Annotated in this window: 217 protein-coding genes, 1 tRNA gene, 1 other RNA gene and 3 pseudogenes (2 of these 222 cut by a window edge); 141 read left to right on the top strand and 81 right to left on the bottom strand. The window is 67.6% G+C overall.

Annotated features, from left to right (window positions below; translation table 11 throughout):
* The 8 genes from ACR4XW_RS01925 to ACR4XW_RS01890 all read left to right on the top strand — a co-directional run.
* Positions 1–803, top strand: partial view of a zinc-binding dehydrogenase gene (locus ACR4XW_RS01925; RefSeq protein ID WP_434758819.1) — the 3' portion only. It extends 295 nt beyond the left edge of the window; 803 of the gene's 1,098 nt are visible here — the last part of the coding sequence; the start codon falls outside the window, past its left edge; it ends in the stop codon at positions 801–803.
* Entirely contained in the window at positions 800–1,525 is a 726-nt protein-coding gene (locus ACR4XW_RS01920) for a GntR family transcriptional regulator (protein WP_434758818.1), read from the top strand. Before ACR4XW_RS01925 ends, ACR4XW_RS01920 begins: the two co-directional genes overlap by 4 nt.
* A gap of 133 nt (positions 1,526–1,658) precedes the next feature.
* Entirely contained in the window at positions 1,659–2,114 is a 456-nt protein-coding gene (locus ACR4XW_RS01915) for a phosphonate C-P lyase system protein PhnG (RefSeq protein WP_434758817.1), read from the top strand.
* Positions 2,111–2,689: a phosphonate C-P lyase system protein PhnH gene (gene phnH, locus ACR4XW_RS01910; RefSeq protein ID WP_434758816.1), complete on the top strand. Its 579-nt coding sequence runs from the start codon at positions 2,111–2,113 to the stop codon at positions 2,687–2,689. Before ACR4XW_RS01915 ends, phnH (ACR4XW_RS01910) begins: the two co-directional genes overlap by 4 nt.
* Positions 2,686–3,816, top strand: a complete 1,131-nt coding sequence (locus tag ACR4XW_RS01905; protein ID WP_434758815.1) for a carbon-phosphorus lyase complex subunit PhnI — start codon at positions 2,686–2,688, stop codon at positions 3,814–3,816. The genes phnH (ACR4XW_RS01910) and ACR4XW_RS01905 overlap by 4 nt, the downstream gene beginning before the upstream one ends.
* On the top strand, positions 3,816–5,591 hold the full coding sequence (locus ACR4XW_RS01900) for an alpha-D-ribose 1-methylphosphonate 5-phosphate C-P-lyase PhnJ (protein WP_434758814.1): 1,776 nt from the start codon (positions 3,816–3,818) through the stop codon (positions 5,589–5,591). Before ACR4XW_RS01905 ends, ACR4XW_RS01900 begins: the two co-directional genes overlap by 1 nt.
* Before the next feature lie 2 nt (positions 5,592–5,593).
* Positions 5,594–6,343 (top strand): ATP-binding cassette domain-containing protein, encoded by a 750-nt coding sequence (locus ACR4XW_RS01895; RefSeq protein WP_434758813.1) that lies wholly within the window; start codon positions 5,594–5,596, stop codon positions 6,341–6,343.
* Positions 6,340–7,533, top strand: coding sequence for an alpha-D-ribose 1-methylphosphonate 5-triphosphate diphosphatase (locus tag ACR4XW_RS01890; RefSeq protein WP_434758812.1), 1,194 nt, complete (start codon positions 6,340–6,342; stop codon positions 7,531–7,533). The genes ACR4XW_RS01895 and ACR4XW_RS01890 overlap by 4 nt, the downstream gene beginning before the upstream one ends.
* 23 nt (positions 7,534–7,556) lie before the next feature.
* Here the strand turns inward: ACR4XW_RS01890 and corA are convergent, their stop codons facing one another.
* Genes corA through ACR4XW_RS01875 form a run of 3 tightly spaced genes read right to left on the bottom strand, consistent with a single transcriptional unit; the run spans position 7,557 to position 11,406 of the window.
* Positions 7,557–8,639: a magnesium/cobalt transporter CorA gene (gene corA, locus ACR4XW_RS01885; protein WP_434758811.1), complete on the bottom strand. Its 1,083-nt coding sequence runs from the start codon at positions 8,637–8,639 to the stop codon at positions 7,557–7,559.
* Complete coding sequence (locus ACR4XW_RS01880) at positions 8,636–10,120, bottom strand: aminopeptidase P family protein (RefSeq protein ID WP_434758810.1); 1,485 nt, start codon at positions 10,118–10,120, stop codon at positions 8,636–8,638. The genes corA and ACR4XW_RS01880 overlap by 4 nt, the downstream gene beginning before the upstream one ends.
* 59 nt (positions 10,121–10,179) lie before the next feature.
* A complete protein-coding gene (locus ACR4XW_RS01875) occupies positions 10,180–11,406 on the bottom strand; it encodes a multidrug effflux MFS transporter (RefSeq protein ID WP_434758809.1) in 1,227 nt (408 codons plus the stop codon).
* Between the two features lie 208 nt (positions 11,407–11,614).
* On the opposite strand from ACR4XW_RS01875, the gene ACR4XW_RS01870 reads away from it, so the two are divergent.
* The 3 genes from ACR4XW_RS01870 to ACR4XW_RS01860 are packed head-to-tail and all read left to right on the top strand — an operon-like array spanning position 11,615 to position 14,171.
* On the top strand, positions 11,615–12,310 hold the full coding sequence (locus ACR4XW_RS01870) for a zinc ribbon domain-containing protein (RefSeq protein ID WP_434758808.1): 696 nt from the start codon (positions 11,615–11,617) through the stop codon (positions 12,308–12,310).
* On the top strand, positions 12,310–12,669 hold the full coding sequence (locus ACR4XW_RS01865; protein WP_434758807.1) for a hypothetical protein: 360 nt from the start codon (positions 12,310–12,312) through the stop codon (positions 12,667–12,669). The genes ACR4XW_RS01870 and ACR4XW_RS01865 overlap by 1 nt, the downstream gene beginning before the upstream one ends.
* Before the next feature lie 23 nt (positions 12,670–12,692).
* Positions 12,693–14,171, top strand: coding sequence for an RNB domain-containing ribonuclease (locus ACR4XW_RS01860; protein ID WP_434758806.1), 1,479 nt, complete (start codon positions 12,693–12,695; stop codon positions 14,169–14,171).
* Between the two features lie 2 nt (positions 14,172–14,173).
* Here ACR4XW_RS01860 and rnpB read toward each other — a convergent pair.
* An RNA gene (gene rnpB, locus ACR4XW_RS01855) (RNase P RNA component class A) lies at positions 14,174–14,537 on the bottom strand.
* 101 nt (positions 14,538–14,638) lie between these two features.
* On the opposite strand from rnpB, the gene ACR4XW_RS01850 reads away from it, so the two are divergent.
* Positions 14,639–15,937 carry a hypothetical protein gene (locus tag ACR4XW_RS01850; RefSeq protein ID WP_434758805.1) on the top strand — a complete coding sequence of 433 codons (1,299 nt, stop codon included), beginning with the start codon at positions 14,639–14,641 and terminating at the stop codon, positions 15,935–15,937.
* A 19-nt stretch (positions 15,938–15,956) separates the two neighbouring features.
* On the opposite strand, the gene map is transcribed toward ACR4XW_RS01850, so the two are convergent.
* Together map and ACR4XW_RS01840 are read right to left on the bottom strand one after the other, a co-directional pair.
* Positions 15,957–16,778 carry a type I methionyl aminopeptidase gene (gene map, locus ACR4XW_RS01845; protein WP_434759391.1) on the bottom strand — a complete coding sequence of 274 codons (822 nt, stop codon included), beginning with the start codon at positions 16,776–16,778 and terminating at the stop codon, positions 15,957–15,959.
* 350 nt (positions 16,779–17,128) lie between these two features.
* Complete coding sequence (locus ACR4XW_RS01840) at positions 17,129–17,671, bottom strand: YceI family protein (RefSeq protein WP_434758804.1); 543 nt, start codon at positions 17,669–17,671, stop codon at positions 17,129–17,131.
* A 222-nt stretch (positions 17,672–17,893) separates the two neighbouring features.
* On the opposite strand from ACR4XW_RS01840, the gene ACR4XW_RS01835 reads away from it, so the two are divergent.
* Together ACR4XW_RS01835 and glnA (ACR4XW_RS01830) are read left to right on the top strand one after the other, a co-directional pair.
* Positions 17,894–18,118, top strand: a complete 225-nt coding sequence (locus tag ACR4XW_RS01835; RefSeq protein ID WP_434758803.1) for a hypothetical protein — start codon at positions 17,894–17,896, stop codon at positions 18,116–18,118.
* 69 nt (positions 18,119–18,187) lie between these two features.
* Complete coding sequence (gene glnA / locus ACR4XW_RS01830; RefSeq protein WP_434758802.1) at positions 18,188–19,525, top strand: type I glutamate--ammonia ligase; 1,338 nt, start codon at positions 18,188–18,190, stop codon at positions 19,523–19,525.
* 15 nt (positions 19,526–19,540) lie between these two features.
* Here the strand turns inward: glnA (ACR4XW_RS01830) and ACR4XW_RS01825 are convergent, their stop codons facing one another.
* A complete protein-coding gene (locus ACR4XW_RS01825; protein ID WP_434758801.1) occupies positions 19,541–20,353 on the bottom strand; it encodes a sterol carrier family protein in 813 nt (270 codons plus the stop codon).
* 85 nt (positions 20,354–20,438) lie between these two features.
* Here ACR4XW_RS01825 and ACR4XW_RS01820 point away from each other — a divergent pair, with 85 nt between their 5' ends.
* From ACR4XW_RS01820 to ACR4XW_RS01795, 6 genes are all read left to right on the top strand, one after another.
* A complete protein-coding gene (locus ACR4XW_RS01820; protein ID WP_434758800.1) occupies positions 20,439–23,414 on the top strand; it encodes a bifunctional [glutamine synthetase] adenylyltransferase/[glutamine synthetase]-adenylyl-L-tyrosine phosphorylase in 2,976 nt (991 codons plus the stop codon).
* Between the two features lie 148 nt (positions 23,415–23,562).
* Complete coding sequence (locus ACR4XW_RS01815; protein ID WP_434758799.1) at positions 23,563–24,435, top strand: DUF2510 domain-containing protein; 873 nt, start codon at positions 23,563–23,565, stop codon at positions 24,433–24,435.
* A 55-nt stretch (positions 24,436–24,490) separates the two neighbouring features.
* Entirely contained in the window at positions 24,491–25,663 is a 1,173-nt protein-coding gene (locus ACR4XW_RS01810; protein ID WP_434758798.1) for a protein kinase domain-containing protein, read from the top strand.
* Positions 25,660–25,812 (top strand): hypothetical protein, encoded by a 153-nt coding sequence (locus tag ACR4XW_RS01805; protein ID WP_434758797.1) that lies wholly within the window; start codon positions 25,660–25,662, stop codon positions 25,810–25,812. Before ACR4XW_RS01810 ends, ACR4XW_RS01805 begins: the two co-directional genes overlap by 4 nt.
* Before the next feature lie 4 nt (positions 25,813–25,816).
* Positions 25,817–26,950: a hypothetical protein gene (locus tag ACR4XW_RS01800; RefSeq protein WP_434758796.1), complete on the top strand. Its 1,134-nt coding sequence runs from the start codon at positions 25,817–25,819 to the stop codon at positions 26,948–26,950.
* Positions 26,947–28,368, top strand: coding sequence for a hypothetical protein (locus ACR4XW_RS01795; RefSeq protein ID WP_434758795.1), 1,422 nt, complete (start codon positions 26,947–26,949; stop codon positions 28,366–28,368). Before ACR4XW_RS01800 ends, ACR4XW_RS01795 begins: the two co-directional genes overlap by 4 nt.
* Positions 28,369–28,395: 27 nt before the next feature.
* Here ACR4XW_RS01795 and glnA (ACR4XW_RS01790) read toward each other — a convergent pair whose 3' ends face one another.
* Positions 28,396–29,820, bottom strand: a complete 1,425-nt coding sequence (gene glnA, locus ACR4XW_RS01790) for a type I glutamate--ammonia ligase (RefSeq protein WP_434758794.1) — start codon at positions 29,818–29,820, stop codon at positions 28,396–28,398.
* 112 nt (positions 29,821–29,932) lie between these two features.
* Here glnA (ACR4XW_RS01790) and ACR4XW_RS01785 point away from each other — a divergent pair, with 112 nt between their 5' ends.
* Positions 29,933–30,385 (top strand): RDD family protein, encoded by a 453-nt coding sequence (locus tag ACR4XW_RS01785; protein ID WP_434758793.1) that lies wholly within the window; start codon positions 29,933–29,935, stop codon positions 30,383–30,385.
* 4 nt (positions 30,386–30,389) lie between these two features.
* Here the strand turns inward: ACR4XW_RS01785 and ACR4XW_RS01780 are convergent, their stop codons facing one another.
* The gene (locus ACR4XW_RS01780) at positions 30,390–30,836 is read right to left on the bottom strand and encodes a CBS domain-containing protein (RefSeq protein WP_434758792.1); all 447 of its coding nucleotides are present in this window, start codon (positions 30,834–30,836) and stop codon (positions 30,390–30,392) included.
* 155 nt (positions 30,837–30,991) lie between these two features.
* Here ACR4XW_RS01780 and ACR4XW_RS01775 point away from each other — a divergent pair, with 155 nt between their 5' ends.
* Both ACR4XW_RS01775 and ACR4XW_RS01770 read left to right on the top strand, forming a co-directional pair.
* Positions 30,992–32,260: a DUF418 domain-containing protein gene (locus tag ACR4XW_RS01775; protein ID WP_434758791.1), complete on the top strand. Its 1,269-nt coding sequence runs from the start codon at positions 30,992–30,994 to the stop codon at positions 32,258–32,260.
* Between the two features lie 49 nt (positions 32,261–32,309).
* A complete protein-coding gene (locus tag ACR4XW_RS01770) occupies positions 32,310–33,032 on the top strand; it encodes a class I SAM-dependent methyltransferase (RefSeq protein ID WP_434758790.1) in 723 nt (240 codons plus the stop codon).
* A gap of 26 nt (positions 33,033–33,058) precedes the next feature.
* Here the strand turns inward: ACR4XW_RS01770 and ACR4XW_RS01765 are convergent, their stop codons facing one another.
* Genes ACR4XW_RS01765 through idi form a run of 7 tightly spaced genes read right to left on the bottom strand, consistent with a single transcriptional unit; the run spans position 33,059 to position 38,640 of the window.
* The gene (locus ACR4XW_RS01765) at positions 33,059–33,940 is read right to left on the bottom strand and encodes a prenyltransferase (protein ID WP_434758789.1); all 882 of its coding nucleotides are present in this window, start codon (positions 33,938–33,940) and stop codon (positions 33,059–33,061) included.
* Positions 33,937–34,245, bottom strand: a complete 309-nt coding sequence (locus tag ACR4XW_RS01760) for a lycopene cyclase domain-containing protein (RefSeq protein WP_434758788.1) — start codon at positions 34,243–34,245, stop codon at positions 33,937–33,939. The genes ACR4XW_RS01765 and ACR4XW_RS01760 overlap by 4 nt, the downstream gene beginning before the upstream one ends.
* Entirely contained in the window at positions 34,242–34,574 is a 333-nt protein-coding gene (locus ACR4XW_RS01755; protein WP_434758787.1) for a lycopene cyclase domain-containing protein, read from the bottom strand. The genes ACR4XW_RS01760 and ACR4XW_RS01755 overlap by 4 nt, the downstream gene beginning before the upstream one ends.
* 1 nt (position 34,575) lies before the next feature.
* On the bottom strand, positions 34,576–36,147 hold the full coding sequence (crtI, locus tag ACR4XW_RS01750; protein WP_434758786.1) for a phytoene desaturase family protein: 1,572 nt from the start codon (positions 36,145–36,147) through the stop codon (positions 34,576–34,578).
* Positions 36,144–37,004, bottom strand: coding sequence for a phytoene/squalene synthase family protein (locus tag ACR4XW_RS01745; RefSeq protein ID WP_434758785.1), 861 nt, complete (start codon positions 37,002–37,004; stop codon positions 36,144–36,146). Before ACR4XW_RS01745 ends, crtI begins: the two co-directional genes overlap by 4 nt.
* A complete protein-coding gene (locus tag ACR4XW_RS01740; protein ID WP_434758784.1) occupies positions 37,001–38,071 on the bottom strand; it encodes a polyprenyl synthetase family protein in 1,071 nt (356 codons plus the stop codon). The genes ACR4XW_RS01745 and ACR4XW_RS01740 overlap by 4 nt, the downstream gene beginning before the upstream one ends.
* Complete coding sequence (gene idi, locus ACR4XW_RS01735; protein WP_434758783.1) at positions 38,065–38,640, bottom strand: isopentenyl-diphosphate Delta-isomerase; 576 nt, start codon at positions 38,638–38,640, stop codon at positions 38,065–38,067. The genes ACR4XW_RS01740 and idi overlap by 7 nt, the downstream gene beginning before the upstream one ends.
* Before the next feature lie 53 nt (positions 38,641–38,693).
* On the opposite strand from idi, the gene ACR4XW_RS01730 reads away from it, so the two are divergent.
* Positions 38,694–39,188 (top strand): MarR family winged helix-turn-helix transcriptional regulator, encoded by a 495-nt coding sequence (locus tag ACR4XW_RS01730; RefSeq protein ID WP_434758782.1) that lies wholly within the window; start codon positions 38,694–38,696, stop codon positions 39,186–39,188.
* Between the two features lie 26 nt (positions 39,189–39,214).
* Here the strand turns inward: ACR4XW_RS01730 and ACR4XW_RS01725 are convergent, their stop codons facing one another.
* Positions 39,215–39,769 carry a helix-turn-helix domain-containing protein gene (locus ACR4XW_RS01725; RefSeq protein WP_434758781.1) on the bottom strand — a complete coding sequence of 185 codons (555 nt, stop codon included), beginning with the start codon at positions 39,767–39,769 and terminating at the stop codon, positions 39,215–39,217.
* Between the two features lie 67 nt (positions 39,770–39,836).
* On the opposite strand from ACR4XW_RS01725, the gene ACR4XW_RS01720 reads away from it, so the two are divergent.
* The gene (locus ACR4XW_RS01720; protein ID WP_434758780.1) at positions 39,837–40,772 is read left to right on the top strand and encodes an NAD(P)/FAD-dependent oxidoreductase; all 936 of its coding nucleotides are present in this window, start codon (positions 39,837–39,839) and stop codon (positions 40,770–40,772) included.
* 99 nt (positions 40,773–40,871) lie between these two features.
* Here the strand turns inward: ACR4XW_RS01720 and ACR4XW_RS01715 are convergent, their stop codons facing one another.
* The 7 genes from ACR4XW_RS01715 to lipB form a co-directional block, all read right to left on the bottom strand.
* Positions 40,872–42,659, bottom strand: a complete 1,788-nt coding sequence (locus ACR4XW_RS01715) for an ABC-F family ATP-binding cassette domain-containing protein (RefSeq protein WP_434758779.1) — start codon at positions 42,657–42,659, stop codon at positions 40,872–40,874.
* Positions 42,660–42,821: 162 nt separating this feature from the next.
* Positions 42,822–43,145: a hypothetical protein gene (locus ACR4XW_RS01710; protein ID WP_434758778.1), complete on the bottom strand. Its 324-nt coding sequence runs from the start codon at positions 43,143–43,145 to the stop codon at positions 42,822–42,824.
* Positions 43,146–43,245: 100 nt separating this feature from the next.
* A complete protein-coding gene (locus tag ACR4XW_RS01705; RefSeq protein WP_434758777.1) occupies positions 43,246–44,025 on the bottom strand; it encodes a DUF4191 domain-containing protein in 780 nt (259 codons plus the stop codon).
* 22 nt (positions 44,026–44,047) lie between these two features.
* The gene (gene lipA / locus ACR4XW_RS01700) at positions 44,048–44,971 is read right to left on the bottom strand and encodes a lipoyl synthase (RefSeq protein WP_434758776.1); all 924 of its coding nucleotides are present in this window, start codon (positions 44,969–44,971) and stop codon (positions 44,048–44,050) included.
* Between the two features lie 29 nt (positions 44,972–45,000).
* A complete protein-coding gene (locus ACR4XW_RS01695; protein WP_434758775.1) occupies positions 45,001–45,939 on the bottom strand; it encodes a hypothetical protein in 939 nt (312 codons plus the stop codon).
* Positions 45,939–46,889, bottom strand: a complete 951-nt coding sequence (locus tag ACR4XW_RS01690; RefSeq protein WP_434758774.1) for an ABC transporter ATP-binding protein — start codon at positions 46,887–46,889, stop codon at positions 45,939–45,941. Before ACR4XW_RS01690 ends, ACR4XW_RS01695 begins: the two co-directional genes overlap by 1 nt.
* A 71-nt stretch (positions 46,890–46,960) precedes the next feature.
* Entirely contained in the window at positions 46,961–47,674 is a 714-nt protein-coding gene (gene lipB / locus ACR4XW_RS01685) for a lipoyl(octanoyl) transferase LipB (RefSeq protein ID WP_434758773.1), read from the bottom strand.
* Between the two features lie 126 nt (positions 47,675–47,800).
* Here lipB and ACR4XW_RS01680 point away from each other — a divergent pair, with 126 nt between their 5' ends.
* Both ACR4XW_RS01680 and ACR4XW_RS01675 read left to right on the top strand, forming a co-directional pair.
* The gene (locus tag ACR4XW_RS01680; RefSeq protein WP_434758772.1) at positions 47,801–48,763 is read left to right on the top strand and encodes an RDD family protein; all 963 of its coding nucleotides are present in this window, start codon (positions 47,801–47,803) and stop codon (positions 48,761–48,763) included.
* 6 nt (positions 48,764–48,769) lie between these two features.
* Positions 48,770–49,279, top strand: a complete 510-nt coding sequence (locus ACR4XW_RS01675; protein WP_434758771.1) for a hypothetical protein — start codon at positions 48,770–48,772, stop codon at positions 49,277–49,279.
* An 87-nt stretch (positions 49,280–49,366) separates the two neighbouring features.
* On the opposite strand, the gene sucB is transcribed toward ACR4XW_RS01675, so the two are convergent.
* Both sucB and lpdA read right to left on the bottom strand, forming a co-directional pair.
* Positions 49,367–51,178: a 2-oxoglutarate dehydrogenase, E2 component, dihydrolipoamide succinyltransferase gene (gene sucB / locus ACR4XW_RS01670; RefSeq protein WP_434758770.1), complete on the bottom strand. Its 1,812-nt coding sequence runs from the start codon at positions 51,176–51,178 to the stop codon at positions 49,367–49,369.
* 110 nt (positions 51,179–51,288) lie between these two features.
* Entirely contained in the window at positions 51,289–52,674 is a 1,386-nt protein-coding gene (gene lpdA / locus ACR4XW_RS01665; protein WP_434758769.1) for a dihydrolipoyl dehydrogenase, read from the bottom strand.
* A gap of 25 nt (positions 52,675–52,699) precedes the next feature.
* Between lpdA and ACR4XW_RS01660 the strand changes: the two genes are divergently transcribed.
* Positions 52,700–53,041, top strand: a complete 342-nt coding sequence (locus tag ACR4XW_RS01660; protein WP_434758768.1) for a hypothetical protein — start codon at positions 52,700–52,702, stop codon at positions 53,039–53,041.
* Between the two features lie 65 nt (positions 53,042–53,106).
* Here ACR4XW_RS01660 and ACR4XW_RS01655 read toward each other — a convergent pair whose 3' ends face one another.
* On the bottom strand, positions 53,107–54,555 hold the full coding sequence (locus ACR4XW_RS01655) for a leucyl aminopeptidase (protein WP_434758767.1): 1,449 nt from the start codon (positions 54,553–54,555) through the stop codon (positions 53,107–53,109).
* Between the two features lie 120 nt (positions 54,556–54,675).
* Here ACR4XW_RS01655 and gcvT point away from each other — a divergent pair, with 120 nt between their 5' ends.
* The gene (gene gcvT, locus ACR4XW_RS01650) at positions 54,676–55,806 is read left to right on the top strand and encodes a glycine cleavage system aminomethyltransferase GcvT (protein ID WP_434758766.1); all 1,131 of its coding nucleotides are present in this window, start codon (positions 54,676–54,678) and stop codon (positions 55,804–55,806) included.
* 28 nt (positions 55,807–55,834) lie between these two features.
* Here gcvT and ACR4XW_RS01645 read toward each other — a convergent pair whose 3' ends face one another.
* Together ACR4XW_RS01645 and ACR4XW_RS01640 are read right to left on the bottom strand one after the other, a co-directional pair.
* Entirely contained in the window at positions 55,835–56,029 is a 195-nt protein-coding gene (locus ACR4XW_RS01645; RefSeq protein WP_434758765.1) for a hypothetical protein, read from the bottom strand.
* A 12-nt stretch (positions 56,030–56,041) separates the two neighbouring features.
* Entirely contained in the window at positions 56,042–56,602 is a 561-nt protein-coding gene (locus ACR4XW_RS01640) for a DUF3043 domain-containing protein (protein WP_434758764.1), read from the bottom strand.
* Positions 56,603–56,759: 157 nt separating this feature from the next.
* Between ACR4XW_RS01640 and ACR4XW_RS01635 the strand changes: the two are divergent.
* The 5 genes and pseudogenes from ACR4XW_RS01635 to ACR4XW_RS01615 form a co-directional block, all read left to right on the top strand.
* Positions 56,760–57,506 (top strand): annotated as a pseudogene (locus ACR4XW_RS01635) (PspA/IM30 family protein); the annotation flags it as partial.
* 227 nt (positions 57,507–57,733) lie between these two features.
* Positions 57,734–58,021, top strand: a complete 288-nt coding sequence (gene pspAA, locus ACR4XW_RS01630; RefSeq protein WP_434758763.1) for a PspA-associated protein PspAA — start codon at positions 57,734–57,736, stop codon at positions 58,019–58,021.
* Positions 58,022–58,032: 11 nt separating this feature from the next.
* Entirely contained in the window at positions 58,033–59,073 is a 1,041-nt protein-coding gene (locus ACR4XW_RS01625) for a glycerate kinase (RefSeq protein ID WP_434758762.1), read from the top strand.
* A gap of 78 nt (positions 59,074–59,151) precedes the next feature.
* On the top strand, positions 59,152–59,730 hold the full coding sequence (locus tag ACR4XW_RS01620) for an NUDIX hydrolase (RefSeq protein ID WP_434758761.1): 579 nt from the start codon (positions 59,152–59,154) through the stop codon (positions 59,728–59,730).
* Positions 59,731–59,836: 106 nt separating this feature from the next.
* Entirely contained in the window at positions 59,837–61,237 is a 1,401-nt protein-coding gene (locus ACR4XW_RS01615) for a GuaB1 family IMP dehydrogenase-related protein (protein WP_434759390.1), read from the top strand.
* 69 nt (positions 61,238–61,306) lie between these two features.
* Here the strand turns inward: ACR4XW_RS01615 and ACR4XW_RS01610 are convergent, their stop codons facing one another.
* From ACR4XW_RS01610 to ctaE, 9 genes are all read right to left on the bottom strand, one after another.
* Complete coding sequence (locus ACR4XW_RS01610; RefSeq protein WP_434758760.1) at positions 61,307–61,720, bottom strand: cytochrome c oxidase subunit 4; 414 nt, start codon at positions 61,718–61,720, stop codon at positions 61,307–61,309.
* Positions 61,717–63,438 carry an aa3-type cytochrome oxidase subunit I gene (ctaD, locus tag ACR4XW_RS01605; protein ID WP_434758759.1) on the bottom strand — a complete coding sequence of 574 codons (1,722 nt, stop codon included), beginning with the start codon at positions 63,436–63,438 and terminating at the stop codon, positions 61,717–61,719. The genes ACR4XW_RS01610 and ctaD overlap by 4 nt, the downstream gene beginning before the upstream one ends.
* A complete protein-coding gene (gene ctaC / locus ACR4XW_RS01600) occupies positions 63,438–64,295 on the bottom strand; it encodes an aa3-type cytochrome oxidase subunit II (RefSeq protein WP_434758758.1) in 858 nt (285 codons plus the stop codon). The genes ctaD and ctaC overlap by 1 nt, the downstream gene beginning before the upstream one ends.
* 202 nt (positions 64,296–64,497) lie before the next feature.
* The gene (locus tag ACR4XW_RS01595; RefSeq protein ID WP_434758757.1) at positions 64,498–64,842 is read right to left on the bottom strand and encodes a HesB/IscA family protein; all 345 of its coding nucleotides are present in this window, start codon (positions 64,840–64,842) and stop codon (positions 64,498–64,500) included.
* A gap of 87 nt (positions 64,843–64,929) precedes the next feature.
* Positions 64,930–65,907, bottom strand: a complete 978-nt coding sequence (locus ACR4XW_RS01590) for a glutathione S-transferase family protein (RefSeq protein ID WP_434759389.1) — start codon at positions 65,905–65,907, stop codon at positions 64,930–64,932.
* 150 nt (positions 65,908–66,057) lie between these two features.
* Positions 66,058–67,758 carry a cytochrome bc1 complex cytochrome b subunit gene (qcrB, locus tag ACR4XW_RS01585; RefSeq protein WP_434758756.1) on the bottom strand — a complete coding sequence of 567 codons (1,701 nt, stop codon included), beginning with the start codon at positions 67,756–67,758 and terminating at the stop codon, positions 66,058–66,060.
* Positions 67,758–68,840 (bottom strand): cytochrome bc1 complex Rieske iron-sulfur subunit, encoded by a 1,083-nt coding sequence (qcrA, locus tag ACR4XW_RS01580; RefSeq protein WP_434758755.1) that lies wholly within the window; start codon positions 68,838–68,840, stop codon positions 67,758–67,760. The genes qcrB and qcrA overlap by 1 nt, the downstream gene beginning before the upstream one ends.
* A complete protein-coding gene (gene qcrC, locus ACR4XW_RS01575) occupies positions 68,837–69,640 on the bottom strand; it encodes a cytochrome bc1 complex diheme cytochrome c subunit (protein ID WP_434758754.1) in 804 nt (267 codons plus the stop codon). Before qcrC ends, qcrA begins: the two co-directional genes overlap by 4 nt.
* 27 nt (positions 69,641–69,667) lie before the next feature.
* A complete protein-coding gene (gene ctaE / locus ACR4XW_RS01570) occupies positions 69,668–70,399 on the bottom strand; it encodes an aa3-type cytochrome oxidase subunit III (RefSeq protein ID WP_434758753.1) in 732 nt (243 codons plus the stop codon).
* A 341-nt stretch (positions 70,400–70,740) separates the two neighbouring features.
* Here ctaE and ACR4XW_RS01565 point away from each other — a divergent pair, with 341 nt between their 5' ends.
* Both ACR4XW_RS01565 and trpD read left to right on the top strand, forming a co-directional pair.
* A complete protein-coding gene (locus ACR4XW_RS01565) occupies positions 70,741–71,193 on the top strand; it encodes a hypothetical protein (RefSeq protein WP_434758752.1) in 453 nt (150 codons plus the stop codon).
* Complete coding sequence (gene trpD / locus ACR4XW_RS01560; RefSeq protein WP_434758751.1) at positions 71,190–72,233, top strand: anthranilate phosphoribosyltransferase; 1,044 nt, start codon at positions 71,190–71,192, stop codon at positions 72,231–72,233. Before ACR4XW_RS01565 ends, trpD begins: the two co-directional genes overlap by 4 nt.
* Position 72,234: 1 nt before the next feature.
* Here the strand turns inward: trpD and ACR4XW_RS01555 are convergent, their stop codons facing one another.
* The 3 genes from ACR4XW_RS01555 to ACR4XW_RS01545 all read right to left on the bottom strand — a co-directional run bounded on the left by ACR4XW_RS01555 (position 72,235) and on the right by ACR4XW_RS01545 (position 74,568).
* Entirely contained in the window at positions 72,235–72,894 is a 660-nt protein-coding gene (locus tag ACR4XW_RS01555; protein WP_434758750.1) for an A24 family peptidase, read from the bottom strand.
* 61 nt (positions 72,895–72,955) lie between these two features.
* A complete protein-coding gene (locus ACR4XW_RS01550) occupies positions 72,956–73,465 on the bottom strand; it encodes a hypothetical protein (protein WP_434758749.1) in 510 nt (169 codons plus the stop codon).
* 134 nt (positions 73,466–73,599) lie between these two features.
* Positions 73,600–74,568, bottom strand: a complete 969-nt coding sequence (locus ACR4XW_RS01545; protein WP_434758748.1) for a sunset domain-containing protein — start codon at positions 74,566–74,568, stop codon at positions 73,600–73,602.
* A 186-nt stretch (positions 74,569–74,754) separates the two neighbouring features.
* On the opposite strand from ACR4XW_RS01545, the gene ACR4XW_RS01540 reads away from it, so the two are divergent.
* Positions 74,755–75,273: a peptidylprolyl isomerase gene (locus ACR4XW_RS01540; protein ID WP_434758747.1), complete on the top strand. Its 519-nt coding sequence runs from the start codon at positions 74,755–74,757 to the stop codon at positions 75,271–75,273.
* A 2-nt stretch (positions 75,274–75,275) separates the two neighbouring features.
* Positions 75,276–76,124: a rhomboid family intramembrane serine protease gene (locus tag ACR4XW_RS01535; RefSeq protein WP_434758746.1), complete on the top strand. Its 849-nt coding sequence runs from the start codon at positions 75,276–75,278 to the stop codon at positions 76,122–76,124.
* A gap of 80 nt (positions 76,125–76,204) precedes the next feature.
* On the opposite strand, the gene ACR4XW_RS01530 is transcribed toward ACR4XW_RS01535, so the two are convergent.
* From ACR4XW_RS01530 to ACR4XW_RS01520, 3 genes are read right to left on the bottom strand one after another with little or no spacing between them, the layout of a single operon-like run.
* A complete protein-coding gene (locus ACR4XW_RS01530; protein ID WP_434758745.1) occupies positions 76,205–76,363 on the bottom strand; it encodes a hypothetical protein in 159 nt (52 codons plus the stop codon).
* A complete protein-coding gene (locus ACR4XW_RS01525) occupies positions 76,363–76,641 on the bottom strand; it encodes an Lrp/AsnC family transcriptional regulator (protein WP_434758744.1) in 279 nt (92 codons plus the stop codon). The genes ACR4XW_RS01530 and ACR4XW_RS01525 overlap by 1 nt, the downstream gene beginning before the upstream one ends.
* Positions 76,638–78,323, bottom strand: a complete 1,686-nt coding sequence (locus ACR4XW_RS01520) for a DEDD exonuclease domain-containing protein (RefSeq protein WP_434758743.1) — start codon at positions 78,321–78,323, stop codon at positions 76,638–76,640. Before ACR4XW_RS01520 ends, ACR4XW_RS01525 begins: the two co-directional genes overlap by 4 nt.
* A gap of 125 nt (positions 78,324–78,448) precedes the next feature.
* Between ACR4XW_RS01520 and ACR4XW_RS01515 the strand changes: the two genes are divergently transcribed.
* Complete coding sequence (locus ACR4XW_RS01515) at positions 78,449–79,309, top strand: hypothetical protein (RefSeq protein ID WP_434758742.1); 861 nt, start codon at positions 78,449–78,451, stop codon at positions 79,307–79,309.
* 34 nt (positions 79,310–79,343) lie between these two features.
* Here the strand turns inward: ACR4XW_RS01515 and ACR4XW_RS01510 are convergent, their stop codons facing one another.
* Genes ACR4XW_RS01510 through ACR4XW_RS01500 form a run of 3 tightly spaced genes read right to left on the bottom strand, consistent with a single transcriptional unit; the run spans position 79,344 to position 80,601 of the window.
* Positions 79,344–79,496, bottom strand: a complete 153-nt coding sequence (locus ACR4XW_RS01510) for a hypothetical protein (RefSeq protein WP_434758741.1) — start codon at positions 79,494–79,496, stop codon at positions 79,344–79,346.
* Complete coding sequence (locus ACR4XW_RS01505) at positions 79,490–79,810, bottom strand: hypothetical protein (RefSeq protein ID WP_434758740.1); 321 nt, start codon at positions 79,808–79,810, stop codon at positions 79,490–79,492. Before ACR4XW_RS01505 ends, ACR4XW_RS01510 begins: the two co-directional genes overlap by 7 nt.
* Positions 79,807–80,601 carry an alpha/beta hydrolase gene (locus ACR4XW_RS01500; protein WP_434758739.1) on the bottom strand — a complete coding sequence of 265 codons (795 nt, stop codon included), beginning with the start codon at positions 80,599–80,601 and terminating at the stop codon, positions 79,807–79,809. The genes ACR4XW_RS01505 and ACR4XW_RS01500 overlap by 4 nt, the downstream gene beginning before the upstream one ends.
* 115 nt (positions 80,602–80,716) lie before the next feature.
* Here ACR4XW_RS01500 and ACR4XW_RS01495 point away from each other — a divergent pair, with 115 nt between their 5' ends.
* From ACR4XW_RS01495 to ACR4XW_RS01480, 4 genes are all read left to right on the top strand, one after another.
* On the top strand, positions 80,717–81,478 hold the full coding sequence (locus ACR4XW_RS01495) for a lysophospholipid acyltransferase family protein (protein WP_434758738.1): 762 nt from the start codon (positions 80,717–80,719) through the stop codon (positions 81,476–81,478).
* A gap of 9 nt (positions 81,479–81,487) precedes the next feature.
* Entirely contained in the window at positions 81,488–82,612 is a 1,125-nt protein-coding gene (gene macS, locus ACR4XW_RS01490) for a MacS family sensor histidine kinase (RefSeq protein WP_434758737.1), read from the top strand.
* Between the two features lies 1 nt (position 82,613).
* On the top strand, positions 82,614–83,309 hold the full coding sequence (locus tag ACR4XW_RS01485; RefSeq protein WP_434758736.1) for a response regulator: 696 nt from the start codon (positions 82,614–82,616) through the stop codon (positions 83,307–83,309).
* 81 nt (positions 83,310–83,390) lie between these two features.
* A complete protein-coding gene (locus ACR4XW_RS01480; RefSeq protein ID WP_434758735.1) occupies positions 83,391–84,788 on the top strand; it encodes a class II 3-deoxy-7-phosphoheptulonate synthase in 1,398 nt (465 codons plus the stop codon).
* Positions 84,789–84,858: 70 nt separating this feature from the next.
* Here ACR4XW_RS01480 and ACR4XW_RS01475 read toward each other — a convergent pair whose 3' ends face one another.
* The 3 genes from ACR4XW_RS01475 to pknB form a co-directional block, all read right to left on the bottom strand.
* Positions 84,859–85,044, bottom strand: a complete 186-nt coding sequence (locus ACR4XW_RS01475; RefSeq protein WP_434758734.1) for a CsbD family protein — start codon at positions 85,042–85,044, stop codon at positions 84,859–84,861.
* 93 nt (positions 85,045–85,137) lie between these two features.
* On the bottom strand, positions 85,138–86,409 hold the full coding sequence (locus ACR4XW_RS01470; RefSeq protein ID WP_434758733.1) for a hypothetical protein: 1,272 nt from the start codon (positions 86,407–86,409) through the stop codon (positions 85,138–85,140).
* A gap of 56 nt (positions 86,410–86,465) precedes the next feature.
* Positions 86,466–88,475, bottom strand: a complete 2,010-nt coding sequence (gene pknB / locus ACR4XW_RS01465) for a Stk1 family PASTA domain-containing Ser/Thr kinase (RefSeq protein WP_434758732.1) — start codon at positions 88,473–88,475, stop codon at positions 86,466–86,468.
* Between the two features lie 152 nt (positions 88,476–88,627).
* On the opposite strand from pknB, the gene ACR4XW_RS01460 reads away from it, so the two are divergent.
* Positions 88,628–89,329 (top strand): thiamine phosphate synthase, encoded by a 702-nt coding sequence (locus ACR4XW_RS01460; RefSeq protein WP_434758731.1) that lies wholly within the window; start codon positions 88,628–88,630, stop codon positions 89,327–89,329.
* Positions 89,330–89,385: 56 nt separating this feature from the next.
* Here ACR4XW_RS01460 and ACR4XW_RS01455 read toward each other — a convergent pair whose 3' ends face one another.
* On the bottom strand, positions 89,386–90,351 hold the full coding sequence (locus ACR4XW_RS01455; protein WP_434758730.1) for a helix-turn-helix transcriptional regulator: 966 nt from the start codon (positions 90,349–90,351) through the stop codon (positions 89,386–89,388).
* 94 nt (positions 90,352–90,445) lie between these two features.
* Here ACR4XW_RS01455 and ACR4XW_RS01450 point away from each other — a divergent pair, with 94 nt between their 5' ends.
* The 9 genes from ACR4XW_RS01450 (at position 90,446) to ACR4XW_RS01410 (ending at position 98,521) form a co-directional block, all read left to right on the top strand.
* Entirely contained in the window at positions 90,446–90,811 is a 366-nt protein-coding gene (locus ACR4XW_RS01450) for a VOC family protein (RefSeq protein ID WP_434758729.1), read from the top strand.
* Positions 90,812–91,071: 260 nt separating this feature from the next.
* The gene (locus tag ACR4XW_RS01445) at positions 91,072–91,974 is read left to right on the top strand and encodes a YhfZ family protein (RefSeq protein WP_434758728.1); all 903 of its coding nucleotides are present in this window, start codon (positions 91,072–91,074) and stop codon (positions 91,972–91,974) included.
* 8 nt (positions 91,975–91,982) lie between these two features.
* Positions 91,983–92,363: a hypothetical protein gene (locus tag ACR4XW_RS01440; protein WP_434758727.1), complete on the top strand. Its 381-nt coding sequence runs from the start codon at positions 91,983–91,985 to the stop codon at positions 92,361–92,363.
* On the top strand, positions 92,360–92,716 hold the full coding sequence (locus tag ACR4XW_RS01435) for a DUF2620 family protein (protein WP_434758726.1): 357 nt from the start codon (positions 92,360–92,362) through the stop codon (positions 92,714–92,716). Before ACR4XW_RS01440 ends, ACR4XW_RS01435 begins: the two co-directional genes overlap by 4 nt.
* A 19-nt stretch (positions 92,717–92,735) precedes the next feature.
* Complete coding sequence (locus ACR4XW_RS01430; protein ID WP_434758725.1) at positions 92,736–94,139, top strand: YhfT family protein; 1,404 nt, start codon at positions 92,736–92,738, stop codon at positions 94,137–94,139.
* 5 nt (positions 94,140–94,144) lie between these two features.
* Positions 94,145–95,056 (top strand): phosphotriesterase family protein, encoded by a 912-nt coding sequence (locus tag ACR4XW_RS01425; protein WP_434758724.1) that lies wholly within the window; start codon positions 94,145–94,147, stop codon positions 95,054–95,056.
* Between the two features lie 4 nt (positions 95,057–95,060).
* On the top strand, positions 95,061–96,164 hold the full coding sequence (locus ACR4XW_RS01420; RefSeq protein ID WP_434758723.1) for an aminotransferase class V-fold PLP-dependent enzyme: 1,104 nt from the start codon (positions 95,061–95,063) through the stop codon (positions 96,162–96,164).
* Positions 96,154–97,302 carry an alanine racemase gene (locus ACR4XW_RS01415; protein ID WP_434758722.1) on the top strand — a complete coding sequence of 383 codons (1,149 nt, stop codon included), beginning with the start codon at positions 96,154–96,156 and terminating at the stop codon, positions 97,300–97,302. Before ACR4XW_RS01420 ends, ACR4XW_RS01415 begins: the two co-directional genes overlap by 11 nt.
* A gap of 4 nt (positions 97,303–97,306) precedes the next feature.
* On the top strand, positions 97,307–98,521 hold the full coding sequence (locus ACR4XW_RS01410) for a phosphopentomutase (RefSeq protein WP_434758721.1): 1,215 nt from the start codon (positions 97,307–97,309) through the stop codon (positions 98,519–98,521).
* A 28-nt stretch (positions 98,522–98,549) separates the two neighbouring features.
* On the opposite strand, the gene ACR4XW_RS01405 is transcribed toward ACR4XW_RS01410, so the two are convergent.
* Positions 98,550–99,659: a polyprenyl synthetase family protein gene (locus ACR4XW_RS01405; protein WP_434759388.1), complete on the bottom strand. Its 1,110-nt coding sequence runs from the start codon at positions 99,657–99,659 to the stop codon at positions 98,550–98,552.
* Positions 99,660–99,775: 116 nt separating this feature from the next.
* Between ACR4XW_RS01405 and metF the strand changes: the two genes are divergently transcribed.
* Entirely contained in the window at positions 99,776–100,660 is an 885-nt protein-coding gene (gene metF / locus ACR4XW_RS01400) for a methylenetetrahydrofolate reductase [NAD(P)H] (RefSeq protein WP_434758720.1), read from the top strand.
* A 60-nt stretch (positions 100,661–100,720) separates the two neighbouring features.
* Here the strand turns inward: metF and ACR4XW_RS01395 are convergent, their stop codons facing one another.
* Positions 100,721–102,949, bottom strand: a complete 2,229-nt coding sequence (locus tag ACR4XW_RS01395; RefSeq protein WP_434758719.1) for a HelD family protein — start codon at positions 102,947–102,949, stop codon at positions 100,721–100,723.
* A 395-nt stretch (positions 102,950–103,344) separates the two neighbouring features.
* Between ACR4XW_RS01395 and ACR4XW_RS01390 the strand changes: the two are divergent.
* The 5 genes and pseudogenes from ACR4XW_RS01390 to ACR4XW_RS01370 all read left to right on the top strand — a co-directional run.
* A pseudogene (locus tag ACR4XW_RS01390) lies at positions 103,345–105,156 on the top strand (choice-of-anchor M domain-containing protein); the annotation flags it as partial.
* Complete coding sequence (locus tag ACR4XW_RS01385; protein ID WP_434758718.1) at positions 105,153–106,748, top strand: anchored repeat ABC transporter, substrate-binding protein; 1,596 nt, start codon at positions 105,153–105,155, stop codon at positions 106,746–106,748. The pseudogene ACR4XW_RS01390 and the gene ACR4XW_RS01385, both read left to right, overlap by 4 nt.
* Positions 106,745–107,707 carry a choice-of-anchor M domain-containing protein gene (locus ACR4XW_RS01380; RefSeq protein ID WP_434758717.1) on the top strand — a complete coding sequence of 321 codons (963 nt, stop codon included), beginning with the start codon at positions 106,745–106,747 and terminating at the stop codon, positions 107,705–107,707. Before ACR4XW_RS01385 ends, ACR4XW_RS01380 begins: the two co-directional genes overlap by 4 nt.
* Positions 107,700–108,449 (top strand): anchored repeat-type ABC transporter ATP-binding subunit, encoded by a 750-nt coding sequence (locus ACR4XW_RS01375; RefSeq protein WP_434758716.1) that lies wholly within the window; start codon positions 107,700–107,702, stop codon positions 108,447–108,449. The genes ACR4XW_RS01380 and ACR4XW_RS01375 overlap by 8 nt, the downstream gene beginning before the upstream one ends.
* Positions 108,443–109,300, top strand: coding sequence for an anchored repeat-type ABC transporter permease subunit (locus tag ACR4XW_RS01370; protein WP_434758715.1), 858 nt, complete (start codon positions 108,443–108,445; stop codon positions 109,298–109,300). Before ACR4XW_RS01375 ends, ACR4XW_RS01370 begins: the two co-directional genes overlap by 7 nt.
* A gap of 64 nt (positions 109,301–109,364) precedes the next feature.
* On the opposite strand, the gene ACR4XW_RS01365 is transcribed toward ACR4XW_RS01370, so the two are convergent.
* Entirely contained in the window at positions 109,365–110,693 is a 1,329-nt protein-coding gene (locus ACR4XW_RS01365; protein ID WP_434758714.1) for an FAD-dependent oxidoreductase, read from the bottom strand.
* Entirely contained in the window at positions 110,686–111,303 is a 618-nt protein-coding gene (locus ACR4XW_RS01360) for a DUF4126 domain-containing protein (RefSeq protein ID WP_434758713.1), read from the bottom strand. The genes ACR4XW_RS01365 and ACR4XW_RS01360 overlap by 8 nt, the downstream gene beginning before the upstream one ends.
* A gap of 264 nt (positions 111,304–111,567) precedes the next feature.
* Here ACR4XW_RS01360 and ACR4XW_RS01355 point away from each other — a divergent pair, with 264 nt between their 5' ends.
* The 5 genes from ACR4XW_RS01355 to ACR4XW_RS01335 all read left to right on the top strand — a co-directional run bounded on the left by ACR4XW_RS01355 (position 111,568) and on the right by ACR4XW_RS01335 (position 118,024).
* Positions 111,568–111,927, top strand: coding sequence for a DUF6504 family protein (locus tag ACR4XW_RS01355; RefSeq protein WP_434758712.1), 360 nt, complete (start codon positions 111,568–111,570; stop codon positions 111,925–111,927).
* The gene (locus ACR4XW_RS01350) at positions 111,927–115,508 is read left to right on the top strand and encodes a DNA polymerase III subunit alpha (RefSeq protein ID WP_434758711.1); all 3,582 of its coding nucleotides are present in this window, start codon (positions 111,927–111,929) and stop codon (positions 115,506–115,508) included. The genes ACR4XW_RS01355 and ACR4XW_RS01350 overlap by 1 nt, the downstream gene beginning before the upstream one ends.
* Before the next feature lie 95 nt (positions 115,509–115,603).
* On the top strand, positions 115,604–116,323 hold the full coding sequence (locus ACR4XW_RS01345) for a class I SAM-dependent methyltransferase (RefSeq protein ID WP_434758710.1): 720 nt from the start codon (positions 115,604–115,606) through the stop codon (positions 116,321–116,323).
* A 15-nt stretch (positions 116,324–116,338) separates the two neighbouring features.
* Positions 116,339–117,490 carry a DNA polymerase IV gene (gene dinB, locus ACR4XW_RS01340; RefSeq protein WP_434758709.1) on the top strand — a complete coding sequence of 384 codons (1,152 nt, stop codon included), beginning with the start codon at positions 116,339–116,341 and terminating at the stop codon, positions 117,488–117,490.
* Between the two features lie 141 nt (positions 117,491–117,631).
* A complete protein-coding gene (locus ACR4XW_RS01335; RefSeq protein WP_434758708.1) occupies positions 117,632–118,024 on the top strand; it encodes an SCO2097 family morphological protein in 393 nt (130 codons plus the stop codon).
* A 7-nt stretch (positions 118,025–118,031) separates the two neighbouring features.
* On the opposite strand, the gene ACR4XW_RS01330 is transcribed toward ACR4XW_RS01335, so the two are convergent.
* From ACR4XW_RS01330 to ACR4XW_RS01315, 4 genes are read right to left on the bottom strand one after another with little or no spacing between them, the layout of a single operon-like run.
* Positions 118,032–118,934 carry a cation diffusion facilitator family transporter gene (locus tag ACR4XW_RS01330; RefSeq protein ID WP_434758707.1) on the bottom strand — a complete coding sequence of 301 codons (903 nt, stop codon included), beginning with the start codon at positions 118,932–118,934 and terminating at the stop codon, positions 118,032–118,034.
* On the bottom strand, positions 118,927–121,176 hold the full coding sequence (locus tag ACR4XW_RS01325) for a transglutaminaseTgpA domain-containing protein (RefSeq protein ID WP_434758706.1): 2,250 nt from the start codon (positions 121,174–121,176) through the stop codon (positions 118,927–118,929). Before ACR4XW_RS01325 ends, ACR4XW_RS01330 begins: the two co-directional genes overlap by 8 nt.
* On the bottom strand, positions 121,176–122,447 hold the full coding sequence (locus ACR4XW_RS01320) for a DUF58 domain-containing protein (RefSeq protein WP_434758705.1): 1,272 nt from the start codon (positions 122,445–122,447) through the stop codon (positions 121,176–121,178). The genes ACR4XW_RS01325 and ACR4XW_RS01320 overlap by 1 nt, the downstream gene beginning before the upstream one ends.
* 1 nt (position 122,448) lies before the next feature.
* On the bottom strand, positions 122,449–123,417 hold the full coding sequence (locus ACR4XW_RS01315; RefSeq protein WP_434758704.1) for an AAA family ATPase: 969 nt from the start codon (positions 123,415–123,417) through the stop codon (positions 122,449–122,451).
* Positions 123,418–123,656: 239 nt separating this feature from the next.
* Between ACR4XW_RS01315 and mraZ the strand changes: the two genes are divergently transcribed.
* The 23 genes and pseudogenes from mraZ (at position 123,657) to pyk (ending at position 147,153) form a co-directional block, all read left to right on the top strand.
* The gene (gene mraZ, locus ACR4XW_RS01310; RefSeq protein ID WP_434758703.1) at positions 123,657–124,085 is read left to right on the top strand and encodes a division/cell wall cluster transcriptional repressor MraZ; all 429 of its coding nucleotides are present in this window, start codon (positions 123,657–123,659) and stop codon (positions 124,083–124,085) included.
* A 182-nt stretch (positions 124,086–124,267) separates the two neighbouring features.
* Positions 124,268–125,236 (top strand): 16S rRNA (cytosine(1402)-N(4))-methyltransferase RsmH, encoded by a 969-nt coding sequence (rsmH, locus tag ACR4XW_RS01305; protein WP_434758702.1) that lies wholly within the window; start codon positions 124,268–124,270, stop codon positions 125,234–125,236.
* Positions 125,233–126,015 carry a cell division protein FtsL gene (ftsL, locus tag ACR4XW_RS01300; RefSeq protein ID WP_434758701.1) on the top strand — a complete coding sequence of 261 codons (783 nt, stop codon included), beginning with the start codon at positions 125,233–125,235 and terminating at the stop codon, positions 126,013–126,015. Before rsmH ends, ftsL begins: the two co-directional genes overlap by 4 nt.
* Positions 126,016–126,518: 503 nt before the next feature.
* Complete coding sequence (locus tag ACR4XW_RS01295; protein ID WP_434758700.1) at positions 126,519–128,288, top strand: peptidoglycan D,D-transpeptidase FtsI family protein; 1,770 nt, start codon at positions 126,519–126,521, stop codon at positions 128,286–128,288.
* Positions 128,289–128,361: 73 nt separating this feature from the next.
* Positions 128,362–129,891 (top strand): UDP-N-acetylmuramoyl-L-alanyl-D-glutamate--2,6-diaminopimelate ligase, encoded by a 1,530-nt coding sequence (locus ACR4XW_RS01290; RefSeq protein ID WP_491777153.1) that lies wholly within the window; start codon positions 128,362–128,364, stop codon positions 129,889–129,891.
* Positions 129,888–131,375 carry a UDP-N-acetylmuramoyl-tripeptide--D-alanyl-D-alanine ligase gene (locus ACR4XW_RS01285; RefSeq protein ID WP_434758699.1) on the top strand — a complete coding sequence of 496 codons (1,488 nt, stop codon included), beginning with the start codon at positions 129,888–129,890 and terminating at the stop codon, positions 131,373–131,375. The genes ACR4XW_RS01290 and ACR4XW_RS01285 overlap by 4 nt, the downstream gene beginning before the upstream one ends.
* Positions 131,372–132,439, top strand: coding sequence for a phospho-N-acetylmuramoyl-pentapeptide-transferase (gene mraY, locus ACR4XW_RS01280; protein WP_434758698.1), 1,068 nt, complete (start codon positions 131,372–131,374; stop codon positions 132,437–132,439). Before ACR4XW_RS01285 ends, mraY begins: the two co-directional genes overlap by 4 nt.
* Positions 132,421–133,905, top strand: a complete 1,485-nt coding sequence (gene murD / locus ACR4XW_RS01275) for a UDP-N-acetylmuramoyl-L-alanine--D-glutamate ligase (protein ID WP_434758697.1) — start codon at positions 132,421–132,423, stop codon at positions 133,903–133,905. The genes mraY and murD overlap by 19 nt, the downstream gene beginning before the upstream one ends.
* A gap of 19 nt (positions 133,906–133,924) precedes the next feature.
* Positions 133,925–135,139 (top strand): putative lipid II flippase FtsW, encoded by a 1,215-nt coding sequence (gene ftsW, locus ACR4XW_RS01270; RefSeq protein WP_434758696.1) that lies wholly within the window; start codon positions 133,925–133,927, stop codon positions 135,137–135,139.
* Between the two features lie 11 nt (positions 135,140–135,150).
* A complete protein-coding gene (locus ACR4XW_RS01265) occupies positions 135,151–136,260 on the top strand; it encodes a UDP-N-acetylglucosamine--N-acetylmuramyl-(pentapeptide) pyrophosphoryl-undecaprenol N-acetylglucosamine transferase (protein ID WP_434758695.1) in 1,110 nt (369 codons plus the stop codon).
* On the top strand, positions 136,257–137,723 hold the full coding sequence (gene murC / locus ACR4XW_RS01260; RefSeq protein WP_434758694.1) for a UDP-N-acetylmuramate--L-alanine ligase: 1,467 nt from the start codon (positions 136,257–136,259) through the stop codon (positions 137,721–137,723). Before ACR4XW_RS01265 ends, murC begins: the two co-directional genes overlap by 4 nt.
* The gene (locus ACR4XW_RS01255; protein WP_434758693.1) at positions 137,723–138,418 is read left to right on the top strand and encodes a cell division protein FtsQ/DivIB; all 696 of its coding nucleotides are present in this window, start codon (positions 137,723–137,725) and stop codon (positions 138,416–138,418) included. Before murC ends, ACR4XW_RS01255 begins: the two co-directional genes overlap by 1 nt.
* Positions 138,419–138,595: 177 nt before the next feature.
* A pseudogene (gene ftsZ / locus ACR4XW_RS01250) lies at positions 138,596–139,595 on the top strand (cell division protein FtsZ); the annotation flags it as partial.
* Positions 139,596–139,822: 227 nt separating this feature from the next.
* Positions 139,823–140,599 (top strand): purine nucleoside phosphorylase YfiH/LACC1 family protein, encoded by a 777-nt coding sequence (locus ACR4XW_RS01245; RefSeq protein ID WP_434758692.1) that lies wholly within the window; start codon positions 139,823–139,825, stop codon positions 140,597–140,599.
* Between the two features lie 26 nt (positions 140,600–140,625).
* The gene (locus ACR4XW_RS01240) at positions 140,626–141,201 is read left to right on the top strand and encodes a hypothetical protein (protein ID WP_434758691.1); all 576 of its coding nucleotides are present in this window, start codon (positions 140,626–140,628) and stop codon (positions 141,199–141,201) included.
* Entirely contained in the window at positions 141,198–141,761 is a 564-nt protein-coding gene (locus tag ACR4XW_RS01235) for a hypothetical protein (RefSeq protein ID WP_434758690.1), read from the top strand. Before ACR4XW_RS01240 ends, ACR4XW_RS01235 begins: the two co-directional genes overlap by 4 nt.
* A gap of 97 nt (positions 141,762–141,858) precedes the next feature.
* Positions 141,859–142,320 (top strand): cell division protein SepF, encoded by a 462-nt coding sequence (locus ACR4XW_RS01230; RefSeq protein ID WP_434758689.1) that lies wholly within the window; start codon positions 141,859–141,861, stop codon positions 142,318–142,320.
* Between the two features lie 9 nt (positions 142,321–142,329).
* On the top strand, positions 142,330–142,617 hold the full coding sequence (locus tag ACR4XW_RS01225; RefSeq protein WP_434758688.1) for a YggT family protein: 288 nt from the start codon (positions 142,330–142,332) through the stop codon (positions 142,615–142,617).
* A gap of 158 nt (positions 142,618–142,775) precedes the next feature.
* The gene (locus ACR4XW_RS01220; protein WP_434758687.1) at positions 142,776–143,564 is read left to right on the top strand and encodes a DivIVA domain-containing protein; all 789 of its coding nucleotides are present in this window, start codon (positions 142,776–142,778) and stop codon (positions 143,562–143,564) included.
* Between the two features lie 96 nt (positions 143,565–143,660).
* Positions 143,661–144,119 carry a TraR/DksA family transcriptional regulator gene (locus ACR4XW_RS01215; protein WP_434758686.1) on the top strand — a complete coding sequence of 153 codons (459 nt, stop codon included), beginning with the start codon at positions 143,661–143,663 and terminating at the stop codon, positions 144,117–144,119.
* The gene (gene lspA, locus ACR4XW_RS01210; protein ID WP_434758685.1) at positions 144,092–144,772 is read left to right on the top strand and encodes a signal peptidase II; all 681 of its coding nucleotides are present in this window, start codon (positions 144,092–144,094) and stop codon (positions 144,770–144,772) included. The genes ACR4XW_RS01215 and lspA overlap by 28 nt, the downstream gene beginning before the upstream one ends.
* Positions 144,769–145,692 carry an RluA family pseudouridine synthase gene (locus ACR4XW_RS01205; protein ID WP_434758684.1) on the top strand — a complete coding sequence of 308 codons (924 nt, stop codon included), beginning with the start codon at positions 144,769–144,771 and terminating at the stop codon, positions 145,690–145,692. Before lspA ends, ACR4XW_RS01205 begins: the two co-directional genes overlap by 4 nt.
* Before the next feature lie 45 nt (positions 145,693–145,737).
* On the top strand, positions 145,738–147,153 hold the full coding sequence (gene pyk / locus ACR4XW_RS01200; protein ID WP_434758683.1) for a pyruvate kinase: 1,416 nt from the start codon (positions 145,738–145,740) through the stop codon (positions 147,151–147,153).
* A 92-nt stretch (positions 147,154–147,245) separates the two neighbouring features.
* On the opposite strand, the gene ACR4XW_RS01195 is transcribed toward pyk, so the two are convergent.
* Positions 147,246–147,328, bottom strand: a tRNA-Leu gene (locus tag ACR4XW_RS01195).
* An 88-nt stretch (positions 147,329–147,416) separates the two neighbouring features.
* Between ACR4XW_RS01195 and ACR4XW_RS01190 the strand changes: the two genes are divergently transcribed.
* Together ACR4XW_RS01190 and polA are read left to right on the top strand one after the other, a co-directional pair.
* Entirely contained in the window at positions 147,417–148,034 is a 618-nt protein-coding gene (locus tag ACR4XW_RS01190; RefSeq protein ID WP_434758682.1) for an ANTAR domain-containing response regulator, read from the top strand.
* Between the two features lie 12 nt (positions 148,035–148,046).
* The gene (polA, locus tag ACR4XW_RS01185) at positions 148,047–150,761 is read left to right on the top strand and encodes a DNA polymerase I (RefSeq protein WP_434758681.1); all 2,715 of its coding nucleotides are present in this window, start codon (positions 148,047–148,049) and stop codon (positions 150,759–150,761) included.
* Positions 150,762–150,806: 45 nt separating this feature from the next.
* On the opposite strand, the gene ACR4XW_RS01180 is transcribed toward polA, so the two are convergent.
* Entirely contained in the window at positions 150,807–151,586 is a 780-nt protein-coding gene (locus tag ACR4XW_RS01180) for a class F sortase (RefSeq protein WP_434758680.1), read from the bottom strand.
* Positions 151,587–151,822: 236 nt separating this feature from the next.
* On the opposite strand from ACR4XW_RS01180, the gene rpsA reads away from it, so the two are divergent.
* The 5 genes from rpsA to uvrB all read left to right on the top strand — a co-directional run bounded on the left by rpsA (position 151,823) and on the right by uvrB (position 158,478).
* Positions 151,823–153,286 carry a 30S ribosomal protein S1 gene (rpsA, locus tag ACR4XW_RS01175; protein ID WP_434758679.1) on the top strand — a complete coding sequence of 488 codons (1,464 nt, stop codon included), beginning with the start codon at positions 151,823–151,825 and terminating at the stop codon, positions 153,284–153,286.
* A gap of 84 nt (positions 153,287–153,370) precedes the next feature.
* A complete protein-coding gene (coaE, locus tag ACR4XW_RS01170; protein WP_434758678.1) occupies positions 153,371–153,970 on the top strand; it encodes a dephospho-CoA kinase in 600 nt (199 codons plus the stop codon).
* 195 nt (positions 153,971–154,165) lie between these two features.
* A complete protein-coding gene (locus tag ACR4XW_RS01165; RefSeq protein WP_434758677.1) occupies positions 154,166–155,242 on the top strand; it encodes a PrsW family glutamic-type intramembrane protease in 1,077 nt (358 codons plus the stop codon).
* Between the two features lie 266 nt (positions 155,243–155,508).
* Positions 155,509–156,309 (top strand): flagellar basal body-associated FliL family protein, encoded by an 801-nt coding sequence (locus tag ACR4XW_RS01160; RefSeq protein WP_434758676.1) that lies wholly within the window; start codon positions 155,509–155,511, stop codon positions 156,307–156,309.
* A gap of 93 nt (positions 156,310–156,402) precedes the next feature.
* Positions 156,403–158,478 (top strand): excinuclease ABC subunit UvrB, encoded by a 2,076-nt coding sequence (gene uvrB, locus ACR4XW_RS01155; protein ID WP_434758675.1) that lies wholly within the window; start codon positions 156,403–156,405, stop codon positions 158,476–158,478.
* 24 nt (positions 158,479–158,502) lie between these two features.
* On the opposite strand, the gene ACR4XW_RS01150 is transcribed toward uvrB, so the two are convergent.
* Together ACR4XW_RS01150 and ACR4XW_RS01145 are read right to left on the bottom strand one after the other, a co-directional pair.
* Positions 158,503–159,144 (bottom strand): MBL fold metallo-hydrolase, encoded by a 642-nt coding sequence (locus tag ACR4XW_RS01150; protein ID WP_434758674.1) that lies wholly within the window; start codon positions 159,142–159,144, stop codon positions 158,503–158,505.
* Between the two features lie 18 nt (positions 159,145–159,162).
* On the bottom strand, positions 159,163–159,873 hold the full coding sequence (locus tag ACR4XW_RS01145) for a maleylpyruvate isomerase family mycothiol-dependent enzyme (RefSeq protein WP_434758673.1): 711 nt from the start codon (positions 159,871–159,873) through the stop codon (positions 159,163–159,165).
* Positions 159,874–159,908: 35 nt separating this feature from the next.
* On the opposite strand from ACR4XW_RS01145, the gene uvrA reads away from it, so the two are divergent.
* Entirely contained in the window at positions 159,909–162,875 is a 2,967-nt protein-coding gene (gene uvrA, locus ACR4XW_RS01140; protein WP_434758672.1) for an excinuclease ABC subunit UvrA, read from the top strand.
* 18 nt (positions 162,876–162,893) lie between these two features.
* Here the strand turns inward: uvrA and ACR4XW_RS01135 are convergent, their stop codons facing one another.
* Genes ACR4XW_RS01135 through ACR4XW_RS01125 form a run of 3 tightly spaced genes read right to left on the bottom strand, consistent with a single transcriptional unit; the run spans position 162,894 to position 165,439 of the window.
* Positions 162,894–164,012 (bottom strand): hypothetical protein, encoded by a 1,119-nt coding sequence (locus tag ACR4XW_RS01135; protein ID WP_434758671.1) that lies wholly within the window; start codon positions 164,010–164,012, stop codon positions 162,894–162,896.
* 30 nt (positions 164,013–164,042) lie between these two features.
* The gene (locus tag ACR4XW_RS01130; RefSeq protein ID WP_434758670.1) at positions 164,043–164,957 is read right to left on the bottom strand and encodes a diacylglycerol/lipid kinase family protein; all 915 of its coding nucleotides are present in this window, start codon (positions 164,955–164,957) and stop codon (positions 164,043–164,045) included.
* Positions 164,958–164,971: 14 nt separating this feature from the next.
* Positions 164,972–165,439 (bottom strand): QcrA and Rieske domain-containing protein, encoded by a 468-nt coding sequence (locus ACR4XW_RS01125; protein WP_434758669.1) that lies wholly within the window; start codon positions 165,437–165,439, stop codon positions 164,972–164,974.
* A gap of 197 nt (positions 165,440–165,636) precedes the next feature.
* Here ACR4XW_RS01125 and ACR4XW_RS01120 point away from each other — a divergent pair, with 197 nt between their 5' ends.
* From ACR4XW_RS01120 to ACR4XW_RS01010, 23 genes are all read left to right on the top strand, one after another.
* Positions 165,637–166,578 (top strand): ABC transporter ATP-binding protein, encoded by a 942-nt coding sequence (locus tag ACR4XW_RS01120; RefSeq protein WP_434758668.1) that lies wholly within the window; start codon positions 165,637–165,639, stop codon positions 166,576–166,578.
* Positions 166,575–167,354 carry an ABC transporter permease gene (locus ACR4XW_RS01115; RefSeq protein WP_434758667.1) on the top strand — a complete coding sequence of 260 codons (780 nt, stop codon included), beginning with the start codon at positions 166,575–166,577 and terminating at the stop codon, positions 167,352–167,354. Before ACR4XW_RS01120 ends, ACR4XW_RS01115 begins: the two co-directional genes overlap by 4 nt.
* 34 nt (positions 167,355–167,388) lie before the next feature.
* Positions 167,389–168,660 (top strand): sensor histidine kinase, encoded by a 1,272-nt coding sequence (locus tag ACR4XW_RS01110; RefSeq protein WP_434758666.1) that lies wholly within the window; start codon positions 167,389–167,391, stop codon positions 168,658–168,660.
* Positions 168,657–169,268, top strand: a complete 612-nt coding sequence (locus ACR4XW_RS01105; RefSeq protein ID WP_434758665.1) for a response regulator — start codon at positions 168,657–168,659, stop codon at positions 169,266–169,268. Before ACR4XW_RS01110 ends, ACR4XW_RS01105 begins: the two co-directional genes overlap by 4 nt.
* A gap of 271 nt (positions 169,269–169,539) precedes the next feature.
* Positions 169,540–172,071: a sodium-translocating pyrophosphatase gene (locus ACR4XW_RS01100; RefSeq protein WP_434759386.1), complete on the top strand. Its 2,532-nt coding sequence runs from the start codon at positions 169,540–169,542 to the stop codon at positions 172,069–172,071.
* Entirely contained in the window at positions 172,071–173,186 is a 1,116-nt protein-coding gene (locus ACR4XW_RS01095; RefSeq protein WP_434758664.1) for a glycosyltransferase family 1 protein, read from the top strand. The genes ACR4XW_RS01100 and ACR4XW_RS01095 overlap by 1 nt, the downstream gene beginning before the upstream one ends.
* 19 nt (positions 173,187–173,205) lie before the next feature.
* The gene (locus tag ACR4XW_RS01090; protein ID WP_434758663.1) at positions 173,206–173,481 is read left to right on the top strand and encodes a GNAT family N-acetyltransferase; all 276 of its coding nucleotides are present in this window, start codon (positions 173,206–173,208) and stop codon (positions 173,479–173,481) included.
* Positions 173,474–174,223 (top strand): SDR family oxidoreductase, encoded by a 750-nt coding sequence (locus tag ACR4XW_RS01085; protein WP_434758662.1) that lies wholly within the window; start codon positions 173,474–173,476, stop codon positions 174,221–174,223. The genes ACR4XW_RS01090 and ACR4XW_RS01085 overlap by 8 nt, the downstream gene beginning before the upstream one ends.
* A 27-nt stretch (positions 174,224–174,250) precedes the next feature.
* Positions 174,251–176,188: an excinuclease ABC subunit UvrC gene (gene uvrC, locus ACR4XW_RS01080; protein WP_434758661.1), complete on the top strand. Its 1,938-nt coding sequence runs from the start codon at positions 174,251–174,253 to the stop codon at positions 176,186–176,188.
* A 7-nt stretch (positions 176,189–176,195) separates the two neighbouring features.
* Positions 176,196–177,062, top strand: coding sequence for an RNase adapter RapZ (gene rapZ / locus ACR4XW_RS01075; RefSeq protein WP_434758660.1), 867 nt, complete (start codon positions 176,196–176,198; stop codon positions 177,060–177,062).
* The gene (locus tag ACR4XW_RS01070; RefSeq protein ID WP_434758659.1) at positions 177,059–178,021 is read left to right on the top strand and encodes a gluconeogenesis factor YvcK family protein; all 963 of its coding nucleotides are present in this window, start codon (positions 177,059–177,061) and stop codon (positions 178,019–178,021) included. Before rapZ ends, ACR4XW_RS01070 begins: the two co-directional genes overlap by 4 nt.
* A 52-nt stretch (positions 178,022–178,073) precedes the next feature.
* A complete protein-coding gene (gene whiA, locus ACR4XW_RS01065) occupies positions 178,074–179,057 on the top strand; it encodes a DNA-binding protein WhiA (protein WP_434758658.1) in 984 nt (327 codons plus the stop codon).
* A gap of 629 nt (positions 179,058–179,686) precedes the next feature.
* Positions 179,687–181,141 (top strand): SpaH/EbpB family LPXTG-anchored major pilin, encoded by a 1,455-nt coding sequence (locus ACR4XW_RS01060; protein WP_434758657.1) that lies wholly within the window; start codon positions 179,687–179,689, stop codon positions 181,139–181,141.
* A complete protein-coding gene (locus tag ACR4XW_RS01055) occupies positions 181,057–181,323 on the top strand; it encodes an LPXTG cell wall anchor domain-containing protein (protein WP_434758656.1) in 267 nt (88 codons plus the stop codon). The genes ACR4XW_RS01060 and ACR4XW_RS01055 overlap by 85 nt, the downstream gene beginning before the upstream one ends.
* Before the next feature lie 90 nt (positions 181,324–181,413).
* Positions 181,414–182,313, top strand: coding sequence for a class C sortase (locus ACR4XW_RS01050; RefSeq protein ID WP_434758655.1), 900 nt, complete (start codon positions 181,414–181,416; stop codon positions 182,311–182,313).
* A complete protein-coding gene (locus tag ACR4XW_RS01045; protein ID WP_434758654.1) occupies positions 182,310–183,878 on the top strand; it encodes a SpaH/EbpB family LPXTG-anchored major pilin in 1,569 nt (522 codons plus the stop codon). Before ACR4XW_RS01050 ends, ACR4XW_RS01045 begins: the two co-directional genes overlap by 4 nt.
* On the top strand, positions 183,875–184,822 hold the full coding sequence (locus tag ACR4XW_RS01040; protein ID WP_434758653.1) for a class C sortase: 948 nt from the start codon (positions 183,875–183,877) through the stop codon (positions 184,820–184,822). The genes ACR4XW_RS01045 and ACR4XW_RS01040 overlap by 4 nt, the downstream gene beginning before the upstream one ends.
* A 93-nt stretch (positions 184,823–184,915) precedes the next feature.
* Positions 184,916–189,094, top strand: coding sequence for a SpaA isopeptide-forming pilin-related protein (locus ACR4XW_RS01035; protein ID WP_434758652.1), 4,179 nt, complete (start codon positions 184,916–184,918; stop codon positions 189,092–189,094).
* A 328-nt stretch (positions 189,095–189,422) separates the two neighbouring features.
* Positions 189,423–190,427, top strand: coding sequence for a type I glyceraldehyde-3-phosphate dehydrogenase (gene gap, locus ACR4XW_RS01030; RefSeq protein ID WP_434758651.1), 1,005 nt, complete (start codon positions 189,423–189,425; stop codon positions 190,425–190,427).
* Positions 190,428–190,457: 30 nt separating this feature from the next.
* Positions 190,458–191,639: a phosphoglycerate kinase gene (locus ACR4XW_RS01025; RefSeq protein ID WP_434758650.1), complete on the top strand. Its 1,182-nt coding sequence runs from the start codon at positions 190,458–190,460 to the stop codon at positions 191,637–191,639.
* A 3-nt stretch (positions 191,640–191,642) separates the two neighbouring features.
* Positions 191,643–192,422, top strand: a complete 780-nt coding sequence (gene tpiA / locus ACR4XW_RS01020; protein WP_434758649.1) for a triose-phosphate isomerase — start codon at positions 191,643–191,645, stop codon at positions 192,420–192,422.
* Between the two features lie 128 nt (positions 192,423–192,550).
* Positions 192,551–192,796: a preprotein translocase subunit SecG gene (gene secG, locus ACR4XW_RS01015; RefSeq protein ID WP_434758648.1), complete on the top strand. Its 246-nt coding sequence runs from the start codon at positions 192,551–192,553 to the stop codon at positions 192,794–192,796.
* Positions 192,797–192,824: 28 nt separating this feature from the next.
* Positions 192,825–193,181, top strand: coding sequence for an RNA polymerase-binding protein RbpA (locus ACR4XW_RS01010; protein ID WP_434758647.1), 357 nt, complete (start codon positions 192,825–192,827; stop codon positions 193,179–193,181).
* An 83-nt stretch (positions 193,182–193,264) separates the two neighbouring features.
* Here ACR4XW_RS01010 and pgl read toward each other — a convergent pair whose 3' ends face one another.
* Genes pgl through tkt form a run of 5 tightly spaced genes read right to left on the bottom strand, consistent with a single transcriptional unit; the run spans position 193,265 to position 199,741 of the window.
* The gene (gene pgl / locus ACR4XW_RS01005) at positions 193,265–193,969 is read right to left on the bottom strand and encodes a 6-phosphogluconolactonase (RefSeq protein ID WP_434758646.1); all 705 of its coding nucleotides are present in this window, start codon (positions 193,967–193,969) and stop codon (positions 193,265–193,267) included.
* Positions 193,966–194,919: a glucose-6-phosphate dehydrogenase assembly protein OpcA gene (locus ACR4XW_RS01000; RefSeq protein ID WP_434758645.1), complete on the bottom strand. Its 954-nt coding sequence runs from the start codon at positions 194,917–194,919 to the stop codon at positions 193,966–193,968. Before ACR4XW_RS01000 ends, pgl begins: the two co-directional genes overlap by 4 nt.
* The gene (gene zwf, locus ACR4XW_RS00995) at positions 194,916–196,463 is read right to left on the bottom strand and encodes a glucose-6-phosphate dehydrogenase (protein ID WP_434758644.1); all 1,548 of its coding nucleotides are present in this window, start codon (positions 196,461–196,463) and stop codon (positions 194,916–194,918) included. The genes ACR4XW_RS01000 and zwf overlap by 4 nt, the downstream gene beginning before the upstream one ends.
* A 5-nt stretch (positions 196,464–196,468) precedes the next feature.
* On the bottom strand, positions 196,469–197,569 hold the full coding sequence (gene tal, locus ACR4XW_RS00990) for a transaldolase (protein WP_434758643.1): 1,101 nt from the start codon (positions 197,567–197,569) through the stop codon (positions 196,469–196,471).
* A 27-nt stretch (positions 197,570–197,596) separates the two neighbouring features.
* Positions 197,597–199,741: a transketolase gene (tkt, locus tag ACR4XW_RS00985; RefSeq protein ID WP_434758642.1), complete on the bottom strand. Its 2,145-nt coding sequence runs from the start codon at positions 199,739–199,741 to the stop codon at positions 197,597–197,599.
* 200 nt (positions 199,742–199,941) lie between these two features.
* Here tkt and ACR4XW_RS00980 point away from each other — a divergent pair, with 200 nt between their 5' ends.
* Positions 199,942–200,895: a heme o synthase gene (locus ACR4XW_RS00980; protein WP_434759385.1), complete on the top strand. Its 954-nt coding sequence runs from the start codon at positions 199,942–199,944 to the stop codon at positions 200,893–200,895.
* 39 nt (positions 200,896–200,934) lie between these two features.
* On the opposite strand, the gene ACR4XW_RS00975 is transcribed toward ACR4XW_RS00980, so the two are convergent.
* Genes ACR4XW_RS00975 through ACR4XW_RS00965 form a run of 3 tightly spaced genes read right to left on the bottom strand, consistent with a single transcriptional unit; the run spans position 200,935 to position 203,350 of the window.
* Positions 200,935–201,876, bottom strand: a complete 942-nt coding sequence (locus tag ACR4XW_RS00975; protein ID WP_434758641.1) for a COX15/CtaA family protein — start codon at positions 201,874–201,876, stop codon at positions 200,935–200,937.
* Positions 201,864–202,631 carry an ABC transporter permease gene (locus ACR4XW_RS00970; protein ID WP_434758640.1) on the bottom strand — a complete coding sequence of 256 codons (768 nt, stop codon included), beginning with the start codon at positions 202,629–202,631 and terminating at the stop codon, positions 201,864–201,866. The genes ACR4XW_RS00975 and ACR4XW_RS00970 overlap by 13 nt, the downstream gene beginning before the upstream one ends.
* A complete protein-coding gene (locus ACR4XW_RS00965; protein ID WP_434758639.1) occupies positions 202,628–203,350 on the bottom strand; it encodes an ABC transporter ATP-binding protein in 723 nt (240 codons plus the stop codon). Before ACR4XW_RS00965 ends, ACR4XW_RS00970 begins: the two co-directional genes overlap by 4 nt.
* Positions 203,351–203,420: 70 nt before the next feature.
* On the opposite strand from ACR4XW_RS00965, the gene ACR4XW_RS00960 reads away from it, so the two are divergent.
* The gene (locus tag ACR4XW_RS00960) at positions 203,421–203,798 is read left to right on the top strand and encodes an MGMT family protein (protein ID WP_434758638.1); all 378 of its coding nucleotides are present in this window, start codon (positions 203,421–203,423) and stop codon (positions 203,796–203,798) included.
* A 55-nt stretch (positions 203,799–203,853) separates the two neighbouring features.
* Positions 203,854–204,771, top strand: coding sequence for a DUF808 domain-containing protein (locus ACR4XW_RS00955; RefSeq protein ID WP_434758637.1), 918 nt, complete (start codon positions 203,854–203,856; stop codon positions 204,769–204,771).
* A 120-nt stretch (positions 204,772–204,891) separates the two neighbouring features.
* On the opposite strand, the gene ACR4XW_RS00950 is transcribed toward ACR4XW_RS00955, so the two are convergent.
* The 6 genes from ACR4XW_RS00950 to ACR4XW_RS00925 all read right to left on the bottom strand — a co-directional run bounded on the left by ACR4XW_RS00950 (position 204,892) and on the right by ACR4XW_RS00925 (position 211,250).
* Complete coding sequence (locus ACR4XW_RS00950) at positions 204,892–206,544, bottom strand: AMP-binding protein (RefSeq protein WP_434758636.1); 1,653 nt, start codon at positions 206,542–206,544, stop codon at positions 204,892–204,894.
* A gap of 107 nt (positions 206,545–206,651) precedes the next feature.
* Entirely contained in the window at positions 206,652–207,377 is a 726-nt protein-coding gene (locus ACR4XW_RS00945) for an ABC transporter ATP-binding protein (protein WP_434758635.1), read from the bottom strand.
* A complete protein-coding gene (locus ACR4XW_RS00940; protein WP_434758634.1) occupies positions 207,374–208,159 on the bottom strand; it encodes an ABC transporter ATP-binding protein in 786 nt (261 codons plus the stop codon). The genes ACR4XW_RS00945 and ACR4XW_RS00940 overlap by 4 nt, the downstream gene beginning before the upstream one ends.
* A complete protein-coding gene (locus ACR4XW_RS00935; RefSeq protein WP_434758633.1) occupies positions 208,156–209,154 on the bottom strand; it encodes a branched-chain amino acid ABC transporter permease in 999 nt (332 codons plus the stop codon). The genes ACR4XW_RS00940 and ACR4XW_RS00935 overlap by 4 nt, the downstream gene beginning before the upstream one ends.
* The gene (locus ACR4XW_RS00930; protein ID WP_434758632.1) at positions 209,151–210,026 is read right to left on the bottom strand and encodes a branched-chain amino acid ABC transporter permease; all 876 of its coding nucleotides are present in this window, start codon (positions 210,024–210,026) and stop codon (positions 209,151–209,153) included. Before ACR4XW_RS00930 ends, ACR4XW_RS00935 begins: the two co-directional genes overlap by 4 nt.
* 39 nt (positions 210,027–210,065) lie before the next feature.
* On the bottom strand, positions 210,066–211,250 hold the full coding sequence (locus tag ACR4XW_RS00925) for an ABC transporter substrate-binding protein (RefSeq protein ID WP_434758631.1): 1,185 nt from the start codon (positions 211,248–211,250) through the stop codon (positions 210,066–210,068).
* Between the two features lie 243 nt (positions 211,251–211,493).
* On the opposite strand from ACR4XW_RS00925, the gene ACR4XW_RS00920 reads away from it, so the two are divergent.
* From ACR4XW_RS00920 to ACR4XW_RS00890, 7 genes are read left to right on the top strand one after another with little or no spacing between them, the layout of a single operon-like run.
* Positions 211,494–212,150, top strand: a complete 657-nt coding sequence (locus tag ACR4XW_RS00920; protein WP_434758630.1) for a helix-turn-helix transcriptional regulator — start codon at positions 211,494–211,496, stop codon at positions 212,148–212,150.
* Between the two features lie 17 nt (positions 212,151–212,167).
* Positions 212,168–213,574 carry a Fe-S cluster assembly protein SufB gene (gene sufB / locus ACR4XW_RS00915; RefSeq protein WP_434759384.1) on the top strand — a complete coding sequence of 469 codons (1,407 nt, stop codon included), beginning with the start codon at positions 212,168–212,170 and terminating at the stop codon, positions 213,572–213,574.
* A 50-nt stretch (positions 213,575–213,624) separates the two neighbouring features.
* A complete protein-coding gene (gene sufD, locus ACR4XW_RS00910; RefSeq protein ID WP_434758629.1) occupies positions 213,625–214,812 on the top strand; it encodes a Fe-S cluster assembly protein SufD in 1,188 nt (395 codons plus the stop codon).
* A gap of 7 nt (positions 214,813–214,819) precedes the next feature.
* Complete coding sequence (gene sufC / locus ACR4XW_RS00905) at positions 214,820–215,581, top strand: Fe-S cluster assembly ATPase SufC (protein ID WP_434758628.1); 762 nt, start codon at positions 214,820–214,822, stop codon at positions 215,579–215,581.
* Positions 215,581–216,825, top strand: coding sequence for an aminotransferase class V-fold PLP-dependent enzyme (locus ACR4XW_RS00900; protein ID WP_434758627.1), 1,245 nt, complete (start codon positions 215,581–215,583; stop codon positions 216,823–216,825). Before sufC ends, ACR4XW_RS00900 begins: the two co-directional genes overlap by 1 nt.
* Entirely contained in the window at positions 216,825–217,277 is a 453-nt protein-coding gene (gene sufU, locus ACR4XW_RS00895) for a Fe-S cluster assembly sulfur transfer protein SufU (protein WP_434758626.1), read from the top strand. Before ACR4XW_RS00900 ends, sufU begins: the two co-directional genes overlap by 1 nt.
* Positions 217,274–217,678: a metal-sulfur cluster assembly factor gene (locus ACR4XW_RS00890; RefSeq protein WP_434758625.1), complete on the top strand. Its 405-nt coding sequence runs from the start codon at positions 217,274–217,276 to the stop codon at positions 217,676–217,678. The genes sufU and ACR4XW_RS00890 overlap by 4 nt, the downstream gene beginning before the upstream one ends.
* Before the next feature lie 169 nt (positions 217,679–217,847).
* Here the strand turns inward: ACR4XW_RS00890 and ACR4XW_RS00885 are convergent, their stop codons facing one another.
* Positions 217,848–218,480 (bottom strand): 2'-5' RNA ligase family protein, encoded by a 633-nt coding sequence (locus ACR4XW_RS00885; RefSeq protein ID WP_434758624.1) that lies wholly within the window; start codon positions 218,478–218,480, stop codon positions 217,848–217,850.
* Positions 218,481–218,705: 225 nt separating this feature from the next.
* On the opposite strand from ACR4XW_RS00885, the gene ACR4XW_RS00880 reads away from it, so the two are divergent.
* The 13 genes from ACR4XW_RS00880 to ACR4XW_RS00820 form a co-directional block, all read left to right on the top strand.
* On the top strand, positions 218,706–219,605 hold the full coding sequence (locus ACR4XW_RS00880) for a phosphate/phosphite/phosphonate ABC transporter substrate-binding protein (protein WP_434758623.1): 900 nt from the start codon (positions 218,706–218,708) through the stop codon (positions 219,603–219,605).
* A gap of 2 nt (positions 219,606–219,607) precedes the next feature.
* A complete protein-coding gene (gene phnC / locus ACR4XW_RS00875; protein WP_434759383.1) occupies positions 219,608–220,381 on the top strand; it encodes a phosphonate ABC transporter ATP-binding protein in 774 nt (257 codons plus the stop codon).
* Positions 220,378–221,229, top strand: a complete 852-nt coding sequence (gene phnE, locus ACR4XW_RS00870; protein ID WP_434758622.1) for a phosphonate ABC transporter, permease protein PhnE — start codon at positions 220,378–220,380, stop codon at positions 221,227–221,229. Before phnC ends, phnE begins: the two co-directional genes overlap by 4 nt.
* Positions 221,226–221,924: a GntR family transcriptional regulator gene (locus tag ACR4XW_RS00865; protein WP_434758621.1), complete on the top strand. Its 699-nt coding sequence runs from the start codon at positions 221,226–221,228 to the stop codon at positions 221,922–221,924. The genes phnE and ACR4XW_RS00865 overlap by 4 nt, the downstream gene beginning before the upstream one ends.
* Positions 221,924–222,331: a phosphonate C-P lyase system protein PhnG gene (locus ACR4XW_RS00860; RefSeq protein WP_434758620.1), complete on the top strand. Its 408-nt coding sequence runs from the start codon at positions 221,924–221,926 to the stop codon at positions 222,329–222,331. Before ACR4XW_RS00865 ends, ACR4XW_RS00860 begins: the two co-directional genes overlap by 1 nt.
* Positions 222,328–222,864: a phosphonate C-P lyase system protein PhnH gene (phnH, locus tag ACR4XW_RS00855; protein WP_434758619.1), complete on the top strand. Its 537-nt coding sequence runs from the start codon at positions 222,328–222,330 to the stop codon at positions 222,862–222,864. The genes ACR4XW_RS00860 and phnH (ACR4XW_RS00855) overlap by 4 nt, the downstream gene beginning before the upstream one ends.
* On the top strand, positions 222,864–223,916 hold the full coding sequence (locus ACR4XW_RS00850; protein WP_434758618.1) for a carbon-phosphorus lyase complex subunit PhnI: 1,053 nt from the start codon (positions 222,864–222,866) through the stop codon (positions 223,914–223,916). The genes phnH (ACR4XW_RS00855) and ACR4XW_RS00850 overlap by 1 nt, the downstream gene beginning before the upstream one ends.
* Positions 223,913–224,794 carry an alpha-D-ribose 1-methylphosphonate 5-phosphate C-P-lyase PhnJ gene (locus ACR4XW_RS00845; RefSeq protein ID WP_434758617.1) on the top strand — a complete coding sequence of 294 codons (882 nt, stop codon included), beginning with the start codon at positions 223,913–223,915 and terminating at the stop codon, positions 224,792–224,794. The genes ACR4XW_RS00850 and ACR4XW_RS00845 overlap by 4 nt, the downstream gene beginning before the upstream one ends.
* Complete coding sequence (locus ACR4XW_RS00840; protein ID WP_434758616.1) at positions 224,791–225,609, top strand: ATP-binding cassette domain-containing protein; 819 nt, start codon at positions 224,791–224,793, stop codon at positions 225,607–225,609. The genes ACR4XW_RS00845 and ACR4XW_RS00840 overlap by 4 nt, the downstream gene beginning before the upstream one ends.
* Complete coding sequence (locus ACR4XW_RS00835; protein WP_434758615.1) at positions 225,606–226,232, top strand: P-loop NTPase family protein; 627 nt, start codon at positions 225,606–225,608, stop codon at positions 226,230–226,232. Before ACR4XW_RS00840 ends, ACR4XW_RS00835 begins: the two co-directional genes overlap by 4 nt.
* Complete coding sequence (locus ACR4XW_RS00830; RefSeq protein ID WP_434758614.1) at positions 226,229–227,356, top strand: alpha-D-ribose 1-methylphosphonate 5-triphosphate diphosphatase; 1,128 nt, start codon at positions 226,229–226,231, stop codon at positions 227,354–227,356. Before ACR4XW_RS00835 ends, ACR4XW_RS00830 begins: the two co-directional genes overlap by 4 nt.
* A gap of 103 nt (positions 227,357–227,459) precedes the next feature.
* Complete coding sequence (locus ACR4XW_RS00825; RefSeq protein ID WP_434758613.1) at positions 227,460–228,302, top strand: SDR family NAD(P)-dependent oxidoreductase; 843 nt, start codon at positions 227,460–227,462, stop codon at positions 228,300–228,302.
* Positions 228,303–228,376: 74 nt separating this feature from the next.
* A protein-coding gene (locus ACR4XW_RS00820; protein WP_434758612.1) for an ABC-F family ATP-binding cassette domain-containing protein crosses the window boundary here: on the top strand, positions 228,377–229,458 show its 5' portion. 517 nt of this gene lie beyond the right edge of the window; 1,082 of the gene's 1,599 nt are visible here — the first part of the coding sequence; the start codon lies at positions 228,377–228,379; the stop codon falls past the right edge of the window.

The raw sequence follows: 229,458 nt of genomic DNA, 5'->3' as shown, positions 1-229,458 counted from the left end.
GGGTGATCTGGTCGGTGATCGCCTCCTGTGCCGGTGCCGAACGGTGCGACCGCTGCCAGGCCGGACTGAGTGCAAAATGCCGCAACCTGCGCAAGACCGGCCACGAGGCGCTGGAATCCGGTTGGCCGCTGTCGGGCGGTTATGCCAGTCATGTGGTGCTGCCGGCCGGGCTCGCGATCGCGGTGGTACCGCCCGAGATCGACGACCTCACGGCAGCCACCGCAGCCTGCGCCACGGCCACCGTGATGGCCTGCTGGCAGGCCGCCACCGACATCGCCCCGATCTCGGGGCAGCGGGTGCTGGTCATCGGCGCGGGCATGCTGGGCCTGTACGCCGCGGCCATCGCCGCGTCCGTGGGTGCCGAAGCGGTGGTGGTGGTCGATCCCGACCCGACCCGTCGCGAACTGGCCGGCGCGTTCGGTGCCACCGAGGTCACCGACACCGCCGAGGGGCAGATCGCCGACGTGGTCTTCGAACTGTCCGGCCACCCGTCCGCGGTCCGTGCCGGGCTCGCCGCCCTGGACATCGGCGGGGTACTGGTGCTGGCCGGATCGGTCGCCCCCCGCGGCACCGTCGACCTCGACCCCGAGAACATGGTGCGCCGACTGCTCACCGTGCGCGGGGTGCACAACTACGAACCCCGACACCTCAGCGAGGCGATCCGCTTCCTGGCCGGCACCCACTGGCCCTGGCACCTGGTGATCGGCGAACCGGTCGACCTGGCCGACCTGCCCGAACTGCTGAGCCGCCCGGCCCGACCCGAGGTACTGCGCGACAGCGTCCGGCTCGGAGGTGCCCGATGACCTCCGGACGAGAACTGGTCACCCTGCTCGAGGAACGGATCGGCGCGATGCGCCACGGGGAACGGGTGCCCAGCGAACACGACATCATGACCCGCTACGACGTCAGCCGGTCACTGGCCCGCTCTGCGCTGCGTGAACTAGAGGCGCGCTACCTGGTGCGGCGGGTGCAGGGTGCGGGCACCTTCGTCAATGAACGCCTCGACTACGTCATCTCGCGGTCGCGCAAGCCGTCCCTGCACGCCACCATCGCCGAGGCCGGACGCACCGCGCGCACCTTCGTGGTGGCGATCGGCAACCACAGTGCCCCCGAGACGTTGGCCAGAATCCTCAACGTCGCCCCGGGCACCCCGCTGGTGCGGCTGGAACGACTCGGCTATGTCGACGACCAGCCGACGATGTTCCTGCAGGAATGGCTCGCTCCCGGTGTGATCCTGCACCCCGAAGTCGGCCTGACGGTGATCGAATCGGTCGAGGAGCTACTGCGTGGGTCGGGGCACGAACCCGTGCGGGCCTGGTTCCGGGCCACGGTCGACCCGCCGCCGCCGATGGTGCACGAGCGATTGGCACTGCCCCGCGGGTCACGCACCTGGGTGGTTGATTCCTGCACCCGCGACGGCAAAACCGGACAACCGCTGATGGCCAGCCGCGCCTGGACCCGGATCGACGTGATCCGGATCGTGTGCGAGCTCGACGACGACTTCCAACCACCCGTCCGCGCCTGATCGGTGCCACGCAGTCGGTGGCGCGGGAGCGCAGGCCGAACCGGGCCAAGCCCATACCGGATTCATGGCCGGTTCACCTTCCGGTCACATTGCGGTGAGGGTACGTCCGGGTCGATTCAGCACAGTGTTCACCATGACGACCACGCCCAACGACACCACTGTGACCCGGGAAGGCATCGGCGAACTGCTGGGCCGCGCCGAGTCGGCCACCGTGGTGGCCCTCGCCGACCGATGCCTGGCCGAGGTGGATCAGACCGATATCCGCGTCGTGCGCCCCGCCGAGGTGGGGGTGGTCGCGATGCAGGTGCGAGACCCGATCGGCCACGACCGATTCCTGCTGGCCGACCTGCTGGTCACCACCGCCGAGGTGGAAATCGCCGGCACCCGTGGCTGGGCGATGCGCCAGGGCCACGACCCGGCCGGTGCCTGGGCCCAGGCGGTGTGTGATGCCGAGGTGGCCCGCCGCGGCCCACATCTGGCAGAGGTGGTCGGTCACTGCCGCACCCGGTCGTCCGAACTGGCTGCCGCCCGGGCCGAGGAATGGGCCCGGCTGGCCCCGACCATCGTCGAGTTCGAGGAGATCCTGTGAGCCCGCGCGTACTGACCGCCGACGAATGCCAGCAGGTCTTCCGGATCCTGCTCGATGCGCTGGCCCGTCCCGGCCAACCCGGTCACCTGCCCGAGATCGGGGACCCGCTGGACTTGCCGCTGTTGGCCCTGACCGACCTGACCACCCCGGTCGCCGCGCTGGACCCCACCGAGGAGGAGCAGGCCTGCACCGAGGCGGTCGTGGCCCTGACCCAGGCCCCGCTCACCGCCGCCGACAGCGCCCGCTTCGTGATCAGCCACCGCGAACCCGACCCGGCCGCATTCGCCTCCTTGCACCGCGGCAGCAATGAACGCCCGCACGAGGCCGCGCTGCTGATCCAGGCCGCGATGATCGCCGAACAGCCCCAGCCCGATTTCGACACCTGGGAACTGACCGGCCCCGGCATCGCCGACAGCACGCAGGTGCACCTGGCCGGCCTGGACCGTGACTTCTTCGCCGTGCGTGAGCAACTGGTGGCCGACTACCCCCGCGGGGTGGACGTGCTGCTGATCGACCCGATCGGAACCGTGCTCGGCCTGCCGCGCACCACAACCATCACCGAGGTGACCCCATGACCTATGCCGGAACGAGCAAGGGCGGTACCTCCGCCATCCTGGCCGCCGAAGCCCTGGTCGGTGAGAAACCCGGCCACCTGGATGCGGCCACCATCGCCGATCAGTTCCCCGCCGTGGTCGACCGGCTGATGGGGGAGGCCGGGCTGTGGGATCCCGAAACCGCGGCCGCGGCCCTGGCCCAGGCCGGGGGAGACCTGCCCGAGGCGGTGCACCTGCTGCGGGCACACCGCTCGACCCTGACCCGGTTCGCGGTCACCGAACCGATCGACCCCGATGACGTCGAACTGTTGCGCCGGATCGTCCCGGCCCACCGCTCACCGGAAGGCCCGCAACTGTTGGGCGAGACGGTCGATTACACCGCCCGGCTGCTGCGCCGTCCGGGGGAACCCGCACCACTGCCGCCGACCGACGACCTGCTCGAGGTCGCCCAGGCCGACTCCGTGCCCGCCGACGAGGTGCCGCCCCGATACACCAGTTGGCTGGCTTCCCAGGGGCTGCTCGTCGACCGCCCCGCGAACCCGGACGACCCGGAGCCGGTCGACCTGGCCCGGCACGCACCCCGCCTGCCCGCCCCGCGTTCGGCCCTGCTGTCGTCGATGGCGATGGCCGAAACCGGTGGGCTGGTGAACCTGTGGTACCGGTCGATCCTGGGCCCGGACGGGTACGCCGACGAGGCGGTCACCCTGGGTGAGGTGCGGCACGCCCGGGTCGGGGTACAGGTGCGCCACCCGCACACCGGTAACCCGATCACCGTCGGCACGATCCGGTTCAGCGAATGCGAGACCATCGCCCACCTCGACGAGCGCGGCGAGGACCCGTCCCGCTTCGAGGTCGGTTGGGGAATGACCCTGGGCCACAACGAACGCAAGTCGATCGCGATGTCGGCGATGGATCTGGCCGCTCACCGGTTCCGGGGCACCGTGGCCGGCCACGAGTTGGAACAGCTCCTGGTGCTGACCACCGACGGTCTGGCGTCCAACGGTTTCCTGGAACACCTGAAGCTGCCGCACTACGTCACCTTCCGCTCCCAGATGGACCGGGCGATCGCCGCCGGCCAGGAACTGGCCGAACACGATGCCGAACGAGCCCGCTTCGACACCCCCGAGCCAGTACAGGAGGCTTCCTGATGACCACCATCGCCGAGCTGACCGCCCAACAGCCCGTTGACCGCCGGGTGGTGGTGCTGGACGAGCAGGGCAAGCGCGAGGTGCGCCGGGCCGCCCTGGCCGGGGTGTGCATCCCCGGCCACCAGGTGCCCTTCGGCTCCCGGGAAATGCCGGTGGCCCGCGGCTGGGGTTCCGGTGGCCTGCAGGTCACCCTGGCCGTTGCCGGGCCCGACGACACCGTCAAGGTGATCGACCAGGGTGATGAGGAAGGCGTCAACGCGGTCAACCTGCGCCGGCTGATCCGCGGCGCGGTTGGTTGCGGTTCCAGCGCCGACACCCGCGAGGCCAATGTGATCCAATCCCGGCACCGGATTCCCGAGGACCGTCTCGGCCCCGACCACCTGCTGGTGTTGCAGGTGCCGCAGTCCGAACCGCTGCGTCCGGTGGAGAAATCGGTGCGCGAATGCGTCCGCCGGCACGGTGAGGCCGACTACGCCCGGATGTGGGTCGGCATGTACGAGGACCTGGTCACCGGCGGGGTGGTCAACGCCGCGGCCGGGTACCCGGTGGTGGTGCACGACCGCTACCTGATGGCGCCCAGCCCGATCCCGCGCTGGGACATCCCACGCCTCAACGACGCCGAACACCTCACCCTGTTCAGCCACGGCCGGGACAAGAAGATCTACGCGGTACCCCCGCACACCAAGGTCGAACCGCTCACCTTCGACGACGTCCCCTTCGAGGTCGAATACCAGGCCGGGGCGAGCTGCATGCTCTGCGGCTCCGACGACACCTACCTGGTGCAGACCCGCGGCGGTGACTTCCTGTGCAGCGACGTGGAATGGTGCGCCCGGGTGCGCGACCGCGACGTCGACGCCGAACAGCACCGCAGGATCGCGCCGCTGGCCTGGCTGCCCGACCCGAGCAAACGCGTCCGCGCCACCTCGACCGCACTGATCGGCAAGGCCGCCCTCGGGGTCGCCGAACGCACCGTGCAGACCGCACCGGGGGAGGAATGGGCGCTGAAGGTCAGCGGCCTGAGCAAGGTCTTCCCCGGCCGGCGCGGTTCCTCGGAGGTGCAGGCGGTCACCGAGGTGTCCTTCGATGTCGCACCCGGCGAGGCGATGGGTGTGATCGGAGAATCCGGTTCCGGCAAGTCGACCCTGATGCGATGCATCATCGGCGACGAACAGGCCACCAGCGGGGCGGTGTACCTGGCCGCCCACGACCTCGGCCGCGCCAATGTGCTCGACCTGCCGGCCCCCGAACGCCGCAAACTGCGAATCTCGACGATGAGCGTGGTCTACCAGGACCCGGCCGCCGGGCTGGACCTGGGCATCAGCGCCGGCGGCAACATCGCCGAACGGCTCACCGCTGGCGGCTGGCGCTCCTACCACCGGATCCGGCAACGGGCCGCGGCCCTGCTGGACCGGGTCGAGGTGCCCCTGTCGCGGATGGACGACGTGGTCGGCCAGTTCTCCGGGGGCATGCGCCAGCGGGTGCAGATCGCCAAGGCACTGGCCTCCGACCCCGACGTCCTGCTGTTGGACGAGCCCACCACCGGCCTGGACGCCTCGGTCGCCGCCGGGGTACTGGATTTGCTGGTCGAACTGCTCGAGGAGCGCGATATCGCCGTGGTCGTGGTCAGCCACGACTTCTCGGTGATCAGCGCGCTGACCGACCGGGCTCTGGTGATGCACCGGGGCCGGGCGATCGAAACCGGCCTGACCGACCAACTGTTGGCAGATCCCCACCAGCCCTACACTCAGCGGCTGGTAGCCGCAGCGCGGAGTTGATGATGACGAATACCGACCGAATCCTGGCCGTCGAAGACCTGGTCAAGACCTTCGTGATGCATGCCATCGGCGGACGGCAGATCACGTCCCTGGACCGGGTCAGCCTGCACGTCGACGCCGGGGAACATGTCGCCCTGGCCGGTGCCTCCGGTGCCGGCAAATCGAGCCTGCTGCGGTGCCTGTACCGCACCTACCTGCCCGATGCGGGACGGGTGGTGCTCTACCCGGACACCCCCGAGGAGTTGGAGCTGACCACCCTGCCCGACCGGACGATGGCCCGGTTGCGCGGACGCGCCTTCGGTTACGTGTCGCAGTTCTTGCAGGCCCCGCCGCGGGTCGGCCCGCTGAACCTGGTCACCGCCGCCGCCCGCCGCCGCGGTCTGGACCGGGAGGAATCGGTCGACGCGGCCGGTACCAGCCTGGACCGGCTCGGCATCGGCAAGGCGCTGTGGGACGTGGACTGCTCGGTGTTGTCCGGTGGTGAGCGGCAGCGGGTGAACCTGGCCGCCGGCACGGTGTCGCCCCCGGCCCTGCTGCTGCTGGACGAGCCGGTGTCCGCCCTCGACCCGGCCAACCGGGAACGCGCCCTGGCGGTGATCGAAGACCTGCGGCACGGCGACGTCAGCGTGCTCGCGGTCTACCACGACATGCACATCATCCGGCGGCTCGCCTCCCGGGTGCTGGTGATGGCCGATGGGCGGATCATCGGTGACGGGGCCGCCGCCGACGTGCTGACCAAGGACGTGGCATGAGCAGCTCGGCGATCCTGACCGAACAAACCTGGCGGGCCGGGCTGGCCCCCGACGACTACGTGCTCGGCAACGTCCGGGCGGTGCTCACCGACCGAATCGTCGATCGGGCCCGGGTGGTGGTGCGCCAGGGCCGGATCGCCGAGATCACCGATCGGCCCGGGGCACACGATCTGGACGGGGCCGGGCTGCTGGTCACGCCCGGGTTCATCGACGTGCACTCCGATGCGCTGGAGAAGGAACACGCACCGCGTCCCTCGGCCGAACTGCCCTGGGACTTCGCGCTGACTGCCTTCGAGGGACGCTGCGCGGCCTCCGGGGTGACCACGGTCTTCCACGGCGCCGCCTTCCGTCCGATCAACCTCGACGGGGCGCAACGTTCGGTGCAGAAGGCGGGCGAACTGTGCGAGGTGGTCGATGATGCCGCCGGCCGCCGCACCCGGGTCGACCATCGGGTGCTGTACCGGGTCGACATCATCAGTGCCGAATCGGTGGCGGCTTTCGCCGAGCGGCTGGCTGCGCTGCCCGACAACGTGGTGCCGCTGGTCTCGCACGAGGACCACACCCCGGGCCAGGGGCAGTACGCCGACCCGACCAAGCTGGAGGACTGGCTGATGCAGTCCCGGGGCCTGACCCGGGCCGAGGCGGTCACCGAGGTCGCCGACCGGCGTGCCGAGGCGTCCGAACTTGCCGGCCTGCGCCGAGAACACCTCGACTGGTTCGGGGTGCTGGCCCACAGCGGCCGGATCCGGCTGCTCGGACACGATCCCGACACCGCCAAGTCGGTCGACGAGCTGCTCGGCCGCGGTGGGGCGGTGGCCGAGTTCCCGACCACGGTGGAGGCCGCCCGGCGGGCCCGGGAACTCGGGCTGCTGATCGTGGCCGGGGCGCCCAACCTGCTGCGCGGGGGATCACACACCGGCAACGTCTCGGCCCTGGCCCTGGCCCGCGGCGGTCTGGTCGACGCGATCGCGTCCGACTACCTGCCCCCGGCGCTGCTCGGGTCGGTGGCCCGGCTGGCCCGGGAGTCGCGCGATCTGCCCAGTGCGGTCTCGCTGGTCACCAGCGGTGCGGCCCGGGTGGCCGGGCTGGACGACCGCGGTGAACTGGCCGAGGGCAAGCGTGCCGACCTGGCCCTGATCGACGACCGCGCCGAGTGGCCGCATGTGGTGCAGACCCTGACCGCGCGCTGAGGGCTGGCACCACCAGTGGGCTGTTACAACCAGTGGCGGTGCCGGAACCAGAAGAACATCGCCAACATGATGGTCGACATCGCCAGTAACACCATCGGGTAGCCGAACTGCCAGTTCAGTTCGGGCATGAACTTGAAGTTCATCCCGTAGATACCGGCGATCATCGTCGGAATCGCGGCCAACCCGACGAAGGCCGAGATCTTGCGCATGTCGTCGTTGTCCTGACGCGACAGAATCGCCAGCGCGGCCTGCAACATGGTGGTCAGCACCTCGTCGTAGGAGGCGATCGATTCCCGCACCTGGGTGTGGTGATCGCTGAGTTCGCGGAAATAGGCCCGAGCCGACTCGGGGATGGTGGCCAGATCCCGGTTGGCCAGCGCGGCCAGCGGTACTCCCAGCGGCACCACGGCCCGCTTGAACTCGATCACCTCGCGTTTGAGCTGGTAAACCTCGTCGATCCGGGTGGTGCCCTGCGGTGCGAAGACGGCCGCCTCGACGTCCTCGACATCGGCCTCCATCGCCTCGACGACGGCCAGGTAATCGTCGATCACGGTGTCCAACACGCCGTACAGGACGGTGGACGGGCCCTCGGCCAGCCGTTCGGGTTCGCGTTCCAGCCGGGCGCGCAGGCTCGACAGGGGTGATTGCTCGCCGCGGCGGACGGTGAGCACGAAATTCTTGCCGACGAAGACCATCACCTGACCGGTGCTGACGATCTCGGCGGCCTCCGAGATGTCGTCGTGGTCGACATAGGCCACCGTCGAGACGACCATGAAGAGGGTGTCGCCGAACTGCTCCAGTTTCGAGCGGTTGTGGCCCTCGACCGCATCCTCCATCGCCAGCGGGTGCAGGTTGAACTGTTCCCCGAAGGCGCGCATATCGGCGTCGGTGGGGTCCTTCAACCCCAGCCACAGGAACCCGTGCCCGTCCCCGGCATGCTCGGCGGCCTCGGCCAGCGGGACGTCCTCGCGCTTCTCACCGTGCAGGTACCAACCCCACGCGACGATCGAGCTGTGCGGGTCCTCCTCGCTCGGCGCGGGCTCGTTGACCACCGGCTGCTGGGTGGCCGGAAACAACCCGATCCGTCGGCGGAAACTCCCGTTCACCGGCGGCCCCGTTCCAGCAGCGGGGCCATCCACTCCTCGACGTCCTCGGCGGTGCGGGGGAGGGCCGAGGACAGAATCCGCGGGCCGTCCTCGGTGATCAGCACATCGTCCTCGATGCGCACCCCGATGCCCTTGAGTTCATCGGGCACCAACAGGTCGGTGGCCTTGAAGTACAGCCCCGGTTCGACGGTGATGATCATGCCGGCCTGCAGGATGCCCTCGCGGTAGTGCTCATTGCGGGCCTGGGCACAGTCGTGCACGTCGATTCCCAGGTGGTGCGAGGTGCCGTGCACCATCCACCGACGGTGGTGCCCACCGGTTTCGGGGTCGAGGGATTCCTCCGGGGTGACCGGCAACAGGCCCCATTCGTGCAGTCGGCGGGCCAGCACCGAGATCGCGGCCCGGTGCACCTCGATGAAGGGGGTGCCGGGATGGCACATCGCCAGGGCGGCGTCGGCCGCCTCCAGTACTGCGTTGTAGACCTTGCGTTGCGGTTCGCTGAACCGACCGTTGACCGGCAGGGTGCGGGTGATGTCGGCGGTGTAGAGGGTGTCGAGTTCGATTCCGGCGTCGATCAGCAACAGGTCGCCGTCGCGCAGGTCACCGTCATTGCGGATCCAGTGCAGGGTGTTGGCATGGTCGCCACCGGCGGCGATCGTGTCGTAGCCCACCGCGTTGCCCGCATGCCGGGCGTAGAGGCCGAAGACCCCCTCCACCCAGCGTTCCCCGCGGCCCCGCCGGACGGCCTCGGGCAGGTCGGCCACCACCGCTTCGAAGGCGGTGGCGGTCTCGTCGCAGGCCCGCTGCATCTGCTCGATCTCGAACTCGTCCTTGATCAGGCGCAGTTCGCTCAGGGCGGTGGTGAGTTCGGCGTCCTGGGACTCGGCCTGTTCCCGCTGCTCGGATTCGCGCAACTGGTCCACCTGCGCGGTGACCGTGGTCGAGGCATCGCGCAGCACCCGGATCCGGGTGCTGTCGGCGTTCTTCTCCAGGGCGGTGCCGAACTCGTCGATCGAGGAACACGACAGCCCGGTCATCGCCGACATCTCGTCGAGGGATTCACGTTGGCCGACCCACATCTCGCCGTACCGGGCGTCGGCGTAGAACTCCGGGTCGGTGCGCGGCGAGCGCGGCTTGAAGTACAACGTGGCCTCGTGACCGTCGTCGGTGGGCTCCAACACCAGCACCGCATCGGGCTCGCGGTCGGTGCCCAGGCCGGTCAGGTGGGCGAAGGCCGAATGCGGCCGGAACCGGTAGTCGGTGTCGTTGGAGCGCACCTTCAGGCCGCCGGCGGGGATCACCAGCCGGTCACCGGGGAACATCTCGCTCACCGCGGCCCGGCGCGTCTCCGCGGCCTCCGAGGCCGGCAGGCGGGCGGGCAGTTCGGTGGAGTACGGCGCCCAGTCTGCGGCGATGAACTCCTTGAAGGCCTCGGTGAAGGCGGTCTGCCGGTTGGGAAGTTCGGGCTGCTTGTCGCTCATGGACCGCATTGTGTCACCGACGGGGCGAATCTTCCCCCTCGAGTTCGATCGGATCGGGCTCAATACTGCTCGGCGTTGACCGCCTTCCAGCTCAGCCCGAGCGCGACCAGCGCGATGACATGCGCCAACGCCATCATCACCCCGAGCGGGGCCGGGGTGTCGCGCAGGAAGAAGCCGACCACCGGTCCGGCGAAGCCGGCGATCGCGAACCGGGCGGTGCCCATCAGTGCGGCCGCGCTCCCGGCGTGTGCACCATGCCGGTGCAGGGCCACGGCTTGGGCGTTCGGCACGGCGAGCGCGCTGAAACCGTTGGTCAGCGCGACCATGGCGGCCAACATCAACACCCCACCGACCCGCAACTGGGAGGTCACGGTCAGGATCGTCGAGGTCACCAGCGCCAGCACCAAAGCCACCGCCATGATCGGGCCGGGATTGAACCGGCGCAGCATCACCGGGTTGAGCTGCACCATCAGGATCGTCACCGAGGCGTTGATCCCGAAGATCAGGGCATAACTGCCCTCCGACAGACCGAAGATGCCCTGGAAGATGAACGGGGAGGCCGCGATGTAGGTGAAGGTCGCAGCCGAGGTCATCGCGCCGACGACCAACATCGCCACATAGGCCGGGTCCCGCAGCAGCAGCCAGTAGGTGCTCAGCGACGACTTGAGTCCGGCCGTCCGCCGTCGGTGCCGGGGCAGGGTTTCGCGCACCCCGAACACGGTCAGCAGGAACAACAAGGCAGTGATCACCGCCAGGACGACGAAGATCCCGCGCCAGGAGGTGAACTGCAAGACCAGCGACCCCAGCGCCGGGGCCAGGATCGGCGCCACCCCCAGCACCAACATCAACTGTGAGAACAATGCCGCGGCCTTGCGTCCCGAGTACAGGTCGCGCACCGAAGCGGTCACGGTGACGGTCAACATCGCCCCGACCAGGCCCTGCACCACGCGCAGCGCCAGCAGAATCTCGATGGTGGGAGCGAAGGCGATCGCCACCGAGAGCAGGGCATGCAACACCAACCCCACCATGATCGGACGGTGCCGGCCCCAGGCGTCGACCAGCGGGCCGACCAGAATCTGGCCGACCGACATGCCGATCAGCATGCCGCTCACCGTGGCCGCCCCCTGGGAGGTGCTCGCTCCGAGTTCGGTGACCAGGGCGGGTACCCCGGGCAGATACATATCGATGGTCAGTGGGGTGATCGCCATCAGCGCCCCGAAGGTGAGAACCACCCGTAGATAGCGGGGTTTCCATTCGGAATAGCCGACCTCGGGCGCTGCGGACATGGGCGTCACAGTACGGCTGATCGGCGAAAGCGTCAGATTTGGTTTCGGCCGGTGGGCTCGATCCCGTCCTCCGGCTGTCTTCGAGGTGCCCGAGTGCGCCGCCTGCTCGGGTGGGGCGGGTAGGCTGCACTGCACAGCACGATCACAGGAGGGCCGAGTCATCAGAGCCAGCCATGCCAGCCAACTGCGCCTGCTCGACCTGCAGGCCGTGGACAGTTCGATCGCCCAGACCAACCATCGCAAGGCGACCCTGCCGGAGTTGGCCCGGGCTGCCGAGTTGAAGCGGCGGGTGGGGGAGTTGGACGACCGGTTGATCGCCGCTGACACCGCCATCGCCGACCTGGAGGTCGCCCAGGCCCGGGCCGAATCCGACCTGGTGCCGGTGCGTCAGCGCCGCGAGCGGGAACAACAACGGATCGATTCCGGGTCGGTCACCGACGGCAACACCTTGTCGAACCTGATCACCGAGGTCGAGCAGCTCGGCAAGCGGATCAGCGATCTGGAGGATGCCGAACTCGAGGTGATGGAGAAGCTGGAGACCGCCCAGGCCGAGCGCGAGGAACTGCGTGCCGAACGTGCCGAAGCGCACACCGAACTGACGGAGGTGGTCACCCGGGGACGGGCCGCGATGGCCGAGCTGAACCAGCAACTGGGCCAGGCGCAGACCCGTCGGGAGGCGGTGGCCGCCGAACTGCCGGACGATCTGTTGCAGCGATACCAGCGGATCGGCGCCAAGCACGGCGGGGTCGGCGCGGCCGCCCTGGTGCGCCGCCGTTGCACCGGCTGCCAACTGGACTTGAACGCCGCCGAGGTGGCGCGGTTCGCCGAGGCCCATGTCGACGAAGTACTCATCTGCGAACAATGCGGCCGCATCGTGGTCCGCACCGAAGAATCGGGGTTGTAATGCCGGATCCACAGTTTCGTGAGCAATACCGTCCGATCGACCCGGAGCAGGCCGCCGATCTGGCCGCCCAGCAGCCGTCGCTGTTCGCCATCGAGGTGGCCAACGCCGACGCCTGCCGGTACGGGCTGCGGCTGGTCAACCTGATCACCGGAGAAGAAGTCGCCCGGCATGCCGATGATGTCGAGCCCGGCACCGAGGAACTCGTCGCGGTGGCGATGGGCATCGCCGCCGCCCTCGATATCGACCCCAGGGCCCGGTTCGTGGTACGTGGGTCGGCCGACCTGGTGCACCGCCTGCGGGTGGAAGAACTCGACGACGATGCCGCGGTGGCGGAGGTGGCCCGCGAAGCACAGCCCTGACCCGGCACCGCTAGGGTTAACCCATGCCGGCCCGCCATGTCAGTGTCGAAGGTAAGGTGCCCGGTCCGCTGGAAGCGGGCCTGGAGGATGTGCGTGCCGATCTCGGCATCGACGAGTCCTTTGCACCCGAGGTGCTCGCAGCCGCCGAAGCGGCCGCCCGCTCACCCAAACTGCCACCCACCGATCTGCGTGAGATCGAGTTCGTGGCGATCGACCCGCCCGGGGCCCGCGACATCGACCAGGCGATGGCGATCGAGCCGCACGGCAATGGCTGGACGCTGTGGTACGCGATCGCCGATGTGGCGTCCTTCATCGAACCCGGTGGGGTGATCGATCAGGAGGCCCGCCGCCGCGGCCAAACCATGTACGCCCCGCACCGGCGCTACTCCCTGCATCCGCCGGTGCTGTCGGAGGGGGCGGCGAGCCTGCTGGCCGGCGAGGACCGGCCCGCGCAGGTCTGGCGACTGCGGCTGGACGACACCGGTCAGGTGACCGAGGAAACCGTCACCCGGGCGATCGTGCGCAACCGAGCCCAGCTCACCTACGAAGAAGTGCAACGCGACCTCGACGCCGGCACCGCCTCGACGACCCTGCAGGCCCTGCGTGATGTCGGTCGGCTGCGCCAGGAACAGGAGGCGATTCGGGGCGGGGTGAGCTTGCCCCTGCCCGATCAGGAGGTACGGGTCACCGAATCGGGCAAGTGGCGGCTCGGGTTCCGCACGCCGCTGCCGGTGGAGGGCTGGAACGCCCAGATCTCCCTGGTGACCGGCATGGCCGCGGCGACCATGATGTTGTACGCCGAGGTGGGTGTGCTCCGCACCCTGCCGCCGGCCGAGAACGCCGACCTGCGCAAGCTGCGCCAAACCGCTCGGGCCCTGTCGATTCCGTGGCCGGCCGAGATGGACTATCCCGAGTTCGTCCGCAGCCTCGACCCGCAGGACCCCGAACACGCCGCCATGCTCTACGCCTGTACCCGGCTCTTCCGGGGCGCGGGATACCTGCCCTTCAATGGCGCGATTCCGCCCACCGAGAACGCCATGCACTCCGCCCTGGCGGCGCCGTACAGCCACGTCACCGCACCCCTGCGCAGGCTGGTCGACCGCTATGCCGGTGAGGTCTGCCTCGCGCTCAGTGCCGACCAGCCCGTACCGGAATGGGTGCTGTCGGGGCTGGAGGACCTGCCCGAGTTGATGCAGGAATCGAACCGGCGCGCCAACCAGTTCGAACGCCGGGTGGTCAACCTGGTCGAGGCCCTGGTGCTGTCGGGCCGGGTGGGGCAGACCCTCGAGGGCTCGGTGGTGGAGCTGGACGAGGAATCCGGCAAGGCCACCATCGTCGCCCGGCGTCCGGCCGTGGAGTTGTCGGTGCGCGGCAACGGGATGCGGCTCGGCTCCCCGGTGACGGTGCAGGTCGAACAGGTCGACCTGAAGACCGGCGAGGTGGAGTTGAGCGTGGTCGATGCCGATGGCGAGACCGAACAGGGCGCCGACGACACCGAGTAGGCGGAACGAGTCGGCGTGTAAGCCGGATTCTGTCGCCCCGAGGGGCGGGTGATCATCCATCTAGGGCCGCCGTTGCCGACGGCCTCCAGCGACCTACCCGGGAGCTCCGGCGAGCAGCCGTCGAACACTCCCTGTCTGGCCTTGCTCCGAGTGGGGTTTACCCGGCCACCTCGGTCACCCGAGATGCCGGTGGTCTCTTACACCACCCTTTCACCCTTACCCCCGAAGGGGCGGTCTACTTTCTGTGGCACTTTCCCGCGGGTCACCCCGGGTGGGCGTTACCCACCACCCTGCTCTGCGGAGTCCGGACTTTCCTCGCCGCCATCACCCTTGCGGGCTCGGCGCCGCGATCACCCCGCCGACTCGTTCCGGTATCCAGGCTACCGCCTCGGGCCGGTTCCGAGCGATGTTGGCGCACCTCATCCCCACCCCTATGCTAATGACACTCATTTTCAATAGGAGGTTTGATGAGATTACGAAAGCTCCTCGGCGTCGGCCTGGTCGCCACCATGATGGCGGTCGGGCAGGCGGGGTCGGCAGGTGCCGACTCCGACGCCGAGTACACACTGGAGATCCTGGAGCCCGGGGCGGAGCAGATTGTCTCCTCGGGGTTGGGGATCAACGACGCCGGTGATGCCGTCGGCATCACCCGGCCCGCCTCGAGCGCGCAACCGCAGTTCTCGGCGATCTGGCCGGCCGGGCAGGTGGAGCCGGAAGCCCTGCCGCAGTTGGAAGGGTCCCGCTTCTCGCGCGCCTTCGATCTGAACAACGACCAAGTGGCGGTCGGTGAGGCCTTCGATGCCGACGGGGCCACCGTGCCGATCCGCTGGATCGACGGCGTTGCCTCGGTGGGCGAGGTGCCCCAGGGTGACGGACGCGGTCTGGCGGCCGATATCGCGAACAACGGCTCGGTCGTCGGCACCGCCGCTCGACGGGCCTACCTGGTGGCCGGCGGCACCGCCACCGACCTCCCGCTGCCCGATGTCGACGAGGGGGAGATCAGGAGCACCCGGGCGTCCGCGATCTCCGACTCGTCCGAGTACGTGGTCGGCACCACCCAGGTGGCCGTACCGCACGACGGTCACACCCACAACGAAAGCCTGCTCACCGTCTGGCACCAGGGGGCGGCGACCGCCCACCCCAGCGAGACCGACGGGCTGACCCTGCGGGTGCACGGGGTGAACGACTCCGGCCTGGTGGTGGGCTACGTCGCGGTGAACCGCGTCACCACGGCCGTCCAGTGGCGCGATGGTGGCATGACCCGGCTCGGCAATCCCGAGGCGCCGGACATGCCGCACACCTCGGCGATGGCGGTGAACAACGACGGCGTGGTGGTCGGCAATGCGACCAAGTTCGCCGACAGCTGGAGCTTCGGCGGCATCGCGGTGCGTTGGATCGAGGGACGCCCGGTCGACCTGAACACCCTCGTGGACGCCCCCGAAGGGGTCGTGCTGCAGAGCGCCTCGGACATCAACGCCTCGGGGCAGATCGTCGGCACCGCGATGACCCCGGACGGGCAGCGCGCCTTCCGGTTGACCCCGGTGCAGAAGGATCCCGATCCGTCGCCGGATCCGACTCAATCGCCCGATCCGAGCCCGTCCCCGGATCCGACCCAGTCTCCCGAGCCGACCGGGTCGCCGAGCCCGACCGGATCGCCGACCGCTGGGCCGACCGGTGAACCGAGCTCGGCGCCGTCCGATGCTCCGGACAAGCCGAGCCCGTCGGGCAAGCCTCGGCCGAAGGGGCTGCCGGACACCGGCCGCTGAGCCGAACTGAACGGCTGGATCAGGTGCTGGGCAGAGTGAGGATCTCTGCGCCGTCGGCGTGCACCACGAGAGTGTGCTCGAACTGGGCCACCCGTGAGCCGTCGGCGGTCAGCACCGTCCAGCCGTCGTCCCACTGCTCCCAGGCGTAACCGCCCAGGGCGATCATCGGTTCGATGGTGAAGGTCATGCCCTCTTCGATGATCGTGTCGTAGCGGGGTTCGTCGTAGTGCGGAATCACCAGCCCGGAGTGGAAGGCGGTGTGCACCCCGTGGCCGGTGTAGTCACGGATCACGCCGTAACCGAAACGGGCGGCGTACTTCTCGATCACCCGGCCGATCACGTTCACCTGCCGGCCCGGGCGCACCGCCTTGATGGCGCGCATCATGGCTTCCTCGGTGCGCTCCGAGAGCAGACGGGACTCCTCGTCCACCTCACCGACGGGGTAGGTCTTGCAGTTGTCGCCGTGCACGCCGTGGATGTAGGCGGTCACGTCGATCTTGACCAGGTCGCCGTCCTCGAGGGGGCGCAGGTCCGGGATTCCGTGGCAGATCACCTCGTTGACCGAGGTGCACAGCGACTTCGGAAAACCCCGGTAGTTCAGGGAAGCGGGGTAGGCGCCGTGGTCGAGCATGTACTCGTGCCCGACCCGGTCGATCTCATCCGTGGTCACCCCGGGGGCCACGGCCTTGGCCGCCTCGGCGAGTGCGTCGGCGGCGATCCGTCCGGCGATCCGCATCTTCTCGATCGTCTCGGCGCTCTGCACCTCCGAGCCGGTGTAGTTCTCCGGGCCGAGGTCGCCTACATAGGGCGGCCGGGGGATGCTCGCCGGAACCGGTCGCATCGGGGTGACGGGGTAGGGCTTGATGGGTGCACTCACGCCCCCGATGGTAGCCGTGGCGCAAGGGCTGGGGCCGACTCCACCCCGAGTGGCATCCCGTGACGGCCGGGCCGACCAGGACCCCGGGTCAGGAGCCGGTACCCAAAACCCCCAACTCACCCGCGGCGAAACAGCCGGGATCGCCCGATTTGCGGTCCTGAGTTGGGGATTTGCGTACCCGGGCCCGGGGCGTCGGCACGTGGGTGGAAAGCGGTGGTGGATGAAAACGCACCCGGAAAGGCCTCGGATCAGCCTTGCGTGCCGTCTGGGCGCCGCAAGGGTGCGTTTTCATCCACGGGCTTGGTCGCCCGGGTTCAGGCCTGCTTGACCGCCGCGATGTCGATCGCGATCTTGATCCGGTCGCCGACCAGCACGCCACCGGTGTCCAGGGCGGCATTCCAGGTCAGGCCGAAGTCCTTGCGGTTGATCGTGGTCGCAGCCTCGAAGCCGGCGCGCAGCAGGCCGTCGGCATCAACCTGGGTGCCGGCGAACTCGGTGCGCAGCTCGACCGGCTTGGTGACGCCGCGGATGGTCAGGTCGCCGACCAGGACGAACTCGTCACCGTCGATGTCGCGGACATCGGTGCTGACGAAGGTGATCTCGGGGTAGGTCGCGGTGTCGAAGAAGTCGCTGGTCTTCAGGTGGCCATCGCGCTGTTCGTTGTTGGTGCTGATCGAGTCGGCCTTGATGGCGGCCTTGACCTCGGCAGTGGTCGGGCCGGTCACCTCGATGGTGCCGGCGAAGTCGCCGAAGCTGCCGCGCACGGTGCTGATCATCGCGTGCTTGAGCGAGAAGCCGACGGCCGAGTGGGCCGGGTCGATCTGCCAGGTGCCGACGAGGTCGCTGAGCTGGGTCATGGGTAACTCCTTCGAGTTGTTGGTGGGCCGGAAGTCATTGAAAGTTCATTAGTAGAACTTTCAACTACTAGATTAGTCAAACTTTCAACTAAGTCAAGTCCGGGTCGATCCGGACCCTCCTCCCGAGGAATGGGCAGGGGCTGCGGGGGAACGGCACAGCGGGGCTGCCCACCACAATGTCGACTCGTGGGGCACAATGAAGGACGGGAGAAGGAGGGCATCATGGCTCAGGGAGAGTGGTACTACTGCTTGGATCACAAGCAGGTGGAGCCGTACGAGGGATGCCGGTCCGCCACCCGGCTCGGCCCCTACGCCAGTCGCGAGGACGCCCAGGAGGCTCTGGAGCGGGTGGCCGAACGCAACACCGCCTGGGACGAGGATCCGCGCTTCAACGATGACGACGAGGACGAGGACCGCACCCGGTTGGACGGTTCCCCGATCGACTGAACCCGCCCGACAACCCGGCGGGGTATTTCGTAACGCGGCTGTTACACGTTTCGGGGCAGACTTGGGGGCATGGACAAGCAGACCGAATACGTATTGCGAGCGCTCGAAGAACGCGATGTCCGCTTCATTCGATTGTGGTTCACCGATGTGCTCGGATTTCTGAAGTCGGTCGCCATCGCCCCGGCCGAACTCGAGGGCGCCTTCGCCGAAGGTCTGGGCTTCGACGGGTCGGCGGTGGAGGGCTTCGCCCGGGTCTACGAGTCCGACATGGTCGCCCAGCCCGACCCGTCCACCTTCCAGCTCTTGCCCTGGCGGCACATCGACAGCGGCACCGCCCGGATGTTCTGCGATATCGAACTGCCCGACGGGTCACCGTCCTACGCCGACCCCCGCCACGTGCTGAAGCGGGCGATGTCGCGGGCGGCCGATATGGGGTTCACCTTCTACACCCACCCCGAGATCGAGTTCTTCCTGCTCAAGGACGAGATCGTGCCGGGTCAGGAACCGACGCCGGTCGACAGTGCCGGATACTTCGATCACACCGCCCTCGGTGGCGGCGTCGACTTCCGCCGCACCGCCATCACGATGCTGGAACAGATGGGCATCTCGGTGGAATTCTCCCATCACGAGGCCGCCCCCGGCCAGCAGGAGATCGATCTGCGCTACGCCGACGCGTTGACCATGGCCGACAACATCATGACCTTCCGTCAGGTGGTCAAGGAGGTCGCGATCATGCAGGGCATGCGTGCCTCCTTCATGCCTAAACCCTTCACCGGCCAGGCGGGTTCGGGCATGCACACCCACGTGTCGCTGTTCGAGGGTGACACCAACGCCTTCTACGACGCCTCGGCCGAGTACCACCTGTCGCGCACCGCCCGGCAGTTCATCGCCGGCATCCTGAAACATGCCCCGGAGATCACCGCGGTCACCAACCAGTGGGTCAATTCCTACAAGCGGCTCTTCGGCGGGGGAGAGGCCCCGTCCTATATCTGCTGGGGACGCAACAACAGCTCGGCGCTGGTGCGGGTGCCGATGTACAAGCCGCACAAGGGCTCGTCGGCCCGGATCGAGATCCGCTCGATCGACTCGGCCTGCAACCCCTACCTGGCCTACGCCCTGGTGTTGAACGCCGGGCTGGCCGGCATCGAGGGCGAGTACGAACTGCCGCCGGAGGCCGAGGACGATGTCGCGCGGCTGACCGAACCGGAACGCCGCGCCCTGGGGATTTCCTCCCTGCCGCGCAACCTGGATGAGGCGATCCGCAATATGGAGAACTCCGAGTTGGTCGCCGAAACCCTCGGCGAGCACGTCTTCGAGTTCTTCCTGCGCAACAAGCGCGCCGAGTTCGACGAGTACCGCCGCCAGGTCACGCCCTTCGAGCTGCAGAAGCTGCTGCCCCTGCTCTGAGTCGACGCCTGCCGCTCAGCGCAGGATCGGGAAAACCGACCGCAGGTCGGCATGCGGGCCGCTGGCCGAAATATTGCCCGCACTCAGTTCATCGGCCCAGTCGCCGCCACCGGAGACCAGCCGCAACAGGGTTGGGGAGTTCATCTCGACCACATTCGGCGGGGTGCCCCGGGTGTGGGTCGGCCCGATCCGCTCGGTGCTGCCCGGTGCCTGTGGGACCCCCAGTTGTACCGCGGCGAAGGGCGGCACCCGCAGTTCGATCGCCCGTCCCGGGTATTCCTTGGCCAGGATCGCGGTGAGCAGCCGGATCGCATCGGCCAAGGCCGGACGTGAGGTGGCGACCGCTCCGCGGTGCGGCAGGATCACGCGCAGATCTTCGCCGTGGCCGAGCCAATGGGCCAGTTCCACCCGCAGCAGATCGACCACCCGCACCGGGTCGCGATGCTCATCGAGCACCCCGGCGTCGAGTTGTTCCAGAGCCCCGCGCAGTTCACCGGCCCCGCTGGCGAGGTGTTCCAGCAGCACCCGGTCGGAGTCGCTGCCGCAGATCTCCAGGGCGCGGCTCATCGGGTGCGAATTGCGTGCCCAACGGCGCCGCAGATAGTGGTTGATCGACATCGGGCGTGAAGTGGACGGACGGTTGACCGCGGTCAGCAGATCTTCCTGGGCCGAGATCAGATGCCCGATCAGGTGCCGCACCGACCAGGTGTTGTACTGATCGCGGCTGCGGAATTCCGCAGCCGTCAACGGGTCGAGCCACTGCACCACAGCCAGCATCTGGGTGAGCAGCAGATCGGCGACGGTCTGATGCGCTGCCACTGTGGTCACCTGAGTAAACCTAGTCTTCACGAGTTGCCTGAATGTGACTTACTTCCCAACAGTTGACGAACGTCACACCCCTAGACTTCGGGTCATGGTCAGAGCCGAGAGTAGCGCGGGCCGTTGGCTGCGGCGCGGGTTCGACAACCCGACCGCCGCCGAGAAGATCGTGGCCGACTGGTCGCCGGAACAACGTGCGCTGCTCGATCTGTTCGATCGGGCCGCCGATCCCGACCTCGCCCTGGCCGGGGTGCAGCGGGTCACCGAGACCCAGCCGAGCCTGTTGGACGAGATGCTCACCGACTCCGGATTCGCCCGCCGGGTGATCGCGGTGGCCGGGGGCAGCACCGCCCTGCAACAACATCTGTCGCGGCGTCCCGAAGCGGTGCAGCAGCTTCGCACCCGCCCGACCCGAACCCCGGCCGCCCGGCTGCGGGCCGACTTCCTGCGGGCGGTGGGCGCCGACCCGGATGCCTCCCTGCCCGTCGGTGACCCGGACCTCGGGGATGAGTTGCGCCATGCCTACCGCGACGCCGTGGTGCGGGTGGCCGCCCGCGACCTGGTCAGTGACGACCCGCTGCCACTGGTAGAGGACGTCAGCGCCGAACTGTCCGATATCGCCGATGCCGTGCTCGAAGCGGCCCTGGCCATCGCCCGCGGCGAAGAGGGCCCCGAGGCCGAACGCTGCCGGCTGGCGGTGGTGGCGCTGGGCAAGTGCGGTGCCGGAGAGCTGAACTACATCTCCGATGTCGACGTGCTCTTCGTCGCCGAACCGGCCACCGGTGCCGACGGTGAACCCCTGGCCACCGCCGATGAGGCGGTTGCGATCGGCACCCGGCTGGCGGCCGGACTGTCCCGGGTCTGCTCGGCCCACACCGCCGCGGGCACCATCTGGCCGGTCGATGCCGCCCTGCGTCCGGAGGGCAAGGCCGGACCCCTGGTGCGCACCCTGGCCGGGATGGAGACCTATTACCAGAACTGGGCCAAGGCCTGGGAGTTCCAGGCGATGCTGAAGGCCCGTCCCTCGGCCGGCGACCTCGCCCTGGCCCAGGACTTCTGCGACCTGGTCTCGCCGTTGGTGTGGCAGGTGGGCGATGAGGAGCATTTCGTCCCCGACACCCAGGCGATGCGCAAACGGGTGGTGTCGCTGATCCCGGCCAAGGAGGCCGGCCGGGAGATCAAACTCGGCGAGGGCGGGCTGCGCGATGTGGAGTTCACCGTGCAATTGCTGCAACTGGTGCACGGACGCACCGATGAACGGTTGCGTCATCGCGGCACCTTCCCCGCCCTGCAGGCCCTGATCGATTACGGCTATGTCGGACGGGTGGACGGCGCAGAGTTCGCCCAGGCCTACCGGATGGAACGCGCCCTGGAGCACCGGGTGCAGTTGTCGAAGCTGCGCCGCAGCCACCTGATCCCGTCCCAGGAAGCGGATCGACGTCGGCTGGGCCGGGCGATGGGCTGGCTGCGCGAACCGCTGGACAATCTCGACAAGGCCTGGAACTCCGCCCGCCGCAGCGTCCTGGCCCTGCATCGACGGCTGTTCTACTCCCCGCTGCTCGAAGCAGTCGCCTCGATTCCCGCAGAGGGGCTGCGGCTGTCGCAGGAGGCGGCCCACGACCGGCTCAAGGCCCTGGGGTACGGCGATCCGGTGGCCGCCCTGCGCCATATTCGGGCCCTCACCCAAGGGGTCAGCCGACAGGCGGAGATTCAGCGACAACTGTTGCCGGCGATGCTCGGCTGGTTCGCCGAAGGGGCCAACCCCGATGCCGGCCTGCTCGCCTTCCGGCAGGTCAGTGAGGGACTGGGCAGTACCTCGTGGTACCTGCGCGCGCTGCGCGATGAGGGCACGATGGCCTACCGCTTGGCCCGGGTGCTCACCCAGAGCCGCTATGTGGTGCAACTGCTGCTGCGCGCACCCCAGGCGGTGCAACTGCTCGCCGATGAGGCCGACCTGATGCCGCGCAGCACCGAAGAACTGATCCGGACGATGGATCGCGCGCGGGCCAGACACGACTCGGCGGAGGCCCGGATGGATTCGGTGCGGGCGCTGCGTCGTCGCGAACTGTTCCGGGTCGCGGTGGGCGACATTCTCGACCTGCTCGACGTGGAACAGGTCGGTACCGCGCTGAGTGACCTCGCCTCGGCGACCCTGCACGTCGGGATGCGGATCGTCGCCGATGAACAGCGCGCCGAACTCGGCCACGACGAGGAGATCCCCGCCGCCGCCATGGTGGCGATGGGCCGCTGGGGTGGCCGGGAGATGTCCTACTCCTCGGATGCCGATGTGATGTTCGTGATCGCCGACGGCACCAGCGAGGCGGGTCTCAATGCGGCCCGCAAGGCCATCACCCGGTTGCAGGCCCTGCTCAGCCGTCCCGGCCCCGACCCGGCCCTGGAACTGGACGCATCGCTGCGTCCGGAGGGCAAGGGCGGACAACTGGTGCGCACCGAATCGGCCTACCTGACCTACTACTCGCGCTGGTCGTCGACCTGGGAATCCCAGGCCCTGATCCGGGCCGCCCACGGGGCCGGCGACCGGGAGATCACCGACCGGTTGCTGGAGGCGATCGACCGGCTGCGATGGCCCGAAGGTGGGCTCACCGGTGACCAACTCGTCGAGATCCGCAAGCTGAAAGCCCGGATGGAGGGGGAGCGGCTACCCCGCGGCACCGACCCGAAGCGGCACACCAAACTCGGCCCCGGTGGGCTGAGCGATGTCGAATGGACCGTGCAGTTGCTCCAGTTGCAACATGCCCACCGGATTCCCGAACTGCGCACCACAATGACCCTGCCGGCCCTGCGGGCCGCCCGCGATGCCGAACTGATCGACGCCGAGGACGCCGCCGCCCTGGAACGGGCCTGGGCCTATGTCTCCCGGTTGCGCAACCAGATCATGCTGGTGCGCGGTCGGGCCAGCGATGTGCTGCCGCACGATGTGCGCGAACAGGCCGCCGTGGCCGAGCTGATGGGGCACGGTTCGCACGGCGCCTCGCACCTGACCGACGAATACCGGCGGATCACCCGGCAGGCCCGCAGCGTGGTCGACCGGTTGTTCTGGGGGCAGTGAACTCGACTCCGCGCTTCGGTGGCCTGCGCCCACACCCCGTCGCGGCCGCGATCCGAACCGGCACAGGATTCGGTCGAACCGGCGTGCACGTACGCGCATCCGGCTGAAGTACGCTGGGCTGGACCTCTGCGGAAGGACTTGTGCCCCGATGAGCATGCCTGGCTGGTATCCCGACCCCTCCGGCGCGCCCGGACGATTCCGCCACTGGGACGGGGCCACATGGTCGGCCCAGACCACCGATGACCCGAACATTCCACCGCCCCTGGGGGCCGGAGCGGCCGGCCCGGCGCAGGTGCCGCCACCGCCCAAGCGGAAGGCCTGGCCGATCATCGTCGGTTCCATCATCACCGCGATCGTGCTGATCGCCGCCGCCGTGGGTATCTGGCGGCTCACCGCCGGCGACAACCTGGTGACGCCCCCGGAGGAGACCCCGGCGACCGCCCCGAGCAGCGAAGCACCCACCCCACAGGAGGAACAGTCCTCACCGCCGGCCCAGGTCACCTGTCTCGACTCCTACGGGACGGTGGAGAGCCAGGACGGCCGTTACACCAGTGGTGGCCTGACCTATGAAGCGGTGCCGGATTGGGGATTCCGTTTCGACCGGACCATGTTCGGGTGGATCGATGACGTGGCCGCGTGGGGAACCCTGCTCGAGGACGATTGGACCGCCGGCATCGTGTTGGGTGCCCTGCGCACCGAGAACGGCTTCACCGAGCTGCCCCAGGCCGCCGACGCGACCATCGAATGTATGAATACCCACGGCCCCTTCAACGACCAGAAGCACACCTGGGACGTGAAGAAGGAGTCCACCACCATCGACGGGATGGACGCCTACCAGGTGTCCGGTCGGGTGACCCCGGGCGGCCCCAACGACAAACACCCCGGATATGAGGTCAAGATCGTCGTGGTCGACACCGGCGACCAGAAGCAGTTCGGGCTGTGGATGTCCTTCCACCCGGTCGATCACACCGAGACCGAGCAGCAGATCGAGCAGGCCTTTCAGAGTTTGCGGCGGGCCTGATTGACTCCGACGGCTACCGTTGTTTGCTGGTGGTAGTGCAGGGAGGAACCGCGAGATGATCGATGCGACCGTCGCCGGAACGGGCGGCGCCTCGGCCGACAGCACCCGGGCGCTGACCGGCACCGTGGTGCAGGACGTGTGGGATCTGCTCGACTCCGACCCGCGCCACCTCGGTGACGTCCGGCTGGTGAAGCGGCTCAAAGTCGACCAACGGCCGATCCACGATCGGAAAATGACCCCCTTCCTCGGTGAACGGGGCGGTGACTGGGTGGTCGTCAAGGCCGTCCGGCAGGGTGCCCTGGCCGAGCAGTTGGCCGCCGAGGTCGACGCCGCCGCCCGCTGGGGGCTGGCCGTGGCCAACCCGTTGGGCAACGACGGACAATACGCCTGGGTGGTGCGCCGTTTCGTCGACGGACGCACCCTCTCCGGCCTGCGTTCCCGTCCCGACTTCGCCGAGAACCGGGAAACCCTGGCCCGGATGCTGTTGCAACGTATCGCCGATGTGCACGCCGCCGGGGGACATCACGGCGACATCAAGCCGTCCAATGTGTTGGTCACCCCCGACCTGACCGTGCAGTTGATCGACTTCGAATCCGCCCATTCCGGACACGCCCGGGCCAGCATCCGCCACCTGACCCCGGAATTCGCCGCTCCGGAGCACTTCAATCTCGACCAGACGGTGGGGCAACCGTCCGACATCTTTTCCTGGGGCCTGACCGTGGCCGATATGTACGCACCCGGCCTGCACCCCTTCCTGCCCGGCACCTTCAGCACCGAGCGGCTCAACCGGGCTTTCATCGCCGGGGAACGGCTGCCCGACCTGTCGGCGATCGAGTCCCACCCGCTGCGCACCGCGGTGGCCGCCGCACTGCGCCTGCCACCGGCCGCCCGCCCCGGGGCCACCGCCCTGATCAACGACCTGGACCGCACGCGTCCCACCGAGAACCCGCCCACCCTGACCATGGAACCCGGTCTGGGCACCACCACGGTGATCAGCCCGGCCGGCGAGACCCGCAGCGAATCTCCCGCTCCGGTGCCGGCCGCCGAACCCGACCTGCCCCGGTCGGTGATCACATTGGTGTTCGGGGCCACCGGATACCCGGGACGTCGGCACCTGACCTGGCAGTTGGTGGCCGCCTACGGGCTGACGGGTGTGGTGCTGGCCTTCCTGACCGCCCTGGTGTTGTTCGTGCTGCTCTCATCGGTGGGAGTGTGGTTGCAACCATGAATCGCTACTGGGGTCAACTGGCCAAGGGCCGGGTCGAAGCCGAGGTGCGCGCCCAACATCGACGGGCCGCCGACCGGCGCCGCACCTGGCTGATCTGGTACGCCGCTTGGACCGTGCTGTTCCTACTGCTGTTCTTCGTGATGGGTTGAGCCGATGGCACCTCGAGTACGACGGGGCCGGGTGCTGTGCCCCCAGTGCGCCACTCATTACCGGCGCAGCCAGATCGTGGACACCGACGAGCACGGCCGCCGCTGGCAGCCCCCGCCCGCAGGCGTCCTCGGCACCCTGCGCGAGATCGTCGCCGCGCTGAGCCGCGACCGGGATTGGTTCGCCGACCGGGATCGCCGCGACGGCCTGGCCCGCGACCGGGCCGGGGTGATCGCCCGCTGCCCGAGGGGGCACCCCCTGCCGGCCGGATTCGTCGACCGGCCGACGGTGGTGATCGGGCTGATCGGGCCCAGCGCGGTGTCCAAGAGCACCTACCTCGGGGTGTTGGTGCAGCGGTTGGTGAACCATGCCGACCTGCGCACCCTGGACCTGGCCTTCTCGTTGGACGACCTGCGCTCCCGCGACATGTTCACCTGGTTGTACAACGTGCCGTTGGAACAGAGCCGCCCACCCGAACCGACTCCGGCCCATGAACCCCGCGACCCGCTGGTGGTGCGGATGCAGGGCCGGGGCCATGACGTGAACTTGTTCTTCTTCGACGCAGCCGGGGAATCGCAGGGTCGGCACCGCGACAACGCGCACCTGAACACCTTCATCACCGTGATGGATGCGGCCCTGGTGTTCTGGACCCCGGCCGCACTCGACCTGCCGCCGTCCCTGCAACTGCCACCGAGCGCCGAACCGGGGGTGGCGCCGGGCCCGCACCGGGTGATCCAGGTGATCACCACGGTGGCGGCGAACAGGTCGGTCGACCGCTCCCGGCGTGACATCCCGGTGGCCGGGGTGTTGGCCAAATGCGACGAGATCACCGGCCTGCTCACCGACCCGGCCGGACACCCGCTGGGTGAACTGCACTTCGACGCCGACTTCGCCGCCGACCCGCGGGCTGCCCTCGACGCCCAGGGGGAGGTGCCCTACCGAATCACCGACACCTTCGCCCCCGGCATCATCCAGGCCGTCGAATCGTTCAGCGGCCGGCGCAGCTTCCATGCGGTGTCGGCCACCGGGCACCAGCCCACGGCCGAACAGCGTTTCCCCGAGATCCGCCCGATCCGAATCCATGAACCGCTGCTGGCCATCCTCGATGGCCTCGGCCTGCTGGAACAGAGGTCCTCATGAGGTGTGAACAGCTGATCCTCGGGTGGTCGCAGGACAATCTGCTGCGCACGGACGGCTTCGGGCCGATCGCGGCCTCGACCGGCTGGCCGCTGGACGCCGGTGACCGCACCGCCGGACTGGGGGAGTGGTCGGCCTTCCTGCCCGAGGGCAGCTCCTCGCGGATCGCCGAGGGCGAACCGGCACCCTTCTGCGCCGCTTTCGTGCCGGTCCGGGCCGGCATCGGTCTGCCCGGTGGGGTGGTGCTGCTCAGCAAGGTGTACCTGACCCGGGCCGATCGTCCCGGTCAGTACTACATCCACGCCCTGTGGGACCCGGAAGGACGACTCGCCCCGGCCGACCTGGCGGGTGCCTACCGCGCCGGGTTGCTGCTCAGCGACGACGCCGCCCCACCGACGGGGGAACTGCCCCCGCTGGACGTGCCGGTCGAGACGGTGACCGAACCGGGTGCGGTCGTCGACGAGGACGTCACCCTGGTCGGTCACCTGGTGCACGCCTGGTTGAACGACTACCGCTTGGTGGTCGACATCGGGCAACGTGAACCGATCGTCACACTCGATCAGCTCAGCCGCCTGCTGCCGCAGTCGGTGGCCCGGGAGATGGCAATGACCACCTTCCTGGGGCGGCAGGATCCGGCCCCGGCCACCCTGGCCTTCGCGGTCTTCCCTTTCTCACCGGCAGCGGTCGGCTGGGACGAACTGGTGGCCGATCACCGCCACGACGACCTCGGCCACGGGGTGCTCGCCGGTGGCCCGCACGTCGACGAACCGTCCCGGTTGCGGGCCTGGGCCCAGTTGCGCGACACCGACCTGAGCTCCTTCCGCCGGGGCCCCGGTTCGGCCCAGGAACGGGCCGCCGCCCAGGCCGAGGTGAGCGATCGGTTGGACGATCAGGCGATCCTGCACTCCCTGCTGCCCGCCTTGCGGGCCGGCGCAGGACGTCCCGTCATCGCGGTACCCCGGATCGCCGAACTGGCCGCCGGCAGCACCGTCGATCTGTCGGAGTTCGACTGGGCGGTCGGCACCGAGAACTGGTCGCGACTGTCGAACCATCTGGTCGGGGTGTGGCTCAGCGGCGCCCGGCGTCCTGCGGCCCACATCGTGCGGCAGGCCCACGTTGCCCCCGACCGATTCGGTGCCGCGGTCGAAGCCGGGCTTGCCCGCGAGGACGCCCCCGAGGTCGAAGAGCTGGTGGAGGTGCTGCAGCGCTGGCCCGACGAACACGTCGAGCTGCTGCTCACCGCCCTGGCGCCGGTGGCACTACCGGCCGGGGTATTGCTCGCCGCCGTGCTCGACCGTCCCGAACCGGTGCTGCGTCGGGTGCTGCGCAGCCACTGGCCACAACTGGCCGAGCAGGCCGACCTCGCGCCACTGGGTAAATTGCTCAGGCCCAGCGGTGGCCGATTGTTCGACCGCCGCTAGGCCCGTGCGTGTGTCGACCGCTGCGGATCAGCAGTCGAAGTAGAGCTCGAACTCGTGTGGGTGCGGCCGCTGCCGCAGCGAGCTGATCTCTTCCTGCTTCAACTCGATCCAGGTCTCCAGCAGGTCGGAGGTGAACACGTCCCCGGCCTGCAGGAAGTCGTTGTCCTCCTCCAGGGCCTGCAAGGCATCGGTCAGGTCGGCCGGCACGGTGGCGATATCAGCGTGTTCCTCCGGCGGCAGCTCGTAGAGGTCCTTGTCGATCGGCTCCGGCGGCTCGATCCGGTTCTGGATGCCGTCCAGACCGGCCAGCAGCATCGCCGAGAAGGCCAGGTAGGGGTTGGCCGAGGGGTCGGGGCAACGGAACTCGACCCGCTTCGCCTTCGGGTTCGAGCCGGTGATCGGAATCCGCATACAGGCCGACCGGTTGCGCTGGGAGTACACCAGGTTCACCGGCGCCTCGAAGCCCGGCACCAGCCGGTGGTAGGAGTTCGCGCTCGGGTTGGTGAAGGCCACCAACGCCGGGGCGTGGGCCAGGATGCCGCCGATGTACCAGCGGGCCAGGTCCGACAGGCCTGCGTAACCGGCCTCGTCGTAGAACAGGGGCTCCCCGTCCTGCCAGATCGAGGAGTGCACGTGCATGCCCGAGCCGTTGTCACCGAAGATCGGCTTCGGCATGAAGGTGGCGGTCTTGCCGGCCTCCCAGGCGGTGTTCTTCACCAGGTACTTGAACAACTGCACGTTGTCGGCCGACTGCAACAAGGTGTCGAAGCGGAAGTTGATCTCGGCCTGTCCGGCGGTGCCGACCTCGTGGTGGGCCCGCTCGACCTTCAGGCCGGCATTCTCCATGTGCCGCACCATGTCGTCGCGCAGATCGGAGAAGTGGTCGGTCGGCGGGACGGGGAAGTAGCCGCCCTTGTACCGCACCTTGTAACCGCGGTTGCCGCCGTCCTCCATCCGTCCGGTGTTCCAGGCGCCGGCCTCGGAGTCGATCGCGTAGTAGCCGGTGTTCTGCTTGGTTTCGAAACGCACATCGTCGAAGACGTAGAACTCGGCCTCGGGCGCGAAGAAGGCGGTGTCACCGATGCCGGTGGAAGCCAGGTAGGCCTCGGCCTTGCGGGCGATATTGCGCGGGTCGCGGCTGTACGGCTCCTTGGTCAGCGGGTCGTGCACGAAGAAGTTCAAGCACAGCGTCTTCGCCCTGCGGAACGGATCGAGGTAGCCGGTGGTGGGGTCGGGCAGCAACACCATGTCGGATTCATGGATCTTCTGGAAACCGCGCACCGACGACCCGTCGAAGGCCAGGCCGTCCTCGAAGACGTTGGCTTCGGCGAACTCGCGAGCGGTCATGGTGAAGTGCTGCATGATGCCGGGCAGATCACAGAAGCGGATGTCGACTACCTCGACATCTTCCTCGGTGAGGTATGCCATCAGGTCATCTTGTCCCTGGAACATGGTGCCTCCGAGCGGTTGAGTGAACGGTCCCAGCCTATGCAGCCGTCGTTGCTGCTCAGTTGCACCCCTGTTTCAGGCGTGTAACACCATGACCACCGGCTACCCTTGGCCCGTGGCCAGCAAGCAGCAATCCCGGGTTCCGGGCCCCGGTGACCCCGACTATGTACCCGGATCCCGACTCGGCTTGCCGGACGACGGACCCGGTTCGCTGGCCAGTTGGTGGTCGCGGATCGCAGCCCTGGTGATCGACTGGGCCTCGTCGATGGCCCTGGCCGTGGCGCTCTTCGGCGGCGAGGTGGTCACCGGCGGCGGCTGGCAGCGCTGGATGACGCTCACCGTGTTCTTCGTCCAGACCGTGGTGATGACCGGTCTGACCGGCTCCAGCCTGGGGCACTGGTTGGCCCGCATCGGGGTGGCCCGGTTGGACGGTCAACCACTCGGCCTGCTGCGCGCGATCCCGCGCGCCTTCCTGATCTGCCTGGCGATCCCACCGCTGGTGGTCGACGGTGACCGCCGCGGTCTGCACGACCTGCTGCTCGGCACGGTCGTGGTGTACCGGCGCTGACGGATCAGGCGCGGTCGCCGTGCACGTACTTGACCAGGTGGTCGCGCTCGTTCTCCAACTGATCCAGCCGTGATTTCACGATGTCGCCGATGCTGACGATGCCGACCATCTGACCGTCCTCGATCACCGGCACGTGCCGCACCCGATGGTCGGTCATGTACCGGGCCAACTCCTCGACATCGTCGGTCATCCCACAGGTGTGCACGGTGGAGGTCATGATGTCGCCGACCCGGCATTCGCCCGGGGACTGCGACGACCAGGAGCCGCGGGCCAGTTGACCCACCACATCGCGTTCGCTCACCAGGCCGCTGACCTGTTTGCCGTCGTCGGAGACCACCACACAGCCGATCGTGTGGGTGTCGAGCAATTCCAGGAGCTCGGCGACAGTGGCCGACGACGGAATCGTGACGACCTTGCCGACGCGTTGACCAATGACATCCGAGATTTTCATACCCGTCAGTATGGCACGGTGGCGTGATCGAGGTCACACATCAACTTGTGGGTCGCTGTGAAGCCGTTGAGATTCGGTCCAAGAACTGCTGATCTCAGTGCTGATTCAGGGTTTTCGGCGCAATCGCTCAGCACCGCCGACTACGGTCGCCGTTCGTGAAAGCTACTCCCACCACGACAACTCGACGGCTGCCGGCCCTGGACGTGCTGCGCGGCATCGCAATTCTGGGCACGCTGCTGACGAATATCTGGATCTTCTCCAACGCCGGAATGGTGATCGACGGCGACGATCCGACCGTGCTGGACGAGGCGGGCAGGATCACGCAACTGTTCGACACCGCGCTGGGTCTGGTGACCGACGGCAAGTTCATCGGTCTGCTCACCATCATGTTCGGTATCGGCCTGGAGATTCAGCGACAGGCCGCGCTGCGCCGTGGGCAGAGCTGGCCGGGACGGTACCCCTGGCGGGCCGGGATCCTGGTGCTGGACGGGTTGTTGAACTACATCTTCATCTTCGAGTTCGACGTATTGATGGGCTACGGCCTCACCGCGCTGGCCGTGGCGGCGATCATGATGACCAGCCCGCGGGCCCAGAAGATCTGGCTGGTGATCGGCCTGATCGCCCATGTGGTGTTCACCGTGTTGACCACCGTGGTTCTCGATGGCCCGGCCACCTACCGCAAGGATGAGGTCGTCGAACGGTTCGTGGTCGAGGGCCGCGAGAACATTCCGGCCCTCGACGGCATGGGTGTGGGCACCGACTCCTACTGGGCCATGGTGCAGCACCGCCTGCACACCTTCCTGGAGGGTCGCGCCGAGATCCCGATCATGTTCTTCATGGGGCTGGGCCTGTTCCTGGTCGGGGCACACCTGTACCGGGCCGGCATCTTCGAACCGGCCGGACGCAAGCTGCGACGCTGGACGATGCTGCTGAGCTTCGGCATCGGCCTGCCGATCGACTGGACGCTGCGGTTGTTCTACGCAGACCAGGCCGGTGGGATCACCCGCTACATCACCTCGTCCATGGTGGCCTTCGGGGTGCTGGCCGCGGTCGCGGCCTGGTACGTGCACCGCAGTGATCCGGGCCCGGTGGGTACCGGATTGTCCGCGGTGGGTCGGATGGCGTTGACCTGTTACATCGCCCAGAACCTGATCGCCTCGATCATCTTCTACGACTGGGGCTTCGGGGTGGCGGCCAAGATCGCCGGCCCGAACATGACCTGGTGGACGATGCTGATCTTCGCCGGCATCGCGGCCGGCCTGATGGTCTTCAGCCTGCTCTGGCTGAGCCGGTTCCGCCGTGGCCCGGTGGAGTGGCTGTGGCACCAGAGCTTCGAAGGTGTCGGACGGTTGCTCGATCGTCGCCGGGCCCGGTCGACCGAACCGGCCAAGGTCGACTCGACGGTGGGTGGTCCGCAGGCCTGAGGGCGCATGGCGCTGTGAGAATGGTTCTCAATAGGGGTAGTGTGATCCCATGCTCGACGACCTCTACACAGCCAACGCCGAGTGGTATGCCGCCCTGGTGGCCTCCTGGCAGGACGAACTCGATGCCGGTGTGAGTGCGCTGCTGGGGCCGATCACCGGCGACGTGGTCGACATCGCCTCCGGCGTCGGCACCGGTCTGCCCGTGCTGCGCACCCTGGGAGCCGAACGCCTCTTCGCGGTCGAACCATCGGCCTCGATGCGGGTCGGGCTGATGACCACCATCGCCGCCGACCCGGATCTGCTGCGGCGCACCACGGTGGTACCGGCACCGCTGCCCGAGGCGCTGGAGGCCCTGCCCACCCGGTGGGGTGCGGCGGTGATGTTGAACGCCCTCGGTCACCTCGACGATGCCACCCGCGTCGGTCTGTGGCGGGCGGCGGCCGAACGACTTTCACCCGGTGGCCGACTGGTGATCTCGCTGCAACCCCCGGAGTCGGTGACCGCGATCCCGTGGACCGACTTCGGGGCGGTGCGCATCGGGCAACAGCATTTGACCACCCGCGGCAAGGCCGAAACCCTCAACGACACCCACGTGCAGTGGACGATGGAGTGGACCCTGCATGCGGCCGACGGCCGGGTTGTGGACCTGCGAACCGCGGAACACTCCTGGCGGGTACTCGGCCGCGAGTACCTGCGTGAGGAGGCCGGCGAGCACGGTCTCATCGCGATCGACGACGGACCGGACTCCTTCCTCGCTTTCGAAAGGCCCTGAGTCCCGCTCTGAGTCGGGTCCGCCGGCTACCGGGTCATCACATAGCCGATCAGAATCATCGTGACCGCAAAACCGGCGATCTGATTGAGCCACAGGAACCGTCGCCAGGCCGCGGTCGCGGTATCGGCCCGCTCGTCGGCGACCGAACGGTAGGGCCAGATGGACGCGATGTAGAGCAACACCAGCGGTGCGGCCAACGGACCGGGCAAGGTGCTGAAAGCGACCGCGACACCGGCCAGTCCATAACAGATGATCGAGAACCGCACCGTCCACGCCGCCCCCAACTTGGTGGCGATCGAGTCCAGTCCGGCCTCCCGGTCGGCCGGCACATCCTGCACCGCACCGAAGGCGTGCGAGGCGATTCCCCACAGCGCGAAGGCGATGATCACCGCAACCAGCGGAAGGTTCCACGAGGTTCCGGCCAGCACCAGCCCGTACACCGCGGGGGAGAAGAAGTGGATGCTGCTGGTCATCGAATCGGCCAGCGGAATCTCCTTCAGCCGCAGCGGCGGGGCGGAGTAGAAGACCACGAAGAACAGGCTCGCCGCCAGGACCACCCAGGACGCCCAGGAACCGACCGCGACCAGGTAGACCACGAACGGCAGGCAGGACGCCGCGGCGGCGATCAGGGTGATCCGATGCACCCGACGGTCGAGCACCGCCCCGTGGGCGCCGCCCTTGCGTGGGTTGCGCAGGTCGGATTCGTAGTCGAAGACGTCGTTGATGCCGTACATCGCCAGGTTGTACGGGATCAGGAAGAACAAGGTGCCGAGCACGAAGGTCACATCGATGGTGCCCCGGGTGATCAGCCAGGCGGCCGCGAAGGGATAGGCGGTGTTGATCCAACTCACCGGACGCGAGGACACCACGAGTTGGGTGGCGACGCTCGTGGGCGACAGGGCGGTCATCGACGGGGCTCCCGTTCGGGCAACAGGGTGTACAGGGCGGGAATGCCGTAGGCGGCACACAGCGGGTAGGCGAAGTCCTCGATCGGGGCCAGGCCGATGCGCACCCCGCTGATGTGCGTGTCGGGGTAGGTGAACAGTCCGGACGCGATCATCACATTGTCGAAGATTGCGGTCAGGACGAAGAGCACCCCGACGGTGATCGTGGAGGTCACCATCCGGCGCCGGAACCAGGGCCGGGTGGCGCTGATGGCCACGAGCACGGCGGTCACCGCGAGAAAGGGCAGGGTGATCAGCGGATAGGTCACGTCCGCTCCCCGGGGGCTCGGCGGTGCAGGACGGCCTCGGCACCGCGCCAGGTGACCAGGGCGAGGTAACACAGGAAGAACAGGAAGAAGGGTTCCTCCAGCGGCAACTCGGGGGCCAGGTCGATGCCGAGCAGAATCGAGCCGTCACCCTTGACGAAGACCCCGGTCGCGATCCCGACCCAGTCCCAGATCAGGAAGAAGACCGTACCGATCACGACGGTGAGCAGCGCCCGAATCGGGTGCCGGGCCAGCACCAACCGGTACCGCAGGTCGAGTACGACGATGCCGGCCAGGCTGATCAGAATCGCCGCCAGGTAGGCGCCGCTCACCTCACGTCCCACCCTCGGCAGGTTCGGGCAACGGCCCTGGGGTTCGGTCACCGCGCAGCCGCTTGAGCACCAGTTCGGCCGAGATCAGGCACATCGGCATGCCGATTCCCGGCAGGGTGGACGCGCCGGCATACAGCAGGCCACCGACCTTGCGGGAGGCGCCCCGGGGCCGGAACATCGCGCTCTGCCGCAGCGTGTGGGCCAGCCCCAGGGCATTGCCCTGCCAGGAGTTGAGTTCGCTGCTGAAGTCACCGGGTGCCACGGTACGACGCACCACCACCCGTTCGGCCAGGTCGTCGACGCCGCACCAGGTCGCCAACTGGGCCACGACCCGGTCGGCGGCGGCCTCCACCCGCGGATCGCCGGCGCCGTCGATACCGCCGTGGCCGATGCTCGGGTCGGCCGGTACCGGAACCAGGGTGAACAGGTTCTCGTCCCCGGGCGGGGCGACCGAGGGGTCGGTGGCGCTGGGTCGGCAGACATAGATCGAGGCCGGGTCGGGTATCCGCGCCGAGGGGCCGAAGATCGCCTCGAAGTTCGCCCGCCAGTCGGCGGTGAACAACAACGTGTGGTGGGCCAACTCGGGCAGTTCACCACGCACGCCGAGCATGATCAGCAGCGCCCCGGGGCTCGGGGTCCGCCGGTTCCACCAGCGCTGCGGGTAGGTCTGCTGGGTCCGTTCCAGCAAGGCGGTCTCGGTGTGGTGCAGATCTGCGGTGGACACCACCAGATCGGCCGGCACCTCCCGTCCGTCGGCCAGCCGCACCCCACGCACCCACCGGTCGCGGGTCAGGATCCGGGTGACCTCGGCGTCGGTCTCGATCCGAGCCCCGGCCGCGGTGGCGAGACGGGCGATCGCCTCGATCACCGTGGTCATCCCGCCCTGGGGGTAGAGCACCCCCTGATCGAGGTCCAGATGACTCATCAGGTGGTACAGGCTCGGCATCCGGTACGGGGAACCGCCCAGGAAGACCGCCGGGTAACCGAGAATCTGCCGCAGCCGCCGATCGGTGAAGCGGCTTTCGATGAGACCGGCCAGCGACCGGCTCAGCAGCGGGGCCAGCTTCGGCAACCTGCGCAGTAGTGCAGGGTCGCGCAGGCTCGCGGCGTTCTCGTAGCTGTCGTAGAGGAACTTCTGCACCGCCAGCTCGTAGGTTTCCGCGGCCGAATCCAGGTAGCCGGCCAGCCGCTCACCGGCCCCGGGCTCGACCTCGTCGAACAGGGCCGTGGCCACCTCGCGGCCGGAGTGCACATCGAGCGGTTGGGCGGGCCCGATGCCCGGCGGTTCGGGGTAGATCCGGTAGGCGGGGGTGAGCCGGCGTAGGTCGAGCTCCCGGTCGGCGGTGGTACCCATCAGCCGGAAGAAGTGCTCGAACACCTCCGGCATCAGATACCAACTCGGCCCGGTGTCGAATCGGAAACCCTGCTGCTGCCACGACCCGGCACGTCCGCCGATGCTGTCGCGGCCCTCCACGACCGTGACCCGGAAACCCTCGCGGGCCAGCAGCCCTGCGGTGGCCAGCCCTGCGATCCCGGCACCGATCACCACCACGGTTTTCAGCGGTCGGCTCACGAGGCACCTTCTCGTGGCGTGCCCGACACCAGCACGCTCGCGGCGATCAGGGCCTTGCGGCCGGTCGGCACCCGCACCCGTCCCGGGCCCGGGTCGCGCAGGCGGTCGGCGAGTTCGGCGAACAACCGGTAGGCCAGGGTCACCGCGCGGCGGCAGTCGGCCGGCAGCATCGGGATGCAACGGGCGGCGGCGTCGAGGTCGGCATCGATCCGCGCCAGCGCCTCGGCCCGGGCGGCCGGGGTGCGGTTCAGGCCGAGGTAGTCACGTCCGAGCTGATGCTGATCGTGGTCGGCATCGCGCAGAAAGTTGATCTCCTGAAAGGCCGAACCGAGCCGGCAGGCGCCCTCGCGCAGCATCGGGGAAGGTTCGCTGTGGTGCTCGCGGCCGGCATTGACGAAGGCCTGCAGGCACATCAACCCCACCACCTCCGCCGAACCATAAATATACGCGGCGCGGGAACGGGTGTCGTGGCTTGCGGTATCCAGATCGGTGCGCATGGAGGCGAAGAAGGGCAGCACCAGATCCTCGCCGATCCGGCACTGCCGGGCGGTTCGGGCGAAGGCGTGCACGATCAGGTTGCTGCTGAACCCCGACTCGATCGCCCGCAGGGTTTCGGCCTCCAACTCGTCCAACGCCTGCCTGGTGGCGGCCGGGTCGAGACCGGCCTCGGCGGCCGGCCCGTCCACGATCTCATCGGCGATCCGCACCAGGGCGTAGATCGTGCGGACGTGGGTGCGCACCCGGGGGCCGAGCAGCCGGCAGGCGAGCCCGAAGGAGGTCGAGTAGCCGTCGATCACGGTGGCCGCGGCGCGGGCCGAGGTGCGGTGATACAGGTCGAGCCCGTCCATGGCCGTCATGGGATGCGCTCCCTGATCGAGGCGGCCAGATCGGCCAACAGCGTCATCGCCTCACCCGGAAGTGCGGCATCGGTGAAATGTGTGCGAGCTTCGACCAAGGTGTCCTCGACCAGCAGCCCGACCCGGCGGCGGGCGCCGCTGGTCTCGAGTGCTTCCTGGGCGGCTCGTAGTTGCGCGGGCCCCTGGTGGGCCTCGGCCACCGCCCGGCGGACCTCGGCCCAGTTCTCACTCCGCCGAGCCAGCACCAGCAACGCCGTGTGCTTGTGCTGACGGAGGTCGGCCCCCGGCTCCCGGCCCGCCTGTTCGGCGGTACCGAAGGCGCCGATCAGATCGTCGACCAGTTGGAAGGCCAGCCCCAGCGACCGGCCGCCGGCCGCCAGTGCCGCCAAAGTGTCGTCGTCGGCCCCGGCCAGCAGCGCACCGGCCTGCAGGGGAGCGCTGAAGGAGTACTCGGCCGTCTTGTCAGAGGTGGCGGCCAGCACTTCCTCGGCATCGGGCACGCGCGGCAGCACCGCGTGCTCGACGTCGGCCAACTGGCCCCCGGCCGAGACCAGGATGGCCCGGTCGACCAGGTCGAGCAGCCGACTGCGTTGGGCCGCCGGCAGCTCGGCGGTGGCGATCACCCGGGTCGCTTCGTGCAACAGCAGGTCTCCGGCCAGGATGGCCGCGGCATCACCGAGCTGGACCGCCTGATCGGGAGCCGAGCCCGCAACAACGGCCTGCTGCCGGAACACGCCGGCCACATTCGGCCGGCCTCGCCGCTCCACATCACGGTCGATGACGTCGTCGTGGATCACGAAGGCGGTGTGCAGCAGTTCGAAACCGGCCGCGACCTCCAATACCGACCGCGGCACCTCGTCGTCGGCGGCGAAAGCCCGGAAAGCGGTCAGCACCAGCCGGGGCCGGAACCGCTTGCCCCCCGCACCGGCCTGCCGGGCAGCCCGCACCAGCCGGACGGCCTCGTTCCCGTGCGCCGAGGCGCGGCAGGCGAGGCGTCGGAAAGCGCCGTCCACGGCCGCGTCGATGTCGGTGGAGGACAGGGCGGGGCCGCCGGGCAGCATCAGCATCGCCGCTCCGCGGATCGGTAGAGATCGAGGTCGCGGCTCTGCAATACCAGCCAGGGACTGAACGCCCAGGGGGTGGCCTCGATGGCCGCAGCGAGGTCGGCCGGGTGCGCCCACCGGTGCTCCATCACCTCATCGGGATTGGGGTGAACCGGCTCGTCACAGAAGGCGGTGTGAACCGGGCAGATCTCATTCTCGACAGTGCCGCCGGCATCGACCGCCCGGTACCGGAAGTGGGGCAGGACCCCGGCGATATCGGTCGGGGTGATCCCGAGTTCGTGCCGGGCGTGGCGCACGATCGCGTCCTCGAGGGATTCGCCGGGACGAGGGTGGCCGCAGAAAGAGTTCGTCCACACCCCGGGCCAGGAGCGTTTGGTCAGCGCCCGACGGGTCAGCAGCACCCGGCCGTCGGCACGAGTGAGATGACAGGAGAAAGCCAAGTGCAGCGGTGTCTCCCCGACGTGCACGCCTTCGCGGGGTGCCGAACCGATCGCGTTCCCGGCCTCGTCGAGAAGCACCACCTCATCGCGAACCGGCGTCGATTCGAATGACTGCAGGTAATCCCCTGACATCAATAACTCCGAATCAAAGTCGCTTGGTATCGGAGTTAAAGTATCATGTTTCCGTGACGAGTAACCCGAACGATCCCGGCGGGCTGGAGTCGACCGCAGCCGAGGCCTCGTGGCAGGTGCACAAGCTGATCGTTGCCGCCGCGGTGCTGGACGTGGTGCTGGGGCGCAGGCTCGGGTTGCATCCGGTGGATTACCAGGCGATGAAGCACCTGCTGACTTCGGCCAACCCGATGGGCACCGTCGAACTGGGCAATCTGGTGGGCCTCACCTCCGGTTCGGCCACCGGGCTCGTCGACCGTCTGGAACGCGCCGGCCATCTTCGGCGCACCGATGACCCGCGCGATCGTCGCCGACTGATTCTGCAGCCCACCAAAAGGGCCATCGACCTCGCGATGAGCGACCTGAACCCCCTGGACAGCCGGGTGCAGGAGATCCTGGCGGACTACACCCCCGAGGAGCGTGGTGTGATCACCCGGTTCCTGCAGGAGACCGCGCAGGTGTTCATCAACTACGCCGACGAAACGGCCGAACTTCGGGAACAGGACTGAGGTGGCCCGCGGAGGGCTTGCGCCGGCTACTCGGCGGTGTGGGTGTGCATCCGGGCCCCGGACTCGTTGAAGATGCTGATCACCTGGGCCGGTCGTCCGCCCGCTGCCGAGAGGGCATGCGGAATGCGGGTGTCGAACTCGGCGGCCTCCCCGCGGGTCAGCGTCAGATCCTGCTCGCCCAACCGGAGCCTGAGTTGGCCCTCCAGTACGTAGAGCCATTCGTAGCCGTCGTGCACCCGTAGCTTGGGCAGTGCGCCACCGGGTGGGTAGGTGATCTTGTAGGTGCGGATCGGTGCGTGCTCGGGGGCCAAGGGGGCGATGACCAAGCCGTTGCGGCGGATGACCGGTCGCCGGATGCGTGGGTCGGCGGGTTCGATGGGCACCAGATCGTCCAGCCGAATCCCGAGCCGCCGGGTCAATGGCACCAGTAGCTCCAGGCTCGCTTGACGCTTCCCCGACTCCAATCGCGAGAGCGTGCTGGCCGACATGCCGGCGCTCTCGGCGAGCTCGGCCAGCGTCAACCCGCGCTCCTTACGGGCGGCCCGTAGCCGCGGCCCGACCTGCTCCAGCTCGTCGCCCACGATCTTATCCTTGCTGTTTCAGCATACTTGTTTGCTCCTCCTGCATTGTGCCCCACAAGCTGGGGCAATGACAGAGGAAACCTGGGATGTGGTTATTGCCGGCGGTGGCCCGGCGGGGCTTTCGGCCGCGCTGATGCTCGGCCGCTCGCGCCGGCGAGTGCTGGTTATCGACGGAGGGAGCCCCCGCAATCGCTTCGCCGCCCATATGCACGGCGTGCTGGGGATGGAAGGCATCGCGCCGACGGATCTGAAGCAGCGTGGCCGCGAAGAAGTTGCCGGTTACGGCGTCGAGTTCGCCGACGGGGCCATCGAACGGGTCGAGCAGGGCCCGTCCGGTCTGCGGGTCACCGATGATCGGGGGAGGGTGCGTCTGGCGCGCACCCTGGTCGCCGCCACCGGGCTCACCGATGTGCTGCCCGACATGCCGGGGTTGGTCGAACGGTGGGGGAGCACGGTGCTGCACTGCCCCTACTGCCACGGCTGGGAAGTGCGCGACCAGCGGCTCGGCGTGCTGGCCACCTCACCGTTCAGCCTCCATGTGGCCGAACTCGTCCGTCAGCTCAGCGACCGGGTCACCGTGTTCACCGCCGGCCTCGCCCAGCTCGGCGACGAGGCCGAGCAGCGGCTGCGCTCCCGCGGGGTGCAACTCGAACCGGCCCCGGTGGCCGAGATTCTCGGCGCCGGAGACCGGATCAACGCGGCTCGGCTCATCGACGGTCGCGAGATCCCGCTGGATGCACTGTTCGTCGGTGGTCTGTTCCGACCGCACGACGACTACCTGGCTCCCTTGAAGTTGGCGCGAAACGACTTGCCGTTCGGCTCCTTCACGGCCGTGGACGGCACCGGACGCACCAGCAACGAACACGTCTGGGCGATCGGCAACCTGGTCAACCCGATGGCGACCGTGCCGATGTCGATCGGTGCCGGCGCACACACCGGCGCGGCGGTGAACGCCGCCCTGGCCGGTTGGGACTTCGACGCCGCGGTGGCCGCAGCCGCCTGATCCTTCCCAGATGCAACCCGGACTCGTTCCTGCGTCACGTAGTAGGCCACGCAGGAACGAGTCCGCGTTGCATGTGCCAAAGAAAGGGGACGTGACGACTCAGCCGAGACGCTCCGACAACTCCAGCCACCGATCCTCCAGGTCGGCCACCTCGGCCTCCATGCTGCGCAATTCCTCGGTGTGCTGCTGGAGTCCTTCGTAGTCACTGTGGTCGTGTTCGGCCAAGCGCTGGTGCGTGGCCTCGATGGCTCCGGCGAGTTTGGCGAGCTTGCGCTCGATCGACTCGATCTCCTTCTGGATGGCGCGGCGCTCCGCACCCGACAAGCCGGACGGTTGCCCGGTGGTTTCCGCCGGTGCGGGGTCGTCCCGTTGTGCCGGCGCCGGCTGTTGACTGCGCAGCCGCAGATACTCGTCGACGCCACCGGGCACATGCCGCAGCCGACCGTCGAGGATCGCGTACTGCTGGTCGGTGACCCGCTCCAACAGGTAACGGTCGTGGGAGACCACGATCAGGGTGCCGGGCCAGGAGTCCAGCAGGTCCTCCATCGCGGTGAGCATCTCGGAATCGACGTCGTTGGTCGGCTCGTCCAGGGCGATCAGATTCGGCTCGTCGAGCAGCAACAACAGCAGTTGGAGTCGTCGCTTCTGGCCGCCGGACAACTCGTCCACCCGGGCCGATAGGTGTGCGCGCTGGAAACCGAGCCGCTCCAGCAGTTGGGCCGGGGTGTGCTCCTTGCCGTCGATGGTGAAGCTCGTCCTGGTGCGGGCCAGCACCTCACGCACCCGGTCGCCACCGATCTCGGCGAGTTGGGAGAACTGCTGATCGAGTACCCCGACCCGCACCGTCTTGCCGTGCTTGACCCGCCCCGAGGTGGGCCGGACGGTGCCGCAGACCAGCCCCAGCAGCGTCGACTTGCCGGCCCCGTTCGGCCCCAGAATGCCGGTGCGTTCACCGGGGGCGAGTCGCCAGGTGATGTTGCGCAGCACCTCGTTCTCGCCGAAGCTCACCGAGGCGTTCTCGATGTCGACCACGTCCTTGCCCAGTCGGGCCACCGCGAGACGTTGCAGTTCGATCGGGTTGCGTACCGGCGGAACGTCCTCGATCAACTGGTTCGCGGCCTCGATCCGGAACTTCGGTTTGGAGGTGCGGGCCGGTGCCCCACGGCGCAACCAGGCCAGTTCCTTGCGCATCAGGTTCTGTCGCTTTGCCTCGGCCGCGGCGGCCAACCGGTCACGCTCCACCCGTTGCAGCACGTAGGAGGCGTAGCCGCCCTCGAAGGGTTCGACGATCCCGTCGTGCACCTCCCAGGTTTCGGTGCACACCTCATCGAGGAACCACCGGTCGTGGGTGATCACCAGCAGTCCGCCGGCGTTCTTAGTCCAGCGGTTGCGCAGATGTTGCGCCAGCCAGGCCACACCCTCGAGGTCGAGGTGGTTCGTCGGTTCATCGAGGGCGATCAGATCCCAGTCGCCGACCAACAGTGCGGCCAGCGCCACCCGGCGGCGTTGTCCGCCGCTGAGCTCACCGATCCGGGCGTCCCAGGCGATATCGGAGGCCAGCCCGCCGATCACATCCCGAATCCGGGCGTCGCGGGCCCATTCGTGTTCCGGCCCGTCGCCGACGATCGAACGGCCCACGGTCTGGTTCGGGTCGAGGTCATCGCGTTGATCGAGCACCCCGAACCGCACCCCACTGCGCCGGGTCACCCGGCCGGCGTTCGGTTCGATGCGTCCCGAGAGCATGCCCAGCAGGCTCGATTTGCCGTCACCGTTGCGACCGACGATCCCGATCCGGTCGCCCTCTTCCAATCCGAGGGTCAGCGACTCGAAGACCACCTTGGTCGGATACTCCAGCCGCAGCCCTTCGGCTCCCAGAAGATGCGCCATTCAGGTGTCCTGTTCGGTGATCAGCACGGCATCGACCAACTCGGCCACTCCTGGGTTCCCTTCGGTGCGCAACACGGCAAAATCCGACAATACCGCGACGGACGCGCCTGCCGAAGTACGGCGGACGCGCCCGAAGCGGTGATCAGTTGTGAAGAGTCGGAGTCAGATTCCCTGCTGGGGGAGCTGCCCCGGCTGCGCCTGCGGGGCCGGCTGCGGGAACTGGCCGGGGGCGTTGAACTGGGCCGGGGTGCCCTCGTGCAGGGACGGCTGGGCGGCCATGGTCTCGGCGGGCTCGGCCGAACGTGACTTCAGCACCATCGGCAGCACCAGTGCGGCGATGCCGGCCACGATCAGTCCGATACCGAGGAAGGGCTGGGCCGAGTCGGCCCACATCAGCAGTCGGAACTGCATGTTGAACATCGGCAGGATGAGTGAGCCGAGACCGAACACCATCAGGAGGAGACCGAGACGCACCAATGCACTCATGGAGGAACCTTTCAAAACCAGTTGCAGCGCCGCGGCGTGCGGCGGACAACATCATGGACGCCCGCCGGGGCGACTCGGTTCCTGATCCGGAGCGACGAAATCAACCGCCCCGCAGGGCGCGTCGCGATCCCTTCGCCGCACGTGGGCTGGTCGGCATCGGGCCCTTCGGCACCGGCAGTTTCGGCCGCACCGCATCCAGGGCGCGCAGCCGCTGCCGGATCTCGGTGATGCCGTTGGTGTCGAGCTTCTTGGGCAGCTTCTTGATGTGTTTGGCGAGCTGGTCGAGCGGAACCTGACCGTCCTTGTTGCCCATCATCAGGGTCACCACGGGGGCATCGTGAACCACCGAACGGTGTTTGCGGGCCTCGGCCTCGACCATCTGCTTGGCCCGGTTCGGATCACCCTCGCCGATCAGCACGATGCCGCCGGGCCCGACGGTGCGGTGCACCACGTCCATGTGCCGGTTGGCGTGGATCGCGGGGTTGCTGACCCATTTCTTGCCCAGCATGCCCAGCGCCACCTCGGCCGACCCCGCCTGGCCCTCGAAGCGGGTGTAGGTGGCCCGCTTGGTGCGTTGGGTGAGCACCAACAGGGCGGCGATCAGGCCGACCAGGACACCGCTGATGGCGAACATGATCGGCCGGTCGAGCAGGAACCCGATCACCAGGATGATGATGAAGGGCACCACGAAGGCGCCGGCCAGCATCAGGTTGAGCTTCGGGTCGTTCTCCTTGGTGATCCGGTAGGCCTGCCGGATCTGCCGCAGGGTGCCCCAATCGCGAGGGTCGTCGCTGTTCTTCTTGCGCTGCTTCTCGGCCTTGACAGCCGCCTTCGCGTCCAGTTCGGCCTGCTTGGCCTTGCTCACCGGTTTCTTCGCCATCGCCCCGTCCCGTGTCAGCGCCTCAGCGGCGCGCCTCAATTGCCTGACGATACAGCCGTCCGGCCCGATAGGACGAACGGACCAGCGGCCCGCTCATCACCCCGGCATAGCCCAACTCGGTGGCCTCGGCGGCGAGCTCGTCGAATTCCTCCGGGGTGACCCAGCGTTCGATCGGGTGGTGGCGCGGGCTCGGCCGCAGGTATTGGGTGATGGTGATCAGTTCGGCTCCGGCATCGTGCAGGTCGGCCAGGGCCCGGGAGATCTCCTCGCGGGTCTCTCCCATGCCCAGGATCAGGTTCGTCTTGGTGACCAGGCCGGCCGCCCGGGAGGCGGTCAACACCTCCAGGGAGCGCTCATACCGAAAGCCCGGCCGGATCCGCTTGAACAACCGCGGCACGGTCTCGACATTGTGGGCGAACACCTCGGGACGGGCGTCGAAGACCGCGCCGAGAAACTCGGGGTTGCCGCTGAAATCCGGGGCGAGCATTTCCACCCCGACACCGGGGTTCAGCTCATGGATCTTGCGGATCGTCTCGGCGTACAACCAGGAGCCCTCGTCGGGCAGGTCGTCGCGGCACACCCCGGTGACCGTGGCGTAGCGCAGCCCCATCGTGCGCACCGACTCGGCGACCCGCTGGGGTTCCTCCCGGTCGAACTCGGCCGGTTTGCCGGTGTCGATCTGGCAGAAATCGCAGCGCCGGGTGCACTGGTCGCCACCGATCAGGAAGGTGGCCTCCCGGTCTTCCCAGCACTCGAAGATGTTCGGGCAGCCCGCCTCCTGGCACACCGTGTGCAGGTTCTCACCGGCCACCGTTGCCTGCAGGTCACGGTAGTCGGGACCCATCTTGGCGGTGGTGCGAATCCACGGTGGCTTCTTCTCGATCGGGGTCTGCGCATTGCGGACCTCCAGCCGGAGCAGCTTGCGTCCTTCAGGTGCGATGGTCACCCAGCCAGCCTACATGGCGATTCGTGGGGCTATTGGGGGTCGCGGAAGCGTTGGGTGAGCAGTGCGGCGATCAGCATCACCGTGCTCAACACACCCCAGATGACCCCACCGAGGGTCGGGTTGAGCCGCAACTCCTGGAACATCCCGTTGTCCCAATAGGTCAAGGTCGTGCCGCCACCGACCCAGGCCTGCGCCTGGGTGATCAGATCCAGGGCCGGGGCCGCTCCGGTGCCGATGTTCAACGACACCGTGACCCGGTTCAGCAAGGTGTACACCGCAGCCATCCCGATCGCCACGGCGGACCGGCGGGTGATGAAGGCGGCCGAGGCACCGATCAACCCACCCAGCATCACCAGCAGGGTGCCGCGCCCGGCCGAGATCAGCGAGCCGACCAGATGATCCTGCGTGACCGGCACCTGCCAGGCCCGGGCGGCCAGGTTCAGTGCGATCAGCAACACGCCGAAAACGAGAACCCCGGCGACCAGGGAGAGCACCCCCACCGTCGTCAGCTTGCTCACGGTGAGCACCATCCGTCGCGGCTGGTGGGTGAGCCAGGTGGTCATCGCACCGCTGGCGAAATCACCGCCGACATACAACGCGCCCACCACGTACATCGTGACCGCCAACAGGGCCGCAGCAACCAGGATCGTGATCCCCGAGGCGATCCGGTAGTCGGCCTGCCACGGCTGGTAGGACTCGGGCGTGGGCCGGGGGACGGCGCACTGTTCGTGCGAACCCCCGTCTTCGATACAGGCCCTTTCCCACTGCTCGTGTTCGGCCTCCCACTCGGCCAGCTTGGCCTGATAGGTCTGCTGAGCCTGGGTCAGCTCCGCGGCGCTCGGCGGTGCCATATCGCGAATCGACTGGCCGCCCAGCACGCTGATTGCCAACAAAGCCACCCCGCAGACCACCCACACCACAGTGCGGTGGCGCAGCAGGAAAGCATCGGCGGCCAATGCTTTGAGCATCAAGCGGCTCCGGTGCGGCTGAGCTTGACGATGGTGTCCTCCAGGCTGGGCGAATGAGTTGTCAACTGGTGAATGTACAACCCTTCGCGCGCCAGCAGGGCGGTGATCCTGGCGGTTTCGGCCGGGTCGGCCCCGGGCACCGAGATCACCAGTTCGGACTGCCCGCGGCTACGGATCCGGAAATCGTGTTCGGCCAGGATCCGTTCGGCCCGGGCGGCGTCACGCACCCCGATGGTGACCCGGTGCGAGCGCTCCTGGACGATCTCGGCGACCGTGCCCTGGATGACCAGACGACCGTGGTCGATGATCGAGGCCGTATCGGCCCATCCCTGCACCTCGTCGATCTGATGGCTGGACACCAGCACGGTGGTGCCGTTGGCCGCCAGATGGGTCAGCACGGCACGCACCTCGGCGATCCTGTGGGTGTCGACCCCATCGGCCGGCTCGTCCATGATCAGCAACTCCGGCGACTTCAACAGTGCCGCGCACAGGGCCACCTGGTGGCGGGAATCGGGGTCCAGGGTGCGGAAGGTTTCGTGTTGCAGCACGGTCAGCCCGAGCAGATCCAGACATTCGTCGATGCGTTCGGACTTGATGCCCAGCCCCAGGGCCAGCACCTGCAGGTTGTGACGCACCGACACATGCGGGTGAAAACCGGGCCGCCCCACCACCGCGCCCACCCGGTGCATCACGCGGGGGAGCTGGCGGGGAATGCTGTGATCGAGCAGGGTGATGCTGCCCCGATCGGGTCGGGTGAGCCCGACCAGGATGCGCAGCACGGTGGTTTTGCCCGAGCCGTGCGGACCCAACAGGGCATGGATGCCCCCGGTCGGGACGGTCAGATCGAGTCCGTCCACGGCGGGCCTCGGGCCGTACCTCTTGGTCAGCCTCTCAACGACGACAGCGGGTGGCTGTGGTCGGCCCGAGGTGCTGGACGTGCCGTTGCGCATGCCGACACGATAGGGCGCTTATCTGCTGAATTCCCAAGAGAATGTGAAGAATGTAAAGCCACCGAGATGGTTCAGAGGTCCAAGCCGACCCGCACCTCGTCCGGCGCCGTGACCAGATCGGGCGACGGCTCGTAGGGCTCGAAATTCAAGAGTTCACGCAGATGCGGCTCGAGCATCCGTCCGGTGTCGAAAACAGTGGGTGCCGCACCGATTTCGGCCTTGATCGAGGTGACCCCCGCGTCGCTGATGCCGCAGGGCACGATCCGGCCGTAGTCACTCAGGTCGCAATTCACGTTCAGGGCGAAGCCGTGCATGGTGGTGTGCTGGGCCACCCGGATGCCGATGGCGGCGATCTTGCGTTCCGGACCTGACTGGTCGGCCGGCAACCAGACCCCCGACCGCCCCGGAATGCGGCCGGTGCTGAGCCCGACCTCGCGCAGGGCCCGGATCAGGGCTTCCTCGAGGCGACGCACATAGTCGACCACCCCGATCGCTTCGGGCAACTTCACGATCGGATACCCGACCAACTGGCCCGGGCCGTGCCAGGTGATCTTGCCGCCCCGGTCGACGTCGACCACGAGTGCACCGTCGGTGGGGCGCTCATGTTCCTCGGTGCGGCGTCCGGCGGTGAATGTTGCGGGATGTTCCAGCATCAGGACGGTGTCACCGAGGTTGCCGGCCGCCACCGCGGCATGGGTGGAACGCTGCAGATCCCAGCCAGCCAAGTAATCGATGTGGTCGGTGTGGCCGGGCAGCAGACCGACGTAACGAAAGATCAGGCCCATGGGGGCAAGTCTAGGTGGTCAAATACAGCGCACGAGGCACAAATGTGACCTTGGTCCGATACATTCGGGGTGATCGGTTGCCCGGGCGAACCCAGCAGCCACGTCTTCATGAAGGAAGGAACACCCATGACCGACCAGTCAGGCCAGGGCGGACAGGGCTACGGCGGCGACCCGAGCCAGCAGTACGGCAACCAGTCCTACGGCTCCGCCTCCGACCCCAACCAGGGCTACCAGGCACCTGATGCGCAGTCCTATGGCTCGGCTCCGGACCAGGGCTACGGCGCCCAGTCCTACGGCTCGGCCCCCGACGCCGGTTACGGCGCGCAGTCCTATGGCTCGGCTCCGGACCAGGGCTACGGCGCCCAGTCCTATGGCTCGGCCCCCGACGCCGGTTACGGCGCGCAGTCCTACGGTTCGGCCCCCGACGCCGGTTACGGCGCTCAGTCGTACGGTTCGGCTCCGGACGCCGGTGCCTACGGCACCCCGCAGGGTGGTGCCGCCTACGGTGATCCCGCTGGCCAGGGCTACGGCAACCCCTACGATTCGGGAGCCGGCTACGGTGCCGGCGCTCCCGCCTACGGGGAGGTGGCTCAGGCCCAGTCCGGCCTGGTGCAGATCCCCGGTCTGGGTACCGCCAAGGTTGCCACGATCGGCCAGCGTGCGCTGGCCCGCATCATCGATGGCGTGATCCTTTCCGTGGTGATCTTCGTGCTCTACTTCATCGGGATCGCCATCATGACCGCCGGTGCGAGCAGCGGTTCGGATGCGGCCGCCGGAATCAGCGCCGGCGCCTTCATCATGATCTACGGCCTGAGCTTCCTCATCGGTGTGGCCTACGAGGTCGTGATGATCGCGCTGAAGGGCCAGACCCCCGGCAAGATGCTGATGGGCGTCAAGGTCGTGCAGCAGGCCAACGGGCAGGTGCCGGGCTGGGGCGGATCCTTCATCCGCTGGATCATCCCGATGGCTGCCAACATCGTCTGCTACTTGGGCATCGTCGTGTACCTCTCCCCGCTGTTCGACAACTCCGGTCGTCAGCAGGGTTGGCATGACAAGGCCGCCAACACCCTGGTCATCTCGACCAAGTGAGGCTGAATGCAGCCGCAGGACCCATTTCTTGCTGACTGGCAGGCTGCTTTCGAACTGACCCGGGCACTGGCTGGGGGTTTTCAACCCCAGCCGGTGCCCGTGCCGTTTCAGCTCGATCCCGGCGAGGTGGCCTTCGCCGTACTGGGGGCGCAGGTGTTGCGGCGGGTCGGGTTGGAGTTGGCCTTCAACGATCTTTCCCAGAGCCACGCCGCGGCGGGTCGCTGGGAGCCGGCCGATCGCGGCACCCTGGCGCTGACCCCGCGCCGGGTGGTGATCGGCACCCCCAGGCAACTGGTCTCCTTCGGCTGGCAGGGGATGCACCGCACCTGGGCCGAACCCGATGGCACCGTGCTCGACTACGGCACGAACCCCGACGGCAGTAGCCGGCGGATGAAGCTGTGTACCCAGCGTCCCGTCTGGCTCGACGTGATGTTGAACTTCATCGCCTTCAAACGGCTGGTACCGCGCGCGGTGCCACCACACCTGCACCGCGTTCTCGGGGTGATGAAGTTCTGAGCGAGGTGGTGATCCGCTACTGATCCCGCCTGAAACGCCCGGGGCCCGGTCCATCAGGACCGGGCCCCGGGCGTTTCCGCGCTTGCTCTACAGACCGAACTCGGCGCCGAAGTCGCCCTCCTCCAGGCGCTCCTTGACCGCGGCCAGGAAACGACCCGCGTCGGCGCCGTCGACCAGACGGTGGTCGTAGGTCAACGACAGGTACATCATGTCGCGCACCGCGATGGTTTCACCCAGCTTGGCGTCGTCCATCACCACCGCGCGCTTCACCAGCGCACCGGTGCCCAGGATGCCCACCTGCGGCTGGTTCAGGATCGGGGTGTCCATCAGGGTGCCGACCGAACCGTAGTTGGTGATCGTGAAGGTGCCGCCGGACAGTTCGTCGGGGGTCACCTTGTTCTCGCGGGTGCGGGCACCCAGGTCGGCGATCTTCTTGGCCAGCCCGGCCACCGACAGGTCACCGGCGTCACGAATCACCGGCACCAACAGGCCCTTGTCGGTGTCCACCGCGATACCGATGTGCTCGGCATCGGGGAAGGTCACTTCCTTGGCCTCGGTGTCGATCGTGGCGTTCAGCTTCGGGAACTGCTTGAGGCCCTCGATCACAGCCTTGGTGATGAACGACAGGTAGGTCAGCCCCACACCCTCGCGGGCGCGGAAGTCGTCCTTGACCTGCTTGCGAATCCGGGAGATCTCGGTGAGGTCGACCTCCACGGTGGCGGTGAGCTGGGCCGAGATCTGCAGCGAATCGACCATCCGGGTGGCGATGGTCTGACGCAGCCGCGACATCTTCTCGGTGGTACCACGCTGGCTGCTCGCAGCAACCGGCGCCTTGGCAGCGGCAGCCGGTGCCTCGGCCGGCTTCTCGGCAGCCTTCTTCGCCTCTTCGGCCGCGGCCAGCACGTCCTGCTTGCGAATCCGGCCACCCACTCCGGTGCCGCTCAGCTTCGCCAGATCAACACCGTGCTGATCGGCCAGCTTGCGCACCAGCGGGGTCACGTAGGAGGCGTCGTCACCGGTGGCCTTCGGGGCCACCTTCGGTGCCGGGGCGGCCTTGGCCGGGGCCTGCTTCGGGGCCTCCTGCTCAGCGGCCCGGCGCGGCTGCGCCTCCTCGGCGGCCGGGGCCGGAACCGGATCCTGCCCACCCTCGTCACCGTCGGCGGCCTGTTCCTCGACCTTCTCGTCGGTCACCGGTTCCGGCTCGGGCTCGGCGGCCTGGGCTGCCTGCGGGGCCTCCTCGGCTGCTGCAGCCGGCTGCGCGCTGCCGTCGCCGACCACGGCCAACACCGCGCCGACCTCGACCGTCTCGTCCTCACCGACCCGGATCTCCAGCACGGTGCCGGCGACGGGGGAGGGAATCTCGGTGTCGACCTTGTCGGTGGAGATCTCGACCAGGGGTTCGTCGACCTCGACCGAATCGCCGACCTGCTTCAACCAGCGCGAAACCGTGCCCTCGGTCACCGACTCACCCAGCGCGGGCAGTTCGACGTCGGTGCCCTGTGCTTGACCCGACGAAGCCTGGCCGGACGAGGCTTGACCCGACGACTCGGCTGCCGGCGCCTCAGCGGCCGGAGCCTCCTGCGCGGGCTCCTCGGCAGCGGGGGCTTCTTCCTCGGCGGCGGGTTCCTGCTGGGCGGGGGCGTCGTCGGCCGGGGCCTCGTCGGCATCGCCGACGATCGCCAGTACGGCGCCGACCTCGACCGTCTCGTCCTCGGCGGCCTTGATCTCGAGCACGGTGCCGGCGACGGGGGAGGGAATCTCGGTGTCCACCTTGTCGGTGGAGATCTCCACCAACGGCTCGTCCACCTCGACGGTGTCGCCGACCTGCTTCAGCCAGCGTGAGATGGTGCCTTCGGTGACGGATTCGCCAAGCTGCGGAAGCTCAACAGAAGTCGGCATGGTGTATCAAGACTCCTTCGGTGGGCGTGCATACGCGCGGTTGGAGTTCACCCTACCCGTGCGCGTCCCGATCCGGCCACGTCACCCCCGCAGCGGCCACCGATGAATGTTCAGGGCAAATGCAATGGGGTGCCGGCCAGGGCCAGGTGGGCCTCCCCGAGGGCCTCGCCCAAGGTCGGATGGGCATGCACCAGGGCGGCGACCTCCTCGGGATGGGCGCCCCAGCCGACGATCAACTGGCCCTCACCCATCAGTTCCCCGACACCGGGCCCGACCGCACTGATACCCACCACCGGGCCATCGGCGGCCCGGATCAGCTTGACCATGCCCCGGCCCCCGGACAACTGGGCCCGGGCGTTACCGGCCAGGTCGGCGGTGCGTACCTCGATCGCGCCGTGGCGGTCCCGCGCCGCCTGCTCACCCAACCCGACCGAAGCCACCTGTGGCTCGCTGTAGGTGATCCGGGGCAGTTCATGATCGGCCATCAGCACCGGGCGCCGATCCAACCTGCCCGACGCGTGGGCGGCCCGTTCGGCGACGAAGATGCCGTGGGCGAAACCGCGATGGGCCAACTGGGGGCCGGCGATCAGGTCACCGACCGCGAAAACCCCTGGTACTGAGGTGGACAGATGCTCGTCCACCCGCACGTGGCCGGTCTCGGTCACGTCGACCCCGGCACCGGCGAAGGCATCGGTCACCGGTTCGCGACCGACCGCGACCAGCACGGCGTCCACCTCGAGCGTGTCATCGGCCAGCTCGATGCGCACCAGATCGTCCTCGCGGCGCACCTGTGAGATCGACACCCCGGTGCGTACCCGGATGCCCCGACGGGTGAACGCGCGGGTGAAGGCGGCGGCGATGTCGTCGTCCTCGGCGAGCAACAGCCGATCGGCGGCCTCCACCAGATGCACCTCGGCACCCAGGGAGGCCCACAGCGAGGCGAACTCGACACCGATCACCCCACCGCCGATCACCGCCACCCGCTGCGGAATCCGGTTCAGGCGCAGGGCTTGATCGCTGGTGACGATCCGTTCCCCGTCGAGCTCGACGCCGGGCAACTGCCGGGGCCGGGCACCGGTGGCGAGCACCACCGTGTCGGCCCGCAGCACCCGGTCGCCGACGCGCACCCCCGGGCCGTCGGCGATCAACTCACCCTCGCCGCGCACGACGGTGATGCCGGCCTTGTCGATCAGGCCACCCAGCCCGGTGTGCAGCCGGTGGACGAGTTGGTCGGTACGGGCCAACAACGTGCCCGCGTCGATCTCGGTGACCTGACAGGCCACCCCCCACTCACCTGCCGTCCGCGCCGCATCGGCCAGGTCGCCGGCATGCAGCATGGCCTTGGTGGGCACACATCCGCGGTGCAGGCAGGTTCCGCCGACCAGGTCGCGTTCGATCAGGGTCACCGACAATCCCAGCTGTGCTGCGCGCAGGGCCGCGGCATAGCCGCCGGAGCCGGCCCCGAGCACCACCAGGTCGGTCGCATCGTGCGTCATGGGGTTCATCCTGCATCATGGAGCGGTGGCATGGTGGAAGAGGCGCAAAGAGCAGACCCGCAAGGACTCCTCGTCGGGGGCGGCCAATCCGGCATCGGTTCAACACCTGACCGAGTTCGCCCAATCGCGCCGGGGGGTGGAGGTTTTCGTCGAGGCACCGACGAATGTCGCCCAGGCTTCGGTGCTGTTGATCGCCGGGGACGGGGAGTGGACCAGACGGCAGGTGCCCTCGCCGGCCTGGGGTCACAAGTTCGCCGAACACCTTGAGATCCCGTCCTATGACGCCGGGGTGGTCGGTTACCCGCAGCGGATGCGCGATTGGAACCGCGCCCAGAAGCTGCGCAAGAAGCGCGCCGAGAACGACTGAGGCGTCCGGCACCCACCCGGGCACCGGACGCCTCGTCCGTTGTGAGACTCCTCAGTCGGTGCGGCTCACTCGGCCAGCGAGCGGGCCACCTCGACCAGGGTGCGCACTCCGAAACCGGTGCCCCCGTTGCTGTCGGCACCCGCGTCCGGCTCATCGCGCCAGGCCGGGCCGGCGATGTCCAGGTGCGCCCAGGCGATCGATTCGGGCACGAACTTACGCAGGAAGGCCCCGGCCACCAGGGCCCCGCCGTAGCGGCTCTTACCGCTGGAACGCACATCGGCGATCGTCGATTTCAGCGACTTGGTCGCCTCCTCGGTCAGCGGCAGCCGCCAGAAGGGCTCCCCGGCCGACTCGGCCGCGGCCAGCACCCGCTCGGCCAGGTCGTCGTAGTCACTCATCACCCCGGCGGTCGAGTTGCCCAGCGCCACCATGCAGGCGCCGGTCAGGGTGGCGATGTCGAGCACCACATCGGGCTTGTCCTCACTGGCCCGGGCCAGGGCGTCGGCCATCACCAGCCGGCCCTCGGCGTCGGTATTGGCGTTCTCCACCGTCAGTCCGCCGTACATGGTCAGCACGTCGGAGGGACGGTAGGCGGTGCTGGACGGCAGGTTCTCGGCCATCGGGGCGTAGCCGGTGACCTGCACCTTCAAGCCCAGGTCGGCGATCGCGCGCACGGCGCTGATCACCGCGGCGGCACCGGCCATATCGCACTTCATCGTGTACATACCGTCGGCCGGCTTCAGGTTGAGGCCACCGGAATCGAAGGTGATGCCCTTGCCCACCAAGGCCAGGTGCGTCTTCGCCCCCCGCGGGGAGTACGACATCTGCACCAGTCGGGGCCCGCGCGAGGAGCCGCCCCCCACCGTGGTCAGACCGCCGAACCCTTCGGCGGCCAGGTCCTCGGGCTCCCACACCTTGACGGTGACCTTGCTGCCCTTGTGAATCTGGCGGGCCCGCTCGGCGAAGGTCTCGGGGTAGAGCAGGTTCGGCGGCACATTCACCAGGTCGCGAGCAATGGCCACCGCACGGGCCACGGCGAGGGTCGCGTCCACCTGCTTCTGGCTGTGGTCGGTGATCAGGGTGATCTTCGGGGCGGGGGAGTCCTCCGGGGTCTTGGCCAGCTTGTCGACCCGGTAGGCACCCAGCACCGCTCCCTCGACGGTGGCAGCCAATTCCTCCGGCTCATCGGTGGGCAGGGCGACGGTGATCTGCTCGAACTTCGAGGTGACCGCCAGCCGCACGGCCTGACCGGCCGCCTTGCGCAGGGTGGCGGGGCTGTCGTCCTCACCCAGGCCCACCAGAATCAGGTGCTCCGAGCCGGGGCCGGGCACCAGGGAGGCCTTGCCGGCCTCGGAATCCAGCCGGTAGGAGGGCAGGGCGCGCTTCGCCCAGGACTTACCCAGCACGTCCGGCACCAGCAAACTCGTGTCCTCGGTGGGCCCGACGACCCCGAGAACGATCACATCGCTCTTGGGCAGCTTGCGGCTGACATGTACCTGGGGCAGATCCGACATAAAGGCTCCTTCACACTTGATTGATGACCCAGGCTAGTCACTACCGAGTCGGGTTGTGCAGTGCGATAGCGTCGAAGCGTTTTCACCCCCGACCCCAATACCTCATCGGAGAGGATGGCCATGGCCGAGGAGAAGCCCGAATCCGGGGCGAACGACCTGATCCGGTCGCCCCTGCACGCCCGCCATGTCGAGGCCCGGGCCAAGTTCGCCCCCTTCGGCGGCTGGGACATGCCGGTGGAATACGCCGGGGCCGGGGTGCTGGTCGAACACCGTGCGGTGCGCACGGGGGTGGGCATCTTCGACGTGTCGCACCTGGGCAAGCTGTCGGTCACCGGGCCCGGGTCGGTGGACTTCCTGAACACCGCGTTGAGCAATGACCTGAACAAGATCGGCCCGGGCCAGGCCCAGTACACCCTGGTCTGCAACGACCGTGGGGGAGTGATCGACGACCTGATCGCCTACCGGCGCAGCGACGAGGACGTGCTGTTGGTGCCGAACGCGGCCAACAACGACGTGGTGGCCGAGATGTTGCAGGCTCAGGCGCCCGAGGGCGTGACGATCACCAACCAGCACCGTGAACTGGCGGTGTTCGCGATTCAGGGCACCCACTCCGACGAGGTGCTCGGCGGCCTGGGGATTCCGGTGGGCCACGACTACATGGCCTTCGTCGACCACGAGATGGACGGCACTCCGATCACCGTGTGCCGCTCGGGTTACACCGGTGAACGCGGCTACGAGTTGATCGTGCCCACCGAGGCAGCGCTGACGGTGTGGGACGCGGTCACCGACGCCGGCGAACCCTACGGTCTGCAGTTGTGTGGGCTGGGGGCACGCGACACCCTGCGCACCGAAATGGGCTATGCCCTGCACGGTCAGGACCTGTCCCCGGACTTCTCGGCCCTGGAGGCCCGGGCCGGCTGGGCGATCGGCTGGGACAAACCCGAATTCTGGGGACGTGCGGCGCTGTTGGAGACCAAGCAGGCCAAGCCGAAGCGGCTGCTGCGCGGCCTCAAGGCGCTCGGACGCGGGATCCCGCGTCCGGGGATGACGGTGCAGTCGTCCGACGAGACCGAACTGGGCACCGTCACCAGCGGCACTTTCTCACCCACCCTGAAACAGGGCATCGGGCTGGCGCTGCTGGATCGTTCGGTGACGGTCGACGATGTGGTGCAGGTGCAGGTACGCACCCGCATCGAGGAGTTTCGGGTGGTCGCCCCGCCGTTCGTCGAACCGTCGGTGCGCGAACACTGAGTTGCTGTTCAGCCCGGAGGCTCGCGGGTCAGGCCTCGGCCAGGCTCATCGGGCCGTAGACCACCCGATCGGCCTCCCAGAGGGTGACCGCGGTGGCGCCGGCATCGGCCAACTCACTCCAGTTCTCGCCGAACCAGGCCTCGGCCTCGGCCTGGTCGTCGAACTGACGGTCCAGATCGGGCAGGTCGATGCCCTCGGGTTCGGCGGTCCAGCGGTAAGCCATGGTCACTCCTGATCAGTATTCCTCGCCACGCTTGATACGCGGCGCGGGGTTGCGGAACCGGCGGATCTGAATCGAACGGTTGATCGCGTAGCCCAGCAGGCCCTTGCGGGAGGCCCGCGGGTGACGCTCGGCGAGCACCTTCTTGAAGCCGCGCCACATCAAATAGATGTCGAAGGCGGTCAGAAAGATGAAGGCGTACAGGCCGGCGGTCGACATCAGCGGGGCCAGCGACCACACCTGCGAGAGGAAGGTCAGGGCGAGCATCAGCGCCAGCATCGGCAACAGGAACTCACCGACGTTGAAGCGGCTGTCGATGTAGTCGCGCAACAGGGTGCGTTCGGGCGTGGTCTCGCGAGCCTCCATCAGCTTCGCGCGCTCGCGTCCGGCCGCCTGACGGTTGCGGCGGCGCAGTTCTTTCTTCGTCAACACCGGAGTACGGCGGTCACGACGTGCCTGCTCGGCCTGTTTCCGGCTCGGGGTGGGCGTGCCCTTGCGCCGGGGCGCGGCGGGTTCCGGTGCGATGGATTCCTCCGGGGTGGCCGGCTCTGGCTCCTTGGCGCGGAACAATCCCACGATGACCTCTTACGATTTCGAACGACGACTGACTGAGGGTCAAGCCTAGCCCGTCTCGGGGAGGTCACCCATTTTTCGCCCTCGGCTGCCGTTCGGCACCATCTAGCGCATAGGCTTGGCTCAACGTGTCTGCCCGATGGAAGGACCAGCAGAGCTCATGAGTGGCATCTTTCAACGCATCTCGACGATATTTTCCAGCAAGGCCAACAAGGCCCTGGACAAGGTCGAGGATCCCCGCGAGACGCTGGACTACTCCTACCAACGCCAATTGGAGCTGTTGCAGAAGGTGCGCCGCGGGGTGGCCGATGTCGCCACCAGCCGCAAGCGCGTCGAACTGCAGGCCACCCAGTTGAACAGCCAGGCCGAGAAACTGCAGATGCAGGCCCAGCGTGCGCTGGAGGCGGGCCGGGAGGATCTCGCCCGTGAGGCGCTCACCCGCAAGTCCGGCCTGCAGCAGCAGCTCGGCGACCTGCAGGTACAGCACGCCCAACTGCAGGGCGAGGAAGAGAAGCTGATCCGGGCCAGCCAGCGCTTGCAGGCCAAGGTGGACGCCTTCCGCACCCGCAAGGAAACGATCAAGGCGACCTATTCCGCGGCCGAGGCCCAGACCCGTATCAACGAGGCCTTCACCGGCATCTCGGAGGAAATGGGCGATGTCGGTCTGGCGATCCAGCGCGCCGAGGACAAGACCCTGCAGTTGCAGGCCCGCGCCGGCGCGGTCGACGAGTTGTTGGCCAGCGGTGCCCTGGAGGATTCCAGCGGGCTCGGCAAAGACGACATCACCCGCGAGCTGGACATGCTGGCCTCGACCTCCGATGTGGAGAACGAACTCGCCGCGATGAAGTCGCAGTTGTCGATCGGCACCGGTCAGCAGCAGGCCCCCGCCCTCGAGCAGGGTCAGGATCAGCCCCAGCAGGCCCCGCAGGCTCAGCAGCAGCCGCCCGTCCAGCAGCCTCCCGCGCAGCAGGCCCCGCCGGCACCTCAGCAGCCGGCCCAGCCCGCGGACTACTCCCCGGTCGATTACACGCCCGAGGAAGGCGCTCCGGGACAGGGCTACCAGGCACCCCAGACCGACCAGGGTCAGCCCTTCGCGATGGGTGACGGCTCGGAGCAGAACGGTGGGCAGCAGGGATGATCATCCGGATTCTGGGTGAGGGGCAGTGGCGACTGTCCGACGAGGCGATCACCGAACTGAACGAGTTCGACGACCGGATCGAGAAGGCCGTGAACGAGGAGGATCAGGACGGGCTGCGCAGCGCGCTGCTCGGCCTGGCCACCCAGGTGCGGTCGACCGGAGAGTTGCTGGCCGATGACGAGTTGCACGACTCCGATCTGATCGTGCCCAGTTCGGAATCGACGCTGGACGAGATCCGCGAACTGTTGTCCGGCGGTAATACCGACGGGCTGATCCCGGGCTGAACATCGTGCGGGTGCTGGTCGTTCCCGACCGGATGGGGGCGATGCCCGCCGACGTGGCCGGAACCGCGGTGGCCGAGGGTTGGCGCGCCGCGGCGGGCGAGACCGAGGTGGCCGTGGTGCCCTGCGGGGACGCCGGAGCCGGTTTCGCCGACGCGGTCGCGGCGCTGTGGCGGGTGGAGCCCACCCTGGCCTCCGACGATCCCGACCAACTCGCCACCTGGGTGGTGGCCGACGAGCGGGCGGTGGTGGCGGTCGAACCGCGCCCCGACCTGACCGGTTTTCGTCCCGAGGCCTCCTCGGCACCCCTGGGCCGGGCGGTACGCGCCCTGCTCTCACAGCACCGGCCCCGCCGGTTGGTGATCGATCTGGCCGGTACCACCGGCCACGACGGCGGTGCGGGGATGCTCGCCGAATTGGGCGCCACCGCCGATGTCTCGCTGACCGACGGGGTGACCGCCCTGGGCGGGCTGGGACACATCGACATCGCTCCGGTACGGCAACTTCTCGACGGGATCGAGCTGGTCGGGGTGGTTCCGGTGGCCGAGGCCTCGGACCAACTGCTGGGCCTGCGCGGGATCACGTCCCGGCGTGGCACCGAACTGGGCATGGACCCGGCGGTGATGCTCAGCACCGATGCGGCCCTGGAACGACTCGCCCGGCTGGTCGACCCCGAATCGGCGGCGATCGCCGGGGCCGGGGCGGCCGGGGGATTGGCCTGGGCGATCCTCGCCCTGGGCGGACGGGTGGTGCCCGCGGTGGATCTGATCGGCGAACTGGCCTCGATCCCCGACACCGCCCGGTTGGCCGACGTGGTGGTGACCACCAGCACCGCCTTCGATTTCCACCACAAGGGGGGTGGGGTGGTCGACCGGGCCGCCGGCTGGGCCGCCGACGCGCTGCGTCCGTGTGTGGTGCTGGCCGGTGAGGTGATGATCAGTGACCGCGAGATGCGGCTGATGGGCATCGAAGCCGCTTACCCGGTCTCGATCGCCGACCCCGACCGGTTGCGCGATGCGGTCACCCGGGTGGCCGGGTCGTGGACCTGGTCCTGAAACCACGTGTTTTGAAAGCACGCATTTTCGAACCACAGTGCTGCAGGCCCCTACGATGGTGGGTCGGAGGAGGCGAGGATGACGAAACCGGAGGCAGCATTCTGCCGGCTGTGCGGTACCGCGATGGAACGGCGGATTCCGCCGATGGAGGATCGCGAACGAGCCGTGTGCCCCCGTTGTGGGTTCATCGACTACATCAACCCGATCAATGTCGTCGGCACGGTGCCGGTCTGGCGCGAACCCGATGGCACGGAACAGATCCTGCTGTGTCTGCGCAATATCGAACCGCGCAAGAACTACTGGACCCTGCCCGCGGGCTTCCTCGAGGTGGGGGAGACCAGCTCCGAGGGGGCGGTGCGCGAAACCTGGGAGGAAGCCGGAGCCCGGATCGAACTGGGCGGGCTGTTCACCGTGTTGGACGTGCCCTACTCCGACCAGGTGCACCTGTACTGGCTGGCCGAACTGCACGACCTGGACTTCGACCCGGGGCCCGAGACCATCGAATGCCGGATGTTCGGGCTGGACGAGATCCCCTGGGAGACCCTGTCGTTCCGCACCGTCCGCCGCACTCTGGAGCACTACTTGGACGATCACCGGCGCGGTGAGGGTTTCGGGGTGCACTACGGCAGCATCGAATGGAACCCGTCCCGCGGCTGAGTGGCAGCGGACCGGATCGATTTGACCGACCCGGTCGCCTACTGTGTGAGCCGTGCGTTTTCTCACTGCTGAACCAGCTCACGAGCTGACCTACAACGACGTCTTCATGGTGCCGCACCGTTCGTCGGTGTCCTCGCGGTTCGATGTGGACCTGACCACCACCGACGGGCTGGCGAACCCGCTACCCCTGGTGGTGGCGAATATGACCGCGATCTCGGGTCGCCGGATGGCCGAAACGGTCAGCCGGCGCGGCGGTATCGCGATCATTCCGCAGGACATTCCCACCGATCAGGTCGCGAGGTCGATCGAACGGGTGAAGGCCTCCCACACCGTCTTCGAAACCCCGGTCACCGTCACCCCCGACACCACCGTCGGACACGCGATGGCGTTGCTGCCCAAGCGCGCCCACGGGGTGGCCGTGGTGGTGGACGGCGACCGCCCGCTCGGCATCGTGATGCCGACCGACACCTCCAATGTCGATCGCTTCGCCCAGGTGCATCAGGTGATGAACACCGGCCTGCTGACCGTGCCGCACACCATGAGCCCCCGGGAGATCCACGACGAACTGCGTGGCCATCATCCCGGGATCGCGGTGGTGATGGACGGGGATCGGCTGGTCGGGGTGATGACCCATAAGTCCGCGGTGCGCGCCACCATCTACCAACCCGCAGTCGACGAGGACGGCCGGTTGAAGATCGGCACCGCCGTCGGCATCTCCGGAGAAGCCGGGAACCGGGCCGAGGAGCTGCTGAGGCTCGGTACCGACGTGCTGGTGGTCGACACCGCCCACGGACACCAGGAACGGATGCTGACCGCTCTGACGGCGGTGCGGGAGGTGCGCGACCGTGTGGCCGGCGAAACCGGCCGCCGGGTGCCGATCGTGGCCGGCAATGTGGTCACCGCCGAGGGGGTGCACGAGTTGATCTCCACCGGGGCCGATGTGGTCAAGGTCGGCGTCGGCCCGGGCGCGATGTGCACCACCCGGATGCAAACCGGGGTGGGTAGGCCGCAGTTCAGTGCGGTGCTGGAATGTGCCGCCGCCGCCCGCGAGGAGGGCAAGGCGATCTGGGCCGACGGGGGAGTGCGCTACCCCCGCGACGTGGCCCTGGCCCTGGCCGCAGGTGCGGGAGCGGTGATGATCGGCTCCTGGTTCGCCGGCACCCACGAGTCGACCGGTGAGGTGCTCTACGACGCCGACGGCCGGATGTACAAGGAATCCTTCGGGATGGCCTCGGCGCGGGCGGTGCGTCACCGCACCCGGGATTCGGAAGGCTTCGACCGGGCCCGAGCAGCCTTGTTCGAGGAGGGCATCTCGTCGTCGAAGATGTACCTCGACCCGCAGCGTCCGGGGGTGGAGGACCTGATCGACTTCATCTCCTCGGGAGTGCGCAGTTCGTGCACCTATGCCGGGGCGCGGTCGGTGGCGGAGTTGCACGACCGGGCGGTGCTCGGGGTGCAGTCGGCCTCCGGCTACGACGAGGGACGCCCGCTGCACGCCAGTTGGTGATCTGCAACGACAGAGGGCGGGCAGCCGATCGGCTGCCCGCCCTCTGTGCGTGTCGCGTGGTGTGGCGCGTCAGTGCGCGTAATCACCCCGGTAGTACTCGTACACCCAGCCGGCGACCGCCCAGATGCCGATGCCGGCACCGATGATGGTCAGCCACCAACCCAGCGCGGGGCCGATCACCATGAGGCCGATCACCAGGGCGCAGAAGAACGGCCACGAGCTCTGCGGCGGGAAGAAGCCGTACTCGCCGGCTCCCTGGTAGATCTCGCCGTCCTTGTCGTCCTCGGGACGCGGGTCGATCTTGCCGGTGCGCATCCACAGGTAGATGGCGATCATGCCGCCCAGCCCGGCGGTCAGGGTCAACGCCACGAAGCCGGTCCACTCCATGCCGGTCGGCGAAATGGACGTCATGTAGGCGTAGACGGGGGCGGTGATCAGGAAGAAGATCGTCACATAGGTGAAGATCCAGGCTTCGGCTTTCACTGTTTCGTATCCTCCTCGTCACGGTCGACCGCACCCACGGCAACCAAGCTGTCGATGTGGGGATCCACCTGCTCCAACCGGGAAATCTCCGGGTGATGCAGGTCGAAGGCCGGGGACTCCGAACGGATGCGCGGCAGGCTGGTGAAGTTGTGCCGCGGCGGCGGGCAGGAAGTCGCCCACTCGAGGGAACGGCCCCAGCCCCACGGATCGTCCACGGTGACCTTCGGCGAGTTGCGGCTGATCCACATATTCCAGAAGAACGGCAGCAGCGAGACACCGGTGATGAAGGCACCGACGGTGGAGATCTGGTTGAGCAGGGTGAACCCGTCCTCGACCAGGTAGTCGGCGTAACGACGCGGCATACCGGTGGTGCCCAACCAGTGCTGCACCAGGAAGGTCAGGTGGAAGCCGACCATGGTCAGCCAGAAGTGCACCTTGCCCCAGGTGTTGTTCAGCATCCGGCCGGTCCACTTCGGCCACCAGAAGTAGAAGCCGGCGAACATGGCGAACACGATCGTGCCGAACAGCACGTAGTGGAAGTGCGCGACCACGAAGTAGGAGTCGTGGACGTGGAAGTCCAGCGGCGGGCTGGCCAAGATGATGCCGGTCAGGCCACCGAACAGGAAGGTGGTCAGGAAGCCGAAGCTGAACAGCATCGGCGTGTCCATCCTGATCGATCCTCGCCACATCGTGCCGACCCAGTTGAAGAACTTCACGCCGGTGGGTACCGCGATCAGGAAGGTCATGAAGGCGAAGAACGGCAGGTTGACCGCGCCGGTGGTGAACATGTGGTGCGCCCACACCGAGATCGACAGGGTGCCGATCGCCAGGGTGGCCAGCACCAAGCCGACGTAGCCGAACACCGGCTTGCGCGAGAACACCGGGATGATCTCGGTGATGATGCCGAAGAACGGCAGCGCCAGCACGTACACCTCGGGGTGACCGAAGAACCAGAACAGGTGCTGCCACAACAGGGGGCCGCCGTTGGCGGCGTCGAAGACGTGGGATCCGAGTACTCGGTCGGCCTCCAACACCAGCAGGCCGGCGGCCAGCACCGGGAACACCGCGATCACCAGGAAGGAGGTCACCAGCACGTTCCAGGTGAACATCGGCATCCGGAACATGGTCATGCCCGGGGCGCGCATCGTGGCGATGGTGGTGATGAAGTTCACCGCACCCAGAATCGACGACAGACCCAGCATGTACAGGCCGACCAGCCAGAGGTCACCACCGATACCGGGGGAGTTGATCTCATTGCTGAGCGGTGCGTAGGCGAACCAGCCGAAGGAGGCCGCACCCTGCGGGGTGAGGAACCCGGCGCAGGCGATCAGCGAGCCGAACAGGTAGAGCCAGAAGCTGAACGCGTTCAGTCGCGGGAAGGCCACATCGGGGGCGCCGATCTGCAGCGGCATGATCGCGTTCGCGAAGCCCGAGAAGCTCGGGGTGGCGAACATCAGCAGCATGATCGTGCCGTGCATGGTGAAGAACTGGTTGTAGGTCTCGTAGTTGAGGTACTGCAGACCGGGGGCGGCCAGTTCCAACCGCATGCCCAGGGCGAGGATGCCGCCGAACATGAAGAACACCATCGAGGTGATCAGGTACATGTTGCCCAGCAGCTTGTGGTCGGTGGTGGTCACCCAATCCACGACCCGGGCGCCGAGGCCGTGCCTCGGTTCGGTGTCCGAGACCAGCTCGGCAGTGCGTTCGACCGTAGTCATCAGTTACCCTCCGCCTGCTCAGCGCGCTTGTTGGTGGGAACGTCGGCTGTTTGCGGGCCGTGCGCGGTGCCGGTCTGGCCCTTCTCGGCAAGCCCCTGCAAGTACTTCTCGTATTCGTCGGCGCTGACCACCTTGACGTTGAAGATCATCGCCGAGTGGTAGGTGCCGCACAGTTCGGCGCACTTACCGGCGAAGGTGCCTTCCTTGGTGGGGGTCACGTCGAAGGAGTTCGCCCGGCCCGGGATCACGTCCAGCTTGTAGTGGAAGGCCGGGATCCAGAAGGAGTGGATCACGTCGGGGGAGCTGAGGTTGAAGCGCACCGACTCGTTGACCGGCAGCACCAGGGTGGGCACCTTCTCGACGGTGCCGGCTTCCCACACGTCCTCGACGTCGACGTCGGGGTTCTCGCCCTCGCGGTAGTTGAAGGTCCACGACCACTTCTGACCGACGACGTCGATCACGTGATCGGGGTTCTCCTCCTTGCGGTTCATCTCGTTCTGCGTGAGCACCGTGAAGTAGAACAGCACGCCGATGATCAGGAAGGGCACCAGGGTGTAGAAGACCTCCAACGGCAGGTGGTAGCGCGTCTGGCGCGGTACCTCGTCGTCGTGGCGGCGTCGGTAGCGGATCACGGCCCAGAACATCAGGGCCCACATCAACACGCCGACGGCCAGCGCAGCGATCCAGGCGCCCACCCACAGGTTGCCCATGTGTGGGGCGCGGTCGGTTGCCGAGCCCGGCAAGCCGAACCAGTGCTCGGGGTTGTCGCTGGAGCAGCCCGCCAATACCAATGGAGTGGCTGCTGCCGCGGTCAACGCGAAGAATCGCGACCGCGTCCACTTGCCTCTCAGACCCACGTCATGCCCTTCCGGTGTCGAGCCGCGCGACGTAACTCGCCCGCGCCGCTATTCGGGGCCACACTAACGTAAAAATCGACCTACGTCGCCCGGCCCACCGCGACGTGGGAAGTGCCTTCTTTCCTACGGCCCGTAGTAAAACAGCGATCCCCCGTCACCGCGGTGGGGACGGGGGATCGGAGGGTGTTCGCAGAGGACTCGATCAGTGGAAGGAGTCGCCGCAGGCGCACGAACCGGTGGCGTTGGGGTTGTCGATGGTGAACCCCTGCTGCTCGATCGTGTCCTTGAAATCGATGGTGGCACCGGTGAGGTACGGGGCGCTCATCCGGTCGGTCACGACCGACACGCCACCGAAGTCGGCGGTGATGTCACCTTCGAGGGAACGCTCGTCGAAGAACAGCTGATAGCGCAGGCCGGAGCATCCACCCGGCTGCACCGCAATCCGCAGGGCCAGGTCGTCGCGGCCCTCGGCGTCGAGCAGAGCCTTCACCTTGGCGGCGGCGCCGTCGGTCAACAAGACGCCCGATGCTTGGTCCTGAACGGTCATGAAGCTCTCCATATCGTTGTTAAGGCGTTGTCCAGCGTATTTTGCAACAGTCTACGAGCAGAAATCATTCCCACCAAGCAGACGAGATCAGCGCAGGTGTGCCGCGGCGGTGTGGGCGGGGTCGACTTCCTCACCCTCGCGCACCGGGCCCGGCGGGGTTCCGTCGCCGAAGGGTCGTCCGCCCAGTTCCTCGCGGTGGTGGGGATCCAGCCAGTTCGACAGGTCCGGGCCGGCCGGCACGATGCCGGTCGGATTGATGTCGGTGTGCACCACGTAGTAGTGCGCCTTGATCTGCTCGAAGTCGACGGTGTCACCGAAGCCCGGAGTTTGATACAGGTCGCGCGCGTAGGCCCACAGGGCCGGCATTTCGCTCAGGCGTTGCCGGTTGCACTTGAAGTGGCCGTGGTAGGCAGGATCGAAGCGGGCCAGGGTGGTGAACAACCGCACATCGGCCTCGGTGATGGTGTCACCGACCAGATACCGCCGGGTGCTGAGGCGTTCCTCCAGCCAGTCCATCGCCGCCCAGAGCCGGTCGTAAGCCTTGCGATAGTCGGCCTGGGAGCCGGCGAAGCCGCACCGGTAGACGCCGTTGTTGACGTCGGTGAAAACCCGCTGCATGACCTCCTCCTGCTCCTCGGCGTGCTCGGCCGGCCACAGGTCGGGGGCGCCCTCGCGGTGGTGGGCGGTCCACTCCGAGGAGAAGTCGCGGGTCATCTGATCGAAATCGTTGGTCACCAGCTTGCCGGTGGTGACGTCCACCATCGCCGGGACGGTGATCCCACGCGGGTACTCGGGGTCCAGGGCGAAGTAGGCCTCCTGGAGCCGCTCGTAGCCCAGTACCGGGTCGCGGCCGGCCGGATCGAGGTCGAAGGTCCACGAACGCTTGTCATGGGTCGGGCCGGGGGTGCCCAGTGAGAAGGCATCCTCCAGGCCCATCAGGCGTCGCACGATGATCGCCCGGTTCGCCCAGGGACAAGCCCGAGCGGCGATCAGGCGATAGCGTCCGGGCTCTGCGGGGAAGCCGTCGCGGCCGTCGGCGGTGATCCGGGTGGTCACGTAGTTCATGTCCCGGCGGTACTCCTGACCGGAGGTCACGTAGCTGCCGGAGGTGCTGTTCTCGTCGGTGCTCACCCCACCGAGGGTACGCGGCCGGCCGGGAATGCCACAGCGGGACGTCCAGAACCAGGACGCCCCGCTGTGTGCACCTCGTGTCGATCAGTGCCCGGTGGTCACCGAGGTCTGATCGTCGTGATCCGAATCGTGGTCGTGCTCGTGGTGGCTGGCGGCCTCCTCGAGCTCGGCACGGGTCGGCTTGCGCAGGTTGTGGCCGCTCCACCAGCGCGAGGCCCGGGCCCGGCGCTTGCTGATGCCACCACCGGGACGTGCCACGCCGTGCTCGTCCTCGGCCTCGGCGGCCTCCAGCGGGTGGTTCTCGGCATGCTGGGTGAGGGTGAACGCCTCGTCCTGACTGATCGGGACGTGTGCCTCGGAGTAGCCACCCCGGGGGTCGCGCACCATCGTGCCGGTCGCACTGCCGTGCAACAGCCGCTCCCGATCGGAACGCTGCAGGCCCAGGCAGATGCGCTTGGTGATCATGAAGGCGATCACCGGGGCGATGAAGAACGCCGCCCGCAGCACGAGCGTGATCGCGTTCAGGCTCAGGTGGAACTTGGTCGCCAGGATGTCGTTGGCGCCACCGGCCCACAGCATCAGGTAGGCGGTGATGCCGGCGACACCGAAGGCGGTGCGGTTCGGGGCGTTGCGCGGACGATCCAGGATGTGGTGTTCGCGGTTGTCACCGGTGAGCCAGCGTTCGATGAAGGGCCACACACCGATCAGGGTGAACAGGATGCCCAGCGAGCCCAGGCCCGGAATCATCACGTTCCACGACCAGGTCGTGCCGCCGATGTGCGATTCCCAACCGGGCATCAGGCGCACCGCACCCTCGGCGATCAGCATGTACCAGTCGGGCTGGGAGCCCGCGGTGACCTGGGCCGGGTTGTAGGGGCCGTACTTCCACACCGGGTTGATCTGCAGCACCGCACCCATCAGGGTGATGACGCCGAAGACGATGAAGAAGAAGCCGCCGGCCTTGGCCATGTAGACCGGGAACATCGGGTAGCCGACCACGTTGTTGTTGGTGCGGCCCGGGCCGGGGAACTGGGTGTGCTTGTGGTAGACCAACAGCCCCATGTGCGCGGCGATCAGGCCGAGCAGCAGGCCGGGGATCAGCAGGATGTGCACCATGTACAGCCGCGGGACGATCAGGTCGCCGGGGTACTCGCCACCGAAGACGAAGAACTCCGCCCAGGTGCCGATCACCGGGATCGACCGAATGAGGCCGTCGACGAAGCGCAGGCCGGTGCCCGACAGCAGGTCGTCGGGCAGGGAGTAGCCGGCGAAGCCCTCGACCATGCCCATCGACAGCAGGCCGGTGCCGATCAGCCAGTTGATCTCGCGCGGGCGGCGGAAGGCGCCGGTGAAGAACACCCGCAACATGTGCGCGAACATCGCGGCCACGAACAGCAGCGCCGCCCAGTGGTGCATCTGGCGGATCAGCAGGCCGCCCTTGACGTCGAAGGAGATGTCCAGGGTGGAGGCGAAGGCCTCCGACATGTGCAGGCCCTTGAGCAACTGGTACGAGCCGTCGTACTGGATCTCGGCCATCGAGGGCTTGAACCAGAAGGTGAGGAACACACCGGTGATCAGCAGGATGATGAAGCTGTACAGCGCGACTTCACCGAGCAGGAAGGACCAGTGGTCGGGGAACACCTTGCGCAGGTTCTTGCGGCCCATTGCGGCCAGACCGATCCGGTCGTCGGCCCAGGTGGCCACCTTGGCGCCGGTGGAGGGACGGCCGGGGGCGGGGCGCTTGCCCTCGACGGTGGCCTCGGAAACCTTGGTCGGCTTGGCCATCAGTTGTCGCCCTCCTTGTAGTCATTGCGGGAGTCCCGCTCGAAGTAGCTCGGGCCGACCGGGACGGTGAAGTCCCCGTGGGCGACCAACTCGCCTGCTTCATTCACGGTGATCGGCAACTGCGGCAGCGCGCGCGCGGCCGGGCCGAAGACCACCACACCCGAGTTGCCCAGGTCGAAGGTCGACTGGTGGCAGGGGCACAGCAGGTGGTGGGTCTGCTGCTCCCACAGGCTGATCGGGCAGCCGACGTGGGTGCAGATCTTCGAGTAACAGAGGATGCCGTCGACGTGCCAGTCCTTGCGAGACTCGGGGATGGTGATCTTGTCCATCGCCATCCGCACGATGATGATCGCGGCCTTCGACTTCTCGATCTGGACGTCCTTGCCGTGCAGATCCTTGAGGTTCTCCGGCTGGGCGTTGACCAACTGGCCGATCTCGAGGTCGGCGGCCCGGATCGGCGCCATGGTGGTGTCGTTGACCAGGCGAACCGGCTTGTTCGGGGTGGCCTCGGCGAACAGCGTGCGCTCGATGGTGCGCTCGCGCACCGAGCGGGTCGGCCACGGACCGAGGTCGGCGAGGGTGACCAGCATCGGCACCGCGAACAGGCCGAGGGCACCACCCATCGAGGCCTTGATCAGCTTGCGGCGCGACAGGCCCGAATCGGCGACACCCTGGTCGATCTCTTCCAGGATCGCGGCGCGGTCCTCATCGCTGGAGGCGATCGGGTGCCGCTCCTCGATGATCTCCTCGTCCGACATCAGGGTGCGGGCCCAGTGCACCGCGCCCAGACCGATCAGCAGGATCGCCGAGCCCAGCAGCAGGCCGAACCAGAAGTGGTGGGCCGGGGTGTGGAAGCCGAGGAAGGTGATCTCCAGGTCACGGGGGACCGCGAAGTACACCACGGTGGCGGCCAGCGCGAGCAGCGGGGAGAGACCGAAGAGGGTCACCACCTGCCGGTTCGCGGCCCGGCCGAGGCGCTCGTCCGAGTCGATGTAGCGCTCGAGGTGCGGCTCCACGCCCGGGTCGTCGACCGGATGCTGGTTCCGCTCGAGTTCGGTGGACGGGTCGGTGTGCGTACTCACTTGGTGCGGCTCCCTCTCGAAGCGATCCAGACGGCGATCATGCTCAGGCCGCCGATACCCAGCAACCAGGCCCAGAAACCTTCCGACACCGGGCCGAGGCTGCCGAGGGTGATGCCACCGTTGGCGCTGCCGTGCAAGTCGTTGAGGTAGGCGATCATCCAGGTGACTTCTTCATCGGTGATGGTCGCCTTGGAGAAGACCGGCATCTGCTGCGGTCCGATGCGCATGGCCTCGTAGATGTGCTTGTTCTCCACACCCTCCAGGGTCGGGGCGTGCTTACCGTGCGGCAGGGCACCGCCGGAGCCCTGGTAGTTGTGGCAGGCGGCGCAGTTGCTGCGGAACAGTTCACCGCCGATGGCGATCTGCTCGGGGGTGATGTCACCGGCCGGGGTGTAGGCATCGGGTTCGGGGATGTCCGGACCGGGGCCCAGGGTGGCCACCCAGGCAGCGATCGCGGAGATCTCCTCGTCGGTGAACTTGTCGTGGGTGCGGGGAGCCTGCGGGCCGGGCTGGGCCATCGGCATCCGTCCGGTACCCATCTGGAAGTCGACCGAAGCGGCGCCGACACCCACCAGGGACGGGCCCTGGCTGGTGCCCTCACCGTTCAGGCCGTGGCAGGAGGCGCAGCTGACGGCGAAGAGCTTCTTGCCCTCGTCGATCTGCTGGGAGGTGCCGTTGTCGGCCGAAACCTGTTGGCTCGGCGCCACCACGGCGTACAGGGCCCCCATCAGGAAGAGCGCCAGCACCAGGATCAGCGGCTTGGCTGCCTTGTGTCGAAGCCGGGAGGAGAGAAATCTCACGATTGGTCCCTTCTGAGGTGTGGGCGCTCAGCCACCGATGAACATGGAGTAGAGGGGCCCGCCGTAGATCACGGCGAACAACACGATCCACACCACATCGACGAAGTGCCAGTAGTACGAGATCGCCACGGCGCTGGTGGCTTGCTCATGGGTGAACGTACGGGCCAGGTAAGTGCGGCCGAGCACATACAGGAAGGCGATCAGACCGCCCAGCACGTGCAGCCCGTGGAATCCGGTGGCGAGGAAGAAGACCGAACCGTAGACATCGGACGAGATGGTCAGGCCCTTGTGCACCAGTTCGGCATACTCGAAGACCTGGCCGGCGATGAAGACCGACCCCATCACGAAGGTCAGGATGTACCACTCGCGCATACCCCACTTCAGAATGGCCAGCGGGCCACCGGTGCGCTTCACCTGACCGTGCTCGGCGGCGTGCACACCCAACTGACAGGTGACCGAAGACAGCACCAGGATCAGGGTGTTGCCGAGCGCGAAGCCCGGGGTCAGCAGAGCCTGGCCGTCGGCCCACAGAGTGGTTTCGCCGGGGCCGGCCATGGCGTCGGTGACGTTCTTGATCGTGAAGTACGCCGCGAACAACGCCGCGAAGAACATCAATTCCGATGCCAGCCAGACCATCACTCCGAACGGAAGCGCATCCGGACGTCCCGGGATGCCTCGCCGGCGGGGATTCGCAATCGGATGCAGCGCGCCGTGCGGGGTCGTCGGCAGGCTGCTTGCCGTTTCAGATGAAGTAGCCACGGGAGCATTATTGCCATACTTCGGGGATTGGTCACCCCACCCAGGCACTGGGTGGACTACTATCGTTTGTCGTTATCACCCCCGAAGCGAGCTGGTTTTCTCCCGACGCTCGCCCGAATCACCGCTCTGGGCCGGTACACGGCCGGATCGGGGCCCGGTTGAGACCATCGAACGCGCCTGCGAACCCCTGTGCGGAAAGTTACGCCGTTGTTGCCCGTACCCACCCGCTCGGGCGTGTCGCGGGTGTCGGCACGGTCGCCCCGGCGCGGATGGGTGGGGTGGCGCTACCATGCGTGACGAACCGGTTTTCCCGGCCCACCACCGTCGTCACGATTTCGAGGATGCAGATGAACGCCGCCGCGCCGCAGACCCAAGCCCCGGCCCGGGTCCTGTTGTACTCGCACGACCGCACCACCCGTCAGCAGGTGCGGCTGGCCATGGGACGGCGGGTGGCCGCCGACCTGCCCGAGATCGAGGTGGTCGAGGTGGCGACCCCGCCGATGGTGGTCAACACGGTCGAACGCGGTGGAATCGATGTGGTGATCCTGGACGGTGAGGCCACTCCCGAGGGCGGCATGGGGATTTCGCGACAGTTGAAGGACGAGGTGCCCGACGCGCCACCGGTCCTGCTGCTGGTGGCCCGCCGCGACGATGCCTGGCTCGCCACCTGGTCGCGCGCCGAGCTGGTGCTCACCCACCCGGCCGACCCGGTGAAGCTGCCGCAGGCCGTTGCCGAACTGTTGCGTTCGCGGCTGGGCAAGCCCGGGCCGGGTTCGCAGGTGGCCACCTCATGACCGAAGCCACGTTCACGTGGCCCGCTGTCCTCACCTCCCTGGTCAACCGACAGGATCTGTCGTCCGAGCAGGTCGAATGGGCGATGGGTCAGATCCTGACCGGGCAGGCCTCGCCGATCCAGATCGCCGGGTTCGCCGTCGCCCTGCGCGCCAAGGGTGAGACCGTCGCCGAGATCTCGGGGCTGGCCACCGCGATGCTCGACCATGCCGAACTTGTCCATGTCACGGGTCGTACCGTCGACGTGGTCGGTTCCGGCGGAGACCGCGCCAACACGGTGAACATCTCCACGATGTCGGCCCTGGTCGCCGCATCCGGGGGAGCCCGGGTGGCCAAGCACGGCAACCGGGCCGCCTCCTCGATGTGCGGTACCGCCGATGTGCTCGAAGAACTCGGGGTCAAGCTCGATCTGGAACCCCAGCAACAGCAACAGGTGATGGACGAGGCCGGGATCGTGTTCCTGTTCGCCTCGCGCTACCACCCCTCGCTGCGGCACGCGGCCGGTCCGCGTCGCGAACTGGGCATCTCGACCACCTTCAACTTTCTCGGCCCGCTGTCCAACCCGGCCCGCCCGCAGGGGCAGGCGATCGGTGTGGCCGACCGTCGGATGGCCGAACTGATGGCCGGGGTGCTGGCCGATCGCGGTACCCGGGGGCTGGTTTTCCACGGCGACGACGGTCTGGACGAGTTGACCACCACCACGACCTCGGATGTGTGGGTGGTCGCCGACGGTGCCGTGCGCCACGAGGTGCTGGATCCGCTGGAGCTTGGCATCGAGCGTGCCCGGGTGGAGGATCTGATCGGTGGCCCGCCGCCGGTGAATGCCGAGATCGCCCGTGCGGTGCTCGCCGGAGCGCCGGGCCCGGTGCACGACATCGTGGCCTTGAATGCCGCCGCCACCCTGCTGGCCGACCGGGGGCCGTCCGATGCCCCGCTGCGCGAGCAGTTGGCCGTCGAGCTCGACCGCGCCCGGGAACTGCTCGCCGATGGCGGGGCCTTGCAGGTGCTCGAGCGCTGGGTGGCGGTCTCCAACCGGGTCTGAGTCAGCCGGACAGCAGCCGCTGGACGACCAGGGCCACCGGAACCCCGGCCCACAGGGCCGGGCCGTAGGCGAAACCGCCGGAGCGGCCGGTCAGGCGGGCGACCACCCCGAGCCCGACCCCGATCAGGCTGCCCGCAACGAAGGCGACGATCGCGGTGTTGATCGACACCGCGGCAGCAATGGCGGCGACCATCGGTGCCAGCCGAACATCGCCGTAGCCCAGTTGCCCACCCGAGACCCGCCACAGCAGGTGGAACAGGCCGAAGGCAACGGCGGCCGCCACCAACACCACCGGCAGCCGGGCCGGTGCCAGACCCCACCAGAGGGCGGCGAGGGTGCCGAGCAGCATCGCCGCCCAACAGACCCGGGTCCACGACAGCGGCAGCCAGGTGGTCGCCGCATCGATCGCCACCAGCAGCGCCACCGGCCCGGCCCAGACCCACCACAGTGGGGCGGTGCCCGCCGGTGCCAGCAGCACCCCGGTCAGGCCGGCCGCCAGCGAGGCCGCGGCCAAGCCGACACTCCAGCGCGGACGGGGCAGCCCGGCCCACGGTGGCTGCGGCCCCGGGTGACCGGCGGGGGAGGGTAATCGGCGCAGCACCCACCCGGCGCCACCGGTGGTGAGCACGGTGACCAGGATCGTCACCAGCACTGCGGACACGGGCACATCTCGATCCTAGATCCGGGCCGGGTCGAGCCGGCCGCTCGAACTCGGGCCGACATCAGGCCGCCGCCTCGGCCGGGGCGTCCAACCACGGGTGGCGGGCCGCATGGGCCTGCACCGCGGCTCGGGCCAACAACTCGGTGCGCGCCGAACACCAACCCCGGTCCCGTCCGAGCCGGTCGGCATCGGCGGCCGAGATCTCCAGCATCTCGGCGACTTGGTCGCGGGCGAGGCCTTGGTCGAGCAGCCACCGCACCCGTCGGGCGGTGACCCGGCGGCGTCCCGGAGTGGCCGCGAGCCCGATCACCTCGGCCTCGGTGACCGTCACCAGCCGCAGCGCCACCGCGGCCGGTACCCGCCGTGGATACCGTGGCCCGGCGAGCCGCCGGACGAAGCGCATCGGCACTTCGGCGTGGATGGCCACCGCTCGCCACGGCAGTCGGCTCTGCGACATCAGCCTCAGCAGGTGTTGTCGGTACGGCCCGGCCGGTACCCAGCCGCGCAGCCGTGGTGGCTCGGCGCAGATCGCCAGTTCGTCGAGTTGGTCGGCGTGGTCGAGGTCGTGCATTCGGTCCCTCCTGATCTGGTCTGTCACCAGGAACAGGCCGCGACACGCCGGGGCGTTGTGAGCCCGAGTCACCAGAAAGGCAAGAAAAAACCGCGCCCCGTCACGAATGACGGGGCGCGGCGGAGTCGCGTGGATCAGCGCTGGGCGCGGGTGAACCCGGCGGCTTCGGCCGCTTCGGTGGAGTTGAACCACACATCGGCGATGGTGCGATCGTACGAATCCGATCCGGCCACGTGGTACTTCATCGAGCGGTCATTGCCCTTGATGTCGTACCCGGCCGGGGGCTCCATCCCGACATAGGACCCCTCGCCGAACTTCGAGGCCTCCGGGGCGACCTCGGCCACCGGGTCGACCGGCTGGACCTCGGTCTCGGCCACCGCGGCCTCGGCAACCTCGGGCGCGTCGGCGGCGACCGCCGCAGCCAGGGTGTCGTCCATCGTCGCCTCGGCGGCCGGGCCGGCGGGCTCGGTGATGGTGGTGACCGGGCTGGCCGGCTCGGTGGGGGTGGTGCTGGTCGGGCCGCTGAAGGTGCTCGGCTCGTAGGACTGCCAGGGATCGTCCCGCTTGGCCGCCAGCAACTGCTTCACGACCACACCGACCGCGCCGATGATGGTCAGTACCAGCAGAACCTTGCCGAACTTGCCCTTCTTGTTCTTCTTCTGCTTCTTGAGGGCGCGCTTCTTGACCGCCTCGACCTCGTCGCTGATGTTCTTCTTGGCGTCCTTGAATTCCTTCGCGATCGCCTTGTTGCGCTTCTCGGCCTTCTTGGCGCGACGCTTCGCGATCTTGTTCAGGTCGCGCTCCGAGACCTCGATGTCGCCGCGCAGGGCAGCGGCGGCGGTACGGCTGCGCTTGACCGCTTCCTTGGTGTTGGGAGCCTCAGCGGCGTCGTGCACCATTTCGTTGAGTTTGGGCAACAGGGTGTCCTGCACGGTGGTCTTGGCCGCATCCAGACCGACCTCGGCCTTGCCCAGCGCCGGCGCCAGCGCCTCCGACGCATACGCCTGTGCCTGCTCGACGTAGGGGGTGACGGTGCTCACGGCCTTATCGAGTGCGGCTGAGCCGCGTTCGGCCAATTCGACGTGCTGCTTCTTTCGCTTCACGGTTCCTCCGGTTTCGCTGTGGACTCCAGGCAGGTTCCAAGCCTACCCATAGTCGAATCAGCGATGAGCGAAAGGTGTCCTGTTGGGTTCGGCATGCAAGGATGGCGGACGATGAAGTAGCTCCGGTGCACCTCCATCGGGTGCTGCTCAATCCGCAAACTGCTCCCGTCCAGGAAGGGGATCACAGTGGCCAAGGCCGCAGTCCTGCACACCAACCACGGTGACATCACGATCAATCTGTTCGAGAACCAGGCTCCCAAGACCGTCGCCAACTTCGTTGGTCTGGCGACCGGCAGCCAGGAGTACCGGGATCCCGAAACCGGCCAGTCGACCACCGGCAAGTTCTACGACGGTCTCGGTTTCCACCGGATCATCGACGGTTTCATGATTCAGGGCGGCTGCCCGCTCGGCACCGGTACCGGCGGCCCGGGCTACCAGTTCGAGGACGAGTTCCACCCCGAGCTGGCCTTCAACAAGCCCTACCTGCTGGCGATGGCCAACGCCGGGCCGGGCACCAACGGCTCGCAGTTCTTCATCACCGTGGCCCCCACGCCGCACCTGAACCGCCGCCACACGATCTTCGGTGAAGTCGCCGACCAGGAGGGCCGCGATGTGGTGGACGCGATCGCCAAGGTTCGGACCGACCATCGTGACAAGCCGGCCGAGCCGGTCGTGATGGAGTCGGTGGAGATCATCGAGAACTGATCGTGTCCGACCAGCCCGGCCCCGATTTCAACGAACCCGGCTTCGCGCCCTGTTATCGCCACGCCGACCGCAGCACCGGCATCAACTGCCAGCGCTGCAGTCGGCCGATCTGTGGTGAATGCATGGTGCCGGCGTCGGTGGGCTTCCAATGCCCCGATTGTGTGGGCCGGGCCCGAGCCCAGAACCGGGCGGCCGGCCCCAGGCCGGTCACCCGGTTGGCTCGCGGCGGACGTACCATCACCAAGTCGGCCACCCTGGTGATCATCGCCATCGTCGTGGCACTGCAACTGATCAACCTGTTCACCCGCGACATGGCCACCCAGCTCACCGCCTGGTTCACCCCGCTGGTCGAGATGGGGCAGTACTGGCGGATCCTCACCTACCTGGTGTCCCCGGCAGGCCTGCTGGGAACCCTGATCACCGGCCTGGTGATGTATTTCATCGGCCGCTTCGTCGAAGAGATGTTGGGTACCGCCCGCTTTGTGGCGGTCTTCCTGATCATCGGCCTGGGCGGTGCCGCGGCGATGTCCTTGGCCTCGCTGGCCGGCATCGTGATGGCGGCCGCCTCCGGCACGGTATCGGTGATCGGCCTGTTCGCCACCAACGCGATGGTGAAACGCAATCAGGGCATGGACATCCGGCCCGATCTGATCCTGCTCGGCATTCTGCTGGCCTTTTCGCTGGTCACCGGAGGTTTCACCTTCATCGGTCAGATCGGCGCGATCGCCGGTGGCGCGGCCGCCGGGGCGGTACTCACCCGGCGCGGTTTGCATCGCACCCAGCGCCGCAACGGCCTGATCGCGATTGCGGCAGCCCTGCTGGTGCTGATCGCGGTCGGCATCATCTTCTGAGCGCGCGCCGCCCCGGCGGTCGGCGCTGGATGTGAGAAGCGCTGTATTCGAGAAGCGCTGTATTCAGAACGTGCCCTGTTTCAGAAGGCACTCGTGGAATTGCTCGGCAACGGGTCCAGCGTGTCGCGGGACACGTAGTTCAGGGCGAACAGGATCGCGCCCAGCAGCACCAGCGCGGTGACCACGATCAGCACCCACCCCAACACGCCCGAACGGGCGGTATCAGCCGCCCCGGGCATCAGCCGGTGCCCAGCGAGAAGGCGGCGTCCAGATCGTGCTGGGAGAAGGCCCGGAACGCGATGTGGGTTTCGGTGTCGAGCACCCCGGTGACCTTGTTGATGCGGTTGGCCACCACCTCGGCCACCTGATCGTTGGATCGCACGCGCACCAACGCCACCAGGTCGATCGCGCCGGTGACCGAGTACACCTCGCTGACCCCGTCCAGGGAGGCAATCTCCTCGGCCACCTCGGGAATCCGGGAGGTCTCGGCAGTCACGAAGACAATCGCTGTGATCATGAGCCAACCCTAGTGGTCAGCAGTGCCGGAAGTTCATCGGGCAGTACCACCGCGGTGCGCGGCCAGGTCCATTCACCGTCGATCTCGATGATCCGCACCCCGTCGGATTCGAGCCATTCGGCGATCAACCGGGTCTCCTCGACCAGGGCACTGGGTTCGGGGCCGTTCGGTGCCGCGACCACCTCGGCCGAGGCCCGGGCCGCCAGCGCCACCTGCATCGGATCGTCCCCGACCCGGGCCAGTGCCGCATTGGCGAGTCGCCCGTAGCGCAAGACATGGATCTCCCAGCCGTCCTCGACCCGGCGGGCCGCCACCACCTCGGCACATCTGGCGATGCTGTGCAGCCGGTGGAAGCGGGTCACCGAGGAGCAGTAATGCACCAGCCGGCGATGCACCTCACCGGCCTCCTCGAATCTCTCCTGGGTGATCAACCGGTCGATCCGCTCGCGATGGGCGTGCAATACCGGGCGGACGTCGTGGTGCAGAGCATCGCGGAGGCGCTCGATCAACGCGCCGTAATCGTCGATGGACACCCCTCCGGTACAGGGGGCCACGCAGCGGCTCATCTCGGCCAGCGCGCAGCCCGATTGCTGTGGCGTTCTGGACAGTCGTGGGGTGCAGCGACGCACCGGGAAGGCCTCGTACAGGGCTGCGCAGATGTCCTCGGCCTCCCGTCCCAGGGGCCCCAGATAGGTCGCGTGATCGCGGGCCACGGTACGCACCACCGACAGCCGGGGGAAGGGCTCGACGGTGACTTTCAGCCAGCGGGTGCGTTCGGGAAACTTCGAGCGGCGGTTGTAACGCGGCCGGTGCGCATCGATCATCCGCAATTCCCGCACCCGGGCCTCGAGGTCGGTGACGCATTCGACATGACGCACCCCTTCGGCCACCCGGATCATCTCCTCCATCCGGCGCCGCTTCTCCGCAGCGGTGAAATAGGTTCGCACCCGGGTGCGCAGCCGCTTGCTGGTGCCCACGTAGAGCACCTCACGTTCGGGTGCCGACCCCTCGAACCAGTAGACGCCGGGCCGTTCGGGCAGGGTGTCGGCCCAGGTCCGTTTCGCCCGGCGCTGGGGGGAGACCCTGCGATGCAGGCCGTGCAGATCCTCCACGGTGTGCACGCCGAGATTGCCCACCCGCTCCAACAGGCCGTGCAACACCTCGACGGTGGCCCGGGCATCGGACAGTGCCCGGTGATCGGGGCTGACGTTGGTGCGGAAATAGCGGGCCAGGGTGGACAGTTTGTAGTTGGGTACCTCGTCGCGATGCAGGATGCTGCGGGCCAGGGCGACGGTGTCGTGCACCATCGGGCCCGGCCAGCGATACCCCAGTTCGGCGCAGGCGCGGGTGAGGAAACCGACATCGAAGCGTGCATTGTGGGCCACCAGCACCCCATCGGAGAGAAAGCTCAGGAAGCTCGGCAGCACCTGCGGCAGGGACGGGGCGTCGGCGACCGTGGCATTGGTGATGCCGGTCAGCACCGCCACCAGGGGCGGAATGTGACGGTGCGGGTTGACCAGGGTCTGGAACTCACCCAGCACCTCACCACCGCGCACCTTGACCGCCCCGATTTCGGTGATGGTGTCGTCGGCTCTCGCGCCGGTGGTTTCCAGATCGACCACCACGAAGGTGACCTCGGACAGGGGTTGCCCCAGATCGTCGAAACTCGGCTGCACGCTCATACCGGGCACAGTAGGGACGCCCACCGACAGTTCCGGTTCACCACAATCGGTCAACGGCTCCCGGCATGATCACTCGGCTGACGGCGTCCCTCGCGTCGTGGCTTATTGACTGCTACGGTCGATGAATGGTTCGTCGACTTCCCCTGTTGAAGCTGTCCGTACTGACCCTCGTGCTCGTGATGACCCCACTGGCAACGCTGTGGGCATTATCCCAGGGGGCTCGCGCCGACCTGACCCAGGCGAACTCCGAGGTCGAGTACCAGAATCCCGCTAACGGAGAGTGGGTGCAGGTCGGACCGACCAGCACCCCGCCGTGGAGGTTGACCGGCGGGCCCCCGAACCCGGGGAGCCCTGGTTACACAGCCACCGTCAGAATGCGGGCCACCACCGACAACACCCAACACGTGCACGTTCTGTTCGGTATCGAGGACCTCAGCAAGCTGGATGCCGACGAGCAGGAGAAGGGCAACCCCAGTGACCTCATGTTCACTGTGCATGTCGATGGGGAACAGGTCGGAGAGCGCCGATTGGGGAATGCCTTCGCTGAGGACGGACCTTTCGAGTACCGCGAAGGTGTTCACTGGCGGTTGGCGGTGAAGGCACCGGTTTCCGGAAAGAACGAGGAACATGTGGTGACCGTGCGGATGTGGCTCCCTGCGGACAGCGGAAATGAGTCGCAGGGGGTGAGCTTTCACCTAGGCATTCTCACCGTCCCCGAGCAGGCGCCTTCGCCCACACCGACGCCGACTCCGGACCCCACCGAGGAGCCCTCGCCGACGGTCGACCCGACCGAGGAGCCGACGCCGACTCCTGATCCCACTGAGGAGCCCACGCCCACGGTGGACCCGACCGATGAACCCTCGCCGACGGTCGACCCGACACCGAGTGCCGATCCCGAGCCGAGCGGACCACCCTCGGCCGGCCCCACCGCCGGACCGCGTCCCCCCGGTGACAAGCCGCGGGAGATGCCGAGAACCGGTCACTGACCGCCGGGCCGTGCCCGGGCAGGCAGTGCCGAGGTCAGACGACCGCACCGTCCCCGGAGCCCGACGGTGGCCGATCCCGCGGCAACCGGCTGAACAGAATCACCAACCCGGCCACGAAACAGGCCAAAGCCACGAACCCGCCCCAGCCGCGCAGGCCCGGGACGAACACCATCGCCACGGTCAGCACGATCGACAGCACCAACAGGCCGGCCCCGCCGCGGCCGGACCCGACATGCCCGCGAACCGGCTGAGCAAGGGAGCGGATTCGGGCCGCCAGTCGTCATCGCCGGGTTCGGGATCGGGCTCGACATGATCGAGGGTGTATTCCGGCTCCGGTTCGGGCTCGGGATTCGGATCCACCCAATCGAACAGGGTGGGCGGGTCGGCCTCGAACCGTTCGTAGGGTGCGGGGTCTTCGACCGCCGGGGCCTCGGGAAACTCCCGGGCGATCATCTCGTCGAAGGCGTCGTTGACCGGGTCACCGTCGTCGGGACGGGTCATGCCGGCTCCGTGTGCCGGGCCAGGAACTCGGCCGAGCGGCGGAAGATCAATTCGTCGTCGTGATCCAAGGTCGCGACGTGGTAGCTGCGTTCCAGATGCACCCGTTCCAACTCGGTCGAGCTCACCCCGGCCTCGATCGCCTCGGCCGAACTGGGGTCGACGACATGGTCGATCCGTGAGGTGCACAGCAGGATGGGTTGGTCGACCCGGCCCAGATGGTTGCGCACATCGGCCCACAGGTGGGTCATCGAGTTGGCCGCCTTCAGCGGGGTGCGCGGATAGCCGATCTCGTCCCCACCGCGGGCGATGTCGTTGCCGATGCCCTTGATCGAGGCAATCACCCGCGACAACACCGGCAACAACCGCATGGCGCGATCCCGGGAGGCGATCGCGGGGTTGACCAGCATCAGCCCGGCCACATCGGCGCCGTAGCGTTGCGCCAGCCGCAGCGACAGCGCACCACCCATCGACATACCGGCGACGAAGACCTGACGGCATTCCCGACGCAGCACGTTGAACTCCTGCTCGACGCAGGCGTACCAATCGGTCCACTCGGTCAGATTCAGATCGCGCCAGTGGGTGCCGTGGCCGGGCAACAGGGGCACCGCGACCCGGTACCCCCGATCGGCCAGGTATTGGGCCCAGGGCCGCATCGAGGCGGGTGATCCGGTGAATCCGTGGCACAGCAGTACCGCGGTCTCACCCGAACCCGCCCGGAACGACTCCGCCCCGGGCATCACCTTCGGGCCGGGCTCGGGACGATGACGGATGGCATTGCGGCGGGAGATCACCCTCGCATGGTAGATGCCCGGGAGCGGTGTCACCACGCTGAGGGGCGCGTCATGGGCCCGATGTCTTAGGCTGCTGCCTGTCGATTCGCGGTGCCGGTCGACAGGAGGAGTGGCTGTGACGCTGTCGTATCAACTGTTCAAACACCTGCTGTTCACCCCGATGATCAAGCTCTTCTGGCGACCGTGGGTGCAGGGGCTGGAGAATGTGCCCCGCAACGGGGCCGTGATCATGGCTGCCAACCACATCTCGATCGGCGACCCGGTGCTGCTCGCGGCGATGCTCAACCGTCAGATGGCCTACCCGGCCAAGGCCGAGGCCTTCGAGAAGGGCCGCAGCCTCAAGGACCGGATCATCGCCTGGTTCCTCAAGACCGTCGGCATGTTGCCGCTGGACCGTTCCGGCGGCCGGGCCAGCGCGGACAGCCTGGGTGTGGTCGGTGAGGTACTCGCCGAGGGGCAGAAGGTGCTGGGCATCTTCCCCGAGGGCACCCGTTCCCCCGACGGCAGGCTGTACAAGGGCAAGACCGGGGTGGCCCGGCTCGCCCTGGCCACCGGTGCCCCGGTCATTCCGGTGGCGATGTTCGACACCGAGATCACCCCGGGCCTGTTCGGGATTCCGCGAATGGTGCGTCCCGGAATCCGGATCGGTAAGCCCCTCGACTTCTCCGACTACCGCGACCGGCCCACCGACCGGGTGGTATTGCGGTGGGTGACCGACGAGATCGTCAACGCGATCCACCAGTTGTCCGGGCAGGAATACGTCGACGTGTACGGCGCCTCGGCCAAGTCCGGCAACTTCACCGCCGAACAACTCGCCGCCCGGGTGTTGCCCCGTCCGGGAGCCAACACCGAGCGGCCGGCACTGCCGAAGGAGTAGTTGACCGGTATGTCGGCACCGGCCCCGGCCACCCCCGCCCCCCGGGAGTTCGAGGAAACCCCTGTTTTCAAGGCGCACACCGCCTTGCGCAGCGGGATGCTGATGCTCGCCGCGCGCAACCTGTGGCTGGTCGACGGCCACCGGCTGTTGCTGATCGCCTGCTTCGCCTTCATGGTGGCCTGGACCCTGGCCACCGCGATCGCCTATGCCCGAACCCGTCCGACCTGGCTCCTGGCCGCCGACTTCGGGGTCACGCTGGCTCTGGTGCTGTGTTCGCCCTGGGTGGTCGGCCCGCACTCGACGGTTCCGGACCTGTGGATTGCCGGGGCCCCGATGGCGATCGCGCTGTGGCGCGGCTGGGTACCCGGAACCATCGCGGCCGGCTCACTGGCCGTGGTGGCATCCGTGGTGGCCGGCCCCAGCACCGACGACATCGTCGCCTCGATGATGACGGTGATCGGCTGCGCCTGCCTGGGCTACCTGGTCGAACAGTTGCGCTGCCATGCCGCCGAACTGCGCGTCATGACCGCTCAGCGGGCCGCGATGGCCGAACGCCAACGTCTGGCCCGGATCGTGCACGACGGCGTGTTGCAGGTGTTGGCCCTGGTGGAACGCGAGGGTCGCAATCTCGGGCCCCGGGGCCAGTGGCTGGCCAAGGCCGCCCACGAACAGGAATCGGCCCTGCGCGCCCTGTTGCAGGAACAGGCCGCCGAACCCGACGAGGCCCTGATCGACGTCACCCGGCGCAACCTCTCGTCCTTGCTCGACCGGCATGCCGGGCCGGGGGTGACGATCTCCACCCCGGCCGAAACAGTGCTGGTGGAGGCGACCCGGGCCCAGGAAATCGAAGCCGCGGTGCAGGAGGCCCTGAACAATGTCAACAAGCACGCCGGCACCGACGCCCAGGCCTGGGTGCTGCTGGAACGCGAGGGCGACGAACTGGTGATCGGTATCCGCGACAACGGACGGGGCGCGCAACAGCAGGATTTCGACAGCGCCGTCGAGCGTGGCCGGATGGGCATGAAACACTCGATTCACGGCCGGATCGCCGAACTGGGTGGATATGCCAAACTGCGCACCGCCCCCGGTCGGGGAGTGGAATGGGAGTTCAGGATTCCGATGCAACATGAATGACATGTCGATGCCCGGCTGGAACAACAACGGGGACGCGGACGCGTTTCCCCGCCGGGTGATGCTGGTCGACGACCATCCGATGTGGATCGAAGCCCTCAGCGGTGACCTGGAGGACGACGGCTTCGACATCGTCGCGACCGCCCGTTCGGGGTCCGAAGCCCTCAACCGGGCTCGCGCGATCCGGCCCGATGTGCTGGTGATGGACCTGAACATTCCCGACCCCGACGGGGCCACCTGCACCGAAATCCTGTTGAAGGAATTCCCGCAGATGCAGGTGCTGGTGATCTCGGCCAGCGGCGAACGTGGGGACGTGTTGCGTGCGGTCAAGGCCGGGGCCCGCGGCTACCTGGTGAAATCGGCCACCCCCGAGGAACTGGTCGACGGGGTGCGTCGCACCGCCCAGGGGGACGCGGTGTTCACCCCGGGGTTGGCCGGTCTGGTGCTCGGCGAGTTCCGCCGGATGGTGACCCGCGCCGAGGAACACAACAGCACCGGCCCGGTGTTGACCACCCGTGAGGTGGAGGTGCTGCGGCAGGTCGCCAAGGGCAAGGCCTACCGCGAGATCGCCGAGGAACTGCACGTGGCGCACCGCACCGTGCAGAACCACGTCCAGAACGTGTTGCGCAAACTGCAACTGCACAACCGGGTCGAATTGGTGTTGTACGCCATCGAACAGGGCATCCATTCGGAGGACTGACTCGGAGGACTGACACCGCCGGGACGGCTCGGTGTGCGAAACCGACGAGCGAGATTCGGCCCGGCGGGCTACCCTCTATCCGTGTCTGACTCCGTGAAGCTTCCCAGTTTGGCCGACCTGCACGCTCTGAAGCCGGTGCAGCAGCCGAGCTATGCCGACGCCGCGGCGGTCGAAGCCGTGGTCAGCGAGTTGCGCACCCGTCCGCCGCTGGTGTTCGCCGGCGAATGCGACGACCTGCGCGACAAGCTGGCCAGCGTCGCCCGCGGTGAGGCCTTCGTACTGCAGGGCGGCGATTGTGCCGAGACCTTCGCCGGGGTGACCGCGGCCAATATTCAGAACAAGCTGCGCACCCTGCTGTCGATGGCGGTGGTACTCACCTATGCCGCCCAGGTGCCGGTGGTGAAGGTGGGCCGGATGGCCGGCCAGTACGCCAAGCCGCGCAGCAGCGACACCGAAACCCGCGACGGAATCACCCTGCCCAGCTACCGGGGTGACTCGGTGAACGGGTTCGAGTTCACCGAAGCGGCCCGCGGTCACGACCCCGACCGGTTGCTGCAGACCTACAACGCCTCCTCGGCGACGATGAACCTTTCCCGGGCCCTGTTGACCGGTGGATTCGCCCACCTGCGCAGCGCCCATTCCTGGAACTCCGATTTCGTGCGCAGCGCGGCCGGGGTGAATGAGCGCTACGCCGCGCTGGTGCAGGAGATCGAACGGGCGTTGGCGTTCATGGTGGCCTGCGGGATCGACGACGACGTCTTCCGCACCGTCGAGTTCTACGCCAGCCACGAGGCCCTGCTGCTCGACTACGAGCACGCCCTGACCCGGATCGATTCGCGTACCGGCACGCCCTACGACGTTTCCGGCCACTTCCTGTGGATCGGGGAGCGCACCCGCCAGTTGGACGGTGCCCACGTCGAGTTCATGCGGCATCTGCGCAACCCGATCGGGGTCAAGCTGGGCCCGAGCACGACGGTGGAGGACGCCCTGGCGCTGGCCGACCTGCTCGACCCGGATCACGAGCCGGGCCGGTTGACCTTCATCACCCGGATGGGGGCGGGCAAGATCCGTGAGAACCTGCCGCCGATCATCGACGGCGTCACCAAGGCCGGACGCAATCCGGTGTGGATGTGCGACCCGATGCACGGCAACACCTTCTCGACCTCCAACGGCTACAAGACCCGGGCCTTCGCCGATGTGGTCGATGAGGTCAACGGCTTCTTCGATGTGCACGACGACCTGGGCACCTGGCCCGGCGGGGTGCACGTGGAGCTGACCGGCGACGACGTCACCGAATGTGTCGGCGGGGTCGACGATCTGCGTGAGGAGCACCTGGTCAACCGCTACGAAACCCTGTGCGACCCGCGCCTGAACCGCAATCAGTCGCTGGAGCTGGCCTTCACCGTGGCCGAGCGCCTCACCGACGGCCGGATCAACCGCACCAACCCGGTGCAGGATTTCGTGCCGATCAACTTCTGAGCCGACACGACGAAGCCCGGCGGGGGTGATCCCCGGCCGGGCTTCGTGTTCGTTGGTGGTGGTTTTCCGGTCAGTTGCCGGTGATGTTCTTGGCGGCGTCCTTGATGTTCTCGCCCGCCTGCTTGGTGCGGCCGGAGGCCTGGTCACCCTTGCCCTCGGTCTCGAGACGCTCGTTGTCGGTGGCGTCACCGACGCCTTCCTTGAGCTTGCCGCCAATCTCCTCGGCCTTGTTCGAAATCTTGTCTCCGATACCCATACTCATCCCTCCACTGCGTCTCTTGAGCACCGAAGTGTGCTCATCTCCAACCTATGGGGGCCGGATGCCGGGGACAACACCCTTTCGGTCTCTTTATCGACCTTGTGCGGTCAGGGGCACCGGGGGTGCGGCGTGGAGGTCCTTCCAGACGAAACTGGGCACCCGCGAGATGAACCCGGCGAAGAAATCACAGATCCACTCGATGGTTTCCTGGTTGTAGGCCTCGAGCCGGAACAGGGCCCGTCCGTCACCCCAGACGAAGGGTGGGGGCTGGGTGCGGGCCAGGTATTCCATCTGGCGCGGATGCACCACGTCGTAGGCGAACTTGTGCGACACACACCGGATGTCGAAGATCCGGTTGAAGTCGGCGTGCTCGAAGTCGATCTCGCGCAGGCCGGTGATCCAGCCGTTGATGAACTTGGTGCGGTCGTAGGACACCGCCAACCGCGGGCTGCGGAACGGCAGCGCGAACTCCATCACATGCTCGACATGGTGTTGGGTGTGGGTCTGGGTTTGGGTATTGCCCTGGCTGTCGGTGTACGTGGTGGTGTGGGTCGTTACCCAGTGGTGCCGGAAGGCGACGAACGGCAACCCGTCGTTGCGGCTGGTGACCACTTCCTCGGTGCGGTGCCGCTGCCCGGCCCGGGTGACCTCCACGGTGTTCAGCAGGGCGTCGTGTTGGCCCAGGTAATCCCAGTCGGGACGTCGGTGGAAGGTGTGGCCACGTTCGGGTTCGGGGCGCGCCCACTCGGTGAAGACCCGCTCGTCGATCGCGCGGGCCACCGCTGCGAGGGCATCGACGGCTCGGGCCAGCAGATCGGGATCCTCCGAGACACTGACCGCGACCAGGTGGTTGCCGTCGATGCTCAGGTCGAGCGGATGGTGCTGCCCGTAGGCGAAGATCGCCGACATCACCGGCTCGGTGAGCACCGCCCGGGCGTAGCGCTCGTCCTCGCAGTTGACCAGCAGGGGAGCGAAGCCCTCGATCCTCGGTGCCTCCACCCCCGGACGGGGCCGGCCGCCGGCCAACACGTACAACTCGGGCAGGGCCCGGGGCAGCCGAATCGTCAGCACCCGGTTGTCGAACTCGGTGGTGCGGTAGTCGAACGCCTGGAACCAGTAGCCGTCCGAGGTGCGGCCGCGGGTGAGGTCGTCGACTTGCCGGTCGAATTGTCGGCCGAAGGGCGGGCAGTGCAGCATCGCGACCTCCCACATGGCCGGGTCGTCCAGAAACGTCCAGCCACGCGAGGTCAGGGACGCGACATAGCGGCGGCGGATGCCGGCCCGAACCGCCAGTACGGTCACCGGTACGACCAGCAACGCCAGCACCAGCAGCGCAAGGCCGATCAGCAGAAACTCCAACACCGGTACCTCCCAGATATGGCGATCACGGTAGTGCCCGGTGGGGCGAACAGCCCGGGTCAGACCAGGTAGAGGGTGATCGTGGACCCCTTCGGGGCCGACGACCCGATGCCGGGATCGGTGTAGGCGACGTAGCCCAGCCCCAGGTAGTTCTCCTCGACCGGACGGGTGGTCACCTTGAAGCCCTTGTCCTGCAGCACCTTGGTGGCGGCCTGGACGCCCATCGACTTCACATTGGGCACCTGCACCATCACCGGCCCCTTGGACACCGTGATCGACACCCGATCACCCCGGTACAGGGTGCCGTCGGCCGGAGCCTGGCTGATCACCACACCCTTGGGCACCGAGGCGGAGTGCGCCTGTTTCACCTCGGCGGTCAACCCCGCCTTCTTGATCGCGGCCTGCGCATCGGCTTGGGATTTACCGGCCACCTTCGGCACGGTGATCGGTTGACGACCCTTCGAGACGGTCAGATCGACCTTGTCGCCGCGTTTGGCCTGGCTGCCGGCATCCATCGAGGCGCCGACCACCACACCGGCCGGCACCTCCTCGTGCCAGACCTCCTTGGTCTCGCCGACCACCAGATTGACCCGGCGCAGCGCCTCGGTGGCCTCGCCGACGCTCATCCCGACGAGCTTCGGGACCTCGAAACGTTCCGGACCCAACGACAGCGCGACCTCCATCGAGCTGCCCCGGGTCACCCGTGCACCGGCTGCCGGATCGGTGTCGATCACCCGACCGGCCGCGACGGTTTCGGAGTGCGCCTCGTCGAAGGTCACTTCCAGATCGGCCGCGGTTGCCGCCGAGATCGCGTCCTCGCGGGTCAGCCCGGCCAGGGCCGGGGTGTCGGTCCAGCGTCCGGCCATCAGCCACCACCCCCCGACGCCACCGACCAGGCCGAGCACCAGCAACAGGATCAACAGCAGCAGGCCGCGGCGGCGCCGGTAGACCTGGGGTGGCACCGGACGCAGATCGGTCGGGGTGTACTCGGAATACTCCTGCGGTGAGGGGCTGGAACCCGCACTCGGTGCCGAAGGCATCACCGGGGCCGGTTGGTGCACCGGGAGCCGGGTCACGGTGGTGATCGTCGCCTCGTCGTCCGGCCCGGCGTGATCGTCGTCGCCGACCAGCGCGAGATGGTTGTGGCTCGGGGTGTCGCTGGTGAACTTGCGCACCAGGGTCGGGCTGCTGGTGACCCCGTCGGCCAGCGCGCTGCGGGCCAGGCGCACGTTGGTCAGGAAGTGTGCCGCGTCGACCGGACGGCGGGCCGGGTCACGCCGCACCGCGCCGGCGACCAGGGCGTCCAGATAGTCGGGGAATAGAGCCCGTTCGCTTCCGGGCAGGAAATCCGAGACCGGCGGAATGTCGTTGTGCACATGGGCATAGGCGACCTGGATCGGGGTGTCGCCGGTGTGCGGCTTGCGGCCGGTGAGCATCTCCCACAGCACCACTCCGGCGCTGTAGACGTCGGAGCGGGTGTCGGCCTTGCCGATGGTGACCAGTTCGGGCGGCAGGTACGACACGGTGCCGATCAGCAGGCCCTGGGTGGCGGTGGCGGTTTGGCCGCTGATCGCCTTGGCCAGGCCGAAATCGGCGACCTTCAGTTGTCCGCGATCGGAGATCAGCACATTCTCGGGCTTCACATCGCGGTGCACCAGGCCGGCCTCGTGGGCGGCGGCCAGGGCGGCGAGCACCGGTTCGATGATGTCCAGCGCACGGGGTGCCTCCAGGGGGGCGTCGCGCACGATCATCGAGCGCAGCGTGCTGCCCGGCACGTACTCCATCACGATGTAGGGACGGCCGTGGTCGCGTCCCTGATCGAACACCGACACCACGTTGGGGTGTGACAGCCGGGCGGCGGCCCGGGCCTCCCGGTCGAACTTGCGGCCGAAGTCCTGATCGTCCCCGAGACCTTCGTGCATCACCTTGACCGCGACGATCCGGCCCAACCGGTTGTCGTGCGCCCGATAGACGGTGGCCATACCACCTCGGGCGAGTCGATCGGTGATCTCGTAGCGACCCTCCAAGGCATGGCCGACCAACGGGTCGCGCATGCTTGTCAACGTCACGAATCTGCTCCATACACGGTCTGGGGAAGTGGGCCGTGTTGGCCTGCTGTCGAGTGTAGGGAGGCTTGGGGCATTCCGGTGAGCTAGCGGTCGGCGTGGCGTCGAACTGGGGTCTTCGGTACTTGTCGGTGCCGGTCAGTAAAGTTGCGGCCATGACCGTTCTGTTCGGATTGCGCCAGCGGCTCTACGGCGCCAAGCTCTACCTGATCACCGATGCTCGGGTTGCCTCCGATGATCTGGGCCCCTTCGCCGATGCCGCCTTCGGTGCGGGGGTCGACATGATCGGCTTTCGCGACGAGAACCTCAGCCGCGTGGAAGCCCTCGAACAGCTCGCCCTGCTGCGCACCCTGAGCTACCGGACCCAAGGGCTGGTCGTGGTGCAGGACGATCCGGGGCTGGCCGAGGCCTTCACCGCCGACCTGCTGCATCTGGACGAGAACGACACCACTCCGGCCGAGGCGAAGAAGATCCTGCACAAGTGGGCTCTGGTGGGCCGGGGGGCCCACACCGACCAGCAGGCCCGTGCCGCGATCGCCGACGACCTGGTCGACTTCATCACCATCGGCCCGGAACATCCGACCGCCACCGCCCCCGACCTGGTGCGGACGATGGCCGACCTCGCGCCCCCCGGGGCGGCGGAGACCAAGCCCTGGTTCGCCACCGGTGGCACCAGCCTGCAGGACGTCGATCAGGTTCTGGCCGCCGGTGCCCGCCGGATCGTGGTCGGCTCCGAGATCCGCGATGCGGCCGGCTTCGAGGACGCCGCCCGGGCGATTCGGGAGCGGATCGACGCCGCCTGGGACGCCGACCCGGCGATGGAGGGGTACTTCTTCCGGGGCGGTAACCGCAACTGAGGTCACCAGCTGTATCGATCGGGGACATCGATCGACTGCGGGCTTGTCGCCCACCGCTATCCGGCGGGACGCGAGTGCCTGTCGGCGAGATCCCTGGCGAGCAGCCTGACGCGTTCGCGGGCTGTGGGTGGGGTCAATATCTCGATGTGGTCACCGAACTGGAGGAGCTGACGCACTGACTCGATGCTGGGGTAGCGGATGACGACCGAGCACCAGCCGTTCTCCCTGTCGGAGATTTCGTGGATGCGGGCGCCGAGGATGCGCCGTGCCAGATCGAGGCGGTTTTCTCGGAGACGGACGGTCACGCTGACGCGACCGGGCGTCTCGGTGCGTTCCTTCAGCGCCGCCCACATGGTGCGGAGGGTCTGACCCGGACGGAGGGCAACCGGAGCCTCGAGTGTCTCGTAGGCCGAGAGCCGTTCCAGAGCAAACAGCCGGCCGGCTCCCTGGTGATCGGCGATGAGGTACCAGCGGCCCGATTTCGCGACGATCCCGTACGGGTCAACGACCAGCACCGAGGCCCGACCCTCGGCGCTGCGCCGGTACTGGATGCGCATCCGGCGTCGGTGTCGCAGCACTGCTGCCAGATCCGCTACGTCCACTTCCGCGTTCGGGTCGGCGAGCCACGCATTGCTGTCCACCAGGACCAGGTCCGACAGGCGTGGCAGGCTCGGGGACTCGACCGCTGCGTTCTGGCGGGCAGCGATCTTGCGTGCGGCCGACTCACGCACCGCAGACAGTCCCAGACTCTCAAGTTGTGCGTCGTCCAGACCGGCAACCGAGAGGGCTTCCAGTTCCCGAGGATCCAGATGGGATGCGTTGAGCCGTGCACCGGGGAGCAGGACGATCCCACCGCTCCGTCCCCGTTCGGCATATACAGGCACACCTGCTGTCGACAGCGCCTCGACATCCCGCAGCACAGTCCGCCTGGACACCTCCAGGCGGCCGGCGAGTTCGGTAGTGGTGATGCGCTGACGTGTCTGCAGGAGCAGCAAGAGGTGCAGCAGTCTCGACGCCTTCATACTGACCAACTTTCGCAGAAAAGGTGACAGGTCTTGTCGTGATTGGACGGTCAACTGGTGCGGTAAGAGAACCCAACAACCCGAGGAGTGCTTGATGCCCGCACCCAACCTGTTCCTGGTCTACGTCCGCGATGCTGAGAACGCCACGGCTTTCTACAGCGACCTGTTCGAAATCACACCGGCCTTCATCAGTCCCCGTTACGTGGCTTTCGAGGTGGCCCCCGGCGTTCTGTTCGCGCTGTGGACAGGACGAAGCGAGCACGCGGACCCGAGCACCCCTCGCACGTGCGAGGTCGGGCTCATGGTGCCGGGGCCGGTATCCGCAGTTGATGAGACCTTCACGAGCTGGGTCTCGAAAGGAGTCCACGTCGTGGAGGAGCCTCACGACGATGTCTTCGGCCGCACGTTCGTGATCGCCGACCCCGACGGCAACCTCATTCGGGTCTCCCCGGTGGACTGACCTGCACGTACCCCGTCCACCATGCTCGATCTAGAAGGGCCGGCCACTCACGATGGCCGGCCCTTCGGCCTGTTCCGGAGTTCAGCACATCACACCCGGCCGCACATTTCGCCCCACCGGGATCCTCCCCCGTGGGCAAAGTCGTTTCAGGCTGCCTTCCGATTCCCGTGGTGGGCATCTCCGCTGTCGGCGCATACCGGCTGAACATCGCAGGTGTCGAGGTCTTGTAAATATCCGAAATAGTGGATATTCTTTCGATCGTGGGACTCCAAGAGCAGTTCATGTCCAAAGAGGGACGCATTGCCGTCCGTCTTGCTGCCTTGCTGTCCACGATGCGTGTCGGCGAACGACTGCCGGCAGTGAAGCAAGTTGCAGCCGAACTGGAAGCTTCGAACGGAACGATTCAGGGTGCGCTGACACAGTTGACCGATTTGGGTGCAGTCCAACTGAAACCTCGTGGCCGATTGGGCACGTTCATCGAGGCACTGGATTACCCGCTTCTGTGGGAAGCCAGTGGTGGACGCTCGATATCGATCGGTACACCGATGCCGTACTCCCTGCGCTACGAGGCGATGGCGTCGGCACTGCAGGCGAGCTTCGCCGACGCAGGCATCCCGCTGTCGCTCATGTTCCAGCGTGGATCCACGGAACGAGCCCGTTCGGTCATGGATGGGCACACCGACTTCGCACTCATGTCACGCCTTGCTGCAGAAAGCTCCGAGCTCAACACGATCCGGGACTTCGGGCCCAACACGTACGTCGGCAGTCACGGCTTGATCATTACTCGGGGCAGGGATCGTCACGATCCGACGCTGCGAGTGGGGGTCGACTCCAAATCGACCGACCAGGTGACCCTGACTGCACGCTACTTCCCCGACTTGGACGACGAGCGGTTGGTCGATGTCTCTTACCACCAACTTGCAGGTCACTTCGACTCCGGCCTGATCGACGCCACTGTCTGGAATCTCGATGAAGTCTCCGACCATCTGCGGGTGCCCATCGACATTTATCCGCTTCCCGAGATCGAAGGGAACACCAATGCCGTTCTGGTGCACCACCACTCGAACGTGATTCCGTGGCCGGTTCGGCGGGCCATTGATTCGCCACTCGCGATGACCGTATTCGCTGAGGTGCTTGCTGGAAAGCGCCCCCCAACCTATTAGGAACCCCGATGGACCAACTGCTGGAAGACAGGCTCAGAATCACGGCCGAAACGGGGATGGCGACGCCCGAGATCGTGGCCTTCGTGTCGCAGCTGCTCGCGGAGCTCGACTCGGAGTATGTGGTTACCGAGCAGACGGCCGGCATGTTCGCTGCGCATCTCATGGCTGCCCTGGAGCGAGTTCGGACCGGGGACACATCGGTGGGCGAACCCAACGTGGCTCACGTCGCCGAAGCCCGCACCGCCAGCCCGAGTTCCCCCGCCCGGGCCCGGGCAATCGCCGACCGGGCAGCCGCCGAACTGGGCCTCACCCTCCCCAAGGGAGAAATCGACTTCCTCACCATCCACCTCGCGACCTTGTATGTCGCACACCGTAAGGAGAACCGATGAAAATCATGACTGGTGGCGTTGCCAAGGCAGAAGTTGCCGATGCGCTGAAGAAGCTGGTTGGCCCCGACGACGAAGTCATCATTGGCACCGACATGGATGCCGCGATGAAACTTCGCTCCGGTGCTATCGACTACTACTTCGGTACCTGTCACACCGGGGCCGGCGCAAGCCTCGGTGTCCTCCTCGGGCTCCTCGGGGGAGCCAAGACTCACACTTTCGGGCGCACCGTGCCGCCCCGTGAGGTGATCGCCAAGGAAGTTGCCAGCGGCAAGGTCGCTTTCGGCTTCGCCATGGACCAGATCCAGGACGTCGTCCCGGTGCTCTGGTCCGAGATCGCATCTTCTCGGGCATGAACCAGAAAGGTATGGCCCCATGCTTCACTCAGTAGTTCTGGAAACCACGCCTGAGGTGGGTATCCACTTCGCGACGTGGCAATCGTTTCTCGTCATTGCGGTCTCGGCTTTTGCCGCCCTCATCGCACATAAGGCGCTTGCCGTGTTCAACGACGGTGCCCGTCCCTTCATGCTGGATTTCATCCAGGGGCGGTCTTCGCGAGGTGCTACGGCGACCATCGTGTTCGGTCTGAGTGCCGGCTTCATTTTCGGCCTCGGCGCCCCGATGGCCCTGTCAACGGGTGTGCTGAACCCTTGGCTGATCTTCCTGCCGGTGGAGATCCTGGGTCTGCTCGCTCCTTGGTGGTGGGCAGCTCTGATCGCGGGTGGCGCATGGGGAGCCGTATGTGCCTACGGTCTCGCCGCTGCCAACAACTTGGCTCATCAGTTGCCGGTCGACTTCGTCACCGCCTTGCAACAGATTTCAGGTCCCATCCTGTGGCTGTTCGCCATCTTCCCCGTGATCGCCGTCGCGCGCCAGTTCGGCAGGTTGAAGGGTGTCGTCACGTTCGTGTTGGAGGTCGTGACTGTGCTGGTCATGGCCAAGGTCTGGCCCGATGTGTTCGGCGGCGCGATCGCGATGGCCGTCGGTGTCATCATGCTCGTTGCGTTCGCGTTGGCAAGAGACTTGGCAGCCAAGAAGTCCGAGAAACTCGAACACGCGAAGCTTTCTGCCGAAGAGCAAGAACAAATCGCCGAGTCCAAGCGGGCCGAAGCAGAAGTGGTTGACCAGCTCTTTGGTCCGAACGCAGCGCGGCTGCGCAAGAACGTGGTGTGGTTCGCGATTCTCGGTGGGGCAGTCGCGATGTTGGCCGCATCGGGGATCTTCGCTGGTGGGGAGGCAACCAGCTTCATGGTCGCTGACGGCAAGTTCGCCGAAGCAGCGCAGATCGACTTGCCGCGAGCGTTCGGGTTCATTCCACTCATTGCCACCACGGCCCTGGCGTCCGGCGCCTATGCAATGGCCGGTTTCACGTTCGTCTACTCCGCCGGCTACCTCATCGGTTCCGGGATCGAAAACTGGCCGTTGGCGCTCGGTATCGCCTTCGTGGCCGGCGCAGCGATCATGGCAGTGGAAGTCTTCGCCCTATCCGCGCTCGGCAGTTGGCTCCAGCGCTGGCCCTCAATTCGGGACTCTGCCGACCACATCCGTAATGCCATCACCGAGTCACTGAGCTTGGCGATTCTGGTCGGCTCGATCATGGCGGCCAATGCGATGGGCGGCGGCATCGCGATGGCCATCGTGGGCGGCCTCTACCTCCTCAATGAGGCGCTGGGTAGGCCGATCGTCCGAATGGCTGCAGGACCGACAGCGGTCATTGTGGGTGGCATCTTGCTGAACCTGCTCGTGCCACTGGGGCTCTTCGCGCCCATCGGAGGATGACAACAATGTTGCAAACCGTAACTGGGGAGCTCGACCCTCGGACAGTAACCGGGCCGGTGCTTGCCCATGAGCATCTCGTGGTCGACTTGCGCACCGACACGGATTCGGTGGGCTTCCTCGACGCCGCACAAGTCCAGCCCGAGTTGGCCGACGTGGCACGACAAACCGGTTTGGGTCTGGTCGTCGAGTTGTCCTGTCGTGGGATGGGGCGAGACGTCGTGGCACTCCGACGCATCTCCGAAGCCACCGGAGTGCCCGTCGTGGCGGGCACGGGCTACTACTACGAACGCTTCCACCCCGTGGGCGAGATCAGTTCCGTGGAGTCGGTCGAACAGAGGATTTTGGCCGAGATCACTGAAGGTGTGGATGACACTGGTATCCGGACAGGCGTGATCGGTGAGGTCGGTTCACATGGTGACGCGCCTTCGCCGGCAGAGGAGATCAGCCTGCGTGCCTCGGCCAGAGCATCCGCTCGGACTGGGACCCCGCTTGCTACGCACGCACATCTTGGACGAGGTGGCCTGGGGCAACTTGAACTGCTCTTATCCGAAGGCGTCGACCCGGCACGCGTCGCGATTGGGCATCAGGACCTGTGGGCCGGCTCCGATCAGCATGTGTCCATTGCACGTGAAGGTGCCTACGTCGCATTCGACACCATCGGGAAAGCCTCTTACGAAAGTGATGAAGCCAGACTGAGCCGAATCATCACGCTGATGGACGCGGGGTATGCCGATCGTGTCTTGCTCAGCAACGACATCTCTCGGTTCGGATACCTGACCGCGAATGGCGCACACGGGTATGGCCACGTATTGCAAGCGTTCAAGGCCCAACTCCGTTCGCGGGGTGTCGATGCCGACACACTGGATCTGCTCTATCGGCGTAATCCGTTGCGCTGGTTGTCGGGAGTGGAGGTATAGCGCCATGCTTCCGCCCACCACGCCATTGCCGATACCGACGATGTCCCAAGCCCGGGAGGCTCAACGGAAGCTGGTCGCAGCCGCCAGTGAACACTTTGCCGGCAACGCGATCTTCAGTACGGACGTGGGGGTCAACCCACCGCTGGGCCGGCCGGACACAACGGCACGAGTTGAAGCCGCATTGGCGATGGCATTCGATGCCGAGGCAGCCTGCTTGGTGCAGGGAGCCGGCACCGGTGCGATCCGGACCGCGCTCTCGGCCGGGCCGCTGTCGGAGGGAGACCGACGACCCATTGTTCATGACGCAGCCGATTACGCGACCACCGCTACAACCTTCCACGACACCGCGATCCAACCGGTCAGAGTCGACTTCAACGACGCCGAGGCCCTGGCCCGAGAACTGGCCGGCGGCAACGTCCAGTGGTTGTATCTCCAGCACACTCGGCAACGGCTGACTGACTCCTACTCCCCGGCTGACGTGATTGCGGCAGCTCGGGCTGCGGGGGTGCGGACCATCGTCGATGACAACTACGCGGTCTATCGAACTCCGCTGATGGGTTCGCAACTCGGCGCCTCGGCATCGGCGTTCTCGCTGTTCAAGCTGCACGGCCCCGAAGGTGTCGGGGTAGTGGTCGGCGACGCGGACGTCATTGAGCGTGCCCATCGGGCCAACTATTCCGGGGGAGGGCAGGTGCAGGGCCACCAGGCGCTGATGGCCCTACAGCAGCTCGTGATGGTGCCGGTGAACTGGGCTCTGCAAGCCCAGGCGAGTGTGGAACTCGCCCAGCGACTCGCTGCGGGGGAGGTGCCGGGAATCGTCGAAGCACAACTGGCCAATGCTCAAGATCTGTGTGTGATCGCGTTGTTGGATCGCCCGGTTGCGCCAGATCTGATGCGAGCAGCTGCGCGCTGTGGTGCGGCCACTCATCCGGTTGGTTCGAACTCGCGGTACGAAATTCTGCCGATGGTCTACCGACTGTCCGGCAGCAACTTGGAGACACACCCGGAACTGCGTGATCGCACCTTGCGGATCAATCCCATGCGTGCCGACGCCGAGTTGTGTGTGCGCATCCTGCAACGGGCAGAGGGGGAAATCGATGTTCCTTGATGTGACGCTCCAGCGCAATCCGGCGTTGGTCGATACCGCGGTTGAACTCCACGCCGGCGGACAGATACCGCCGGACACGTATCTACTCGATCTGGATGCCATTACAGTGAATGCGCGCAGCATCGCCGAAGCCGGAAAGCGGTATGGAGTTGAGCTGTGGCAGGTCGGGAAACAGTTCGGTCGCAACCCACTCGTCTACGCTGCCATCGGCGCGGCCATTCCCAGGGCGGCGGTGATCGATACCCGTGAAATTGCTCCGATCCTGGCCGCCGGCGTCCAACTGGCGAACGTGGGACATCTTGTGCAGATCCCGGTTCGCCAATTGCCGACCGTGCTGGCGCATCGCCCGGCACATGTGACGGTCATCGATGAGCAGAACCTGCGCGCTGTGTCGGACGCTGCGGTGCAGGTTGGTATCACCCAGAACGTGCTGTTGCGGGTCACTGCTGCTGCCGAAGACCTGTATCCGGGTCAGGACGGCGGATTCGATCCGGAAGACGTGGAACGAATGCGGGATCTCGGCCTGCCAGGCATTCGAATTGCGGGCGTGACGGGTTTTCCGTGTGTGCTTTTCGACGATGCGAGTGGTGTTCCCCGAGCAACGGCCACCGCAGACAGAGTGCTACGCGCTGCCAGTGTGCTTGAGGACCCGGTGATCAACCTTCCCAGTCACACCAGCGCCGGGTCGTTGGAGTTGTTGTCCTCCCTGGGGGCAACTGTCGGCGAACCCGGTCATGCCTTGACCGGCACAACACCTGAGCATGCTGTGAACTACGAACTGCCCGAGCAGCCGGCCATTGTGTATGTGTCCGAGGTCGCCCTGGGTTCGCCAGTGGCAGCGGTTTTCGGCGGGGGATTCTATCCGCGCGGTCATGCCGAGAAAGCTCTGATCGTGGACAAGGCCGAGCGCAAACTGGTGCGCCTGCACAAGGGCTCCGCGGAGAACATCGACTACTACCGCAGGTTCGATTGCCCAGGGACAAGTCCAACGGTCGGGTCCACGGCAGTGATGGCATTTCGAACTCAGCTCTTTGTGGTGCGGTCATTGGTGGCGGTTGTCTCCGGAATCTCAACAGGACACCCGGAGGTGCTCGGCCTGTTCGACGGTCAAGGTCGTGTAGTCGAGTCGGGAAGGTGAGCGGATGCTGAACGGACTGGTGGTCCTGGTCATTGATGGGTTTGGTATCGGTGCGATGCCGGATGCCGGAGAACTGCGTCCGGAAGATGCCCGAGCCGACACCTTGGGGTCGCTTGTTGCCTGGTCTCGAAGCGAGCGCGGTCAACAGTTGCACATTCCACACCTGGCTGCGCTCGGATTGAGTGATCTGCGGCCGGATCTCGAACTCGCAACTACTTCGATCACGGCCGCCACCACATTCCGTCGAGCAGCCTTGGGATATCCCGGCGCGGACTCCTTCGCCGGGCATCAAACCATGATGGGTGCTGACATGTCCCAAGTGACTTTGGCGGCTGTGGGGGACTACGTGGATCAGCTGTCAGCGGTGCTATTACGAGCCGGGCATCGCGTCGACCTTGCTTGCGGAAATCGGATGCTGATTGTCGACGGCGGTGTGCTTGTTCATGACAATCTGGAAGCGGACCCGCGTCTGAACTGGAATGTCTCGGGTCGGCTATCGGAATTCGAGTGGGGCCAGATCGAAGGAATCGCGCGACTCGTCAGGTCGATCGCCCCGGTGGCCCGGGTTATTGCCGTGGGTGGCTACTCGGACAACGCGTTGATCGAGTCGGTGCGCGAAGGTGAAGTCGGCACGGTGGGACTGGACACGCCTGCTTCCGGTTTCTACACCAAGGGTGGTTTGAAGGTGAACCATCTGGGTGCCGAGATCGACTATCGTCACCAACTGCCCGAGGTGGCGGCACGGGCAGGATTGCCGGTGACCCTCGTGGGGAAAGCCTCCGACATCCTGATCACAGAGTCTGAGGTGAGGCGCTTCCCCGGAGTGGAAACAGAAAAGCTGCTGGACATCACCACCGACCTGATCGGCGAACCAGGACTGAGCGTGGTCAACGTCCAGCAGACCGATTTGGCCGGCCATCAGCAAGATGTTGGGCGTTATGTGTCCCTGATCGAACAGGTGGACGCCGCTGTTGGTGAATGGCTCCCCGGGCTTGGGGACGCGGGGCTCGTCGTGACTGCTGACCACGGGAACGACCCCTGCATTGAGCATGCTTTTCACACGCGCGAGTATGTGCCTGTGCTTGCGGCATCCACCGGCCGTGGACACAGCTTGGACGTAGATCTGGCCACGCTCGCTGACATCGCCGGGGGAGCATGCGTTGCGTTGGGTCTGGACGTGGACGAACTGGTGCACGGACAGCCGGTCAAGCTCATCTGAGCGCGTCCTTACTGCGAAGAGCGCTGGTTCAGTGGCTGCGGTTCACCGCGGCGTGGGCCAAGGCGGTCAGACCTTCACGGCCCACCTCGGAGAATTCCGCGGTGTCGAGGGCATTGAGTGCCTCGGCCAGGCAGTCCTCGATCATCTGCTCGACCTGTTCGCGCGCCCCCGAGCCGGCGATGATGTCGCGGGCTTCGGCCAGTTCGTCCCCGGCCAGGGCCGGATTGCCGACCAGTTCGGTCAACCGCCGGGCGCCGGCCTCGGTGGTGCCGGCGAAGGCGTGGGCCAACAACAGGGTGCGTTTGCCCTCGCGCAGATCGTCCCCGGCCGGCTTGCCGGTCACCGCGCTGTCGCCGAAGATTCCCATCACGTCGTCGCGGAACTGGAAGGCCCGGCCCAGCGGTGAGCCGTAGGCCGCCAGCGCGGTCAGTTGGGCCTCGTCACCGTCGGCCAGGGCGGCACCGAACTGCAGGGGACGCTGCACGGTGTAGCGGGCGGTCTTGTACTCCACCACCCGGTGCGCCTCATCCTTCGCCCGGTCGGGGTCACCGAAGGGTTGGGCCTGGGCCACGATGTCCAGGAACTGTCCGGCGGTCACCTCGGTACGCATCGACTCGATGAACGGCAGCGCCCGGGCCAGATCGGACACCGACAGCCCCCCGCGCAGCGGGCTCTGGTCGACCATCTGTACCGACCACATGGTCAGCAGATCACCGAGCAGAATCGCCCCGGCCCGGCCGAAGGTGAGCGGTTCCCCCAGCCAGTCCGAATCCCGGTGCAGCGCCTCGAACTGCCGGTGCGCGGCCGGCACCCCACGGCGGGTGTCGGAGGCGTCCATCACATCGTCGTGCACCAGGGCGCTGACGTGCAGCACGTCCAGACTGGCCGCCGCCCACAGCAGCGCGGACGGATCGGCCGGGACACCGCGCACCGCGACATTTCCCCAGACACAGAAGGCCGGACGCACCCGCTTGCCCCCGGCGGTGAACTCCGAGGCCCGGTCGGCCAGGGCCGCCACCTCGGGGCCGATCGCGGCCAACTCGGGGCGGCGGGCGGCGATGAACTCGTCGATCGCCTCCCCGACCGCGCGACGGAAGTCCTCGGACAGGGGCTGACGGGGGTCGAGGTGTAGTTCGATGGGCACCCCTGGAGCCTACCCAGCAGCACCGCAACCCCGCCCGGGCGTCCGGTCAAGGTTGTTCACGTGGTGGCAGCGGATGCTGCGGTGGTATCCGAACCCCTAGGGTGGCCGCCATGTCCGACCCGACCGCCACGATCGCCGAGCTGCTCGCCACGGCCGATCGACCGCTGTATTCCTTCGAGTTCTTCCCGCCCAAGGACGCCGAGGCGGCCGAGTTGCTGTTCCGCACCATGGACGAACTGGCCGATGTACAGCCCGATTTCGTGTCGGTGACCTACGGGGCCAGCGGGTCGACCCGGGAACGCACCATCGAGATCACCGAGAAGCTGGCCCACACCCAGCACCGGGTGATGGCACACCTGACCTGTGTCAGCCAGTCGCGTCGGCAACTGATCGAGGTGATCGAGGCCTATGCCGCAGCCGGGCTGACCCACATCCTGGCGGTGCGCGGTGACCCGCCCGGTGGGCCGACCGCTCCCTGGCAGCAGCATCCCGAGGGACTGGCCAATGCCACCGAGTTGGTGCGGCTGGTGCGCGAGGTGGGGGACTTCTGTGTCGGTGTGGCCGCCTTCTGCGATCCCCACCCCGACAAGATGGATCTCGATCTGGACGCCCGAATCCTGGTCGACAAGGTCGAGGCCGGGGCGTCGTTCGCGATCACCCAGTTGTTCTTCGAGGCGCACACCTACTTTGAACTGGTTGACCGGGTGCGGGCCCTGGGCTGCGATATTCCGATCATTCCCGGCATCATGCCGGTGACCACGATCTCCCAGATCGAACGCTTCGCCGAACTGTCCGGCGCGGCCCTGCCCGATGCGGTGGTGCGCCGGTTGCGTGCGGTGGCCGACGACCCCGAGGCGGTGCGGCAGGTCGGGGTCGACATCGGTACCGAACTGTCCCAGGAACTGCTCGACGGGGGAGCCCCCGGCCTGCACTTCTTCACCCAGAACCGCTCCCGGGCCACGATGCGGATCCACCGGCGGCTGCGTTCGCGCTGAGCTCCAACTGGGGGCCGCGCTGGCAGTGCGCCCCAACGGGGCCGTGTCGCGTGCCGTGTCTCAGGCGTTCAGCGGGGCGCGCCACTTACCGGGCAGCGCCTTCGGGTTGACGTCGAGCACCACCAACTGCTGGGTCGGACGGGTCAGCGCCACGTAGAGAATCCGCACCCCGCCGGGGAACTCGGCGACGATCGCGTCGGGGTCGACCACCACCACCGCGTCGTACTCCAGACCCTTGGCCTCCAGCGGGGTGATCACCACCAGCCGGTCGCGGATCGCGTCCAAACCGGAGTCGTGGGTGATCAGGGCCTCGATCGCCCCGAGGCGGGCCGAGGGGCCGATCACCCCGATCGTGCCCTCGACCTCGGCGGCCAGTTCCTTCACCGACTCGATCACGGTGCGGTCGGCCCGTTCGGGGGTGCTGGTGAGCAGCAACGGTTCCACCCCGGTGGAACGCACCGCTCGCGGCAGGTCGGCCTCCGGCCACGCCGCGGTCACCACGGTCGCGGCCAGATCGAAGACCTCGGCCGGGGAACGGTAGTTGGTGCTCATCCGGAAGCGCCGGGTCGGGGCGGTGCCGATCAGCTCCTGGATCGCGCGTTGGGTTTCGTCCGGGTCGGGCCAGGACGACTGGGCCGGGTCACCGACGATCGTCCAGGATGCCTGTGGCCCGCGTCGGCGCAGCATCCGCCACTGCATCGGGGTGATGTCCTGGGCCTCGTCGACCAACACGTGGGCGTAGGTGCTGTGCGGTTCGCCGGTCTGCTCGTGATCGGTCTGGTTGCGCAACCGGTCGGCGGTGGTGACCACCTCGGTGACCTCCGAACCGTCCGGCAGGAACACCGGCAGCACCCCCTCGTCATCGGGGGGCGGGACGGGGCCGAGAATGTGCACCAACTCGTCCAGCAGGGCCGCGTCGGCCACCGACCAGGACCTCCGGTCGCGGTAGGACTCGGCCAGCAACAACTGGTCGCGACGGTTCAAGGTGCCCTCACCGACCGCGGCGACCACGGCCGGGTCGGCCAGCCGGGCCAGCACCGCCGGGGCCTCCAGCACCGGCCACCAGGCATTGCAGAACATCCGGAAGGCGGCCTGATCGGTGATCAGATCGTCGAACTGATCGCGGTCGTCGACCTGCAGGTCCCCGGTCTCGTCCGCCTGCTCCCACAGCGCGTCCAACAGGGCGCGTTCGGCCTGTTCCCGGGCACCGTTGGGACGGTGTACCCGCCACACCGCGCTGCGGATCCGCTCCAGCTCGTCGCTGCGCAGGGTGAGCACCAGGCCCTTCACGCTGACCCGCAGTTCGGTGCCGGGCGACATCGGTAGAGCGGCCAGCTTGCGCAACACGGTCACCATCCGCAGGCTGCCCTTGATGGTGCCGACCGGGGGGTCGTCGAGACGTTCCCCCTCCAGGGTGATCACATCGCTGGGCACCTGGCCGATGGAGCGCAGGTTCACCGAATCCTCACCCAGGGAGGGCAGCACCCGCTCGATGTAGTTCATGAAGGTGCGCGAGGGGCCGACCACCAGCACCCCACCGTTCTCGAAGCGCTTGCGATGCGAGTACAGCAGGTAGGCGGCCCGGTGCAGGGCCACCACGGTCTTGCCGGTGCCGGGCCCACCGTTGATGATCGTCACACCCTGGTAGGGGGCGCGGATCGCCTCGTCCTGTTCGGCCTGGATGGTCGCGACGATGTCGCGCATCTGGTGGCCCCGGGCCCGCGCCAGCGCGGCCATCAGGGCACCCTCACCGACCACCACCAGGTCGGAATGGTCACCGGACCCGTCCAGCAGGTCGTCCTCGATGCCGATCACCCGTTCCCCGCGGCAGCGCAGCACCCGGCGGCGCACCACCTCCATCGGGTCGGACGGGGTGGCCCGGTAGAAGGGTTCGGCGGCCCGGGCCCGCCAGTCGATCACCAGCGGTTCGTAATCCTCGTCGCGCACCCCGATCCGGCCGATGTAGCGCACCTCGGAGTCGGTGCGGTCGAGCCGGCCGAAGACCAGCCCCTCGTGCTCGGCGTCCAGGGTGGCCAGTCGGCGGGCGGCCTGGAAGGCGAAGACGTCGCGTTCGAGCAGGCCGGTGCCGTCCTCGTCGCGCACGAAGTTGGCCCGGTCGGACTGGAACAATGCGCGCCCCTCGGTGGCGACCTGCTGGGCGGCACGAGTGGCTTCGTTGAGTCTGGCGTATACGGCGTCGACATGAGCCTGCTCGATGGCGAGTTCACGCTCGACGGAACCGGTGCTGGGTGGTGCGGGCAAACTACTCCGATCACGGCGACCTGGCATTACAGACGAACCAGTGTACTCGGCGACGGGCGGCTCATCGGCCGACTGTCGGAGGCCGGGCACTTCAGATCGGGGCGGACATCGTCGCCAACACCATCACCGGCCGGGCAATCGCGCTGCGTTGTAGGTCTCCGGCGAGCCCGTCGAGAGCGGTTTTCCCGCCTGCTCCGGTCACCGGGAAACCGGGCTCGTCCAGGGGGCCCGTCGAGTTGCTCCACAGGGGCCTAAATGATAATGATTATGACTCTCGATAAGGAACTGGAGCGCTGAAGATGAGCACAGCAACGAAGACCCGGGGACGCTGGCGAGCGTTCGCGGTCGGCGTCGCCGCCGCCCTCGCGGTTGCGGCGATACCGATTCCGGGCCATGCCAATGACATCCTGGTGATCGACAAGGGGCATGTGGATGCATTCAACGTCGTCGCCGAGAATGACGGGCTGACCCTGGACCTCAAGGAAGACGTCACCGGGTCCCACGTGCGGCAAGACCCCGGTCGGGTCGAGCTGAACGTCAAGTCCGCCGCCTTCCGGACCGGGCTTCCCGACACCATTCCGGGCAGCCCCGAGGGATATGTGCTTCCGTTGGTCCAGGATCACGACCTGCTCTGGCCGGGCTGGGACACGCTGCCCATCCAGGGTTCCGGCTTCGAGCCCGGTATCAAACTCCACTTCACCGAGGTCACCGGACCGGGAACCATCCACCTGTTCGGCCAGGGAACATTCGGTGGAACGGAGCCCTTGCTGGAAGGCGGTGCCACCCAACTCACCGCCGGTGCCGTGCGCGACCAGAGCATTCCGGCCCACACCCACGCGAACTGGGTCTTCGGTCAGCCCGGCGTGTACCGGATCACCCTGCACGCGACAGGGGTGAAGGACGGGCAGGAAGTGCGCAGTAACGATGCCACCTACACCTTCACCGTGGGCGACGAATTCCGCGGGAAGGGGTATGAGCCCGCTGCGGATCCGGCTCCGGAGCCGACCCCGGACCCCACCCCGGATCCGACCCCGGACCCCACGCCGGATCCCACCCCGACTGCGGACCCGGAGCCCACGCCGACTTCGGATCCGGAGCCCACGTCGGATCCCACACAGGCCCCGGATCCCACGCCGGAGCCGACGCAGAACCCGGACCCCACCCCCGACCCCGTACCGAGTTCATCGGCACCTGCTCCGCTCGGTGAGCCGGGTACCCCGGCGCCGCCGGCTGCTGCCCGGGTGTGCAAGCCGGTCGAGGTGAAGCGTCCGGCCACGCCGGAGGAGATCAAGGCTGCCGGCGAGCAACCCCGCGACGCCTCCGGCTCCGGCGCGGCACCGAAGGAAGGCACAGCACCGAAGGAAGGCGCGGCACCGAAGGAAGGTACAGCGCCGAGTGCCGGCGCCACCGAGGGCAGCCACACCGTGCCCGCCAACACCCACGTCCACCCGAACTGGGTCTTCACCAAACCGGGCACCTACACGCTGACCGTGCGGCAAACGACGAAGTCGAAGTCGGGCGAAGCCCTGTCGGCCACCGGAACCTTGATCTTCCAGGTCGGGCCGGGAGCTTCCGGAGCGAACAACGGACACTTCGACTTCGGTGCCCAGATCGTGGACGGCAAGCTGGCGGCCAAGATCAAGGACGACCGGCAGTCACCCGCGACGTGGGTCGAGCCGAACTCGCTCACCTTCGCCTTGGGGGACACGGCCAAAACCACCATCCCCGCAGGTCTGGAGTTCCTGGCCCCGGCCGGGTCGCAGGTGTGGATGATCGCCTCGGCGCAGGTCAACGGCGTGCCGTGGCTGGGTGCCAACACTCAGCATGAGTCGTTGCTGGCCGGAAGCACCGGTGAGGTGACTTTCACCCTGGAGTCGGCAACCGGGCCGGGCAAGGTGGGCGTCTTCACCTCGGGCAGCCTCGGCCAGATCGTCGGCGAGAAGTGGTTCACCTACACTCCCGGTGCGGCCGGAGCCAAGGATGCGCCCGCAGCCGATGCTCCCGCAGCTGCCAAGCCGAAGATCACCACCGTCGGTGGCAAGCAGATGGTCATCGAGAAGAAGTGGCAATACCCCGATGGTCAGCCCTGCACCCCGCCCAAGGGGCTGCCCCGTACCGGTGCTGATACCGGCGCCATGACCGGCAGCGAAGCAACCGGTGGTTCGGGTGCGGCTCTGGCGGCCCTGGCCGTCGTCGCCTTCGGGGCGGCCGCACTGCGTCGGTCCGGCGCGTGAGCCGAGTTCCGATCAAGGTGGTGGCGGTCGGCCTCGCGCTGGCCGCCACCATCGTGCTGCCCGGACGCAGTACCCCCGCCGCCACCGACGACCGGGTCACCGTGGTGGCCACCACCGGGATCGTGGCGGACCTGACCCGTCGGGTGGCCGGCGATGCCGCCCATGTGGTCGGGCTCGTACCGCCGGGGGCCGACCCGCACACCTACGAACCGACGCTGCGTGATGTGCGCGATATCGTGCATGCCCGGCTGGCCTTCTCGAACTACCTGATGCTCGAGGAACAGTCGCTGATTCGGGCCATCGACGCCAACCTGCCCGACGGGGCCCGCCATGTCGCGTTGGCCGAGGAAGCCTCCGGGTACTCGGCCGAGATCATTCCGTTGGTCGAGAACCACTCCCTGGACACGGTGTGGCTGGGGTTGCGGGTGGCCGGCAAGAAACCCGGGGCGACCCGTGCCGCGGCGGTCGAGGTGGCCATGGTCGACGCGTCCGGCCCCGGGGGTGCCCACGGGTTCGTCACCGGCACCTTCGGACGGCCCGACTCGGTGTTCAACTCCGCCGACGGTTTCGATGCGGGGCGCGATTTCGCCGAGGACTCGACGTCCCTGCCGTTGGACGCGCATACCCACATGAGTTGGGCATTCACCGAACCGGGGCTGTATCGGCTCAAGTTCCGGGCGCAGTACCGTCCCGACCCGGCCGCCCGGCCCCGCGATGTCCAGCACGGCGAACTCCTCGTCGCGGTGGGCATCGACCCGGGCACCACGGGTCGCTCGGTGGTGCTGTCCGAAGGGCACGCCGACCTGACCGTCAACCTGAACACCGGGCGACTCGAGATTCACTCCGACAAGGTGGCCGACAAGAACTCCGGCGTCCCCGGCATGGGTGTGGTCGACCTCGACCGGGTGGTGATCTCGGTACCGCCGAAGGCCCTGATGCCGGTTCCGGCCGACCCGGCTTACCGGTTCATCGAGCGTCCGGGCCGCGACGTGTACCAACTGCCGCAGGCAGTGCTGGGTAAACACGTCCACGGCGAGATCGACCCACATCTGTGGCAGGACGTGCGCAATGCCCAGGCTTACCTCGAGGTGATCCGCGACCAACTGATCGCCGTCGACCCGGCTCATGCGGGCACCTACCGGGCCAATGCCGCCGAGGCGATTGCCGAACTCGACGAGGTACATGAATACGTCGAGCGATCGGTGCAGAGCATCCCGGAGAACAACCGGCACCTGGTCACCACCCATGACGGTTACGGCTATCTGGCGCACCGGTACGGCCTGAGCATCGCGGCCGTGGTGGCGCCCTCGCCGGCACAGGAACCGTCGCTGGCCGATCGGCGCCGGCTCAGCCGCACCCTGGCCGACCTGGGCCTGCCGGCGGTGTTTCTGGAACCGAATGCCAGCCAACAATCGACGGCCCTGATCGAGGCGGCCAAACACACCGGCACCCGGGTGTGCCGGATCTGGGGCGACGCTTTCACGCCTCGGACAGCGACCTATCCCGACATGATGCGCGCCAATGCCGACTCGTTGGCGCGTTGCCTGGGCGGCACCCCGCTGGGCGACAACGACCTCAAGGATGACGAATGAGACGACTCTTTGCCACGGCCCTGGCCGGGGTGGTGTTGATGGTGCCCGTTGCGGCGTTCGCGGACAGCCCGAGCCCCGATCCCGATCTCGGTTCGGACGACCCGGCGCTGCAACAGCGGGTCGACAGCGACGAACCGATCGCCGACGATCGGGCCGTGATCGAGGCCGGCCATGTTGACCTGGGCCCGAGGTTCGTCGACGGCACGTGGACCCTGCTCGCCCGCGACGACACCGCCGCGCTGAACGGCGGCAAACCGGTATGGCGCCGGCCCGAGGAGACCGTCTTCGCGGTCTCCGATACCGCGAAGACCGCCCTGCCCGAGTCCGACGAGTACGCCTTCACCGGCGCCAAGCCCGGGGACACCGTGTGGGTGGTGCCCCAGACCGAACTGAGCGGTGTGGTGTGGCTGGGGTGGAATACCCAGGACCCCCGCGTCGTCGCCGAGATCAACCGGGGCGTGACCCTGCGGTTCGCCGAGGTCCGTCCGGTCGATGGTGACGGACGAATGACCGTATTCCTGCAGCCGGGCAACTTCGCCCCGCCACAGGTTCTGTACGACGGCACCTCCCCGGGCGAGGCGTGGGTTGATCTGAACACCCACACGCACGCCAACTGGATCTTCACCAAGCCCGGGGTGTACTTGGTGCGGGTTGAGATCACTGCCGAGGGGCTGAACAAACAGCAGTACACCGATCAGGCCTGGTTGCGGTTCGCGGTGGGTGATGCGACCAGCCCCGAGAGCGCGTTCGCGGCCGAACTGCCGGCCGAATCGTCCACCCCGTCGACCCCGTCCACCGAGGCCACCCCGGCTGCCGCGCCGGAGTCCGAGTCGTCCGGGCAGTGGCTGCCGTGGGCGATCGGCGGCGGCACTGTGGTGGCCGTCGTTGCGGTGGGCGCCGGGGTGCTGTTGGCGCGTCGACGACGACGGGTCGAGGAAGAGGTGTTCGGCGATGAGTGACCACACCTTGCACATCGACGGCCTGCGGGTGCTGCTCGGTGGACGTGAAGTGTTGCGCCAGGTGAACCTGCGGGTCGCCCGAGGTGGTGTGCATGGCTTGTTGGGGCCCAATGGGGCCGGTAAGACCACCCTCTTTCGGGCGATCATGCGGCTGATACCGGTGGCTGCCGGCCGCATCGACACCCCCGGCGGGGTGGGCTATGTGCCGCAACGGCAGGACGTGATGTGGGATTTTCCGATCAACGTCCAACAGGTCGTGATGACCGGCCTGACCCGGCAACTGGGCCGACTGCGCGGGCCGCGACGCGAGCACGTGCAGGCCGTGGCCGAGGCGCTCGAACGGGTGCGGATGACCGATCTGCGCCGCCGTCCGATCTCGGAGTTGTCCGGTGGGCAGCGGCAACGGGTGATGATCGCGCGTGCCCTGGTTCGCCGTCCGCACCTGTTGTTGTTGGATGAGCCGTTCACCGGTTTGGATATGCCCACCCAGGAGCTGTTGACCGACTTGTTCGCCGAGCTGGCAGCCGACGGGTCGACGTTGTTGATGTCAACCCACGACCTCTCGCACGCCCTGGTTGCCTGCCACGAACTCACTTTGCTGAACCGCACGGTGATCGGTACCGGGCATCCGGACGACCTGCGGAACCGGCAACTGTGGATGGACACCTTCGAGGTGTCCGAGCATTCGCCGCTGCTACGGCAGTTGGGGTTGGTGCCCCAGCGGTTGGAGGCCGCATGTTGACGCCTCTCGATTTTCTGGCGGATCTGACCAACCCGATGCTGACCTTTCTGCCGAAGGCGCTGATCGTGTCGGTGTTGGCCGCGATCGTGTGCGGGGTGATCGGTTCCCATGTGGTGCTGCGCGGGATGACCTTCATCGGCGACGCGGTGGCCCACTCGGTGTTTCCGGGTATCGCCGTGGCGTTCGTGTTGCAGGGGTCCCTGGTGGCCGGGGGAGTGGTGGCCGGAGTGGTCACCGCGGTGTTGATCGCATTGTTCTCCCAGACCCGGCGGTTGGGGGCCGATTCGGTGATCGGGGTCTTCTTCGTCGCCGCCTTCGCCCTCGGCATCGTGGTGATCTCGATGTCCCCGGCCTACGCGGGGTCATTGACCTCGTTCCTGTTCGGTTCGATCACCGGCATTCCCGATGATGCAGTGCTGTTCTCGTTGGCCATGACGGTGCTGGTGTTGGTGATCGCGGCGGTTCTGCACAAGGAATTCGTGGCCGTCGGGTTGGACCGCGAGTACGCTCGCGCGTCACGGCTGCCGGTGCTGCTGCTCGACGTGGTGTTGTATGTGCTGGTCACGCTGGCCGTGGTGATGAGCATCCGCACGATCGGCAACATTCTGGTGCTGGCGCTGTTGGTGACACCGGCCGCGGCGGCGCGGATGCTGACCGACCGGCTGGTGCCGATGATGCTGGCCGCAGCGACGATCGGGGCGGGCAGCGCTTTCGTCGGGCTGTACTTGTCGTGGTCGTTGGACGTGCCGACCGGCGGCACGATCGTGTTGGTGTGCACGATCGCGTTTCTGCTGGCCTGGGCCTTCGGGCCCCGGCACGGCGTGCTGCGCCGTCCGGCGGTTGCGGTCTGACCCGACCCGGGGGTTCACCCGGCCAACAGTTGCCGGAGCTGCGCCCGGGTAATGATCGGGTGGGTCACCGACCCGGGCGGCGGCGCAGCCGGGGTGGTTGCTGCCGGTTGCTGGGGTGGATGTCCTCACCGGTCAGGTCGGCGTGCACCGCATAGGCGGCCAGGGCGGCGGAGAACAGCTCGCCGACCACCCCGGTACCGGAGCGGGTGTGCGGGCCGACCGCATAGTGCGATCCGATCCGGGGGCCGGAGAGTGCCGCCCAGGTACGCGCCGAGGTCCAGGCCGGTCCGGCGGCCGGGTCGGGACGGCCGGTGCCCCAAACGTGGGTGATCGGGACGGGGGCCGACCAGCCGATCGCCCGGCGGGCATGGTCGACGGTTTCCAACGCAGCGGTGTCGGGGGGCGGTGCGGTGTGCTCGCTCAGCGGCGCGACCGCCCAGGGCAGGGCGGCCGCCCGGCGCCGGGCCCGGTCACCGACCCGCCACAGACCGGGACGGGTCAGCGCGGCCCACTGCTGGGGGGTGACCGCACAGATCACCGCCCGGGCCTGCAACACCTCGGCGGAGGTGGTCACAGTGGTGCCGGCCACCTTCGTGACCGCGGTTTCGGTACGCAGTTCCACCCCCCGCTGGGCCAACCGTTCGGTCAGCAGGTCGAGCAGCACGGTGGCGGGCTGTACCTGCCCGTCGGCGTCGGTGAGGGTCCAGCGGCCGAAGATCCGCGCCACCGCCGGCCATACCGCGTGGTGGGCGGGCAGGCGGGCCGGGTCCTGGCCGCGCTGCCAGGCGACCTGGTGCAGTAGGGCGGCCGGGTGCGGATGCCCCAGCGAGTCGGCCAGATCGGCCACCGTGGCGTTCCGGTCGAAACCGGGCGGGACGAGGTGGGGTGCGGCGGCGCGCCACCTCGCCGGGTCGGTGGTCTGTTCCAGGCCGAGGGTGCGCAGCCGCTGCCAGATCACCCCGAGATCGTCGAGCAACCGGTCCCAGCGTTCTGCGGTGGCCGAGCCCCAGGTGCTCTCGGCGACCCGGCGTTGGTCACCCCGGTTGGTCGGCCAATCCACCTCGGTGCCGTCGGCGAAGCGGTGCCGGGCCGGTGGTGCGGTCGTCCAACTCAGGTCCCGGCCGGTCAGCGTCGCGTCCAGGGCCCGGCCGGATTTGGTGAACAGATCGCGCCACACCGCGGGCAACTCGATCACCGGCGGCAGACCGGTGCGCGCCCAGGTGCCACCCAGGCCGGTGCTGCGTTCCAGCAACACCACGTGGTGACCCCGGTGGGCCAGCCGGGCGGCCACCGCCATCCCGGCCAGGGAACCGCCGACCACCACGATCGGGGAGGCGGCATCGGCGAACAGGGCCGGGTCGGCCGGCTCCGGGCGGGGTGGACGCTCAGACATCACTACCGGTTTCGGCTGTGCCGCGTTTCCGCGCCCACCAGCGGCGGAAGGCCCGCCACCCCCGGCGCACCCGCGCCATCAGGTACAGCGCCAGGGCCACCGAAGCGATCAACAGCAGTGCCACCACGACCGCGACCACCACCGGGTTGACCACCGTCACCGCCAGGGCCGTGGCGGTGATCGCCGCGGTGTCCTCGGCCACCGAGGTGCCGATATTGCTGACCGGCTCGGGGGAGGTGTTCACCGCCAGCCGGATACTCGCCTTGGTCAGATGGCTGACCAGGGCGGTGATACCGCCCACCGAGGCCAACATGATCGTCCACAGGTCACCACTGGCCCCGGCCATCAGGGCGCCGATCGTGGCACCGACGATCGGCCGGATCACGGTGGACACCGAATCCCACACCGAATCGACGTAGGGAATCTTGTCGGCGAAGAACTCCAGGGCGAACAACACCCCGGCGATGATCAGCACGTCGAGCCGGGCCAGGGTGTCGGGAATTTCTGCCATCGGGTGGATGCGCTCGATCAGGCCGAGCACCAACACCGTGGCGTAAGCGTTGAGGCCGCTACTCCAGCCGGTGACGAAGCTGAGTGGTAAGAGCTCCACGTCTGTCCTCCTCGAAGGAATTCCGTCCCGATCCGATCCGCCGTCTTGACGAACTGTCAGAGGTGAAGCCTATAGTTGATGTTGTTCGAACAGGTGTTCGTTTCGGTGCCGGGGAAGCCCGATCGCAGAAACACCTTCGGACGTCCGACTGCTTCGGCGCCGGTGGACCTCGACCCCCACCGGCGCCGGGGCTTTCGGTGGGTCGAGTGGGTCGAGTTGTGTCCGGTGGTCGTGCAGCTTTCGGGACGGACAGGCTTTCGGGAAATGCGCAGGTACAACGAACAGATCCAGGTCGATGCCCGGCGGGTGATGATCCCGCCCACCGCGGCGGTGGGGGCCGCGGTGCTCACCGGTCCGCCGGTGCGGTTCCGCTGGCGCGGGCAACTGTGGCAGGTCGACGAGATCCACGAACATTGGGTGAGCACCGCCGAATGGTGGGACAGTCCGGCCGCCCGGGCCCTGCGCGGGGAGGAAACCGCCGATGATCTCGGCGCCCCCGATCCCGACCTCTACGACTCCCGCGAGACCTGGCGGGTCAGGGCGATCGGTGAGCACCGCCGCGGACTTTCCTGCGATCTGGTGCACGCCGGGGGCCGCTGGTTTCTCGACACGCTGGCGGACTGATGGCCACCGATCCCTTCGTACACCTGCGGGTGGCCTCGGGCTACTCGCTGATGTACGGCGCCAACCAGCCCGCCGACCTGGTGACGGCCGCCGCCGAGTACGGCATGGACGCCCTGGCCCTGACCGACCGCGACGGGGTGTCCGGGGCGGTCCGGTTCGTGCAGGCCTGCACCACCGCCGGAATCGACCCGATCGTCGGGGTCGACCTGGCCGTACTGCCCCTGGACGGGCTGCCGACCTCGTCCCGTGGCCGGCGCACCCCGGCCCGGGGTGGGGCCGAACGCGACCCCCGGCTGCCGCGGATGACCGTGTTGGCCCGACCCGACGGTGGCTGGGCGGCGCTGTGTCGGTTGATCAGCGCGGTACACGCCGCGGGGCAGCGCAATATCCCGATCGCCACCACCGATCTGATCTGCGATCACGCCTCCGGTGGTGACCTGGTGGTGCTCGCCGGGGCCGACGCCGAGATCGGCCGGGCGGTTGCGCGCAAAGACCGGTCGGCCGCGGTGCGCTGGTTGACCGAATGGCGCCGCCGGCTGCCACAGGATTCCTTCGTGATCGGGGTGGAACACCACCTGCGGGCCGGTCACGGCCCCGGGTCGGGGGCCTTCGCCGCCCGGCTGCAATCGCTGGCCGAGGCCGAGGGCATTCCCAGTGTGCTCAGCAATGCGGTGCGGATGACCACCCCCGACCGGGCCCCGGTAGTCGACATTCTGGACGCCTCCCGCAGGCTGGTGCCGCTGGCCGGACACAATGTCGACCGCAGTACCGCCGAATGCTGGCTGAAACCCGGGGTGGCGATGCACCTGGTCGCCGACGACCTGGCCCGCCGCGGGGGTGGGGATGCCGGCGCCCTGCTGGCCCGCACCCGGGCCCTGGCCGACCGGTGCCGGCTGGACGCCGCAGCCGATCTGGGCATCGGCATCGTGCACCTGCCCGAACTCGGCGCCGGCCGGGCCACTGGTGATGCCGGCGGTGCCGACGCCGCCGAGAGCTTGGCCCAACGCTGCCGGGCCGGGATCTCCCGGCGCTGGGCCGACCCACCCCCCGGCGTGTCGGAACGGCTGGCCGACGAGCTGGCGGTGGTCGCCCGGCACGGTTTCGAAACCTACTTCCTGACCGTGGCCGACATCGTCGACTCGATCCGGGCCCGCGGTGTGCGCTGCGCGGCCCGCGGGTCGGGGGCGGGCAGCCTGATCAACTACCTGTTGGGCGTCTCCGGGGTCGACCCGATCGAGCACGACCTGGTGTTCGAGAGATTCCTCTCACCGCTGCGGCACGAACTGCCCGATATCGACCTGGACGTGGAGTCGGCCCGCCGGCCGGAGATCTACGACATGATCATCGACGACTACGGCACCGACCGGGTGGCCTGTGTGGCGATGGTGGAGACCTACCGGGTGCGGCACGCGGTGCGCGACGTCGGCGCGGCACTCAGCCTGCCCCCGGCCGAGGTCGACGCGATCGCCAAGGCCTTCCCGCATCTGCGGGCCTCCCGGGCCCGTTCGGCCCTGGCCGAGTTGCCCGAACTGCGCGCCGCGGGGCTGGCCGATGGTCGGCTCGACCTGTTCTTCCGGCTGGTCGAAGGGCTGGACGGGTTGCCCCGACACCTGGCCCTGCACCCCTGCGGGATCGTGCTGTCCGACCGCACCCTGCTGGACCGCACCCCGGTGCAGACCAGCCATCAGGACTATCCGCTGAGCCAGTTCGACAAGGACGACGTGGAGGCGATGGGGCTGCTGAAACTGGACGTGCTGGGCATCCGGATGCAGTCGGCGATGGCCCATGCGGTGGCCGAGATCGAACGCACCTGCGGTGAACGGGTCGAGCTGGACGCGCTGCGCCACGATGACGAGGCCACCTTCGAACTGGTGCGCAGCACCGAAACCCTGGGCTGTTTCCAGATCGAATCGCCGGGGCAACGCGAACTGATCGGCAAGTTCGCCCCCGAAACCTTCGGCGATCTGATCATCGACATCTCCCTGTTCCGGCCCGGTCCGGTGAAGTCCGACATGGTGCGACCCTTCCTGGAAGCCCGGCAGGGGTGGACCGAAGCCCAGTACCTGCACCCCGACCTGCGCGAGGTGCTCGACGAAACCTACGGGGTGGTCGTCTTCCACGAGCAGGTGATGCGGATCATCGCGATCTTCGCCGGCTGCTCGGTGGCCACCGGCGATGCCGCCCGACGCAAACTCGGCACCCCCGAGGGGCAGGAACAGGTGCGTACCTGGTTCATCTCCCGGGCCCGGCAACGCGACTACTCCGAGGAGGTGATCGCCCGGGTGTGGCAGGTGCTGGCCGCCTTCGGGTCCTTCGGGTTCTGCAAGGCCCATGCCGCCGCCTTCGCCCTGCCCACCTATCAATCGGCCTGGCTGAAGGCGCATTACCCGGCCCATTTCCTGGCCGGGGTGCTCACCCACGACCCGGGGATGTACCCCAAACGGTTGCTGCTGGAAGAAGCCCGGCGGCACGGGGTACGGGTGCTGGGCCCGGACGTGAACGCCAGCGACGACCACTACCGGGCCGAACGGCTGCCCGACGGCGGTTGGGGATTGCGGATCGGGTTGGCCGACCTGCTCGGCATCGACAGCGAGGAACTGGCCCGGATCATCGCCGGTCGGCCCTTCGAGTCGCTGACCGATTTCTGGCGCCGGGCCCGGCCCGACCAACCCACCGCCGAACGGCTGGTGGTGGCCGGTGCCTTCGACGAGATGTACGGCATCAACATCGCCCGGGTGCCGGGCCGGCGCAACCGGCGCGACCTGATGTTGGCGGTGGCCGACCTGCACCGGGCCGAACGGGCCCACCGCAAGGCCGGACACGGACCGGGACAGCCGGCTCTGGAACTGCTCGGGGCGGCGGTCACCGACCCGATGGGTTTCCCCACCGATGTGCCGCTGTCGGGGTTGCCGGAGATGTCCGACACCGACCGGGTGCGGGCCGAACTGGACGTACTCGGCCTCGATATCAGCCGCCATGTGGTCGACTTCCACCGTCCGATGTTGGACGCGATCGGGGTGACCCGGGCCGCCGACCTGTTGCGGCAACGCAACCAGTCGGAGGTGCTGGTCGCCGGGGTGAAGGTCGCCACCCAAACCCCGCCGGTGCGCTCGGGACAACGGGTGGTCTTCCTGACCCTGGACGATGCCTCCGGCCCGGCCGACGCCGCCTTCTTCGCCAACGCCGCCGACTGGGTGGGCACGGTCTTCGCCGGTTGGCTGCTGGTGGTGCGCGGGGTGGTGCGCCGCAGCGGCCCGCGCGGGATCTCCCTGCGCGCCACCGGGTGCTGGGACATGGCCGCCTTGGACGCGGTCTGGCGCGAGAACTTGCGCACCGGCTCCGAGGCCGAGGCGGCGGCCGCGGTGCGGGCGGTGCTGGACGCCCCCGCCCCCGGCAGCGGGGAGGAGCCCGGGGTCAACCGGGTGCTGGTCCACGCCAGCGGGTTCACCCAATCGGCCTATGCCGATGTGCGCACCGCCGGATCGGTCGAGCCCCGACGCAACCTGTGGCACGCCAGCCCGGGCAGCTCGGGGCCGACCGCGGGATCGGCAACACGAACCACAGCAGGGGGATGGGGATGACCACGACGATGATCACGCCGGTGAACAGGGCGATGAACGAGAAGATGAGCGGGGAGGCCGTGCAGGTGACGGTGACAGCGGATAGTCTCAGGGGCATGGGTGAGTCTCGGGCGCCGCGGTCGGTCAGCAGAACAGTGCTGGTCGAGCGGCTGGTCGCGCAGTTGACGCAATGGCAACGCGACACCGGGCACACCGAACCGCCCCGGGTGATCGACCTGGGCGGGGGCACCGGCGGGCTGGCCGTGGCGCTGGCCGAACACGGCTACCCGGTGACCGTGGTCGATCCCAGCCCCAATGCCCTGGCCGCCCTGCACCGGCGTGCGGCCGAACACGGCTGGGCCGACCGGATCGATGGTGTCCAAGGCGATGCCGCCGATCTGGTGCAGTTGTTCGGGGCCGGCAGTGTCGACGTGATCGCCTGCCATCAGGTGCTGGAACTGCTCGACCATCCGGGCACCGCGCTGGCCGCGATCGCCGAAGCCCTGACCCCCGGTGGCGCGTTCAGCCTGGCGGTGGGGCAGCGGTACTCGGCGATGATGGTGCGCGCCCTGGCCGGCGACCTGTCCGAAGCCCTGGCGATCTGGCGCGATGACAACCGCTTCGACGCCCAACGCATCCAGCAGATGGTGACCGGGGCCGGGCTGACGATCAGCGCGGTGCACGGCATCGGCGTGGTGTCGGCGGCGGTGTCGGAGGAGGGGATGGCCCCGTCCTCGATCGCGGCCCTGCGCGACCTCGAATGGGAGGTCGGCGACGACCCGTCCCTGGTGGCGGCCGCTCCCGCGGTGCACCTTTTCGGTACCCGACCCGACTGACCGGCGGGCCGAGACGTGCGCACCATCGCCCACGTCGACATGGACGCCTTCTTCGCCTCGGTGGAACTGCGCCGCCGTCCCGAGCTGAGAGATCAGCCGATGGTGGTGGGTGGTGCCACCCGTGGTGTCGTCCTGTCGGCGACCTATCCGGCCCGCAGCACCGGGATCCGCTCCGGGATGCCGATGACCCGGGCCCGCCGGCTCTGTCCCGGCCTGATCGTGGTGCCACCCGACCACGATGCCTACTCGACCGCCTCGGAACAGGTGTTCGCGGTCTTGGAAACCTTCACCGCGGTGGTGGAGGTCGCCTCCGTCGACGAGGCCTACTGCGACCTGTCCCGGCTGGGTCGGCAACCGGCCACCGTCACCGGGGAGCTGATCCGGGCCCGGATCGCCGACGAACTGGGCCTGCCGTGCTCGGTGGGGATCGGGCCGAACCGGTTCGTCGCCAAGGTCGCCTCCCAGGCGGCCAAGCCCGATGGCTTGTTGGAGGTACCGGCCGATCGGGTGACCGATTTTCTGTACCCGCTGCCGGTGGGCGCCCTGTGGGGAGTGGGGGAGGCCACCGCCGGACGGCTCGACACCCTCGGTCTGCACACCGTCGGCGAGGTGGCACACACCCCACCCGAAACCCTGCAACGAGCCTTCGGGCCGCACCTGGGCGCGAAACTGCACCGGCTGGCCCGGGGGGAGGATTCCCAGCCGGTGGTCGCCCGGGTGCGCGAACGCAGTATCGGCTCCCAGGAGACCTTCGGTTCCGATACCGACGATCCGGTGCTGCTGAAACGCGAACTGTTGCGGATGTCGGCCAAGACCGCCCGCCGGATGCGCCGGGCCCGGCTGGTCGGACGGACGGTGGTGCTGTCACTGCGAATGGCCGACTTCACCGAACTGACCCGGTCGGCCACCCTGCGCACCGCCACCGACAGCACCGACGAGATCTACGCCCAGGCCGTGCAGTTGTACGACCGGCTCGGCCTGCAACGAATCCGGATCCGCCGGGTGGGGGTGCGGGTGGAACACCTCACCGAGGCGGATCAGACCCCCTGGCAGCCGGATCTGCTCACCCCCGAACGCGGCTGGCGCGAAGCCGAACGGGCGGTGGACGCGCTGGTCGACAGGTTCGGCCCGCATGCGGTGCAGCGGGCGATACTCACCAGACGTTAGTTTTCGGGTGGGCGGCTACCATTCGACACCCTCGACGACCTAGACTTGAGACACCCCGGATGGGAACCCGAGCGACCTTCCGGACCGTTGTTCTTTGTAAGACCCCGACCAGCCAGCACGATTCGAACCGCGGAGGTAATGGTGCCCCTCTCCGAAGAAGAGAAGCGACTCCTCGCGCAGATGGAGGCTGCGCTGGCGGCCGATGATCCCAAGCTGGCCGAGAACCTGCGCGGCACCACCCGGCGCAAGGTCAGCCGGCGCACCGCCGGGTTGGCGGGGATCGGTTTCTTCGTCGGCCTGGCGGCCCTGATCGGTGGCCTGCAGATCCACCCCGTGGTCAGCATCATCGGTTTCCTGCTGATGCTCGCCGGCGCGGTGGTGGCGATCAGCGCCTGGCGCAATGTCGACCCGACCGCCGTGACGGCCCCCGACGAACCTCGTCCCGCCCGCTCGCCCGGCGGCGCCGGTGAGGACAGCTTCATGGACCGGATGGAAGAACGCTGGCGCCGGCGGCAGGATCCCGACGGATTCTGAGCCGCTCCTACAGCTCCATGTCGGCGTAGGACACCGGATCCTCGATCGGTTCCAGGTGGGTGGTCACCCGTAGCCCCGGAAACTCCGCATGCAGGGAGTTCTCCAATTCGGTGATCACGTCGTGGCCGCGTTTCACCGTCCAATCGCCCGGCACCAGGATGTGCACCTCCATGAAGCGCCGGTGCCCGGCCTCCCGGGTGCGCATCGCGTGGAACAGCACCTCCCGGCCGTCGATGAACCGGTTCAGGGCCTCCCTGATCTGCTGGTTCTCCTCCTTGGGCAGGGAGACGTCCATCAGGCCCGCCGAGGATTCGGAGATCAACCGCCACCCGGTCCACATGATGTTCAGGCCCACCGCCAGCGCGACGATCGGGTCGAGGCGGGTCCAGCCGGTCAGATAGACCAGCCCGACCCCGACCACCACGCCCACCGAGGTGATCACGTCGGTCATCAGGTGTTTGCCGTCCGCAGTGAGGGTCATCGACCGGTGCCGACGCCCGGCCCGGATCAGCACGGTGCCGACCACCCCGTTGAGCACCGCGGCGATCACCGACACGAGCAGGCCGATGCCCAGGTTGTCCAGCGGTGCCGGGTTCACCAGCCGCTGCACGGCGGTGACCACGATCACCCCGGCAGCACCGAAGATCAGCATCCCCTCGATCGCCCCGGAGAAGTACTCCGCCTTGGTGTGGCCCCAGTGATGGTTCTTGTCCGGGGCCTTGGCGGCGATCTTCAACACCACCAGCGCCATCACCGCCGCGGCCAGGTTCACCACCGATTCGGCAGCATCGGACAGCAGGCCCACCGAATCGGTGATCCACCAGGCGTAGGTCTTCAACGCGATGGTGGCAATCGCCGCCGCGATCGACAGCCAGGCGAACTTGGTCAGGTCACGGGTCTGTTCAGCCACGTTTACCCCGGAAGGGGAGGCCCTCCCGCAGCTCGTCGAAGAACGAGCGCGGCCACCATTTCGCCACGAATCGGGCGTCCCATTCCTCCTGGGCCAGCAGTGAGTTCGTCACCGTGTCGACCAGTTCGGGTACTCCCTCGGCCGATTCCGGGGAGGGGCCGAACCTGGCCCGTTCCACCAGTCTGGACAGCCTGGTCAGGGCGTTGCGGCCCTCGACATCGAGTTCGGCGCCCAGCGTGCTGGCGGTGCTGCGTGGGGTTCCTTCCGGCCAGGGTTGGCCCAGGTCGGTCACCGTCGCCCGCACCTCGTCCCAGGCCGCTTCGACCTGGTCGGCCGGGTCGTCCAGGGGTGCCAGGCGTTTCGTCCGGCTGCGGCGTCGCAGCAAGCCGGGCAGTAGGGCCAGACCGGTGAGCAACGCGACCACGCCGATCACCAGCAGCACCCGCCGCAGACTGATCGCGCCGGCCTCGGCACCGGAATCTCCCGGGTCCTGGGTGGGTTCCTCGGACGGCTGGGCGGTCGGTTCGGCACTCGGTTCGGCCGACGGCTCGCCGGACGGATCCTGCGGCGGCGGGGAGGGTTCGGGGTCGTCCCCCGGGCCCTCACCCTCCACCGTCCACGGCGGCGGGTTACCGGACTGAATCGCCGGGGTCGGTTCGAAGCGCACCCAGCCCTCGCCCTCGAAGTACAGCTCGGGCCAGGCGTGCATGTCGTGCAGCGACACCTCCCAGGTGCCGTCGGCGTTGCGCTTGCCGGGCAGGAAGCCGACGCTGACCCGCGACGGGATCCCCACGATCCGCGCCATCAGGGCCATCGACCCGGCGAACTGTTCGCAGTAACCGCGCCGGTCGTTGAGCAGGAAGTTCTCCAACGCCTGATAGCCGGTGCCGGGTTGCGGGTCGAGGGAGTAGGTGAAGTCGGGGCCGCGCAGGAAGGCCTGGATCGCCGCGGCCTTCAGCGCCGGCGAATCGGCGTCCTTGGTGATCCTCACCGTCAGGTCGATGATCTCCGGCGGCAGATCCGGCGGCAGCGCCGCGGTGTGTTCGATGTCCTCGGGACGCCCAGGCGCGGCCGACGACAACCGCGCACCGTCGGGCTGGATGTCGACCGACTTGGCGGTGTAGGTCAGGTTGCGCAGCGCCTCCTCCCGGTCACCACCGGTGGCGAGTACCACCAGGGAGATCGGGTCGTAGGCCCAGTCACCCTCGGCGTCGAAGCTGCGCGGCGAATACGGCAGCGGCAGGTACTCGGAGCGGAAGTCACCGACCGAGATCTTGGTGGTGCGCTCATCCTCGGCCGGGCTGGTCAGGCCCGGGGGCGGCGGCAGATCCTTCGAGGTCTGCAACTGCATCGGCACGATCTGCCAGCCACGGGAGTCGAACATCGGCAGCGAGGCCATCCGCAGGTAGGCGCCGCTGTCCTGGTCGGTGGTGTAGGTCATCACCACCCGGTTCTCCGGACGGCTCAGGTTGCGGCGCAGGTCGAGGGTTGGGTCGGTCAACTGCAGGGGCCCGTCCGACCCCGACGGCCGGGTGAAACCCCAACCCATTTGGCTCGGCAGGGGCATCACGGTGCCGACCAACAAGGTCAGCACCAGGGTCGGAATCGCGACCACCAGGGCCATCCGGCCCGCCGACACCGCCAGGCCACCACGCCGTCGGCGCCGCCCGATCAGATTGCGGGGCCAACTCTCGGCCGAGGTCAACGAATCGACGAACAGAATCCCCAGATAACCCAGCGCCAGCAGCACCAGGTACCAGGCGGAGATGTCCTCGGGCAGCCCGAGCGCCGGAATCAGGTACAGCGACAGCATCGGGATGAAGCTCCACGCCGGACGATCGACGCCGGAGACCAACACATCGGTCAAAATCGCCACCAGGCCGATCGCGGTGACCAGCAGCAGCTTCACCCCCGGATGGGGTGGCAGGGGAGCGGCCTCGGATTGGATGTGGCCCACCGCCCCGGCGTAGAGCTGCCCGAGCCGGCTCCACCAGCCACCGTCCTCGCCCAGCGACATGCCGATGCCGAAGAGGTAGACCGCCACGATCAGCACTTGGGCGCCGAAGACCATCCCGTTGTTGACCCGCAACCGGCGCAGCAGGGCGCCGATGCCGACCACCAGGGCGATCAGCACCGCGGCCAGCGGCAGGTAGGACATATCGGTGGTCAGCGGTTTGAGACACAACCCGGCCAGGAACACCGCGACGACGGTCGCGAGGGCATTGCGGTCGGATACTCGCATCACGAGGTGAAACCTCCCATGTGGGCCAGCTCTTCCCAGGCCTGGGAGACCGTGGTGCCGCTGGACACCTCGACCACCCGCCACAGTTTGTCACGCAGAATCCGCACCGCCGTTGCGTGATCGTCGCGTTCCTCGGCCGAGGCCCGCTCCCCGCGGGTCACCCAGGTGTCGGCGTCCAACACCAGGGCCAGGGCCTGGGACCGGTTGCGCTGACACTGCAGCAGTTGTTCGGCGTCCAGGCTGCTCAGCCGTCCGGAGACCACCACCAGGACTTGGCCGTCGGTGTTCTGCCCGGCCGACGAGATCACGGTGCGGAAGTCCTCGGTGTCGTCGCTGGTGACGTCGGTCAGTGCGTAGAGCAGGTTGGTGCCGGCCGATACCCGGCTCTCGGAGTCGGCGTTCGAACCGCTCAGCGGGCCGGCCGAACCGAACACGTCCACCGCGAAACCCTCTTTGAGGAAGTGCAGTCCGATCGAGGCGGCCGCCGAGACCGCCCATTCGAAGGACGAGTTCTCGCCGTGTCCGGCATGGGCCTTGCTGCGGGTGTCCAGCACCACCGAGACACTCGGGTCCCAGGCCTGCTCCTCGCGACGCACCATCAGTTCACCGCGGCGGGCGGTGGAGCGCCAGTGCACCCGGCGCACATCGTCACCGTCGCGATACTCGCGCACCAGAATGTCCTCCTGGCCCGAGACGCCGACCCGGCGGGGCCGCGACTCGCCCGAGGGGCCACCACCGCCGACATTGCTCATCGAGGGCAGCGGCCAGACCCGCGGGGTGACCAACACCTCCGAGGTGGCCTGGAAGGAACGGTCGAGCTGGGCGATCCCGAAGGGGTCGGAGGTGCGCACCATCAACGGGCCGGTCACATGCCGGCCGCGGGCGCGTCCGGTCATCTCGTAACGCACCTCACGGTGCCAGGCCGCCGAGACGTTCTGCACCGTGAACCGTGGCCGACGTCCGAGTTCGGGGGGCACGTGATCCTCGAAGCGCAACACCCCGGCCGGCAGCCGGCCCTCACGGTCGAGGGTCAACCGGGCCTCGACGGGTTCGCCGATCGCCACCTGGGTCGGCTGCACATCGCGCTCGCAGGACAACCGCAAACGGGTACGGGTGACCAACAGTGAGGCGACCAGGGGCAGCAGCAGCAGGGCCAGGCCCAGGAACAGAATGTCCCGGTGCCCGAGCAAGGCGGCCAGCGCGGACACGGCCGCCCCGATCACCAGCAGGACGCGCCCCCGTCCGGTCAGCAACGACCACGGGTTGAGCACGTTACCTCCGATCGGGAACCGACACCGAACGGACGGCCTCGGCGATGATGTCGGCCACGCTGCGCCGAGCGAGCTGGGCATCGGTCGAGGGCAGCACCCGGTGGGCCAACACCGGCACCGCCAGGGCCGCCACATCGTCGGGGTTCACGTAATCGCGGCCCGACAGGGCGGCCAACGCACGGCTGGCCCGCAACAGCGCCAGGGAGGCGCGTGGTGAGGCACCGAGTCGCAGGTCGCGCGAGTCGCGGGTGGCATTGATCACCCCGACCACGTACTCCTTCACCGCCGGTGCGACGTACACCTGCTTGACCGCCTGGATCAGGCCGCGCATGGTCGGTGCGTCGGTGACCGGACGCAGGGTGCCCAGCGGATCCTTCGAACCGTGTGAGTCGAGCATCTCCAGCTCGGCCTTCGGGGTGGGGTAGCCCATTTCGATCCGGGCCATGAAGCGGTCGCGCTGGGCCTCGGGCAGCGGGTAGGTGCCCTCCATCTCGATCGGGTTCTGGGTGGCGATCACCATGAAGGGGGCTTCCAGCAGGTAGGTCGCGCCGTCCACCGAGACCTGACGTTCTTCCATCGACTCCAGCAGTGCGGCCTGGGTCTTGGGGGAGGCGCGGTTGATCTCGTCACCGACCACGATGTTGGCGAAGATGCCGCCGGGCTTGAACTCGAACTCCCGGGACTGCTGGTTGTAGATCGACACCCCGGTGATGTCGGAGGGCAACAGGTCGGGGGTGAACTGCACTCGTCGCACGGTGCAGGCGATCGAACGCCCCAAGGCCTTGGCCAGCATCGTCTTGCCGACCCCGGGCACGTCCTCCAGCAACAGGTGCCCCTCTGCCAGCAGCACCACCAGAGCCAGGTCGACGGAGTTGCGCTTGCCTTCGATCACGCTCTCGATCGCGGCCCGCACATCACCCATGATCCGCACCACATCGTTCAACGAGTACGTGCTGGTTCCGCTGTTCATTTCGAGTTTCTCCTCCTGCAGTCCCACGCCGGTACCGCCCCAGCCTACGCATCGAGCGCCTGCATCGCAGGTCGCACCCGCCCGCGACGCGCGCCCGAAAGGAGAGTAGCGGCGCCCGAAAAGCCGGGTCCGGGAGAAAAAGGGAGCGAAATGTTAGGTCAAGTGGAGCAAAGTGGAGTAAGGTGGTGCGCAGTGGAGCGAATGGGTCCGTCAAGTGGGGCGTCGGGGAGGTGGTCCAAGTGTTCTTGGGCACGTACACCCCGAAGCTCGACGAGAAGGGCCGGTTCTTTCTGCCGGCGAAGTTTCGTGACGAACTGGCCGAGGGGTTGGTGGTGACCCGGGCGCAGGAGCGCTGCCTGGCGATCTACCCGATGTCGACCTTCGTGACGATGACGCAGTCGATTCGCAATGCACCGTCCACGGTGAAGCAGGTGCGGGACTTCCAGCGCATGTTGGCGGCCTCGGCATCGGACGACACCCCGGACAAGCAGGGCCGGTTGACGATTCCGCCCCAGTTGCGCAGCTATGCGGGACTGGACAAGGACATCGTCGTGGTCGGTGCGATCGATCGCGTCGAGGTCTGGGACGTCGCCGCGTGGGAGACCTACTCCGCTGAGCAGGAACCAGTGTTCGCCGAGATGAACGAAGAGATCTTCCCGGGGATGTGACCCTCCGGCGAAGAACCCGACGACAGGTCACCAGCACGAAACGTGTGGCGCGGTTTCGGCCCGGGCGTTGGCTCCCTGGCGCACCTTCCCCGGTGCCAGGTCGCCCTTCCCGAACGTCCGGGCCGAAACCGGGCCACACGAACCGAGTCCCACCCCCGAGCATCGCGAAAGGCTGGGTCGAGATGACCGATGCGAACACCACTGACCGGCATGTGCCGGTCATGTTGGGGCGCATCGTCGAGCTGCTCTCCCCGGCACTGGTCGAACCCGGTTCGATCTTCGTCGACGGCACCCTGGGCCTGGGTGGTCACACCGAAGCCCTGTTGCGCGCCTGCCCGAACGCCCGGGTGATCGGGCTCGACCGCGACCCGCAGGCCATCGCCCACGCCGAGGCCCGGTTGGCCCCCTTCGGTGACCGGGTCACCATCGCCGAGGTCGTCTACGACCAACTGGCCGAAGTGCTCGCCGACCTGGGTATCACGCAGGTGCAGGCGGTGTTGCTGGACCTGGGTCTGTCCTCGCTGCAGATCGACCGTCCCGAGCGCGGCTTCGCCTACGCCGCCGACGCCCCGCTGGACATGCGGATGGACGGGGAGCAGGGGCTGACGGCTGCCGAGGTGGTCAATACCTACTCCGAGCGTGACCTGGCCCGGTTGTTCAAGCACTACGGCGACGAGAAGTTCGCCGATCGAATCGCCCGCGCGATCGTCCGGCAGCGCGATACCGAACCCTTCACCCACTCCGCCCGGTTGGTGGAGGTGATCCGTGAGGCCCTGCCCGCGGCCGCACGGTTCGCCGGCTCCGGCGGGCACCCGGGCAAGCGGATCTTCCAAGCCCTGCGGATCGAGGTCAACGCCGAATTCGACGCCCTCGACGAGGTACTGCCCCAGGCGATCGACGCCCTGGCCCCCGGCGGCCGGCTGGCGGTGCTGGCCTACCACTCCGGTGAGGACCGCCGGGTCAAGCAGGTGCTGCGGGCCGCTGCCGAATCCCGGGCACCCCGGGATCTGCCGGTGGTGCCGGCCGGGATGGGCCCGCAGGTGCGGCTGTTGACCCGCGGCGCCGAACAACCCGAACCCGATGAGATCGCGGACAACCCCCGGGCGGCTTCGGCGCGCCTGCGGGCCGCGGAGAAGGTGGCAGACCAGTGAGCGCGCTGCCGGTTCATTCCCCGTCCACACGTTTCGCCACCCCACGGCGGCACCTGCGGGCGGTTGCCGAACGCACTGCTCGGGTGTCCCGGCTGCCCTTCTTGTTGGTGATGGCCTCGGTGCTCGGCCTGGGGCTGCTCGGCCTGGCCCTGTTGAACACCCAGTTGCAGAACCAGGCCTTCGAGATGCGTCAGTTGCACCGAGAACAGGCGCGGCTGGCCAATTACGAGGCCTACCTGAGTGCCCGGATCGACGAGGCCGGGTCGCCGAGCGGATTGGCCACCAAGGCCTCGGCCCTGGGGATGCGACCCAATACGCATTCGGCCCTGCTGGTGGTGCCGGACGGGAAGGTGATCGGTGAACCCAAGCCGGTGACCGGTGGCGAACTGCCCTCGTCGGTGGTGAAACCGCCGAAACCGACGCCGCCGGCCGGCACCCAGCAACCCGACGACAAGAAGCCGGCCGAGCAGAAGCCGGGCGAACAGTCGCAGAACCGGGCCGAGCCCCCTGCGGCACAGGAGAAGACTCCGGAGCAGGTCGCCGCCGAGAAGGTCGCACAGCAGAAGGCGGCTGCGGAGAAGGCCGCCCAGGAGAAGGCCGCGCAGCAGAAGGCGGCCGCCGAGAAGGCCGCGAAGGAGCAGCAGGAAGCACAGCAACAGGCGGCGGACGACGCGGCCAAGGTCGAACCCACGGCCGAACAGAAGGCCACCCAACAAGAGGCGCGCAACAAGGCCGAGGCCGAACGGGCCCGCAAGGCAGCATCGGGGGAGGGGCAATGAGCGAGCGGGACGATCGACGCAGGTCGGGCCGGCCGTCGGCCGGTAAACCGCGTGGTGCTGCGCAGAGCTCGCGCGGCACCCCCAAGCCGGCGGCCAAGCAGGGCAAGCCCGCCAAGCAGAGCTCCAAGCCGACTCGCCCGGCGAAGCCGACCGCACCGCGAAAGCCGAGCGCCCAGAGTAGGTCGAGCGCCCAGGGCAAGTCGACGACACAGAGCAGGTCGAGCGCCCAGAACAAGTCGACGACACAGAGCAGGTCGACGACACAGAGCAAGTCGACAACGCAGCGCAAACCGGCCGCGCAGGGCAGGCCGACCAAGCCCGCGAAGCCGAGCAGGAGCGCCAAGCCGTCCAAACCGGGTCGCTCCGAGCAGAGCGCTCGTTCGCACCGGGGTTCCGCGGCGAACAAGGCGTCCGGCTCGACCAGGGCCGGGGGCTCGGTCCGGGGCAGCAAGCCCGCGAGCGCCAGCCGGCGTCCGACCACCCCCCGGAAGGACGCCCGTCCGGTGGCCCGTCCGCGCACCTATCGGGCGCCCACCCGGGTGCCGCTGGGCTCCTCGCCGCTGCGGATGAAGGCCCTGATGTTCACCATGGCCATCCTGGTGTCCCTCTTCGCCGGACGCCTGGTGCAGGTACAGGTCTTCGACACCGAGGCCTACGCCGCCTCGGCCTCCCGCCAGACCACCACCTCGGTGCCCCTGCTGCCGGTACGCGGCACGATCACCGACCGCAACGGCACCCTGCTGGCAGCCAGCGAACCCGCGGTGGCGATCACCGCCGACCCGACGCTGACCACCGAGCGCTCCCGGGAGATCGCCGCCATCTTGACCAAGCACATCGGCGGCAAGGAATCCGACTACCTGCCGGCGCTGACCAAACCCGACACCCGCTTCGTCTACGTCGCCAAACGGGTTCCGGCCACGATCTACGACCGGATCTCGGCCGACCTGGTCGAGGCCGACATTTACGGCATCTTCCGCGAATCCGACCCGATTCGCACCTACCCGGCCGGCACCACCGCCGCCAACGTGATCGGCTTCACCGGCGGTGACGACCGCGCCGGTCTGGCCGGTTTCGAGTTCGCCCACAACGAGCAACTCGCCGGCCACGCCGGTTCGGAGGTCTACGAATCGGCCCCCAACGGGTCCCGGATTCCGCTCGGTGCCAACGTGATCACCCCGGCCGAGGACGGCATCAGCTACAAACTCACCATCGACGCCGAACTGCAGTACACCGCCGAACAACGGCTCGCCCAAGCGGTGCGCCAGGCCAAGGCGAAATCCGGCTCGGTGGTGATGATGGACGTGACCACCGGCGAGGTGCTCGCGCTGGCCAACTACCCGAGCTTCAACCCCACCGAACCCGGCAAGGCCGATGCCGAGAACCTGGGCAACAAGGCCCTGACCGACCCCCTGGAACCCGGCTCGGTGCACAAGGTGCTGACCTTCGCCGCCCTGACCGATGCGGGCATGGTCACCCCCGACACCCGGGTGCAGGTGCCCGCCTCGCTGGCCTCGGCCGACCACCGGATCACCGACTCCTTCGACCACGGCAACATCCGGCTCACCGCCCGCGGGGTGATCGCCAAGTCGTCCAATATCGGCACCGTGCTGCTCGCCCGGCAGATGCCCAGCGCGCAGCTCAGCGAGTACCTGTACAGCTTCGGTCTCGGCACTCCGACCGGCATCGAACTGCCCGGTGAGGCCACCGGTTGGGTGCCCAAGGGTGACATGGCCTCGTACACCCACGACCAGATCGCCTTCGGTCAGGGCCTGTCGGTGACACCGGTGCAGAATGCGGCCGCGTTGTCCGCAGTGATCAACGGTGGGGTCTACCACAAGCCCACGATCGTCGCGTCGGGCACCGACGCCCAGGGCAAACCGGTCGAGATTCCCCGGGCCGAACCGCGCCGGGTGATCTCGGAGGAGGCCTCGGCGATGGTGCGCGAAGCCACCCAAGCGGTTCTGGCCGAGGGCGGCACCGGTAAGCACCTGACCCTGGAGAGCTACACCTCCGGCGGCAAGACCGCCACCGCCCAGCGGGTCGATCCGAGCTGTGGCTGCTACCGGGGCTTCACGGCCTCCTGGATGCAGTACGCACCGGCCGACAATCCCAAGGTGCTGATTCTGGTCACCATCGACCGTCCGGTGGCGGGTCGCTACGGCGGCACCCTGGCAGGTCCGGTCGCCAAGGACCTGCTCAACTACGCGCTGCCGCGATACTCGATTCCGCCGCAGAAGGACCCGACACCGCCGGACGCACCCCTCGAATGGTGACGTGCAGTACCGTCGCACTGTGTCACCCGAAGAGCCCGTGCCACCCGAAAAACCCGTGTCAGCTGAAGAGTCCATGTCGCCGCAGAGTCCCGAGTCCACCGCAAAACCCGCCGGCCCGCTCCGTCCGAGGCGCAGCCCCCGGGTGGGGCTGACCGACCTCGGATTCGAGGTGACCGAACCCGTCATGGTGCAGGGCATCAACCTCGATTCCCGCTTCGTCACCCCCGGCGACCTCTACGTCGCCCTGCCCGGCACCCGCACCCACGGCGCCCGGTTCGGTGCCCAGGCGGTCGAAGCCGGGGCGGTGGCGGTGCTCACCGACACCGCCGGGGCCGGGATGCTCACCGAGGTGGACGTGCCGGTGCTGACCACCGACGACCCGCGCGCGGCGATGGCCAAGGTGGCGGCCGTCCTGTTCGACCGACCCACCGAGAAGCTCGATCTCTTCGGGGTCACCGGCACCAACGGCAAGACCACCACCGTGGCGATCCTGGACGCGGCCCTGCAGGCTGCCGGACGGCACAGCGCCACGATCGGCACGATGGGTTTCACCGTCGACGGGCGACAACTGGGCGGCTCGCGCACCACGGTCACCACGCCGGAATCGATCGACCTGCAAGCCCTCTTCGCGGTGATGCAGGAGGCGGGGGCCCAGGACGTGGCGATGGAGGTCTCATCGCATGCGCTGGCCCTGCACCGGGTCGATGAGGTGCGGTTCGAGGTCGCCGGCTTCACCAACCTGGGCCGCGACCACCTCGACTTCCACCACACGATGGCCGAATACGCCGCCGCCAAGGCCCGCTTGTTCACCCCCGAGTTCACCCGGCAGGCGGTGATCACCATCGACGACGACGGTGGCGCGGACATGGCCCACCGGGCCCGGACGGCCGGGCTGGACGTGCGCACCGCGTCCCTCACCGACCCGGGGGCCGATTACCGGGCCGACGCCCGGGTACTCGACGACGGCCGCTGGCAACTGCGGGTACACACCCCCGCCGGCAGCCACGACTGCGAACTGGCGCTGCCCGGACGGCACAATGTCGCCAACGCCCTGCTGGCCGTGGCGATGCTCGACCTGGCCGGACGCGACCTCGAGGCCTGCCTACCCGGCCTGGCCCGGGTACAGGTGCCCGGCCGGATGCAGCGGGTCGCCCTCACCGACCCGGCTCCGGCGGTCTACGTCGACTTCGCGCACACCCCCCAGGCCGTCGGCGCCACCCTGGATGCCTTCGGGGAACGGTCGGGGCGGTTGATCACGGTGCTGGGCTGTGGTGGCGACCGCGACCGGGAGAAGCGCGAACCGATGGGTCGGATCGCAGCCGAACGATCCGAGATCGTGGTGGTCACCGACGACAATCCGCGCAGCGAACCACCCGAGTCGATCCGGGCCCAGGTGTTGGCCGGGGCCCGGCAGGGCAGCGCCCGGGTGCTCGACGGGGGAGACCGGGCCGGAGCGATCCGCGAAGCCCTGCGGCTGGCCGAACCCGGCGACATCGTGGCCGTTCTCGGCAAAGGACACGAACAGGGCCAAGACATCAAAGGTGAGATAGTGCCTTTTGATGACGTCACCGAGGTGACTACGGCCTGGCAGGAGTTGGGATGAGGTCGATCAGTGTCGAGAAGGTGGCCGCCGCGATCGGTGCCCAACTGCACCTGGCAGCCGGGGCGCACCGCAGCGACCCCGTGGGCCCCGATGTCTGCCGCGACTCCCGTGAGGTGACCCCCGGAGCCCTGTTCGTCGCCTTCCCCGGCGAAAAGGTGGACGGCCACGACTACATTCCGGTCGCCCGTCGCGCCGGAGCATCGGCTGCGATCGCGATGCGGGTCGTCGACCCCGAGATGACCACCCTGGTGGTGACCGACCCCACCGCCGCCCTGGGTCGGTTGGCCCGCCTGGTGGTCGACAATGCGCCCGCGCTGACCGTGATCGGCATCACCGGCTCCTCGGGCAAGACCTCGACCAAGGACCTGATGGCCCACGTCCTGGAGTCGGTCGGGTCGACCGTTTCCCCGGTCGGCTCGCAGAACAACGAACTCGGTGTGCCGCTCACCGCCACCCGCGTCGACGACGACACCCGCTTTCTGATCAGCGAAATGGGCGCCCGCGGGGCCGGCCACATTCACTACCTGTGCGAACTCACCCCGCCCCGGATCGGTGTGGTGCTCAATGTCGGCAGTGCCCATCTGGGCGAGTTCGGCTCGGTGGAGGGCATCGCCGAGGCCAAGGGAGAACTGATCGCCGCCCTGCCCGCCGACGGGTGGGCGGTGCTCAACCACGACGACCCCCGGGTGGCCGCGATGGCCGATCGCCGCGCCGAGGGCGTCCGGTTGGCCTGGACCGCGGTGGGCGAACGACCCGGGACGGTCGACGCAGGCGCCGACGATCCGGCCGGGCTGCGGGTGTGGGCCGAAGAACTCGGCATCGACCCCGACGGCAGCAGCCGCTTCACCCTGCACAGCGACGACGGCAACAACCACGAAACCCATCCGGTACACCTGCGCCTGGTGGGCCGCCACCAGGTCGACAACGCCGTCAGCGCCGCCGCGGTCGGCATCCTGGCCGGACTGCCACCGTCCATGGTCGCCTCCGCCCTGAGCAGCGCCCGTCCGCGCTCCCCGTGGCGGATGGAAGTGCACACCCGGGCCGATGACGTACTGATCCTCAACGACGCCTACAACGCCAACCCCGATTCGATGGCGGCCGCCCTCGACAGCACCCACGAACTCGCCCGACATCGACCCGGCACCCGGGTGTGGGCCGTACTCGGCGACATGCTAGAACTCGGCGCCGACACCGACCACGCCCACGAGGAAATCGGCCGGCAGGTGGCCGGGCTCGGTTTCCACCAACTGGTCGCGGTGGGGCAGAATGCCGAAGCAATGTGTCGTGGAGCCCGACAGGCCGGCAAGGCCGAAGGGCTGGAAGCGATCGCCGACCCCGCCGACGTGGCCGGCTGGCTGGCGCCCAGGATCCGCCCCGGTGACACTGTCGTGGTGAAGGCCTCCCGCGGCCTGGCGCTGGAACGGGTCGCCGAGGCGCTGGCAAGCGAATCCGACACGTCCGAACCGAATGGGGGAGCCTGGTGAAGACCATCCTGCTGGCCGGTGTGCTGGCCATGCTCGGGACCCTGCTGGGTACCCGGCTGGCCATCTCGCTGCTGGTACGGCGCGGATACGGCCAGTTCATCCGCGATGACGGCCCGACCTCCCACCACACCAAGCGCGGTACCCCGACCATGGGTGGTCTGGTGGTGATGGCCTCGGTGGTGGTCGCCTATTTCGTCGCCCACCTGCTCACCTGGAGCCCGCCGACCGCCTCCGGGATGCTGGTGCTCGGCCTCTATCTGGGGCTGGGTGTGGTCGGCTTCCTGGACGACTGGATCAAGATCTCCCGACAACGCTCCCTGGGGCTCAACAGCCGGGCCAAACTGATCGGACAGATCAGCGTCGCGGTGATCTTCGGCATTCTGGCGCTGAATTTCCCCGACGCCCGCAACATCACCCCGGCCTCCCCGGCGATCTCCTTCCTGCGTGACATTCCCGCCCTCACCCTGATCGCGCCGCTGGCGGTGATCTGGTTCGTGCTGCTGATCACCGCCACCAGCAATGCGGTGAACCTCACCGACGGGCTGGACGGCCTGGCCACCGGCGCCGCAACCATGGTCTTCGCCGCCTACACCCTGGTGAACATCTGGCAGTACAACCAGTCCTGCGCCTGGGGTACCGCCAGTGCGAAGTGTTACTGGGTGCGCGACCCCTACGACCTGGCCGTGGTCTCGATCGCACTCACCGGCGCGAGCTTCGGGTTCCTGTGGTGGAACACCAAGCCCGCCAAGATCTTCATGGGCGACTCCGGCTCCCTGTCGCTGGGTGGGGCACTGGCCGGGCTGGCCATCTTCACCCGCACCGAACTGCTGCTGGTGATCCTCGGCGGCCTGTTCGTGATCATCACCCTGTCGGTGATCCTGCAGGTCGGCTGGTTCAAGATGACCGGCGGCAAACGGCTGTTCAAAATGGCACCCCTGCAACACCACTTCGAACTGATGGGCTGGTCGGAGAGCACCATCGTGGTGCGCTTCTGGATCATCGCCGGACTGTGTGCCGCGGTCGGAATGGGCATCTTCTACACCGAATGGGTGGTGGGCCTGTGAGCCCGCAGTGGCTGGCCGCAGCCGACCGCTCCGCCCCCTGGGGCCAAGCCCGGGTCGTGGTGGCCGGGTTGGGCCGGTCGGGTTTCGCCGCCGCCGACGGGCTGCTGGAACTGGGCGCCCGGGTGACCGTGATCGACGACGCCGACCCCGACACGCTCACCGATCAGGCCACAATCCTGGACGTACTGGGCGCCGAACTGCGCCTCGGCCCGGGGTCCTCGGCCGAACTGCCGGCAGAGGTCGACCTGGTGATCACCTCACCGGGCTGGCCACCGACCCGTCCGCTGCTCGCACAGGCCGCCGAACGCGGCATCCCGATCTGGGGTGAGGTCGAACTCGCCTGGCGGCTGCGCAACCCGGAGGTGCCCTGGCTCGCGGTCACCGGCACCAACGGCAAAACCACCACCGTGGCCATGCTCGCCGCGATCCTCACCGCCGCGGGATTGCGGGTGGCCGAGGTCGGCAATGTCGGCACCCCGGTGATGGAGGCGGTGCTCGACCCCGAACCGTACGACGTACTCGCGGTCGAACTGTCCAGCTTCCAACTGCACTGGTCGCACAGCCTGCGGCTGCACTCGGCAGCGGTACTCAACCTCGAGGCCGACCACCTCGCCTGGCACGGGTCGATGGACGAGTACGCCGCGGCGAAGGCGAAGATCTACCACGGCATCACCCACAGTTGCGTCTACAACGTCCAGGATCCCGCCACCGAACGGATGGTCGAGGAGGCCGACGTCACCGAGGGCGCCAGGGCGATCGGCTTCACCCTGGGCACCCCCGGCCCGTCCATGCTCGGGGTGGTCGACGACCTGCTGGTCGACCGGGCCTTCGTGGCCCAGCGCGCCACCTCGGCGATGGAAATGGCAACCATCGACGATGTCCGTCCCCCCGCACCGCACAATGTCGCCAACGCCCTGGCCGCGGCCGCGCTCGCCCGCTCCTTCGGGGTGCCGGCCACCGCGGTGCGCGACGGGCTGCGGGCCTTCGAACCCGGTGCTCACCGGATCGCCGAGGTGGCCGAGATCGACCAGGTCAGGTGGGTCGACGACTCGAAGGCGACCAACCCGCACGCCGCCCAAGCCTCCCTGCAGGCCTACGAGTCGGTGGTGTGGATCGCCGGGGGACAGGCCAAGGGCACCGAGTTCTTCGACCTGGTCGAGACCGTCGCCGACCGGCTGCGGGGGGCGGTGCTGCTCGGGGTCGATCGCGACCGGGTTGCCGAGGCACTCGCCCGACACGCGCCCGAGGTGCCCGTGATCACGGTCGACAGCACCGACACTGGAACCATGGCGCGCGTGGTCGACGCCGCAGCATCCTTGGCCCGCCCCGGTGATGTGGTGCTGCTGGCGCCCGGGTGCGCAAGCCAGGACATGTACCGCGACTACGGAGCCCGCGGCGATGCCTTCGCCGAAGCCGTCCGCAGCCGGGTACCGGACACGAGCCGGGAGGCCCCGGGACAGGAGTAGGGACGTGACGGTGCGGACGTTGCCCACAGCGAACTCCCGGCGTCCGTCGACTCTGCTCCGGGCCGCGTTGACCGCCCCGATGGCCAGCTACTACCTGGTGCTCGGATCGGTGGGGCTGCTGGTCATCCTGGGCTCGCTGATGGTGCTGTCCTCGTCCAGCGTCTACGCCTTGGTCAACACCGGCGACTCCTTCTACTTCTTCAAACGTCAGGTGATCTTCCTGGTGTTCGGAGTGATCGGCGCCTGGCTGATCTCGCGCCGCGAACCAACACAACTGCGAATGCTCGGCTGGATCGCCTTCTTCGTCGCGGTGGCGCTGCTGGCACTGACCCACTCCCCACTGGGCGTGGAGATCCAGGGCAACCGCAACTGGGTGCAACTGGGTCATCCGCTGCTGCGCCTGCAACCCTCGGAGTTCGCCAAGCTGGCGATGGTGCTGTGGGGTGCCGAGGTGCTGTCCCGCAAGGAGCGAGTGCTCGACCAGCCCGCCCAACTGCTGGTGCCCTTCCTGCCCGGTGGGGCGATCCTCACCGGCCTGGTGGTGCTGCAGCGCGACCTCGGTACCGCGGTGGTGATGGGCGCGATCTTCGTCGGCATCCTGTGGTTGGTCGGCGCCAACTGGCGGGTGCTGGGCGTCCTCGCCCTCGGATCGGTGGCCGCCGTGGCCGCCATGGTCGCCGCCAGCCCGAACCGGATGGGTCGATTCATCGCCTTCCTGAACCCCGGGGACGACCTGCTGGGTACCAACATGCAGCCCACGATGGGTCTGTACGCCCTGGCCTCCGGCGGCTGGTTCGGGGTGGGCCTGGGTGCCAGCCGACAGAAATGGGGCAGCCTGCGCGAGGCGCACACCGACTACATCTTCGCGGTGGTCGGCGAGGAACTCGGCCTGGTCGGAGCCGTGATCACCCTGGTGCTGTTCCTCACCCTCGGCTGGGCCGGGCTGCGCATCGCGCTGCGCTCCGACTCCCTGTTCAACCGGGTGGTGGCCGGTGGTGTCACCGTGTGGCTGATGTTCCAGATGACCATGAACGTGGCCGTGGTGCTGCGCTTGATACCGGTTGTTGGTGTGCCGTTACCGCTGGTGTCGTACGGTGGGTCGGCGCTGTTGGCGAACCTGCTCGCGGTCGGCCTGTTATTGGCCTGTGCCCGCGATGAGCCGGAAGCCCGCATCGCGATCAAACGTCGTCGGGCCCGATCCGGGCCCCGGATGACCGCAGTGATCGGCCGCTAGGAGTTGTATCGATGGCACGAATCGTGCTGGCCGGTGGGGGAACCGCCGGCCATACCTCACCGTTGATCGCCACCGCGCAACGGCTCACCGAACTCGATCCAGGTGCCGACCTGCTGGTGATCGGAACACCCAAGGGACTGGAGAACACCGTCATTCCGGCTGCCGGGCTACGCCTGGAGCTGGTCGAGCCGGTGCCGCTGCCCAGGCGTCCCAACAAAGATCTGTTCACCCTGCCGGTGCGGCTGGGACGTTCGGTGCGGGCGGCCAAGAAGATCCTCACCGACCACCGGGCGGACGTCCTGGTCGGCTTCGGCGGGTACGTCTCGGTTCCGGCCTATCTGGCCGCCAGGTCGCTGAAGGTGCCGATCGTGGTGCACGAAGGCAACTCGGTGCCCGGTATCGCCAACAAACTCGGGGCCCGGTTCACCACCGACGTGGTGATCACCTTCCCGGGCACCCCGTTGCGCCATGCCCAACACCTCGGCCTGCCCCTGCGCCGGACGATCACCGATGCCGCCGGTCTCGATGCCGGGGCCCGGGCCGCGGTGCGCGCCGAGGCACGGGCGGAGTACGGCCTGCACCCCGATCTGCCCCTGCTGCTGGTCAGCGGCGGCTCCCAGGGAGCGCGCAGCATCAACACGGCCGTTTCGGCGGCCGCCACCGAAGGCCTGCTCGCCGGCGGTATCCAGGTGCTGCACGTGCTCGGGGCCAAGAACTTCACCGAGCAACACGTCCGGATCGAAGACCCGTCCGGGGCGGTGTACCAGCCGGTGCCCTATGTCGACGCGATGGAACGCGCCTACCTGGCCGCCGACCTGATGGTGGGACGCAGCGGTGCCGGCACGGTGGTGGAAACCGCCGTGATCGGGTTGCCGACGATCCTGGTACCGCTACCGCACGGCAACGGCGAACAGGGCCGCAACGCCGCCCCCCTGGTCGACGCCGGGGGAGCCCGACTGGTCGACGACGCCGACTGCACCCCCGAACTGCTCGGTCGGCTGGTGCCCGAGCTGATCAACGACCCACAGACCCTGGCCCGGATGCGGGCCGCCGGACAGGGCCTGATGCCGGCCGATGCCGACCTGCGCCTGGCCGAAATGGTGCTGGCGGCGGTGCGGTGATGCTGGTCGAACCGGTTGAACTCGTCCCCGCCGACGAACTGGGTGGGGTGCACTTCATCGCGATCGGCGGTGCCGGCATGAGCGGCATCGCCCGGCTGATGTGCGAACTCGGCCTGTCGGTCAGCGGTTCGGATCAGCAGGATTCGCCCGTCCTGGCCGATCTGCGCGCCCGGGGAGCCGAGGTCTGGGTCGGTCACGATGCCGCCCAGGTCGGGCCCGGGGTGGGCACGGTGGTGATCTCCTCGGCGATCCGCGAAACCAACCCCGAACTGGCCGAGGCCCGCCGCCGCGGCCTGCGGGTGTGGCACCGCAGTGCGGCCCTGGCCGCGCTGATGCTCGGCAAACGCGGGGTCGCAGTGGCCGGCACACACGGCAAAACCACCACCAGCGCGATGACCGCGGTGGCCCTGCTCGGCGCCGGCCTGAACCCCTCGTACGTGGTCGGGGCGCCCCTGGGCAACACCGGCACCAGCGCCGCCCTCGGCTCGGGGGAGGCCTTCGTGGTCGAGGCCGACGAATCGGACGGCTCCTTCCTGCAATACCCGGCCACCCACGGGGTGGTCACCAACATCGAGGCCGACCACCTCGACAACTGGCACACCCCGCAGGCCTATGCCGCCGGCTACCGGCGCTTCGCCGAGCAGGTGCGCACCCTGGTGGTCAACATCGACGACCCCGGCGCTCGGGAGCTCGCCGACGAACTCCGCACCGCGGCCTCGTCCGGCTCGGCACACCGTGCCCCGGTGCAACAGCGGGTGATCACCTGCGGCACCGATGCCGGAGCCGATGTGCGGCTGAGCGACATTCGGCACAACCCCGCACGCGCCGACGGCTGGCTGATCGGAGCCACCGTGACCACCGCCGACACCGAGGTGACCCTGCGGCTGCGGGTGCCGGGGGTGTTCAACCTGCACAACGCCGTGGCCGCCTGGACGGTGGCGGTCGATCTGGGCGCCGATCCCGTTGCGGCCGCAGCCGCCCTGGGTGACTTCGTCGGCACCCATCGGCGCTTCGAGTTCACCGGGGAGGTCGCCGGGGTGAGCGTCTACGACGACTACGCCCATCACCCGACCGAGGTGTCGGCCACCCTCACCGCGGCCTGCGACGCGGTCGCCGGTACCGGACGGGTGATCGCCTGCTTCCAACCACACCTGTTCAGCCGCACCCGAGATTTCGCCGGCGAGTTCGGCCGCGGCCTGCGCCTGGCCGATCAGGTGGTGCTGACCGAGATTTATCCGGCCCGTGAAGACCCGATTCCCGGCGTTACCGGGCAACTCATCGTCGAGGCCGTGCGCTCCGCCGACCCGGCCCGCGCCGACTCGGTGCACTGGTGTGCCGACCGTGACGAGGTGCCGGCGGTGGTTGCCGCGCTGGCCGAACCCGGGGATCTGGTGCTGACCCTGGGGGCGGGGGACATCACCACCGTTGCGCCGGCCATCGTGGCGGCGTTGGAGCAACGCTGATGGCGGCCCGCAAGCGACGTCGCAACCGGCGCCGTCGGATCGGTATTCGCACCATCCTGGTGACCGTCCTGGTGGTGCTGCTGGCCGGGGCCGGGGTCTGGCTGGTGGGATTCTCCTCGGTGCTCGCGGTGCGCGACATCTCGGTGTCCGGCGCCAAGCTGCTCAGCGAAGATCAGGTGCGCGACACCGCCCAGGTGCCGCTCGGGGTGCCACTGGCCCGGCTGGACACCGATCGGATCGGGTCCCGACTGGCCGACCTGCCCCCGGTGCGCAGCGTCGACGTGTCGCGATCATGGCCGCACACCCTGCACATCGAGATCATCGAACGAACCCCCAGATTCGTGGCCCACAACAAGGGCACCTGGATGCTGGTCGACGACACCGGGTTCGGTTACAGCGAGGTCAACGAGGCACCCGAAGACCTGGTGGTGGCCAAGGAAGTACCCGACGGGGAATGGTCCGACACCGCGCAGGTGGTGCGCGCCCTGCCCAGCACCGTGGCCGAGCGGGCCCAATCGGTGACCACCCGCGGGCCGAATGCGATCGTGATTCACCTCGACCGCGGGGTGAGGATCGAATGGGGTGGGGCCGACAGGTCGGCGGACAAGGCCCTGGTGCTCAGCTCGCTGATGACCGCGGCACCCAATGCGAAGGTCTACAACGTGTCGGCGCCGGATCACCCCACCACCCGTTGACCGGCAGGATTGACTAACCCTCAAGTACAGCTTCACGTTCCTCGGCGCGTCGCGGCGTAGATGGTGGACACTGTTACCGGTGCTTCATAGCCTGAACACGTCTTGAAGTAGCCGAGGTCCACCTTCCCCACCAGTGGACCACCGGTCGACCGCATGAACGAGCAGAAGGAAGATCACGTGGCCAGTGCATCTCAGAACTACCTGGCGATCATCAAGGTGGTGGGCGTCGGCGGCGGCGGTGTCAACGCCGTCAACCGGATGATCGAGGCCGACCTTCGCGGGGTCGAGTTCATTGCGGTGAACACCGATGCCCAGGCGTTGCTGATGAGCGACGCCGACGTGAAGCTCGACATCGGTCGCGAACTCACCCGTGGTCTCGGCGCCGGGGCCGACCCCGACAAGGGGCGACAGGCGGCCGAGGACCATGCCGAGGAAATCGAAGAGGTGCTCAAGGGTGCCGACATGGTCTTCGTCACCGCCGGTGAGGGTGGTGGCACCGGCACCGGCGGCGCCCCCGTCGTCGCCCGCATCGCCCGCGCCCTGGGTGCGCTGACCATCGGTGTGGTCACCCGTCCGTTCACCTTCGAGGGGCGGCACCGCTCGAACACCGCCGAGGTCGGCATCGAAGCGCTGCGCGAAGAGGTCGACACGCTCATCGTCATTCCCAATGACAAGCTGCTCGAGATGGGCGACCAGAACGTCACCATGGTCGATGCCTTCAAGCAGGCCGACACCGTGCTGCTGCAAGGCGTGTCGGGTATCACCGACCTGATCACCACCCCGGGCCTGATCAACCTCGACTTCGCCGATGTGAAGTCGGTGATGCAGAACGCCGGTTCGGCCCTGATGGGTATCGGCTCGGCCCGCGGCGAGGACCGTGCCCAGACCGCGGCCGAAATGGCGGTCTCCTCGCCGTTGCTGGAGGCCAGCATCGACGGTGCCCACGGGGTGCTGATGTCGATCGCCGGTGGCTCCGACATGGGCCTGTTCGAGGTCTCGGCGGCCGCCAGCCTGATCCAGGCCTCGGCCCACGACGAGGCCAACATCATCTTCGGCACGATCATCGACGACTCCCTCGGCGACGAGGTCAAGGTCACCGTGATCGCGGCCGGTTTCGAGGGCGGCCAACCCCCGAAGAAGCAGCAGCCGCAACAACAGCAGCGCCGCCCGGTACAGAACCCGGGGCGTCCGCAGCAGCAGGAGCAGAGCGCTCCGGTGTCCCAACCGCCCAGCACTCCGCGCACCGATCCGGCCCCCAAGACCGAATCCCCGGCTCCGGCGCCGAACGAGTCGAACCTGCGCCCCCAGGCGCCGCAGCCGACTCAACCGACCCAGCCGCGCACCCCGGTGAACCCACCGCGGCCGGCCGATGACGACCTCGACATCCCCGACTTCCTGAAGTAGGTGTTCGCCTGGCAGCGGTCGTTGGGCCCGGTCTCCCTGGGCTTCACCGACCGCCACGGGGGAGTCAGCGCCGGGGCGATGGGTTCGTTGAACCTGGGCCGCACCGACGTCGATGACCTCGACCATGTGATCGAGAACTACCGCCGCTTCGGCGAGGCCATTGCGGTGCGCCGGTTCATCACCGTGCACCAAGTGCACGGCCCCGAGGTGCTCACCGTCACCGATGAGCTGATCGAAGGCTGGCATCCCCTCGGTCATCTGGGCTCCGCGGCGGGCGCTCCCGTGTTGCCGGTCGCCGACGCGATCGTTGCCTCGTCCCGGCACTGCCCGTCCGGCACCGCGCTGTTGGTGCGGGTCGCCGATTGCCTGCCGGTGGTGCTCGCCGACCCCGAACGCGGGGTGGTCGGGGTGGCCCATGCCGGACGGGTCGGCCTTCTCGGTGGGGTGCTGCCCGCCACGGTGGCCGCAATGCGCGCCGCCGGGGCGGAACGGATCTCGGCCTGGGTCGGCCCGCATGTCTGCGGTGCCTGTTACGAGGTACCCGAACAGATGGCCGAGGACGCCTGGGGTCGAGAACCCGCCACCCGGGCCGAAACCTCCTGGGGCACCCCGTCGATCGACCTGGGTGCCGGCGCGCTGGCGCAACTGCGTCACCTGGACGTGGCGGCGGTGGACATCGATCGCTGCACCCGCACCGACACCGACCTGCACAGCCACCGCCGGGACGGGGCCGGGGCCGGACGACAGGTCGGCGCGGTCTGGTTCACCGACGCCTGACCCGGCCGGGGGTGACACTGTCAGGTATGAAGCGCGTCCTGGGAACGTGGGTGCTGCTGGGCCTGGCCGGCCTGGTGGCCCTGATCACCCTGCTCGCGATCTTCCTGACCAATGTCACCGGCGCTCCCCAACCCGACGGGGACCCAACCCGGTACAAGGTGGTCGAGGACCACGTGCAGTTGCAGGCCGACACCTCCTACGAGCTCGGCGTGGTGCTGGACCCCGACCACCCCGAATACGAGGCCGGCCGAACCCTTCCGGCCCCGACCTGCCGAGTCAGCGATGCCGATGGGGAACTGGTGCACTTCGACGCGGTCGACCGGAAGCCGCGAATGCACGAGTTCACCCGCTACGCCCGTTTCACCAGCGCAGCCGCGGGCAGGTACGGGGTGGTGTGCCGCGATGACGTCGGCCTGATCCTGCCCACCGAGCTGGTGGTGCAGCGCGATGTCTGGGTTACCCACCGCGCCGAGGAAGCACGACGGACCGGCCGGATGCTGATCATCGGTGGGGTGGGGGCGGTGGTCTTCATCTTTCTGGTGGCGGCCGCGATCCGGATCGGATCCGGCCGATTGCGCCCCGATCGTCAGGGCGTCCGATGAAGCGCATCATCGGGGCCGTGGCGCTCTGGACCCTGGCGGTGCTGGTCGCGCTGGGGGCTGCGTTCCTGAGCTGGGTGACCGTGGAACTGAGCAAGCCCCGACCGGTGGACTCGGTATCCGTGGCTTACCCGGTGGCCGCCGACGGAACCGTCGAACTGCCTCGGGGCGGGATGGAGGTCGGTATCCGGCCGGACACCTCACATCCCGACTATCAAGCCGGCACCAAGCTGCCGAAACCGGAATGCAGCGTCACCGCTCCCGATGGCGCAGCGCAACCTCTGGATGAGGTGGTGCGCTCACCGCGCTGGGACGAGTTCACCGTCCTCGTGCGGTTCTTCGCCTACCGAGAGGGCACCTATCGGGTGAGCTGTACCGATGTTTCCCCGGTTCCGGCCGAGGTGGTGGTTCGCACCGATGTCTGGGAGGAGAACCGGATGATGGAGCGGGAACGGCGGATCGGCCTGAGCGTGATCCTGATCCCGTCCGGCCTGATCGTCCTGGGGCTGGCCGCCGTGGGCTGGTGGTTGGTCCTTCCCGAACTTCGCGACCGCCGAAAGTAGCCCCGCCCCCGAACGGAACTGCCGCGACGCGCCGCGTGGTTGCCGGTTGTGCCGCAACTGCGTGGGTACAGTCATTGACGGACGTTGAGGAGGACCGATGGGATTTTGGCGGGGTGCAGCCGAGTGGCTCGGTTTGGTGAACCAGGATCGCTACGCCGAGTTCGACGAATCCGACCACGAACTGACCGAGGCCGTCTCCGACTATGACGACGAGGGTGAGGCGAGCGTGACCGACATCGACACCCGGCGCCCGGTGAACCCGCCGGCGCCGAGGGTTGCCGACCTGACCCGGATCATCACCGTGCACCCCCGCACCTACAACGAGGCGCGCACCATCGGCGAACACTTCCGCGATTCGGTGCCGGTCATCATGAATCTCACCGAGATGGACGATGCCGACGCCAAACGGTTGGTCGACTTCGCCGCGGGACTCATTTTTGGGTTGCGTGGCACTATCGAACGGGTAACCGGCAAGGTGTTCCTGTTGTCACCGCAGAATGTCAGTGTCACTGCGGAGGACAAGGAACGCATCGCTGGAGGGTTCTACAACCAAAGCTGAGGTAAAACGGTGCCCGTCATCGCAATGGTCATCCACTACGTCCTGATGGCATACACCTTGGTTCTGATGGCACGCATGGTGCTGTCGTGGGTCTCGGTGCTCAACCAGGGTTGGCGTCCGCGCGGCCTGGTGCTGATCCTGGCCGAATTCATCTACACGATTACCGATCCGCCGCTGCGGGCACTGGGAAAAATCTTCAAACCCGTGACGATCGGCAGCATCGCCCTCGATATTTCTTTCCTCGTTCTGGTCCTGTTGTTGACCATTGCGATGCGGGTGAACCTGATGCTCTGGTGATACCGATGTGCCCGAATGAACCCATTGAGACGGGTGTGACTGGTGTCGCGGAGCGCGGAGGGCTATTCTGAGAAACTGCAAGCTGAAGGCAATGTCGGTAATGCCACAATGCATGTGACTCAGTCACACGGCTGGGCACTAACAACTAGAGGTGAAAGATGACCCTGACGCTGGAAGAAGTCCGGAACACCAAATTCCACATTGCTCGTCGGGCCGGCTACGAGGTCACCGACGTCGACAACTTCGTCGATCGCGTCGAGGAGTCTTTCAAGCAGCTCGTCGAAGAGAATGACATGCTGCGCCGGCAGGTCGAATCCCTGCAGGCCGCCAAGCAGAATGCCGATGAGGCCGAGGACAAGTACCGTCCGGTGGCCGCTCCGGCCCAGCCGCAGCAGCCGCAACAGCAGCAGGCCCAGGGTGAGGGTGCCCCCGAGCGGCTCGTGGTGACCACCGCCGCCGACGCCAGCCCCGCTGTGGTGCGCCTGGTGCAGATGGCCACCGAGCAGGCCGAGCGCGTCGTCACCGAGGCCGAGGCCGAGGCCCAGGCGAAGGTGGACGAGGCCAACCGCCGCGCCCACGAGATCACCACCGACGCCGAGACCCGCGCCTCGCGGGTGGAGTCGGAGGCTCGGGTGAATGCCGAGCGGATGACCACCGATGCGAAGAACCGGGCCGACGATCTCGACCGCCAGGTCGGTGCCCGTCGCCGTGAGCTGTTCGCCGAACTCGAGACCGAGCGCGACCAGCTCAAGTCCCAGGTGGGTCAGTTGCGCGAGTTCGAGGGCAACTACCGCAAGTCCTTCATCGACAGCCTGCGCGACCAGTTGCACCGGCTGGAGAACGCCCACTTCGAGCCGGGTGAGACCCCCGAGATCCTGCAGCACGACGACCAGAACCAGGGTGGTTCCAGCACCCCGCGTCTGGACGCTCTGCTGGGTGATCGCTGACCGCAACCAGCAACACGAATCTGGCCCCCTTCGCTTGTGAGGGGGCTTTATTCGTGTAGCCTGCCGCCCTGAACCTCAGTACAAAGGAGTCACCACATGCCCCAGGCCGACGGAGCCGACCCGATCGGCGGACGTGACCCGCATTGGCGAGAAAAGGTGGACGCCTCGGTCATTCCGGTAGGTGAGGGTGAGGACCCGTGGACCGATGAGGAGATCGCCGAGGTGATCGCCGAATTGGACGAGGATGTCGAACGCCAGCACACCGCGATCCGCATCTCGGAGGAAGAACTCGCCGGGATGCGGGCCAGCGACGACGGTGCCGGCCGGGATCCGGCCGATGTGGGGTCGAGCAACTTCGAACGCGACCACGAGATGTCGCTGGTGCAGAACGCCCGGCTGATGCTGGAACAGAGCCAACTCGCGCTGCGGATGATCCGGCTCGGGCAGTACGGAGTCTGTGAGAGCTGTGGCCAGCCCATCGGTAAGGGCCGGCTGCAGGTGTTTCCGCGCGCGACCATGTGTGTGAAGTGCAAGCAGCGCGCCGAACGCCGATAACTCGTCCCACGGCCACCGCACTGTTGTTGCTGGTGGCCGCGACCCTGGTGGCCGCCGATCAGGTCACCAAACAATGGGCCCTGAACAGCCTGGAACCGGGGGAGCCCCGACCTTTCCTGGGTGAATGGCTGAAACTGCGCCTGGTGTTCAACCCCGGCGCCGCCTTCAGCCTGGGGGCCGAGTCCACCTGGATCTTCACCATCCTCGCCTCCGCGGTGACCCTGTTCGTGCTGTTCTTCCTGGCCCCGCGGGTGGTGCACTTGGGCTGGGCCCTGGGGTTGGGGTTGCTGCTGGCCGGGGTGGTCGGCAACCTGATCGACCGGATCTTCCGCGACCCGGCACCGGGCCGTGGGCATGTGATCGATTTCCTGGAACTGCCGAACTGGCCGATCTTCAATGTCGCCGATATGTGCATCGTCGCCGCGGCCGCGTTGATCATCATCCTGTCGATCTTCACCCGGGCACAGTGGAACGGCACCCCCGACAGCGAGCAGCCTGCCGACGAGCAGCCGGACGACGAGCTGCCGGACGACGAGCTGCCGGACGGCGACGCGGAGACGTCCGCCCCCGAAGCCGATGAGGCCGAGGACGAGGCCGACGGTGAACCCGCCGACCGGGTCGGCGATGACGAGACCGAGCGGAGCCCGGAATGAGCCGGGTGCTGTTCGTCCCCGACGGGCTCGACGGTGACCGGGTCGATGCCGCGGCCGCCCGGATGCTGGGGCTGACCCGCAGTCAGGTGGCCCAACTGATCGCCGAGGGCCGGGTCCGGGTGGACGGTGAGACCGCCGCCAAGTCCACCCGGGTCCAGGCCGGGGCGATGCTGGACGTCGACCTGCCCGAGGTGCTGCCCGGCACCATCGAGGTGCGGCCCCGGTTCGTCGAGGGCATCGCCATCGTGCACGACGACTCCGACATCATCGTGATCGACAAGCCCGCCGGGGTGGCCGCCCACCCCAGCCTCGGCTGGGACGGCCCCTCGGTGACCGAACACCTCGCCGCGGCCGGGTTCGCCATCTCCACCTCCGGGGCCCCCGAGCGCCAGGGCATCGTGCAACGCCTGGACGTCGGCACCTCGGGGCTGATGGTGGTGGCCAAGAGCGAACGCGCCTACAGCCTGCTGAAACAGGCCTTCCGCGACCGGGTGGTGGACAAGACCTACCACGCCCTGGTGCAGGGCCATCCCGACCCCTTCGACGGCACCATCGATGCCCCGATCGGCCGCCACCCCGGCGCCGAGTGGAAGATGGCCGTCACCGCGGGCGGCCGCGAATCGATCACCCACTACACCACCGTGGAGGCCTTCGTGGCCTGCACTCTGCTGGAGATCGAGTTGGAAACCGGCCGCACCCATCAGATCCGGGTGCACCTGTCGGCTCTGCACCATCCGTGCGTGGGTGACCCGCTGTACGGGGCCGACCCGGTACTGGCCGAGCGGCTCGGTCTGCAACGTCAGTGGCTGCACGCGGTGCGGCTGGGTTTCGAGCACCCGGGCACCGGCGATCGGGTGGTTTTCGAGTCCGCTTATCCCGATGATTTGGCGCACGCTCTGGCGATTGTCTCCGATACGTAACCCCTCGTTCGGACTTCGTCGCCCGGGAGACATAGGGTGAAACCCGTGCGTAGAGCAAAGATTGTGTGCACCCTGGGCCCGGCGACCACCGGAGCGGAGCGTGCCAAAGACCTGATCATGGCCGGTATGGACGTGGCTCGGTTGAACATGAGCCACGGTGAGCACGCCGAACACCTGGAGCGGCTCACCGAAATCCGCACCGCCGCCGAGGAATGCGGCCGCACGATCGGCGTGTTCGCCGACCTGCAGGGCCCCAAGATCAGGCTCGGCCGTTTCCAGGAGGGGTCGGCCACCCTGGTACCCGGCGACCCCTTCACGATCACCGTCGAGGACGTGCCGGGCACCCCCGAGATCTGCAGCACCACCCACAAGAAACTTCCCGACGATGTTCGACCCGGTGATCCGATCCTGATCGACGACGGCAAGCTGGTGCTGCGTGCCGTCAGTGTCACCGACACCGAGGTGCACGCGACCGTCGAGGTCGGTGGGGTGGTGTCCAACAACAAGGGCATCAACCTGCCGGGCGTTGCGGTTAGCGTGCCGGCGATGAGCGAGAAGGACGAGCAGGACCTGCGGTGGGCCCTGCGCAACGGCGTTGACATGATCGCGCTGTCGTTCGTCCGCAACGGTGTCGATGCCGATGCGGTGCGTGAGGTGATGGACGAGGAGGGCCGCCGGGTTCCGCTGATCGCCAAGATCGAGAAGCCCCAGGCGGTGGAGAACCTCGACGACATCATCGACGCCTTCGACGGTTTCATGGTGGCCCGCGGCGACCTGGGCGTCGAACTGCCGCTCGACGTCGTCCCGCTGGTGCAGAAGCGCATCGTGGCCGCGGCCCGACGCTGGGCCAAACCGGTGATCGTGGCCACCCAGATGCTGGAGTCGATGATCTCCAACCCGCGGCCCACCCGGGCCGAGGCCTCCGATGTCGCGAACGCGATTCTGGACGGGGCCGACGCGGTGATGCTGTCGGGTGAGACCAGCATCGGCCGTTACCCGATGGACGCGGTCGGCACGATGGCCCGGATCGTCGACACCACCGAATCCCAGGCCCTCGGCCAGATCGATCACATCGAATGGAATCCGCACACCACCGGCGGGGTGATCGCCAAGGCCGCCGCCGAGGTGGCCGAACGGGTCGGCGCCCGCTACCTGGTGGCCTTCACCCATTCCGGGGACACCGCCCGGCGGCTGTCGCGGCTGCGCAGCCGGATTCCGGTGGTGGCCTTCACCCCCGACCCGAAGGTGCGCCAGGAACTCAGCCTCACCTGGGGCGTGCGGGTGTATGTGGCCCCGGTCGTCCAGAACACCGACGACATGGCCCTGCAGGTCGACCAGTCGCTGCTCAGCCTCGGTCTGGCCGAGGAGGGGGAGCGCGTGGTGATCGTGGCCGGCTCCCCGGTCGGCTTCGCCGGGTCGACCAACGCCCTGCGGGTGCGCAAGATCGGTGGCCGCGCCTGAGCGCGGAAACACGCCATTCTCCCGGAAACACATTGGTCTCCCGGAAACCCGAAACGGGCTCTGCCTCGAAAAGCAGAGCCCGTTTCGTTTCGTACCGGAGAGGGGATTCGAACCCCTAAGCCCTTCCGGGCAGCCGGGTTTGAGCCGACCGCGTATACCGTTCCGCCACTCCGGCAGGAGCGCTGAGCCAGTGTAGCCGAATCCTGGCTCCGACACCCAGTCGAGGCGGGAACGTTTCCCAACTGCAGGGTCGGTGCACCACAATGGGGGGCGTGAGTCAACAAGACACCCCCACAGAGCACTCCGTCCGCGTCATCGTGGCCGAGGACGAGGCCCTGATCCGCCTCGACCTGGTCGAACTGCTGACCGAAGAGGGCTACACCGTGGTCGGCGAGGCCGCCGACGGTGAGGCCGCCATCGCGTTGGCGCGTGAACTACAACCCGACTTGGTCGTGATGGACGTCAAGATGCCCAAGCTGGACGGCATCAGCGCGGCCCAGACGATCGCCACCGAGAGGATCGCCCCGGTGGTGATGTTGACCGCGTTCAGCCAGCGGGAACTGGTCGAGCGCGCCCGTGAGGCCGGGGCGATGGCCTATGTGGTCAAGCCCTTCGACGCCTCCGATGTGGTGCCGGCGATCGAAATCGCGATGGCCCGCTTCGCCGAGATCAAGGCCGTCGAGGCCGAGGTGTCGGACCTGGCCGAACAACTCGCCTCGCGCAAGGCGGTCGACCGGGCCAAGGGCCTGCTCCAGGAGGGTCTGGGGCTGTCCGAGCCGGAAGCCTTCCGGTGGATCCAGAAGACCGCGATGGACCTGCGCAAGTCGATGCGCGAGGTGGCCGAGGGCGTCATCGAGCAAGCCCAGCAGATCCGCAAGTAGTAAGGTCGCGGGGTGCCCACGACCTCAACGACGACCCCGTCCGAGCGACCGCGCCTGCTGCTGATCGACGGCCACTCGATGGCCTATCGCGCCTTCTTCGCGTTGCCGGTGGACAACTTCTCGACCACCACCGGTCAGCACACCAACGCGGTCTACGGCTTCACCTCGATGCTGATCAACGTCCTGCGCGACGAACAGCCCACCCACCTGGCGGTGGCCTTCGACAAGTCGCGGCAGACCTTCCGCACCGAGCTGTACGAGGGGTACAAGGCCCAGCGCGAATCCTCCCCGGCGGAGTTCTCCGGCCAGGTCGGGCTGATCAAGGAGGTGCTCGACGCGCTGCGCATCGTGCACCTGGATCTCGAGGGCTTCGAGGCCGACGACATCATCGCCACCCTGGCCGGCGCCGCGTCCGACCAGATGGACGTGCTGGTGATCTCGGGCGACCGCGACACCTTCCAGTTGGTCAACGACCGGGTCACCGTGCTCTACCCGAAGAAGGGTGTCTCCGAACTGGCCCGGCTCGACCCTGCCGGGGTGGCCGAGAAGTACCTGGTGCCGCCGGCGCAGTACCCCGAACTGGCCGCCCTGGTCGGCGAGAACTCCGACAACCTGCCCGGGGTGCCCGGGGTCGGCCCGAAGACCGCCGCCAAGTGGCTGACCGCCTATGACGGGCTGGAGAACCTGCTGGCCCGCGCCGACGACATCAAGGGCAAGGCCGGCGAGAACTTCCGCGCCCACCTCGATGACGTCCGGCGCAACCGCCGGCTGAACGAACTGGTGCGCGACCTGGACCTACCCGTCGGCCCGGGCGATCTGGCCCGCCGGGAATGGGACCGGGAAGCCACCCACACCCTGTTCGACTCCCTGGAATTCCGGGTGCTGCGCGAGCGGCTGGTCGAAACCCTCGCCCCGGTCGAGACAGAACCCGAGGGCGGCTTCGAGGTCAGCGCCGAGAACCTGCACACCGGCGAGGTGGCCGGCTGGCTGGCCGAGCACGCGACGGCGCACCGCACCGGGCTGGACATGATCGGCTGGGCCCGGCAGGGCACCGGCGACCTGAGCGGGCTGGCGATCGCCTCCGACGACGGTGCCGCGGCCTGGATCGACGTCACCGAACTCGACCCCGAGGACGACCGGGCGCTCGCCGAGTGGCTGGCCGACCCCAACCAGCCCAAGGCCACTCATTCGGCCAAGCCGCTGCTGCTGGCGCTGTGGGCGCGCGGCTGGGATCTGGCCGGGCTGGTCAGCGATACCGAACTGGCCGCCTATCTGCTGCGTCCCGACCAACGCAGCTATGACCTGGGCGACCTCACCGTGCGCCACCTGCGCCGAGAACTGCGGATCGACGAACTGCCCGCCACCGGCAGCGACGACCAACCCGCCTTCGACTTCGCCGCCGACGAGACCGACGCCGCCGCCCACCGGGTCGCCGCGGTGCGGGCCCGGGCGGTGATCGACCTGGCCGACGCCCTCGATGACGAGCTCACCGACCACGGCGGCATCGAACTGCTGCAGGGCGTGGAGTTGCCGCTGCAACGGGTGCTGGCCGGGATGGAACGCACCGGCATCGCCGCCGACGCCGACTACCTGTCCGATCTGGAATCGCAGTTCGACGCCCGGGTGCGCACCGCCGAGACCGAGGCCTACGAGGTACTCGGCAAGCAGATCAACCTCGGCTCTCCGAAGCAGTTGCAGGCGGTCTTGTTCGACGAGCTGGGCATGCCCAAGACCCGCCGCACCCGCACCGGGTACACCACCGATGCCGAGGCCCTGCAGGGGCTGTACGCCAAGACCGAGCACCCCTTCCTGGCCCGGCTGCTGGAACACCGCGACGCGATCCGGCTGCGCCAGACCGTCGAGGGTCTGCTGAAGGCAATCAGCGACGACGGCCGGATCCACACCACCTACCTGCAGACGATCGCGGCCACCGGACGGCTGTCCAGCACCGACCCGAACCTGCAGAACATCCCGATCCGCACCGAGGAGGGCCGCCGAATCCGTGAGGCCTTCGTGGTCGGTGACGGCTACGAGTCCCTGATGACCGCCGACTACTCCCAGATCGAGATGCGGATCATGGCGCACAGCTCGGAAGATGAAGGCTTGATCGAGGCCTTCAAGTCGGGCGCCGACTTCCACACCGCGATGGCCGGACGGGTGTTCGGGGTGGCCGCCGACGCGGTCAGCGTGGAACAGCGGGCCAAGATCAAGGCGATGAACTACGGCCTGGCCTACGGGCTCAGCCCCTTCGGACTGTCCAATCAGCTCGGCATCGAGGTCTCCGAGGCCCGGGCCCTGCGCGAGGAGTACTTCGAACGCTTCGGAGGGGTGCGCGACTACCTGCAGTCGATCGTTGCCCAGGCCAGCCGCAGTGGTTTCACCGAAACCCTGCTCGGCCGGCGCCGCTACCTACCCGACCTGACCAGTTCGAACCGGCAACGCCGCGAGATGGCCGAGCGGATGGCGTTGAACGCCCCGATCCAGGGCACCGCGGCCGACATCATCAAGATCGCCATGCTCGATGTCGATCAGGCCCTGCGCGATGCCAACCTGCGCAGCCGGATGCTGTTGCAGGTACACGACGAACTGGTCTTCGAGGTCGCCCCCGGGGAACGACAGGCCCTGGAAGAGATCGCCCGCGACCGGATGGGCAACGCGATGGCACTGGCGGTGCCCCTCGACGTGTCGGTCGGGGTGGGCCACTCCTGGCACGACGCGGCCCACTGAGTCGCCTCCGCCGGCCGGACGCAGCCGCGCCGGCCGACCGGGGGATCAGTTCGACGGAGCGTTGCCCGGCGCGCTCTCCGGGGCATTCGACGGCGGTGCGGACGGCTGGGTGTTCGGCTTCGGCGCCTGTTCGGTGCGGTCGCTGCCACTGGCACCATCGTCGACCGGGTCGGCGTAGTAGACGATCCGCGAATCCCAGTCCTGGGCCTCGTCGTTGTAGTCCCAGCAGATCACCACCGCGATCTTGGGGTCACCGTCCCAGTCGTAGATCGCATCGGATTCGGGGTCGTAATCCTTCACCCAGATCTTCTCGATGCCCGACACCGTGTAACACGCGACGTTGCCGTTCTCGTCGCGCAGGATCATTCGGTCGCCTTCCTTGACCTTCTTCGGGCCGTCCTCGTACATCTCATTACCCAGCGCGCCACCGTTGCGGTAGGTGTGGATGGTCAGCACGATCTTGCCCTGGGTGCTGCCGGCCATCGGGCCCTCGTTGAACCACCCGGTGGTGTGCGATTGATCCTTGGGCGGTGCCGCGGCTGCGTCGTTGGCATCACGGCCCAGCGACAGCACCGGGGTGACGGTCTTGGAACCGGGCATTTCGAACTCGGTCGGCACGAATCCGGCACCCATCGGGTCGCACTGTTCGGCACCGTCGGCGGGGGAGGGGCTCGCCGGGGCCGCCGAACTCGAGGCCGGTGAGGGTGCCGGCGGATCACCGGCGGTGTCCTTCTCGCCCGAGAGGATGTACCACGTACCCAGCAGCGCGGCCAGCACCAGCGCTACGATGGCGATCACCAACCCGCGCTTGTTCTTCTGTGCCATGGGATTTCCTTTCGAGCCTTGCCGTCGAGTTCGCGCTCATCGTAAGCCCACGGGCGGGGCGGTTCACAGATTGACCAAGGCATCCGCTCGCAGATAGGCTTTCATGGCGCTGTGGCCTGCGCATCCTCGGACGGAGCAGGTTGCGCTCGCGTTGGGTCCTTCAGCAAAAGAGTTCTCCTCCACGATCGGGTTGCGGCGTGTGTCCATCGTTCAACCCCATATCGGAGCCCTACTACATGACCTCCTCCCTTGAGGCCTCCCCTCAGGTCGCCATTGACGACCTCGGTTCGCCCGAAGCTTTCGCCGAAGCAGTCGACGCGACCATCAAGTATTTCAACGACGGTGACATCGTCAGCGGTACCGTCGTCAAGGTCGATCGAGACGAAGTTCTCCTCGACATCGGTTACAAGACCGAAGGTGTCATTCCTTCCAAGGAACTCTCCATCAAGCACGACGTGGATCCTTTCGAGGTCGTCCAGGTCGGTGACGAGGTCGAAGCCCTCGTCCAGCAGAAGGAGGACAAGGAAGGCCGCCTGATCCTGTCCAAGAAGCGCGCCCAGTACGAGCGCGCCTGGGGCACCATCGAGCGGATCAAGGAAGAGGACGGGGTCGTCACCGGCCAGGTCATCGAGGTCGTCAAGGGTGGCCTGATCATCGACATCGGGCTGCGCGGCTTCCTGCCCGCCTCGCTGGTCGAGATGCGCCGCGTCCGCGACCTGCAGCCCTACGTCGGCATGGAGCTCGAGGCCAAGATCATCGAGCTGGACAAGAACCGCAACAACGTGGTGCTGTCGCGTCGCGCCTGGCTGGAGCAGACCCAGTCCGAGGTGCGGCACAGCTTCCTCACCCAGCTCCAGAAGGGCCAGATCCGCAAGGGTGTGGTCTCCTCGATCGTCAACTTCGGCGCCTTCGTCGATCTGGGCGGGGTGGACGGCCTGGTGCACGTCTCCGAGCTGTCCTGGAAGCACATCGACCACCCGGGTGAGGTTGTCGAGGTCGGCCAGGAAGTCACCGTCGAGGTGCTGGACGTCGACATGGACCGCGAGCGCGTGTCGCTGTCGCTGAAGGCCACCCAGGAAGATCCGTGGCAGGCCTTCGCCCGGCTGCACCAGATCGGCCAGATCGTGCCCGGCAAGGTCACCAAGCTGGTTCCGTTCGGTACCTTCGTGCGGGTCGAGGAGGGCATCGAGGGTCTGGTGCACGTCTCCGAGCTGGCCGAGCGTCACGTCGAGATTCCCGAGCAGGTTGTTCAGGTCAACGACGAGGTGATGGTCAAGATCATCGACATCGACCTGGAACGCCGCCGGATCTCGCTGTCGCTGAAGCAGGCCAACGAGGGCATCGACGTCTCCAGCGACGAGTTCGATCCGACCCTGTACGGCATGACCGCCAGCTACGACGAGCAGGGCAACTACCTCTACCCCGAGGGCTTCGACCCCGAAACCCAGGAGTGGAAGGAAGGCTACGAGGAGCAGCGACTGGCCTGGGAGGCTCAGTACAACGAGGCGCAGGCCCGTTGGGAGCAGCACAAGCGCCAGATCGCCGAGGCCGAGGCGGCCGAGGGTGCGGCTGCGGTCGCGGCCGGCACCTCGTACTCGTCCACGCCGGAGACCAGCACCAGCGACGCCGCCCCCGAAGGCTCGCTGGCTTCCGATGAGGCCCTGCAGGCCCTGCGTGAGAAGCTGACCGGCAACCTCTGAGTTCGTCCGTTACCGTGAAGGGGTCCCGCCGGAAGGTGGGGCCCCTTCAGGTTTTCCCGGCTCGAAAGGACCAATGTGGTGCAGGTGGGTTTGACCGGCGGTATCGGCTCGGGCAAGACGGCGGTCGCAGACCTGCTCGCCGAACACGGTGCGGTGATCATCGACGCCGATGTGCTTGCCCGGGAAGCAGTACTGCCCGGCACCGAAGCCCTGGCCCTCATCGCGGAGCGTTTCGGTACCGAGGTGCTCACCGAGAACGGTGAACTGAACCGTCCGGCGCTGGGGGAGATCGTGTTCTCCGACCCCCGGGCCCTGGCCGATCTGGAGGCGATCACCCACCCCGCGATCCGCAAGCTGTCCGAGGCCCGGGCGGCCGAGGCCGGTGACGATGCCGTGGTGGTGCATGTGATCCCGCTGCTGGTGGAGTCCGGCCAACAGGGCCGCTTCGACGCCGTCGTGGTGGTGGACGTCCCCGAAGAGGTGCAGGAGGCTCGAGTACAGGCCCGGGACGGGTGGACCCTCGAGCACGTCCGGGCCCGGATGGCCGCCCAGGCGAGTCGTCAGGAGCGCTTGGCGGTGGCCGATCATGTGATCGACAACTCCGGTGATCACGACCAATTGGTGAGCCAGGTGGCACGTTTGTGGCACGTGTTGTTACCGAAAAGCAACGGCGTTCAGCCCTAAGGATCTACCCAGCCGACCCGGCCATGGGTGACGCTTGAATATGTGTGCCGCCCACCGGCGGCGCACCGGAATCATCAAGGAGGCTCTATGGAATGCCCGCGCTGTCGGGCCGAGATGCCCGAGGTTGCTCATTACTGTCACAGCTGTGGGCAGGACATGCTTTCCTCGGATCCGGACCGCCGCAAGTCTTTTGCCGTGAAGCCGGACGAGCCGGTGGCGTCGTTCGCTCTGGTCTCGTCGATCATGCCGCGTGGCGCTTCGCAGCGTCCTCAGACCTACCGCATCGCGCTGATCGTCGCTCTGGCCGCGGCACTGCTGACCGCCATCGCCGGCGCCCTGCCGATCGCGGTGATGTTGGCAGCCTTCGCCATTCCGATCGTCTACATCGTCTACATCTACGATGTGAACCTCTGGGATGATTCCCCGATTCCGGTCACGGCGATGGCCTTCCTGTTGACCGGTGTGCTGGCAACGGGCTTCACCCTGCTGTGGACCAATCTCCGTTCGGCCAGCCCGGTCACCTTCGGCCTGGGGTCGTCGTCGTCCTTCAGCGTCACCGACTTCCTGCTGCTGTGCCTGCTGGTGCCGGTGGTCGGCGAGATCATTCGCCAGATCGGCCCGCTGTTCCTGGCCAGCCGTCCCCGCTTCGACGACCTGATGGACGGCCTGACCTTCGGCGTGATCTCCGGTGTGGCGTACGCCTGCTTCGACACCATCGTCAAGCACTGGGACCTGATCACCGGAGGCTTCCAGGGCGTCGATTCGGCCGCCACCTGGGCGGCCCTGATCTTCCTGGAGGGCTTCGTCAAGCCCCTGCTGATGGGTACCGCCACCGGTATCGCCTGTGCGGAGTTCTCCGGCCTGGGTGAGGGATACGACGGCTTCTCCGGCCGCTACTTCCGCGGTTTCGCCGAGGCAGTGCTGGTGAACATCGCCTACCAGATCGGCGTCTACCTGCTCAACATGCTGCCCTTCGGCAGCCTGAGCGTGCTACTCAGCGTGGTGTGGGGCCTGATCCTGCTGGCCGTGATGATCCTGCGGGTACGCAATGTGCTGCACACCGGCCTGATGGAAGCGGCCATGGAGCACCACGCCCGCGAAGTGGAGACCGACGACATCATCGAGTACTGCCCGCAGTGCGAAATGCCGGTGCTGGAGCACGCCTCCTTCTGCAACGCGTGCGGTGCCGCGCTGCGCACCGGGGTCAAGCCGCACCACAAGGTCGGTGCGGCGGCCAGCACCATCACCACCGATGAGGAGGCCGGCGCATGAGTCAGCAACCATACGGACAGCAGCCCGGGTTCGGGCAGCAGCCGGGTGGCTACGGACAGCAGCCCCCGCAGGGTCAGGGTTACGGCCAGCAGACCCCTCCGGGCCAGGGATATGGGCAGCAGCCTCCCCAGGGCGGTCCCGGGGGATACGGACAGCCGCAGCCGGGCCCCGGTGGGCCGGGTGGGCCCGGCGGTCCCGGTGGGCCGGGCGGTCCGGGCGGTCCCGGTCCCGGTGGGCCGGGCGGTCCGGGCGGGTACGGCGGTGGAATGCCTCCGCAGTACGGCAACGCCGGACAACCGCCGAAGAAGTCCAACGGCATGATCATCGGCATCGTGATCGCCGCGCTGGTCGCGGTCGGACTGATCGGTGGCATCATCTGGCTGCTCACCGGCCGCGGTGGTGACGAGCCGGTGTCCCCGCCGCCCCCCAGCGCCACGCAGTCCCCGGGCGGTGACGAGTCGCCGGGTGGGGAGGAGACCCCGGGTGGCGACGAGTCGCCGGGTGGGGACGAGACCCCCGGTGGTGACGAGAGCCCCGGTGGCGACGAATCGCCCGGTGGTGGCGAGAGCCCGGGTGGCGACGAGTCGCCGGGTGGCCAGGAGCCGAGCGGCGGATCCGTCGATGTCGGTCAGGGCTTCTCGGTCACTCCGCCGTCCGGGTGGAAGGAAGAGGACGCCGGGCAGGCCGACGCGGTGGTGTTCGCCTCGCCCAGCGGGGGCGAATTGATGTTCGTTCAGGCCGTCAAACTGGAAGGCTCGGCATCCCCGACGACGGTGGTGGACGAGATGCACCAGCGGATTGCCCAGAAGGGCACCCAGGCCAAGATGGAGCCCGCCAAATCCATCAATGTCTCCAAGCCCGGCATCAAGGCCGCTCAGGGCCATGTCGGCGTGGTGATGTCCGGTGGTCAGGGCTCGCAGGCGATGATCTTCACTTCGGTGCTGATGATCCGTGAGAGCGACGGCCAGGCGATCCTGGTGCAGATGGTGTACACCTCGAAGTCCGATAGTGGTCAACTCGGCACCATCCTCACCAACACCGTGAACGAGCTGGTGGGACAGCTCTGACAGTTGTTCATCCGGCGGGGGTCCTTCGATGGCGAAGGGCCCCCGTTGGCATTCCCGGGCCGCACTGTCGGCGCGGGCGCGTAGGCTCGTCGTATGCGTCCCCTTGACGAACTGCAACGCCAAGTTGCCCCGATGCGGGTGCACAGCGACTTCGAACCGGCCGGTGATCAGCCCGCCGCGATCGATGAGCTGGAACGACGGTTGAACGCCGGGGAACAGGACATCGTGCTGCTGGGGGCGACCGGCACCGGTAAGACCGCGACCGTGGCCTGGTTGGCCGAGCGCGTGCAGCGTCCGATTCTGGTGATGCAGCCCAACAAAACCTTGGCCGCACAGTTCGCCAACGAGCTGCGGCAGTTCTTCCCGCAGAATGCGGTCGAGTATTTCGTCTCCTACTACGACTACTACCAACCCGAGGCGTATCTGCCGCAAACCGATACCTATATCGAGAAGGACTCCTCCCTCAACGAGGAGGTCGAACGGCTGCGGCACCGAGCCACCTACTCGCTGTTGACCCGCCGCGATGTGGTCGTGGTGGCCACGGTGTCGGCCATCTACGGCCTGGGTACGCCACAGGAGTGGGTCGATCAGATGGTGCGGTTGCGGGTGGGCGAAGAGATCGACCGCGACGACCTGCTGCGCAAACTGGTCGCGATCCAATACGGACGCAACGACATCGCCGCCGAGCGCGGCACCTTCCGGGTGCGCGGTGACACCCTGGAGATCTTTCCGATGTACGAGGAACTCGCCTGGCGGGTGGAATTCTTCGGCGACGAGATCGAAGCCCTGTCGACCCTGCAGCCGTTGACCGGCGAGGTGTTGACCAACGACGACGAGATGTACATCTTTCCGGCCTCGCACTACACCACCGGGCCGGAACGGATGGCGCAGGCGATTCACGGCATCGAGGTCGAACTGGCCGAACGCCTGACCGAACTGGAAACGCAGCAGAAACTCCTGGAGGCCCAGCGGCTGCGGATGCGCACCAGCTACGACCTGGAGATGATCCAGCAGATCGGCACCTGTGCGGGTATCGAGAACTACTCCCGGCACCTGGACGGCCGGGCCGCCGGCAGCCCGCCCTACTGTCTGTTGGATTACTTTCCCGAAGACTTCATCATGGTGATCGACGAGTCACACGTCACCGTGCCGCAGATCGTCGGCATGTTCGAAGGTGACATGTCGCGCAAACGCACCCTGGTCGAGCACGGGTTCCGACTGCCCAGCGCGGTCGACAACCGGCCTCTGCGGTTCGACGAGTTCACCGAACGCATCGGTCAGACGGTCTACCTCTCGGCCACCCCGGGCGACTACGAACTGGCCCGCTCCGACGGGTTCGTCGAACAGATCATCCGTCCGACCGGGCTGGTCGACCCCGAGGTGATCGTGAAACCCACCAAGGGTCAGATCGACGACCTGCTGTCGCAGATCAACCAGCGCGCCGAACGCAACGAGCGGGTGCTGGTGACCACGTTGACCAAGAAGATGGCCGAGGACTTCACCGACTATTTGATGGAGCACGGGGTGCGCACCCGCTACCTGCACTCCGAGGTCGACACCCTGCGCCGGGTGGAGTTGCTGCGGGAACTGCGGCTGGGTGAATACGACGTGCTGGTCGGCATCAACCTGCTGCGCGAGGGCCTGGACCTGCCCGAGGTGTCCTTGGTCGCAATCCTGGACGCCGACAAGGAGGGCTTCCTGCGCAGTGAACGGTCACTGATCCAGACCATCGGACGTGCCGCCCGTAACGTCGCCGGCCAGGTGCACATGTACGCCGACACGATGACCCCGTCGATGACCGCCGCGATCGACGAGACGAACCGACGTCGTGCGGTGCAGATCGCCTACAACACCGAACACGGGATCGACCCGCAGCCGTTGCGCAAGAAGATCGCCGACATCACCGACATGCTGGCCCGTGAGGACGCCGACACCGACGCCTTGATCCGCAAGGCCACGGCCAAGGAGGCCCCCACCGCAGCGGCGGGCGGTGCGCGCAGCCGGGTGCTGGACCGTCCGGCTGCCGAGGTCGCCGAGCTGATCAACGAGTTGACCGACGCCATGCACGCCGCAGCGAAGGACCTGCAGTTCGAACTCGCCGCGAAACTCCGCGACGAGGTCGCCGAACTCAAACGTGAGTTGCGTCAGATGATCGAGGCCACGAAGTAGCGCCCCCGCGGTTGTGGCGGCGGTTCACCAGCCGCGTTCGCGCCATTCGGCGAGCGAACCGCGCTCGTCACCCAGAGTGGTGGGGTTGCCGTGGCCGGGGTGGATCACGGTGTCATCGGCGTAGGCGTTGAACAGCTTGGTCTCGACTCCGTCCAGCAGGGTGGTGAACTCCTCGGGGGTGTGCGTCTTGCCGACCCCACCGGGGAAGAGGCAGTCACCGGTGAACACGTGCACCGGGTCGTCCGCCCCGGTGTCGAGCACCAGCGCGACGCCGCCGGGGGTGTGCCCGGGCAGCGCGATCACCTGCAGTTCGAGGTCGTCGACGGTGACCCGGTCGCCCTCCCAGACCGTCCTGTCGATGCTCACCCCGGCGCCCTCGGCGATCGCCTCGGCGTCGGGGGTACCGGCGATCAACTCGGCACCGGTGTGTTCGGCCAGTTCGGCCAGGGCCTGCCAGTGGTCGGGATGCCGATGGGTGGTCACGATCGTGGCCACCTCGTGGCTGCTGATCAGGTCGGTCAGCGCACCGGCATCGGCGGCCGCGTCGATCAGTACGCTCCGGCCGCCCATCGGGGTCAGCAGGTAGGCGATGTTGTCCATCGAACCCACCGACCGGGCGCGGATCTCGGTGCCGTCGCTCAGCGTGGTGCTGGTGTCCAAAGCCATGGGATCTCCTCGCAGTCGTCAGTAGGAAGGAATGGTCACCCGGTCGCCACCGGTCACCGCATCATTGTCCAGTCGGCCCATCAGCCAGCCGAGCAACCGCTGCACCGAACCGGTCACCGTCGGGGCATCCGCACCGCCGGTCGCGGCCAGTTCGGTGCCGTCGGGGTCGGTCAACCGGACGGCGAAGTCCGGATTCCGCCCGTGCAGCCGGTCGACGGTGTTGCGCAGCAGCCAGCCGGCCACCTCGGGGTCGAGGTCGTCGAAGGTCTGCCCGATCTGCAGGTCGATGTGGTGCACCGCGACCTCGGTGAGCCGTTGCAACACCGCCATCTCGGCGCGGTCCAGGGTCAGGTTGGGGCGGGTGCGCAGGGGAGCGGCCCACTGTTCGGGCGTGACCTCGTCCAAGGCCCGATTCAGCCGATCGGCGGAACGGTCGAGATCCTCCTGAATCTCCAAACCGCTGCGCTGGGCGCCGGCTTCGATATCGGCGTCGCGGGCCTCGTTCGAGTCGTACATGAACACCTGCTCACCACGCAGCATGCCCTCGATCACGCGACTGAACGCGTCGGCATTGCGGGCGATGTGGGTGGCCACGTGCGCACGGGTCCACCCCGGCAGGGCGGAGGGCTGATGCCAGGCGTCGGCCTCGAGCTGAATCGTGTCACCCAGTAGGGCCTGGGTGGCGTTCATTTCGGCTTGCCGCATGGTCTGCAGATCGGGGCTGCTCATGGTTTCAACTTAACCTGTCGGAGGGGGCGCCTACCATGGCCCTCGTGAATGATCAGCTTGTGATCCAAGGTGCCCGGGAGCACAACCTTCGTGATGTCAGCGTCGAACTGCCCCGGGACTCGATGATCGTCTTCACCGGATTGTCCGGCTCGGGCAAATCGAGCTTGGCCTTCGACACGATCTTCGCCGAAGGCCAGCGCCGCTATGTCGAGTCGCTGTCGGCGTATGCGCGACAGTTTCTGGGCCAGATGGACAAGCCGGACGTCGACTTCATCGAGGGGCTCTCCCCGGCGGTGGCGATCGACCAGAAGTCGACCAGCCGCAACCCGCGCTCGACGGTCGGCACGATCACCGAGGTGCACGACTACCTGCGTCTGCTGTTCGCCCGGGCCGGACGTCCGCACTGCCCCGAATGCGGTGAGCCGATCACAAAACAGACCCCCCAGCAGATCGTCGACCGGCTGCTGGAACTGCCCGAGGGCACCCGTTTCCAGGTGCTCGCGCCGGTGGTGCGCGGACGCAAGGGGGAATACATCGAACTGTTCCGCCAACTCGCCACCGACGGCTACGCCCGGGTGCGGGTGGACGGTGAGGTGCATCAGGTCACCTCCCCACCGACGCTGGCCAAACAGCGCAAACACAACATCGACGTGGTGGTCGACCGGCTCGCGGTCAAGGAATCGGCCCGCCGCAGGCTCACCGACTCGGTCGAAACCGCGCTGCGGCTGGCCAACGGGGTGCTGGTGATCGACTTCGTCGACCGCGACGCCGACGACCCCGACCGGGAACGGCGGCTGTCGGAGAAACTGGCCTGCCCCAACGACCACGACATCGCGATGGAAGAACTGGAACCGCGCCAGTTCTCGTTCAACGCCCCCTGGGGTGCCTGCCCGGAATGCACCGGTCTGGGCACCCGGATGGAAGTCGACCCGCAACTGGTGGTGCCCGACGACTCGAAGAGCATCGACGAGGGAGCGATCGCACCCTGGTCGGGGGTGCACGTCGCTGATTACTTCAAGCGGCTGGTGAAGTCGCTGGGCGATGCCGAGGGGTTCGACACCACGGTGCCTTGGGCGGAGCTGTCCGGCCGGGCCAAGCAGTTGGTTCTGCACGGCGCCGGGGAACCGGTCTATGTGCGCTATCGCAACCGTTACGGCCGCGAACGCAGCTACACCGCCAATCTGGAAGGCGTGGTGCCCTATGTCACCCGCCGGCACCAGGAGGCCGAGACCGACGGCACCCGCGATCGGTTCGCCGGCTACATGCGCGAGGTGCCCTGCGAGGCCTGTCACGGTGATCGGTTGAAGCCCAGTTCGTTGGCGGTGACCGTCGGCGGCAAGAACATCGCCGAGGTGTCGAACCTGTCGATCGCCGAGGCCGCGGTTTTCCTGAACCAGCTCGAACTCAGCGCCCGCGAGGCCAAGATCGCCCAGCAGGTGTTGAAGGAAATCCACGCCCGGCTGCGGTTCCTGCTCGACGTCGGCCTCGACTACCTGACCCTGTCGCGCGCCGCCGGCACCCTGTCGGGTGGTGAGGCGCAACGCATCCGGTTGGCCACCCAGATCGGGTCCGGTCTGGTCGGGGTGCTGTACGTGCTGGACGAGCCGTCCATCGGTTTGCATCAGCGCGACAACCGCCGGTTGATCGAAACCCTGATGCGGTTGCGCGACCTGGGCAACACCCTGATCGTGGTCGAACACGACGAGGACACCATCCGCTCGGCCGACTGGATCGTCGACATCGGCCCCGGTGCGGGGGAGCACGGCGGCCACATCGTCGCCGCCGGCCCACTGCAGAAGGTGCTGGACACCGACGCCTCGCTGACCGGGGCCTACCTGTCCGGACGGCGCGTGCTGGCCCTGCCGCCGCACCGTCGTCCCCGGGTGCCGGGTCGGGAACTGACTGTCACCGAGGCGGTCGAGAACAACCTGCGCAATGTCGATGTCACCTTCCCGTTGGGGCAGTTCATCGCCGTCACCGGGGTGTCCGGCTCGGGCAAGTCGACCCTGGTGAACCAGATCCTGTACACCGGGCTGGCCAAGGAGCTCTACAACGCCCGCACCGTGCCCGGACGACACCGCACGATCAAGGGTGTCGAGCACATCGACAAGGTGATCCACGTCGATCAGTCGCCGATCGGGCGTACCCCGCGGTCGAACCCGGCCACCTACACCGGGGTTTTCGACCGGATCCGCAAGCTCTTCGCCGAAACCCCCGAGGCGAAGGTGCGCGGCTACCAGCAGGGTCGGTTCTCGTTCAACATCAAGGGCGGCCGCTGCGAGCACTGCACCGGCGACGGCACGATCAAGATCGAGATGAACTTCCTGCCCGACGTCTACGTACCCTGCGAGGTCTGCCACGGTGCCCGGTACAACCGGGAAACCCTCGAGGTGCACTACAAGGGCAAGTCGATCGCCGAGGTGCTCGACATGCCGATCGAGGAGGCGCTGGAGTTCTTCGCCCCGATCAGCCTGATCGCCCGGCACCTGCAGACCCTGGTCGACGTCGGCCTCGGCTACGTCCGGTTGGGGCAGCCGGCCACCACCTTGTCGGGCGGTGAGGCACAGCGGGTGAAACTTGCCAGCGAACTGCAACGCCGCTCCACCGGGCGCACCCTGTACGTGCTGGACGAACCCACCACCGGCCTGCACATGGAGGACATCAGCAAGTTGCTGCTGGTGCTGCAACGCCTGGTCGACCAGGGCAACACCGTGATCGTGATCGAGCACAATCTGGACGTGATCAAGTCCTGCGACTGGGTGATCGACATGGGGCCCGAAGGCGGTTCCGGCGGTGGCCTGGTGATCGCCGAGGGCACCCCCGAGGAGGTCGCCCGGGTCGATGGTTCCTACACCGGTCAGTTCCTGGCCGAGGTGTTGGAGGGCAACGAGGTTCCGGTGGGGGAGCAGACCGCCAACCTGCAGGCCGAACTCATCGCGGCCGCCGGCAACGGCACCAAGGCCAAGGCAAAGTCGAAGCGTTCCCGGGCGAAGGCGCGCTGAGGGCGGTCTGCGGGCGTGTCAGCGGCGCCCGCGACGGGTGGCCAGATAGGCGTCCAGGGTCGGGGTGAAGGCGCGCAGATCGGGTCCGTCGATGGCACCTTCGGGGACATCGCGCAGCATTAGTGCCCACACCGTCCCGCGCACCTTCGGGTCGGCCACCGCGATCTCCTCCATCGCCGCGGTCAGTCGGCGGTGGGCCTGGTGCTCCTGGGTGAGTACCTGCCGACCGTGGGCCAGGGCGTCCTCGGCGATCTTGTCGCCGACGCTGGGCCACCAGGTGCGCCGGAACGCCTCCCCGCGCTTCGAGGCGGCCAGTTCGGTTTCCATCCGGTGTACCGCGGCGGTGGCGTTCTGCAGCGCGGTTTCGCTGTACTCGGTGACCTGCCACAGGTAGGCGGGGGTGACCAACTCGCCCAGGTCCTCCATCGCGTCCACCAGCCGGCGGGCTTCGGGGGAGGCCCCGCCGGGGCGACCCCAGTTCAACATCTCCTGGGCCAGCCCCAGGCCCATGTCGGCGAGTTGGGCGAAGGTCGACGAGGTGGTCAGGCTGCGGCCGGCCACCCCGAACTGGCGCAACCAGCCGTGGATCTGGTTCATCACCGGGTCGCCGGCCGGCACCAACGCGGTGCCCGTCGTACTCAACGGGCGCTGGGTGTCCTTGCCGGAGGTGATCGCTTTGCGCACATGCTTGTGGCCGGCGGGCAGTTCCTTGGCCGACATGCCCTGCACCAGGCCCTTGGACACCCCGTCGGCAAGATCGCGGTAGGTCGCCTCCGGCAGGCCCGAGAGGTTCTCGACCACGGCGCCGCGCACCGCCCGGGCATTGACGAGTTGGTCGGCCTGCATCTTGGCCAACTGGCGGTGGCCGGGCGGCAGGGCCGACAGGGTTTCCTCGACCTTGATCATCGCCAGGTCGGTATCGGTCATGTCCTTGTTGGCGACGAACCGCAGGTGCGGCGATTCGCTGACCTCCCGCACCTGCCACAGCACCTGCCCGGGTCGTTCGTTGCTGCCGGGCAGGGCCTTGTGCGCCCGGGCGGTGATCGCCATCCGTCGAACTCCGGCCACCGCGGCGGCGAGGGCCGTCAGGGTGACCAGCATGCCGACGATGGACAGCACGATCAGGGCAGCGTTCATCAAGACTCCAAAATTGGGTACCGCTCGATTCTAGGGCCGTGCCGCACCCCGGGCGGGCATTCGGATCAACAGGGCACCGGGATCGACCCGAAACCTGACCCGGGTCGTCTGCTGCACGGGATCCCCGTCCAGTTGCACCCCGGCCGCGGTGGGCAGGTGCACGATGACCTCGCGCGCCCGCGATCGGACCAGTCCGGCACCCCACACCGGGAGCCGGGTGAAGCCACTGACCGCCACCGGCACCCATTGCACGGGATGCTTGACCCGAGCTTGCAACACCTCGAGCAGCCCGTCATCGGGGCGAGCCCCCGGAAAAACCTGAACTCCGGCCGGAATACCCGGATAGTTCCCGACCAACAGCGACCATGCCTCGGTGTCGGTTTCCACGCCATCGATGGTGATCCGCATCGGCAGTGGGGGATGGGTCATCCGGCGGGTGCCGCGCAGTAGGTAGGCGGGCCAACCGAACTTCCGCTTCACCGCCTTGTCGGTGTCGGCGAAGACCGCGGCGTCATGGCCGACCCCGGCCAGCACCACGAACCCGTCCTCGACGCTCCAGTCGTGGTCACCGACCCCGAAGGCCACCCGACCCACGTCGACCCGCTTGGTCGCCCCGGTCAGGGCCACCCGTAGCTGCCCGGCGACACCGCGGGGGAGTCCGAGGTTGCGGGCCAACACATTGGCGGTGCCGAGGCCGATCACCGCCATGGGCACCCCGGTGCCGGCCAGACCCAGGGCCACCGAGCGGGCGGTTCCGTCGCCACCGGCGGCGATCACCAGCTCGGCACCTTCGTCGACTGACCGGGCGGCCTGGGTCGAGCCCGGTTCCTCGGGGGTGGTTCGGGCGATGGTGAGATCACCGACCGCTTCGCGCACCAACTCCAGCAGCCGGGCGTGCCCGGCCGGTCGCGCCATCGGATTGAGAATCAACGCGACCTTGGCCATCGCGGGCGGAGGGTTCAGTTGCCACCCACCTCGATGGTGTCGCCCTTGACGGTGACCGGAGCGCTCGGCAACGGCTCCAGGGCCGGCCCGGCGGTGACCGCACCGTCGTTGATGTCGAACTCCGAACCGTGGCACTGGCACACGATGTTGGTCTGCTTGACCACCGTCACCTTGCAGAACTGGTGCGGGCAGACCGCCGAGAAGCCCTTGAACTCACCCTCGGTGGGTTGGGTGACCACGTAGTTCTCGAAGATCCTGCCGCTACCGACCGGCACGTCGGCGGCATTGACGGTCTCGGTGGGACCTTCGTCGGGTCGGCCGGTATCCCGCGGCTCGGTGCAGGCGCTCAGGCCCACCCCGGCGGCACCCACCAGTGCGGTCACCCCCACCCCCTTCAACAGGGTGCGACGGTCAACACCAACCTCGGTGTCGGCGGTGTCGATCAGGTCGGCAGTTTCTTCATTCTCAGGCTTGGCGATCACGACATCGATCCTAGGCGAGCCACAAACGCACCCAGAACGGTGTCTGAAGGCCAGTTTCGGCCGCAAAGGCCCGATTCGGGTGCGTTTTCATCCATGACCGGCTGTGCCGTTGCGACACGAGGGTCATCCGATCGGATGAGGCGAAGTCGGAGCGGCTGGAGGACGTGCTGACCGCTTCTCGCCGAGACGATGGAGCCATGGCATTGATCGAGGTGACCGGCCTGCAGAAGTCCTACGGCCGCCGACAAGTACTCCGCGGGATCGACCTGCACGTCGACGAGGGCGAAATCGTCGGCATCCTGGGCCCGAACGGGGCCGGAAAAACCACCGCGGTCGAATGCATCGGCGGTTTGCGCGACCGTGACGCAGGCACCGTCCTGATCGCCGGCATGAACCCGGCCGACAGCCCGCCACGCCTGCGTGAGGTGCTCGGTATGCAACTCCAACAGTGCCGACTGCCCGCCCGAATTCGTACCCGCGAGGCCCTTGACCTGTTCGCCGCCTTCTACGCCGACCCGGTGCCCATCGAAGACCTGCTCGAGCGTTTCGGGCTGAGCGATCGTGCCGACGCCCGCTTCGACAAACTGTCCGGTGGCCAGCAGCAACGCCTGTCGGTGGCGCTGGCCCTGATCGGCCGGCCGCAGATCGCCTTCCTCGACGAACTCACCACCGGCCTCGACCCGGCGGCCCGCCGCGACATCTGGGACTACCTCGGCACGCTGCGCACCGACGGGGTGACCATGTTGTTGGTCACCCACTTCATGGAAGAGGCCCAGTACCTCTGCGACCGGGTGATCGTGATCGACGACGGACGGATCGTCGCGTCCGGCACCCCCGACGAACTGACCCGTGCCACCGGCCGCCAGGAGACCTCCTTCACCCGTCCCACCGACCTCGACCCGGCGATCCTGCGCGACCTGCCCGGCGTGACCGAGGTCATCGAGCGCCACGGCCGGGTGATCATCACCGGCGATGCGGACAGCCCCCAGGCCGTCCTGGGTGCGCTGGCCGCCCACGGGGTGACCGTCCAACAGTTGCGCGTGACCAGCCCGACGCTGGACGAGGCCTACCTCACCCTCACCGACGAGCAGATGCGCCGGCAGAACCCCAAGCAGCAGACCCAGGAGCAGCAGCCATGACCACCATTGCCTCCACCCGAGCGCCCCGGGCCACCTTCGGCACCGTCCTCGCGGCCCAGTTCCGCAACGAGACCCGACTGCTGCTGCGCGAACCGGCCACGATGATCTTCGGGGCGCTACTGCCGCTGCTCGCAGTGGTTGTGATGTCGGCGATCCCCGGGGCCCGCCAACCGCTCGACCAGATGGGCGGGTTCTCGGTGGTCCAGAGCTATGTGCCAATTCTGTGCCTGTTCAGCGGGTCGATCCTCGGGCTGACGGTCATGCCGGCGATCCTTGGTGGCTACCGCGAAATCGGGGTGCTGCGCCGGCTGCGCACCACCCCCGCCTCCCCGGTGACCCTCCTGCTGGCGTTGTTCCTGCTGGTCACGATCGTGGCCGTCCTGGTGAACCTGATCATCGTTGTCATCCCGGCACTGTTCGGGGCCGGGATACCCGAGCACCCGGCGCTGTTCGCGGTGACAACCTTCGGGGCCATCCTGGCCTTCGTCGCGATGGGCACCGCCCTGGCGGCTGTGGTGGGCAATTCCAAGGTGGCGTCCGGGGTCGGCAACGTGATCGCCGCAGTGATGTGGGGAGCGGCCGGAATGTGGTTCCCGCGGGCGCAGTTCCCCGACTGGTTGCTGACGGTCGCCGACCTGACCCCCGGCGGAGCGGCGGCCGAGGCGATGCTCGGGGCCACCCAGGGGGCCGCTGTCGGGTGGCAGCCCTTCGTGGTGCTGCTGGCTTGGGTCATCGCCGGCGCCCTGTTGGCCCGGGCCACCTTCCGCTGGGAGTGACCACCGGGGAAGCTGCTGAGGCAGGATGGACCCCATGAACCGCCACGGCCACTCCGGACGGGGCGAGCGCGTGGTTGCCGCCGACGATCACTCGGGCAGTGCCCGGCACGGGATCGCGCCGACACCCGCCGAGCGGTATCGGCCGAACCTCGTCGTCGCCTTCTTGCTGCTCGGCGCATCCCTGGTCATCTCGCTGGTCATAGCGGGCTGGCAACCGCAGGTCGTGGCCCCGGCCAGGATTCCCTGGTTGTTGGTGTTGGTGGCGGCGCTCATCGGGTTGCGCCTGTTCTGGGCCAGACCCACGACCACGCTCAACCAGGCGCGAGCCTGCTACTGGGGCAACGCCGTCCTCGGTGGGCTGGCCATCGCGATCAGTCCGATCTTCGGCTTGTACATCTTCATCGGCTACTACGAGGCCTCCCGGCTACCGAGCCGGGCCGAGGAGTGGGCCGGCATCGCCCTGACCGCCGTGTTGGCCGGCTTCTCCCAAACCGGTGGACCCAACTCGACGATCTTCCTGCCACCGGTAATCGCGGCCTTCATCGCCCTCAACTTCGGTATCGCCGCCCTGATGTCCACCCTGGACCGGCAACGTACGCGGCTGATCGACCAACTCAGAGCCACCAACACCGAACTGCGCACCCAGCAGGAGCTGGCCGCGAGCCTGCAGGAGCAACTGGTTGATCAGGCCCGGGAGGCCGGGGTCGCCGAGGAACGCGGACGGCTGTCGCGGGAGATACACGACACCGTCGCCCAGGGGCTGATTGCGATCATCACCCAACTGGAGGCGGCCTCCGACGCCGACGATCCGGAGGAGTACCGGCGTCGGCTCGGGATCGCCGACGCCGCGGCCCGCGACGCGCTCGCGGAGGCGCGCAGCGCCGTGCAAGCGTTGGCCTCGCCGCGACTGGACGATGCCGACCTGCCCCTGGCCCTGGACGACCTGCTGGGGCAGTGGCGTTCGGCCACCGGCATCGACGCCGAGTTCACCGTGTCCGGCCGTCGGGCCGCCACCGGCCACGACGACGTGCTGATCAGGGTCGCCCAGGAGGCCTTGGCCAACGTGGCCCGACATGCCGACGCCGGACGGGTCGGCATGGAACTCGCCTTCGGGACCGACCGGGTATCGCTGATGGTGCACGACGACGGCCACGGCTTCGACCCGCACGACCAGCCGGCCGGACACGGCCTCGCCGGGATGCGCGAGCGGCTGACCCGAGCCGGGGGAAGCTTGGAAGTGGACAGCAGCCCGGCTACCGGGACAACCCTGATGGCCCGGTTGCCGAACGAGGGGGCAGCGGCATGATCACGGTGGTGGTGGTCGACGACCATCCTTTGGTGCGCGACGGCATCGTCACGATCCTGTCGCGGGAGGATGACCTGCAGGTGGTGGGGGAGGCCGCCGGTGGTCGGGAGGCGTTGATCGTGGTGGAACGCGAGGCTCCCGACGTGGTGTTGCTGGACCTGCGGATGCCGGGTGGCGACGGGGTGGAGGCGATTCGGGAGCTGCGCTCCCGGTCGGCGCGCGCCCCACGAATTCTGGTGCTCACCACCTACGACTCCGACCACGACATTCGGGTCGCCCTGGAGGCGGGCGCCGATGGGTACCTGCTCAAGGACACCCCACGGGCCGACCTGGTGCGTGCGGTCCGCGAACTCGCCGCCGGGCGTCCGGTACTGACCGCTGCCGCCCTGCGAGCACTGTCCGGGCGCAGCACCGAGGTATCACTCACCGCCCGCGAGAGCGATGTGTTGCGGGAAATCGCCGCCGGAGGCACCAACCGTGAGGCCGCAGCCCGGCTCGCGGTCTCCGAGACCACACTGAAGACCCATCTGGCGCGGGTGTACGACAAGCTCGGCGTCAACGACCGGGCCGCAGCCGTGCGGGTGGCCTACCAGCGCGGCCTGCTGTAGGGGGAACCCGGTGCGCGGTGGCCACAACCGCACCCGAAACCTGCCCTGAGGGGCAAATTCGGCTGGAATTGGCTGTTTCGGGTGCGTTTTCATCCACTCCGGTGGTGCACGCGGAACCCTCCGACCCTGCCGCATTCCCTACTACACAACGTCCTAGAGTTATTCCTGAACCGGAACCGCCGGACCTTCACCCCAAGGACGCACCGTGACAGCACAGCGCACTCCCGTCCCACAGAATGCGGGCCGATCGAAACCGGCCGCCTCCACCCTCATCACCCGTCGGCGAGCGCTCGTCGCCGCAGTGCTCGGAACCCTGATCCTGGCCGGCTGTGGCAGCCCGGGTGAACAACCGGGTGATCACCAGATCGGTGGCGAGGCCAATCTGCAGCTTCCCGACCTTGGTCAGGTGGCGTTCCTCGGTGGTATGTCGGGCAAGGTGCTGCTCGGAATCGGCTTGGCGATCTGTGTCCTCGGCCTCGGCTTCGGCGTGCTCACCTACGCCCAACTGAAACGGATGCCGGTGCACCGCTCGATGCACGAGATCTCCGAGCTGATCTACACCACCTGCAAGGCCTACCTGCAACAGCAGGGCAAGTTCCTGATGGTGCTGTGGGTGTTCATCGCGGTGGTGATCGTCTCGTACTACAAATTCCTGGTCGGCTTCTCCTGGGGGCGGGTCGCGATCGTGATCGCCTTCAGCCTGATCGGGATGGCCGGGTCCTACGCGGTCGCCTGGTACGGCATCCGGGTGAACACCTTCGCGAACTCGCGCACCGCCTTCGCCTCGTTGCGCGGCAAGCCCTACCCGGTACACCAGATTCCGATGCGTTCGGGCATGTCGGTGGGCATGGTGCTGATCAGCGTCGAGTTGTTCCTGATGCTGGTGATCCTGCTCTTCCTACCGGGGGAGATCGCCGGCTCGTGTTTCATCGGCTTCGCGATCGGTGAATCCCTGGGCGCCTCGGTGCTGCGCATCGCCGGCGGCATCTTCACCAAGATCGCCGACATCGGCTCCGATCTGATGAAGATCGTGTTCAAGATCAAGGAGGACGACGCCCGCAACCCCGGCGTGATCGCCGACTGCACCGGTGACAATGCCGGTGACTCGGTCGGCCCCTCGGCCGACGGTTTCGAAACCTACGGCGTGACCGGCGTCGCCCTGGTCACCTTCATCCTGCTCGGCGTGCACGACCCGACGATGCAGGTCACCCTGCTGGTCTGGATGTTCGTGATCCGCGCGGTGATGCTGATCGCCTCGGCGGTCTCCTACCTGGTCAACGACGCCATCACCCGCGCCAAATGGGGCAACGCCGAACGGATGGACTTCGAACACCCGCTCACCAACCTGGTCTGGATCACCTCGGTGGTGTGCATCGTGATGACCTTCATTACCTCCTGGCTGCTGCTGCACCACCTCAGCGACGGCCTGTGGTGGAAACTGTCGGCGATCATCACCTGCGGCACCCTGGCCGGAGCACTGATCCCCGAACTGGTCAAGGTGTTCACCTCCACCAACTCCGCCCATGTCCGCGAGGTGGTGAAGAGCTCGCGACAGGGCGGCGCCTCGTTGAACATCCTGTCGGGCCTGGTCGCCGGCAACTTCTCCGGCCTCTACCTGGGTCTGGGCATCATCGTGCTGATGGCCGGCGCCTTCGGCATCTCCCTGCTCGGGCTGGACGCGGTGATGCTCGCCCCGGCGGTGTTCGCCTTCGGTCTGGTCGCCTTCGGCTTCCTCGGCATGGGCCCGGTCACGATCGCGGTCGACTCCTACGGCCCGGTCACCGACAACGCCCAGAGCGTCTACGAACTGTCGGTGATCGAAGAGATCGACGGCATTGACGAAGAACTCGAACGCGAGCACGGCTTCACCCCGCAGTGGGACAACGCCAAGCAGATGCTGGAGGAGAACGACGGAGCCGGCAACACCTTCAAAGCCACCGCCAAGCCGGTACTGATCGGCACCGCGGTGGTCGGTGCCACCACGATGATCTTCTCGATCATCATGGGCCTCACCGACGGTCTGACCACCGGCATCGAGAACCTGTCCATGCTGCACCCGCCGTTCCTGCTCGGGCTGATCACCGGTGGCGCGATCATCTACTGGTTCACGGGCGCCTCGATCCAGGCGGTCACCGCCGGCGCCTATCGGGCGGTCGAGTTCATCAGCGAGAACATCAAGCTGGACGGGGTGTCCAAGGCCTCCACCGAGGACTCCCGCAAGGTCGTCGAAATCTGCACCCAGTACGCCCAGCGCGGCATGTTGAACATGTTCCTGGCGGTCTTCTTCGCCACCTTGGCCTTCGCCTTCATCGAGCCGTACTTCTTCATCGGCTACCTGGTGTCGATCGCGATCTTCGGCCTCTACCAGGCGATTTTCATGGCCAATGCCGGTGGCGCCTGGGACAACGCCAAGAAGATCGTCGAGGTCGACCTGCACGCCAAGGGCACCCGCCTGCACGATGCCACGATCGTCGGTGACACCGTCGGCGACCCTTACAAGGACACCTCGTCGGTGGCGTTGAACCCGGTGATCAAGTTCACCACCCTGTTCGGTCTGCTGGCCGTCGAACTGGCCGTCAGCCTCACCGCCCGGGGCGCCGGCGGCTGGACCTGGGTGGCCGCTGCGGTTTTCTTGGTGGTCGCGATGGTCTTCGTCTGGCGGTCGTTCTACAAGATGCGGATCAGCGGTGAAATGGCCCGCGACAGCTCCGGACGAACATCGCGGGGCCGCACCACCCCGCCCGATCCGGAGATCGATAGCGTGTCCCACGGTGACAACACACTGAGCGAAAGGAGCCGGTGATGAGAATCGCCATCAAGTACGGCACGACTGAAACGGGCAATGAACGGCTGATCGACCCGGCCGGGGCGATTCACGGTCATCAGGCCGGCCCGGTGCTGGTGCGGCGCTTGTTGAACCTGTTCGAGCCGGCCATCCTGATCGGCACCGAGCGGCAACAGGTCAACGGCTACGAGGTGCTGCCGCTCGACGAGATCGACGCCGAGAACACCGTCGTGATCAACATGGACGTCATCGACTCCACCGAGGTATGGGGTGTCCTGCACACCACCGCCGCCGAGCCGAAGGTGATGAACTTCGTCTGGTGGAATGCCTCCGAGGAGTACCACCACCTGGTGAACCAGGCCCTGCTGGGGCTCTCCTTCGCGCTCTTCCCGACCTTCGCCAACTCCGAACGCACCGCCAGCGAGGTGCGCGAGATCGTCGACCGCTGGACGATCCCGCAGCTCGCCAACCGGGCCGAGCTGGCCTGGTCGAAGCTTGGTGTGCATCTGGGCCGGGTGCAACCGCGCCGCGAGCCGACCGTGCCGGTGGTGTTGTACCCGGCGATCTACGTCCACGGTCGCAAACGTCCCTGGGATTTCATCGACACCGTCACGGCGGTCGCCAAGCGCACTCCGCTGAAGGTCGAGATGCGACTGCATCACAAGCACCTCACCAGCGAACCGGCGATGGAGATGTCCACCCGGCAGTGGGCCTGGGTGGGGCCGCTGACCTCGACCCGCGAAGGGTATTGGGAGGCGCTGGCCGGTACCACCGCCTTCCTGGCGACCGCCTCCGAGGAGTCCTACGGCTTGGGCTATGTCGAGGCGATGGTGTCCGGTGCGATCGGCATCTTTCCCGAGCGGGAATGGGTGCCGCAGTTGCTGCCCGAGGATTACCCGTTCATCTACCGCAATCTCGACGAGGCCCAGGAGATGCTGTACCGGGCGGTCACCGACACCGAGGCCTGCCGGGCCGAACTGGACGCCCTGGTGGGCGGGTCCTTCGTCGATTGGGTGCGCGAGAACCACGACGACACCGCCTTCGAGGCGGCGATGCGTGATGCGGTGTCCGAATGGTTCGGCTGGCAACGACTCGAAGCACTCAACGAAGCCGGCAACGAATCGAAACATTGATGAGCGTTAAGGTGGAGGCATGAGCGAGATCGTGGTGATCGACAATCCCGAACGGAGCCGATGGGAGGCTCGTGACGGCGACGAGGTGGTCGGTTTCGCCGACTACACCGTCGACGGTGACACGATCACCATCCCGCACACCGAGGTACACCGCGAGGGCGAAGGCATCGGCGGACGCATCGTGCGCGCAGCCGTCGATGCGGCGCGGGCCGACGGTAAGCGAGTGAATCCCGAATGCCCGTTCGTCCGGGCCTGGATCGAGAAGCATCCGGAGTATGCAGACCTTGTTGACTGAACCGCAGCCCGTACCGAGCGACTGGGCAACCAGTAAACGACCGATCGCGCTGGTGACCGGCGCCTCCCGGGGCATCGGCTTGGCCGTCGCCCGTGACTTGGCGCGCGATCACCATGTCCTGGTCGGTGGCACCAAGGCCGACACCGTCAACGCCGTGGTGGCCGAACTGGAAACGATCGATTCCTGCCAGGCCTGGCCGTTCGTCGCCGACCTGTCCGACCCGGCCGCGGTGGCCGAGGCGGTCAAGGCGTTGAACCTGTCCCGGTTGGACGTGGTGGTGCACTCGGCGGGAATCGCCGAGTACGGCCACATCATCGACAGCGACCCGCAGATGTGGCAGCGCACCTTCGATCTGAACGTGTTCGCGGTCGCCGAACTGACCCGGCTGTTGTTGCCGCTGTTGCGCGAGCACCGGGGTCAGGTGGTGCTGATCAACTCCGGGGCCGGGCACAACGCCTCACCCAACAGCGGTGTCTACGCCGCGTCCAAGTTCGCCCTGCGCGCCCTGGGCGATTCGCTGCGCGCCGAGGAACGCGAGCAGGTGCGGGTCTGTTCGATCCACCCCGGACGGGTCGACACCGATATGCAGCGTGAACTGCAGGCCACGCTGGGCAACCACGATTACCGTGGTGAGAAGTACGTCGCCCCCGAGACCATCGCCGCCGCGGTACGGCTCGCGGTCGACGCCGCCCCACAGGCCATGGTCGAGGAGATCGTCGTCCGCCCCGTGATCACGGGCTGAGCTCGCCGGCCCACGTAGGCTGGAGGAATGGCCGACCCGTCCCAGTACCGTCCCGCAGTGGGGGAGATCCCCACTGCCCCGGGGGTGTACCGATTCTGGGACTCCGAAGACCGGGTGATCTACGTCGGCAAGGCCAAGAGCCTGCGGCCGCGGCTGAACTCCTACTTCGCCGATGTCGCCGGCCTGTTGGAACGCACCCGCCGGATGGTCACCACTGCGGTACGGGTCGACTGGACGGTGGTGTCCACCGAGGTCGAGGCCCTGCAGCTCGAGTACTCCTGGATCAAACAGTTCGAACCGCGGTTCAACATCAAGTACCGCGACGACAAGTCCTATCCCTGGCTCGCGGTGACCTGGGCCGACGAGTTCCCGCGGGTGTTCGTGGGCCGGGGGGCGAAGAAGAAGGGCAACCGGTACTTCGGCCCCTACAGCCATGCCTGGGCGATCCGGGAAACCGTGGACACCCTGTTGCGGGTGTTTCCGATGCGGTCATGTTCGACCGGGGTGTTCCGCAACGCCCAGCGGGCCAACCGGCCCTGCCTGCTCGGCTACATCGAGAAATGTGCCGCCCCCTGCGTGGGACGCATCGACGCCGCGGCGCACCGGGAGATCGTGGCCGACTTCTGTCAGTTCATGTCGGGCCACACCCAACAGCTCACCCGGCGGCTCGAGCGGGAGATGGCCGAGGCGGCCGAGAACCTCGAGTACGAGCGCGCCGCCCGGATCCGCGACGATCTGGCCGCGTTGGCCAAGGTCAACGAACAGAACGCGGTGGTCTTCACCGACGGCACCGACGCCGATGTGATCGGCCTGGCCGAAGACCCCCTCGAGGTGTCGGTGCAGATCTTCCACGTCCGACAGGGCCGGATCCGCGGCCGGCGCGGCTGGGTGGCCGACCGCGCCGACGACTCCGGCACCGACCAGTTGATCGAGAACTTCCTGGTGCAGCTCTACGGCGACGCCGACCAGGCCGAAACCAACGGCTCGGTCACCCCGGTACCCCGTGAGGTACTGGTACCTGGCCTGCCGCCGGAGCCCGAGGTGCTGGCCGACCTGCTCAGCCAACTGCGCGGAGCCCGGGTCACCATCCGGGTACCGCGCCGCGGGGACAAGAAGGCCCTGCTCGACACCGTCACCAACAACGCCAAGGAAGCTCTGGTGCGGCACCGCACCCGCCGGGCCTCCGACCTGACCACCCGCAACCGGGCCCTGGAGGAGATCCGCGACGCCCTCGGCCTGCCGCAGGCACCGCTACGGATCGAGTGCTACGACATCTCGCACCTGCAGGGCACCGAAACCGTCGGGTCGATGGTGGTCTTCGAGGACGGCCTGGCCCGCAAGGGTGACTATCGCCGGTTTCTGGTGCGCGATGCCCGCGACGACACGTCCAGCATGCGCGAAGTGCTGACCCGACGGTTCAGCCGCTACTTGGCCGACAAGGAACTGCCGCCGGAGGAACGTCCCCGTGGCTTCGCCTACGCCCCGGGCCTGGTGGTGGTCGACGGCGGCAAACCGCAGGTGGGTGCCGCCCGGCAGGCTCTCACCGAACTCGGGCTGGGCGACATCCCGGTCTGTGGCCTGGCGAAACGGCTCGAAGAGGTGTGGTTGCCCGACGACGACTATCCGGTGATCCTGCCGCGCAGCAGTGAGGGTCTCTACCTGTTGCAAAGGATCCGCGACGAGGCGCACAGGTTCGCGATCAGCCATCACCGGGGCCGACGCTCCAAGGCGATGATCGAGTCGCTGCTGGACGAGGTGCCGGGCTTGGGCCCGACCCGGCGCACCGCGGTGTTGAAGAAGTTCGGGTCGCTGCGAAAACTGCGCGCCGCCGGTGTCGACGAGCTCACCGAGGTGCCCGGCATCGGGGTGGCGACCGCCGAGGCGATCGTCGCCGTGGTGGCCCAGCACGAACCCGCCCCGGCGATCAACACCGCTACCGGCGAAATCCTCACAGAACAGGCATGATGGAACGGTGAGCACCAACCAGCTACCCCGCGTCGCGATCGTCACCGGCATGTCGGGGGCCGGCCGTTCCACCGCAGCCAACGCGATGGAGGACTCCGGCTGGTATGTCGTGGACAACCTGCCGGCCGGCATGGTCACCGCACTGTGCGAGGTGGTGGCCGACGCCGGTTACGACAAACTCGCCGTGGTGCTCGACGTTCGCTCCCGCGACCTGTTCAGCCAGGTACCGGTGATGTTCACCGAGCTGCAGGCCAAGGGCATCGTCCCCGAGATCCTCTACCTGGAGGCCACCGACGACGTGATCGTGCGCCGTCAGGACTCGGCCCGCCGTCCGCACCCGCTGCAGGGGGACGGCCCACTGCTCGACGGCATCCACCGCGAACGTGACATGCTCGCCGCGCTGCGCGGTGCGGCCGACCTGATGATCGACACCTCCCGACTCAATGTGCACCAACTGCGGTCGCGGGTCTCGCACGCCTTCGGTGCCGAACGTGCCGAACAGTTGCGGATGACGGTGATGAGCTTCGGTTTCAAACACGGGGTGCCGATCGACGCCGACTTCGTGATGGACGTGCGCTTCCTGCCCAACCCGCACTGGGTGCCCGAACTGCGTCCGCTGACCGGCCTGGACGAGCCGGTGCGTTCCTACGTACTCGGCCAAACCAGCGCGGTGCCCTTCCTGGACCGGCTGCAATCCTTGGTGTTGACGGTGCAACCGGGCTACCTGCACGAGGGCAAGTACTTCGGCACGGTCGCGATCGGCTGTACCGGTGGACGGCACCGCAGCACCGCGATGGCCGAGGAGTTCGGTCGCCGGCTCCGTGAGTTGGGGATGCCCACCAAGGTGATGCACCGGGATGTGGAGCGGTCATGACCACGCTGAGTCATCGTCCCCCCTCGGTGGTCGCCTTCGGCGGAGGCCACGGATTGCATGCCTCCCTGTCGGCGCTGCGCCGGATCACCAACCAGATCACCGCGGTGGTCACCGTCGCCGACGACGGGGGATCGTCGGGCAAGCTGCGCGAGGAGTTCGGCTGCCTGCCCCCCGGTGACCTGCGGATGGCCCTCAGTGCCCTGTGCGGTGACGACTGGGACGGGCGCACCTGGGCCGACCTGTTGCAGATCCGGTTCAACGGGGACGGGCCGCTGGCCGGGCACGCGGTCGGCAACCTGCTGATCGCTGCGCTGTGGCAGGAACTCGGCGACCCGGTCTCGGGTCTCGACCTGATCAGCCGGCTGCTGGGCGCCCGCGGCCGGGTACTGCCGATGGCCTCGATCCCGTTGGAGATCGAGGCGGACGTGTGGGATCTGGGCCACGAACACGACGACGTCACCCCGCTGCGCGGACAGGCCCGGGTGGCCACCACCCGGGGACAGGTGCGCGAGATCCGGCTGATCCCGGACAACCCGCCGGCCTGCGCCGAGGCCGTGCAAGCGGTCTGCGAGGCCGACTACCTGATTCTCGGCCCCGGATCGTGGTTCACCTCGGTGGTACCGCATCTGCTGGTACCCGAGCTGTGTCGCGCGATCATCGAATCCCCGGCCAAGCGCATCGTGACGATGAACCTCAAGCCGGCCGACGAGACCGACGGATTCACCGCCTCCCAACACATCGAGGTGCTGGCCGACCACGCCCCGGAACTGCGCCTGGACTGGGTGCTGGCCGACGAATCCTTCGCTTTCAACGACCGCCACCTGGAAACCTTCGTCACCTCCCTGGGCGGCGAACTGGTGGTGGCCGACCTGGCCGTTCGCGACGGATCACCCCGGCACGACCATCTGCGTCTCGGCTCGGCCTATGCCGAACTCCTCGGCCTGGCCAGCCGCTCCTGAGCCCGTTCCGAGCCCGATCCGCACCGCTGTCGTGATGTGGCAAGATGCGGCAATGGCCATGACGCAACAGGTGAAGGCAGAACTGGCGACCCTCGAGGTCGTCAAGCCGAGCTTGCGGGTCGCCGAGGTCGCCGCAATTCTGCGCTTCGCCGGTGGTCTGCATCTCGCTTCGGGACGGATCATCATCGAGGCCGAGCTCGACCTCGGTGCCGCCGCCCGCCGGTTGCGCACCTCGATCCAGGACCTGTTCGGCTATGCCTCCGAAATGGTCGTCGTGAACGGTTCGGGCCTGCGCCGAGGCACCCGCTACGTGGTGCGCCTGATCAAGGAGGGTGCTGACCTGGCCCGCCGCACCGGCTTGGTCGATGCCCACGGCCGTCCGGTGCGCGGCCTGCCGAAGACCATCGTCGGTGGGGGAGTGGCCGAATGTGAGGCGGCCTGGCGCGGCGCCTTCCTGGCCCACGGGTCGTTGACCGAACCGGGCCGTTCGATGTCACTGGAGATCACCTGCCCGGGCTCGGAATCCGCCCTCGCCCTGGTGGGCGCGGCCCGGCGACTGGGTATTCAGGCCAAGGCCCGCGAGGTACGCGGGGTCGACCGTGTGGTGTTGCGCGACGGGGACGCCATCGCCGCCATGCTCACCCGGATCGGCGCCCATGAGGCCGTGCTGGCCTGGGAGGAACGCCGGATGCGCCGCGAGGTGCGGGCCTCGGCGAACCGGCTGGCGAACTTCGACGATGCGAACCTGCGCCGTTCGGCACGGGCCGCGGTGGCCGCGGGAGCCCGGGTACAGCGGGCCCTGGAGATCCTCGGTGACGACGTCCCCGACCACCTGCGGGCCGCCGGTCTGCTGCGGATCGAGAACAAACAGGCCAGCCTCGAAGAACTCGGCCAACTGCACGACCCGCCGCTGACCAAGGACGCGGTGGCCGGGCGGATTCGCCGACTGCTGGACACGGCCGACAAACGAGCCGCCAAGTTGGGGATTCCGGGCACCGCGGCGAGTTTGTCGCCGGAAATGCTCGACGATGCCTGATCGCCGGCGAATGGCAGTTTCGAATGCCTCCGAGGCGCCCCTGGGCGCTGGCGCAGAGGCTGTTTCCTCGGCCGGGAAGGTATGAATCGCATCACAGTTGGCGTGCCCTCCCGGAGGAGAACAACCGGACCGGTGGGGTTCCCGGGATGATGCAATCTGCGCGAATCCTCAGTGTTCTCTGAGAATCCAGGGATGCGGCACTTGCTACACAGGTGTGAGTACCTCTAGTTTGAGGCCTGCGTCACATTGATCGTCGGTGTCCAGCGGCGTCAATTGATGTTTTACATTTCGTCGTAGGTGTGCTTCGATGCGAACAATTCCTAAACAGTCGTGAAGGTAACGCGAGAACCCGAGTTTCGCGACGTACTGAGGCAAAACGTCGAACGGGGCACCTCTGCGGCGGCGCCGACAGGCTGTTTTGGACAGTTCGTTCAGGAAGGCTGGAGCTGGTCATGAAGTGCGAACCGCGTCAAGGAGTTGGCGTGGGCGTGCTCGGGGCCGGCTCCTTTTTGTTCTTTACTGAACTGCACGACCGATACCTGAGGTGTGGGTATCGGCTGAGAAAACACGGCTGACCCACCCGGGGCCGGCCGAGCACCATCCGTCCCTTTCACGAGAAAGAGATTTTCATGACCCGAAGGATTCTCCGCTCGGTAGCGGCGATCGGGGCGGCGCTGGCAATTGCCACACTCGGCCTCGCTACGCCGGCCAGCGCGGACCCAACGATCAATCCTGATCAAACCGGCAGCCTGACGATCACCAAGCAGTCCGGCGCGCCGAAGGATCAGACCCAGTGTGAGCCGAACGGCAAGGAGCTTCCGGCCGAATGTGTCACCTCACCGTTGGCCGGTGCCGGTTACACCGTGTACCGGGTCAACATGCCCGGTACCACCACCCCGGTGGATCTGACCACCAATGCGGGTTGGCAGCAGGCCAGCGCCTACTACAACAACATCGCCCTGGCCGCCGACAACACCCAGACCCCCGGCACGGAGTCGGGGTTGACCGGAGCCGACGGCAGGACCAGCGTCGGTAACCTGCCGGTCGGTCTCTACTACGTGGTCGAGACCACGGTGCCGGACGGCTACACCGCTGCCGCGCCGTTCCTGGTGACCATCCCGATGACCGATCCGGAAAACCGCACCGACTGGATCTACGACGTCAACGTGTACCCGAAGAACACCCGCGACACGATCGAGAAGGAAGTTCTGGACGGCAACCGGGGCACCGGGAATCAGGACGCACCGAAGGTTGGCGACAACCTGACCTACCGCCTGACCAGCACCATCTCGAACCTCGGCGATCACAACGGTGACGGGACCGTGAACGGTTTGGACATCGGCAAGTACGTGATCGGCGACAACCTGAACGAGCATGTCACCGCCGTCTCGGTGGAGGCCTCGATCATCGGGGACAACACCGATCCGGCCGTGCCGCTGGTGGCGGGTACCGATTACACCTTGACGATCGACACCGCGACCCCGGGCCAGCCGGTCGTGCTGACCTTCACCCGGGCCGGGCTGGACAAGCTGATGGCCGCCAAGCTTGCCGATGACACCGCTCAGGTGCAGACCGACATCGTCGCGAAGGTCACGACGATCCCGCCGGAGGGCACCATCCCCAACCAGGCCTACCTGATTCCGAACCAGCCCTGGGAGGACCAGAACCCCGGCAAGCCGGGCATCCCCTCCGACGTCGTGTACTCGAAGTACGGCGAGATCGTGATCCACAAGACCGCCGGAGACGACGCAACAACACCCAGGACGGCGCCGAGTTCACGGTGTACCTGGGAGCCGTGCGTCCGGGCACGCCCGCTCCGACCGCCGAGCAGGCCTGCAGCACCCTGGGTCGCGAGATGGGCACCATCACGATCACCAACAACTACGGCAAACTGTCGGGTCTGCAGTTGTCGAACTTCTTCAACATGCCGGCGGTTCCGGCCGGGCAGCCCGAGCCGTCACCGATCCCCGACGACCAGAACCAGCACTGGTACTGCCTGGTGGAAACCAAGGCTCCGGACGGATACCAGCTGCAGGCTCAGCCGATTCCGTTCCGCCTCACCACCGAGGGTGTCGTCGACCTGAGCGGTCTGGTCAACTCCGATGCGGGCAACACCGCCGAGGTGGTGAACCAGCCGGACAACCTGAACAACCGTCTGCCGTTGACCGGTGGTCAGGGCGTGGCCCTGGTCAGCCTGATCGGTGGTCTGTTGGTTGCCGGTGGCCTCGGGTACTACCTGGTCAGCCGTCGCAAGCAGAACGCCTGATCAGCCCCGCAGGTTGAACTGAAGGAGATTGGGTCATGAACGGTGGTGGGGGAGCCGAAGGGTTCCCCCACCACTGACCCGAAGGTATCGATGACCACCACCGAGACCGCGCCGAAAACCCAACGTCCGACTCGTCACTGGCCACATCGGCTCGTGCCGGTCGTGCTGATTCTGCTCGGTGTCGCGGTGATGCTGTACCCGATCGGTGCCACCTTCTACAACAACTATCGCCAGCAGGAGTTCGCCCGGCAGTACCAGCAGCAACTCCAACGCACACCGCAGGCAGAACTCGATCAACAGCTCGAGGCGGCCCGCGCCTACAACGCCCAACTCGACCCGAAGGCCTACCAGGACCCGTGGGACGGCAAACCAGCCGGAGATGGGCCCGAGTACCAGCAATACCTGACACAACTGAACGAGCACGATGCGATGGCTCGGATCCGCATCCCCACGATCGGGGTCGATCTGCCGGTGCGACACGGCACCAGCGAAGAAACCCTGGCATCTGCGGTGGGGCATCTGTTCGGTACCAGCCTTCCGGTCGGCGGCCCCGGCACCCATGCGGGCCTCACCGGCCACACCGGAATCCAGAACGCAAGCCTCTTCGACGGTCTGATCGACGTGGCCGAGGGGGACGTGTTCTACATCGACGTGTACGGCGAGACCCTCGCCTATCAGGTCAACAAGATTCAGGTGGTTCTGCCCGATCGCATCGACACCCTCGCGCCGGTGGCCGGGCAAGACCTGGTCACCCTGATCACCTGCACGCCGTACGGAGTCAACTCCCATCGGCTGTTGGTCCAAGGCACCCGGATCCCCTATGACCCGGCAGCCGACCCGTCCCAGGGTTCGGCCCTGCTGCAGTCGATCCAGATCCTGCCCTGGATGTACGCCCGTCTGATCGGTGCGGCGATCGCCCTGGCCCTGCTGTTGGCCATGATCGCCGGCTGGATCGGATCCGACCTCAAGAACCGAAGGAGAGCACGATGAGCCATCTCCGCTCACTGCGCCACGTGCTGGCGCTGGGTACGGCCATCCTGCTTGCTCTGCTCGGCTGGGGCAGCACCGCACATGCCGACGGCACCATCGCCGACCCCGCCCTGATCGACCCGAACGCCGCCGGCAGCGTGACGGTGCACAAGTACTTGGGCGCCCCCTTCGATCAGCCCGCCACCGGTACCCCGATCGAGGTGCCTGCCGATGCCCGGCCGCTGGCCGGAGTCACCTTCACCGCCAACCGCGTCGTGGATGTCGACCTGACCACCAACGAGGGGTGGGCGCAGGCGCGGCAGTACTACAACAACATCGAGCGCGCCTACGAGAACCTGGGCGAAACGATCACCTCGGCCCCGACCGATGCCCAGGGCGTCACCGTTTTCGGCGACCTGCCGGTGGGCCTGTATCTGATCCGGGAGGTGCAGGTCGACCCGACCATCACCCCGGTGAACGATTTCCTGATCACCGTCCCACTCACCGACCCGGACGCCCGGGACTCCTGGCTCTACGACCTGCACGTGTACCCGAAGAACGAGCGACTCACCATCACCAAGACCGTTGCCGACGGCAATATCGGGGTGCCGGGTGAGGATGCGCCGGTACCGGGCACCGTGATGACCTTCACCCTGAGCGCGGACATTCCGCAGAACCTCACCCCCGGTGGTGGCTATGCGTTGCGCGACGACCTGTCGGCGGCCGCTGTGCCCGGCTCCGGCCACCACACCAGTGACTACTTGCAGTTCGCCGCCGCCGATTGGCGCGGTGAGGTCTCGGCCGGGGTCGCCGGAAAGATCCTGACCCCGTGCCCGAGCGCCACCGCCACCGACTGCGACTACCGACTCGACCAGCAGCCCGCGGTAATCACCGTCGAGTTCACCGAGCGTGGTGTGAACGCCCTGATTGCTGCCAAGGCCGCCGACGCCACCAGCCGGGTCATCCTGTCGCTGCAGGCCCGGTACCGCACCGATGCCCCGGCACTGGCTCCCGGCGGAGTCGTCGAGTTGCCGAACCAGGCACTGCTGTACCCGCACGGCCTGATTCCGGGTGCCACACCGATCACCTCCCCGCCGACGGTCAGTAAGTACGCGGTGCTCCAGTTGCACAAGATCGACGGACGCTCCGGTCAGTCCCTGGGCGGCGCCGAGTTCGCCCTCTACCGCACCGTCGAGGACGCCAGGTCGGACGCCGAGCGGTTGGCGGTCACCGGCCCCACCGGCAGCGACGGCATGGCCCGGATCAGCCACGTGCACGTATCCGATTTCGTGAACGGCGCCGAGGCCGAGCAGTCCTACTGGGTGCGTGAGATCGTCACCCCCCGTGGATATCGCACCCTGCGGGACCCGATCGAGGTGCGGCTGCTGTCCGACGGCAGCATGGTCGCCGCCGACGGCACCGGTGGCTTCCCGATCGCCAACGACAAGTCGTTGATTCCCGGTCTGCCCGACACCGGCTTCGGTGGGCCGCTGGTGACCGGCGGTACCTCCCTGGCCCTGTTGCTGGCCGCCGCGGCGGTCCTGTTGACCCTGCGACGCCGCAGAGAACGGGAGACGACCCAGTGACCATCACACTGGAACCCCCCTCGCCGGCGCCGACCCCGCCACCGGCGAAGAAGAAGCGCACCAACCCACTTCGCTCCTTCATCCCGGTGCTGCTGGTCCTGGTGGGTGTCGCGGTCTTGCTGTACCCGATCTTCGCGACCAACTGGAACAACCACCGGCAACGCGAAATCGCCCGCGAGTACAACAACCAACTCACCCAGGCCGCCCCCGAAACCCTCTCCGACGGGCTGGAACGGGCCAGGGCCTACAACGACCCGCTGCCGGGTGTGCCGATTCTCGACCCCTGGTTGTCCAACGCCGCCAGTGCACCCGAGTCGGATGCCTACCGGGAATACGAATCGCAGTTGAACGACTTCGGTGCGATGGCACGGGTACGGGTGCCCCGGGTGGGAATCGACCTGCCCATCTACCACGGCACCTCCGATGAGGTGTTGGCCAAGGGTGCCGGACACCTCTACGGGACGTCCCTGCCGGTGGGCGGTGAGGGCAGCCACACCGTCCTCACCAGCCACACCGCCTTCGCCAATGCCACCCTGTTCGACCATCTGATCGATGTGGTCGAGGGGGACGTGTTCTACATCGACGTGTACGGCGAAACACTGGCCTACGAAGTCGACCAGATCCTGGTCGTCCTACCCGACGAGATCGGCGCCCTGGCCCCCGAGGACGACAAAGACCTGGCGACCCTGTTCACCTGCACCCCCTACGCCGTCAACACCCACCGACTGCTGGTGCGCGGGCACCGTGTGCCCTACGACGAGCAGGCGGAACGGTCCTCCCACGGTGGGGCCGAACTCGGTGGGTTCATCTTGGAGCCGTGGATGTACGGGCTGCTGGCCGGAGCTGCCGGCGGTCTGGGATTGCTGACGTTGTTCGTCGTCCGCAATCGACGCCGGGCGAAGACCGCGGCACAGCACAGCTCCGTGCGGAGGGAAGCTCCGTAACTCGGTTTGGACCGCAACGCCCTGAACCGGGCGAGCAAGACGGGTGGAGTGATGAGCAGGATCCGAGGCTCCCGAGCAGGACGGGGAGCAAGGATGTTGACAACGCCGGCGAGCGGACCGACACGGGCCGGACCGGCCCGGCGCCGCATCGGGTATGTGGTGATGGCCTTCGTCATCGCGGTGACGGGAGTGCTGACCGGGGCGCCGGCCCAGCAGGCCCACGCCTACATACCGAGGGCGATCCCGGTCGGGGTGGGTAGTCCGGACAAGGACGTCTCGGTGGCGGTCACCCTCACCGACAGCAAGGACGTGGGGCAGCCCGGCGAGCAGTTCAGTTACACCGGCCGCCTCACCGTGAACGTGCCCAGTGCGGATCCGGTCACTTTCCGATTCGCGCAGGACATGCTCGGGCCGCTCACCCGGCCGCCGAGACCCACCGACTTCCGATGGAACGACGGAAGGGAGCGTTCCTTCGCCTCCGGGCCCACCTTCACCGACGGTGCATGGGTGGTCACCTTCAACGGGCCGATCAACACCTTCGCCGACTTCACCCTGCCGGCGAAGGTTTCACCGAATGCGATGCCCGGAAACACGATCAACGGCCAGGTCAGCGTCAAGGCCAAGGTGATGCCGAGCATCAGCTTCACCGAAGTGATCGATCCGGACGACAAGGGGTTCGTGGCCGATCCGGGCAAACTTTGCACCGGTGTGTTCAGGAACACCGCCAGGCTCGACGGGGGCGGTTACGGGGCATGGCTCGGTGACATCAAACTGGGTGATGTCAACCGGAACATCACCTACGACCGGGACGCGCCTACCATCACCATTCGGGACCGGAACGGCGAGATCATCACACCCCAGGCCGGGGTGGACATGGTGTGGAAGCCGGACGACCCCACCGCCCCGTACATCCCGTCGGGTGCTCCGGCCGGCACCACCTGGGAACAATCGATGAACTGGCCACTGGACGTCACCACCTACACCGGTGAGGTGTGGATTCCCGACGGTGCGACGATCACCATCGAACAACACGGCACGATCAACGGTTGCTCGTCCTCGGGCGGACATACCCACATTCCCTCATGGCGGTCGGTCACCACGGTCTTCGCGGGCTCTCCCGAACGGGTGAGATCGGCCGAGGCCGCGGACTCCTTCGAGATCCCCGGTGGCGCACCGGTGGGATGGTGTGCGGACAACCTGTACGTGAGCACCGCCGAGGCCACGGCGAAGCTGTACGTCTGGGATGGTGCCACGACCGTGCAATCGGGCAATGTCGGTACCGAGACCCACGCCCTTGCGGCCACCGACAAACATGAACGGTTGATCTTTTCGGTGAACCGCTCCGAGGAGCTGGTGATCCGCAACCTGTCGACCGGGGCGGTAACCACCAGCAGCACCGTCCTCACGCAACTGTCGAGCGTCGATGCTTTGGCCTTCGACCCGGAGGGCAACCTGTGGGCCGGCTATCAGGCAACGCTGTATTACCTGACAGCGGCCCAGGTCAACGCCATCGTGACGTCACCGAACACTCCCCAAACCTGGAACCGGGGCGCGACCCTGAACCCCTTCGGGGGTAGCACTGCCGACTTCGCGTTCGATGGTGCGGGCAACCTCTGGATCGCGAAACTGAAAAGCTCGGACAACAAGTACTACATCCAGAAGGTGCCGACCGCGGGTCTGATGGGTACCGGACAGGTGGCCCCGGGGCCCGAACTGCCCACCGGGGTCACGAGTGACGGGCAAACCCTGATCCGCGGGCTGGCCTTCGTCGGAGACACGCTGTACGTGGGTCGGCGCCGAACCGGCAACAACAGCACGCTTTTCCCACAGTTCTACAGCGTCAACCAAACAACCGGGGCACTCACCGCCGTCAGGAATGGATTCAACGCCCCATACCTGAGCGACTTCGCGTCCTGCTCCTTCCCGGCGCCGGCACCGGCCTTCCGGATCAGGAAGAACACCGGCCAGGACCGCATCACCCTGGCACCCGATCAGACGACGGTGACGGTTCCCTTCACCGTGACGGTGGACAACATCAGTTCCACGACCGCCACCTCGGCTCCGATCCAGGATCGTCCGCAGGTTCCGCTCGGATTCCGGATCACCGGGGTGACCGTGGACGGTGGGCCCGCCACCCTGAACCCCGACGGCACGATCACGCTTGCGGCCGGCGGCGTGACGCTGCCGGCGGGCCGATCCACGATCTACACCATCGCCATCACCTATGCGGTCGACCAGAGTCGGTTCACCGACGAATCGGTCGAATGGCTGGGGGAGTGTGCCACCGGGACGCCCCCCGATCCGCGCAGGGGCATCTACAACTTGGTCGAGATGGCCGATGATGCCGACGGCCCGGACAACAACGATGCCTGTGTGCCGGTCGACGTACCGCGGTTCAAGGTGAACAAGGCTGTGCAGGATTCCCCGCCGGGTACCACCGGGCCGCCGGTGGTGGTCGGTGCCGATGGCACCGTCCGGGTCAGCTACGTGGTGACGGTGACCAACTCCGGCAAGGTGGCGGCCGCGCATCCGCAGATCACCGACCAGGTGACGGTGCCGGAGGGATTCGAGATCACCGGGGTCACGTTGGGGGGAGCCGATCAGAGCACCAGTGGGCAATTCACGATTCCCAAGGGCACCACACCCCTGCAACCGAATACCTCCCGGCCCTACACCGTCGTCCTGACGGCCCGGGCCCCGGACCTGAAGGCGGTCGACTGGAGTGCGGCCGGAACCTGCTACACCGACGGGGCCGGTAACCCGGCAGCCGGTGGCTTCTTCAACCTGGTCGAGATGGCCGGTGACAGCGACGGGCCGAACAACAACGATGCCTGTGTCCCGGCCCAGCGCACCGGCTTCGCCACGTCGAAGGTGACCGCCCAGGAGATGATCACCCTCGCCCCCGGCCAGACATCGATCACCATCGACTACACCATCACCGTCAGCAACACCGGCAACACGGAAGGAACCTCAGCGCCGGTGTATGACCTGCCCGAGACCCCACCGGGCTTCACGATCGGTTCCATCCGGCACAGCGGCGGCGCGGTGATTCCGGTCAACCCCGACGGCACCTACACGGTCACCCCCGGGGTGAGCCTCCAGCCGTTCACCGGTAGGGACTTCGTGATCTCGGTGACCTACAAGGTCGACCAGAGTCGGTTCACCGACGAGAGCCTCGCCGATCTCGGTGAATGCCGGACCGGAACCCCGCCCGACAAGACCAAGGGCCTGTACAACCTGATCACCATGACCGACGACACCGACGGCCCGGACAACAACGACGAGTGCGTACCGGTGCAGGTGCTGAAGTTCATGGTGAACAAGGCGGTGCAGGGTTCCGAGCCGGGCACCACCGGCCCGCCGGTGACCGTCGGCGATGACGGCACGGTGCAGGTCAGCTACGTGGTCACCGTGACCAACTCCGGCACCGTCGCGGCCCCGCACCCGGCGATCACCGACCGGGTGAGCGTGCCCCCGGGATTCGAGATCACCGGGGTCACTCTGAGTGGCGTCGGCCAGGGCACCTCCGGCACGTTCACGATCCCGGCCGGGGCAGCATCCCTGGCTCCGGGTGCCTCGACCCGATACACGGTGGTGTTGACCGCCCGGGTGGCCGACCCGGAGGCGGTCGACTGGCAGAAGGCAGGAACCTGCAACACCGAGGGCGCCGGAAACCCGGCCGACGGTGGATTCTTCAACCTGGTCGAGATGACCGGTGACAGCGACGGGCCGAACAACAACGACGCCTGCGTGCCGGTGGAACGGCCCCAGACGCCGATCAGCATCCAGAAGTACGGCCGCAACTGTGACACGGGCGTGGAAACCTGCCCGATGCCGGGAGCTGCCTTCGCGCTCTACGACGTCGACCCCGGCACCGCCGGGGCAACCCCGATCGCAGGTGCGATCGCCGTTGACCCGAACAACGGGGCCGTCTTCACCTCGATGGATCTGGAATACGGCAGAACCTACTGGCTGATCGAAGCCGGAGCCCCCACCGGGCACAACCTGCTGGCCACCCCGATCGAGTTCCGGGTGACCCTGGACGGCATCGTGCTGACCAACCCCGACGCCCATGCCGGGGTGGTGCAGGTGTCGACCTCGAACGGGCTGATCCTGCAGGTGTTCGACCAGACCAAGGGTGACCTGCCGAAAGCCGGCGGAAACGGGCCGTGGCCGAACATCATCGTCGGGCTGATGCTGCTCGGTGCCGCCGCCTTCGGGATGTTCCAGTCCGATCGGCCGAAGCAGGCCCTGGTGCGTCGTCGCGCCTGACCTCACCCGCGGACCTGCTGCGAACGGAGTTCGACTCGCGCCTGTTCGCTGCTGCAATGAGCCCGATCTGCGCCCTTCGGCACACAATGCGGTTTTCCGGCCCGAGAGGAGGCACGTTGCAGCAGCCGGGGCAGGCACCGGCCGGGGCGAACCCGCAACACCGCTGACCCCAAGTGGATAAGACCAGTGGTACATCCGGTCCCCTCGTTACCGCTCCGTGACGCCCCGATAGTGTTGTTTCTGTCGCATCGACACCCCGCGTCGTTGGGACGGGTAGCAGGGTGAAGCGCCCTGCCGCCACAAGAACTTCTTCGTGAGGAGACATCGCATGACCGTCAAGGTAGGCATCAACGGCTTCGGCCGCATCGGCCGTAACTTCTACCGCGCCGTGGTGGCGTCGGGAGCCGACATCGAGATCGTCGGCGTCAACGACCTCACCGACAACAAGACCCTCGCCCACTTGCTGAAGTACGACTCGATCCTGGGTCGTTTCGACGGCGAGATCAGCTCCGACGACGAGTCGATCATCGTGAACGGCAAGGCCATCAAGGCTTTCGCCGAGAAGGACCCGGCCAAGCTCCCCTGGGGTGACCTGGGTGCCGACATCGTGGTCGAGTCGACCGGTTTCTTCACCAAGGCCGAGGACGCCAAGGCGCACGTCGAGGCCGGCGCCAAGAAGGTGATCATCTCCGCCCCGGCGAAGAACGAGGACATCACCATCGTGATGGGCGTCAATGACGGCGATTACGACCCGGCCGCGCACACCGTCATCTCCAACGCCTCGTGCACCACCAACTGCCTCGCCCCGATGGCCAAGGTGCTCAACGACGAGTTCGGCATCGTCGCCGGCCTGATGACCACCGTGCACGCGTACACCGCCGACCAGAACCTGCAGGACGGCCCGCACAAGGACCTGCGTCGCGCCCGCGCCGCGGCCCTCAACATCGTGCCGACCAAGACCGGTGCCGCCGCTGCGGTGGCCCTGGTGCTGCCGGAACTGAAGGGCAAGTTCGACGGGTACGCGCTGCGCGTGCCGACCCCCACCGGTTCGGCCACCGACCTGACCTTCACCGCCGAGAAGGAGGTCTCGGTCGAGGCCGTCAACGCCGCGATCAAGGCCGCCGCCGAGGGTCCGCTCAAGGGCGTCATGTTGTACACCGAGGACCCGATCGTGTCGAAGGACATCGAAACCGACCCGCACTCGGTCATCTTCGATGCCGGCTGCACCAAGGTCACCGGCAACCTGGTCAAGGTCGTCGGCTGGTACGACAACGAGTGGGGCTACTCGAACCGTCTGGTCGACCTGAGCCTGCTGGTCGGCTCCAAGCTCTGATCCGACACGACTACCGAGGGGAAGGCCGAAGTGAAGTCAATCACTGATCTGGGAGATCTTCGGGGCAAGCGGGTCGTGATCCGCTGTGACCTCAACGTCCCGTTGGACGGTGACACGATCACCGACGACGGACGTATCAAGGCGTCACTGCCGACGCTGACGCTGCTCCGGGACGCGGGGGCCAGAATCATCGTGCTGGCTCACCTCGGCCGCCCCAAGGGGGCACCCGACCCCAAGTACTCACTCGCGCCCGCTGCCAAGCGGCTGGGTGAGCTCTTGGGGGCGGATGTGAAGCTGGCCGACGATGTGGTGGGCGAATCCGCCCAAGCCGCCGCCGATGCCCTCGGTGACGGTGACGTGCTGGTGGTCGAGAACGTCCGCTTCGAAGCCGCCGAACAGTCCAAGGACGAGGCCGAACGCAAGGCCCTGGCCGAGAAGTACGCGGCCCTGGGCGATGTCTTCGTCTCCGACGGCTTCGGTGTGGTGCACCGCAAGCAGGCCTCGGTCTACGACGTGGCCAAGCTGCTGCCGGCCGCGGCCGGTGAGCTGGTCAAGAACGAGGTCGAGGTGATGAAGCAACTCACCGAGCAAACCCAACACCCCTACGTGGTTGTGCTCGGTGGGGCCAAGGTGTCCGACAAGCTCAAGGTGATCGACAACCTGCTCGACCACGCCGACAAGCTGTTGATCGGCGGCGGCATGGTCTTCACCTTCCTCAAGGCCCAGGGCTACGAGGTCGGTTCCAGCCTGCTGGAAGAAGACCAGGTCGACACCGTCAAGGGCTACCTGGACCGCGCCGCGGGCAAGATCGTGTTGCCCACCGACGTGGTGGTGGCCCCCGAGTTCAAGGCCGACTCCCCGGCCACCGTGGTCGGGGTGGACGCCATTCCGAACGACCAGATGGGGCTCGACATCGGCCCCGCATCGGCCGAGGCCTTCGCCGCCGAGATCCGGGCCGCCAAGACGGTGTTCTGGAACGGCCCGATGGGCGTTGCCGAATGGGAGGCCTTCGCCGGCGGCACCAAGGCCGTCGCCGAGGCGCTGACCAAGGTCGACGGACTCTCGGTGGTCGGTGGCGGTGACTCGGCCGCGGCCGTGCGCGACCTCGGCTTCGCCGACGACGCCTTCGGCCACATCTCCACCGGTGGTGGGGCTTCGCTGGAATACCTGGAGGGCAAGGAACTGCCCGGACTCTCGGTTTTGGAGGACTGACCCATGGCACGTACCCCGTTGATGGCGGGCAACTGGAAGATGAACCTCGACCACGTCGAGGCCACCGGCTTGGTGCAGAAACTCGCCTGGACCCTCAAGGACCAGGGCCACGACGCGGCCAAGAGCGAAGTGGTGGTGATTCCGCCGTTCACCGACATCCGTTCGGTGCAGACCCTGATCGAGGGCGACCGGTTGCCGCTCAAGTTCGGTGCCCAGGACGTCTCGGCCCACGATGCGGGTGCCTACACCGGTGAGGTGTCGGCGGCGATGCTGGCCAAGCTGAACTGCTCCTATGTGGTGGTCGGCCACTCCGAACGTCGTGAGTACCACAACGAGTCGGACGAGTTGGTCAACACCAAGGCCGGCAAGGTGCTCGAGGCGGGGATGACCCCGATCGTGTGTGTCGGTGAGGGCCTCGACGTGCGCAAGGCCGGTGACCAGGTGTCCTACACCCTGGCGCAGGTGGCCGGTTCGCTGGCCGGGCTGAGCGCGGAACAGGTCGGCTCCCTGGTGGTTGCCTACGAGCCGGTCTGGGCGATCGGCACCGGTGAGGTCGCCACCCCGGCCGACGCTCAGGAGGTCTGCGGTGCGATCCGCGGCTGGGTGAAGGACAACCTGGGTGCCGATGCGGCCGAGAAGGTACGCATCCAGTACGGAGGTTCGGTCAAGGGCGAGAACGTCGCCGAGATCATGGCCCAGCCCGATGTGGACGGTTGCCTGGTCGGTGGCGCCAGCCTGAAGCCCGACGACTTCGCGACCATCGCGCGGTTCTACGAGCTCTGAGCGTGGCCCTCGTCACCTGAGACCACAGCAGTCGCCCGAAGCCCCGAGATGCCGTTTCGGTTCTCGGGGCTTCGCCGTTGTATGGTGACGTTCGTGATTGTCCAGATGCTGTTCGATGGGTGCTGCCGATGAGCGTTCCGGTGATGATTCTTTCCATCGTGCTCCTGGTGCTGAGCATTGTGCTCGCCGGGTTCATCCTGTTGCACAAGGGACGCGGTGGTGGCATGTCCGACCTCTTCGGTGGCGGCATGTCATCGACGATGGGTGGTTCGTCCATGGCCGAGCGCAATCTCGACCGAATCACCATCATCGTGGGCTTGGTGTGGGCTGCGTGCATTTTGGCCCTGCTCGCGATGTATCGCTACGGGATCTGACCCGCGACGATCGATCGGAAGGAAAACTGTGATTGGTGGAAGCGCCATTCGTGGCAGCCGAGTAGGTGCGGGCCCGATGGGGGAGGCCGAGCGCGGCGACAGTGCGCCGCGGCTCTACATCTCCTATTTCTGCTCCAACGGACATGAGACCCGGCCGGCTTTCGCCGCCGACGCCCAGGTGCCGGAGGAGTGGGATTGCCCGCGCTGCGGAATGCCGGCGAACACCGACGCGTCCAACCCGCCACCGCCGCCGAAGATCCAGCCGTACAAGACCCATCTGGCTTATGTGAAGGAACGCCGCACCGACTCCGAAGCCGAGGAAATCCTCGCCGAGGCGCTCGAATCCCTGCGCGCCCGACGCGCCCGCGGCGAAGTGATCTACTGATCCCTCCGTCCTGACGCAACAGGGCCACTCCCCGAATCCGGGAGTGGCCCTGTTGCGTTGCCGCGTTCTGAGCGGGCGGTGCCTTACAGCATGGACCCGGCGTCGGCGTCCAGGAACCAGCGGGTGAGCGCGGTGCCGTGCACCTTCGCCGCCGGAATGTCCTCGCCGCGATGGGCCCGCGCCACCGCCTCGGCCTTGTCGGCCCCGGTCACCAGCAGCCACACCTCGGTGGAGGCATTGATCACCGGCAGGGTCAGGCTGAGCCGCTCCGGCGGCGGTTTGGGGGAGTTGCGCACCGCGATCACCGACCGACTGGTCGGCTCCGAGGACGGGTGATCGGGAAACAGCGAGGCGACATGTCCGTCCGGGCCCATCCCGAGCAGGCAAATGTCGAACACCGTGTTGCCCAGATCGTCGGCGTAGGTGCGGGCGGCGGCGTCCAGGTCGGCGGGCCCGTCGGCGGCCGGCATCGAATGGATCCGCGAGGGGCTGAGCTGCAGCCGTCCGGCCAGGGTCGCCAGGGCCTGACCCACATTGCGGTCCGGGTCATCGGTGGGCACGAACCGTTCGTCGCCCCACCACAGGTCCATGTTCGACCAATCCAGGGCATGGTCGGGGGCCAGCTCGGCCACCCGGGCATAGATCCGGTTCGCCACCCGGCCACCGGTCATGCACAGTTGCGGGGCCTTCCCCGAACTCTGCAACTGGGCCAGGGTGTCCAGCAGGGTGCCGGCCACCTGTTCGACCACGTGGTCGGCGCTGTTGTGCAACAAGATCTCAACGGTCATCGGTGGTCTCCCTCATCGGACGCCGGGCTGTCCGCCCGGTCGGAGTTCTGCCGGGCCAGCAACGCCCGCGTGGTCTCCTCGAAGACCTCGTCGGCGTCCATCCGGCGCAGTTCTTCGGTGATCAGCTCGCTGAGAATCCGGCGCGGCAGGGCGACCTCGCGTTCGGGTTGGCCGGGAATCTCGAAGCGGGCATGGCGGGCATCGGTTCGGGTGATCCGGATCGTGCCCTCCTCGGTGACCAGTTTGACCCGGGTGATGCCGGGGCCCTCACTGTTCAGCCGGTGCACCGGCACGTCCAGCCGGGACGCCAGCCAGGCCACCATCAACTCGGCCGAGGCATTGTCCTCGGCCGCCTCCACCACGGCCTCGGTGACCGGATGCGGGTATTGATCCAGGGCGGCAGCCAGCAGTGCCCGCCACTGGGTCAGCCGGGTCCAGGTCAGATCGGTGTCGCCGGGCTGGTGGTTGGCCGCCCGAATCCGTAGCGCCTGCAGGGGGTCGGCATCACCGAGGGCATCGGTGATCCGGCGGTCGGCCACCGCGCCGATCGGATCGTCGATCGGGGAGACGGGTGAGGTGGTCGGCCACCACACCACCACGGGGGAGTCGGGCAACAGCAGGGCGGTCACCACCGAGGCGGGGTGTTCGGCGACCTCACCGCGCAGATGCAACACCAGGGTCTCCGAGGAGGCCGACCCGCGGTTCAGCCGCACCTCGGCATCCAGCCCCGACGACTCGGCATTCGGGTCGTCGACCAACATCAGAATCCGCGACGGATGCTCGGTCGCGGCCAACTGGCTGGCCGCCAGGGCTTCCTCCGCCTCGGGCGGGGTGGTCACCACGACCAGGGTGAACACCCGTCCCTGGGTGGTCGCCCCCGAGCTCTGCCGGGCACGCAGCAGTTCCTTGGACACCTCCGAGGCGGTGGTGTTCGGCAAACTGATGTTCATGGCCGCCTCCAGGTGAATCCGTCCCGGGCCAACATGTCGGCCGCCGATTGCGGACCCCAGGAACCCGGCAGGTAATCCTGCGGCGGGGTGCCCTCGGCGGCCCAGTGCTCCAGCACCGGGTCGAGAATCTGCCAGGACAGCTCGACCTCCTCGTGCTGGGGGAACAACGGCGGATCGCCGAGCAGTACGTCCAGGATCAACCGTTCGTAGGCCTCGGGGCTCGACTCGGTGAACGACTCACCGTAGGCGAAGTCCATGTTCACCTGCCGGATCTCCATCTGGGTGCCCGGCACCTTCGCGCCGAAGCGCATCGTCACACCCTCCTCGGGCTGGATCCGCAGCACCAGAGCGTTGCGGTCCATCTCCAGCATGTCGGGGAAGGGACGGTGCGGTGCGGGGCGGAACATCAACGCCACCTCGGTGGTGCGGCGGGCCAGCCGCTTGCCGGTGCGCAGGTAGAACGGCACCCCGGCCCAGCGGCGGTTGTCGATGTCCACCCGGATCGCGGCATAGGTTTCGGTGGTCGAATCGGGGGCGATGCCCTCCTCGTCGAGGTAGCCACCCACCTCGCGGCCACCGGCCCAGCCGGCCACATACCGTCCCCGGGCGCTGTGCAGGGCCGGGTCGGCCGCGCGGGCCGCGCTGAGCACCTTCTGTTTCTCACTGCGCAGCCGGTCGGCGGCGAAGGAGGTGGGTTCCTCCATCGCGGTCAGCGCCAGCAACTGCAACAGGTGGTTCTGGATCACATCGCGGGCCGCACCGATGCCGTCGTAGTACCCGGCCCGGCCACCGATGCCGATGTCCTCGGCCATCGTGATCTGCACGTGGTCGATGTACCGGTTGTTCCACACCGGCTCGAACATCTGGTTGGCGAACCGCAGCGCCAACATGTTCTGCACGGTTTCCTTGCCCAGGTAGTGGTCGATCCGGAACACCGCCTGCGGGGGGAAGACCTGCGACACCACCGCGTTGAGTTCCTGGGCCGACTGCAGATCGTGGCCGAAGGGCTTCTCGATCACCACCCGGTTCCACCCCGGGCCGTCGGCCTCGGCCATCCCGTGCCGGGCCAACTGATTCACCACGGTCTCGAAGGAGCCGGGCGGAATCGACAGGTAGAAGGCGTGGTTGCCGCTGGTGCCGTTGGTGCGGTCCAGGGTGGCCACCGTTTCGGCGAGTCGGGCGAAGGCGTCATCGTCGTCGAAGGAACCCGACACGAAGCGGATGCCGGTCAGCAACTGGCTCCACACCTCTTCGCGGAAGGGGGTGCGGGCATACTCCTGCACCGCGTCGTGCACCATCTGGGCGAAGTCCTGATCCTCCCAGTCGCGCCGGGCGAAGCCGACCAGGGCGAAACCGGGCGGCAACAGGCCCCGATTGGCCAGGTCGTAGACCGCCGGCATCAGCTTCTTGCGGGAGAGGTCACCGGTGACCCCGAACAGCACCAGCACGCTGGGGTCGGCGATCCGCGGCAACCGGCGATCGCGCGGATCGCGCAGGGGGTTGTCGCCGATCGTCGGTGCCTGACCCTTGTCGGTCGCGGCCATCGGGGTCAGGCCTGTTCGAGGGCGGTACGGACGGTGTCGACCAGCTCGTCCCAGGAGACGACGAACTTGTCCACGCCCTCGCTCTCGAGCAGTTCGAAGACCTCGTCCAGGTCGACCCCGACCTCACGCAGCGCGGCCATCGTCTCGGCGGCCTCCTGGTAGCTGCCGGTCACCCGGTCGTCGGCCGAACCGTGATCGGCCACGGCCAGCAGGGTCTTCTCCGGCATCGTGTTGACCGTGCCGTCCACCACCAGTTCGTCGACGTAGAGGGTGTCGGGGTAATCGGGATTCTTCACCCCGGTCGAGGCCCACAGCGGACGCTGCGGCTGGGCTCCCTTGGCGGCCAGGGCCTGCCAACGCGGTGAGGCCATCACCTCGGTGTAGACCTGATGACCCAACCGGGCATTGGCGATCGCGGCCTTGCCACGCAGGGCGAGAGCCTCCTCGGTGCCGATCTGCTCCAAGCGCTTGTCGACCTCGACATCGATTCGGGAGACGAAGAACGAGGCCACCGAACCGATCGACGCCAGGTCACGGCCGCCGGCAGCGGCCTGCTCCAGGCCCGTGAGCCAGGCGTCCAGCACCTCACGGTGCCGCTGCGGGGAGAAGATCAGGGTGACGTTCACCGAGATGCCCTCGGCCAGTACCGCGCTGATCGCCGGCAGCCCCTCGGCGGTTGCCGGAATCTTGATCATCACATTCGGTCGACCCACCCGGGCATACAACTCCCGAGCCTGGGTGATGGTCGCGTCGGAGTCCCGGGCCAGGCCCGGTTCCACCTCGATCGACACCCGTCCGTCCACCATCTCGGTGGCGTCGTAGACGTCCTCGAACATCTCGCAGGCCAACCGCACATCGTCGGTGGTGAGCGCGGTGATCGCGGCATCGACACCGGTGCCCCGGCCCGCCAACTCGGCAACCTGCTCGGCATAGCGCTCACCCTGGGCCAGGGCAGCGGCGAAGATGGTCGGGTTGGTGGTCACCCCGGTCACCGACTTCTGCGCGATGAGCTCGGCCAGATTCCCGGTCGCCAGACGCTCGCGGGAGAGGTCGTCGAGCCAGATCGATACGCCGGCATCGGCGAGGGCCTTCAAACGGTCGGTCATATGGATTCTCCTGGTCTCGTTGGTTGCTCAGCCGCCCAGCCGGGCGGGGCCGCTGGCGGCCCGGGCGTTGCTCACGGTAGCCGGTTCGGCGGCGGCCGCGATCGTTTCCTCGGCAGCCCGGACGACCGCATCGGCGGTCAGTCCGAACTTCTCGAACAACAGCCCACCCGCGGCCGAGGCGCCGTAGTGATCCAGCCCGACGAAGCGGCCGGCATCACCGATCAGCTCCCGCCAGCCCTGGGCGACGCCGGCTTCGACGGCCACCCGGGCCCGCAGGGTCGGCGGCAACACCGCGTCGCGGTAGGCGTCGTCCTGCTCGTCGAACCATTCCCGGCACGGCATCGACACCACCCGGGCCCGGGTGCCGTCGGCGTTCAGGGTCTCGGCGGCGGCCACCGCGACGGACAGTTCCGAACCCGAGGCGATCAACACGACCTCCGGCTCACCCTCGCAGTCGCGCAGGATGTAGCCGCCCCGGGCGGTCTCGGCGGCGTCGGCGAAGCCCTCGCCGCGCGGCAGCACCGGCAGGTTCTGCCGGCTCAGCACCAGCGCGGCCGGACGGTCGGCATTGCGCAATACCTGCGCCCAGGCGGCGGCGGTCTCGTTGGCGTCACCGGGGCGTACCACGTCCAGGCCCGGAATCGCGCGCACCGCGGCCAGATGTTCGATCGGCTGGTGGGTGGGGCCGTCCTCGCCGACCCCGATCGAGTCGTGGGTCCACACATAGATCGCCGGCAGCTTCATCAGCGCGGCCAGCCGCACCGAGGCGCGCATGTAATCGCTGAACACGAAGAAGGTGCCGGCGTAGGGACGGGTGCCGCCGTGCTGCAGCATGCCGTTGACGATCGCGCCCATCGCATGCTCGCGGATGCCGAAGTGCAGGGTGCGTCCGTACGGGTTGCCGGGGAAGGATTCGCTCTGCCGGTCTTCGGGCAGGAAGCTCGGTTCGCCGTCGATGGTGGTGTTGTTCGACCCGGCCAGGTCGGCCGAGCCGCCCCACAGTTCGGGCAGCTTCGGGGCCAGCGCGTTCAGCACCTTGCCGGAGGCGGCGCGGGTGGCGATGCCCTTCTCATCGGCCTCCCAGGTCGGCAGCTCGGCGTCCCAACCTTCGGGCAGTTCGCGGTTGGACAGCCGGTCCCACAGGGCGGCCCGCTCGGGGTTGTCGGCCCGCCACCTGTCGAAACGGGTCTGCCATTCCTGTCGGGCGGCGGCACCGCGCTCACCCAGGGCGCGGGTGTGGGCGAGCACCTCGACGTCGATCGCGAAGGACTGTTCGGGGTCGAAACCGAGAATCTTCTTGGTGGCGGCCACCTCGTCATCACCCAGGGCCGCGCCGTGGGCCTTGCCGGAGTTCTGCAGGTTGGGGGCCGGCCAGCCGATGATGGTGCGCAGGCGGATGAAGCTGGGCCGGTCGGTGACCTCGCGGGCGGCGGCCAGCGCGTCCCAGAGGGCCTCGATGTTCTCGTGGTACTCGCCCCCATCACGCCACGACACGGTCTGGACGTGCCAGCCATAGGCCTCGTAGCGGGCAGCGACATCCTCGGTGAAGGCGATCTGGGTGGCGTCCTCGATCGATATCTCGTTCTCGTCGTAGATCAGGGTGAGGTTGCCGAGTCGCTGGGTGCCGGCCAGTGAACTGGCCTCGGCCGACACGCCCTCTTGCACATCGCCCTCGGAGGCCAGGCAGTAGATCTGATGGTCGAAGACCGACTCTCCGGCGGGGGAGTCCGGGTCGAACAGGCCGCGTTCACGCCGGGCCGCCATCGCCATGCCCACCGCATTGGCGATGCCCTGGCCCAGCGGGCCGGTGGTGGTCTCCACCCCGTCGGTGTGGCCGTACTCGGGGTGGCCGGGGGTGCGCGACCCCCACGTGCGCAGGGCCTTCAGATCGTCCATCTCCAGACCGAACCCGCCCAGGAAGAGCTGCACGTACAAGGTCAGGCTGGAGTGCCCGCAGGAAAGCACGAACCGGTCGCGGCCGGGCCACAGCGGCTCGTTCGGGTCGTGGGTCATCACCTTCTGGAACAACAGGGTCGCCGCCGGGGCCAGGCTCATCGCGGTTCCGGGGTGCCCGTTGCCGACCTTCTGCACCGCATCGGCCGCCAGAATCCGGGCGGTATCGACCGCCTTGGCGTCCAGATCGGTCCAGGTGAAAGCTGCTGCCTCGGTCATCCGAGTCCTCCTCATTTGCCCTTCGGGTGTGGCCGGGCCCCAGCCTAGTGACCCCGAACGAACGATGGACACTCACCGGGCATCCGCTGGGACTGGACGAGGCGGGAAAACAATGCGGGATTCGGGGTACACTGCCGAGGTCTACGGCTCCGCCGAGCCGAAATCCCGCCATTCGAGAGGCTTTTGTGTCGAGCACCCACATGGACGCGATACCGACGGCGCAGTTCCCCACCGGGGGCGAAGAACAGCGCACCGCCGGGAACGCAGTCTCCGTTGGTGACATCATCAACGCCTACTACCAGTTGACCAAGCCGCGGATCATTCTGCTGCTGCTGATCACCACGCTGCCGGCGATGTTCCTCGCCCACCGCGGGATTCCGCCGCTGCTGCTGGTGACGGTCACGATGGCCGGTGGGGCGTTGGCGGCAGGTAGTGCCAATGCGTTGAACAATGTGCTCGACCGCGATATCGACGAACAGATGCGCCGCACGCGGCGCCGTCCGTTGCCGCGGCACCAGGCCGCGCCGCTGCCGGCGACGATCTACGCGATCGTGCTGGGCATTGCGTCCACGCTGATCCTGGGCTTCGGTGCGAACTGGCTGTCGGGCCTGTTGGCGCTGGGTGCGAATGCCTTCTACGTGTTGGTCTACACGATGGTGCTGAAGCGGCGCACCGAGCAGAACATCGTCTGGGGCGGGCTGGCCGGTTGCTTCCCGCCGTTGATCGGATGGACCGCGGTGACCGGGCAGATCTCACTGGCCCCGATCATCATGTTCGCGATCGTGTTCTTCTGGACCCCGCCGCACACCTGGGCGCTGGCGATTCGCTACCGCGACGACTACGCCAAGGTCAGCGTGCCGATGATGCCGGTGGTGCGTCCCGACACCTACACCACCACCCAGATGCTGGTCTACACCGCGCTGATGGTGGCCACCTCGGTGGCCCTGTGGCCGATCGCACCGACCGGGCCGCTGTACCTGGCGGTGGCCGCGATCACCGGTGCGATCGTGCTCTGGGAGGCCGTCCGGCTCTGGTGGCGCGCCCGTCAGGGTGTGACCGGGCTGGCACTCAAGCCGATGCGGTTGTTCCACTTCTCGAACAGCTACCTGGCGCTGCTCTTCGTGGCGATGGCGATCGATCCGCTGATCTTCTGAGTTCCGGTCGCGTCGGACCTTCGCCCGACTCGGCGAGGCTCAGGCCGAAGCCCGGGCCTCGGCCTCCTCGGCCCGGTCGATCACCGGCATCTTGGTGCGCCGGCGCACGGTGAGCATCAGATTCGTGGTGAGCGCCACCACCACCGTCAGCAGCAGCATGTGGGCCGCGACCAGCAACTGCATCGGCAGCAGCGGTTCGCCATTGCCGGCATCGAAGATCTGCAGATACCCGAACAGACCCTGCAACAACTGAGCCACCAGCAATGCGATCGCGGCCCGGGAACGGATCAGCACCACGGCCAGTACCGTGGCGGCCACCATCGCCCACACCGTCCAGGCGTGGGCCTTGGCCATGTTCAGAAAGTTCAGGCCGTTGCGGGCCACGTCGGCGTCACCGGCATGGGGACCGGCACCGGTGGTGAGGGTGCCCATCAGCACGGTCACCCACATCACCACGAAGATGCCGCGCACCAGAAAGACCGGCAGGGTCGGCAGCACCTTGGGACGCAGCTTGTGGGCGCGACGCACCAGTTGCACCGACAACGCAATCAGCACCAGCGACAACCACAGGTGAATCGCGACCCAGGACGGCGGCAGTTGGGTCAGCACCACGATGCCGCCCACGATGGCTTGGGTCGGCATCCCGATCAGCACCAGCAGGGCCAGGGTGCGCATACCGGGACGGCGCTGCCCGGTCTCGTCGCGGTGGTACTGGGCCGCGGCCATCATGCCGAGGGCGACGAAGACCAGCACGAAGGTGAGCAGCCGGTTGCCGAACTCGATGAACTCACCGATGCCGACCTGACCCTCGGGCACGAAGGATTCCTGGGTGCACTGCGGCCAGGTGGGGCAACCCAACCCCGAACCGGTGACCCGCACCAGACCGCCGGTGAGCACGATGCCCATGTTCGCGATCAGCAGGGCGATGGACCATCCACGCAGAGCGCGTTCGCTGCGGAAATGCCGCATCAAGAAGACCATCGAAACACCTTTCGTGACACCAACAGGCCCAACGCGGCCCATACCGACAGTACTGCCAACGGCCATCCCACGATCTCTCCGGCGGCAGCATGCCGCAGCGCCTCACCCAGTGCCGCGGTCGGCAACAGGGAGAGCACCGGCTGTACCACGTCGGGGTAGGCCGCGACCGGCAGAAAAACCGCTCCGCCGATCAGGAAGATCAGATAGATCAGATTGCCCAGGGCCAGGGTGATCTCGGCGCGCAACCGTCCGGCCAGCACCAGCGCCCAGGCGGCGAAGGCCAGCACCGCCAGGGCTGCGGCCACGATCGCCACCAGCAGGGCCGGCACCGAGAACACCGGGCGCCAGCCCAGGATGAAGGCCACCACCGCCAGCACCAGCAATTGCCCCGCGGTCACCAGCAACAGTGATACCGCCTTGCCGGTGATCAATCCGGCCCGGCCGAGCGGGGTGGACGACAACCGTTCCAACACGCCGTAGCGGCGTTCGAAGCCGGTGGCGATCGCCAGTGAGTTGAACGCGCTGGACCAGATCGCCACGGCGAACACCGACGGTGGCACCAGGTTCGGGTCGTCCAGACCCACCCGGCCGCCGGCGAAGCGCCCGAGCAGCAACAGGACAACCGGAATGACCAGCGCCAGCAGGAGTTGTTCCCCGTTGCGGGCCAGCAGCATGGCCTCGGTGCGGCCATGGGCCCAGATCCTTCCGGCTGTCGGCGCGGCGCCGGGGGCGGGGGAGAGGTCGAGGGTGGTCACGGCACCATCCGGGGTTTGGTACTGGTCAGATAGACGGTTTCGAGGTCCCGGCCGTCGGCGGTCAACTCGGCCAGAGTGCCGTGCACCCGGACCTCGCCGTGCTCCACGATCCAGATGTGATCGGCCAGATGGGCGGCCTCGTCCATCGCATGGGTGGTCAGCAAGACCGAGGTGCCGGCCTCGCGCAGTCGCGCGATCAGGTTCCACACCGCATGCCGGGCGTGCGGATCCATGCCCGCAGTGGGCTCGTCCAGCACCACCAGCGACGGCCGTCCGATCAACGCCCCGGCCAGATTCACCGCCTGCTGCTGCCCACCCGACAACCGGCGGTAGGGGGTGCGGGCGAACTCGTGCAGACCCAGCTGTTTCGCCAGTGCATCGACCGGCAACGGGTTGGCGTGCAGTTTCGCGAGGTAGCTCAGCAATTCCAGCGGCCGGATGTAGGACCAGGCGCCGGTGGACTGCGGCATCACCCCGACCAGACCGCGGGCGCAGGCATCCTTGGGAGGCAGGCCGAAAACCTCGACCCGTCCGCCGTCGGGGGTGACGATGTCGGTGGCGCACCGAATCAGGGTGGTCTTACCGGCCCCGTTGGGGCCCAACAGCGCGGTCACCCGGCCGGTCTCGGCGGTCAGCGACAGCCCGTCCAAAGCGGTGGTGGCACCGAAACGCACCGTCAGGTCGGTGACGTTGAGCGCGGGCTGGCCGGAGGGGGACACGCAGGGGAGTCTACTGCGCTGTTACCGTCACCAAGACCAACGGACAACCCGCGGAGGGGGTGCTGCGGCCATGGACGAGCAGACCGTGGAACGAGCCCTCGTCGCGGTGGAGGCGATCCCGCCCGGGCGGGTGATCAGCTACGGCGACCTGGCCGGCCTGGTCGGGATCACCGCCCGCCAGGCCGGGGCGATCATGCGACGCCACGGCCACGGCCTGCCCTGGTGGCGGGTCACGAACTCCTACGGGGATCTGCCCCGGCACCTGACCACCGACGCCGCCCCGCACTGGGCCGAGGAGGGCATCGCCTGGAAACCGAACGAGCGTGGCTGCCGGATCGCCGCATACCGCGCCGATCTGGTCGAACTCGCCCGCATCGTCGACCGGTGGCAGCCACCCCCGGACGATGACGAATCGGGGAAAATTCTCGGCGAGCATGCGACGGATTGAAGCCGCTGCGGTGATAGCTTCTATCGACTCAGTTGACTGTTAGGAAGGTCTTGCGGTGGCCGGTGGATTGGCAGCTCTTCTCGACGATGTGGCGGTCATCGCGAAAATGACCAGCGTCGCCGGATCCCGGGCGATGGGTGTGGTGGTCGACGACGCCGCCGTCACCCCGCAATACGTGCAGGGCTTCAGCCCGGCCCGCGAACTGCCGATGGTGTGGCGGATCGCGCGGGGGTCGCTGGTCAACAAGGCGATCCTGCTGGTGCTGCTGCTGTTACTGGATCATTTCCTGCCGATCGTGCTGATTCCCTTACTGATGGTGGGTGGGGTGTACCTGTCCTTCGAGGGGGCGGAGAAACTCTGGGAGAAGATCTCCGGCCACGAACCCGCGGAGGCCGCCCACCCGGTGGGCCAGCAGGGGGCCGACGTGGAGAAGACGATGGTGCGCAGCGCGATCACCACCGACTTCATCCTGTCGGCCGAGATCATGGTCATCTCGCTGAATACGATCAACGACACCGGCCAGATGGCGCTGAGCATGAAGGCGATCACCCTGGCCGTGGTGGCGGTGTTGATCACCCTGCTGGTTTACGGCGTGGTCGGGCTGATCGTGAAGCTCGACGACATCGGCCTGCACATGATGAAGCGCGACTCCAACGGCTCACAGCGGCTGGGCAAGTTGCTGGTCGATGCGATGCCGGTGATCCTCGCGGTGCTGTCCGGTGTCGGCATGGTCGCGATGATGTGGGTGGGCGGCCACATCCTGATCGACGGCGCGCACAAGCTCGGTTGGTCGCTGCCGCACCACCTGGTGCACCTGGCCGCGGATCCGGCCGCGGGCGTGCCCGGTGTCGGCGGATTCCTGTCCTGGTTGGTCGCGACCGCACTGTCTGCGGTGGTCGGGCTGCTGGTGGGCGCGGTGGTCGTGGTGATCATGCACCTGCTGCCCATCAAGAAGAAGGCACACCAGCACTGAGCAGCCTTGATTCACCTTGGGCTTTGCCTCGGTGGATGAAAACGCACCCCAGGAGCCCTCATCCGGCGCCGAAGCACCGCATGACCGGACGTGGGGTGCGTTTTCATCCAGGGGTGCTGCTCAGGACTGTTGCCGCAGCACGAAGCGCTGCAATTTCCCGGTCGAGGTGCGCGGCAGGGCGTCGATGAACGCGATCTGGCGCGGGTACTTGTACGGCGCGATCACACCCTTGACGTGATCCTGCAACTTCTTGCGCAGTTCCGCCTCACCGTCGCTGCCACCGAGCTCGGACAAGCCGTTCCGCGGCACGACGTAGGCCTTGACCACATGGCCCCGGTCGTCATCGGGTGCCGCGACCACCGCGCACTCCAGCACCTCGGGGTGGGACAGCAGCGCCTCCTCCACCTCGGTCGCGGAGATGTTGTAGCCGGAGCTGATGATCATGTCGTCGGAGCGGGCCTGATACCAGAAGTAGCCGTCCTCGTCGCGCACGAAGGTGTCGCCGGTGAGGTTCCAGCCGTCCTGGACGTAGACGGTCTGGCGGTCATCGGCGAGGTAGCGGCACCCGGTCGGGCCCTTGACCGCGAGTCGGCCGGGGGTTCCGTCGGGGGCGTCCTCGCCGAACTCGTCGACGATCTTGGCCCGGTAACCGGGGACTGCGAGACCGGTCGCCCCCGGGCGGATCCTCTCGTCGGCGGCCGAGATGAAGATGTGCAGCATCTCGGTCGCCCCGATGCCGTCGATCAGTTTCAGCCCGGTCTCGGCATGCACCTGCTGCCACAGCGACTGCGGTAGGTGTTCCCCGGCCGACACCGCGCGCCGCAGGCCGGCGAGGTGGCCCGCCTTGCCCTTGGCCAACATGGCCTTGTAGGCGGTGGGAGCGGTGAAACACACCGTGGCCCGGTGTTCGGCGATCAGGTCGGCGAGCTGTTCGGGGGTGGCCTTCTCGACCATCAGGGTGCTCGCACCGACCCGCAGCGGAAAGACGACCAGACCGCCCAGACCGAAGGTGAAGGCGATCGGCGGGGTGCCGATGAACACGTCATCGGCCTGCGGCTGCAGCACATAGTGCGAGAAGGTATCGGCATTGGCCAGTACATCGCGGTGGAAGTGCATGGTGGCCTTCGGACGCCCGGTGGTGCCGGAGGTGAAGGCCAGCATCGACACATCGTCGGCGGCGGTATCGACATCGTCGAAGGTGTCGGGCTTGGCCTCGGCCATCGCGGTGATGTCACCCAGGCCCTCGACCTCGCCACCGTAGGTGAAGGTACGCAGGTCCTTGATCTCGGCGGCGAGCAGGTCGTCGGTGAACCGGTGGTCGCAGATCGCGATGTCGAACTTGCCGATCTCGCCGATCGTGGCGAGTTCGCCCGGACGCAGCATCGGCATCGTCGGGACGACGACACCACCGGCCTTGAGCACCGCGAACCACACCGCCACCAGCCAGGGGTTGTTCGGTCCGCGCAGCAACACCCGGTTGCCGGGCACCAGGCCGAGATCGTCGACGAGCACGTGGGCCATCCGGTTGGCCCTGGCCCGCACCTCCCCATAAGTCCACCGGATTCCGTCCGGGGACATCACACAGGGACGATCGGCGCCACCGGGCATCTTGTCGATCACGTCGTCGAGCAGCACCGTGGCGACATTCAGCCGGTCGGGGTAGTGGACCTCCGGCACCTCGAAGATCATCTCCGGCCACAGTTCACGTGGCGGCAGATTGTCACGGCAGAAGGTGTCGACGTGCGCACTAGGGGTGAGCTCGGTCGGCGGCATTACAGGCCCTTCCTCTCAGCTCCGGCGGGGTGGCCGGTTCGGTTTCGGTTGGCGTGACATTGCGGTGCCCGTCCGGGCCCCGTGACTGGGGTGGTGGCCGACACCGGTCAGATCCCCAGCAGTTCTTCGGCGCGGGCGCGGTTGCGGCGGAACTCGTCGACCCCGACGTCCCACTTGACCGCGCCCTTCTGCATCACCACGACCCGGTCGGCGACCGACAGGGCCAGGCGCAGGTTCTGTTCGACGATCAGCACCGACATGCCCGCGTTGCAGACCTCGTGGACAACTTCACCGACCTGGTGCACCACCGATGGGGCCAGGCCGTCGGAGGGTTCGTCGAGCAGCAGGATGGTGGGGTTGGTGAGCAGTGCCCGGGCGATCGCGAGCATCTGCTGTTCACCGCCGGAGAGTTGGTCGCCGCGGTTACGCATTCGCTCGCCGAGCCGGGGCAGCAACTCGATCACCCGCTGCTTGGTCCAGTCGCCCTTGCGGCCGGCGCGGTCGGCGATCTCGAGGTGTTCGGCCACGGTCAGCGGGGCGAAGATGTGGCGGCCCTGGGGCACCAGACCGACGCCGAGTTTGGCGATCCGATCCGGACGGGCTCCGGCGACCTCCTTGCCCCGCACGGTGATCGATCCCCTCATCGGACGCACCAGGCCCATGATCGTGCTGATCAGGGTGGACTTGCCGACACCGTTGCGGCCCAGCAGGGCCAGTACTCCACCCTCGGGCAGATCGATGCTGACGTGGTCCAGTACCCGGGAACCGTCGTAGCCCGAGACCAGGTCGCGGGTGGACAGGATCGGGGTGCCGGTCTGCTCGGGGGTCGTCATACCTGGTCCTCCTCGAGGAACAGTTCGGAGGTGTCCTCGGCGCCGAGGTAGGCCCGCTGCACCTCGTCGCTGGCACGAACCTCACCGGGGGGCCCGGTGAGCAGGTGCCGACCGAGGTGCAGCACGGTCACCTGGTCGGCGACCCCGAACACCAGATCCAGGTCGTGTTCGACCAGCAGGACGGTCACCTCCGAGGGCAGACCGAGCACGATCTCCTGGAAGGCCTGGGTGTCGGCCGGTGACATGCCGGCGGCCGGCTCGTCCAACAGCAGCACCGACGGTGAGGTGGCCAGGGCCACCGCGACCTCGAGTTGGCGGCGTTCTCCGTGGGACAGGGCCCCGGCGATCTGTTCGGCACGGTCGAGCAGGGAGAGTTGGTCCAACACCGCGTCGGCTTCTTCCACCAGGGCCCGCCGTCGGGTCACCGCCCGCCAGGGTCGTCCCTGGACGCCGTGCTTGCGTTGCACCGCGAGCAGCACGTTCTCGCGGGCGGTGGCGGTGAGAAAGAGCGAGGAGTGCTGGAAGGTCCGCACCAGGCCGGAGCGGGCCCGGACGTGTTCGGCCATCGAGGTGATGTCCTTGCCGTGCAGCCAGACCTGCCCGGAGGTGGCCGGCAGGGCGCCGCCGATCAGCGCGAAGAGGGTCGACTTGCCGGCACCGTTGGGGCCGATCACCGCATGCCGACTGCCCGGGCGCACCTCGAAGGAGACATCGTCGACGGCCTTCAGGCTGCCGAAGTGGCGGGACAGACCCTGTACCTGCAGGGCGGGCTTCTCGCTCATACCGGATCCACCACCTTCGTCTCACCGCCGCGTTCGGTGGGGAACAACCGTCGCCACTGCGCTCGTCCACCGGTGATGCCCTTGGGCAGTAGATAGACGGTGAGCACGAACAGGATGCCCAGCAGCAGGGAGGCGTGTCCGGAGAAGATCTGCCCGAAGTAGTCGCGGACGAAGACCACCAGCAGCGCCCCGAGGCAGGCGCCCCACATCGAACCGACCCCGCCGACGATCACTGCCAGCAGTGCCAGTGCCGAGATCGAGAAGCCGAGGTCGCCGGGGGCAACGAACCGCTGCGAGGAGGTCCACAGCGAACCGGCCAGGGCGGCCAGCCCGCCGGCATAGATGTAGGCGGCCAGGCCGTAGGTGTCGGTGCGGTACCCGACCGCGCGCAGCCGGGCCTCGTTGTCGCGCAGACCCCGCAGCGTCAACCCGAAGGGCGAGCGCAACAGGACGTGCACGCCCAGGAAGGCCAGGATCGCCACGGCCAGGGCGTAGTAGTAGATCAGCCCCTCGTTGACCAATCCCTCACCACCGGGGGTCAATACCACCGGTGGGATGCGGCTGAGCCCGTCGGTGCCGCCGGTGATCGAGTCGAGCCGGCCGGCCGCCGAGAAGGCGATCTCACCGATCGCCAGGGTGATCATCAAGAAGGCGACCCCGCGGCCCCGGATCGCCACCGGCCCGGTCAGCAAGGCGGCGACTACCCCGGCCAGGGTGGCGAGTACGAGTTGGACGATGCCCAGCTCGGACCAATGGATGGCCACCAGGGCACCGGTGTAGGCGCCGACACCGAAGTAGGCGGCTTGGCCCAGGGTCGGCATACCGGTCACACCGGTGAGCAGGTTCACGCTCATCGCCAGCACCGCGAAGATCACCGCGCGGGTGAAGGTCATCACCGTGAAGGTGCCGAAAACCCACGGCACCAGGGCCAGCAGGATCAGCACCACCGCGACCAGCAGGGCGAGGCGGACGGGGAAAGGCTTGGCGGTACTCATGCGCGTCCCGGGGCGAACAGGCCCTGCGGGCGCAGGGCGAGAACCAACAACATGGCGCCGAACAGCAGGAAGGGTGCGTAGTCGGGCACCAGGGCAACGCCGAGGGTCTGCACCTGGCCGATCAACAGCGCCCCGAGCAGGGCACCGCGCACCGAGCCGAGCCCACCGATCACGATCACCACCAGCGACAGCACCAGCACCCGTTCGTCGATACCGGGCCCGGGAGCCATGATCGGCGCGCCGAGCACCCCGCCGACCGCGGCCAGTGCGGCACCGAAGGCGAAGACCCCGAACAGGATCACCCGGGTGTCGACGCCCATCGCCCGCACCATGTCGCGGTCGGCCACCGTGGCCCGCACCAGGGCACCGATCGAGGAGCGCTCGAAGGCCAGGTAGACCAGCACCGCGAGCAGTCCGGCGATCGCGATGAACACCAGGCGGTAGACCGGGTAGGTACTACCGAGCAGCGGGATCGAATGTCGCAGATCCACCGGCGGGGCGGTGGGCAGCACCTCGGCACCGAACAGCATGATCATCAGTTCGCCGCCGATCAGCATGATGCCCAGGGTCAGTGCTGCCTGATCCAGATGTCCTCTGCCCTGGAGCGGGGCCACCGCGGCGGCCAGTAGGCCACCACCGAGCAGACCGACGATCAGACCGACGATCAGGGCGATCACCAGACCCACCCAGCTCCCGTCGGAGAGGGCGAAGGCGACGTAGGCGCCGGCCAGGTAGAGGGTGCCGTGGGCGAGGTTCAGCACGTCCATCATCCCGAACACCAGGGACAGGCCCACGGCGAGGGTGAACAGCAGCAGACCGTAGGCGACACCGTCGACGATGGAGACGAAGTGCGCGCTCAGCCAAGCAATCATGAGGCGGGTTCGGTGGTCGTCGAGGCCGTTGTCGACCGCTCAGTTCTGGCCCAGCTCACCGAGTTCCTCGATGACGACATTGGTCATGGTGCCGTCGACCTGCTTGACCTCGCGCAGGTACCACATCTGGATCGGGGTGCCGTTGTCGTTGAACTTCCAGGTGCCGCGCGGCGATTCGATGTCGCCGACCTCGCCGATGGCCTTGTTGATCGCCTCGGAGTCGGCCTTGCCGCCGGCCTTCTCGATCGCCATGTCGAGCACCTTGGCGGCGTCGTAGGAGGCCATCGCGTAGGTGGTCGGGATCCGTCCGGTCTTCTTCTGGTAGGCCTCGACGAACTCCTTGTTGAGATCGTTCTCGAGGTCGTAGTTGTAGTTCATCGCGGTGAAGGTGCCCTCGGCGGCGTCGCCTTGGGCCTCGAGCACCCCACCCTCGGTGAGGAAGCCGGCCGAGTAGTGGGTGATCTGTCCCTTGAGGCCGAACTGTTCGTACTGCTTCACGAACTCGACCGCGGCGCCGCCGGCGTAGAAGGAGAACAGTGACTGGGCCCCCGACGACTTGGCGTTGGCCAGGAAGGGCTGGAAGTTGCTGGTGGACGGGAAGGGGGTGTAGACCTCGTCGACGGTCTTGCCGCCGGCCGGTTCGAAGGAGCGCTTGAAGCCCTCGACCTCGTCCTTGCCGGCCTGGTAGTCGGCGGCCAGGAAGTAGACGCCACCGTCGGTGTTCTCGGCGACGTACTTGCCCAGCGCCTCACCCGGCTCGTCGTTGACGTAGGAGGTGCGCCAGATGTATTCGGCACCGGTGAGCGTGGTGGGGGAGGCGTTCGACCCGACCAGCGGGATCTTGCTGGTCTCGAACAGGTCGACCACGCCGTTCATCACCGCGGAATTGACCACACCGGTGACCACGTGAACCTTGTCCTGCTTGACCAGCTTGTCGGCCGCGCCCTTGCCGGAGTCGGCCGTTTCGCCCTCGTCGGCGAGGATCACTTCGACCTCGGCGCCGCCGAGCTTGTTGTCGTGCTGCTCGAGGTAGACCTCGAAGCCGGCCTTCATGTCATCGCCCAGGCTCTTGTACACGCCGGACTGTGGGACCAGCAGACCGATCTTGATCGGGCCGTCGGTGTTCTCATCGCCACCGCCGAGGGTGCCACCGCCGCAGGCGGTCAGGGCCAGGGCTCCGGCTGCCGCCATGGCGAGCAGGGACGTTGTGCGTCGAATCTTCATGGGCCGAACCCCTCCTGGGCTGGTTCAAAGGCATGGTCGGATTGTGTCCGTTCGAGCACCCTATGCCGCCTATATGTCGCCCGTCTACGATTCGACACAAAGAATTTGATCAAAAGGCAAGGATTTCTCCGAGGGGCGGTTTTCGGCGGCGGGGAGCGGCTTGCCGGGCCGTATCCCGGGGCGGGAGGTCCTGCTGGGCGAGCGGTTTTTTGATTCACTCACCATTTAGGGAACAATGGTGTTGTGAAAACCGAGCCTGAGGGTGTGGAGGAGTCCACCCGCGATCGCGTCCTGCGATCGATCCTCGAGCACGGCCCGTCCACAGCAGGTGAACTGGCCGAGCGGCTTTCACTGACCCCGGCGGCGGTGCGGCGTCATCTCGGCAGCCTCATCGAGTCGGAACAAATTGAATCACGGGAACAGCAGGTTCGCGGCCAACGCGGCCGGGGCCGTCCGGCCAAGGTGTTCTGCTTGACCGACACCGGACGACAGGACTTTCCGCACGCCTACGACAACCTCGCGATCGCCGCGTTGGAGCAGTTGGTCGAAGCGGTGGGTCCCGACGCGATCCGCGGAATTGCCCAGGCTCGATCGGCCGGGGTCATTCAGCGGTATCGTGACCTGTCGGCCGACGACGTGACGCCCGCCGATGCGCTTGCCCAAGCGCTCGACGAGGACGGTTTCGTGGTCAGTCAGCAGGCCGCGCCGGCCGGCGAGCAATTGTGTCAGCACCACTGTCCGATTGCCACGGTGGCCGAGCGGTTCCCCGAACTGTGCGAGGCGGAGACCGAGCTCTTCGCAGAGTTGCTGGGCGTGCATGTGCAACGTCTGGCGACGATCGCCCACGGCGACGGGGTGTGCACCACGCACATCCCCCATACCAGGAAGGTCGAACAGTGACTCAGACCGAACGCCCGATGACCCAGGACGAGCAGCTCGCTGCGCTGGGCCGTTACGAATTCGGCTGGCGCGACTCCGACGAGGCCGGCGCCGCAGCCCAGCGCGGCCTGTCGCCGGCGGTGGTCGAGAACATCTCCGACCTCAAGGACGAGCCCGATTGGATGCGCAAGCTGCGACTGAAGTCGCTGAAGCTCTTCGAGCGCAAGCCGATGCCGGTGTGGGGTGCCGAACTCGACGACATCGACTTCGACAACATCAAGTACTTCGTGCGCTCCACCGAGCGCCAGGCCCAGACCTGGGAAGACCTGCCCGAGGACATCAAGAACACCTACGACAAGCTCGGTATCCCCGAGGCCGAGAAGGCCCGGCTGGTGGCCGGTGTGGCCGCCCAGTACGAGTCCGAGGTGGTCTACCACAAGATCAACGAGGAGCTCGAGAAGCAGGGTGTGGTCTTCCTCGACACCGACACCGCACTGCGTGAGCACCCCGAACTGTTCGAGGAGTACTTCGGCACCGTCATCCCGCCCGGTGACAACAAGTTCTCTGCGCTGAACACCGCGGTGTGGTCGGGCGGCTCGTTCATCTACGTGCCGAAGGGTGTGCACGTCGAGATCCCGCTGCAGGCCTACTTCCGGATCAACACCGAGAACATGGGCCAGTTCGAGCGCACTCTGATCATCGTCGACGAGGACGCCTACGTGCACTACGTCGAGGGCTGCACCGCGCCGATCTACAAGTCCGATTCGCTGCACTCGGCCGTGGTCGAGATCGTGGTGAAGAAGGGCGGCCGCTGCCGGTACACCACCATTCAGAACTGGTCGACCAACGTGTACAACCTGGTCACCAAGCGTGCCACCTGTGAGGCCGGCGCCACGATGGAATGGGTCGACGGCAACATCGGCTCCAAGGTCACCATGAAGTACCCCGCAGTGTACCTGATGGGCGAGCACGCCCGTGGCGAAACCCTGTCGATCGCCCTGGCCGGTGCCGGCCAGCACCAGGACGCCGGGTCGAAGATGGTGCACTGCGCCCCGCACACCTACTCGTCCATCGTGTCGAAGTCGGTGGCCCGTGGCGGTGGCCGCTCGTCCTACCGCGGTCTGGTGCAGGTCCAGGAGGGCGCGCACGGCTCGGCCTCCTCGGTGATCTGTGACGCCCTGCTGGTCGACCAGATCTCCCGCTCCGACACCTACCCCTATGTCGACGTCCGTGAGGACGAGGTGTCGATGGCGCACGAGGCGACCGTGTCGAAGGTGTCCGACGACCAGTTGTTCTACCTGATGAGCCGCGGCATGGCCGAGGAGGAGGCGATGGCGATGATCGTGCGTGGATTCATCGAGCCGATCGCCAAGGAACTGCCGATGGAGTACGCGCTGGAACTGAACCGGCTGATCGAACTGCAGATGGAAGGTTCGGTCGGCTGACCCGGCCCCAGCACTCCCGCCCGCACGACCACGAAAGAAGCTGAACCACGTTGTCCGCTACCCCTGTGCTCGAAGCCCTCGAGGCCAACGGCACCATCGCCAGCCACCTGCACCCCGACCCGTCCTTCGACCCGGCCGACCACCCGATGCCGACCGGACGCGAGGAGGTGTGGCGGTTCACCCCGCTCAAGCGGCTCAAGACCCTGCTGGACGGGGAGGGCACCGGCGCGCGCCTGACCGTCTCCGGTGACCTGCCCGAGCAGGTGGTTGCTCGCGAGATCGATCTCGAGCAGGCCAAGGAGCTCGGCGCGGTGGCCCCGTCCGACCGGATCGCCGCCCTGGCGGTGGCCAACGCCCCCTCGGTGTGGCATCTCGACCTGCCCCGTGAGGTGGAACTCGACGACACCGTGGTGCTCGACCTGACCGGCTCCGGTGAGACCGTGCACTCCCACGTGTTGATCACCGTCGGCCAGTTCGCGAAGGGCTCGCTGGTGTTGCGGCACCGGGGGACGGGTTCGTACGCCGCCTCGGTGACCGTCCTGGTCGGCGATGGGGCGAATCTGAATCTGGTCTCGATCCAGGACTGGGACGACGACGCGGCCCACGGCGGTCAGACCAATATCCGGGTCGGCCGGGATGCCTCGGTGCAGACCGTGACCGTCAGCCTCGGTGGTGACATCGTCCGGCTGTTGGAGAACGTCGCCTACGACGGGCCCGGCGGCAAGATCGACCAGTACGGCCTGTACTTCGTCGATGCCGGCCAGCACATCGAGCACCGGATTTTCGTTGACCACAACGAACCGCACACCCAGTCGAATGTCGACTACCGCGGGGCCCTGCAGGGTGAGGGCGCGCACTCGGTGTGGATCGGTGACGTGCTGATCCGCAAGGCAGCGACCGGGATCAACACCTACGAATCGAACCGCAACCTGGTGCTCACCGACGGCTGTCGGGCCGACTCGGTGCCGAACCTGGAGATCGAGACCGGTGAGATCGACGGTGCCGGTCACTCCAGCACCACCGGCCGGTTCGACGACGAACAACTCTTCTACCTGCGCAGCCGCGGCATCGACGAGAACGAGGCCCGCCGCCTCGTGGTGCACGGTTTCTTCGCCGATATTCTGCGCCGGATCGACGACCCCGAGATCGTCGCCGGCCTGACCAACGCGCTGGAGGACGAACTCAGCGCCACGATCGGCCCCTCGACCACCATCCCCGACGACATCCAGGAGTCCTGAGAAAACCATGGCAACGCTCGAGATCAACGACCTGCGGGTTGAGGTCCACACCGAATCCGGCCCGAAGGAGATCCTCACGGGGGTCAACCTGACGGTCAACACCGGTGAGGTCCACGCGATCATGGGCCCGAACGGCTCCGGCAAGTCGACCTTGGCCTACGCCCTGGCCGGCCACCCCAAGTACCACGTCACCTCCGGTACCGCCACCCTCGACGGCGAGGACCTGCTGTCCCTCGGTGTCGACGAGCGCGCCCGCGCCGGCCTGTACCTGGGCATGCAGTACCCGGTCGAGGTGCCCGGGGTGTCGGTCGCGAACTTCCTGCGCACCGCCCGCACCGCGATGTCGGGGGAGGCGCCCAAGGTGCGCACCTGGGTCAAGGAGGTCAACGAATCGCTGACCCGCCTCGGCCTGGACAAGACCTTCGCCCAGCGCTCGGTCAACGAGGGCTTCTCCGGCGGTGAGAAGAAGCGTCACGAGATCGCCCAGCTCGAACTGCTCGACCCGAAGTTCGCGATCCTGGACGAGACCGACTCCGGCTTGGACATCGACGCGGTGCGGATCGTCTCCGAAGGGGTGAACCGCTTCCACGCCCAGGGTGGCAAGGGTGTCCTGCTGATCACCCACTACACCCGCATTCTGCGTTACATCAAGCCCGATCGGGTGCATGTGTTCGTCGGCGGCCAGCTGGTCAACAGCGGCGGCAGCGAACTGGCCGACGAACTCGAGGCCGAGGGCTATGACAAGTACATCAAGGTGGCGCAGGGCTGATGACCCGGGCTGCCGCACCCTTCGATGTCGCCGGGATTCGGGAGGACTTCCCGATCCTGGCGCGGGAGTATGCACCCGGAAAGCCGATCACCTACCTCGACTCGGGCAACACCTCGCAGAAGCCCCGCCAGGTCGTCGACGCGATGGCCGACCACTATCTGCAGCACAACGCCAACGTCGCCCGCGCCATGCACCTGCTCGGTGCGGAGGCCACCGAGGCCTACGAGGGCGCGCGGGCCAAGGTGGCCCGGTTCATCGGTGCGGCGCGTGCCGAGGAAGTCGTCTTCGTCGGTAACGCCTCGGCGGGATTGAACCTCACCGCCCATTCGCTGGGTGCGGGGCTGGGCCCAGGCGACGAGATCGTGATCTCGGTGATGGAGCACCACTCCAACATCGTGCCCTGGCAGATGCTGGCCGAACGCACCGGCGCCACCCTGCGCTGGTTCGACATCACCGACGAGGGCCGCCTCGATCTGGCGGACGAGTCGCTGATCAACGAGCGCACCAAGATCGTGTCGGTGACCTGGGTGTCGAACGTGCTGGGCACGATCAACCCGATCGCCGAGATCGCCGAGCGTGCGCACGCCTTCGGCGCCAAGGTCGTCGTCGACGCCTCCCAGGGTGTGCCGCACCTGCCCACCGACGTCGCGGCCCTCGGGGTCGACCTGTTCGTGTTCACCGCGCACAAGATGCTCGGCCCCACCGGTATCGGTGTGGTCTGGGGACGCTACGACCTGCTGGCCGAACTGCCGCCCTTCCTCGGCGGCGGGGAGATGATCGAGGTGGTCAGGATGACCGGCTCGACCTATGCCGCACCGCCGGCCCGGTTCGAGGCCGGCACCCCGCCGATCGTCCAAGCTGTTGGTCTGGGCGCGGCGGTCGACTACCTGTCGGCCATCGGGATGCCCGCGATCGCCGAACGCGAACACCAACTGGTCGAATACGCCCTGGCCGGCCTGGGCACCGTCCCCGGTTTGCGCTTGTTGGGCCCGACCACCAGCGAGAACCGCGGCGGAGCATTCTCCTTCCGGCTCGACGACATCCATCCCCACGATGTGTCCCAGCTTCTCGACTCGCGGGGCGTGGCGATCCGGGGCGGGCACCATTGCGCCCGTCCGGTGCACGAGCGGTTGGGGGTGCAGTCGTCGTCGCGGGCATCGTTGTACCTGTACAACACCGAGGCCGAGATCGACGTGCTGATCGAGGCCCTGAACTGGACCACCGACTTCTTCAAGGGACGCTGATGGACGTCAACGCCTTGTACCAGGACATCATCCTGGATCACTACCGAGCCAAGTCGAACTCCGGCCTGCGCGAGCCCTACCAGGCCGAGGTGCACCACGTGAACCCGTCCTGCGGTGACGAGCTGACCCTGCGGGTGAACCTCGATGGTGACCGGGTGGCCGACGTGTCGTACCACGGTGAGGGCTGCTCGATCTCGCAGGCGTCGACCTCGATCATGACCGAGCTGGTGATCGGCCACGACCTCGACCACGGCCTGGAGCTGTACGAGGAATTCAAGGAAATGATGCACGGGCAGGGCAAGATCGAACTCGACGAAGACCGTTTCGAGGACGCGATCGCCTTTCACGGGGTGGCGAAATTCCCCGCCCGGGTGAAATGTGCCCTGCTGGGCTGGTCGGCCTTCGCCGACGCGGTCCACCAAGCCACCGAAGGACAAGGAGCCAACGGATGACCGAAAACGCTGAGACCCCCGGCAACGAGGTGCGCCCGTCCGACCTGGTGCGCGACACCCTGCCCGACGGCTCGGCCGGGGCCGCAACCTCGGTGACCACCGAGGAAGACCTCACCGAGGCCCTCAAGGACGTCGTCGACCCCGAACTCGGCATCAACATCGTCGACCTCGGTCTGGTCTACGGAGTCCACGTCGAAGAGGGCAACCACGCCGTGATCGACATGACCCTGACCAGCGCGGCCTGCCCGCTGACCGACGTGATCGAGGACCAGACCGCCGCCGCCCTGGAGGGCCTGGTCAACAACCACGAGATCAACTGGGTCTGGATGCCGCCGTGGGGCGTGGACAAGATCACCGAGGACGGCCGCGAACAGTTGCGTGCCCTGGGCTACAACGTCTGACCCGACTTTCGTACGAAACCGCCGACTCACTTGGACCGGGTCGGCGGTTTTCGGCTGTTCCGGGGCCGGAATCACCCCGGGTGGGTACCAAAACCCCCAACTCAGGAACCCGAATCGGCGGCTTCCGGCCGAAACCGTTGGGTGAGTTGGAGGTTTTGGTACCCTCGGCTCAGCAGGCGGGTTCCTGGCGCAGCACGTCCCATTCCCACATCCGGTTGTCCTTGCCGAGTCGCATCAGGGTCAGCGTCGGGGTGACCGACACGCTCTCGTCCAACCCGGCTGCCACCTGCGACAGATCGTCGACGATCGGGCCGATCGGTGCGGTGCCGTTGCTGTAGCTCAGCGATACATGCGGACGGAAAGGCCCCCACTGGCGGGGTCCGCGTACCTCATCAACTCCGGCGCGCTGGGTTTCGAGCAGAACGGTCAGCCACTCCGGCACCTCGGCGGTGAGCATCACCGCTTCGTCGGCCACCAGAAGTCCGGTGAACGTCAACTCGGGACCCTGCAACACCCGCCAGGCTTCGAACACCGGGTCGGCAATGGCTGCCACGTGTTGCTCATCGATCTCATCGGTGAACCCGATCCCGGTCATGGTCAGGTGCAGCCACTGCCGGGGGATCAGGTCCAGTTCGGGGTGACGGCCCAGGGCCGTCCCCACCCGGTCGGCGATCTCATGCACCGCCGGGGCCTGCTCCATCGTCAGATGGAAGGTGTAATTGCGACGCCCGGGCTGCCAGCCGCGTCGCCACTCCCAGTGATTGCGAGTCTCGGTAATGCCGTCGATGAGGGTGATTTGCACAAGCGGCAAGCGTAGGGCCCCAGATCCTCGACGTCATCCGACGGGCACCGAACCGCTCGGAAACACAGCGGTGAACTGTTCGTGACCACCGCTGCGTTATCGACCCACCTCGCGCAATCGTTCATCCGGAAGATCCCCGGATGTCGCTTTGGCTGGCTGGACGTGCCACTTATCTAGATGAATCTGACGGTGTTGTACCCACCCCACCCCGATAGGACAACACTGATGGGCATCTGGAAACGTCCGCGGACGATCATTGCCGTCTCCGTACTGGCACTTTCCGGCCTGGGCCTGACGGCCTGCGCCTCCGACACCGCCGCCCTGGAGGGCGACGAAACCGACACCGTCCGGATGGCGGTCACCGACCTGCAGGGCATGGAAGAGCTGCAGCGCGAGTTCGGTGCTTTCAAGAAGACCTTCGAGGACAAGACCGGCTACACCCTCGAGTTCTACCCGGTCAACGACCGCACTGCCGCCGCTGCGGCGCTCACCTCGGATCGGGTCGACCTGGTGTTCACCGGCCCGGCCGAGTACGTCGTGCTGCACGAGCGCACCGACGCCGAGCCCGTCGTCTCGATCGAACGCCCCGGCTATCGCTCGGTGATCTACACCAGTGCCGAATCCGGCGTCACCAAGCTCGAGGACCTCAAGGGCAAGAAGGTCGCCATGAGCGACATCGGCTCGACCTCCGGGCACCTCGGTCCCTCGCAGTTGCTGATGGACGGCGGGGTCAACCCCTTGGAAGAACTCGAGGTCGTCACCGTTGGTGATGCCGTTCACCAGGCACTGGTGCGCGGCGATGTCGCAGCGGTCGGAATCGGTCACCACGATTACGAGGAATTCACCGAGGGTCAGGCGGACACGTTCCCGGTCCTGGTGGAGGGTGACCCGCTGCCGGCCGATGTGATCATGGTGCGCAAGGGTTTCGACGAGAAGGCCACCGCGAAGATCAAGGAAGCCTTCGTCGAGAACTGGGACGAACTGCTGGCCGCCATGCTCGAGGGCAAGGACAACGCCAAGTACCAGGACGCCCGGCTGATCGAATCGACCGACGCCGACTACGACCGAGTGCGCGATATGTACCGCGCGATCGGCGTGGACGACTTCGCGAACGCTCCGAAGTGACCATGACGGCGGCGGTCGAGGTTGAAGGACTGACCGTTCGCTACCCCAACGGCAACCAAGTTCTGTCCGGCCTCGATCTGAAGGTCGGGGCCGGCGAACTGGTGTCCCTGGTGGGTGCAAACGGTGCCGGCAAGTCCACCCTGCTGCGGACTCTGATCCGACTGCAGGAACCTGCCGAGGGAACGATCCGCATCGGTGGTGAGGATGTGACGACCATGCGTACTCGCGCATTGCGTCGGGTCCGCACCCGCGTGGGGTTCGTATTCCAGAAATTCAACCTGGCCACCCGCATGAGCGTGCTCAGCAACGTCACGATGGGCGCTTGCGGCACCGTGGGGGCCCGCGCCGTGGTCGCACGGACGGCACCGGGAGAGATCAAGGAGCGCGCCGTCGCAGCCCTGGAACGAGTGGGGCTGGCCGATCAGGCCCAACGCCGGGTCAGCAGCCTGAGCGGAGGACAGCAACAGCGGGTTGCCATCGCACGAATGCTGGTTCAGCAACCCGAGGTGATTCTGGCCGACGAACCGGTTGCCAGCCTGGATCCGGTGTCGGGCAACGCGGTGATGGAGTTGCTGCGCAGCATCGCCGTCGATGACGGACTCACCGTGATCGCCGCACTGCATCAGATCGACTTCGCGCTGTCGTTCACCGACCGGGTCGTCGGACTGCAGGACGGCATCATCCAACTCGACCAACGCGCCCAACAGCTCGCGCCCACCGACCTGACCGGTGTGTACGGCGGCCTCTCGCGCACGGAAGCAGGCGGTGCAGCGTGAAAACCAAGGAACTCGGGAAGAACCCGCAACGGATGTCCCGCCGGCGACTCCCGCTCGGCCGATGGCTGTTGCTGGTGATCGTGGCAGCCCTGTTGCTTCACGGCTGGAGTCAGGGTGCCAAGATCGACCCGGCCAACCTGCTGGTCGGATTGGGACGACTGGTCGACTTCCTGGTGGACGCCTTCCCACCTGATCTCGATCGGCTCGGCGCAATCACCTTGTCATTGCTGGTGACCTTCGAGATGGCGCTGCTCGGCACCATCATTGGGGCGCTGTTCAGCCTGCCGCTCGCGTGGGCCGCCGCGCGCAACACCAGCCCGCACCCGATCGTCTACGGCCTGGCCAGGGGATACATCTCGGTGTGCCGCACCATCCCCGACATGGTGTGGGGCCTGCTGTTCGTCATCGCCGTGGGTCTGGGGCCGCAGGCCGGTGTCCTGGCCCTGGCGGTCGACACGATGGGGTTCTGCGGACGTTTCTTCGCCGAAGCCATCGAGGAGGTCGACCCCGGGCCGGCGCAGGCGCTGGAAGCCAACGGCGCGTCCCGGCTCGCGGTGTTGCTGGGAGGCATCGTGCCGAATGCCATGCCGTCCTTCATCGCCACCAGCATGTTCAGCCTCGAGCAGGCCACTCGATCGTCGGTGGTCCTGGGGCTGGTCGGGGCCGGTGGCATCGGCATCGAGTTGTCGGTGTCGATGAGCCTGCTGCGGTACGACGAAGCGATGACCATCATCCTGTGCATCTTCGTGGTCGTGTTGATCGTGGAACGCATCTCGGCCGCCCTGCGGCGTGCCGTGCTCGATGACAACGAGCGGATTCCCGCCGAGCTCCGGGGAGTCGCGGCATGACCACTGTGCCCATGTATCAGCAGATCATGACCGATCTGGAGCTGAAGATCGTCGACCTGCCGCCGGGCACCAGATTGCCCACCGAAGCGACCCTGGCCCGGGAGTACGGAGTCAATCGGCTGACCGTGCGCGAAGCGCTGGCCGCACTGTCGCGCCAGGGGCTCGTGGCCAGTGCCCAGGGACGAGGAACCTTCGTCCGGCCTCCGGTGGAGCGCTACGAGGTTGCCGGTGGACGGGAAGCGAGCCTCAGCCGCGCCATGCGCGAAGAGGGGCGTGCCGTGACCCACCACGTACTCGGCCGGGACCACGATGCAACACCACCGGCGTGGCTGCCCACCTGGCACCAGCCATGGAAAGTACGCACCCTGCGCATCGTCGACGGTGAACCATGGTCATTGACCACCACCTGGTTCGATCCGCTGCGCCTGCCCGGGGTGGGGCAGCACTGGCCCGCCCACACATCGCTGTACGACGTGTTGGCCGAGCAATACGGCATTCACGCCGTTCGCTTGGACAGGGCCTTTGCCGCCGTACCCGCGGACTTGGAGAGCGCCCGACGACTGGGCGTCGAACTCGGCATGCCGATGCTGCGGGTGCGCGGCACCAACGCCGACGCATCCGACCCCACCCCGGTGATGGCGGTGGAGCACCTGTACAACGGCGAGGCCGTCGAGTTCTCCACGAGGTTCGGATGATGAACCCGACACAACTCTGGTCGCTGCTGGCGGCGGCTCCCGGCCCTGAACTCGAGGCTCTGGCCGATCAGATCCTGGCCGCCACCCCCGACATCGAGGTTGTCACCGGCCCGGAAGTCGTCTCGGTACCCCTGCGGTGGGCGTCCGAGGCGGGTGAGGTGATCATCGGACACACCACCATCACCACCTGCCAGATGAGCTTGGCCGGCACCCTTGGTGACGGCGTCCGTCCCGGCCGCGACCTACCCGGTGCGGTGGCGGCCGCGGTGTGTGCCGCCGAAGTCGCCCGACAAGGCACTCGTGGTGACCAGATTCGAGATCTGGCACACAGCGGCGAAAGAACACGAAAGCTGCGGGCCCAACAACGGGCCGACCTGGTGGAAGCGACCCGATTGGACCACACATGAGTTGGGATCCCGTCCATGACATCAGGCGCACGTTCCGGGCTCTGTTGGACGCTCAGTGCGACCCCGGTGCGCCCCAGCGGCTACCGGAACCCCACAGCAAGGAGGCCAGCTGGTGTGCGGTTCTGGCCACCCTGTTGGACGAGGGTGCTCCGACCGCAGTGCTCAGCGCCGACGCCCAAGTCAGCGAGTGTCTTACCGAGGTCGGTGCGCCGCTCACCGAACTGTCCGATGCCGAGTTCGTGGTGACTGACCAGGCCTCGGCGGCAGACCTGGCCGCGGTGCCCACCGGCACGGCACTGAATCCCGAACTGGGAGCCACGGTTCTGATCGATGCGGCCGACGGCACCCTGTGCAGCTTGGGCGGGCCAGGCATCCCCGAACCGGTGATCCGCGACGTTCCGATCAACCCACGAGTGCTGGAAGTACGCAACGAGGCGTGTGCTGATTATCCGCGCGGTTTCGACCTGGTGATCGTCGGCGCGGGGTCGATCTGGGCGATACCGCGCAGTACTCGCATCCGGGAGGTCGGCTGATGTACGCCACTCAGGTCTCCGGTGCCGCGGTCACGGCATCGAAGCTCGCTCGCAGCGCGCACACAACCTCGGTGCAGGGCGTTGGCGGTCTCACCGGGCTGATCGAGCAGGTCTGCGGTGAGGCCGGTGTGTGGGCCCCGGACGCCGCAGAGAGAGCCATCGCCCAGGCAGCCGGTGATCCCGCCCAGGCAGTTGCTCTGGTGCGGGTCTGGGCATCGACCCTGCCGCACGCACCGAGCCACACCATCGACGATTCCGACGTGCACGTGGTGCGCCGGCTGACTTCCGCCTTCGCCGAGGTGCCGGCCGGCACCTGGCTGGGGCTCGCCCCCGAGGTGGGTGGCCGCATCCTCGAGTGGGGCGACGAGACCGTGGCCGCCACGCACGGCGCCGCGGACGTCACCTCCACGCCCGGCGTGAACGGATTCGACACCTCGCCCGGCCGGGATGCGCCGTCCCGCTCGGCCACCCCGAGGGTGCGTGACCTGCTGACGGGGGTGCGGCTGCAGTCCCCGCCGGAATCCGAACCCGGCAAGGACCCGGCAAGCGCAGCACTCAGTGCCCCGTTCGGTCGCAGCACCCGACTGGCCATGATGGCGCGCGGAGACACCGGGGCCTTGTGTGCCCTCGCGGTGCAGGTACTGGCTCACCGTCGCGAAGCCGTCCTGTTGGAACTGGTGGTCGCCGAGGTCGACATCCGACTGGAGCACCCCACCACCGGGGACGCCGCAGTGGTGCAGACCGTCCCCGTGGTCAGTGCCGAAATCGTTCTGGACGCCGAAGTCGAAGGCTCGGCCGGTTTGGCCGTGGGCACCGGAATCAGCCTCGGCACCACAGAGCGCCGCGCCCTGGCCATCGCCCTGCTGGACGGGGCCATGGTGGCCGACGGCCAGTTGCACACCACCTTCACCCTGGACGAACAAACCGTCGTGGCCACCAGTGACGGCGCCGCCACGATCGGATTCATCGAGCACCTGCGGTTGCCCCACCACGCCAGCTTCGCCTCATACCTCGCCCAAGCCGGCGAGCCCACCGGGGAGGAACAGCCATGACCACGGTGCAAGAACTGGCCGCCCGCCACGGCCGGAGTCAGGCCTACGCCTACCTGGACGAAAAAACGAAACGTGCCATCCGGCGCGCCCTGCTGAAGGCCTTGGCCATGCCGGGACGTCAAGTGCCGTTCGCGTCCCGGGAGATGCCGGTTGCCCGGGGCTGGGGTAGTGGTGGATTGCAGGTGACGCTGTCCTTGGTCGGGCCGGACGACGTCGTCAAGGTGATCGACCAGGGCGACGACGATTCGGTGAACGCGACCGCCATGCGGGAATTGATCGCCGAAACCGCCCGGGCCAGGCCCACCACCGACACCCGCGAAGCCACCATTGTGCAGAGCCGCCATCGCATCCCGGACGAACCGATGCGTGACGACCAAGTGCTGGTTCTGCAGGTACCCCACCCCGAGCCCCTGCGACGGGTACTGCCGGACGAACTCACCGCCCGGCAGGCGCATGCCGAACAGGACTACACAGCGGCGTGGGTGGAACTGGTCGATGACGAGGTGCGCTACGGCGGCCCCAGCACCGGTGCGGACTACCCGGTGCTGGTCGATGGGCAGACGCTGATGAGTCCCAGCCCGATTCCGCGCCACGATCTGGCGCGGCTGAACGGTGCCCCTCATCCGATTCTGCTCGGCGCCGGCCGACGAGCACGGGTCACCGCTTTGCCGCCGCACACCCGGGTGCGTCCGCTGGAACTCGATGACCGGCCCCTGGCGGTCGAGCGGGCCGGTGGGCCCTGCGAGCGGTGTGGCTCGACGACCAGCTACCGGGTGCCCGACGTGGCCGGCTACGAGCTGGTTGCCACGGCCGACACCGGACGGTGGCGCTGCAGTGACACCGACGCATGTCGGCGTTCGGCCGAGGAGCGGCGATGAGAATCCTGGAGCCCCCACAGACCGGTCTGGACGTCGACGGCCTGTCGGTCGCGTTCGGCCCAACCTGCGGCCAATGCCGTCCGGCGGACCACGCCCAGCGGTGTTCCGCCTGCGGCACGTACTGGGCCTTGCGCGATATCGCGCTGTCGGTCGCCAAGGCCGAGACCATCGGAATCGTCGGTGAGTCCGGGTCGGGGAAGACCACCTTGCTGCGCACCATGTACCGGTCACAGGCACCCACCACCGGACGGGTCTGCTTGTCCGGTGTCGATGTCGCCGAACGTCCGATCGGGCTGTATCAGCGTGATGACGTGGTGATGGTGCATCAGAACTCGGCGACCGCGGGCCTGGGGCCCCGGCAAGCCGCACTCTCCAATGTCGCCGCGAGGTTGCTGCACGCCGGGGAACGGCGGTTCGAGGCATTGGCCGAACGGTCGGGCGCGATCCTGTCCGAACTGGGCATCGATCATGACCGCCACGCCGACCCGCTGCAGACGTTCTCCGGCGGAATGCAACAACGGGTGCAACTCGCCCGGGCTCTGGTCGCCCCGGCACAACTGCTGCTGCTCGACGAACCCACGACCGGACTGGACCCGTCGGTTCAAGCCGACCTGTTGAGGCTCCTGCAACGGGTCACCGATGCCGTACAAGCCGCCGTGGTCATCGTGTCCCACGATCTGGAGGTGGTGCGGCTGCTCGCCGACCGCATCATCGTGCTCTACCAAGGACGCGTGGTGGAACAGGGCCTGGCCGACCAGATTCTCGGCGATCCGGAACATCCCTACACCCGACTACTGGTTTCGAGCCGCCTGTGAACATCGCACTGCAAGCCCATGAACTGGCCAACTCGGGCGACTGGGTCGGCATCCCCACCAGATTGCCCGGCCTGGACGCGCGCGCGGGGCAGTGGCGGCACCTGACCGCCACCGACCCCACCACAGCCTCGCGGGCGGTGGCCCTCTTGGCCGGGAAACTCCGCCCCACTGCCGGCACACTCCGAATAGCGGTCGACCGGCAGGCCTGGGAACCCACCAACGGCTCGGCACACCTGTGGGCCTGGTTGCGCAGGGAGATCGTGCACTACGCCGGTGGTTACCTGCCGATAGCCCCGAGCGAACCCGTCGGCGAAGCAGTGACCCGGCTGACCGGCAGTAACCAACCCGAGGAGTTGTTGTCACGCCACGGACTGGCACGGCTGGCCGAGCGGCGCTGGGGTGAACTTGCGGCACGACCGCGACATCAGATCTCGCTGGTGGTGGCGCTGGCATCCCCGCTACCGATCCTGATTCTCGACCTTGTCGGGCTGCAAACCCCGGCACTGATCGACCACGCCGCCGAACGTGTCGACGGGGGAGCACTCATCGTGTCCGCCGGCGACCACCCCGTGACCCACCAGCATGCAAGAACTGTTCACCTGCCCGACGAAGGAAACCAATGACGACCGTGTTGACCGACCTCACCCTGCTGCCCGGTCGAGGTGCCGACCCCATCCCGGTGGCCCGAATCCAGCTCGACGACTCGGGCGTCATCACCGCGATCGAGCCCGGTGCGGGTTCCGAGACCCGGTTCCTGGTGCCGGCAGGAGTGGACCTGCATCTGGACAACTTCATCGAGCGTCGTCGTCCTCGAGCCTCTGTGGTGCTCGACCTGGCGACCGTGGTGGCCGCCATGGATGCAGAATGTGCTGCCGCAGGGATCGGCACCGTCTGCGTGGCAGCCCGCTGTGAGGAAAGCCCCGGAAAGGGCGTCATCGCCCGCGACGCGGTCATCTTGGCCGAGGTCGTGCAGAAGCTGCACGGCTCCCTGGCCTGCGATTGGCGCTTGCACGCCCGCGTCGAAATCACCGACCAGATCGCTCTGGAGACCCTCGCCGAGGTGCTGCAGGTCTCGGACCGGGTGGCGCTGGTTTCGATGATGGAACACACCATCAACCGATCTCGTTTCGGCTCCGAAGAAGCCACCATCGCCTATTACGCCGAGGACTGGGGCAAGAGCGTCGAAGAGACCGCCGCCATCTTCGCGGCCAAAACTCTCACCGAGGAACAACGTCGACAGCGTCGGGCACAGGTGGCAGAACTCGCCCGCAAGCACGGGATTCCGTTGGCGAGCCATGATGACCGTGAGCCCGGTCAGGTGGACGATGCTCATCGGCTCGGGGCGAGGATCGCCGAGTTCCCCCTGTCGGCGGCAGCGGCCGAACGGGCCGGTGAACTGGGGATGTTCCGCGTGCTGGGGGCGCCCAACGCCATGCGGGGCAAATCCACCTCACCGGGCAATCTGCTGGTCGGCGACGCCACCCGAGCCGGGCTGGTGGACGGGCTCTGCACGGACTATCTGCCGATTTCGCTGTATGCGGGGGCCTTTGCCCTGGCCGATCGCGGTGAGGTGTCGCTCGTCGAGGCAGTTGATCTGGTCTCCACCGGGCCGGCCGATGTGCTCGGCCTCGAGCAGCCCGAGATTGCGGTCGGCCAACCCCTCACCGCCGTGCTGTTGGAACGTGCCGACGGAGCCCTGCTGGGACGCGGCCTGTGGCGCTCCGGAGTGCGTACCTTCATGCGCTGACGGACCCATATCGTGGCGCCCCCGGCGGGGGTGGTTCTCAGCTCCCAAGTGTTAGCTCTAGTGTTAGCTGCACAGAGGAACCCGAAATGTGAGGGGAACGACGATGGCAGATCGCGTCGCGATTGTGACTGGTGCCGGCCGAGGACTGGGGCGCAGCCACGCACTGGCTCTGGCCGCCGATGGTGTGGCGGTGGTGGTCAACGATGTGGGCGACCCGACCCCGGTGGTCGAGGAAATCAAGGCCGCCGGTGGTGAGGCGGTCGCCAACTCCGATGGCGTGGACACCTGGGAGGGTGGTCAGGCGATCGTCGACACCGCCCTCGACAACTGGGGCCGGCTGGACGTGGTGGTCAACAACGCGGGCATCCTGCGCGACGTCAGCTTCCAGAAAATGACCCGCGAGCAGGTCGAGGACGTGATGGCGGTGCACCTGCTCGGTGCCTTCCACGTCACCCATGCCGCCTGGCCGCACCTGAAGGAGCGCGGCGGCGCGGTGGTGATGACCGCGTCCGGTTCGGGTATCTACGGCAACTTCGGCCAGGCCAACTACGGCGCGGCCAAGATGGGCCTGGTGGGTCTGACCCGGGTGCTCAGCATCGAGGGCAAGAAGGCCGGAATCCGGGTGAACGCGATCGCGCCGCTGGCACGTACCGCGATGACCGAGGAGATCATGCCCGCAGAGGTGCTGGCCAAACTCGACCCGGAGTGGATCTCGCCGCTGGTGGCCTGGCTGGTGCGTCCCGATTGCCCCGAGACCGGGCACATCTTCTCGGTCGCCGGTGGCCGCTACGCCCGGATCGCGATCGTCGAGGGCCCCGGTGCGGTCTTCGACACCGTGCCCAGCGTGGACGAACTGGCCGCGGCCCACGAGCAAATCACCACCATCGAGGGATTCACCGAACCCAAGAACCTGACCGACCAGATCACCCTGGTCTCCGGCTCCTGACGAGCCGTCCGACACGGTGATGGACGTCGCCGGGGATTTGGTACCGGACCATCTCCCCGGCGACAATCACGTTCGTGCTTGTTGCCCGTGAACTCGAGATCCGCGCCGGAGCCCGGTTGCTGTTGTCGTCGGTGTCTTTTCAGATTGCCGCCGGCGACAAGATCGGCCTGGTCGGACGCAATGGGGCGGGCAAGACCACACTGACCCGCATCCTGGCCGGTGAGGGTCTGCCCGCCTCGGGCCAGGTCAGCAGATCGGGACAGATCGGCTACCTGCCGCAGGACCCACGCACCGGCGACCTCAGCCAACTGGTGCGCGACCGGATTCTGTCCGCCCGCGGGCTGGACCGGATTCTGTTGCGGCTGCGCCGGGCCGAGGACGAGATGGCCGCCGCCGACGACCGGGCCCGCGAAGCGGCGATGGAGCGCTACACCCGGGCCGAGAACGAACTGATCGCCGCCGGCGGATACGCCGCCGAGGCCGAAGCCGCCCGGATCGCGGCCAACCTGGCCCTGCCCGATCGCGTCCTGGGCCAAGAACTCGGCACCCTGTCGGGTGGTCAACGCCGCCGGGTCGAACTGGCCCGGATTCTGTTCTCCAATGCCGACACCCTGCTGCTGGACGAACCGACCAACCACCTGGACGCCGACTCGATCGTGTGGCTGCGCAACTACCTGCAGACCTACTCCGGCGGGCTGATGATGATCAGCCACGACACCGACCTGCTCGAGGCCACCGTCAACAAGGTGCTGCACCTGGACGCGAACCGCTCCGAGATCGACATCTACGCGATGAACTGGAAGCGGTACCTGACCCAGCGCGAAACCGACGAGAAGCGCCGTAAACGCGAACGGGCCAATGCCGAACGCAAGGCCGACCAGTTGCTGGCCCAGGCCGACAAGATGCGTGCCAAGGCCACCAAGGCCGTCGCGGCACAGAACATGGCCAAGCGCGCCGAACGGCTGTTGGCCGGGGTCGAGGGGGAGCGGGCCGGCGACCGGGTGGCCAAGATCCGGTTCCCCGAACCGGCACCGTGCGGCAAGACCCCGCTGACCGCCCGTGACCTGTCCAAGTCGTACGGCTCGCTGGAGGTGTTCACCGGGGTCGACCTGGCCATCGACAAGGGCTCCCAAGTGGTCGTGCTGGGCCTCAACGG

Origin of the sequence: Pseudenemella bisphenolivorans (genome assembly GCF_051133435.1) — a bacterium.
Lineage (GTDB): Bacteria > Actinomycetota > Actinomycetes > Propionibacteriales > Propionibacteriaceae > JAAYAO01.
The sequence above is the reverse complement of the archived record's forward strand: the minus strand, read 5'-3'. Positions and strand labels throughout refer to the sequence as shown.

Coding starts and splice junctions, on each gene's coding strand:
- ACR4XW_RS01920 (WP_434758818.1), top strand. CDS start 800: ATGACCTCCGGACGAGAACTGGTCACCCTGCTCGAGGAACGGATCGGC.
- ACR4XW_RS01915 (WP_434758817.1), top strand. CDS start 1,659: ATGACGACCACGCCCAACGACACCACTGTGACCCGGGAAGGCATCGGC.
- ACR4XW_RS01905 (WP_434758815.1), top strand. CDS start 2,686: ATGACCTATGCCGGAACGAGCAAGGGCGGTACCTCCGCCATCCTGGCC.
- ACR4XW_RS01900 (WP_434758814.1), top strand. CDS start 3,816: ATGACCACCATCGCCGAGCTGACCGCCCAACAGCCCGTTGACCGCCGG.
- ACR4XW_RS01895 (WP_434758813.1), top strand. CDS start 5,594: ATGACGAATACCGACCGAATCCTGGCCGTCGAAGACCTGGTCAAGACC.
- ACR4XW_RS01890 (WP_434758812.1), top strand. CDS start 6,340: ATGAGCAGCTCGGCGATCCTGACCGAACAAACCTGGCGGGCCGGGCTG.
- ACR4XW_RS01880 (WP_434758810.1), bottom strand. CDS start 10,120: ATGAGCGACAAGCAGCCCGAACTTCCCAACCGGCAGACCGCCTTCACC.
- ACR4XW_RS01875 (WP_434758809.1), bottom strand. CDS start 11,406: ATGTCCGCAGCGCCCGAGGTCGGCTATTCCGAATGGAAACCCCGCTAT.
- ACR4XW_RS01865 (WP_434758807.1), top strand. CDS start 12,310: ATGCCGGATCCACAGTTTCGTGAGCAATACCGTCCGATCGACCCGGAG.
- ACR4XW_RS01860 (WP_434758806.1), top strand. CDS start 12,693: ATGCCGGCCCGCCATGTCAGTGTCGAAGGTAAGGTGCCCGGTCCGCTG.
- ACR4XW_RS01850 (WP_434758805.1), top strand. CDS start 14,639: ATGAGATTACGAAAGCTCCTCGGCGTCGGCCTGGTCGCCACCATGATG.
- map (WP_434759391.1), bottom strand. CDS start 16,778: ATGCGACCGGTTCCGGCGAGCATCCCCCGGCCGCCCTATGTAGGCGAC.
- ACR4XW_RS01840 (WP_434758804.1), bottom strand. CDS start 17,671: ATGACCCAGCTCAGCGACCTCGTCGGCACCTGGCAGATCGACCCGGCC.
- ACR4XW_RS01835 (WP_434758803.1), top strand. CDS start 17,894: ATGGCTCAGGGAGAGTGGTACTACTGCTTGGATCACAAGCAGGTGGAG.
- glnA (WP_434758802.1), top strand. CDS start 18,188: ATGGACAAGCAGACCGAATACGTATTGCGAGCGCTCGAAGAACGCGAT.
- ACR4XW_RS01820 (WP_434758800.1), top strand. CDS start 20,439: ATGGTCAGAGCCGAGAGTAGCGCGGGCCGTTGGCTGCGGCGCGGGTTC.
- ACR4XW_RS01815 (WP_434758799.1), top strand. CDS start 23,563: ATGAGCATGCCTGGCTGGTATCCCGACCCCTCCGGCGCGCCCGGACGA.
- ACR4XW_RS01810 (WP_434758798.1), top strand. CDS start 24,491: ATGATCGATGCGACCGTCGCCGGAACGGGCGGCGCCTCGGCCGACAGC.
- ACR4XW_RS01805 (WP_434758797.1), top strand. CDS start 25,660: ATGAATCGCTACTGGGGTCAACTGGCCAAGGGCCGGGTCGAAGCCGAG.
- ACR4XW_RS01800 (WP_434758796.1), top strand. CDS start 25,817: ATGGCACCTCGAGTACGACGGGGCCGGGTGCTGTGCCCCCAGTGCGCC.
- ACR4XW_RS01795 (WP_434758795.1), top strand. CDS start 26,947: ATGAGGTGTGAACAGCTGATCCTCGGGTGGTCGCAGGACAATCTGCTG.
- glnA (WP_434758794.1), bottom strand. CDS start 29,820: ATGTTCCAGGGACAAGATGACCTGATGGCATACCTCACCGAGGAAGAT.
- ACR4XW_RS01780 (WP_434758792.1), bottom strand. CDS start 30,836: ATGAAAATCTCGGATGTCATTGGTCAACGCGTCGGCAAGGTCGTCACG.
- ACR4XW_RS01770 (WP_434758790.1), top strand. CDS start 32,310: ATGCTCGACGACCTCTACACAGCCAACGCCGAGTGGTATGCCGCCCTG.
- ACR4XW_RS01765 (WP_434758789.1), bottom strand. CDS start 33,940: ATGACCGCCCTGTCGCCCACGAGCGTCGCCACCCAACTCGTGGTGTCC.
- ACR4XW_RS01745 (WP_434758785.1), bottom strand. CDS start 37,004: ATGACGGCCATGGACGGGCTCGACCTGTATCACCGCACCTCGGCCCGC.
- ACR4XW_RS01740 (WP_434758784.1), bottom strand. CDS start 38,071: ATGCTGATGCTGCCCGGCGGCCCCGCCCTGTCCTCCACCGACATCGAC.
- idi (WP_434758783.1), bottom strand. CDS start 38,640: ATGTCAGGGGATTACCTGCAGTCATTCGAATCGACGCCGGTTCGCGAT.
- ACR4XW_RS01720 (WP_434758780.1), top strand. CDS start 39,837: ATGACAGAGGAAACCTGGGATGTGGTTATTGCCGGCGGTGGCCCGGCG.
- ACR4XW_RS01715 (WP_434758779.1), bottom strand. CDS start 42,659: ATGGCGCATCTTCTGGGAGCCGAAGGGCTGCGGCTGGAGTATCCGACC.
- ACR4XW_RS01710 (WP_434758778.1), bottom strand. CDS start 43,145: ATGAGTGCATTGGTGCGTCTCGGTCTCCTCCTGATGGTGTTCGGTCTC.
- ACR4XW_RS01705 (WP_434758777.1), bottom strand. CDS start 44,025: ATGGCGAAGAAACCGGTGAGCAAGGCCAAGCAGGCCGAACTGGACGCG.
- ACR4XW_RS01695 (WP_434758775.1), bottom strand. CDS start 45,939: ATGCTCAAAGCATTGGCCGCCGATGCTTTCCTGCTGCGCCACCGCACT.
- ACR4XW_RS01690 (WP_434758774.1), bottom strand. CDS start 46,889: ATGCGCAACGGCACGTCCAGCACCTCGGGCCGACCACAGCCACCCGCT.
- lipB (WP_434758773.1), bottom strand. CDS start 47,674: ATGGGCCTGATCTTTCGTTACGTCGGTCTGCTGCCCGGCCACACCGAC.
- ACR4XW_RS01680 (WP_434758772.1), top strand. CDS start 47,801: ATGACCGACCAGTCAGGCCAGGGCGGACAGGGCTACGGCGGCGACCCG.
- ACR4XW_RS01675 (WP_434758771.1), top strand. CDS start 48,770: ATGCAGCCGCAGGACCCATTTCTTGCTGACTGGCAGGCTGCTTTCGAA.
- sucB (WP_434758770.1), bottom strand. CDS start 51,178: ATGCCGACTTCTGTTGAGCTTCCGCAGCTTGGCGAATCCGTCACCGAA.
- lpdA (WP_434758769.1), bottom strand. CDS start 52,674: ATGACGCACGATGCGACCGACCTGGTGGTGCTCGGGGCCGGCTCCGGC.
- ACR4XW_RS01655 (WP_434758767.1), bottom strand. CDS start 54,555: ATGTCGGATCTGCCCCAGGTACATGTCAGCCGCAAGCTGCCCAAGAGC.
- gcvT (WP_434758766.1), top strand. CDS start 54,676: ATGGCCGAGGAGAAGCCCGAATCCGGGGCGAACGACCTGATCCGGTCG.
- ACR4XW_RS01645 (WP_434758765.1), bottom strand. CDS start 56,029: ATGGCTTACCGCTGGACCGCCGAACCCGAGGGCATCGACCTGCCCGAT.
- pspAA (WP_434758763.1), top strand. CDS start 57,734: ATGATCATCCGGATTCTGGGTGAGGGGCAGTGGCGACTGTCCGACGAG.
- ACR4XW_RS01620 (WP_434758761.1), top strand. CDS start 59,152: ATGACGAAACCGGAGGCAGCATTCTGCCGGCTGTGCGGTACCGCGATG.
- ACR4XW_RS01615 (WP_434759390.1), top strand. CDS start 59,837: ATGGTGCCGCACCGTTCGTCGGTGTCCTCGCGGTTCGATGTGGACCTG.
- ctaD (WP_434758759.1), bottom strand. CDS start 63,438: ATGACTACGGTCGAACGCACTGCCGAGCTGGTCTCGGACACCGAACCG.
- ACR4XW_RS01595 (WP_434758757.1), bottom strand. CDS start 64,842: ATGACCGTTCAGGACCAAGCATCGGGCGTCTTGTTGACCGACGGCGCC.
- ACR4XW_RS01590 (WP_434759389.1), bottom strand. CDS start 65,907: ATGAACTACGTGACCACCCGGATCACCGCCGACGGCCGCGACGGCTTC.
- qcrB (WP_434758756.1), bottom strand. CDS start 67,758: ATGGCCAAGCCGACCAAGGTTTCCGAGGCCACCGTCGAGGGCAAGCGC.
- ACR4XW_RS01565 (WP_434758752.1), top strand. CDS start 70,741: ATGCAGATGAACGCCGCCGCGCCGCAGACCCAAGCCCCGGCCCGGGTC.
- trpD (WP_434758751.1), top strand. CDS start 71,190: ATGACCGAAGCCACGTTCACGTGGCCCGCTGTCCTCACCTCCCTGGTC.
- ACR4XW_RS01550 (WP_434758749.1), bottom strand. CDS start 73,465: ATGCACGACCTCGACCACGCCGACCAACTCGACGAACTGGCGATCTGC.
- ACR4XW_RS01530 (WP_434758745.1), bottom strand. CDS start 76,363: ATGCCCGGGGCGGCTGATACCGCCCGTTCGGGCGTGTTGGGGTGGGTG.
- ACR4XW_RS01525 (WP_434758744.1), bottom strand. CDS start 76,641: ATGATCACAGCGATTGTCTTCGTGACTGCCGAGACCTCCCGGATTCCC.
- ACR4XW_RS01520 (WP_434758743.1), bottom strand. CDS start 78,323: ATGAGCGTGCAGCCGAGTTTCGACGATCTGGGGCAACCCCTGTCCGAG.
- ACR4XW_RS01515 (WP_434758742.1), top strand. CDS start 78,449: ATGGTTCGTCGACTTCCCCTGTTGAAGCTGTCCGTACTGACCCTCGTG.
- ACR4XW_RS01505 (WP_434758740.1), bottom strand. CDS start 79,810: ATGACCCGTCCCGACGACGGTGACCCGGTCAACGACGCCTTCGACGAG.
- macS (WP_434758737.1), top strand. CDS start 81,488: ATGTCGGCACCGGCCCCGGCCACCCCCGCCCCCCGGGAGTTCGAGGAA.
- ACR4XW_RS01485 (WP_434758736.1), top strand. CDS start 82,614: ATGTCGATGCCCGGCTGGAACAACAACGGGGACGCGGACGCGTTTCCC.
- ACR4XW_RS01475 (WP_434758734.1), bottom strand. CDS start 85,044: ATGGGTATCGGAGACAAGATTTCGAACAAGGCCGAGGAGATTGGCGGC.
- ACR4XW_RS01460 (WP_434758731.1), top strand. CDS start 88,628: ATGACCGTTCTGTTCGGATTGCGCCAGCGGCTCTACGGCGCCAAGCTC.
- ACR4XW_RS01455 (WP_434758730.1), bottom strand. CDS start 90,351: ATGAAGGCGTCGAGACTGCTGCACCTCTTGCTGCTCCTGCAGACACGT.
- ACR4XW_RS01450 (WP_434758729.1), top strand. CDS start 90,446: ATGCCCGCACCCAACCTGTTCCTGGTCTACGTCCGCGATGCTGAGAAC.
- ACR4XW_RS01440 (WP_434758727.1), top strand. CDS start 91,983: ATGGACCAACTGCTGGAAGACAGGCTCAGAATCACGGCCGAAACGGGG.
- ACR4XW_RS01435 (WP_434758726.1), top strand. CDS start 92,360: ATGAAAATCATGACTGGTGGCGTTGCCAAGGCAGAAGTTGCCGATGCG.
- ACR4XW_RS01430 (WP_434758725.1), top strand. CDS start 92,736: ATGCTTCACTCAGTAGTTCTGGAAACCACGCCTGAGGTGGGTATCCAC.
- ACR4XW_RS01425 (WP_434758724.1), top strand. CDS start 94,145: ATGTTGCAAACCGTAACTGGGGAGCTCGACCCTCGGACAGTAACCGGG.
- ACR4XW_RS01420 (WP_434758723.1), top strand. CDS start 95,061: ATGCTTCCGCCCACCACGCCATTGCCGATACCGACGATGTCCCAAGCC.
- ACR4XW_RS01415 (WP_434758722.1), top strand. CDS start 96,154: ATGTTCCTTGATGTGACGCTCCAGCGCAATCCGGCGTTGGTCGATACC.
- ACR4XW_RS01410 (WP_434758721.1), top strand. CDS start 97,307: ATGCTGAACGGACTGGTGGTCCTGGTCATTGATGGGTTTGGTATCGGT.
- metF (WP_434758720.1), top strand. CDS start 99,776: ATGTCCGACCCGACCGCCACGATCGCCGAGCTGCTCGCCACGGCCGAT.
- ACR4XW_RS01395 (WP_434758719.1), bottom strand. CDS start 102,949: ATGCCAGGTCGCCGTGATCGGAGTAGTTTGCCCGCACCACCCAGCACC.
- ACR4XW_RS01380 (WP_434758717.1), top strand. CDS start 106,745: ATGAGACGACTCTTTGCCACGGCCCTGGCCGGGGTGGTGTTGATGGTG.
- ACR4XW_RS01375 (WP_434758716.1), top strand. CDS start 107,700: ATGAGTGACCACACCTTGCACATCGACGGCCTGCGGGTGCTGCTCGGT.
- ACR4XW_RS01370 (WP_434758715.1), top strand. CDS start 108,443: ATGTTGACGCCTCTCGATTTTCTGGCGGATCTGACCAACCCGATGCTG.
- ACR4XW_RS01365 (WP_434758714.1), bottom strand. CDS start 110,693: ATGTCTGAGCGTCCACCCCGCCCGGAGCCGGCCGACCCGGCCCTGTTC.
- ACR4XW_RS01355 (WP_434758712.1), top strand. CDS start 111,568: ATGCGCAGGTACAACGAACAGATCCAGGTCGATGCCCGGCGGGTGATG.
- ACR4XW_RS01350 (WP_434758711.1), top strand. CDS start 111,927: ATGGCCACCGATCCCTTCGTACACCTGCGGGTGGCCTCGGGCTACTCG.
- ACR4XW_RS01345 (WP_434758710.1), top strand. CDS start 115,604: ATGGGTGAGTCTCGGGCGCCGCGGTCGGTCAGCAGAACAGTGCTGGTC.
- ACR4XW_RS01325 (WP_434758706.1), bottom strand. CDS start 121,176: ATGCGAGTATCCGACCGCAATGCCCTCGCGACCGTCGTCGCGGTGTTC.
- ACR4XW_RS01315 (WP_434758704.1), bottom strand. CDS start 123,417: ATGAACAGCGGAACCAGCACGTACTCGTTGAACGATGTGGTGCGGATC.
- rsmH (WP_434758702.1), top strand. CDS start 124,268: ATGACCGATGCGAACACCACTGACCGGCATGTGCCGGTCATGTTGGGG.
- ACR4XW_RS01290 (WP_491777153.1), top strand. CDS start 128,362: ATGTCGCCGCAGAGTCCCGAGTCCACCGCAAAACCCGCCGGCCCGCTC.
- ACR4XW_RS01285 (WP_434758699.1), top strand. CDS start 129,888: ATGAGGTCGATCAGTGTCGAGAAGGTGGCCGCCGCGATCGGTGCCCAA.
- murD (WP_434758697.1), top strand. CDS start 132,421: ATGGGTGGTGGGCCTGTGAGCCCGCAGTGGCTGGCCGCAGCCGACCGC.
- ACR4XW_RS01265 (WP_434758695.1), top strand. CDS start 135,151: ATGGCACGAATCGTGCTGGCCGGTGGGGGAACCGCCGGCCATACCTCA.
- ACR4XW_RS01255 (WP_434758693.1), top strand. CDS start 137,723: ATGGCGGCCCGCAAGCGACGTCGCAACCGGCGCCGTCGGATCGGTATT.
- ACR4XW_RS01240 (WP_434758691.1), top strand. CDS start 140,626: ATGAAGCGCGTCCTGGGAACGTGGGTGCTGCTGGGCCTGGCCGGCCTG.
- ACR4XW_RS01235 (WP_434758690.1), top strand. CDS start 141,198: ATGAAGCGCATCATCGGGGCCGTGGCGCTCTGGACCCTGGCGGTGCTG.
- ACR4XW_RS01230 (WP_434758689.1), top strand. CDS start 141,859: ATGGGATTTTGGCGGGGTGCAGCCGAGTGGCTCGGTTTGGTGAACCAG.
- ACR4XW_RS01220 (WP_434758687.1), top strand. CDS start 142,776: ATGACCCTGACGCTGGAAGAAGTCCGGAACACCAAATTCCACATTGCT.
- ACR4XW_RS01215 (WP_434758686.1), top strand. CDS start 143,661: ATGCCCCAGGCCGACGGAGCCGACCCGATCGGCGGACGTGACCCGCAT.
- ACR4XW_RS01205 (WP_434758684.1), top strand. CDS start 144,769: ATGAGCCGGGTGCTGTTCGTCCCCGACGGGCTCGACGGTGACCGGGTC.
- ACR4XW_RS01190 (WP_434758682.1), top strand. CDS start 147,417: ATGGGGGGCGTGAGTCAACAAGACACCCCCACAGAGCACTCCGTCCGC.
- ACR4XW_RS01180 (WP_434758680.1), bottom strand. CDS start 151,586: ATGGCACAGAAGAACAAGCGCGGGTTGGTGATCGCCATCGTAGCGCTG.
- rpsA (WP_434758679.1), top strand. CDS start 151,823: ATGACCTCCTCCCTTGAGGCCTCCCCTCAGGTCGCCATTGACGACCTC.
- ACR4XW_RS01160 (WP_434758676.1), top strand. CDS start 155,509: ATGCCTCCGCAGTACGGCAACGCCGGACAACCGCCGAAGAAGTCCAAC.
- uvrB (WP_434758675.1), top strand. CDS start 156,403: ATGCGTCCCCTTGACGAACTGCAACGCCAAGTTGCCCCGATGCGGGTG.
- ACR4XW_RS01150 (WP_434758674.1), bottom strand. CDS start 159,144: ATGGCTTTGGACACCAGCACCACGCTGAGCGACGGCACCGAGATCCGC.
- ACR4XW_RS01145 (WP_434758673.1), bottom strand. CDS start 159,873: ATGAGCAGCCCCGATCTGCAGACCATGCGGCAAGCCGAAATGAACGCC.
- uvrA (WP_434758672.1), top strand. CDS start 159,909: ATGGCCCTCGTGAATGATCAGCTTGTGATCCAAGGTGCCCGGGAGCAC.
- ACR4XW_RS01135 (WP_434758671.1), bottom strand. CDS start 164,012: ATGAACGCTGCCCTGATCGTGCTGTCCATCGTCGGCATGCTGGTCACC.
- ACR4XW_RS01130 (WP_434758670.1), bottom strand. CDS start 164,957: ATGGCCAAGGTCGCGTTGATTCTCAATCCGATGGCGCGACCGGCCGGG.
- ACR4XW_RS01120 (WP_434758668.1), top strand. CDS start 165,637: ATGGCATTGATCGAGGTGACCGGCCTGCAGAAGTCCTACGGCCGCCGA.
- ACR4XW_RS01115 (WP_434758667.1), top strand. CDS start 166,575: ATGACCACCATTGCCTCCACCCGAGCGCCCCGGGCCACCTTCGGCACC.
- ACR4XW_RS01110 (WP_434758666.1), top strand. CDS start 167,389: ATGAACCGCCACGGCCACTCCGGACGGGGCGAGCGCGTGGTTGCCGCC.
- ACR4XW_RS01105 (WP_434758665.1), top strand. CDS start 168,657: ATGATCACGGTGGTGGTGGTCGACGACCATCCTTTGGTGCGCGACGGC.
- ACR4XW_RS01095 (WP_434758664.1), top strand. CDS start 172,071: ATGAGAATCGCCATCAAGTACGGCACGACTGAAACGGGCAATGAACGG.
- ACR4XW_RS01090 (WP_434758663.1), top strand. CDS start 173,206: ATGAGCGAGATCGTGGTGATCGACAATCCCGAACGGAGCCGATGGGAG.
- uvrC (WP_434758661.1), top strand. CDS start 174,251: ATGGCCGACCCGTCCCAGTACCGTCCCGCAGTGGGGGAGATCCCCACT.
- ACR4XW_RS01070 (WP_434758659.1), top strand. CDS start 177,059: ATGACCACGCTGAGTCATCGTCCCCCCTCGGTGGTCGCCTTCGGCGGA.
- whiA (WP_434758658.1), top strand. CDS start 178,074: ATGGCCATGACGCAACAGGTGAAGGCAGAACTGGCGACCCTCGAGGTC.
- ACR4XW_RS01060 (WP_434758657.1), top strand. CDS start 179,687: ATGACCCGAAGGATTCTCCGCTCGGTAGCGGCGATCGGGGCGGCGCTG.
- ACR4XW_RS01050 (WP_434758655.1), top strand. CDS start 181,414: ATGACCACCACCGAGACCGCGCCGAAAACCCAACGTCCGACTCGTCAC.
- ACR4XW_RS01045 (WP_434758654.1), top strand. CDS start 182,310: ATGAGCCATCTCCGCTCACTGCGCCACGTGCTGGCGCTGGGTACGGCC.
- ACR4XW_RS01035 (WP_434758652.1), top strand. CDS start 184,916: ATGTTGACAACGCCGGCGAGCGGACCGACACGGGCCGGACCGGCCCGG.
- gap (WP_434758651.1), top strand. CDS start 189,423: ATGACCGTCAAGGTAGGCATCAACGGCTTCGGCCGCATCGGCCGTAAC.
- tpiA (WP_434758649.1), top strand. CDS start 191,643: ATGGCACGTACCCCGTTGATGGCGGGCAACTGGAAGATGAACCTCGAC.
- secG (WP_434758648.1), top strand. CDS start 192,551: ATGAGCGTTCCGGTGATGATTCTTTCCATCGTGCTCCTGGTGCTGAGC.
- pgl (WP_434758646.1), bottom strand. CDS start 193,969: ATGACCGTTGAGATCTTGTTGCACAACAGCGCCGACCACGTGGTCGAA.
- ACR4XW_RS01000 (WP_434758645.1), bottom strand. CDS start 194,919: ATGAACATCAGTTTGCCGAACACCACCGCCTCGGAGGTGTCCAAGGAA.
- zwf (WP_434758644.1), bottom strand. CDS start 196,463: ATGGCCGCGACCGACAAGGGTCAGGCACCGACGATCGGCGACAACCCC.
- tal (WP_434758643.1), bottom strand. CDS start 197,569: ATGACCGACCGTTTGAAGGCCCTCGCCGATGCCGGCGTATCGATCTGG.
- tkt (WP_434758642.1), bottom strand. CDS start 199,741: ATGACCGAGGCAGCAGCTTTCACCTGGACCGATCTGGACGCCAAGGCG.
- ACR4XW_RS00980 (WP_434759385.1), top strand. CDS start 199,942: ATGGACGCGATACCGACGGCGCAGTTCCCCACCGGGGGCGAAGAACAG.
- ACR4XW_RS00975 (WP_434758641.1), bottom strand. CDS start 201,876: ATGGTCTTCTTGATGCGGCATTTCCGCAGCGAACGCGCTCTGCGTGGA.
- ACR4XW_RS00960 (WP_434758638.1), top strand. CDS start 203,421: ATGGACGAGCAGACCGTGGAACGAGCCCTCGTCGCGGTGGAGGCGATC.
- ACR4XW_RS00950 (WP_434758636.1), bottom strand. CDS start 206,544: ATGCCGCCGACCGAGCTCACCCCTAGTGCGCACGTCGACACCTTCTGC.
- ACR4XW_RS00945 (WP_434758635.1), bottom strand. CDS start 207,377: ATGACGACCCCCGAGCAGACCGGCACCCCGATCCTGTCCACCCGCGAC.
- ACR4XW_RS00940 (WP_434758634.1), bottom strand. CDS start 208,159: ATGAGCGAGAAGCCCGCCCTGCAGGTACAGGGTCTGTCCCGCCACTTC.
- ACR4XW_RS00935 (WP_434758633.1), bottom strand. CDS start 209,154: ATGAGTACCGCCAAGCCTTTCCCCGTCCGCCTCGCCCTGCTGGTCGCG.
- ACR4XW_RS00930 (WP_434758632.1), bottom strand. CDS start 210,026: ATGATTGCTTGGCTGAGCGCGCACTTCGTCTCCATCGTCGACGGTGTC.
- ACR4XW_RS00925 (WP_434758631.1), bottom strand. CDS start 211,250: ATGAAGATTCGACGCACAACGTCCCTGCTCGCCATGGCGGCAGCCGGA.
- sufB (WP_434759384.1), top strand. CDS start 212,168: ATGACCCAGGACGAGCAGCTCGCTGCGCTGGGCCGTTACGAATTCGGC.
- sufC (WP_434758628.1), top strand. CDS start 214,820: ATGGCAACGCTCGAGATCAACGACCTGCGGGTTGAGGTCCACACCGAA.
- ACR4XW_RS00900 (WP_434758627.1), top strand. CDS start 215,581: ATGACCCGGGCTGCCGCACCCTTCGATGTCGCCGGGATTCGGGAGGAC.
- sufU (WP_434758626.1), top strand. CDS start 216,825: ATGGACGTCAACGCCTTGTACCAGGACATCATCCTGGATCACTACCGA.
- ACR4XW_RS00890 (WP_434758625.1), top strand. CDS start 217,274: ATGACCGAAAACGCTGAGACCCCCGGCAACGAGGTGCGCCCGTCCGAC.
- ACR4XW_RS00880 (WP_434758623.1), top strand. CDS start 218,706: ATGGGCATCTGGAAACGTCCGCGGACGATCATTGCCGTCTCCGTACTG.
- phnC (WP_434759383.1), top strand. CDS start 219,608: ATGACGGCGGCGGTCGAGGTTGAAGGACTGACCGTTCGCTACCCCAAC.
- ACR4XW_RS00865 (WP_434758621.1), top strand. CDS start 221,226: ATGACCACTGTGCCCATGTATCAGCAGATCATGACCGATCTGGAGCTG.
- ACR4XW_RS00860 (WP_434758620.1), top strand. CDS start 221,924: ATGAACCCGACACAACTCTGGTCGCTGCTGGCGGCGGCTCCCGGCCCT.
- phnH (WP_434758619.1), top strand. CDS start 222,328: ATGAGTTGGGATCCCGTCCATGACATCAGGCGCACGTTCCGGGCTCTG.
- ACR4XW_RS00850 (WP_434758618.1), top strand. CDS start 222,864: ATGTACGCCACTCAGGTCTCCGGTGCCGCGGTCACGGCATCGAAGCTC.
- ACR4XW_RS00845 (WP_434758617.1), top strand. CDS start 223,913: ATGACCACGGTGCAAGAACTGGCCGCCCGCCACGGCCGGAGTCAGGCC.
- ACR4XW_RS00840 (WP_434758616.1), top strand. CDS start 224,791: ATGAGAATCCTGGAGCCCCCACAGACCGGTCTGGACGTCGACGGCCTG.
- ACR4XW_RS00830 (WP_434758614.1), top strand. CDS start 226,229: ATGACGACCGTGTTGACCGACCTCACCCTGCTGCCCGGTCGAGGTGCC.
- ACR4XW_RS00825 (WP_434758613.1), top strand. CDS start 227,460: ATGGCAGATCGCGTCGCGATTGTGACTGGTGCCGGCCGAGGACTGGGG.